Source organism: Haloarcula sp. H-hyl2, assembly GCF_056934385.1.
On the sequence record NZ_JBRIIJ010000002.1, the window covers coordinates 55684 to 277508 of the forward strand.

At 66.1% G+C, this 221825-nt stretch carries 220 protein-coding genes, 3 tRNA genes, 3 rRNA genes, 1 other RNA gene and 2 pseudogenes (2 of these 229 only partly in view); 101 read left to right on the forward strand and 128 right to left on the reverse strand.

The features are described from left to right. The 6 genes from Hhyl2_RS09980 to Hhyl2_RS10005 all read right to left on the reverse strand — a co-directional run. Positions 1–171, reverse strand: partial view of an outer membrane protein assembly factor BamB family protein gene (locus tag Hhyl2_RS09980; RefSeq protein WP_483550627.1) — the 5' portion only. Its footprint begins 1047 nt before the window's first position; 171 of the gene's 1218 nt are visible here — the first part of the coding sequence; its start codon is at positions 169–171; its stop codon lies off the left edge, out of view. A gap of 369 nt (positions 172–540) precedes the next feature. Further along, a complete protein-coding gene (pan2, locus tag Hhyl2_RS09985) occupies positions 541–1761 on the reverse strand; it encodes a proteasome-activating nucleotidase Pan2 (RefSeq protein ID WP_483550628.1) in 1221 nt (406 codons plus the stop codon). A 112-nt stretch (positions 1762–1873) separates the two neighbouring features. Continuing rightward, on the reverse strand, positions 1874–3664 hold the full coding sequence (pepF, locus tag Hhyl2_RS09990; RefSeq protein ID WP_483550629.1) for an oligoendopeptidase F: 1791 nt from the start codon (positions 3662–3664) through the stop codon (positions 1874–1876). A 40-nt stretch (positions 3665–3704) separates the two neighbouring features. Beyond that, on the reverse strand, positions 3705–4505 hold the full coding sequence (truA, locus tag Hhyl2_RS09995; RefSeq protein ID WP_483550630.1) for a tRNA pseudouridine(38-40) synthase TruA: 801 nt from the start codon (positions 4503–4505) through the stop codon (positions 3705–3707). Between the two features lie 43 nt (positions 4506–4548). Beyond that, a complete protein-coding gene (locus Hhyl2_RS10000) occupies positions 4549–5391 on the reverse strand; it encodes a mechanosensitive ion channel family protein (protein WP_483550631.1) in 843 nt (280 codons plus the stop codon). Next, positions 5385–6431: a hypothetical protein gene (locus Hhyl2_RS10005; RefSeq protein WP_483550632.1), complete on the reverse strand. Its 1047-nt coding sequence runs from the start codon at positions 6429–6431 to the stop codon at positions 5385–5387. Before Hhyl2_RS10005 ends, Hhyl2_RS10000 begins: the two co-directional genes overlap by 7 nt. 121 nt (positions 6432–6552) lie before the next feature. On the opposite strand from Hhyl2_RS10005, the gene Hhyl2_RS10010 reads away from it, so the two are divergent. After that, the gene (locus tag Hhyl2_RS10010) at positions 6553–7059 is read left to right on the forward strand and encodes an N-acetyltransferase family protein (RefSeq protein WP_483550633.1); all 507 of its coding nucleotides are present in this window, start codon (positions 6553–6555) and stop codon (positions 7057–7059) included. A gap of 1 nt (position 7060) precedes the next feature. On the opposite strand, the gene Hhyl2_RS10015 is transcribed toward Hhyl2_RS10010, so the two are convergent. From Hhyl2_RS10015 to Hhyl2_RS10050, 8 genes are all read right to left on the reverse strand, one after another. Next, entirely contained in the window at positions 7061–7465 is a 405-nt protein-coding gene (locus tag Hhyl2_RS10015) for an SHOCT domain-containing protein (RefSeq protein ID WP_483550634.1), read from the reverse strand. A 45-nt stretch (positions 7466–7510) separates the two neighbouring features. Next, the gene (gene hisS / locus Hhyl2_RS10020; protein WP_483550635.1) at positions 7511–8812 is read right to left on the reverse strand and encodes a histidine--tRNA ligase; all 1302 of its coding nucleotides are present in this window, start codon (positions 8810–8812) and stop codon (positions 7511–7513) included. Between the two features lie 99 nt (positions 8813–8911). Continuing rightward, the gene (locus Hhyl2_RS10025) at positions 8912–9319 is read right to left on the reverse strand and encodes a PIN domain-containing protein (RefSeq protein ID WP_483550636.1); all 408 of its coding nucleotides are present in this window, start codon (positions 9317–9319) and stop codon (positions 8912–8914) included. Continuing rightward, positions 9316–9516: a DUF7557 family protein gene (locus Hhyl2_RS10030; protein WP_483550637.1), complete on the reverse strand. Its 201-nt coding sequence runs from the start codon at positions 9514–9516 to the stop codon at positions 9316–9318. Before Hhyl2_RS10030 ends, Hhyl2_RS10025 begins: the two co-directional genes overlap by 4 nt. A gap of 146 nt (positions 9517–9662) precedes the next feature. After that, complete coding sequence (locus Hhyl2_RS10035) at positions 9663–10265, reverse strand: DUF7411 family protein (protein ID WP_483550638.1); 603 nt, start codon at positions 10263–10265, stop codon at positions 9663–9665. Continuing rightward, a complete protein-coding gene (locus Hhyl2_RS10040) occupies positions 10266–10613 on the reverse strand; it encodes a DNA-binding protein (protein WP_483550639.1) in 348 nt (115 codons plus the stop codon). It abuts the gene before it with no gap. 101 nt (positions 10614–10714) lie between these two features. Continuing rightward, positions 10715–11176, reverse strand: coding sequence for a 30S ribosomal protein S19e (locus Hhyl2_RS10045; RefSeq protein ID WP_483550640.1), 462 nt, complete (start codon positions 11174–11176; stop codon positions 10715–10717). A gap of 65 nt (positions 11177–11241) precedes the next feature. Then, complete coding sequence (locus Hhyl2_RS10050; RefSeq protein ID WP_483550641.1) at positions 11242–12273, reverse strand: lysylphosphatidylglycerol synthase transmembrane domain-containing protein; 1032 nt, start codon at positions 12271–12273, stop codon at positions 11242–11244. An 81-nt stretch (positions 12274–12354) separates the two neighbouring features. Between Hhyl2_RS10050 and thiL the strand changes: the two genes are divergently transcribed. Next, on the forward strand, positions 12355–13221 hold the full coding sequence (gene thiL, locus Hhyl2_RS10055) for a thiamine-phosphate kinase (RefSeq protein ID WP_483550642.1): 867 nt from the start codon (positions 12355–12357) through the stop codon (positions 13219–13221). Here thiL and Hhyl2_RS10060 read toward each other — a convergent pair. The 3 genes from Hhyl2_RS10060 to Hhyl2_RS10070 all read right to left on the reverse strand — a co-directional run bounded on the left by Hhyl2_RS10060 (position 13218) and on the right by Hhyl2_RS10070 (position 15135). After that, positions 13218–13349 carry a hypothetical protein gene (locus tag Hhyl2_RS10060; RefSeq protein ID WP_483550643.1) on the reverse strand — a complete coding sequence of 44 codons (132 nt, stop codon included), beginning with the start codon at positions 13347–13349 and terminating at the stop codon, positions 13218–13220. The genes thiL and Hhyl2_RS10060 overlap by 4 nt on opposite strands. 212 nt (positions 13350–13561) lie before the next feature. Then, positions 13562–14758, reverse strand: a complete 1197-nt coding sequence (locus Hhyl2_RS10065) for a site-2 protease family protein (protein ID WP_483550644.1) — start codon at positions 14756–14758, stop codon at positions 13562–13564. Between the two features lie 128 nt (positions 14759–14886). Continuing rightward, positions 14887–15135 (reverse strand): DUF7123 family protein, encoded by a 249-nt coding sequence (locus tag Hhyl2_RS10070; protein ID WP_483550645.1) that lies wholly within the window; start codon positions 15133–15135, stop codon positions 14887–14889. A gap of 348 nt (positions 15136–15483) precedes the next feature. Here Hhyl2_RS10070 and pyrH point away from each other — a divergent pair, with 348 nt between their 5' ends. The 4 genes from pyrH (at position 15484) to argS (ending at position 21670) form a co-directional block, all read left to right on the forward strand. Continuing rightward, positions 15484–16170: a UMP kinase gene (gene pyrH / locus Hhyl2_RS10075; protein WP_483550646.1), complete on the forward strand. Its 687-nt coding sequence runs from the start codon at positions 15484–15486 to the stop codon at positions 16168–16170. A 1-nt stretch (position 16171) separates the two neighbouring features. Beyond that, positions 16172–17818, forward strand: coding sequence for a lysine--tRNA ligase (gene lysS / locus Hhyl2_RS10080; protein WP_483550647.1), 1647 nt, complete (start codon positions 16172–16174; stop codon positions 17816–17818). Positions 17819–18129: 311 nt separating this feature from the next. Beyond that, complete coding sequence (locus Hhyl2_RS10085; RefSeq protein ID WP_483550648.1) at positions 18130–19887, forward strand: site-2 protease family protein; 1758 nt, start codon at positions 18130–18132, stop codon at positions 19885–19887. Between the two features lie 46 nt (positions 19888–19933). Continuing rightward, positions 19934–21670: an arginine--tRNA ligase gene (gene argS / locus Hhyl2_RS10090; protein ID WP_483550649.1), complete on the forward strand. Its 1737-nt coding sequence runs from the start codon at positions 19934–19936 to the stop codon at positions 21668–21670. A 30-nt stretch (positions 21671–21700) separates the two neighbouring features. Here argS and Hhyl2_RS10095 read toward each other — a convergent pair whose 3' ends face one another. Continuing rightward, the gene (locus Hhyl2_RS10095; protein ID WP_483550650.1) at positions 21701–22522 is read right to left on the reverse strand and encodes a MinD/ParA family ATP-binding protein; all 822 of its coding nucleotides are present in this window, start codon (positions 22520–22522) and stop codon (positions 21701–21703) included. A gap of 391 nt (positions 22523–22913) precedes the next feature. Between Hhyl2_RS10095 and prf1 the strand changes: the two genes are divergently transcribed. Further along, positions 22914–24164 (forward strand): peptide chain release factor aRF-1, encoded by a 1251-nt coding sequence (prf1, locus tag Hhyl2_RS10100; RefSeq protein WP_483550651.1) that lies wholly within the window; start codon positions 22914–22916, stop codon positions 24162–24164. A 10-nt stretch (positions 24165–24174) separates the two neighbouring features. Here prf1 and Hhyl2_RS10105 read toward each other — a convergent pair whose 3' ends face one another. From Hhyl2_RS10105 to ahaH, 12 genes are all read right to left on the reverse strand, one after another. Beyond that, positions 24175–24567: a DUF6276 family protein gene (locus Hhyl2_RS10105; RefSeq protein ID WP_483550652.1), complete on the reverse strand. Its 393-nt coding sequence runs from the start codon at positions 24565–24567 to the stop codon at positions 24175–24177. A 44-nt stretch (positions 24568–24611) separates the two neighbouring features. Beyond that, entirely contained in the window at positions 24612–26129 is a 1518-nt protein-coding gene (locus tag Hhyl2_RS10110; RefSeq protein ID WP_483550653.1) for an RAD55 family ATPase, read from the reverse strand. A 163-nt stretch (positions 26130–26292) separates the two neighbouring features. After that, positions 26293–26985, reverse strand: a complete 693-nt coding sequence (locus Hhyl2_RS10115) for a V-type ATP synthase subunit D (protein ID WP_483550655.1) — start codon at positions 26983–26985, stop codon at positions 26293–26295. 480 nt (positions 26986–27465) lie between these two features. After that, a complete protein-coding gene (locus Hhyl2_RS10120) occupies positions 27466–28218 on the reverse strand; it encodes a bacteriorhodopsin (RefSeq protein ID WP_483550656.1) in 753 nt (250 codons plus the stop codon). 124 nt (positions 28219–28342) lie between these two features. Further along, entirely contained in the window at positions 28343–29761 is a 1419-nt protein-coding gene (locus tag Hhyl2_RS10125; protein ID WP_483550657.1) for an ATP synthase subunit B, read from the reverse strand. A 1-nt stretch (position 29762) separates the two neighbouring features. Then, entirely contained in the window at positions 29763–31523 is a 1761-nt protein-coding gene (locus tag Hhyl2_RS10130) for an ATP synthase subunit A (protein WP_483550658.1), read from the reverse strand. 2 nt (positions 31524–31525) lie between these two features. After that, a complete protein-coding gene (locus Hhyl2_RS10135) occupies positions 31526–31849 on the reverse strand; it encodes a V-type ATP synthase subunit F (protein ID WP_483550659.1) in 324 nt (107 codons plus the stop codon). After that, positions 31846–32922 carry a V-type ATP synthase subunit C gene (locus Hhyl2_RS10140; protein ID WP_483550660.1) on the reverse strand — a complete coding sequence of 359 codons (1077 nt, stop codon included), beginning with the start codon at positions 32920–32922 and terminating at the stop codon, positions 31846–31848. The genes Hhyl2_RS10135 and Hhyl2_RS10140 overlap by 4 nt, the downstream gene beginning before the upstream one ends. Next, positions 32919–33503, reverse strand: coding sequence for a V-type ATP synthase subunit E (locus Hhyl2_RS10145; protein ID WP_483550661.1), 585 nt, complete (start codon positions 33501–33503; stop codon positions 32919–32921). Before Hhyl2_RS10145 ends, Hhyl2_RS10140 begins: the two co-directional genes overlap by 4 nt. Positions 33504–33526: 23 nt before the next feature. Continuing rightward, a complete protein-coding gene (locus tag Hhyl2_RS10150; protein ID WP_483550662.1) occupies positions 33527–33787 on the reverse strand; it encodes a F0F1 ATP synthase subunit C in 261 nt (86 codons plus the stop codon). A 290-nt stretch (positions 33788–34077) separates the two neighbouring features. Beyond that, complete coding sequence (locus tag Hhyl2_RS10155; RefSeq protein ID WP_483550663.1) at positions 34078–36369, reverse strand: V-type ATP synthase subunit I; 2292 nt, start codon at positions 36367–36369, stop codon at positions 34078–34080. Next, positions 36356–36688, reverse strand: coding sequence for an ATP synthase archaeal subunit H (ahaH, locus tag Hhyl2_RS10160; protein WP_483550664.1), 333 nt, complete (start codon positions 36686–36688; stop codon positions 36356–36358). The genes Hhyl2_RS10155 and ahaH overlap by 14 nt, the downstream gene beginning before the upstream one ends. 114 nt (positions 36689–36802) lie before the next feature. On the opposite strand from ahaH, the gene Hhyl2_RS10165 reads away from it, so the two are divergent. Next, complete coding sequence (locus tag Hhyl2_RS10165) at positions 36803–37423, forward strand: methyltransferase domain-containing protein (RefSeq protein WP_483550665.1); 621 nt, start codon at positions 36803–36805, stop codon at positions 37421–37423. Between the two features lie 328 nt (positions 37424–37751). Here the strand turns inward: Hhyl2_RS10165 and Hhyl2_RS10170 are convergent, their stop codons facing one another. From Hhyl2_RS10170 to Hhyl2_RS10180, 3 genes are read right to left on the reverse strand one after another with little or no spacing between them, the layout of a single operon-like run. Then, the gene (locus Hhyl2_RS10170; RefSeq protein ID WP_483550666.1) at positions 37752–38414 is read right to left on the reverse strand and encodes a translation initiation factor IF-6; all 663 of its coding nucleotides are present in this window, start codon (positions 38412–38414) and stop codon (positions 37752–37754) included. Between the two features lie 2 nt (positions 38415–38416). Continuing rightward, on the reverse strand, positions 38417–38695 hold the full coding sequence (locus tag Hhyl2_RS10175; RefSeq protein WP_483550667.1) for a 50S ribosomal protein L31e: 279 nt from the start codon (positions 38693–38695) through the stop codon (positions 38417–38419). Further along, the gene (locus Hhyl2_RS10180; protein ID WP_135303897.1) at positions 38695–38847 is read right to left on the reverse strand and encodes a 50S ribosomal protein L39e; all 153 of its coding nucleotides are present in this window, start codon (positions 38845–38847) and stop codon (positions 38695–38697) included. The genes Hhyl2_RS10175 and Hhyl2_RS10180 overlap by 1 nt, the downstream gene beginning before the upstream one ends. 124 nt (positions 38848–38971) lie before the next feature. Here Hhyl2_RS10180 and Hhyl2_RS10185 point away from each other — a divergent pair, with 124 nt between their 5' ends. Further along, positions 38972–39481, forward strand: coding sequence for a hypothetical protein (locus tag Hhyl2_RS10185; RefSeq protein ID WP_483550668.1), 510 nt, complete (start codon positions 38972–38974; stop codon positions 39479–39481). Here the strand turns inward: Hhyl2_RS10185 and Hhyl2_RS10190 are convergent. Together Hhyl2_RS10190 and thpR are read right to left on the reverse strand one after the other, a co-directional pair. Continuing rightward, positions 39478–40290 carry a ZIP family metal transporter gene (locus tag Hhyl2_RS10190; protein ID WP_483550669.1) on the reverse strand — a complete coding sequence of 271 codons (813 nt, stop codon included), beginning with the start codon at positions 40288–40290 and terminating at the stop codon, positions 39478–39480. The genes Hhyl2_RS10185 and Hhyl2_RS10190 overlap by 4 nt on opposite strands. An 80-nt stretch (positions 40291–40370) precedes the next feature. Continuing rightward, positions 40371–40934: an RNA 2',3'-cyclic phosphodiesterase gene (gene thpR, locus Hhyl2_RS10195; protein ID WP_483550670.1), complete on the reverse strand. Its 564-nt coding sequence runs from the start codon at positions 40932–40934 to the stop codon at positions 40371–40373. 117 nt (positions 40935–41051) lie between these two features. Between thpR and Hhyl2_RS10200 the strand changes: the two genes are divergently transcribed. The 5 genes from Hhyl2_RS10200 (at position 41052) to Hhyl2_RS10220 (ending at position 43941) form a co-directional block, all read left to right on the forward strand. Further along, positions 41052–41273 carry a hypothetical protein gene (locus tag Hhyl2_RS10200; RefSeq protein ID WP_483550671.1) on the forward strand — a complete coding sequence of 74 codons (222 nt, stop codon included), beginning with the start codon at positions 41052–41054 and terminating at the stop codon, positions 41271–41273. A gap of 61 nt (positions 41274–41334) precedes the next feature. Next, positions 41335–41547, forward strand: coding sequence for a hypothetical protein (locus Hhyl2_RS10205; protein WP_483550672.1), 213 nt, complete (start codon positions 41335–41337; stop codon positions 41545–41547). Positions 41548–41592: 45 nt separating this feature from the next. Continuing rightward, positions 41593–42324: a tetratricopeptide repeat protein gene (locus tag Hhyl2_RS10210; protein ID WP_483550673.1), complete on the forward strand. Its 732-nt coding sequence runs from the start codon at positions 41593–41595 to the stop codon at positions 42322–42324. Continuing rightward, positions 42325–42615, forward strand: a complete 291-nt coding sequence (locus Hhyl2_RS10215) for a DUF424 domain-containing protein (protein WP_483550674.1) — start codon at positions 42325–42327, stop codon at positions 42613–42615. It abuts the gene before it with no gap. Between the two features lie 78 nt (positions 42616–42693). Beyond that, positions 42694–43941, forward strand: a complete 1248-nt coding sequence (locus Hhyl2_RS10220) for an aminotransferase class V-fold PLP-dependent enzyme (protein WP_483550675.1) — start codon at positions 42694–42696, stop codon at positions 43939–43941. A gap of 34 nt (positions 43942–43975) precedes the next feature. Here the strand turns inward: Hhyl2_RS10220 and Hhyl2_RS10225 are convergent, their stop codons facing one another. Next, positions 43976–44242, reverse strand: coding sequence for a hypothetical protein (locus tag Hhyl2_RS10225; RefSeq protein ID WP_483550676.1), 267 nt, complete (start codon positions 44240–44242; stop codon positions 43976–43978). Positions 44243–44401: 159 nt separating this feature from the next. On the opposite strand from Hhyl2_RS10225, the gene Hhyl2_RS10230 reads away from it, so the two are divergent. From Hhyl2_RS10230 to sufU, 3 genes are all read left to right on the forward strand, one after another. After that, positions 44402–45352, forward strand: coding sequence for an ArsR/SmtB family transcription factor (locus tag Hhyl2_RS10230; protein WP_483550677.1), 951 nt, complete (start codon positions 44402–44404; stop codon positions 45350–45352). A 61-nt stretch (positions 45353–45413) separates the two neighbouring features. Further along, positions 45414–46403 carry an aldo/keto reductase gene (locus tag Hhyl2_RS10235; protein WP_483550678.1) on the forward strand — a complete coding sequence of 330 codons (990 nt, stop codon included), beginning with the start codon at positions 45414–45416 and terminating at the stop codon, positions 46401–46403. 102 nt (positions 46404–46505) lie between these two features. Continuing rightward, positions 46506–46934, forward strand: coding sequence for a Fe-S cluster assembly sulfur transfer protein SufU (gene sufU / locus Hhyl2_RS10240; protein WP_483550679.1), 429 nt, complete (start codon positions 46506–46508; stop codon positions 46932–46934). An 18-nt stretch (positions 46935–46952) separates the two neighbouring features. Here the strand turns inward: sufU and Hhyl2_RS10245 are convergent, their stop codons facing one another. After that, positions 46953–47123: a hypothetical protein gene (locus Hhyl2_RS10245; protein ID WP_483550680.1), complete on the reverse strand. Its 171-nt coding sequence runs from the start codon at positions 47121–47123 to the stop codon at positions 46953–46955. Between the two features lie 171 nt (positions 47124–47294). Between Hhyl2_RS10245 and Hhyl2_RS10250 the strand changes: the two genes are divergently transcribed. Next, on the forward strand, positions 47295–48059 hold the full coding sequence (locus Hhyl2_RS10250) for a class I SAM-dependent methyltransferase (RefSeq protein ID WP_483550681.1): 765 nt from the start codon (positions 47295–47297) through the stop codon (positions 48057–48059). Positions 48060–48095: 36 nt separating this feature from the next. After that, the gene (locus Hhyl2_RS10255; protein ID WP_483550682.1) at positions 48096–48563 is read left to right on the forward strand and encodes a pyridoxamine 5'-phosphate oxidase family protein; all 468 of its coding nucleotides are present in this window, start codon (positions 48096–48098) and stop codon (positions 48561–48563) included. Here the strand turns inward: Hhyl2_RS10255 and Hhyl2_RS10260 are convergent. The 3 genes from Hhyl2_RS10260 to Hhyl2_RS10270 form a co-directional block, all read right to left on the reverse strand. Continuing rightward, positions 48539–50365: a sensor histidine kinase gene (locus Hhyl2_RS10260; protein ID WP_483550683.1), complete on the reverse strand. Its 1827-nt coding sequence runs from the start codon at positions 50363–50365 to the stop codon at positions 48539–48541. The genes Hhyl2_RS10255 and Hhyl2_RS10260 overlap by 25 nt on opposite strands. 79 nt (positions 50366–50444) lie before the next feature. Next, positions 50445–51029 (reverse strand): sensor histidine kinase, encoded by a 585-nt coding sequence (locus Hhyl2_RS10265; protein WP_483552020.1) that lies wholly within the window; start codon positions 51027–51029, stop codon positions 50445–50447. A gap of 184 nt (positions 51030–51213) precedes the next feature. Continuing rightward, entirely contained in the window at positions 51214–53211 is a 1998-nt protein-coding gene (locus Hhyl2_RS10270; protein ID WP_483552021.1) for a heme-binding protein, read from the reverse strand. A 124-nt stretch (positions 53212–53335) separates the two neighbouring features. On the opposite strand from Hhyl2_RS10270, the gene Hhyl2_RS10275 reads away from it, so the two are divergent. Continuing rightward, complete coding sequence (locus Hhyl2_RS10275; RefSeq protein WP_483550684.1) at positions 53336–54202, forward strand: hypothetical protein; 867 nt, start codon at positions 53336–53338, stop codon at positions 54200–54202. Between the two features lie 4 nt (positions 54203–54206). On the opposite strand, the gene Hhyl2_RS10280 is transcribed toward Hhyl2_RS10275, so the two are convergent. Next, the gene (locus Hhyl2_RS10280) at positions 54207–54752 is read right to left on the reverse strand and encodes a CDP-2,3-bis-(O-geranylgeranyl)-sn-glycerol synthase (RefSeq protein WP_483550685.1); all 546 of its coding nucleotides are present in this window, start codon (positions 54750–54752) and stop codon (positions 54207–54209) included. Between the two features lie 111 nt (positions 54753–54863). On the opposite strand from Hhyl2_RS10280, the gene Hhyl2_RS10285 reads away from it, so the two are divergent. Both Hhyl2_RS10285 and Hhyl2_RS10290 read left to right on the forward strand, forming a co-directional pair. Continuing rightward, complete coding sequence (locus Hhyl2_RS10285; RefSeq protein WP_483550686.1) at positions 54864–55697, forward strand: proline dehydrogenase family protein; 834 nt, start codon at positions 54864–54866, stop codon at positions 55695–55697. Between the two features lie 88 nt (positions 55698–55785). Then, complete coding sequence (locus tag Hhyl2_RS10290; RefSeq protein ID WP_483550687.1) at positions 55786–56448, forward strand: DUF502 domain-containing protein; 663 nt, start codon at positions 55786–55788, stop codon at positions 56446–56448. Positions 56449–56467: 19 nt separating this feature from the next. Here Hhyl2_RS10290 and Hhyl2_RS10295 read toward each other — a convergent pair whose 3' ends face one another. From Hhyl2_RS10295 to Hhyl2_RS10305, 3 genes are all read right to left on the reverse strand, one after another. Further along, positions 56468–57400, reverse strand: coding sequence for a branched-chain amino acid transaminase (locus Hhyl2_RS10295; protein ID WP_483550688.1), 933 nt, complete (start codon positions 57398–57400; stop codon positions 56468–56470). A 160-nt stretch (positions 57401–57560) separates the two neighbouring features. After that, positions 57561–58238, reverse strand: coding sequence for a 3,4-dihydroxy-2-butanone-4-phosphate synthase (gene ribB / locus Hhyl2_RS10300; protein WP_483550689.1), 678 nt, complete (start codon positions 58236–58238; stop codon positions 57561–57563). Further along, on the reverse strand, positions 58225–58923 hold the full coding sequence (locus tag Hhyl2_RS10305) for a DUF120 domain-containing protein (RefSeq protein WP_483550690.1): 699 nt from the start codon (positions 58921–58923) through the stop codon (positions 58225–58227). The genes ribB and Hhyl2_RS10305 overlap by 14 nt, the downstream gene beginning before the upstream one ends. Before the next feature lie 410 nt (positions 58924–59333). Between Hhyl2_RS10305 and Hhyl2_RS10310 the strand changes: the two genes are divergently transcribed. After that, positions 59334–60473, forward strand: coding sequence for an acyl-CoA dehydrogenase family protein (locus Hhyl2_RS10310; protein WP_483550691.1), 1140 nt, complete (start codon positions 59334–59336; stop codon positions 60471–60473). A gap of 93 nt (positions 60474–60566) precedes the next feature. On the opposite strand, the gene Hhyl2_RS10315 is transcribed toward Hhyl2_RS10310, so the two are convergent. The 4 genes from Hhyl2_RS10315 to Hhyl2_RS10330 all read right to left on the reverse strand — a co-directional run bounded on the left by Hhyl2_RS10315 (position 60567) and on the right by Hhyl2_RS10330 (position 63114). Then, entirely contained in the window at positions 60567–61352 is a 786-nt protein-coding gene (locus tag Hhyl2_RS10315; RefSeq protein ID WP_483550692.1) for an enoyl-CoA hydratase/isomerase family protein, read from the reverse strand. Positions 61353–61593: 241 nt separating this feature from the next. After that, positions 61594–62571: a 4-demethylwyosine synthase TYW1 gene (twy1, locus tag Hhyl2_RS10320; protein ID WP_483550693.1), complete on the reverse strand. Its 978-nt coding sequence runs from the start codon at positions 62569–62571 to the stop codon at positions 61594–61596. 79 nt (positions 62572–62650) lie between these two features. After that, positions 62651–62836 carry a DUF8106 domain-containing protein gene (locus Hhyl2_RS10325; RefSeq protein ID WP_483550694.1) on the reverse strand — a complete coding sequence of 62 codons (186 nt, stop codon included), beginning with the start codon at positions 62834–62836 and terminating at the stop codon, positions 62651–62653. After that, positions 62833–63114 (reverse strand): DUF8028 family protein, encoded by a 282-nt coding sequence (locus Hhyl2_RS10330; RefSeq protein ID WP_483550695.1) that lies wholly within the window; start codon positions 63112–63114, stop codon positions 62833–62835. Before Hhyl2_RS10330 ends, Hhyl2_RS10325 begins: the two co-directional genes overlap by 4 nt. A 310-nt stretch (positions 63115–63424) precedes the next feature. Here Hhyl2_RS10330 and Hhyl2_RS10335 point away from each other — a divergent pair, with 310 nt between their 5' ends. The 10 genes from Hhyl2_RS10335 (at position 63425) to Hhyl2_RS10380 (ending at position 72924) form a co-directional block, all read left to right on the forward strand. Next, on the forward strand, positions 63425–63793 hold the full coding sequence (locus Hhyl2_RS10335; protein ID WP_483550696.1) for a cyclophilin-like family protein: 369 nt from the start codon (positions 63425–63427) through the stop codon (positions 63791–63793). Between the two features lie 66 nt (positions 63794–63859). Continuing rightward, a complete protein-coding gene (hemC, locus tag Hhyl2_RS10340) occupies positions 63860–65002 on the forward strand; it encodes a hydroxymethylbilane synthase (protein WP_483550697.1) in 1143 nt (380 codons plus the stop codon). Next, complete coding sequence (gene cobA, locus Hhyl2_RS10345; protein ID WP_483550698.1) at positions 64999–65781, forward strand: uroporphyrinogen-III C-methyltransferase; 783 nt, start codon at positions 64999–65001, stop codon at positions 65779–65781. Before hemC ends, cobA begins: the two co-directional genes overlap by 4 nt. Further along, positions 65781–66533, forward strand: a complete 753-nt coding sequence (locus Hhyl2_RS10350) for a uroporphyrinogen-III synthase (RefSeq protein WP_483550699.1) — start codon at positions 65781–65783, stop codon at positions 66531–66533. The genes cobA and Hhyl2_RS10350 overlap by 1 nt, the downstream gene beginning before the upstream one ends. Before the next feature lie 166 nt (positions 66534–66699). After that, on the forward strand, positions 66700–67860 hold the full coding sequence (locus Hhyl2_RS10355) for an extracellular solute-binding protein (RefSeq protein ID WP_483550700.1): 1161 nt from the start codon (positions 66700–66702) through the stop codon (positions 67858–67860). Between the two features lies 1 nt (position 67861). Next, on the forward strand, positions 67862–68836 hold the full coding sequence (locus Hhyl2_RS10360) for an ABC transporter permease (RefSeq protein WP_483550701.1): 975 nt from the start codon (positions 67862–67864) through the stop codon (positions 68834–68836). After that, complete coding sequence (locus tag Hhyl2_RS10365) at positions 68833–69747, forward strand: ABC transporter permease (protein ID WP_483550702.1); 915 nt, start codon at positions 68833–68835, stop codon at positions 69745–69747. The genes Hhyl2_RS10360 and Hhyl2_RS10365 overlap by 4 nt, the downstream gene beginning before the upstream one ends. Then, on the forward strand, positions 69747–70775 hold the full coding sequence (locus Hhyl2_RS10370) for an ABC transporter ATP-binding protein (RefSeq protein WP_483550703.1): 1029 nt from the start codon (positions 69747–69749) through the stop codon (positions 70773–70775). Before Hhyl2_RS10365 ends, Hhyl2_RS10370 begins: the two co-directional genes overlap by 1 nt. Beyond that, a complete protein-coding gene (locus tag Hhyl2_RS10375; RefSeq protein WP_483550704.1) occupies positions 70772–71674 on the forward strand; it encodes a metallophosphoesterase family protein in 903 nt (300 codons plus the stop codon). Before Hhyl2_RS10370 ends, Hhyl2_RS10375 begins: the two co-directional genes overlap by 4 nt. 68 nt (positions 71675–71742) lie before the next feature. Next, complete coding sequence (locus Hhyl2_RS10380; RefSeq protein ID WP_483550705.1) at positions 71743–72924, forward strand: MFS transporter; 1182 nt, start codon at positions 71743–71745, stop codon at positions 72922–72924. Here the strand turns inward: Hhyl2_RS10380 and Hhyl2_RS10385 are convergent, their stop codons facing one another. Continuing rightward, a complete protein-coding gene (locus Hhyl2_RS10385; RefSeq protein WP_483550706.1) occupies positions 72925–73656 on the reverse strand; it encodes a PspA/IM30 family protein in 732 nt (243 codons plus the stop codon). 308 nt (positions 73657–73964) lie between these two features. On the opposite strand from Hhyl2_RS10385, the gene recJ reads away from it, so the two are divergent. The 4 genes from recJ (at position 73965) to Hhyl2_RS10405 (ending at position 76806) form a co-directional block, all read left to right on the forward strand. Beyond that, a complete protein-coding gene (gene recJ, locus Hhyl2_RS10390; protein WP_483550707.1) occupies positions 73965–75425 on the forward strand; it encodes a RecJ family nuclease in 1461 nt (486 codons plus the stop codon). A 54-nt stretch (positions 75426–75479) separates the two neighbouring features. Continuing rightward, positions 75480–75755 carry a hypothetical protein gene (locus Hhyl2_RS10395; protein WP_483550708.1) on the forward strand — a complete coding sequence of 92 codons (276 nt, stop codon included), beginning with the start codon at positions 75480–75482 and terminating at the stop codon, positions 75753–75755. Between the two features lie 47 nt (positions 75756–75802). Continuing rightward, a complete protein-coding gene (locus Hhyl2_RS10400; RefSeq protein ID WP_483550709.1) occupies positions 75803–76126 on the forward strand; it encodes a DUF5783 family protein in 324 nt (107 codons plus the stop codon). Positions 76127–76434: 308 nt separating this feature from the next. Then, positions 76435–76806 (forward strand): NifU family protein, encoded by a 372-nt coding sequence (locus Hhyl2_RS10405; protein WP_483550710.1) that lies wholly within the window; start codon positions 76435–76437, stop codon positions 76804–76806. A gap of 961 nt (positions 76807–77767) precedes the next feature. On the opposite strand, the gene Hhyl2_RS10410 is transcribed toward Hhyl2_RS10405, so the two are convergent. From Hhyl2_RS10410 to Hhyl2_RS10445, 8 genes are all read right to left on the reverse strand, one after another. Next, the gene (locus tag Hhyl2_RS10410; protein WP_483550711.1) at positions 77768–78454 is read right to left on the reverse strand and encodes a hypothetical protein; all 687 of its coding nucleotides are present in this window, start codon (positions 78452–78454) and stop codon (positions 77768–77770) included. A gap of 120 nt (positions 78455–78574) precedes the next feature. Next, positions 78575–80575, reverse strand: a complete 2001-nt coding sequence (locus Hhyl2_RS10415; RefSeq protein WP_483550712.1) for a beta-galactosidase — start codon at positions 80573–80575, stop codon at positions 78575–78577. Further along, entirely contained in the window at positions 80572–81348 is a 777-nt protein-coding gene (locus Hhyl2_RS10420) for an SDR family NAD(P)-dependent oxidoreductase (RefSeq protein WP_483550713.1), read from the reverse strand. Before Hhyl2_RS10420 ends, Hhyl2_RS10415 begins: the two co-directional genes overlap by 4 nt. A 1-nt stretch (position 81349) precedes the next feature. Next, entirely contained in the window at positions 81350–82498 is a 1149-nt protein-coding gene (gene dgoD / locus Hhyl2_RS10425; RefSeq protein WP_483550714.1) for a galactonate dehydratase, read from the reverse strand. A gap of 1 nt (position 82499) precedes the next feature. Further along, positions 82500–83624, reverse strand: a complete 1125-nt coding sequence (locus Hhyl2_RS10430; RefSeq protein WP_483550715.1) for an ABC transporter ATP-binding protein — start codon at positions 83622–83624, stop codon at positions 82500–82502. Then, positions 83624–84469, reverse strand: a complete 846-nt coding sequence (locus tag Hhyl2_RS10435) for a carbohydrate ABC transporter permease (RefSeq protein ID WP_483550716.1) — start codon at positions 84467–84469, stop codon at positions 83624–83626. Before Hhyl2_RS10435 ends, Hhyl2_RS10430 begins: the two co-directional genes overlap by 1 nt. Then, a complete protein-coding gene (locus Hhyl2_RS10440) occupies positions 84462–85586 on the reverse strand; it encodes a carbohydrate ABC transporter permease (protein WP_483550717.1) in 1125 nt (374 codons plus the stop codon). Before Hhyl2_RS10440 ends, Hhyl2_RS10435 begins: the two co-directional genes overlap by 8 nt. Positions 85587–85606: 20 nt before the next feature. Continuing rightward, positions 85607–87013, reverse strand: coding sequence for an extracellular solute-binding protein (locus tag Hhyl2_RS10445; protein ID WP_483550718.1), 1407 nt, complete (start codon positions 87011–87013; stop codon positions 85607–85609). Between the two features lie 323 nt (positions 87014–87336). On the opposite strand from Hhyl2_RS10445, the gene Hhyl2_RS10450 reads away from it, so the two are divergent. The 4 genes from Hhyl2_RS10450 (at position 87337) to Hhyl2_RS10465 (ending at position 93117) form a co-directional block, all read left to right on the forward strand. Beyond that, positions 87337–88086, forward strand: a complete 750-nt coding sequence (locus Hhyl2_RS10450) for an IclR family transcriptional regulator (protein ID WP_483550719.1) — start codon at positions 87337–87339, stop codon at positions 88084–88086. A gap of 281 nt (positions 88087–88367) precedes the next feature. Then, a complete protein-coding gene (locus Hhyl2_RS10455) occupies positions 88368–90503 on the forward strand; it encodes a glycoside hydrolase family 36 protein (RefSeq protein WP_483550720.1) in 2136 nt (711 codons plus the stop codon). Between the two features lie 72 nt (positions 90504–90575). Then, complete coding sequence (locus tag Hhyl2_RS10460) at positions 90576–92081, forward strand: sulfatase family protein (protein ID WP_483550721.1); 1506 nt, start codon at positions 90576–90578, stop codon at positions 92079–92081. Positions 92082–92088: 7 nt separating this feature from the next. Further along, the gene (locus Hhyl2_RS10465; RefSeq protein WP_483550722.1) at positions 92089–93117 is read left to right on the forward strand and encodes a lysylphosphatidylglycerol synthase transmembrane domain-containing protein; all 1029 of its coding nucleotides are present in this window, start codon (positions 92089–92091) and stop codon (positions 93115–93117) included. Here the strand turns inward: Hhyl2_RS10465 and Hhyl2_RS10470 are convergent. Beyond that, entirely contained in the window at positions 93114–94592 is a 1479-nt protein-coding gene (locus Hhyl2_RS10470; protein ID WP_483550723.1) for a fluoroquinolone export ABC transporter permease subunit, read from the reverse strand. The two genes, Hhyl2_RS10465 and Hhyl2_RS10470, sit on opposite strands and share 4 nt — an antisense overlap. After that, complete coding sequence (locus Hhyl2_RS10475; RefSeq protein ID WP_483550724.1) at positions 94589–95500, reverse strand: ABC transporter ATP-binding protein; 912 nt, start codon at positions 95498–95500, stop codon at positions 94589–94591. Before Hhyl2_RS10475 ends, Hhyl2_RS10470 begins: the two co-directional genes overlap by 4 nt. Positions 95501–95611: 111 nt before the next feature. On the opposite strand from Hhyl2_RS10475, the gene Hhyl2_RS10480 reads away from it, so the two are divergent. Next, positions 95612–96211, forward strand: a complete 600-nt coding sequence (locus Hhyl2_RS10480) for a TetR/AcrR family transcriptional regulator (RefSeq protein WP_483550725.1) — start codon at positions 95612–95614, stop codon at positions 96209–96211. Here Hhyl2_RS10480 and Hhyl2_RS10485 read toward each other — a convergent pair. Further along, a complete protein-coding gene (locus Hhyl2_RS10485; RefSeq protein WP_483550726.1) occupies positions 96208–97095 on the reverse strand; it encodes a ketopantoate reductase family protein in 888 nt (295 codons plus the stop codon). The genes Hhyl2_RS10480 and Hhyl2_RS10485 overlap by 4 nt on opposite strands. An 86-nt stretch (positions 97096–97181) precedes the next feature. On the opposite strand from Hhyl2_RS10485, the gene Hhyl2_RS10490 reads away from it, so the two are divergent. Together Hhyl2_RS10490 and Hhyl2_RS10495 are read left to right on the forward strand one after the other, a co-directional pair. Then, complete coding sequence (locus Hhyl2_RS10490) at positions 97182–97763, forward strand: hypothetical protein (RefSeq protein ID WP_483550727.1); 582 nt, start codon at positions 97182–97184, stop codon at positions 97761–97763. Positions 97764–97816: 53 nt separating this feature from the next. Then, positions 97817–98896 carry a DUF2891 domain-containing protein gene (locus Hhyl2_RS10495; protein ID WP_483550728.1) on the forward strand — a complete coding sequence of 360 codons (1080 nt, stop codon included), beginning with the start codon at positions 97817–97819 and terminating at the stop codon, positions 98894–98896. 3 nt (positions 98897–98899) lie between these two features. On the opposite strand, the gene Hhyl2_RS10500 is transcribed toward Hhyl2_RS10495, so the two are convergent. The 4 genes from Hhyl2_RS10500 to Hhyl2_RS10515 all read right to left on the reverse strand — a co-directional run bounded on the left by Hhyl2_RS10500 (position 98900) and on the right by Hhyl2_RS10515 (position 102719). Further along, positions 98900–99202 carry a DUF7130 family rubredoxin-like protein gene (locus Hhyl2_RS10500; RefSeq protein ID WP_483550729.1) on the reverse strand — a complete coding sequence of 101 codons (303 nt, stop codon included), beginning with the start codon at positions 99200–99202 and terminating at the stop codon, positions 98900–98902. Positions 99203–99280: 78 nt separating this feature from the next. After that, positions 99281–100171 carry an EamA family transporter gene (locus Hhyl2_RS10505; RefSeq protein ID WP_483550730.1) on the reverse strand — a complete coding sequence of 297 codons (891 nt, stop codon included), beginning with the start codon at positions 100169–100171 and terminating at the stop codon, positions 99281–99283. Between the two features lie 57 nt (positions 100172–100228). After that, complete coding sequence (metX, locus tag Hhyl2_RS10510; protein ID WP_483550731.1) at positions 100229–101431, reverse strand: homoserine O-acetyltransferase MetX; 1203 nt, start codon at positions 101429–101431, stop codon at positions 100229–100231. Position 101432: 1 nt separating this feature from the next. Continuing rightward, positions 101433–102719, reverse strand: a complete 1287-nt coding sequence (locus Hhyl2_RS10515; protein WP_483550732.1) for an O-acetylhomoserine aminocarboxypropyltransferase/cysteine synthase family protein — start codon at positions 102717–102719, stop codon at positions 101433–101435. A gap of 139 nt (positions 102720–102858) precedes the next feature. On the opposite strand from Hhyl2_RS10515, the gene Hhyl2_RS10520 reads away from it, so the two are divergent. From Hhyl2_RS10520 to Hhyl2_RS10530, 3 genes are read left to right on the forward strand one after another with little or no spacing between them, the layout of a single operon-like run. Further along, on the forward strand, positions 102859–103131 hold the full coding sequence (locus Hhyl2_RS10520; RefSeq protein WP_483550733.1) for a DUF7967 family protein: 273 nt from the start codon (positions 102859–102861) through the stop codon (positions 103129–103131). 55 nt (positions 103132–103186) lie between these two features. Beyond that, entirely contained in the window at positions 103187–104110 is a 924-nt protein-coding gene (locus Hhyl2_RS10525; RefSeq protein WP_483550734.1) for an ABC transporter ATP-binding protein, read from the forward strand. Further along, positions 104107–105150: an ABC transporter permease subunit gene (locus Hhyl2_RS10530; RefSeq protein ID WP_483550735.1), complete on the forward strand. Its 1044-nt coding sequence runs from the start codon at positions 104107–104109 to the stop codon at positions 105148–105150. The genes Hhyl2_RS10525 and Hhyl2_RS10530 overlap by 4 nt, the downstream gene beginning before the upstream one ends. On the opposite strand, the gene ligA is transcribed toward Hhyl2_RS10530, so the two are convergent. Further along, complete coding sequence (gene ligA, locus Hhyl2_RS10535) at positions 105147–107240, reverse strand: NAD-dependent DNA ligase LigA (RefSeq protein WP_483550736.1); 2094 nt, start codon at positions 107238–107240, stop codon at positions 105147–105149. The genes Hhyl2_RS10530 and ligA overlap by 4 nt on opposite strands. 131 nt (positions 107241–107371) lie before the next feature. After that, the gene (locus Hhyl2_RS10540; protein ID WP_483550737.1) at positions 107372–107947 is read right to left on the reverse strand and encodes a riboflavin synthase; all 576 of its coding nucleotides are present in this window, start codon (positions 107945–107947) and stop codon (positions 107372–107374) included. A 169-nt stretch (positions 107948–108116) separates the two neighbouring features. Between Hhyl2_RS10540 and Hhyl2_RS10545 the strand changes: the two genes are divergently transcribed. Then, positions 108117–108566, forward strand: a complete 450-nt coding sequence (locus tag Hhyl2_RS10545) for a hypothetical protein (RefSeq protein ID WP_483550738.1) — start codon at positions 108117–108119, stop codon at positions 108564–108566. Between the two features lie 30 nt (positions 108567–108596). On the opposite strand, the gene Hhyl2_RS10550 is transcribed toward Hhyl2_RS10545, so the two are convergent. Beyond that, the gene (locus tag Hhyl2_RS10550) at positions 108597–109715 is read right to left on the reverse strand and encodes a pyridoxal-phosphate-dependent aminotransferase family protein (protein ID WP_483550739.1); all 1119 of its coding nucleotides are present in this window, start codon (positions 109713–109715) and stop codon (positions 108597–108599) included. A 53-nt stretch (positions 109716–109768) separates the two neighbouring features. Further along, the gene (locus tag Hhyl2_RS10555) at positions 109769–110260 is read right to left on the reverse strand and encodes a zinc ribbon domain-containing protein (protein ID WP_483550740.1); all 492 of its coding nucleotides are present in this window, start codon (positions 110258–110260) and stop codon (positions 109769–109771) included. A gap of 114 nt (positions 110261–110374) precedes the next feature. Here Hhyl2_RS10555 and Hhyl2_RS10560 point away from each other — a divergent pair, with 114 nt between their 5' ends. Then, complete coding sequence (locus Hhyl2_RS10560; RefSeq protein ID WP_483550741.1) at positions 110375–110995, forward strand: hypothetical protein; 621 nt, start codon at positions 110375–110377, stop codon at positions 110993–110995. 33 nt (positions 110996–111028) lie between these two features. After that, positions 111029–112765 carry an excinuclease ABC subunit C gene (locus Hhyl2_RS10565; protein WP_483550742.1) on the forward strand — a complete coding sequence of 579 codons (1737 nt, stop codon included), beginning with the start codon at positions 111029–111031 and terminating at the stop codon, positions 112763–112765. Between the two features lie 1002 nt (positions 112766–113767). Here the strand turns inward: Hhyl2_RS10565 and Hhyl2_RS10570 are convergent. Beyond that, positions 113768–114088 carry a hypothetical protein gene (locus tag Hhyl2_RS10570; RefSeq protein WP_483550743.1) on the reverse strand — a complete coding sequence of 107 codons (321 nt, stop codon included), beginning with the start codon at positions 114086–114088 and terminating at the stop codon, positions 113768–113770. A 113-nt stretch (positions 114089–114201) separates the two neighbouring features. Here Hhyl2_RS10570 and Hhyl2_RS10575 point away from each other — a divergent pair, with 113 nt between their 5' ends. Beyond that, positions 114202–115179 carry a M48 family metallopeptidase gene (locus Hhyl2_RS10575; RefSeq protein WP_483550744.1) on the forward strand — a complete coding sequence of 326 codons (978 nt, stop codon included), beginning with the start codon at positions 114202–114204 and terminating at the stop codon, positions 115177–115179. A 70-nt stretch (positions 115180–115249) separates the two neighbouring features. Here the strand turns inward: Hhyl2_RS10575 and Hhyl2_RS10580 are convergent, their stop codons facing one another. The 3 genes from Hhyl2_RS10580 to Hhyl2_RS10590 are packed head-to-tail and all read right to left on the reverse strand — an operon-like array spanning position 115250 to position 117282. Beyond that, complete coding sequence (locus tag Hhyl2_RS10580; protein WP_483550745.1) at positions 115250–115867, reverse strand: hypothetical protein; 618 nt, start codon at positions 115865–115867, stop codon at positions 115250–115252. Further along, complete coding sequence (locus tag Hhyl2_RS10585) at positions 115794–116174, reverse strand: hypothetical protein (protein WP_483550746.1); 381 nt, start codon at positions 116172–116174, stop codon at positions 115794–115796. The genes Hhyl2_RS10580 and Hhyl2_RS10585 overlap by 74 nt, the downstream gene beginning before the upstream one ends. 49 nt (positions 116175–116223) lie before the next feature. Beyond that, positions 116224–117282 carry a GNAT family N-acetyltransferase gene (locus tag Hhyl2_RS10590; RefSeq protein ID WP_483550747.1) on the reverse strand — a complete coding sequence of 353 codons (1059 nt, stop codon included), beginning with the start codon at positions 117280–117282 and terminating at the stop codon, positions 116224–116226. Between the two features lie 92 nt (positions 117283–117374). Between Hhyl2_RS10590 and Hhyl2_RS10595 the strand changes: the two genes are divergently transcribed. Together Hhyl2_RS10595 and Hhyl2_RS10600 are read left to right on the forward strand one after the other, a co-directional pair. Continuing rightward, a complete protein-coding gene (locus Hhyl2_RS10595) occupies positions 117375–118373 on the forward strand; it encodes a Gfo/Idh/MocA family protein (RefSeq protein WP_483550748.1) in 999 nt (332 codons plus the stop codon). Beyond that, on the forward strand, positions 118370–119293 hold the full coding sequence (locus tag Hhyl2_RS10600) for an NAD-dependent epimerase/dehydratase family protein (protein WP_483550749.1): 924 nt from the start codon (positions 118370–118372) through the stop codon (positions 119291–119293). Before Hhyl2_RS10595 ends, Hhyl2_RS10600 begins: the two co-directional genes overlap by 4 nt. Here Hhyl2_RS10600 and Hhyl2_RS10605 read toward each other — a convergent pair whose 3' ends face one another. Next, the gene (locus Hhyl2_RS10605) at positions 119294–120718 is read right to left on the reverse strand and encodes a PQQ-dependent sugar dehydrogenase (RefSeq protein ID WP_483550750.1); all 1425 of its coding nucleotides are present in this window, start codon (positions 120716–120718) and stop codon (positions 119294–119296) included. It lies immediately after the preceding gene. A gap of 124 nt (positions 120719–120842) precedes the next feature. Between Hhyl2_RS10605 and Hhyl2_RS10610 the strand changes: the two genes are divergently transcribed. The 10 genes from Hhyl2_RS10610 to Hhyl2_RS10655 all read left to right on the forward strand — a co-directional run bounded on the left by Hhyl2_RS10610 (position 120843) and on the right by Hhyl2_RS10655 (position 133997). Continuing rightward, positions 120843–121997 carry a sugar phosphate nucleotidyltransferase gene (locus Hhyl2_RS10610; RefSeq protein WP_483550751.1) on the forward strand — a complete coding sequence of 385 codons (1155 nt, stop codon included), beginning with the start codon at positions 120843–120845 and terminating at the stop codon, positions 121995–121997. Between the two features lie 2 nt (positions 121998–121999). Next, entirely contained in the window at positions 122000–123799 is a 1800-nt protein-coding gene (gene glmS, locus Hhyl2_RS10615) for a glutamine--fructose-6-phosphate transaminase (isomerizing) (RefSeq protein ID WP_483550752.1), read from the forward strand. Between the two features lie 171 nt (positions 123800–123970). Further along, a complete protein-coding gene (locus Hhyl2_RS10620) occupies positions 123971–126022 on the forward strand; it encodes a LamG domain-containing protein (protein ID WP_483550753.1) in 2052 nt (683 codons plus the stop codon). Next, positions 126019–127347: a hypothetical protein gene (locus Hhyl2_RS10625; protein ID WP_483550754.1), complete on the forward strand. Its 1329-nt coding sequence runs from the start codon at positions 126019–126021 to the stop codon at positions 127345–127347. The genes Hhyl2_RS10620 and Hhyl2_RS10625 overlap by 4 nt, the downstream gene beginning before the upstream one ends. 106 nt (positions 127348–127453) lie before the next feature. Further along, on the forward strand, positions 127454–128647 hold the full coding sequence (locus Hhyl2_RS10630; RefSeq protein ID WP_483550755.1) for a hypothetical protein: 1194 nt from the start codon (positions 127454–127456) through the stop codon (positions 128645–128647). Positions 128648–128755: 108 nt separating this feature from the next. Beyond that, positions 128756–129844: a non-hydrolyzing UDP-N-acetylglucosamine 2-epimerase gene (wecB, locus tag Hhyl2_RS10635; RefSeq protein ID WP_483550756.1), complete on the forward strand. Its 1089-nt coding sequence runs from the start codon at positions 128756–128758 to the stop codon at positions 129842–129844. Continuing rightward, positions 129841–131052, forward strand: coding sequence for a glycosyltransferase family 4 protein (locus Hhyl2_RS10640; RefSeq protein ID WP_483550757.1), 1212 nt, complete (start codon positions 129841–129843; stop codon positions 131050–131052). The genes wecB and Hhyl2_RS10640 overlap by 4 nt, the downstream gene beginning before the upstream one ends. Next, the gene (locus Hhyl2_RS10645; protein ID WP_483550758.1) at positions 131049–132296 is read left to right on the forward strand and encodes a glycosyltransferase family 4 protein; all 1248 of its coding nucleotides are present in this window, start codon (positions 131049–131051) and stop codon (positions 132294–132296) included. Before Hhyl2_RS10640 ends, Hhyl2_RS10645 begins: the two co-directional genes overlap by 4 nt. Next, entirely contained in the window at positions 132289–133236 is a 948-nt protein-coding gene (locus Hhyl2_RS10650) for a glycosyltransferase family 2 protein (RefSeq protein ID WP_483550759.1), read from the forward strand. Before Hhyl2_RS10645 ends, Hhyl2_RS10650 begins: the two co-directional genes overlap by 8 nt. Continuing rightward, positions 133233–133997 (forward strand): glycosyltransferase family 2 protein, encoded by a 765-nt coding sequence (locus tag Hhyl2_RS10655; RefSeq protein ID WP_483550760.1) that lies wholly within the window; start codon positions 133233–133235, stop codon positions 133995–133997. The genes Hhyl2_RS10650 and Hhyl2_RS10655 overlap by 4 nt, the downstream gene beginning before the upstream one ends. A 12-nt stretch (positions 133998–134009) precedes the next feature. On the opposite strand, the gene Hhyl2_RS10660 is transcribed toward Hhyl2_RS10655, so the two are convergent. Further along, on the reverse strand, positions 134010–135776 hold the full coding sequence (locus tag Hhyl2_RS10660; protein WP_483550761.1) for a glucosamine inositolphosphorylceramide transferase family protein: 1767 nt from the start codon (positions 135774–135776) through the stop codon (positions 134010–134012). A gap of 5 nt (positions 135777–135781) precedes the next feature. Further along, on the reverse strand, positions 135782–137782 hold the full coding sequence (locus tag Hhyl2_RS10665) for a hypothetical protein (protein ID WP_483550762.1): 2001 nt from the start codon (positions 137780–137782) through the stop codon (positions 135782–135784). 155 nt (positions 137783–137937) lie between these two features. Here Hhyl2_RS10665 and Hhyl2_RS10670 point away from each other — a divergent pair, with 155 nt between their 5' ends. Beyond that, entirely contained in the window at positions 137938–138216 is a 279-nt protein-coding gene (locus tag Hhyl2_RS10670; RefSeq protein ID WP_483550763.1) for a DUF8044 family membrane protein, read from the forward strand. 1 nt (position 138217) lies between these two features. Here the strand turns inward: Hhyl2_RS10670 and Hhyl2_RS10675 are convergent, their stop codons facing one another. Next, positions 138218–139006: a DUF7982 domain-containing protein gene (locus Hhyl2_RS10675; protein ID WP_483550764.1), complete on the reverse strand. Its 789-nt coding sequence runs from the start codon at positions 139004–139006 to the stop codon at positions 138218–138220. A 129-nt stretch (positions 139007–139135) separates the two neighbouring features. On the opposite strand from Hhyl2_RS10675, the gene Hhyl2_RS10680 reads away from it, so the two are divergent. From Hhyl2_RS10680 to Hhyl2_RS10695, 4 genes are all read left to right on the forward strand, one after another. Then, a complete protein-coding gene (locus Hhyl2_RS10680; protein WP_483550765.1) occupies positions 139136–140050 on the forward strand; it encodes a DUF1616 domain-containing protein in 915 nt (304 codons plus the stop codon). 123 nt (positions 140051–140173) lie between these two features. Continuing rightward, a complete protein-coding gene (locus Hhyl2_RS10685) occupies positions 140174–141652 on the forward strand; it encodes a lipopolysaccharide biosynthesis protein (RefSeq protein ID WP_483550766.1) in 1479 nt (492 codons plus the stop codon). 147 nt (positions 141653–141799) lie between these two features. Continuing rightward, positions 141800–143095, forward strand: a complete 1296-nt coding sequence (locus Hhyl2_RS10690) for a hypothetical protein (RefSeq protein ID WP_483550767.1) — start codon at positions 141800–141802, stop codon at positions 143093–143095. 53 nt (positions 143096–143148) lie between these two features. Beyond that, entirely contained in the window at positions 143149–143583 is a 435-nt protein-coding gene (locus tag Hhyl2_RS10695; protein ID WP_483550768.1) for a cupredoxin domain-containing protein, read from the forward strand. A 7-nt stretch (positions 143584–143590) separates the two neighbouring features. Here Hhyl2_RS10695 and Hhyl2_RS10700 read toward each other — a convergent pair whose 3' ends face one another. Both Hhyl2_RS10700 and Hhyl2_RS10705 read right to left on the reverse strand, forming a co-directional pair. After that, positions 143591–144130, reverse strand: a complete 540-nt coding sequence (locus tag Hhyl2_RS10700) for a metal-dependent hydrolase (RefSeq protein ID WP_483550769.1) — start codon at positions 144128–144130, stop codon at positions 143591–143593. A 42-nt stretch (positions 144131–144172) separates the two neighbouring features. Continuing rightward, positions 144173–145948, reverse strand: coding sequence for a glycosyltransferase (locus Hhyl2_RS10705; protein ID WP_483550770.1), 1776 nt, complete (start codon positions 145946–145948; stop codon positions 144173–144175). 201 nt (positions 145949–146149) lie between these two features. Here Hhyl2_RS10705 and Hhyl2_RS10710 point away from each other — a divergent pair, with 201 nt between their 5' ends. From Hhyl2_RS10710 to Hhyl2_RS10720, 3 genes are all read left to right on the forward strand, one after another. Continuing rightward, positions 146150–146632 carry an Lrp/AsnC family transcriptional regulator gene (locus tag Hhyl2_RS10710; RefSeq protein WP_483550771.1) on the forward strand — a complete coding sequence of 161 codons (483 nt, stop codon included), beginning with the start codon at positions 146150–146152 and terminating at the stop codon, positions 146630–146632. A 346-nt stretch (positions 146633–146978) separates the two neighbouring features. Further along, positions 146979–148466 (forward strand): proton-conducting transporter transmembrane domain-containing protein, encoded by a 1488-nt coding sequence (locus tag Hhyl2_RS10715; RefSeq protein WP_483550772.1) that lies wholly within the window; start codon positions 146979–146981, stop codon positions 148464–148466. Then, on the forward strand, positions 148456–150843 hold the full coding sequence (locus Hhyl2_RS10720; protein ID WP_483550773.1) for a DUF2309 domain-containing protein: 2388 nt from the start codon (positions 148456–148458) through the stop codon (positions 150841–150843). The genes Hhyl2_RS10715 and Hhyl2_RS10720 overlap by 11 nt, the downstream gene beginning before the upstream one ends. 155 nt (positions 150844–150998) lie before the next feature. Here Hhyl2_RS10720 and Hhyl2_RS10725 read toward each other — a convergent pair whose 3' ends face one another. Further along, positions 150999–151847, reverse strand: coding sequence for an alpha/beta fold hydrolase (locus tag Hhyl2_RS10725; RefSeq protein WP_483550774.1), 849 nt, complete (start codon positions 151845–151847; stop codon positions 150999–151001). A gap of 290 nt (positions 151848–152137) precedes the next feature. Here Hhyl2_RS10725 and Hhyl2_RS10730 point away from each other — a divergent pair. Further along, positions 152138–152364 (forward strand): annotated as a pseudogene (locus Hhyl2_RS10730) (ribonucleotide-diphosphate reductase subunit beta); the annotation flags it as partial. On the opposite strand, the gene Hhyl2_RS10735 reads toward Hhyl2_RS10730, so the two are convergent. The 10 genes from Hhyl2_RS10735 to Hhyl2_RS10780 all read right to left on the reverse strand — a co-directional run bounded on the left by Hhyl2_RS10735 (position 152365) and on the right by Hhyl2_RS10780 (position 162735). Further along, on the reverse strand, positions 152365–153558 hold the full coding sequence (locus Hhyl2_RS10735) for a cation:proton antiporter (protein ID WP_483550775.1): 1194 nt from the start codon (positions 153556–153558) through the stop codon (positions 152365–152367). Positions 153559–153652: 94 nt separating this feature from the next. Continuing rightward, positions 153653–155212, reverse strand: a complete 1560-nt coding sequence (locus Hhyl2_RS10740) for an ATP-binding protein (RefSeq protein ID WP_483550776.1) — start codon at positions 155210–155212, stop codon at positions 153653–153655. 94 nt (positions 155213–155306) lie between these two features. Further along, the gene (gene uvrB / locus Hhyl2_RS10745) at positions 155307–157370 is read right to left on the reverse strand and encodes an excinuclease ABC subunit UvrB (protein WP_483550777.1); all 2064 of its coding nucleotides are present in this window, start codon (positions 157368–157370) and stop codon (positions 155307–155309) included. Between the two features lie 73 nt (positions 157371–157443). Then, positions 157444–157605, reverse strand: coding sequence for a C2H2-type zinc finger protein (locus tag Hhyl2_RS10750; RefSeq protein WP_284010743.1), 162 nt, complete (start codon positions 157603–157605; stop codon positions 157444–157446). A gap of 40 nt (positions 157606–157645) precedes the next feature. Then, positions 157646–158257, reverse strand: coding sequence for a rubrerythrin family protein (locus tag Hhyl2_RS10755; RefSeq protein WP_483550778.1), 612 nt, complete (start codon positions 158255–158257; stop codon positions 157646–157648). 68 nt (positions 158258–158325) lie between these two features. Next, positions 158326–159318: a matrixin family metalloprotease gene (locus Hhyl2_RS10760; protein ID WP_483550779.1), complete on the reverse strand. Its 993-nt coding sequence runs from the start codon at positions 159316–159318 to the stop codon at positions 158326–158328. Positions 159319–159362: 44 nt separating this feature from the next. After that, positions 159363–159749, reverse strand: an RNA gene (gene rnpB / locus Hhyl2_RS10765) — RNase P RNA component. Positions 159750–160012: 263 nt separating this feature from the next. Continuing rightward, complete coding sequence (locus tag Hhyl2_RS10770; protein WP_483550780.1) at positions 160013–160435, reverse strand: hypothetical protein; 423 nt, start codon at positions 160433–160435, stop codon at positions 160013–160015. A gap of 101 nt (positions 160436–160536) precedes the next feature. Beyond that, positions 160537–162300 carry a nitrite/sulfite reductase gene (locus Hhyl2_RS10775; RefSeq protein ID WP_483550781.1) on the reverse strand — a complete coding sequence of 588 codons (1764 nt, stop codon included), beginning with the start codon at positions 162298–162300 and terminating at the stop codon, positions 160537–160539. Positions 162301–162393: 93 nt separating this feature from the next. Continuing rightward, positions 162394–162735 (reverse strand): DUF8134 family protein, encoded by a 342-nt coding sequence (locus tag Hhyl2_RS10780; protein WP_483550782.1) that lies wholly within the window; start codon positions 162733–162735, stop codon positions 162394–162396. A gap of 271 nt (positions 162736–163006) precedes the next feature. Here Hhyl2_RS10780 and Hhyl2_RS10785 point away from each other — a divergent pair, with 271 nt between their 5' ends. From Hhyl2_RS10785 to Hhyl2_RS10800, 4 genes are all read left to right on the forward strand, one after another. After that, the gene (locus Hhyl2_RS10785; RefSeq protein WP_483550783.1) at positions 163007–163165 is read left to right on the forward strand and encodes a hypothetical protein; all 159 of its coding nucleotides are present in this window, start codon (positions 163007–163009) and stop codon (positions 163163–163165) included. A 126-nt stretch (positions 163166–163291) separates the two neighbouring features. Then, entirely contained in the window at positions 163292–163963 is a 672-nt protein-coding gene (locus Hhyl2_RS10790; RefSeq protein WP_483550784.1) for a DUF7119 family protein, read from the forward strand. A 34-nt stretch (positions 163964–163997) separates the two neighbouring features. After that, positions 163998–164071 (forward strand) — tRNA-Lys (locus Hhyl2_RS10795). A 189-nt stretch (positions 164072–164260) separates the two neighbouring features. Continuing rightward, positions 164261–164476, forward strand: a complete 216-nt coding sequence (locus Hhyl2_RS10800) for a DUF8123 family protein (protein WP_483550785.1) — start codon at positions 164261–164263, stop codon at positions 164474–164476. Positions 164477–164631: 155 nt separating this feature from the next. On the opposite strand, the gene Hhyl2_RS10805 is transcribed toward Hhyl2_RS10800, so the two are convergent. Next, positions 164632–165492 (reverse strand): hypothetical protein, encoded by an 861-nt coding sequence (locus Hhyl2_RS10805; protein ID WP_483550786.1) that lies wholly within the window; start codon positions 165490–165492, stop codon positions 164632–164634. Positions 165493–165701: 209 nt separating this feature from the next. On the opposite strand from Hhyl2_RS10805, the gene Hhyl2_RS10810 reads away from it, so the two are divergent. Together Hhyl2_RS10810 and Hhyl2_RS10815 are read left to right on the forward strand one after the other, a co-directional pair. After that, the gene (locus Hhyl2_RS10810) at positions 165702–165908 is read left to right on the forward strand and encodes a DUF8149 family protein (RefSeq protein ID WP_483550787.1); all 207 of its coding nucleotides are present in this window, start codon (positions 165702–165704) and stop codon (positions 165906–165908) included. Between the two features lie 69 nt (positions 165909–165977). Then, positions 165978–166262: an amphi-Trp domain-containing protein gene (locus Hhyl2_RS10815; RefSeq protein ID WP_483550788.1), complete on the forward strand. Its 285-nt coding sequence runs from the start codon at positions 165978–165980 to the stop codon at positions 166260–166262. Here Hhyl2_RS10815 and Hhyl2_RS10820 read toward each other — a convergent pair whose 3' ends face one another. From Hhyl2_RS10820 to Hhyl2_RS10855, 8 genes and pseudogenes are all read right to left on the reverse strand, one after another. Continuing rightward, positions 166263–166988, reverse strand: coding sequence for a DUF7289 family protein (locus Hhyl2_RS10820; protein ID WP_483550789.1), 726 nt, complete (start codon positions 166986–166988; stop codon positions 166263–166265). After that, the gene (locus Hhyl2_RS10825) at positions 166981–167427 is read right to left on the reverse strand and encodes a DUF7266 family protein (RefSeq protein WP_483550790.1); all 447 of its coding nucleotides are present in this window, start codon (positions 167425–167427) and stop codon (positions 166981–166983) included. Before Hhyl2_RS10825 ends, Hhyl2_RS10820 begins: the two co-directional genes overlap by 8 nt. Next, complete coding sequence (locus tag Hhyl2_RS10830) at positions 167420–168364, reverse strand: hypothetical protein (RefSeq protein ID WP_483550791.1); 945 nt, start codon at positions 168362–168364, stop codon at positions 167420–167422. Before Hhyl2_RS10830 ends, Hhyl2_RS10825 begins: the two co-directional genes overlap by 8 nt. Continuing rightward, complete coding sequence (locus Hhyl2_RS10835) at positions 168352–168945, reverse strand: DUF7288 family protein (protein ID WP_483550792.1); 594 nt, start codon at positions 168943–168945, stop codon at positions 168352–168354. The genes Hhyl2_RS10830 and Hhyl2_RS10835 overlap by 13 nt, the downstream gene beginning before the upstream one ends. A 1-nt stretch (position 168946) precedes the next feature. After that, entirely contained in the window at positions 168947–169462 is a 516-nt protein-coding gene (locus Hhyl2_RS10840; protein ID WP_483550793.1) for a DUF7287 family protein, read from the reverse strand. After that, the gene (locus tag Hhyl2_RS10845) at positions 169459–171492 is read right to left on the reverse strand and encodes a type II secretion system F family protein (protein ID WP_483550794.1); all 2034 of its coding nucleotides are present in this window, start codon (positions 171490–171492) and stop codon (positions 169459–169461) included. The genes Hhyl2_RS10840 and Hhyl2_RS10845 overlap by 4 nt, the downstream gene beginning before the upstream one ends. A 147-nt stretch (positions 171493–171639) precedes the next feature. Continuing rightward, a pseudogene (locus Hhyl2_RS10850) lies at positions 171640–173824 on the reverse strand (type II/IV secretion system ATPase subunit); the annotation flags it as partial. 462 nt (positions 173825–174286) lie between these two features. Next, complete coding sequence (locus Hhyl2_RS10855; protein WP_483550795.1) at positions 174287–174910, reverse strand: RAD55 family ATPase; 624 nt, start codon at positions 174908–174910, stop codon at positions 174287–174289. A 471-nt stretch (positions 174911–175381) separates the two neighbouring features. On the opposite strand from Hhyl2_RS10855, the gene Hhyl2_RS10860 reads away from it, so the two are divergent. Together Hhyl2_RS10860 and Hhyl2_RS10865 are read left to right on the forward strand one after the other, a co-directional pair. Next, positions 175382–175798: a type IV pilin domain-containing protein gene (locus Hhyl2_RS10860; protein WP_483550796.1), complete on the forward strand. Its 417-nt coding sequence runs from the start codon at positions 175382–175384 to the stop codon at positions 175796–175798. Positions 175799–175805: 7 nt separating this feature from the next. Continuing rightward, positions 175806–177596: a DUF7289 family protein gene (locus Hhyl2_RS10865; RefSeq protein ID WP_483550797.1), complete on the forward strand. Its 1791-nt coding sequence runs from the start codon at positions 175806–175808 to the stop codon at positions 177594–177596. A gap of 231 nt (positions 177597–177827) precedes the next feature. Here the strand turns inward: Hhyl2_RS10865 and Hhyl2_RS10870 are convergent, their stop codons facing one another. Then, positions 177828–178799, reverse strand: a complete 972-nt coding sequence (locus tag Hhyl2_RS10870) for a DUF7983 family protein (RefSeq protein ID WP_483550798.1) — start codon at positions 178797–178799, stop codon at positions 177828–177830. Positions 178800–178883: 84 nt separating this feature from the next. Between Hhyl2_RS10870 and Hhyl2_RS10875 the strand changes: the two genes are divergently transcribed. Genes Hhyl2_RS10875 through Hhyl2_RS10890 form a run of 4 tightly spaced genes read left to right on the forward strand, consistent with a single transcriptional unit; the run spans position 178884 to position 183204 of the window. Further along, positions 178884–181244, forward strand: coding sequence for a DEAD/DEAH box helicase (locus tag Hhyl2_RS10875; RefSeq protein ID WP_483550799.1), 2361 nt, complete (start codon positions 178884–178886; stop codon positions 181242–181244). 22 nt (positions 181245–181266) lie between these two features. Continuing rightward, the gene (locus Hhyl2_RS10880) at positions 181267–182067 is read left to right on the forward strand and encodes an SWIM zinc finger family protein (RefSeq protein WP_483550800.1); all 801 of its coding nucleotides are present in this window, start codon (positions 181267–181269) and stop codon (positions 182065–182067) included. Next, positions 182060–182839, forward strand: coding sequence for a hypothetical protein (locus tag Hhyl2_RS10885; RefSeq protein WP_483552022.1), 780 nt, complete (start codon positions 182060–182062; stop codon positions 182837–182839). The genes Hhyl2_RS10880 and Hhyl2_RS10885 overlap by 8 nt, the downstream gene beginning before the upstream one ends. Continuing rightward, a complete protein-coding gene (locus Hhyl2_RS10890; protein ID WP_483550801.1) occupies positions 182836–183204 on the forward strand; it encodes a calcium-binding protein in 369 nt (122 codons plus the stop codon). The genes Hhyl2_RS10885 and Hhyl2_RS10890 overlap by 4 nt, the downstream gene beginning before the upstream one ends. Positions 183205–183267: 63 nt before the next feature. Here the strand turns inward: Hhyl2_RS10890 and Hhyl2_RS10895 are convergent, their stop codons facing one another. The 4 genes from Hhyl2_RS10895 to Hhyl2_RS10910 form a co-directional block, all read right to left on the reverse strand. Continuing rightward, the gene (locus Hhyl2_RS10895; RefSeq protein ID WP_483550802.1) at positions 183268–183612 is read right to left on the reverse strand and encodes a DUF5615 family PIN-like protein; all 345 of its coding nucleotides are present in this window, start codon (positions 183610–183612) and stop codon (positions 183268–183270) included. 3 nt (positions 183613–183615) lie between these two features. After that, complete coding sequence (locus Hhyl2_RS10900; RefSeq protein WP_483550803.1) at positions 183616–183906, reverse strand: DUF433 domain-containing protein; 291 nt, start codon at positions 183904–183906, stop codon at positions 183616–183618. A 152-nt stretch (positions 183907–184058) separates the two neighbouring features. Then, a complete protein-coding gene (locus Hhyl2_RS10905; RefSeq protein ID WP_483550804.1) occupies positions 184059–185402 on the reverse strand; it encodes a DUF790 family protein in 1344 nt (447 codons plus the stop codon). After that, positions 185389–186801 carry a DEAD/DEAH box helicase gene (locus Hhyl2_RS10910; RefSeq protein ID WP_483550805.1) on the reverse strand — a complete coding sequence of 471 codons (1413 nt, stop codon included), beginning with the start codon at positions 186799–186801 and terminating at the stop codon, positions 185389–185391. The genes Hhyl2_RS10905 and Hhyl2_RS10910 overlap by 14 nt, the downstream gene beginning before the upstream one ends. A 132-nt stretch (positions 186802–186933) precedes the next feature. Here Hhyl2_RS10910 and Hhyl2_RS10915 point away from each other — a divergent pair, with 132 nt between their 5' ends. From Hhyl2_RS10915 to Hhyl2_RS10930, 4 genes are all read left to right on the forward strand, one after another. After that, the gene (locus Hhyl2_RS10915) at positions 186934–188910 is read left to right on the forward strand and encodes an SWIM zinc finger family protein (protein ID WP_483550806.1); all 1977 of its coding nucleotides are present in this window, start codon (positions 186934–186936) and stop codon (positions 188908–188910) included. Positions 188911–188978: 68 nt separating this feature from the next. Next, entirely contained in the window at positions 188979–189488 is a 510-nt protein-coding gene (locus tag Hhyl2_RS10920) for an ERCC4 domain-containing protein (RefSeq protein ID WP_483550807.1), read from the forward strand. Between the two features lie 103 nt (positions 189489–189591). Then, on the forward strand, positions 189592–189813 hold the full coding sequence (locus tag Hhyl2_RS10925; RefSeq protein ID WP_483550808.1) for a UPF0175 family protein: 222 nt from the start codon (positions 189592–189594) through the stop codon (positions 189811–189813). Continuing rightward, entirely contained in the window at positions 189814–190320 is a 507-nt protein-coding gene (locus Hhyl2_RS10930) for a PIN domain-containing protein (protein WP_483550809.1), read from the forward strand. A gap of 132 nt (positions 190321–190452) precedes the next feature. On the opposite strand, the gene Hhyl2_RS10935 is transcribed toward Hhyl2_RS10930, so the two are convergent. The 6 genes from Hhyl2_RS10935 to Hhyl2_RS10960 form a co-directional block, all read right to left on the reverse strand. After that, positions 190453–190528: transfer RNA gene (locus Hhyl2_RS10935), tRNA-Cys, on the reverse strand. 211 nt (positions 190529–190739) lie between these two features. Further along, positions 190740–190862 (reverse strand): 5S ribosomal RNA (rrf, locus tag Hhyl2_RS10940). A gap of 133 nt (positions 190863–190995) precedes the next feature. Beyond that, positions 190996–193915 (reverse strand): 23S ribosomal RNA (locus tag Hhyl2_RS10945). 207 nt (positions 193916–194122) lie between these two features. Continuing rightward, positions 194123–194194, reverse strand: a tRNA-Ala gene (locus tag Hhyl2_RS10950). A 106-nt stretch (positions 194195–194300) separates the two neighbouring features. Beyond that, positions 194301–195773, reverse strand: a 16S ribosomal RNA gene (locus Hhyl2_RS10955). The 16S, 23S and 5S rRNA genes sit together here with 2 tRNA genes alongside, the layout of an rRNA operon. 548 nt (positions 195774–196321) lie before the next feature. After that, positions 196322–196630 (reverse strand): non-histone chromosomal MC1 family protein, encoded by a 309-nt coding sequence (locus Hhyl2_RS10960; protein ID WP_483550810.1) that lies wholly within the window; start codon positions 196628–196630, stop codon positions 196322–196324. A gap of 216 nt (positions 196631–196846) precedes the next feature. On the opposite strand from Hhyl2_RS10960, the gene Hhyl2_RS10965 reads away from it, so the two are divergent. Genes Hhyl2_RS10965 through Hhyl2_RS10975 form a run of 3 tightly spaced genes read left to right on the forward strand, consistent with a single transcriptional unit; the run spans position 196847 to position 198672 of the window. Next, complete coding sequence (locus tag Hhyl2_RS10965; RefSeq protein WP_276179174.1) at positions 196847–197044, forward strand: hypothetical protein; 198 nt, start codon at positions 196847–196849, stop codon at positions 197042–197044. 45 nt (positions 197045–197089) lie between these two features. Further along, a complete protein-coding gene (locus Hhyl2_RS10970) occupies positions 197090–198142 on the forward strand; it encodes a quinone-dependent dihydroorotate dehydrogenase (protein WP_483550811.1) in 1053 nt (350 codons plus the stop codon). Positions 198143–198201: 59 nt separating this feature from the next. Next, on the forward strand, positions 198202–198672 hold the full coding sequence (locus Hhyl2_RS10975; protein WP_483550812.1) for an RDD family protein: 471 nt from the start codon (positions 198202–198204) through the stop codon (positions 198670–198672). Between the two features lie 181 nt (positions 198673–198853). On the opposite strand, the gene pheT is transcribed toward Hhyl2_RS10975, so the two are convergent. Both pheT and pheS read right to left on the reverse strand, forming a co-directional pair. Beyond that, positions 198854–200632 (reverse strand): phenylalanine--tRNA ligase subunit beta, encoded by a 1779-nt coding sequence (gene pheT, locus Hhyl2_RS10980; RefSeq protein WP_483550813.1) that lies wholly within the window; start codon positions 200630–200632, stop codon positions 198854–198856. Beyond that, on the reverse strand, positions 200632–202143 hold the full coding sequence (pheS, locus tag Hhyl2_RS10985; protein WP_483550814.1) for a phenylalanine--tRNA ligase subunit alpha: 1512 nt from the start codon (positions 202141–202143) through the stop codon (positions 200632–200634). Before pheS ends, pheT begins: the two co-directional genes overlap by 1 nt. A gap of 320 nt (positions 202144–202463) precedes the next feature. On the opposite strand from pheS, the gene Hhyl2_RS10990 reads away from it, so the two are divergent. Then, positions 202464–202898: a hypothetical protein gene (locus Hhyl2_RS10990; protein ID WP_483550815.1), complete on the forward strand. Its 435-nt coding sequence runs from the start codon at positions 202464–202466 to the stop codon at positions 202896–202898. A gap of 18 nt (positions 202899–202916) precedes the next feature. On the opposite strand, the gene Hhyl2_RS10995 is transcribed toward Hhyl2_RS10990, so the two are convergent. From Hhyl2_RS10995 to Hhyl2_RS11005, 3 genes are all read right to left on the reverse strand, one after another. After that, positions 202917–204599 (reverse strand): tryptophan--tRNA ligase, encoded by a 1683-nt coding sequence (locus tag Hhyl2_RS10995; RefSeq protein WP_483550816.1) that lies wholly within the window; start codon positions 204597–204599, stop codon positions 202917–202919. Between the two features lie 198 nt (positions 204600–204797). Beyond that, positions 204798–205799, reverse strand: a complete 1002-nt coding sequence (gene endA, locus Hhyl2_RS11000) for a tRNA-intron lyase (RefSeq protein WP_483550817.1) — start codon at positions 205797–205799, stop codon at positions 204798–204800. 49 nt (positions 205800–205848) lie between these two features. Further along, entirely contained in the window at positions 205849–206574 is a 726-nt protein-coding gene (locus Hhyl2_RS11005) for a DUF91 domain-containing protein (RefSeq protein ID WP_483550818.1), read from the reverse strand. A gap of 81 nt (positions 206575–206655) precedes the next feature. Here Hhyl2_RS11005 and Hhyl2_RS11010 point away from each other — a divergent pair, with 81 nt between their 5' ends. Beyond that, positions 206656–207312 (forward strand): HAD family hydrolase, encoded by a 657-nt coding sequence (locus Hhyl2_RS11010; protein ID WP_483550819.1) that lies wholly within the window; start codon positions 206656–206658, stop codon positions 207310–207312. Between the two features lie 83 nt (positions 207313–207395). Here Hhyl2_RS11010 and Hhyl2_RS11015 read toward each other — a convergent pair whose 3' ends face one another. Further along, a complete protein-coding gene (locus Hhyl2_RS11015) occupies positions 207396–207638 on the reverse strand; it encodes a DUF8028 family protein (RefSeq protein ID WP_483550820.1) in 243 nt (80 codons plus the stop codon). A 205-nt stretch (positions 207639–207843) separates the two neighbouring features. Then, positions 207844–210237, reverse strand: coding sequence for a DEAD/DEAH box helicase (locus Hhyl2_RS11020; RefSeq protein WP_483550821.1), 2394 nt, complete (start codon positions 210235–210237; stop codon positions 207844–207846). Positions 210238–210321: 84 nt separating this feature from the next. Here Hhyl2_RS11020 and Hhyl2_RS11025 point away from each other — a divergent pair, with 84 nt between their 5' ends. The 3 genes from Hhyl2_RS11025 (at position 210322) to Hhyl2_RS11035 (ending at position 212210) form a co-directional block, all read left to right on the forward strand. Further along, on the forward strand, positions 210322–211404 hold the full coding sequence (locus Hhyl2_RS11025; RefSeq protein WP_483550822.1) for a M48 family metallopeptidase: 1083 nt from the start codon (positions 210322–210324) through the stop codon (positions 211402–211404). A gap of 48 nt (positions 211405–211452) precedes the next feature. Continuing rightward, positions 211453–211806, forward strand: coding sequence for a hypothetical protein (locus Hhyl2_RS11030; protein ID WP_483550823.1), 354 nt, complete (start codon positions 211453–211455; stop codon positions 211804–211806). Between the two features lie 221 nt (positions 211807–212027). After that, a complete protein-coding gene (locus tag Hhyl2_RS11035) occupies positions 212028–212210 on the forward strand; it encodes a hypothetical protein (protein WP_483550824.1) in 183 nt (60 codons plus the stop codon). Positions 212211–212252: 42 nt separating this feature from the next. On the opposite strand, the gene Hhyl2_RS11040 is transcribed toward Hhyl2_RS11035, so the two are convergent. The 3 genes from Hhyl2_RS11040 to Hhyl2_RS11050 form a co-directional block, all read right to left on the reverse strand. Further along, a complete protein-coding gene (locus Hhyl2_RS11040) occupies positions 212253–213131 on the reverse strand; it encodes a CheF family chemotaxis protein (protein WP_483550825.1) in 879 nt (292 codons plus the stop codon). Positions 213132–213217: 86 nt separating this feature from the next. Continuing rightward, positions 213218–213646: a DUF7112 family protein gene (locus Hhyl2_RS11045; protein ID WP_483550826.1), complete on the reverse strand. Its 429-nt coding sequence runs from the start codon at positions 213644–213646 to the stop codon at positions 213218–213220. Between the two features lie 3 nt (positions 213647–213649). Beyond that, positions 213650–214039 (reverse strand): 30S ribosomal protein S6e, encoded by a 390-nt coding sequence (locus Hhyl2_RS11050; RefSeq protein ID WP_483550827.1) that lies wholly within the window; start codon positions 214037–214039, stop codon positions 213650–213652. 143 nt (positions 214040–214182) lie between these two features. Here Hhyl2_RS11050 and Hhyl2_RS11055 point away from each other — a divergent pair, with 143 nt between their 5' ends. Then, a complete protein-coding gene (locus Hhyl2_RS11055; protein ID WP_483550828.1) occupies positions 214183–214461 on the forward strand; it encodes a hypothetical protein in 279 nt (92 codons plus the stop codon). 3 nt (positions 214462–214464) lie between these two features. On the opposite strand, the gene Hhyl2_RS11060 is transcribed toward Hhyl2_RS11055, so the two are convergent. Both Hhyl2_RS11060 and Hhyl2_RS11065 read right to left on the reverse strand, forming a co-directional pair. After that, a complete protein-coding gene (locus tag Hhyl2_RS11060) occupies positions 214465–214887 on the reverse strand; it encodes a dCTP deaminase/dUTPase family protein (protein ID WP_483550829.1) in 423 nt (140 codons plus the stop codon). Positions 214888–214930: 43 nt separating this feature from the next. Beyond that, positions 214931–215236 carry an Hsp20/alpha crystallin family protein gene (locus Hhyl2_RS11065; protein ID WP_483550830.1) on the reverse strand — a complete coding sequence of 102 codons (306 nt, stop codon included), beginning with the start codon at positions 215234–215236 and terminating at the stop codon, positions 214931–214933. A gap of 98 nt (positions 215237–215334) precedes the next feature. Here Hhyl2_RS11065 and Hhyl2_RS11070 point away from each other — a divergent pair, with 98 nt between their 5' ends. After that, positions 215335–215766 (forward strand): DUF5807 family protein, encoded by a 432-nt coding sequence (locus Hhyl2_RS11070; protein WP_483550831.1) that lies wholly within the window; start codon positions 215335–215337, stop codon positions 215764–215766. 6 nt (positions 215767–215772) lie between these two features. Here Hhyl2_RS11070 and Hhyl2_RS11075 read toward each other — a convergent pair whose 3' ends face one another. The 3 genes from Hhyl2_RS11075 to Hhyl2_RS11085 form a co-directional block, all read right to left on the reverse strand. Continuing rightward, positions 215773–216210: a hypothetical protein gene (locus tag Hhyl2_RS11075; RefSeq protein ID WP_483550832.1), complete on the reverse strand. Its 438-nt coding sequence runs from the start codon at positions 216208–216210 to the stop codon at positions 215773–215775. Between the two features lie 193 nt (positions 216211–216403). Then, positions 216404–217474, reverse strand: a complete 1071-nt coding sequence (locus Hhyl2_RS11080) for a DHH family phosphoesterase (protein WP_483550833.1) — start codon at positions 217472–217474, stop codon at positions 216404–216406. A 78-nt stretch (positions 217475–217552) separates the two neighbouring features. Next, positions 217553–218017, reverse strand: a complete 465-nt coding sequence (locus Hhyl2_RS11085; protein ID WP_483550834.1) for a universal stress protein — start codon at positions 218015–218017, stop codon at positions 217553–217555. An 82-nt stretch (positions 218018–218099) separates the two neighbouring features. On the opposite strand from Hhyl2_RS11085, the gene Hhyl2_RS11090 reads away from it, so the two are divergent. Continuing rightward, the gene (locus tag Hhyl2_RS11090) at positions 218100–218537 is read left to right on the forward strand and encodes a universal stress protein (RefSeq protein ID WP_483550835.1); all 438 of its coding nucleotides are present in this window, start codon (positions 218100–218102) and stop codon (positions 218535–218537) included. Here the strand turns inward: Hhyl2_RS11090 and Hhyl2_RS11095 are convergent. After that, a complete protein-coding gene (locus tag Hhyl2_RS11095) occupies positions 218534–219058 on the reverse strand; it encodes an N-acetyltransferase family protein (protein ID WP_483550836.1) in 525 nt (174 codons plus the stop codon). The genes Hhyl2_RS11090 and Hhyl2_RS11095 overlap by 4 nt on opposite strands. Continuing rightward, positions 219055–219426: a universal stress protein gene (locus tag Hhyl2_RS11100; protein ID WP_483550837.1), complete on the reverse strand. Its 372-nt coding sequence runs from the start codon at positions 219424–219426 to the stop codon at positions 219055–219057. The genes Hhyl2_RS11095 and Hhyl2_RS11100 overlap by 4 nt, the downstream gene beginning before the upstream one ends. Before the next feature lie 82 nt (positions 219427–219508). On the opposite strand from Hhyl2_RS11100, the gene Hhyl2_RS11105 reads away from it, so the two are divergent. Next, a complete protein-coding gene (locus tag Hhyl2_RS11105) occupies positions 219509–220144 on the forward strand; it encodes a DUF5806 family protein (RefSeq protein WP_483550838.1) in 636 nt (211 codons plus the stop codon). Positions 220145–220296: 152 nt separating this feature from the next. Beyond that, a complete protein-coding gene (locus Hhyl2_RS11110) occupies positions 220297–220731 on the forward strand; it encodes a hypothetical protein (protein ID WP_483550839.1) in 435 nt (144 codons plus the stop codon). A gap of 1 nt (position 220732) precedes the next feature. Here the strand turns inward: Hhyl2_RS11110 and Hhyl2_RS11115 are convergent, their stop codons facing one another. Both Hhyl2_RS11115 and Hhyl2_RS11120 read right to left on the reverse strand, forming a co-directional pair. Next, on the reverse strand, positions 220733–220912 hold the full coding sequence (locus Hhyl2_RS11115) for a hypothetical protein (RefSeq protein WP_483550840.1): 180 nt from the start codon (positions 220910–220912) through the stop codon (positions 220733–220735). 67 nt (positions 220913–220979) lie between these two features. Then, positions 220980–221825, reverse strand: partial view of a dihydroorotase gene (locus Hhyl2_RS11120; RefSeq protein ID WP_483550841.1) — the 3' portion only. Its footprint extends 453 nt past the window's final position; only the last 846 of its 1299 coding nucleotides appear in the window; its start codon lies beyond the right edge, outside the window; it ends in the stop codon at positions 220980–220982.

Sequence of the window (221825 nt, forward strand, 5' to 3'; positions counted from 1 at the left end):
GTCGCGATACCCCTGGTTCAGCAACCCCTGCCGGAACTGCGTCGACGCGTGCTCGTCTAGCCCGGTCGAGGCCAGCGGGTCGAACTCCGACTGACAGCCCGCGAGCGACCCCGCGACCGCCGTCCCGATCCCCGCGAGGAACGCTCGGCGACTCTGCCTCGTCTCGTCCATGCCGCCCGCTACCGGACGGCGTGGCTTAAATCGCGCGGGGACGGGGTGGCGGGGATGTTACGAGGGGCCTGCTGTAGCGAAGCCCAGTCGAAGCATCCGCGGTGCGGTCGGCCGGGAGTGGCCTCCGTGCCACTCCCCGGGGAAGGGCAGGGCTGTGCTGGGAGCATACGGCGAACGAAGTGAGCCGTTTCACCGAAAGACTCGCTGCGCTCGTCTTTCGAGCCCTGCGGTCGCGGTGCTCCCGCAGGACACCGGAATCGAGGCTGCAGGCCGAGATTCCGGCTGTTTTTCCCCACGTTTTTGCGAGGAGTGGTGCCCACAGCGAGCGGCTGCGCCGCTCGCGAGGGCACCCGACGACGTAAAAAGTGGTTAGGCGAACGCGACGGGCCCGCTCCCCGTGTCCTCCTCCTCGGAGATCTTCGCCAGCGCGTCGTGGAAGTCGGACTGCTCGACGGTCGTGCGGCCGTCGCGGATGGCGAACATCCCGGCCTCCGTCGCGAGCGAGGCCAGTTCGGCCCCCGAGAGACCGTCGGTCTCGTGGGCGAACGCGCCCAGGTCGACGCCATCGGCCAGGCTCATCTCGTCGGTGTGGATCTCCAGGATCCGCTCGCGGCCCTCGTGGTCGGGGTTGGGGACTTCGATGAGGCGGTCGAACCGGCCCGGGCGCAAGATTGCGCGGTCGAGCATGTCGAAGCGGTTGGTGGCGGCGATGATGCGGATCTCGCCGCGCTCGTCGAAGCCGTCCATCTCCGAGAGCAGTTGCATCATCGTCCGCTGGACCTCGGCGTCGCCCGAGGTCTTCGACTCCGTTCGTTTGGCGGCGATGGCGTCGATCTCGTCGATGAAGATGATCGCCGGCTGGCGCTCGCTGGCGAGTTCGAACAGATCACGGACGAGTCGCGCGCCCTCGCCGATGAACTTCCGGACGAGTTCCGAGCCGGCCATCTTGATGAAGGTGGCGTCGGTCTCGTTGGCCACCGCTTTGGCCAGCATCGTCTTCCCGGTGCCCGGCGGGCCGTGCAGGAGGACGCCGCTGGGCGGTTCGATACCCACTTCGCGGAACTGTTCGGCGTTGATCAGCGGTTCCTCGACGGCCTCGCGGACCTCGCGGATCTGCTCGTGTAGGCCCCCGATGTCGTCGTAGGTGACGTCGGGCGAGCCGTCGACCTGCATCGCCTGTGCGCGAGCGTCGGTCTCGGGCTCCAGCACTTCCTTGACCGAGAACGAGTCGTTGATGGCGACCCGGTCACCCGCTTCCATGTCCTCGCGGATCGACGGGGCGACCTCGGTGAGGACCTCCTGGTTGTTGCCGTGCTGTTTGACGACGACGCCGTCGTCGAGCAGTTCCTCTGCCGTGGCGATGTACAGCGACGAAGTCTTGAGCGTCTCGTTCTCCCGTTCGAGCTGGTCGACCTGCGCGGTGAGGTCGTGTTGCCGACCCCGGGCGCTCTCGAGTTGTTCGGTAAGCTGTTCGTTGACGCGAACGATTTCGGCGAAGTGGTCCCTGAGCGCCGCCAACCGCTCGTCGGGCGTCATATCGGGGTCGAGGTCCAGCCGTGGTCGTTCCGGAAGCGAAGGACTGCGCGACATTTGGATATCAGACACTACGTCGCTGGTATACAAAGTGCCTTTGGGTCGCTCACGAACTGTTTCGCCGCGCGGACCGAGCGACGGAACGACGAAAGGTCGGCTTACAGGCCGCTCACAGCAACTGCTCGAACTCGTCGAGGTAGTCGCCGTACGTCGAGAGCGCCGACTGGACGGGGTCGGGACTGGCCATGTCGACGCCGGCGTCACGCAGCAGTTCCAGCGGGTACTGCCGGGAGCCACTGCGGAGGAAGTCCAGATAGCGCTCGGCGGCTGGTTCACCCTCCGCGAGGATACCGTCGACCAGCGCGACTGCCGCGGAGATGCCGGTCGCGTACTGGTAGACGTAGAACGCCCGGTAGAAGTGCGGGATGCGCATCCACTCGCGGGCGATGCGGTCGTCCAGCACCGCGGGCTCGTAGTAGTCCCCTTTCAGGTCGGCGTAGAGGTCGTCCAGGCGGTCCGGCGTCAACGGCTCGCCGGCCTCGGACATCTCGTGAGCCCGGTGTTCGAACTCCGCGAACATGGTCTGGCGATACAGCGTCGAGCGGAACCGTTCGAGGTACTCGTTGAGGACGTGCCGGCGCAGCCGTTCGTCCTCGACGGTCTCCAGGAGGTGGTGCGTGAGGAGGGTCTCGTTGACAGTGCTGGCCACCTCGGCCACGAAGATCTCGTAGCCGGAATAGACGTACGGTTGCTCCTCGCTGGTGTATTCGGAGTGCAGCGAGTGGCCCAGTTCGTGGGCCAGCGTGTACATCGACTCCACGTCGTCCTGATAGTTCATCAGGATGAACGGCTGGGAGTCGTAGGTGCCACCCGAGTACGCGCCGGACTGCTTGTGCTTGGTCTCGTAGACGTCGACCCAGCGCGACTCCAGCCCCTCCGCGAGCCGTGATTGGTAGTCCTCACCCAGTGGCGCGACGGCCTCGGTGACGTACTCACAGGCCTGCTCGTACTCGATCTCGGGGGACTCCTCCTGGACCAGCGGGACGTACAGATCCCACATCCGCAGGTCGTCGGCCCCGATGGCCTCGCGTTTCAACTCGGCGTGGTGGTGCAGCGTATCGAGGTTGTCGTGAACGGTATCGACGAGCGTGTCGTACACCTCGACGGGGACGTTCGGGCCGTCGAGTGCGACCTCGCGAGCGGTGTCGTAGTCCCGCGCCTGGGCGAGTTTCACGTCGGTCTTGACCGCGTTCTTGTAGGCGGTCCCGACGGCGTTGCGCACCGTCTCCCACTCGTCGTAGAAGGCCTCGTAGACCCGCTGTCGGAACTCCCGGTCCGGATGTTTCTGCAACGTCGTGAAGTTGTTGAGCGTGATCGGCTGCTGGTCACCGTCGGGGTCCTCGACGCTCGGGAACTCCATGTCGGCGTTGGCCAGCATGTTGTACACCTCGCCGGGCGCGCCGGTCACCTCGCCGAGTTCGGCGAGCAGGTTCTCGACCTCGGCAGAGCGGGTGTGTGCTTTCATCCGGTGGACGTCGTCGAAGTAGTGTTCGTACGCCGCCAGCGCCGGCTCTTCGTCGATCATCGCCTCGATCTCGGCCCACTCCAGGGCCTGCAGTTCGGGTTCGAGGAACGAGGCAGCCGAACTGGCGTCCGAGGACAGCGACTGCGAGCGGGCCGTCAGCGCCTGGTAGGTGTCGTCGGTCGTATCCTCGTCCCGGCGCATCCGGGCGTACGCGGCGACGTTCGAGACGGTCCGCATCAGTTCCTCGTACGTCTCCAGCGTCGCCCGGAGCGTCGCAGCGTCGTCGGTGGCCCGGCCCTCGTAGGCGGCCAGGTCCTCGACCAGCTGCTGGGCCGTCTGGAAGGCGGCTTCCCACCCCTCGTCGTCGGCGTAGAGGGACTCCAGTTCCCACTTGTACTCCTCGTCGATGTCGCTCCGTGCGGGTACCGAACTCATAGACCGCCGTTAGACCGGCCCGGAAGTAAGCCTTTCCAGGCTACGCCAGCCCATCGAAGATCGTCCCCGCGACTCGCGCCCCGGCCAACCGCTCGGAACGGAGATCGGCGAACACGTCGCGGGCACTCGCAACAGCATCCGTGTCCGCCTCGAACTCGATACCCGGATACGTCACGTCGAGCAACACCAGGGGGTACGGTGGCGCCGGGGCGACGCCTTCGGGACCGTCCAGCGGCTCCGGCGCCAGGACACGCTCGACAAACCCGAGGTCTCGCTGCCCACGGGCGACCATCCCAGCGAGTCCGACCACCCGACGGACGAGTTGTCGGCAGAAGCCGCTGGCGGTCAGGTCGACGACCAGGAACTCGCCCTCCCGCCGGAGGTCGATCCCGAGGTCCCGAACGGTCCCGTCGTCGTCGGGCGTCAGGTTGTGAAAGTCGTGCTCGCCGGCCAGCGCGTCGACGGCAGCGCGTGCTCGTTCGTCGTCGGCCTCGGGCGCGTGGAGATAGTAGCGATACGCTCGCTCGCTGGCGTCGTACTGCGCGTGAAACTCCTCGGCCACAGTCGCGCTGGCCCACGCGCGGACGCTTGCCGGGAGTTCGCTGTTGAACGCGGCCGGCGAGAGCCAGTCGGGCGCCGCGAAGGCGACGGTCTGGGCCAGCGCCGAGACGCCGGCGTCGGTGCGGCCAGCGGCGGCGTATCCCTCGGGGACTCGCTCGTCGTCGGTGACACCCAGCCGAGACAGCGCCGACAGCAGCACGTCCTCGACCGTGCGGACGTCGGGCTGACGCTGGAACCCGTGGAACGGCCGGCCGTCGTAGGCGACCCGGTAGGCTCGCATCGACGGGATTTCGGTGGCGGGGTACTTGGGCGCCCCGGGACGATCACTCGGGGGGCTGGTCCATGATGCCGCCCGCCGGCGCCCGCGGGGACTCGATACCGGATTCGGCGAACGCGTCCAGGACGCGCTCGGTCACGTCGGACTTGAACTCGAACTCGTTGCGGAGGTCGTTGACGTAGGCCTTCCCCGTCAGCGTCCGGTAGTAGAGGTCGTCCTCGACGACGACCGTGACCGGGTGGTCGTCGGTGACGTAGACGTACGGCGAGGTGACCAGCGCCTCCTCGACGATCTCGTGTGCCCGTGCCACGTCGGCGTCGACGCCGATGTAGAACTCGACGACGGCGAGCATCTCGGCCGCCCCGTCGTTGGCGTTCGAGATCGACTGGTTCAGGAAGACGAAGTTCGGGACGACCACGAGCGTGTCGTTGGGCGTGACCAGCGACGTCGACCGGAGCCCGATGTCGGTGATCTCGCCGTAGTGGTCGCCCAGCCCGACCTTGTCCCCGACCTGGTAGGGCTGTTCGAGGACGAGGATGATGCCCCCGACGAGATCCGCGAGCAGGTCCTTGAGACCGAGGCCGATGGCCGCCCCGAGCAGGCCCGAGATGGCGACCAGTTGCGTCGAAGTCAACTCGAAGAGGATGCGGACGATGAGATAGAGTGCGGTCCCGTAGACCAGGAACTTCAACAGCGGGATCAACAGCGTGACCCTGAACCGGTGGGCTTCGAGGCGGTCGGCGACGGTCGTCAGCGCGAAGCTGAGCCCGCGAGCGAGGACGTAGGCGACGAGCATGACGACGATGGCGTTGAGGACCGTCCCGACATCGATCGACACCGACGGGACCGCCTCGCTCCCACCGGCCGTGACCTGCAGGAGCGTCACCATAGCAACTGCCTCCGTTGGAGTTCCGCGACGGCCGGATGGAGTCCGACCGGGCGGAGCGAGATCTCCGTTCCCTCGACGTCGACGATACCGACGTTCGCGAGCGTCTGGACGGCCGTGTCGATACGGTCCCGGTCGAGGATGGCGGCCAGCCGATCCCGTTCGACGCCCTCCATCGCGACGACGTACCAGAGGAGAAAGGCCGTCTCGTCGGCCAGCCCGGCGACGTCCGAGACCGGGTCCCGGACGTAACTCGGGGCGATCTCCCGGCCGTCGCCGGTCTCGCGGACGCTCTGGTCCCAGAGCGTCGTCGCGATACCGGGATTGCCGTGCGAGACGCGGCGGAGCTTCTCGTAGACGACCGACTGGATCTGTGTGTCCTCCTCGCTCCACCAGGAGGCGACCCACGCCGGGTTCGGCCGGACGTACGGCAGCCGGACGGTCCGATCACCCCACAGATCCACGGGATAGCTGCCCACGTCGATGGTCTTGATACGGCCGGCTGCACCGGTATCGACGAACGACGGCAGCGACTCCGCGTCGTCGTGGGCCCGGACGACCGCCTCGATCTGGTCGGCGTCCAGTGGCGGTAACCTGATCTCCAGCGGGAACGACTGGTCGACCTGGCGAACGGCGGCGAGGTACTGCCAGGAGTAGCGGTTCCAGGTCGTCACGACGAGTTGGTTGGTCATCGCCAGCCGTTCGAGGAACTCCTCGAGGACGTCGAACCCGCCGACAGCGCGCTGATAGAGGTAGTGACAGTCCGCCAGCAGGAGCGCACCGTCGTCGGGAATCTCCGGAACGACGGTCTCGTCGGTGACGACCTCCGAGAGCGTGACCCGGCGTGCCCGCTCGCCGAGCAACTCCTCGGCGTACTCAAGCAGTGCGGTCCGGCCCCCGAACGGATCTGAGACGATGGCGACGTTTGAGTCGACCCGGTCCAGGGTCTTGTCCTCGTCCAGATACTCCGCGACAGCGGTCGACAGCGACTCGACCTGTGCGCCCAGTCCCGCCGCTCGCAGATGTTCGATCGGTATCGTCACCGGTCACCCACCACCCTCGACATGCCAGTGATTCAATCAGTCCGGCGGTGTCGCATAAAGGTTCGCACACAGCGAGGAGCGACACCACACTTAGGACACTGAGTCCCCAAGGTGGGAGGTGATGCCCCCAGCAGCCGACGAGAGCACCGAGTTCCCGCGCCCGCCAGTCCAGTTCACCGACAGAGTGGGGCGAGACGTCGAGCTACGGGCCTACGACGGCGACGGGGACCCCCTCGTCGAGATGTATTCGGAGTTCGATGCCGACTCGCGCGCCCAGGGACTGCCACCCCGCCACGAGTCGGAGATCCGCTCGTGGATCGACGACCTGCTCGCCGAGGGACACAACGTCGTCGTCTGGCACGGCGACCGGGCGGTCGGCCACGCCGTACTGGTCCCCTACGACGGAACCTCGGAACTGGCGATCTTCGTCCACCCGACCTACCAGTCCGCCGGCATCGGTTCACAGCTCATCCGTGTGCTGCTTGGCCACGGCCAACAGCAGGGGCTCGACAGCGTCTGGCTCGCCGTCGAGCGGACCAACCACATCGCGATGCGGCTGTACGACTCCGTGGGGTTCGAGACGACGACCCGAGACCGTGCGGAGTACGAGATGGAACGACCGCTGTAGGCTACTCGATTTCGTAGTCGGGCTCGCGCGTCCGTTCCTGTCGCTGCTCGGCCACGTGCTCGGTCTCCAGCAGCCGTTCGAGTCGTCGCTCGAACTCCTCCTCGCTGATCTCGCCGCGGGCGTAGCGGTCGCGGAGCTGTTCGACGGGTGACTGACCGGGATCGGATTCGACGCTTCGCGTGGTCGTCGAACGGTCGTATTCCTCGACCGAATCTGGCGGTTCGGGTTCGACCAGCGGGAAATCCTCGCCGAGGATGCCGATCAGCGGTAACAGGATGAAAAAGCCCAGAACGAACGTCGCGGGGACGAGCGGACCGAAGCCGAAGACAGCGAACAGCGCGGTCAGTCCGAACGAGAGGATCGCGACGACGCCCGTGAGCTTCTTTTTTGGGAGGGTGGGCAGCATACTCGGATTGCGCGTGCGGGCAGGCAAAAAACTACGGACGGAGTCTCACTCGACGAAGTCCGCGTAGGTCGGCCGCTCGTGATCGCCGGGGAACTCGTCGACCGGCGCGGTGGTCTGCTCGCCCTCGTCCATCTCCTTGATCGTCACCTCGTCGTTTTCGAGGTCCTGCTCGCCGACGATGACGACCGTCTCGGCGTTGATGTCGTCGGCGTAGCCCATCTGGGCGCCGAACGAGCGACTCGCCACATCGCTCTCGACGACGTGGCCGCGTTCCCGGAGGTCCCGCGCGATGCGAGCGGCAGTCGCCCGCGTGTCCCCGACCTGGAGGACGTAGTAGTCCGTCGAAAGCGCCTCTTCGGGCCAGACGCCGGCCCGTTCACAGAGCAACTGGAGAGTGGCGTGGCCCGGCGCGAACCCGACCGCGGGCGTGGGCTGGCCGCCGAAGCCCTCGATGAGGTCGTCGTAGCGACCGCCGCCGAAGACCGCTCGGGAGACCGACCCCGTCGAGTCGAAACACTCGAAGACGACGCCGGTGTAGTAGTCCAGGCCGCGGGCGGTCGACAGCGACAGCGTCAGGTACTCCCGGACGCCGAAGTCATCGGTCGCCGAAAGCACCGCACGGAGGTTCTCTGTCGCCTCGCGGACGGCGTCGGTGCGTTCGGCCAGGTCCTCCAGGTCGTCCTCACCGGTCTGGAGCAACTCGTCGAAGGTCTCGGCCTGGTCGTAGCTCAGCCCCGTCTCGTAGAGGGCGTCGAGGTACTCCTCGCGGTCGATCTTCGCGCGCTTGTCGACCGCGCGGATCGCCTCGCGAGTGTCGACGTCGGCGTCGAAGCTCTCCAGCAGCCCCGAGAGGATGTCCCGGTGGGAGACGCGGATCTCGAAGTCCTCGGCGTCCAGCCCGAGGTCGGTGAGCATGTCGACGGCGACGGCGAGTATCTCCGCGTCAGCTGCGGGGTCCGACGAGCCGAAGATGTCGACGTTGGTCTGGTAGAACTCGCGGAACCGGCCCTGCTGGACCTGCTCGTAGCGCCAGAACGGTCGCGTCGAGACCCACTTGATCGGCTTCGAGAGCGCCTGCTGTTTGGCGACGACCATCCGCGCGACCGTCGGGGTGAGTTCCGGCGTCAGCGCGACGTCGCGCCCGCCCTTGTCCTCGAAACTGTACAGTTCCTCGACGATCTCCTCGCCGCTCTTGTCGACGTACATCTCCGTCGGTTCCAGCGCGGGCGTCCCGATCTCCCGGAAGCCGTAGCGGCCGGCGACGTCCTCGATGGTGTCCATCGCCCAGCGGCGTGCCTGCATCTCCTCGGGATAGAAATCGCGAAAGCCCTTGACCCGGTCGTACATACCGGCGCGTACAGCGAGGGCGCGCTTGAACCTGTCCGTTCAGACCGAGGCCACCCACCGTCGAGAAGTCGGCCGCCGGGCCGATATCTGGCCACCCGATCAACTGGAATCCTGATTGGAGCCGAGTCTCCGGACGGAAAGTAGTTCCTGGAGACCCTCTACATCGAAGTCAGCGTCGGAGACGACCAGTTCTCTCCCTTCGGATCGCGCTGTCGCCGCGATCATGAGGTCGCGTGGCGACAGTGGGTCGCCGGATTCGAGAAGACGACTCTGTATCCGGGCGGCCTCGAACGCCTCCTCCTCCGAGAAATCGAGCGCGGCGACCCGTCCGAAGTTCGCACGCGCCCCGACGAGGTCGGTGTCACCGCTCGCGAACACCTCACCTGCCAGCACTTCGTAGATACAGATACTAGAGGTTACCAGGACTGGTTGCGCATCGACGAACTCGACGACTGCTTCGACACCATCGAGGTAGTCGATGATAACCGATGAATCGAGAACCGTCACTGCTCGAAGCTCTGTCGGGAGCGCTCGATCGCTTCACGGGCCTTCTCGGCTTTGTCAGTTCCGCTCCACGCACCAGCATTCATGCCCGACCCCTCGGTCGCCAGTCTGTCGAGGAACTCGTCCCAGCTCTCGTCCTCACGCTTCAGCCTCGCTAGTTTCTGCTTCGTCTCGTCGGAGACGCGAATCGACGTGCTCATGTGCATACGTTGCGTATGCGGGCGGAAGTAGTTTGAGGTGCCCGGCACCGCTGGATGGGACGACCCGAACCGGTGGATTCTGAACGGGCTCTCGCCTGTCAGGAACGCTCCAGTACGTGCCAGCGGGAACGATCCACGGCCGACCGCTACTCTGCCAGTCCGCGCACTCGGGACTGGGTGTGGTCGGGGAACACCTCGTCGACGGCACCCTCGCCGTAGCGCTCGGCCAGCAGCGCCCGGAGTTCGACCTCGTAGTCCGCCTTCGGGATCTCGGCGCTGGGGCCGGTCTCGACGACGAGTTTCTGGGCGGCCATGCCGTCGATGGCACCGCGGCCGATACCCGACAGCGGCGCGAGGTAGTCGACACCGAAGCGGTCCTCGACGCTCTGTGCGAACGGTCGCTCGATTGTCGGGACACGGTCGTCGCGGCGGGTCCCGTCGGCGATGGCGTCGATATCGAGGTCCTCGGCCCGTTCTGCCAGCGACTCGACGGCGTGTTCGTGGACCTGCTGGATAGCGTTGCGCGGGAAGCCGTCGGCGTCCAGTCGGTCGACCGCCTCGTCGGCGACCGCGTGGTCGAGGTCCAGCGTGCGGTGGTCGAAGCCGACGGCGGCGGCCGCCTCGCCGGCCGGGTCGGGGTCGACGACGCCGAAGGTGCCACTGACCAGTGTCACGTCGTAGAAGGGGTCGAGCAACAACGCCGCCAGCGTCGAGTCCTTGCCCGCGCTGTAGAGCAACCCACAGCGCATCTACCGGCGCTTGATGTCGAAGCTCTTGGAGTCGGGTGTCAGCTCCTGGAGGAGCTGTTTCATCTTCTCCTCGTCGATCTGACCCTGGATGCGGCCGCTCTGGGCCAGCGCGACGACCTGCTGTTCGATCTGCTCGCCCACGTCGGGTTTGGACATCTTGACCGTGTTGAGTCGCTTGCGGGCACCGTCCGAGAGGTGCTGGCGCAGGATGGCCTTCTTCTGGGCGTCGGCCTGTTGCTGGGCGGCCTGCTGGGCCTCGGCGTCCTCACCCTCCTGCTGTTCTTTGAGCTGTTCCATCTTCTTTTTCCGGAGCTCGTCGAGCTCCTCCTCGCTGGGGTCGCCACTCATGACTACTGGGAACTACTGTCGTCGCGGGGAAAATCATTTCGGAGCGCGAGACAGTCACAGCGCCAGTCCGACCGCTGTCCGGTCGGGAGAGAAGAGACGCTCTAGGCGTACCGTTCGAGTTCCGGGCGGTCGAGATCCTCGATGACCTCGCCGGCGGTGTCGTCGAGCAGGCTCTGGCCGTCACCGGTGATACGGCGGCCGTCGCTCTCGCTGGTCTCGACGTAGCCGGCCTCCTCCAGCTGCTGGAGGACGGTCCGGATGACGTTGCCCGAACCCTGGGCCTTCTGCTTGGGCCGGACGCGGTAGCGCGTCGTGCCCTGTTTGGAGCTGCCGTACTCGCTGCGGAGGCTGTTGACGCCGACCGGCCCGTCGACGGCGACCTTCCGGAGCAGGCTGGCGGCGCGTCGCTGCCAGAAGTCGTCCTGCTCGGGCGGGAGTTCGCGGTCGACGCCGGTCTTGGCGACGACGGCCCAGTCGGGCTGTTCGATCTCGTCCTCGTCGGCGAGTTTCTCCGTGAGCGCCTCGATGAGCTCCTCGGGGGGAGCATCGTAGAGTGTCGTCATTGGGCCATGATTCCCGTTGCCGTCATTTAAGCGCATCGTTCGCGTCGCCGGGACGTGAACGGCTCTCACCCGCCTGCCGTCGCCCGGTCGGCACCCAGCGCGGTCGCCACGCCGGCGCCGACCAGCGTCGGGAGCCAGTAGGTCGCTCCCCGATGGATGAGGACGGCAGAGGTCGCGAGTACCAGCGTCGCGGGCGTCGTCGAGACCAGCATGGTCACGAGCACCGTCTCGATAGCGCCGGACCCGCCGGGCAGCGGGGTGACGCTGGCGATGGAACCGACCGGAACGACGAGCAGGACCGGCGCGACCGGGACCGAGAGGCCGACGGCGTACAGCGACACCCACAGCGAGGCGACCAGACAGCCCCAGCCGAGTGCCGAGAACGCCAGCGTCCGGGCGAGCATCCGGCGGTCGCCGGCGACGCGGTCGATGGCGGCGAAAAAGCCCTCGATACGGCGCTCGATGCCCGCCGTCGACGGCGGCGACCGCCGTGGAACGACCCGACCGAGAAACTGTAAGAGGGGCGTAAACAGCCGGACTACCCCCGCTTCGAGTTCGTACCGGTAGCGCCACCCGAGATACGCGCCGACCGGCAACCCGACGGTCAGAACCGCCACCGCGACGGCGGCGAACACGAGGTTCCGACCGAGTCGGACGGCGCCGGCGGCGACGAAGGTGAACCCGACGACGGCGTAGAACAGCGACGGGACGAAGTGGATGGTGTCGACGCTGGCGATCGCCGCGAGCCCGGTCTCGTACTCGCTGTCGGCGGCGGTCGAGATGAGCAGCGCGCTCAGTGGCTCGCCACCGGCCTGCCCGAACGGCGTGACGTTGTTCGAGAAGATGGCACCGGCAAACACGAGCACGGCAGTGTGGGCCGGGACCGGGACGTCGAGAGCGTGCAGGACCGTCCACAGCGCCAGCCCCCACGCGGTGAGCCAGGCGGCGGCGATACCGAGGACGAGCGCCAGCCCGGCCGGGTCAGCCCGCGTGAGCGCCCTGACCGTCTCGTCGACGCCGACGAGCCAGATCAGGACCCCAAGGACGACGAGCGCGCCGGTAAATCCGACTACCGTCGCCCACCGGTTGTCGTCCATGTACAGGTCGTCGGGTGTCTGTGGCTTGAACCCACCGACAGATACCGCGACCGTTTTCCACCCCGGCACCGAGGGGCCGGTATGGACGAGCAGGCCGCACTCGCCGTACTCGGAAACCGGCTCCCGGCCGCTGGTGACGACTGCGCCGTCGTCGACGGACAGGTGCTGACGACGGACATGCTCCACGAGACGACCGATTTCCCGGACGGGACGACCCGGTATACCGCCGGCTGGCGGGCGGTCGGCGCCTCTCTCTCGGACGTCGCAGCGATGGGCGCAACGGCGACCGCCGCGGTAGCAGTCTATGCTGCCCCGGCGTTCGACGAGGACGACCTCCTGTCGTTCGTCGATGGCGCCAGCGACGTCTGTGACCGCGTCGACGCGGAGTACGTCGGCGGCGACCTGGACGACCACCGGGAGTTCACCGTGGCGACGACAGCGCTCGGGCGGACCGACGAGCCGGTTCGCCGTTCGGGCGCCAGCCCCGGCGAAGCGGTCTGTGTGACCGGGACACTGGGCCGATCGGGTGCCGCCCTGGAACTGTTCGCCCACGGCGACACCGAGCGAGCCAACGAGCTGTTCAGATTCGAACCACGCGTGCGGGCGGGGACGGCACTCGCCCCCCACGCGACGGCGATGCTGGACTCCAGTGACGGACTCGCCCGCTCACTCCACCAGTTGTGTACGGCAAGCGACTGTGGAGTCGCCATCGAGTCACCGCTCCCCATCGACGACGCCGTCGACGCGGTCGCGGCCGGCGAACAGGCGCGGCTCGAACTCGGCGTCTTCTTCGGCGAGGACTTCGAACTCGTCTGTACGATCCCGGAGGCAGAACTCTCGGCGGCGCGGGCGGCCGTCCCGTGTTCGCTGACGCGCATCGGGACGACCACACCAGACGGCATCACGCTCGATGGTGAGCCACTTGCCGACCGCGGCTACTCACACTAGTCGTGGTCGTGCGCGGCGAGCGTCGTCGTGACCAGTCGAACGGCCTCCGCAGCGGCGCTGGCCCGCTCCTCGTAGCTCAGTTCGTCGTCCTTCCGCGGGCAGGTAGGGTGGGATGGGCGGGGCGTCATCGTGTACGAACCCCTTACTCCCGGCCGGGCATATAGGGGCCAGTCCGTTCCGTTCTCTTCGCGTCGGTTCACTCGTTTCACACTGGAAAGCCGGGATTTTACGCTATCGGCGGACGCGAAACGAAGGTTACAGAGCAGGATAGACCGTTCAAAGACGGCGCTGGGCCCGCCGCTACGGTCGTCCACCCGGGAATCTAACGCGCCGAGTAGTATCAGGTCGCTGTGACGATTTCGAACGGGACCGGGGTGAAACAGGCCAGTCCGAGAGCAAACGTCACCACGCCGAGGGCCACGCGACGCCGGTCGAGCGACTCGTCGACGGTCGGCCGCGCCGGGCCAGCGTAGGCGAAGCCGGTCGAGAGCAGCCCCCAGAACACCCACAGCGTCCACACACCGAGCCCGACCGGCGGCGGATCGCGGGTGAGATAGAGGAACCCGGCCAGCGCGAACAGTCCACCGGGGACCGCAGCCGCCACCGTCTCCTGGCGCTGGCCGACGATGGCGCGGACGATGTGGCCGCCGTCGAGCTGGCCGACCGGTAGCAGATTCAGGAACGTGAAGAACATCCCCGCCCACCCGGCGAAGACGATCGGGTGGAGCGACTCGCCCGGCCCGACGGTCGTCCGAAGTCCAGCAGCGGCGACCAGCGCGTCCAGTCCCTGCAACAGCAGCGGGTCGTGGAAGTTGATCGCGTACCCGGAGTCGCTGTTGAGCACCGCCTCCGGGACGGTGATCGGGTCCAGTGTGAGACCGACGAGGGTGACGACGGCCGTCGCGACCAGCCCCGCGAGCGGGCCGGCGACGCCGATGTCGAACAGCGCTCGCCGGCTGGGAATGCGACCGCGGATGTTGATGACCGCTCCCATCGTCCCCAGCAGCGACGGGAACGGGATGAAGAACGGCAGTGTCACGTCCACACCGTGGTAGCGAGCCGCCACGTAGTGGCCCAGTTCGTGGATGCCCAGCACCCCCAGCATCGCGACGACGAAGGGCCAGGCCTCGAAGATACGGGCTGGCGACTCCGAGACGGGAATGTAGTACCACTGCGTCGCGCCCACGTAGAGCGTGGACGCGACGGTCGCGATCAGGAGGCCGACGTTCAGCCAGGGGATGCCCCCGGACGACGATTCGGCCGGCTCTGCGACGAGAACGTAGGCCCGTCCACCGGTCGTCGGGACGCGGTGCTCGGCCGGTGAATCCGCCCGAGAGGGAGTCTCCGAGCGCTGTTCGAGCCGCAGGTCGTAGCCGCGCTGTCCGAACAGCGTCCGGAGTTCGTCGACGACAGCGTCGGGCGGGACGAGCGGGTCACCGATGTACCGTACCGTCCCGTCGTCGCGCTCGACCGACCAGACCTGGAACACGGCGGCCAGGGCACTGGGCGGTGGCGGACTGTCGTCGGCGTGACTCATCGATTCGGAATAACGTGGCCGGACATTAATACTCCGCGCTCACCGTCGGCTCGGAGTGGTGCGGTTGTGCACCCGAAACCGGGGCACGAGAGAGACGGTTCAGAGCGGGTTCGGTGACAGAACGTGGGTTACGCTGGCTCGACGCGCCACGTCGTCGCACTCGTGTACGACCACTTTTCGACCTGGATCTCGGATGCACTCTCCTTGAGCTTGACCATCAGGGCGCCGATCTCCTTGGGTGAGAGACCGACCTCCTCTGCGATGAACTTGCTCTTGAAATACATCTCACCGTCTGCGGCCTTCTCTGCGAGGAAGGACTTGAGGCGCTCTTCTTTGGAGGGCTCTTCCTCACTGGAGGGCGTTACGGTTGTGCTCATGTGTGTGACCTCGCTCAACGCTTGTGCTGCTGGGAGTATATAAAGGAAGGAAGCTTCGCGTCGATTCGGCTCCGTTTAGCAAAAATAGTGTGAAACGGACATTTTACGACTGTTTTAGAACCGCTTAGAAATTTTATAACGCATTCTGAGATTGTATTCTCTATCCCCGGCCAGGCCTTTATTTCGCCACATACCCTACCGGTATCAGTTCGTTCTCACACGCAAAGGATGAAATTGTTGCCGATAATTATCGAGACGGAACGGATGCTTCCCGTGCATCTCCCCAAGCCACAGCGGGGCGAGTGGGCTTGACAATCCTTAATAGCGACTCGTGGCTACGCCGGGGCAATGAAAGTCGTCGTCTCCGTAGGCGGGAGCGTCCTGGCCCCGGATCTCGAATCCGACCGGGTCGCTGCGTATGCCGACGCGCTCCAGTCACTCGACGAACAGGGTCACACACTCGGAACCGTCGTCGGCGGTGGGCCGACCGCCCGGCGGTATATCCGTTCGGCACGCGCACTTGGCGCCAACGAGATCGAACTCGACCAGCTCGGCATCGCCGTTACGCGGCTGAACGGCCGGCTGCTCATCGCCGCACTCGACGACCGGGCCGCATCCACGCCAGCCGAGAGCTACGAGGCTGGGCGGGAAGCCATCCGGCGTGGAGATATCCCCGTGCTCGGGGGTGTGGTCGCGGCACAGACCACCGACGCCGTCGCCGCGGCCTTCGCCGAGTACGTCGATGCCGACCTCCTCGTGTACGCGACGTCGGTCGCCGGCGTCTACGACGCGGACCCGAAGGAGGACCCGGACGCGACTCGCTTCGACGAACTGCCGGCGAACGAACTCGTCGACGTCATCGCCGACATGGAGATGGACGCCGGGAGCAACGCTCCCGTCGACCTCCTGGCGGCGAAGGTCATCCAGCGGTCCGGCATCCGGACGGTCGTGCTGGACGGCACCGACCCCGAACGCGTCGTCCGCGCGGTCCAGGACGACGAGTTCGACGGCACCGAAGTGCTCCCGGAGGACTGAGATGGCCGAAGATCCATACGCGGTCGGTAGCGGCGGCGACCGGGCGTTCTGGGCCGACGCCGTCGCCGACACCATCGAGGCACGGAACCCAGAAGATCCTATCGTCATCAAGGGCGGCGTCTCCCCCTCCGGCGTGCCTCACATCGGTCACTTCAACGAGATCATGCGGGGCTACTTCGTCGCCGAGGCACTGCGTGACCGCGGCCACGAGGTCCGGCAGGTGTTCACCGCCGACGACAAGGACCGCCTGCGGAAGGTGCCCCGGCAACTGGCGGACCTGGAGTGGAACGTCGTCGGCCTCGGCGAGGTCGACGCGGGCGCGCTCGGGCGGAACCTCGGGAAGCCCTACACCGACATCCCGGATCCCTTCGGCTGCTGTGACTCCTACGGCGCGCACTTCACGAACCTCCTGAAAAAGAGCGCCGAGCTGGTCGACGTCGACGTCGAGTTCGTCTCGAACACCGACCTGTACGAAGACGGCGCGTTCGAGGCCGTCACCCGGCGGGTGCTCGAACGGGCCGACCGCGCTCGCGAGGTACTGGCCGAGTACCAGAACAAGGTCGACGACGACTACGTCCCCTTCCTCCCGCAGTGTGCCGAGTGCGGGAAACTCACCGAGGGAGTCACGGAGGTCGATCTGGACGCCGGCGAAGTCAGCTACGTCTGTGAGGACGTCGAGGCCGGCGACCAGACCATCGAGGGCTGTGGCCACGAGGGGACAGCGACGCTCCGGGAGGGGAAACTCCCGTGGCGCTTCGAGTGGCCCGCACAGTGGGAGATTCTCGGAGTGGACTTCGAGCCCTTCGGCAAGGACCACGCAGAGGGGTCCTGGCCCTCGGGCGAGGATATCGCCGAGAACGTCCTGGACATCCAGCCACCGGTCCCGATGGTCTACGAGTGGTTCACGCTCGACGGCGAACCGCTCTCCTCCTCGTCGGGCAACGTCATCACCGTCGACGAGGTCCTGGAGATCCTCGAACCGGAGGTCTTCAAGTACTTCTTCGTGAAGAACCCCCGCAAGCAGCGGGACTTCTCGGTCGAGCACGCCGACCAGCTCGTCGACGAGTTCGACCGATTCGAGGCGCTGTACTTCGGCGAACGCGACCCGCGCGACGAGGCCGAACAGGAGGTCGCCGACCGCGCGTACCCGATGGTCGTCCCCGACCCCGACCCCGACCCCGAGCGGGTCCGCATCCCATACACCTTCGCCGCGGTGCTGGGGATGACCGACGACCCCGACCTCCGCGAGGAGATCGCCCGCCGGGAGGGCCACATCTCCGAGGACGCCCCCGAGTGGGCCGTCGATGGCGCTCTCGCCCGTGTCGAGCGAGCGCGAAACTGGGCCCGCCGGACGGGCAACGCCTTCGACTACGAACTCAAGCGCGCCGAGATCCCTGCCCACGACTTCGACGCGGCGACCGAGGCGGCGCTCGACGAACTGGCCGACTTCGTCGCGGAAGGTCACGACGGCGAGACCATCCAAGGCGAGATCTACGAGACCGCCAAGCGCCACGACGTCCCCGTCGGCGACTTCTTCGCCGCCGGCTACCGCCTGCTGTTCGACGACACCGAGGGCCCACAGCTGGGCACCTTCATCGCCAAGCTCGACCAGGAGTTCGTCGTGAAGCGGTTGCGACGCGAGGCGTAAGCAGCCGTCGAGCGGGCGCGGTGCGGTCTATCGGGCAGTCGCGGGGCAGTTTGCCCGTGGCAGTCCGGGTTTTGCCGAGTCGTCGCGGTGCCGTTGGCCGGGAGCGGCCTCTGTGCCGCGACCTGGGGAAGGGCAGGGCTGGCACAGAGTATCCGGCGAGCGAAGCGAGCCGGTTCACCGGACGCGAGGCGTTGCCGAGCGTCCGGCCTTTTTCGCCCACGTTTTTGCAAGCGGGGGTCGCCCCGCGACCCCCCGCAGCAAAAAGGTGGAAGGGTAACCCTCTTGCGTTGCTGGGCCCAGAATCAGGGTACATGGTAAGCACGCTGACGTGGGTACTCGCGGGCCTCGTCGCCTACACGCTGGCGGCGATGGCGCTGCGGGCACGCGGGGTGATCCCCGAGTACGTCCGGTTCAGCGGCCCGATCACCACGATCCATACCCAGAAGGGGAAGGTGATCCTGGACCGGCTGGCCCGCCCGAAACGGTTCTGGCGAGCCTGGGGGAACCTCGGGCTGGGGCTGGCGCTGGTCGTGATGGTCGGCTCGTTCGCCATGGTGGTCTTTGGCGCCTACCAGGCCATCGTCAACCCACAACCCTCCGCCCTGAACGAACCGCGGAACGCGCTGGCGATCCCGGGTGTCAACGACTTCCTCCCGCTGTCGGTCGCACCCGAGATCGTCCTGGGACTGTTGCTCGGCCTCGTCGTCCACGAGGGCGGCCACGGTCTGTTCTGTCGCGTCGAGAACATCGACATCGAGTCGATGGGGCTGGCGATGTTGGCGATCATCCCCATCGGCGCGTTCGTCCAGCCCGACGAGGAAGAACTGCTCCACGCCGACCGGGGCGCACAGACGCGGATGTTCGCCGCCGGCGTCACGAACAACTTCGCGCTGGCGCTGGTGGCACTACTCTTGCTGTTCGGGCCGATATCGGGGGCCATCGCCGTCGTCGACGGCGTCCCCGTCGGTGGGACGCTCCAAGGGACACCCGCCGACGAGGCCGGTATCGGCTCCGGCGACGTCATCACCGCTGTCGAGGGCCAGCCGGTCTCGAACGGGAGCGAACTCGACGCCGTCCTCGCGGAGACCGACGCCAGTTCCGTCTCGGTGTCGCTCAAGGACGGCGACGCGGTCACCGTCGACCGGGCCGTCGTCGTCGACAGCGCCGTCCAGAGCGCGCCGGTCGAGACCGGCGAGACCATCACGGCCGTCAACGGGACCGCAGTGTCGACGAGCGCGGCGTTCGAGCGAGCGGCCCGTAACACCACAGTCGCGACCATCGAGACCGCGGAGGGGCGATCGGTGACGATGCCCATCGGCGCCTACGTGCTGGTCCAGCCCGACGGGCCACTCGACAACGCCAGTGGGCCGGCCCGTGAGGCCGTCATCGTCACGTCCTTCGACGGCCAGCGAACCCACGATCCGGCCACACTGGGAACCGCCCTCTCCGAAGCCGACCCCGGCCAACAGGTCGAGATCGTCGGCTACGTCGAGGGCGAGCGCCGGACCTTCCAGGTGACGCTCGGTGGCACCGACCAGGCCCGACTGGGGATCACGCCCCTCGCCGGCATCAGCGGCGTGACGACCAACGATTTCGGTATCGACGAGTACCCCGCAGCGGCGTTCCTGGAGTTCCTCGGCGGCTCGCCGGAGGACCCCTCGGCCGTGCGTGACTTCTCGTTCACCCAGCGGATCTTCGGGGCGATCATCCTGCCCTTTATCGGCGTCGCCGGCGGCTTCGGCTACAACTTCGCCGGCTTCACCGGCATCGCGACGAACTTCTACACCGTCGAAGGGCCACTCGCGGCCCTGGGCACGACACCGGTCTTCTTGCTGGCGAACGTCCTGTTCTGGACCGGCTGGATCAACGTCGTCATCGGCCAGTTCAACTGCGTGCCGACGTTCCCGTTGGACGGCGGGCACATCCTGCGGACCACGACGGAGTCGTTCGTCTCCCGGCTCCCGGTGCCCGACCGCCGACAGCTCACCACCGCGGTCACGATCACCGTCACCATCTCGATGATCGGCGGCCTGCTGTTGATGATCTTCGGGCCGCGGCTGTTCGCCTGAGGGGGCTTTCGTTAGCCATTTACTCCCCGCCGCGAAAGCCGGGCGTATGTTCCTGCAGCTACGCGCGGAAGCCGCCGACGCGCTGGCGGCCGCGCTCGCCGATCTTGACCTCCCGACCGACGACCTCGGGATCGAGGAGCCACCGGCGGACGTCGACGCCGTCCTGGCGTCCAGCGCCGCCTTCCGGTTGGCCGGGGAGGTCGGTGCACCGCCGCCGGCCGTCGCGGCCGACATCGCCGACGCCATCGACGTCTCGGCGTTGACCTACGTCAGCGAGGTTGCGACACAGGGGCCGTACGTGAACTTCCTGCCCAGCGACGCCTACTTCGCGGAGACGCTTGACGCCGCTATCGAGGACGGCTACGGGCGGCTTCCCGACCAGGACGAGAGCGTCGTCGTCGAGCACACGTCGGCGAACCCGACCGGCCCGGTCCACGTGGGCCGTGCCCGCAACCCGATCATCGGCGACGCCGTCGCACGTGTGCTCGACTACGCCGGCTACGACGTCGACCGCCACTACTACGTCAACGACGCCGGCCGCCAGATCGCCGTGTTCACGTGGGCCTACGAGACCTTCGACGAGGACGACCTGCCCGAGCCCGAGCGGGACTCCCCGGAGTACGAGATGGTCCGGTACTACCGCAAAGGGAACTCCTTCCTGGAAGACGAGGACCCCGAGACCGTCGAGGACGCCGAGGCCGAGATACAGGCGATCCTCCAGGGCCTCGAAGACGGCGACGAGGAGACCTACGAACGCGTCGCCGAGGTCGTCGACACAGTCCTAGGCGGGATGCGCCGGACGCTCGAACGTCTCCCCGCGGCGTTCGACGAGTTCGTCAAGGAAACTCAGTTCATGCGCGACGGCTCGACCGACGACCTGATCGACCGCCTGCAGGACCTGGACTGTGCGGTCTACGAGGACGACGCCTGGCAACTCGACCTCCCCGATTTCGAGAAGAACCTCGTGTTCCTGCGCTCGGACGGGACCTCGCTGTACACGACGCGTGATCTGGCCCACCACGAGTGGAAGTTCGACAACTACGACCGCGCGGTGACGGTACTCGGCGAGGACCACAAGCTCCAGGCCGACCAGCTCTCGGCCGCGCTGGAGCTGCTGGGCAACGACACCGACCAGCTCCGCCAGGTGTTCTACTCGTGGGTCAACCTCCCCGAAGGTGGGATGAGCACCCGCGAGGGGACCGGCATCGACCTCGACGACCTGCTCGACGAGGCCATCGACCGCGCCCGTGCGGAGGTCGAGTCCCGTCTCGACGACCGCACACGGGGCGACCTGGACGAGGACGACATCGAGCGCATCGCCCACCAGGTCGGCATCGGCGCGGTCCGGTACGACATCGTCTCGAAACAGCCGACCAAGGGCATCACCTTCGAGTGGGACCGGGCGCTGGACTTCGAGGCCCAGTCGGCGCCGTACGTCCAGTACGTCCACGCGCGCTGCTGTGGCATCCTCGACGAGGCCGACGAGATCCCCGACGAGCCGGAGTTCGACGCGCTGACCGAATCCGAGGAACGGGACCTCCTCCGTGTCATCGCCCGGTTCCCGGCAGTCATCGAGGGTGCTGCGGAGGACCTCCAGCCCCACACCGTCGCGACGTACACCCGGGACATCGCCGAGACGTTCAACGCCTTCTACCGCGAGTGTCCGGTACTCGACGCCGAGCCGGAGACGCGGGCCGCACGGCTGGCGCTGGTCGCCGCCGCGCGCAGGACCGTCGCGAACGCACTCGACGCGGTCGGTGTCGAGGCGCCGACGTCGATGTGATCGGCCTCGGAGAAACGAAACGCCCCGTTGTCAGTTGAACAGGCCGAAGACGCCCCCGCCGGAGTCGTCGTCCTCTGTGTCCGTGTCCGGGTCCCCTTCTCCGTCGGTGAACCAGCTGTCGTCGACGATGGTATCGACGTCCTCCTCGACGGTCTCGTCGTGGAACCACAGCCCCTCTAGCGCCGTCGTCAGCCGTTTGAACGCGTCGGCCGCCGAGCTGTCGGGGGCGTTGAGCACGAGCGGTTCCTCCGTCGTCGCCTGCGGATCGTCCGGAATCACGGCCAACAGTGGGAAATCGAACTGTTCTGTGATCGCTGCCACGTCGGTGTGGCGCGTCACGCGGTTGATGATGGCGCCGATGACGTTCCCGTCGATACGATCGGCCAGTTGGGCGGTCTTGACGGTATCACCGACCGCGACGTCGTCGGGGGTCGTCACGAGGACGATGCCATCTGCGAGCCCCAGCGGCACTGCGACCTCGTGGCTCAGGCCCGCACCGGTGTCGATCAGCACCACGTCGTAGGCGTTTCGCAGCGTCTTGATCACCTTCCGGAGCTTGGCCGGGTCCGCGTCGGCGAACGCCTCCAGGGACTGCTCGCCGGGGATGACCGTCAGCCCGCCGGGGGCGTCGGTGAGTGCCTCGCTCACCGCGCCGTCGCCGGCCAGGATCTCGTGGAGGCTCCGTTCGGGCTCGACCGACAGCATCGCACCGAGGTTCGCCATCCCGAGGTCCGCGTCTACGACGGCGACGTCGTATCCCATCTCCTGCAGGGACGACCCGACGTTGACCGCGGTCGTCGTCTTCCCGACGCCTCCCTTTCCGCCCGCAATCGTACACACGTACCCCGACATGATCTGGTTGCTTGTCCACAGGAATGACAGTCATATAAAACCGGCTGTCGCGGGCCTCGGTGACATGCCGACAAGACGGCCCGATCCACCTGTCTATCGGCCACCAGTTCGGTTCACACAGCCGGCGATTCTCGCGGTACTCGAATCGCCCGGCTGTTCCGCGGGTCACTTCGTTCCCCACGTCACTTCGAGGGCCGCTCCCTTTGGTCGGGCTCTTGCTGCTCGCGGCTCCCGACGGTCGCCGCTCGACGTATCGAGACCCCTCCCTTTGGTCGGGCTCTCGCTGCTCACGGCTCCCGTCGGTCGCCGTTCGCACGTACGGCGATTCTCGCGTTGCTCGAATCGCCCGCCTGTCAACAGGTTCTTACACCACCTCGGCCAACAGGTAGTAATGAGCGAGCAGGAACAGGAGCAGTCGGACAAACAGAAATACGAGTTCCGGAAGGTCATCGAGGAACTCAAGGGGTATCGGGGATCAGGGACACAGCTCGTCTCGATCTACGTCCCCGAGGACAAGCTCCTCAGCGACGTCGTCGCCCACGTCACCCAGGAGCACTCCGAGGCCTCGAACATCAAGTCCAAGGACACCCGCACGGCCGTCCAGGACGCACTGACCTCGATCAAGGACCGACTTCGCTACTACGACAGCTCCCCGGAGAACGGGATGGTGCTGTTCTCGGGCGCGATCGATCAGGGCGGTGGCCGGACGGACATGGTGACGAAAGTCCTCGAATCGCCGCCGGACCCGATCCAGTCGTTCCGCTACCACTGTGACGCAGAGTTCCTCACCGAGCCATTAGAGGAGATGCTGGCCGACAAGGGACTGTTCGGCCTCATCGTGCTCGACCGGCGCGAAGCCAACGTCGGCTGGCTCAAGGGCAAGCGCGTCGAACCCGTCAAGTCCGCGTCGTCGCTGGTCCCCGGCAAACAGCGGAAAGGTGGCCAGTCCGCACAGCGGTTCGCCCGCCTTCGTCTGGAGGCTATCGACAACTTCTACCAGGAAGTCGCCGGGATGGCCAACGACCTGATGGTCGACTCCCGTCACGAGATGGACGGCGTGCTGGTCGGTGGGCCCTCACCGACGAAAGACGAGTTCCTCGACGGCGACTACCTCCACCACGAACTACAGGACATGGTGCTGGGGAAGTTCGACGTCGCCTACACCGACGAGTCCGGCCTGTACGACCTCGTCGACGCCGCCGACGAGGTGCTGGCCCAGCACGAGATCCTCCAGGACAAGCAGGTCATGGAGGAGTTCTTCAAGCAACTCCACGACGGCGACAAGGCGACCTACGGCTTCGACCAGACCCGCCAGAACCTCAACATGGGCGCCGTCGACCAGCTGCTCATCTCCGAGGACCTCCGGAAGGACGTCGTCATCTACACCTGCGAGAACGGCCACGACGAGTACGAACTCGTCAACAGCAACGCCGAGACCGGGGCCCACGACTGCACCCGGTGTTCGGCGACCGTCGACGCCGAGGACGCCGAGCGCGAGGACGCCATCGACCACCTGATGGAACTGGCCGACCAGCGAGGCTCCGAGACCGTCTTCGTCTCGACGGACTTCGAGAAGGGCGAACAGCTCCTGACCGCCTTCGGTGGCGTCGCCGGTCTGCTACGGTACTCTACAGGCGTCTAAGGACGTTTTCTCATAGCAACTGTTCGAGCTGTCGCCGGCGGCTCGCCAGGTCGACGTGCGCGCTGGACCCGAAACTGTCCGCCAGCCGGTCGACGACCAGCAGCGGGTCGGTCCCCGCTCGTTCGGCGCGTTCGAGCAACGCCGTGATCTCGGTCCGGTTGACCGCCAGCGAGTCCAGCAGGCCCACGAGCAAGACAACGGGTAGTGCAGCGTCGGGATTCGATGGGATGGCGTCGTTCAGCGTCGTCAGGTCCGGCGTCTCGGCGGGCGGGTTCTCGTCGGGTCGCATCGCCAGACAGTCACGACAGACACTGACACCCGGCGCGTCTCCCCGGAGGTACTCACGGAGGTCGGACGGAACGGGGATCGATAGCTGCTCGCCGCCACACTCGGGACAGGACATACCGGAGGTCCGTGCGCTGGTGGCAAGAACGCTGTGGCGACAGGTTACTCGAAGGCGACGTAGGGAGCCGTCGACGGAAAGTCGACGATCTTCGCGTCACCGATCTGGCCGGTGAGGCTCTTGTCCAGATGGGCGAACGTCAGTCCGTCGGCCTCCTGACTGAACCTGATCACCTGCGGTGCGATATCGTAGAGGAACTCGCGGACGTCGTCGTTGTCCTTGCGGTTGTTGGTCAGACAGGTGATGACATCGTTCTCGTCGACGAGTCCGGCCGCCGTCTGTCGCCAGACCGCCTTCGTATCTTCGAGCGTGAAGAAGTCCATCGGCGCTTCGATGTCGACGAGGGTCCACCACGCCCCCTCGCGTCGGGACCGTACCTCCGCCAGGATGCCGAAGTAGTCCTCCCTGGTCATCGATTCCTCGAACTTGTAGACGTTCTCCGAGAGCAGATCCGAACGTTCGCTGCCACAGATGGCGAACAGCCGATCGGCCTCCATCAGTGATTCGACGGTCTCATCCCCCCAGAGGTACCGGTTCAGGGTCTCGCAGGTCCATTCCGGCGGGGCGACGAGCAGGACGTTGACCTGCTCCTCGACGGCCTGGTTGAGCAGGGCTGCAGTCATCACGTCGATGTCGGCCCTGCCGTCGTGTTCGACGACCGTCGGGGCCCCCTTCGGCAGACCGCCACCGAGCAGGTCGTCCAGTCCTTCGACACCCGTCGGCTGGACATCGTGGGGGTTCATCGCTCTGTCACGGGTTCGGTTCCGGGGATAGAGACGGACCCCGTACTCGGTATCGATACTCAGATTGTATCGGCGCGTGTCGTGGTCGATCCCGCGCATCTTCTCGACACGCAGGTACCGCTTGGACGACCCAGCGACCGGCTCACGTTTGAGCGTGACGACCCCGTGGGTGTTGTACCGGAGGAGGTTCCGGTCGTCGACGGCAGCCTCGGCGGTGAACAGCGAGGTAGCCCCGAGCGTATCCGAGAACAGACGAATCAGATCCAGCAGGGCCCGTCGGAACACCGCGTACTCCGTCGTCATCGTCGAGAGCCCGGAGACACTGTCGAGAACGACCCGATCACAGTCGCCCGCACGGGCCAGGTACTGGCGGATGTTCGACCCGTTGAACGAAACCTGGTGTTCGTCGATGGCAGCACCGCCCTCCAGTGTCCGCAGGACGAACCCCTCTCCGGCATCACCGAACCGTCTGCTGATACTGTTACCCGCGAAGTTCTCGGTCGGTTGCCCGGTCTGGACGTGCAACGACATGACCGTCAGGTTCTCGTGGTCGATATCGTAGGAGAACGATCGGAACGCATCGGCGACCTCGGCCTTGGTCTGTTCGGTGCTGACGAACAGGCAGTCGTCACCGCTGTCGAGGCCGGCCTGGAGGAACTGCATCGCGAGTGTCGTCTTGCCGGTCCCCGGCTCACCCTCGACGAGGACCGACCGCTGCCGTGGATACCCGCCGTCGAGGATCCGATCTAGCTGTTCGAGACCTGTCGGAACCTGTCCGGCCGACTCCACGTCGCTGACCCCGTCTGTGTGCGAAGACATCTATGCCCGTGTGCGGTCGTCGAAGTATAAATCCCTAGTACAATTCACGGTGAAAACATAGTAGAGCGATAGAAAGCGTGTGCGGACCCCGTTCTCACCGTTTCGGACGGGGAACCGGTAGAAATCCAACGGATGGGTCGCGAAAAGACGACGAACGACCAGTTCAGTCGTCGGCAGTGACCGCTTCGAGTGCCTCGTCCTCTTCCTCGGCCGCTTCGAGTTCGTCCTCCTCGGCCTCCTTCTTGGCCTTGATCTTCTTCATGCGGAAGATCTCCTCGCGTTCCTGTTCTTCGAGTTTCTGCTCGATGTACTCCTTGTTGTCGTACAGATCGGGCAGGAGTTTGAACTCCAGCGCGTTGACACGGCGCTTGGTAGTCTCGATCTCTTCGAGCATCTTCTTCATCGCCGTCTCGACCTCGGCCGCGAGGATGATGTTCTCCAGCAGTTCCTCGTAGGCGTCGGCGGCCTCGTCGATGCGAGCGGAGGTCCCCATCACGCCGTAGCCACGCTCGTCGAGGGACTTCTGGACCTTGCTGGACTCGATCTGTGGGACGACCACACCCATGATGTTCTTCGACTGGGTCGTCAGTTCGGGGTGTTCCTTGAGTGCCGCGGCGGCCCCGCGGACGGCGACGTCACCCTCCATCGCACGGGCCATGTCGATCGCGTGCTGTGCGCGCTCGTAGGAGTCGTCCAGATCGTCACGGACGTCCTGTGCCTGGTCCAGAATGTCCATGAACTCCATGATGAGCCCGTCACGCTTCTTCTCCAGCGTGTCGTGGCCACGCTCGGATAGCTCGATGCGGTCCTCGATCTGCATCAAGTTCTTGCGCGTGGGCTTGACGTCCTTAGCCATTACCCGTCCGTTTCGGGCCGAGCCAGTTAATCGTTTTCAGTCGCTCCGGCAGTAGTGTTTGTTTTTACAGCCGCAAGTTCTGAGAGCCAGAAAGCCCCCGCGTTCTCGGCTCCCGCGGCTCGCTGTCGTCCGAAAGGCGCTGCGCGCCTTTCGTGATCACGAGAGAGCTTTGCTCTCTCGAACGACGCTCCAGCAGGTGCTTGCTTCGCCGGGATTCGCCGAGAACGAGGCCCCTTTCAGTCCCACCCGTAGCCGGTTGGGCAGCTGGCATGGGTGGGACTGAAAGGGGCGGCTGGCTCCGGGAAGGCGGCCGACGCAAGGACCGCAACGTAGTAAGGATCGCAGCGAGGCCCCCGACTGGAGCCAGCCGGGGCTTTCTGGCTGTGCAGAGTTCTATCCTCGTCACTAAACGCTACTCTCGCTAGCCACACACACGAAAAAATCCGCACCGCAATCGATCGCAAGGTCGATCCCCGAACGTCAGTCGTCCGCCGGCGTCGCGGCACCCGTCGCCTGCTTGGCACCGTCGAGGACGGTGTGGCTCCGCAGCAGGATGATCCCGAAGCCGACCTTCGCGACCAGGTCGATGACCATGAAGCCGGCCGTCTCGACGAAGATGCCGGTCAGCGCGAGGCCCTCGGTCCCGATCAGCCACCAGACCGGGTAGATGAGCCACACCACGGTCACGAGGTTACGCAACGTCTTGAACGTGCTCTGTGTGTCGCTCGGCAAGTCGCTGACCCGGCCCGACAGCGAACTGAACAGGAAGTACAGCAACACGAGCAGGAACGCCGTGCTGATGCCCCACCAGACCAGTCGTTCGGCGCCCGCCGCCAGGACGCCGCTGCCGGCCGACAGCGTCGCGACGACCCCCGTCCCGATCATCAGGACGTCGAGGCTGACCAGCGAGGCGATGGTATTACGATCCGCGCCGGCCAGCAACCCGAGGTCGTACAGCAACAACGGCGTCGTGAACAGCCAGTCCGTGTACCGCGCCCAGTAGATGGGCGCCTCCGGATCGTTCGGCAATTCGATGATCGTCAAGCCGAACCCCAGCGCCATCGCGAGGTAGTTCACGAAGGCGATCGCTGTTATCAGTATCGTGGCGATGTAGAACTTCTGTCGCCGCTCGTCTGTCTCTCCCCAGCCCCGGGCGATGAAGTACACCATCCCGAGGAACATGCCGGCTGTACCGAGCCATAGCCATATCGACTCCGATCCTGGTTGTGGCATAGTGCAGCTAAACTTTAGGCTGGACAAGCAAAGTTACATATACCCAAATGATTGGGTATGAACTCGCTCGCCAGCAGTAAGTAAAGGAAAACGGACAAAAGCTGCGTATCCCGAACGATCCGGTTCAGGCCTCTGCTTCGACGGCCTCTGCAGTCTCGTCCTCGCGGTAGTGCTCCTCGATGAGCTCCTCGTCGATGCGGTTGAGCGCATCCTTCGGGAGCATCGAGAGCAGGTCCCAGCCGAGTTCGAGCGTCTCGTCGATATCCCGATCGGTGTCGAAGCCCTGGTCGACGAACTCGTCCTCGAAGCGGTCCGCGAAGTCCAGATACTTGTTGTCCAGTTCCGACAGCGCCTCGCGGCCGACGATGTTCACGAGGTCGCGCAGGTCCTCACCTTCCGCGTAGGCGGCGAAGATCTGGTCTTTGACGTCGGCGTGGTCGGCGCGGGTCAGACCCTCGCCGATACCGTCGTCCATCAGCCGCGAGAGGCTCGGCAGGACGTTGATCGGCGGCTGGACACCCTGGCTGTTGAGGTCCCGATCGATGTAGATCTGGCCCTCGGTGATGTATCCCGTCAGGTCCGGGATCGGGTGGGTGTCGTCGTCGCCGGGCATCGTCAGGATCGGAATCTGGGTCACAGACCCGGCACGGCCCTCGATACGACCGGCACGCTCGTAGAGCTGTGCGAGGTCGGTGTACATGTACCCGGGGTAGCCACGGCGGCCCGGGACCTCCTCGCGTGCGGCACCGATCTCGCGCAGTGCCTCACAGTAGTTGGTCATGTCCGTCAGGATGACCAGCACGTGGTAGTCCTTCTCGAAGGCCAGGTACTCGGCGGTCGTGAGCGCCAGCCGCGGCGTGATGGTCCGCTCGACGGCCGGGTCGTCCGCGAGGTTCATGAAGACGACCGAGCGTTCCAGCGCGCCGGTGCGCTCGAAGTCGTCCATGAACTCGTTTGCCTCCTCTGCCGTGATCCCCATCGCGCCGAAGATCACTGCGAACTCCGACCCCTCGTCGTCGTCGCCCTCTTCCTCTTCAGGCACGCTTGCCTGCCGGGCGATCTGGAGCGCCAGATCGTTGTGGGGCAGCCCCGACGCCGAGAAGATCGGTAGCTTCTGGCCGCGCACGAGCGTGTTCATGCCGTCGATGGCGGAGACGCCCGTCTGGATGAACTCCTCGGGATACTCGCGCGAGAATGGGTTGATCGCCGCGCCGACGATGTCCTGGCGCTCGTCGGGGACGATCTCGGGGCCGCCGTCGATGGGCTGGCCGGTCCCGTCGAGCACCCGCCCGAGGAGGTCCTCGGTAACGGGCATCTTCATCGTCTCGCCGAGGAAGCGAACGGAGGCATCGCGGTCGATACCTTCGGTCCCCTCGAACACCTGGATGGCGACGTAGTCGCTGGCCGATTCGAGCACCTGGCCACGGCGGGTCTCGCCGTCGCCGATCTCGATCTCGACGATCTCGTCGTAGCCGACGGGTTCGTCGGTCTCGACGAAGACCAGCGGTCCGCTGATCTCTGTGATTGTCTGATACTCTTTCATTTTAGTACATCTCCCGGATCTCGGAGGTGATGTCGTCCTCTAGGTCGTCGATATACTCGTTGTAGTCTTCCTGGACGCCGATACGGTTGAGCCGCGGTGCGGCGTCGATGTCGGTGATCTCCTCGACGGGGACACCGGCGTCGAGCGCCTCGAAGGCCGCGTCGTTGTACGTCTTGATGGCGTCCATGATGCGGTAGGTCTTCTCGGGCTCACAGTAGGTGTCCGTCGGGTGGAACGCGTTCTGCTGGAGCCACGCCTCGCGCAGGTAGCGTGCGATCTCCAGGGTGAGCTGCTGGTCCTCGGGCAGGGCGTCCTTCCCGACGAGCTGGACGATCTCCTGGAGTTCGGCCTCCTCGTCCAGCGTGTCGATCGCCCACTGGCGCGTCTCGGGCCAGTCGTCCCGGACGTTCTCGACGAACCACGGGTCGAGCTGGTCCCGGTACAGCGAGTACGACTCGTTCCAGTTGATCGAGGGGAAGTGGCGCCGTTCCGCGAGGTCGGCGTCCAGTGCCCAGAACGTCTTGACGATACGCAGCGTGTTCTGGGTCACCGGCTCCGAGAAGTCCCCGCCGGGCGGCGAGACGGCCCCGATGACCGACACGGAGCCCTCGGTGTCGTTGATGTTCTGGAAGTAACCTGCGCGCTCGTAGAACTCCGAGAGGCGCGCCGAGAGGTACGCGGGGTACCCCTCCTCGCCGGGCATCTCCTCCAGTCGGGAGGAGATCTCCCGCATGGCCTCGGCCCACCGCGAGGTGGAGTCGGCCATCAGCGCCACGTCGTACCCCATGTCGCGGAAGTACTCCGCGATGGTGATCCCCGTGTACACACAGGACTCACGCGCCGCGACGGGCATGTTCGACGTGTTCGCGATGAGGCAGGTCCGGTCCATCAGGGCGTTGCCCGTGATGGGGTCTTCAAGCTCCGGGAAGTCCTCGATCACTTCGGTCATCTCGTTGCCACGCTCGCCACAGCCGACGTAGACGACGATGTCCGCGTCGGCCCACTTGGCGAGCTGGTGCTGTGTGACCGTCTTCCCGGACCCGAACGGGCCGGGGATGGCCGCGGTCCCACCCTTCGCGATGGGGAACAGACCGTCCAGCACGCGCTGGCCCGAGATGAGCGGCTCGGTCGGGGTCTCCTTCTCCTCGGCCGGGCGCTGGCTGCGGACAGGCCACTCCTGGCGCATCTGGATCTCCTCGCCGTTGGCCAGCTCGACGACCGTCTCCTCGACGGTGAAGTTGCCGGACTCGGTCGAGGACACCTCGCCACCCTCGTAATCTGGCGGAACCATCACTTTGTGGTCGATACTGGGCGTCTCCGGGACCGTCCCGACGATGTCACCGGGCTCGACCTCGTCGCCGGCCGAGACTTCCGGATTGAACTCCCAGGTCTTCTCCAGGTCGATCCCCGGCGCGTCGACCCCACGGTCGAGGTACGCCGAGTTCATCTTCTCTTCGAGGACGTCGAGCGGGCGCTGGACGCCGTCGTAGATGGCGTCGAGCATGCCCGGCCCGAGGTCCACGGAGAGGGGCGAGCCCGTCCCTTCGACGGGTTCGCCCGGGGAGACACCGCTCGTCTCCTCGTACACCTGGATGGTTGTGATGTTGCCTTCGATCTCGATGACCTCGCCCATCAGCCCTTCCGAACCGACGTAGACGACGTCGTTCATCCGGGCGTCGAGGTCCCGAGCCGTTACGACCGGTCCGGAGACGCTTTCGATGATGCCGTCCTCGCGGACGTCTGCTTCTGTTGCTTGACTCATTGTTAGTCCTCGTCCATCAGGTCGATACCGATGGCTCGTTTGATCTGTTCACGCAGCCCACCGCCGCCGGCACCGCTGCCGAGGGTCACCACGACGGGTTCGACGCTCGTCTCGGCGTCCTTGCGGACCCCACGGGAGAGATGTCCCATGTCGTCGTCGTGCATCACGACGATGCCGACGTCGTCGTCCGTGAGCATCTCCTCGACGGCGTCGTCGAGCTTCTCGTCTTTCTCCTCGGTGGGGACGTCCGCGAACTTGCGCACGCCCGCCAGTCGGAAGCCCGTCGTGAACTCCGGGCTGCCGATGACAGCTATCTCCTGGCTCATAGTATCACCAGTTCCTGTTCGATCTCGTCGGGGCCGAGGCCGGCCTCGCGACCGCGTGCGATGGCACGGATGTTGTCGACCTCGCGCTCCTTGGCGAGGATGTAGGACAACACCGGACACACCGACAGCGGGTAGCGGTTCGAGAGCCGGTCGGCGTACTCCTGGAGCGCCATGTCCAGCGCGCGCTCGAAGTCGATGAGGTTCTCGGCGTCCTCCAGTGCCGAGAGGGCCTGATCGAGGTCGTCACCGTAGGTGCTCTCTCGTACCGTCGCGACCAGCTGGTCGAAGCTCGTCGACAGCTGGGCAATCTCCTGCTCGGAGAAGAGCTTCCCGCCCTCGATGTAGTACTCGGCTGCCTCGATGTCGGCGCCACTGCGGGCCAGCCGGAGCGCGTTCCGGAGGTTCCGGAAGTCGACCTCCGTCTGGAGGAACTCGACGTACAGCCCGGTCGGGCTGTCGATCTCCGGGTTCGACGGGAGCCCCGACAGCAGCGTCTCGTAGAACGCGCGGTCGGCGGCGTTCTCCAGTGGCACGAGGACGTCGGTCTCCTCGTAGACCGTGTAGGCCTCGGCCAGCGGCTCGCCGAAGATGGTGCCGTCGAGCAGTTCGACGACCTCCTCGATCGAACCGGCGTTGAGCAACTGGTCGATGAGCGTGTCGCCGAACTCGCCGGCACGGATGAGGTCGTCCTCGACCTCGGTGCGCTCCGCGTCGGAGTAGAGCCCGCGGATGACCGTCTTGACGTTCCAGACGTCGAACTTCCGCAGGTAGCGGGCGATGTAGTCGTACAGGGCGCCCTCGGACCACTCCAGTAGGTCGTCGAAATGCTTGGCGAGGTTGCGGTTCAGCGCGTACTCGATGAGGTCGACGCCACCGTAGCGCGAGCCGAGCGCGTTCATCTCGGTCTCGTATTCGGTCTCCTCCATGAAGCGGGCGATCTCGCCCGTCCCCATCCGGACCAGTTTACGGTAGTCGTCGTCGTCGAACAGCACCGAACGGCGGGAGCGAACACGAGCGATGACGTACTCGTAGTTGCTGCTTCGATCGCGCTTTGCCGTCGTTCGACTGCTCATTGTGCTTCGAAGAGTCGGTCGCTGATTTCCTTGAGGTTGTCCTCCCAGACCGTCTCCAGCAGGGAGTCGAACGTGTTGTTCACACGGACTCTGGAACTCTCGCTCTCGACTACCACTCCGCCGAGACAGTCACGCTCGCCGGCGAACGTTGCGTCGTCGTAGTCCGTGAGGATATCCTCGAGGAGGTCCTGGTCGCTCGCTCGACCGTACACGAGCAGCGAGTCGCCGTCGTCGAACTCCGCGACGGCGGCGTCGAGCAGCTCGGTGGTCAGCTCCTCGCGGCGGTCGCCACTGAGGTCGGCAAGTGCGGCCTCGACGTCCTCGTGGACGTCTTCGAGCACGTCACGGCGAGCGCCGAGGCGTGCCTGCTTGGCTTCGAGCTTCGCCGAGGAGAGTCGCTGTTCGCGCTCCTGGGCGATCTCGCGTTCGACCTCCGCCTCGCGGTCCTCGTGGATCTGCTCGGCGTCGGCCTCGGCCTGGGAGACGATCTCCTCGGCACGCTCCTCGCCCTCGGCACGAATCTCCTCTGCACGCGCGCGGGCCTCGTCTCGGATATCCTCTACGACTGTATCAAGGCTCATTGTTGGAAAAGGGGGTGGTGTGATTAACCGAGGATGAAGACGACGACCAGCGCGAGGATGACGAGTGTCTCGGGCAGGACCGTCAGGATCAGGCCACGACCGAACATGCTGTCGTCCTCAGCGATTGCGCCGACCGCCGCTGCACCGATACCACGTTCCGCGTATCCCGAACCGAGTGCGGCGAGCCCGACGGCGAGGGCTGCTGCGGCGCCTGCCGGGATGGCCGGGGCAGCGCTACCTTCCTGCAGTACAGCGGTGACAAGGGGTGCGATGGTTTCGATCATGTTGTTGAAGTCCTCTCTGGGGTTTCGTGTCCGAACAGGCGTATGTGACCGTACCGAGTTCATAAAGCTTCCCAAAACGGTTCGCCAAGACGCTGTTCTGGCTGTTTAGCCCCTCTCGTCGGGGGGAGTGTGAGCTGGTACCAGCCGACTATCTCGACGGTACTCGTGACAAACGACCTTCGAGGGCAATTCCTAGCCGGCTATGGCAGTAAAGATATCGAATCGGTCTCCAAGAAGCGCGCGAAGAGTGGCGCCCCGGTGCCGGGGCGCTCGGACGGATTCCAGTCCGCTCAGTCGTCGGTCGTGTACTGCCGGTCGTAGCCGAACGGGGTGTACTTCTTGCCGCCGCCCTCGAAGAATTTGCCGAAGAACTCGACGTACTCGAGACGGACACCCTGCAGGCCGGCACTCGTCACGCCGAGGATCAGCACGAGCAGGTGTCCGACGACCAGCACGAGGAGGCCGCCGACGACGCCGGCGATGCCCGAGTGCATCAGGCCACCGAACATGATATCGGTCACCTCGTAGCCGTGGTACATCACGGATTCCGACCCTTCAGGTATCGTCGGCATCCCGCCGATACCGAAGTGCCAGCCGCCCTTGCTGTCGACGTACACACCGAAGAACAGGAGATTGACAACGAAGGCCATCCCTGCCTTGGCCAGCAGCACAGCGGCCAGCCGGGTGTACGACAGCACGTTCACGAAGACGTTCAGGAACTCGACGACCTCGATCGGGTCGGCCAGCGCCAGCAGGACGAGCCCTACGAAGAACACGAGCAGCCACGCCGAGATGGGGAAGCCCGCGACGCTGAACAGGTTGATCGCCGGGAGCCCGGCGAATCCAAGTGCGAACGGGTTGCCGGCGAAGATGCCCTCCTCTGCGGTGTAGAGGAAGTTCGGTGCCGCACCCATCGCGCCCGAGAACACCCAGGCCCACAGACCGAAGAGCATCAGCAGCCAGGAGCCGCTCTCGGTGATCGCGTCCCAGAGGCCGTGGCTGAGGTTCTCGACGAAGTCGAACGTCCAGCCGACCGCGAGGTGGACCATCCCGGCCAGCAGACTGATCGTCAGCCAGGCGATAGCGTAATCGCCGTATTTGGGCTGGAGACCCTTTCGGATCGGGGGATGACCACCCCAGACGATCTCACCGAGCTGGTGGAGTCCGAAGAACTCGCCGTACAGCACGCCAAAGAGCGCGGTGAACCCACCGGCCCACATCGTGACGCCGCCGAGGCTCTTGAGCACGTCACCCTCGACCTGGCTGTACAGGCCGTAGCCGGCCAGGAAGTAGAGGATCCCGTACCCGAGGTCCCCGATCATGAAGCCGTAGAACGCCGGGAACGTCAGGAAGAAGACGACCGTCGGGTCGAACTCGCCGTACTTCGGGCGGTTGACGACCTCGACGAGCGACTCGAAGGGTTTGACCGCGCCAGGGTTGTCCTGGATGACCGGCGGGTCCTCGTCGCCCATCGTGACGACCCCGCCGTCCGAGCGGGGCTCGGCCGCGGCACTGACCGTGCCGCCGTCGGCGACGGCCTCGCTCGGTTCGCGCTGGTCTTCCTCGCTCTCTGCGGTCACGCCGGTATCGACGTCCGAGCCGACCTCGCCGCCACCGCCGCCCTCTTCGACCTCCTCGTGGGAGTGGGCGTGTCCGTCGCTGTCGTACTCGGCAACTTCGAGTTTCTCGATGGCGACGGCCTCGCCGACCTCGGACATCACCTGGCTCTCGAAGGCCTCGTAGTCGTCGTCGGGGATCCAGCCCTCGGCGACGAAGGCGTTCTCCGTCGTCGCGAAGGTCAGCGGTGCTTCGGCCTTCTGGACCTCGATGGAGAGTTTCTCCTCGGCCGCCAGCAGGAAGCCGGCGTAGTCCAGCCGGAGGTCGTCGAGTTCGTCCTCGACGGTCGAGAGCTTCGATTCGAGTTGCTGTTCCTCGTGGCGCAGTTCCTCCAGATACGACGAGGGGTCGCCCTCGCCGTCCGGAACTGCGAGTTCGGAGAACGTCGCGCCGACCAGTGCGTCCTGAAGTTCGTCGTCGTCACAGCGCGCGAACGCGGCGACGACGTCGCCCTCGTGGAACACCTTGAACGTATCAACGTCGCTGTCTGCCAGAGCGACCTTCACCTCGTCGGCGTCGCCCGTGCCGACTGCGACCGACAGCGAGTCGTAGCCACGCAGCAGATCCAGGTCGATACCCAGCGTGACGAACGGCTCCATCGTGTCGATGCGTTCGCGGACGTCACGCAGGTCGTCCTCGATGTCGCTCCGGCGGTCGTCGAGGTCGTTGACCTGTGTGCGGATCTCTTCGAGGTCCTCTTCGAGGGCCTCGTCGGTGACGAGCTGGGTCGGGCCGGCGTCCTCGGCGTCGACGTCGAGGATCGACTCCAGCGAGCGGACAGTGACCAGCTTGTCCGAGGCCTCGTCGGCCCCCTCGACCGGGTCACCCGGCTCGAACCCCTCCCAGGCGCCATCGTACTCGGTGACGTGGAGGATATCGAGGTCGTGGACCGACTCGATGGTGTCCTCCATGACGCGTTTCGACCCGGTCACCGAGACGCGGCACATTCGCTCAGGTCTGAGCATGTACCGCCTCCTCGAACAGGTCGATCACGTGGTCGACCACCTCGTCTACCTGTGCCTGGGCCGCATCCTCCAGTTCCTCGCGAGCGGACTCACCCTCCTCGATGATCTGCTCGCGCTCGGCCTCGATCTCCTCGCGGGCCTCTGCGAGGCGGTCCTCGGCGTCCGCGTCGGCCTCCTCGTGGGCCTGCTCGCGGATCTCTTCGGCCTCGGCGCGCGCCTCCTGGATGCGCTGTTCACGGTCCTCTTCGGCCTCAGCGACGATGTCGTCGGCCTCCTGCTCGGCCTCCTTTATCCTGTCGAGAACTTCTGGCCGTGGCATTCTCTAATCGTCCGACTGTTGCTTGAGCGCCTATTTGGTAGTTGCGAAGTTCGCACGGGGGGCGCCACCGACGAATCCGGGGAATTATGCCTGCCAAACGCCAAGGTATGGCCAATGGGAGTCCTCGAGAACAAAGCCCGCGCCCGGACGTTCTACAAGTACCTCTCGAAGGTCTACGACCGGATCAACCCGTTCATCTGGGACGAACGGATGCGCGACGAGGCCATCGAGATGCTGGACCTGAACGCCGACGACCGCGTGCTCGACGTCGGCTGTGGCACCGGCTTCGCCACGGAGGGCCTGCTCCAGAAGGTCGACACGATCTACGGGCTCGACCAGAGCCCCCACCAGCTCTCGAAGGCCTACCAGAAGTTCGGCAAACACGGCGCCGTCCGGTTCCATCTGGGTGACGCCGAGCGACTCCCTTTCAAGGACGACAGCTTCGACGTCGTCTGGTCCTCGGGCTCCATCGAGTACTGGCCCAACCCCGTCGACGCCCTCGAAGAGTGCCGCCGCATCACCAAACCCGGCGGGAAGGTCCTCATCGTGGGCCCGGACTACCCCAACTCCACGGTGTTCCAGAAGATGGCCGACGCCATCATGCTGTTCTACGACGAGGACGAGGCCGACCGGATGTTCGAGGCAGCCGGCTTCGAGGAGTTCGAACACCACATCCAGCAATCGCGGCCGGGCAGTCCGCGGGCGATCACGACCATCGCGCAAGTACCAAAGTGACGGCCGCGGGCAGTTTTGCTGTACGCTGAACCGAACAGCCGCCGGGCCGGGAGCGAGTGGCGCGACGGCAGTCGCGCCCGAGCGAGGACGGGGAAGGGCAGGCCGGACTAAGTTTGGCTGCGGTGAGCATCCGCCGAGCGAAGCGAGGCGGTTCACCGGACGCGAACGCAGTGAGCGTCCGGCAGTTTTTCCCCAAGTTTTTGCAAGCGGGGGTGCCCGCAGGTCGCCGAAGGCGACCGAGGACACCCCCCGTGGTTCGAAAGGCGCGAAGCGCCTTTCGTCATCACGAGAGAGCTTCACTCTCTCGAACGACAGTAAAAAGTGGGTCCTAGAGATAGCCGAGCGCGTCGTCGATCCGGCCCAGTTCCGGCCCCGACGTGTCGGTGCCACAGACGTAGCCGTGGTCGTTGGCGACCAGGCCCGACCCGACGAGGGGGCCGCCGTAGTTGACCGTCCCGATGTCGGCGTGAACGTCCAGGATCTCCTCTAAGGCGTCGAGTTCGCCGTCGGTGGCCTTCGGGTGACAGAGCACGCCGCGGTCGTTGGCGACGGCGGCGGTCCCGACGGTGTTGACGCCGGCGATGACGCCGCGTTCGACGGGGACGTCGAGGCCGTCGCGGATAGCCTGGACGGCTTCCCGCGAGAGGTCGGGGTGGACGTATGCACCCGAGTCGTTACAGCAGACGACGTTGCCGGCGGCGTTGATACGGCCCGGCAGCTTCGTCACCGGGAGGTCGACGGTCTCCCGGATACGTTCGATCTCGGGCTCACGAACGCGAGCGGAGACGAGCAGTCCGTTGGCGTTGCCAGTCGCCAGCGCGCCCACAGTCCCGGACCCACCGATGGTCGTCGGGATCACCGGCGCGTCCAGTTCCTCGGCCAGATCGTCGGCAAGCGACTCCTCTACGTCCGGCCGAACCAGCACACAGTCGTCGGTCGCACGGGCGAAGACACCGACGTACGACGACCCGGAGAACGCCGCGCGGAGCAACGTTATTCGGCCGTTTCGGCTTCGACGACCGCTTCGCCGTCCTCCTCGAAGCGGGCGGCGCGGACGCGGATCTTGCTCGGCGGCTTGCGCCGGCCGCGCGCCCAGGTCGTCTCGTTGATCGAGGGGTCGATACGCACGGCGCTCTCGTCGACCGAGAAGTGCTTGGCGAGGTGCTCGCGGATGAGCGTCATCGCCCTGTCGGCGCGCTCGTGTTTCGGTTCCTGCTTCGCGTCGCGGAGCGGGATGGTGACGACACGCTCCTCGAAGTCACTCGCGCTCATTATTCGTCGGTGTCGTTACGCCGCCAGTGGCGTCGCTTGGGGTTTCGCTGGACCTCGCGGTCGGTCTTGAGCATGACCCACGCGGGGACGCGGCTGTTCTGGTTGTCGAGTTTGGCCAGGCGCTTCTTCTTGGCCTTCGACTTCTTGCTCATGGTGTCCTGTCCCTTCCAGACGGGTGCTTAAATTCCTTCCTTTTCCAGCACGGCTCCGTCGGTAGTTATCAGCGGCTATAATCGCGTGGATGAAACTAAATACGAGAATTCCAGAGTACCAGCTATGCAGCGACGGCGGGTGTTACAGACGGTGGGGGCAGGACTAGCGGCGCTTGGCGGGGGCTGTCTGGGCGGTGGCGGTGAAGTCGTCCTGAGCGTCCAGAAAGACGTCACCGTCGATCCGAAAGACGCGTGGACCAAACGGATTCCGGACATCTCCGATTCGGGTGGTGCCATCGAGTATATCGTGCGGGCGGACACGCCCTTCGACGTCTACTTCTTCGCCGAGAAGGCGAACTTCGAGATGTACGACAGCTACATCAAGGGCCAAAACCCGGCCGAGACGCCCAGCGGCGACAGAGCGTTCAGTCAGAAGGCGCTGCCGACAGGTGAGAAGGAACTCTACGAGGCATCGACCGAGGACCGCGCACGCGAACCACTGGACGTCGACGGCCCCTCGTTCTTCGCGGTGGACCATTCGAACTACCGGATGGAGACCCGCGTCGAGGAGTTCGACGACCCGCTGACCGCGTTCGTCGACCTCCAGATCATCAAGAAGCGGTCGGTCCTCTAGACGAACGCCAGTGGGACCATCGCCAGGACACCGACCAGGCCGCCGCCGAGCAGTTCGCGTTTCCCGCCGCCGGGGAGCCCGGCCCCAAGCTCCAGGGCCTCGGGGACGAACTCGGTCACGACCAGATAGACCATCGCGCCGGCGGCGAACCCGAAGCCAAAGGGCAGGAACTCCTTGGCGAGCGTCACGAAGTAGTAGGCGATGACGGCGCCGAGGGGCTGTGGGAGCGACGAGAAGACGGCCCACCAGACCATCTTCCACTCGCTGACGCCCAGCGAGCGGAGCGGGATGGCAATCGCCGTCCCCTCGGGGACGTTGTGGATGGAGATAGCGACGGTCATGAAGACGGCCAACAGCGGGACCGCGGTCCCGAGGATCAGCACCGACTCCCCCGTTCCCGTCCCGTCGAGTCCGAGTTCCGCGAACGAGACCCCCACGGCGACACCCTCGGGGAAGCTATGGACCGTCAGGATGCCCAGGATGAGCAGGAGTTTCTTGAAGTCGGCCTGCTCGAACTTCTTGGGCCCGTGTTCGAACCCTTCCAGTATCTCGTGGCTGACGACGACGAGGACGACACCGATCAGCAGTCCGGGGACGAGGAGCACTGGCGATCCGTAGGCCAGCCCCTCCCGGACGAGGCCGAACAGCGAGGCGGCGACCATGATCCCCGAGGCCAATCCCCACAGGGCTACGTTCCACCGGTCCGAGAAATCGTCGACCAGGAAGAACGGAATCGCTCCGAGCCCGGTCGCAAGCGCCGTCAACAGGCCCGCAACGAAGACGAAGATGACGTTCTCCAGTGCGACCATACCGGTCCTAGGCGGGTCGGCGATTTAAGAATTGTCACGAACCTGATTTGTTTTCGGCCGGCCTAGAGCGGCCGGTACGTTCATGAAAGTGGCACTGTTTTGATGGTTCTGTACGTCGGGCCGTCGGGTCCGAGGACGCTCTCGGTCAGTCGGAGTTCCTCGACGGCGAGCGTGCCGACGTCGGGATCATTGGATCGGACGACGTTCTGGACCTGCTCCTTCCCGCCGGCGTGGTCCATGCGGGCCAGCGTGACGTGGGGGGTAAACTCGTTGTCCTCGGGGTCGAACCCCATCGCGACTGTTCGGTCCTCGACGGCCTCGTGGAGGGCTGTCAGTTCCGCAGCGCCGTGTGCGTCCCGGACGCCCAGCCAGACGACACTGATGTAGTCGAGCGACGGGAAGACGCCCAGACCGCCGAACTGGGCTTCGAAGGGGGCAACACCGGCGTCGTCGACGGCCCGCTCCAGTTCCGTGACGATGTCGTCGATCCGGTCGGGATCGGTGTCACCCAGGAACTTCACGGTCACGTGGGCCTGCTCGGGGTCCGTAAAGCGGAGGCCGCTGGCTCCCTCGAACCGTTCCTGGACCGCCCGGACAGCGTCTGCGAGGCCGTCGAGGTCGACACTGACGAACAGCCGTTTCATACTCGCGCTTACACGCGACGACTACTTGGCTGTTCGTGGCCCAACTGCGGGCGACTCGCCGGAGGCAGTTCACCGAGACACCACGCTGAAGTAGCCCGTGGCTGTGCTGTCAGCCGAATGGCTACTGACGGTGCACACTCGTCGGACACAGCCGATGCGTGGACTCGCGTCGGCAAGACGCTCGGCCTGGTGCTGTTTGGAGTCTCCCTGCTCGGCGCAGTCGCAGTGCTGCTCGCCTGGGGAAGCCGCCTCCTGACCGGCGTCGGACTGGGCTTCTGGCCGGCGGTCGCGCTAGCCGGCGGCGTCCTCGCCGGCCTCGTCGCGGCCGCGCAGTGGTGAAACGGGACGGTCCACGAGACGCAAGCGTCCGGTTTACCACGCCGACGACCGAACGCCCGCTATGGACGATCCCGCCCGCCTCCGTCGTACCGTCCGCCGCTGCACGGCAGTCCTCGTGGCCACGATCGGTGTCGCGATCGCCGCGCTGGCCGGATCGACGAACGCGCCCGCAGGGTTGCTCGTGAGCGCCGGCGCCCTCCTGTATCTCGGGGGAAGTCTGGTCTACGTCCCCGCGTCCCTCGCGGCGACCGACGGGGAGGAGGGAGAGCCCTGACCGCGTGACGCAGGCCTTAACCAGCCTGACCGCCAATTCCGGTGTATGACAGACCGCGAGCGCGACGACCACCAGTTCTCGGAGGGCCAGGGGTTCGACGACCCCTACGAGGCCTTCGACCTCGAACCGCCTGAGTTCGAGGTGGACCCGGACAAGGTCGACCCCGTCGACTCCCGGGTCGTCACGGACATGCTCGACCGGCGGAACATCCCCGCCGATCAGATCGATACCGAACAGCTCCTGGACGTCGGCCTGGAGTACATGCAGATCAACCGCCACGAACAGGCCGCAGAGACCTTCGAGCGGGTCGCGCAGTACACCGACGAGGACCGCATGGAACAGGAGGCCTGGACCAACAAGGGCGCAGCCCACGCCGAACTGGAGGAGTGGGACGCCGCCATCGGCGCCTACAAGGAGGCGCTCAACATCGACGGCGAGTCCGACCACGCCGCCACGGCCGAGACCAACCTCGCCTACGCCCTGTGGGAATCGGGCCGCTCCGAGCAGGCGCTCGAACACGCCGAGCGCGCCGTCGAGATCGACACCCGCTTCGCCGAGGGCTGGTACAACCGCGGCTTCTTCCTGCTGGAACGCGGACTCGCCGAGGACGCCGTCGAGGCCTTCGACAACGCGATCCGACTGGGCTTCCGGAACGCCGACATCCTCGAAGAGAAGGCCCGCGCGCTCGAAGAACTGGGCGAGTACGAACAGGCCGAGGAACTGGCCGACGAGGTCGAGGAGATGCGCGAGGACGCCGAGCAGCAGCTACTCGAATAGATGCTACTCAACGAACGCGACACGGACGAGGGGCTGCTCGTCTCGGTCTGTGACCCGGACATCATGGGCGAGACCTTCGAGGACGGCCCGGTCTCGCTGACCGTCGACGAGGAGTTCTACGACGGCGAGCCAGCCAGCGAGGAGGAGGTCGTCGAGAGTCTCGCACGCTGTAGCGTCGCCAACATCGTCGGTGAGACGGCCGTGGACGTCGCTATCGAACACGGCTTCGTCGACGAAGAGAACGTGCTGGATCTGGACGGGACGCTGCACGCCCAGTTACTCTGGATGTGAGCAGCGCGGCGCTGCGGACCGGCACAGAGTTCTAGGCGAACCGAAGGAAAGTTGCCCGTCGAGCACCAGATACGGGTAATGGGACACTCCGAATCCGAACTGCTCGACGTCGCGAGTATCCGCGAGGACTTCCCCATCCTCCAGCGGGAGTTCGGCGGGCACCAGGTCGTCTATCTCGACAACGCGGCGACGACCCAGACCCCCGAGCCGGTCGTCGAGACCATCGCGGACTACTACCGGACGACGAACGCCAACGTCCACCGCGGGCTCCACCAGTTGAGCCAGGAAGCCAGCATCGCCTACGAGGACGCTCACGACCGCGTCGCCGAGTTCATCGGCGCTTCGGGCGAGCGCGAGGAGATCGTCTTCACCAAGAACACCACCGAGAGCATGAACGTGGTAGCCTACGCGTGGGGGCTGAACGAACTCGGCCCCGAGGACGAGATCGTCCTCACGGAGATGGAACACCACGCCTCGCTGGTCACCTGGCAGCAGATCGCCAAGAAGACCGGCGCGACCTGTCGGTACATCCGGGTCGACGAGGACGGTACGCTGGATATGGACCACGCCCGGGAACTCATCACCGACGACACGGCGATGGTCAGCGTCGTCCACGTCTCGAACACGCTCGGAACGGTCAACCCCGTCTCGCAGCTCGCGGACATCGCTCACGACCACGGCGCGTACATCTTCGTCGACGGCGCCCAGTCGGTCCCCAACCGCCCGGTCGACGTCGAGGCCATCGACGCCGACTTCTTCGCGTTCTCGGGCCACAAGATGTGTGGGCCGACCGGAATCGGCGTTCTCTACGGCAAGAAACACCTCTTAGAGGAGATGGAGCCGTACCTCTACGGCGGCATGATGATCAAGAAGGTCACCTTCGAGGACTCGAAGTGGAACGACCTCCCCTGGAAGTTCGAGGCCGGCACGCCGGTCATCTGCCAGGGCATCGCTCTCGCCGAGGCCTGTGATTACCTCGACGACATCGGGATGGAGCGCATCGAGCGCCACGAACAACAACTGGCCGACTACGCCATGGAACGGCTGGCCGAACAGGACGACGTCGAGGTCTACGGCCCGCCGGCGGGTCACGAACGCGGTGGCCTGGTCTCGTTCAACCTCGATACCGTCCACGCACACGACCTCTCCTCGATCCTGAACGACTCGGCGGTCGCCATCCGTGCTGGCGACCACTGTACCCAGCCACTACACGACAAACTCGGCGTGGCCGCCTCCGCGCGTGCGTCGTTCTACATCTACAACACGCGTGAGGAGGTCGACAAACTCGTCGAGGCCGTGGACGACGCCAGACAGTTGTTCGCGTAGCGCGGTTCGAGGGATCGAGCGTCGGAGAATCGCGTTACTCGGGCTGCGAACGACGCGTCCGCGGGCGGTGGCTGGACTGCCGGCGTGAGCGAGCCCGTCGACGCCCGTCGAGGACCGCGAACAGCCGTGAAATCGCCCTCGTTCCGAGCACACCGAGGACGACTCCGAGAGCGAAGACGGGGTAGCTGACGGCGAGCAGTACACCGACGAACAGGCAGACCAGGCCGACGCTCCCGCGCATAGTCGGGGAGTAGCTCGTCGCTGCCGACCGGCCAGCCGTAGTCGAGTGGGAGTGTTCCATCGTATATCAACAGTGACTCCCCAGTCCCTTAACCATAATCAGAATGATATTTCTGTAAGCGAGCTTTACGAAGTGTTTTTCTGTAACATCACTGCCAATTTGTGCGACCGTCCCAGTCTCGTACCTGCTTTTACAACCGGACCAGCCCTACCCGCAGGCATGACCGACGAGGACGGCGAGCCACTCTCTCCGGACGAAGCCTTCTCGGTGCTCGGTGACGAGACGCGCATGGGAATTCTCCGGGCACTCGGCGAGGTCGACAGACCCCTCACGTTCTCCGAACTCCGCGAGCACGTCGGGGTCAGCGACTCGGGGCAGTTCAACTACCATCTGGAGAAAGTGGTGGGTCACTTCGTCGAGAAGACCGACGACGGGTACGTCCTCGGACGGGCGGGCCGGCGGATCGTCGAGTCGGTCCTCTCGGGGGCAGTCACGGAGACGCCGGAGCTCGAACGGACCCGGATCGACCAGAGCTGTGCGAACTGCGGTGCACCGGTGGAGATCCGGTGGCGCTCGGGGAGCGTCGAGACGTTCTGTACCGAGTGTGCCGGACGGTACGGGCGGTCCTACGGGGCGTCGAAGACCCCCGAGGCAGTCGACCGTGGCTATCTCGGACGGCTTCCGCTGCCCCCCGCGGGACTCCAGGGCCGAACCCCGACGGAGATCTCACGGACTGCGTGGACCTGGGCGCATCTGGAGATGTTCGCCATGGCCAGTGGCATCTGCCCGCGGTGTTCGGCGACCGTCGAGTCCGAGGTCTTCGTCTGTGAGGATCACGATTCCAGCGAGGGTCTCTGTGACCACTGCCAGAGCGCCAGTGCCGTCAACATCGGCATCGACTGTACGAACTGCATCTTCCACAGCGGCGGTGCGTTCGTCCTGCGCCTCGTCGCCCACACCGATCTGCTGGCGTTGCTGACCGACCACGGGATCAACCCGGTGGCACCGTCGTCGCTCCACCGGATCAACCGTGTCCACACGGACTACGAGGAGACGGTCCACTCGACGGAGCCGTTCCGGGCCGAGTTCACGTTCCACCTCGGGGACGACACACTGACGCTGACCGTCGACGACGACCTGGCTGTGGTCGACAGCGAGCGGACCCCGTAGCCGGCCGACATCCGAATCGTCGGGGAGAGCTTTGATGATGGGGTCGGCCCAACGCCCGCCTATGGATCTGGAGTACGTCCGACTCGGCGAGACCGGGCTGTCTGTCAGCGAACTGGCGATGGGAACGTGGCGGTTCGGTCGCGAGACCGCCGACGGGACCGTCGAGATCGGTGAGGAGCGGGCGCACGAACTGCTGGACGCTTACGAGGCTGCCGGCGGGCGGTTCATCGACACCGCCGACGTCTACGGCGGCGGCGACAGCGAACGCTGGATCGGTGACTGGCTCGCCGAACGTGACCGCGAGGAGTACGTGGTCGCCTCGAAGATCTACTGGCCGACACGCGAGGCGGACCCCAACGGCCGCGGCCTGGGCCGCAAGCACATCCGGCGCAACATCGACCTGATGCTCGACCGCCTGGGGACGGAGTATCTGGACGTCCTCTACATCCACCGCTGGGACGAGGACACGCCGGCCCGCGAACTGATGCACACCCTGACGGGACTGGTCGACGACGGGAAAGTGAACTATCTGGGCGCCTCGACGTTCCAGCCCAACGCCTGGCGGGTCGCGAAGGCCAACGAACTCGCCGAGCGCGAGGGCCTGGAACCGTTCACGATCTCCCAGCCCCGCTACAACCTCGTCAACCGCGAGGTCGAGGGCGACTACCTGGCGATGTGTGACCACTACGGGCTGGGGGTCTGTCCCTGGAGTCCGCTGGCCCAGGGGATGCTGACCGGGAAGTACGACCCCGAGGACCGCGAGGCCGACGCCTCGGCGGGTCGCAGCGAGGACTGGAAGGAGGCGTACCTCACCGACGAGAACTTCGCCGTCGTCGACGAGGTCCAGACTGTCGCCGACGAGGTCGACGCCACGCCGGCCCAGGTCGCCATCGCGTGGCTCATGCACCACGACACCGTGGCCGTCCCGCTGCTGGGCGCCCGGACTGTCGATCAACTGGAGGAGAACCTCGGTGCCGCGGCGGTCGACCTCTCGCGTGAGCAATTCGAGCGCCTCGCCGAAGCGAAGGCCGGGCCCTACGAGAACCTCTGAGGCGCAGCCACGAGCGGAGAGGAGACAGGAAGTCCCGAAGAACTCGTGCGAACGGGACCCTCGGAACGTTTTTCCGGCGGAGAACCCAACCATGTAGTACCAATGGGTATCGGCGGCTCCGACATGTACCGGCAGCAGATTCTGGATCACTACAAGAGCCCGCGCAACTACGGGGAGATCGACGACCCGACGTTCACACACGTCGGCGAGAACCCGATGTGTGGCGACGAGATACGGATTGACGTGGTCCTGAGTGAAGACGAAGAGACGATCGAACACGTCGCGTTCCGGGGCGACGGCTGTGCCATCTCCCAGGCATCGGCGTCGATGCTGACCGAGCGCCTGCAGGGGATGTCGGTCGAAGAGCTAGAGGCGATGGATCGGGACGATATCATCGACATGCTCGGCGTGGACATCTCCCCGATGCGGGTCAAGTGCGCGGTGCTGGCCGAGAAGGTCGCACAGGACGGCGCCGAGATCTACTTCGGCGAGAAGGACATCGACCGGACGACGACGGAAGACGACGAGTAACGCGACAGCGAGTGACGACTACAGGACCCCGGTTCGCGGGAGCAGCGTCTCCTGACACCCCGAACAGGTGAACAGGCCGAACCGCGACGTACACTGTCTCGTCTCACCGCAGAGTTCACACTCGCCTTCCTCGCGCTGGAACCCGAACGGATTGTCGGGTGCTTCCTTCCGGTCGACAGACCCTAGCATCGATTATTTTCGCCTTAGATCTATAGCCATATTAATCTTCTATATCTTTACTACACCCGTTGTAAATGGAGTAAATATAACAAACGTTCCAACAGAGGAAGACGGCGAGCGGTCGTCACACGGTGACATACCGTCGGTACGGCTTTCCGGGTGGCTCACGCAGGTCAGCACATGACCGACGGGAACGACTGGGACGCGGCCGACTACGACGACAGTCACGAGTTCGTCACCGAGTACGGCCGGGACCTGCTGGCGCTGCTGGACCCCGCACCCGGCGAGCGCGTCCTCGACGTGGGGTGTGGCACGGGCCACCTGACTGCCGAGATCGCCGCCAAGGGCGCCGACGTGGTCGGTATCGACGCCGCACCAGCGATGATCGACCAGGCGCACGAAACACATCCCGACTGCACGTTCGAGGTAGCCGACATCCGTGAGTGGGAACCAGATGGCGCCTTCGACGCGGTCTTCTCCAACGCGGCGCTGCACTGGATCCCGGCCGACGATCACGACGCAGTGCTCGCGACCGTGGCGGACGCACTCGACGACGGCGGCCGGTTCGTCGCGGAGTTCGGGGGCCGGGGAAACGTCGCTGCGATCACCGACGCCCTCGAAGCGGAACTGCACGAGCGCGGGTACGACCGTGCCCATCCGTGGTACTTCCCGAGCATCGGCGAGTACACGCCGCGGATGGAAACCCAGGGCCTGGAACTGCAACTGGCTCGCCTGTTCGACCGCCCGACGGAACTGGACGACGGAGCGACGGGGCTCCAAAACTGGCTCGGGATGTTCGGCGACGAGTTCTTCGCGGGAATCGACGCGGACGAGCGCGATGCGATGCTCGACGCCGTCGAGGAGCGTCTCCGCCCACAACTGTTCGACGGCGAGGCCTGGACCGCGGACTACCGGCGCATCCGTCTGGTCGCCCAGCGGGACTGACGTGACCGTTATCCTCGTCGCCCGTGAACAAAGAGTATGGAGGTTCCCGACGACGTCGAGACACTCATCGCCGACGCCCCGCTGAGCGCCCACCTGGCGACGAGCGTCGACGACCGGCCACACGTCGCGCCGGTCTGGTACGTCTACGAACACAGCGAGACCTACCGGGCGGTGAGCGACCGCCCGCCCTCGGAGACACCCCACATCTGGATTCTCACCAGCGGGAAGAAGCTCCGGAACGTCCGGCAGAACCCGCGTGTCGCGCTGTCGATCGAACAGGCAGACCGAGCAAGCGTCGACTGGGCGGTACAGGTACTCGGGACGGTCCGCGTCGTCGACGACGACGCGCAGGTTGCGACGATCGAAGCGGCCATCGACCGAAAATACCGCGGCGAGGAGACCGCGAGCGACGGCGGTGACGACAGTGACGATACTGGGGCGCTCCTGTCGGTCCGCATCGGCAGCGCGACTGCACAGCGCTACTCTGCCAGTACCGAGGGGTAGAGGTCCGTCACCTCGAAGCGTGCACCGCCACTCTCGCTCTCCGTGTACTCGATGGTCCAGCCGTGGGCCTCGACGATCCGCTCGACGATCGCCAGCCCGAAGCCCGTTCCCTCGTCCTCCGTCGTCATCCCCAACTCGAAGACGTCCGCGTGGTCGGGGATGCCCGGCCCGTCGTCGGCCACGTAGAACCCGTTCTCGAACGATCCGACCGTCACCGTCACGTCCTCGCTCCCGTGTTCGGTCGCGTCGTCGGCCCCCGGCCGACTGCTCGTGGAGCCGTGTTCCACGCTGTCACCGGACCCCGTCCGGTTGCTCGTCGAACCGTGTTCGACGCTGTCGTCGGCCTCGGGCCGACTGCCCGTGGAGCCGTGCTCCACGCTGTTCCGAAAGAGGTTCTCGAACACCTGGCGCAGGCGCGTCTCGTCGGCCAGCACCGTCTCTTCGGTCTCGACACGGAGCGTCGCCGCATCCGTGCCAACCGCTTGCCAGGCCGCTCGGCAGCAGTCGTCGATGGCGACCGTCGTCTTCTCGTCGATGGTCTGACCCTCCCTGGCGAGGTGTAACAGCTCTTCGAGCATCGTCTCCATACGCGAGACGGCCTCGCTGGCATCGTCGAGGTGATCGAGCTCACCGGTCTGGCGCGCCAGTTCCACCTTCCCGTCGATGACCTGCAACGGATTGCGCAGGTCGTGGCTGACGATCCCCGTGAACTCCTCTAATCGCTCGTTCTGGGTCTCCAGGGCCTGCTTGCGTGCTTTCCGTTCGGTCACGTCCCGCAGGACGACAGCGTACCCCCTGACGATGTCGTACCGGTCGGTGATCGGTGTCGTCCGCACGTCGTAGGTCACCGATGCCAGGCGGTCGTGCTGGCGTTGTGTCGTCGTCACCTCCAGATCTGTGGTCCGCTCACCGCCGTCGCAGGACGTGAGGACCTCGTCGAGGCCGGTGATGGTCACGTCCGAGAGGGTCGGCTGTGTGGTACTGCTGTCGACGTACCTGTCGGCGGCCCGGTTCCGGTCGACGACACGGCCGTCCTGGTCGACGACGAACACGGGGTCGGCGATCTCCTCGAGCAGCGTGTTGGCTGCCAGCGGCGTGACGTTCAGGAAGTCGTACCGGTACAGCGCGACACCGATGCCCGCGGCCTGGACGACGAAGAACACGGGCGTCAGATCCAGCCGCGGATGTGGGGTAAATCCGGCGAAGTACGCTACGTTGGCGAGCGCGACGACCAGCGTGACACCGAAGATGACGCCGGTCTGTTTCCGGTAGAGGTTCCGCGTCCGCACGAAGAAACGCCCGAGTAACACGAACGTCACGAGGAGGAGCCCGTAGATGAGCAGCAACTCGGCGACGAGCAACTGACCGAACTCCTCGTAGGCCAGTCGGAGGACACCGTATCGGGCGACACCACGGGTCGTGTAGACCACGTTCCCGGGGTTGAGGACGTACAGGCCTCCGTAGACCAGCGACTGGCCGACCAGCAGCCGATCGGTGATATCCGGCATCCATTCGCTGTCGCCCGTGTATTCGATGACGAACAGGAACCACAGCACCGCCGCGAGCGACGCCGACAACGCCACCGGTGCGGCCCAGACCAGTGCGAGCGCGTCGGTCGGGCTGAACATCTCGACAAGTGTTAACAGCGCCCAGGTCCCGTCCGCAAACATCAACAGTGCGAACCGGTCGGAGACAGGGTGGTCTGCGCGGTCCCAGGAGTACCACGCGAATCCGTAGCTGGCGACGACGGCAACGCCGACGAATGCCGCGATCACTACACTCACGACGCCAGTACCGACCATCGGACCTACATCCGATATGAAGACGCTATACGGTTACGGGCTCGTTATCAGAGACAATAATGGGGCGTAGCGACCCACGTCACTGCTTGGCTCCGGTCGACACCTCGAACCGGGCGCCACCGGTCTCGCTGTCTCTGTAGTCCAGTGTCCACCCGTGTGCCTCGACGATGCGCTCGACGATCGCCAGCCCGAAGCCCGTTCCCCCGTCCTCGGTCGTCATCCCCAGCTCGAACACCGACTCCTGCTCCGCCGGTGGGATACCCGGTCCGTCGTCGGCGACGTAGAACCCTCCCGCACACGAACCGAGAGTTACCGTCACGTCCTCGCCACAATGTTCCACGCTGTTCCGAAAGAGGTTCTGGAACACCTGGCGCAGGCGCGTCTCGTCGGCCAGCACCCGCATCTCGGTTTCGACTCGTAGCGTCACACTCTCGGTTCCGACCGCCTCCCAGGCCGCTCGGCAGCAGTCGTCGATGGCGACCGTCCTCTTCTCGTCGATGGTCTGACCCTCCCTGGCGGGGTGCAAGAGCTCTTCGAGCATCGTCTCCATCCGGTCGACTGCCTCACTGGCTTCGTCGAGATGGGACAACTCGCCGGTCTGGCGTGCCAGTTCCACGTTCCCGTCGATGACCTGCAACGGGTTGCGCAGGTCGTGGCTGACGATCCCCGTGAAAAAATCGGACTCACTCCGTTCGGCCGTCCGCTACGCCAGGAACACGTGCCGCGGTCGGTCCGCCAGCACGTCCCGGCCGGCCACCACCTTTTTCCGCTCGGGTGTCTCGCGATGCTCGACACCACTCGCGCAAAAACGTGGGCGAAAAAGCGGCCTCACTCCCTTCGGCCAGCCACTACGCCAAGAACACGTGCCGCGGTCGGTCCGCCAGCACGTCTCGTCCCCAGTCGACGGTGTCCGAGAAGGCGTCGGACCGGAAGAACGCCATCGCGTCCGCCTTGCTGTCCCACTGGCTGGCGATGAACATGTCGTTCTCGTCGTCGTAGTTGGCCAACAGTGCCGTCTCGCGGTGGCCGTCCATATCAGCCAGGAGGCCGCCGACAGTGTCGAACTTCTCGACGAAGTCGGTTCGGTGTTCGGGTTTGACGGTGTAGAACATCCCCATCGTGCCGAAGCCGTCGCTCTCACCCTGTCGACGGACGACCTCGGGAAGGTCGGTGAGGTAATCACTGGCCGTCTGGGCGGCCTCCTCGGTGTCCCACAGTGAGGCGACAGCGGTCGTCCCGGAGTCGTCGTCCCGGTAGATGCTGGTCCGGACGTGTGTGTCGTACCGGTCGAACGCGTTCCGGAGGTCGCCCACCTCCTCAGCCAGTTCCTCGGGGTCGGCCTCCGAGTAGACGACCAGCGCGTAGACGTCCTCGCCGTGTGGCTGACCGGCGTAGACGCCCTCGGCGTCGAGTTGCTCGCGGATGGACTCCGAAGAGGCGGCGGTCCGGTCGTCCTCTTCGTCGTCACCTTCACCGAGCTGGCCGCCGAACTGCTGTTCGATGCCGTCGAGGTCGCTGAGGAATCCGGCGGCAGTCTCGGCGGCCTCCTCGGCCGTCCAGATGCTCACGACGAAGGTCTGACCGCTCTGGGCCCGCACCGTCGTCGTCACGTGGCGGTCGTAGTGGTCGAAGCTCTCCGAGAGGTCCTCGACGTCGTCGACGATGTCCTCGGCGTCGGCACTGGAGTGGAAGATCAGCGCGAAGTCGCCGGCGTCGTAGGTCTCACCCTCGTAGATGCCCAGGCGACCGACGCGCTGGACGGCGTCCGCAACGACCTCGTAGTCCCCCGAGACGTCCGGGCGACCGCCGCCGTGGCCGCCGTCGTCGGACCCGTCGTCACTCGTCGGGTGGTCCCCGTGCTCGCTCGTCGGGTGGTCGGCGTCGTCGGCCGCCTCGCCGTGGGGGTGGTCCCCTTCGCTCGCGCTGCCCGGATGCGCGCTGGCGTGTGCGTCGGCATCGCCAGCGTGGCCGCCGTCGTCGGCGTGGGCGCCCGCACCGTGGTCGTGGCCGGCGTGGGCCTCGGTCTCGGTCTGTGCGGCGTGTGGGGGCGTCTGGTCGGTCGGGACCCGCTGGCCGGCGAGCACCGCCGGGAGGTCCGCGGGGTCGAACTTCCGGCCGACGTAGAAGGGGCCGAACTCCGCGAACTGCGAGGTCGAGGGGTCGAAGCGCATCTCCGTCAGCAGGTCCTTGATGGAGGTCATATCCTCGCTCCAGAGCGTGATCCCCCACTCCCAGTCGTCGAAGCCGATGGAGCCACAGATCATCTGGTTGACGTTGCTGCCGTGGCTCCGGCCGATATCGCCGTGGCGCTTGATGTGGGCCGCCCGCTCCTCGAAGGCCGTGTCGTACCAGTTCTGGTCGGGCTGGCGGCGCTTGCTCATCGGGTAGAAACAGACGAACTCCTCGTCGGGAACGTCGGGGTGGAGCCGTGCCTGGATGTACTGGGCCAGGCCGGAGTCGTCGTCGACTTCGCCCTCGAAGTAGTCGCGGGACTTCTCGGTGTAGCCCGAGGCTTCGGTGACCGAGACATAGGAGAACTCCTGTTCGGTGAAGGCTGCGAACTCCGTCTGCTCGAAGTGGCGTTCGGCGGCGTCCAGATCCCCCATCGTCGGGCGCAGGTGGAGGATCATGATGTCGGCCTTGTGGCCCATCACGGTGTAGACGGCCGTCTGGCCCTCGTCGGCATCTTCGATACCCTCGTAGGCCGACAGGAACTCGATCCCCTCCGAGAGCGCGCGGTCCCGGACCCGCTGGGGGGCCTCGCGCCACGCGTCCCAGTCGATACTGCGACAGTCGTGCAGGACGTACCAGCCCTCCTCTGTCGCCGGCGGCTTGCGTTGCTCCATGGCCGGCGGTTCGGCGTGGACGCTAACGAACCTTCCCATCTCCCTGCGAAGCGAGCGACGCCGCCCCGATCGAGTGATTATGTGGTCCAGAAGACACTTTCCGTCCGCCCCGGAACCACCGGCTGTGAACCGACGTCACTACCTCGCCCTGATCGGTACCAGCATCGGTTCGCTCGGCGGCTGTGTGTCACAGCCACCGGGTGGCGAGCCGTCCCACACCGCGACGGACGGACCGACACCCTCTCCGACCCCGTCCATCGACACCCGTCGCGCCACGATGGGTGAGACCATCACCGTCGACGGCGTCAGCGTCACCCTCTCGAACCCCCGCGTCAGGTACGCGATTCCGGTCGCCGGCGCACACGTTTTGCCGCTGACGACCGACGTGGGCCAGTGGGTCGTCGTCGACGTACGCATCGACGGGGAGCCGGCGAAACGACTCGACGAACGGTTCGGCTACGCTGTCGACGGCAGCGGCGGCCGGGAGAGCGAACCACGGTCGACCACCGAGCGCGGCGCGTTCGGCGTGCCGTTCCCGGTCGGCGACCACGACACGGCAGCCGTCCGCTGGCGTCCCGACACGGCAACCGCCGTCGACTGGACGCTCTCCGACGGCGTCCTAGAGGACCTCGCCGCGACGCCCGCCTTCCGTGTCACGTCGTTCGGGAGCGTGGTTCGTGACGGCGAGCGCGTCGTCGAGCTGACCGTCAGGAACGACGGCGGCCGGGACGGGCAGTTCCTCGGCCGCGTCTCCTTCGAGGGGTACAGCGGCGGTGGCCTGGTCTCGTTCGCGGTCCCGGCGGGCAAATCGAACCACTACAGCGGTCGTCCGGGAAAGGTGGTCCTGTACTTCGAGAACCACGGCGGCCGGACCTTCACGCTCCAGTATCCGGGTCCGGGGGGAATGGACTACGTCGAGCAGACGATCGCCTCGTCGACCGAGAGCCCGACAGTTCCGGGAACGGAGACGCCGACCGTGGCCGACGGGTGACCGGTCACCACGGTTCGTTCTTCAGTCCGAGCAGATACGCGATGCCGTTGGTCCCGACGTGGAGCAGCGGCGTCACGACGAGGATCGCCACGAGGACCGGCCGCGTGAACGTCGCCAGGAACCACCCCGGTGCGAGGACCAGCGCGACGAGCAGGGCGCCGACGACGAAGTCCAGTTGATCGAGTCCGGGGAAGGCGGCGCCGCGTTCCCGCCCACTCCGGCGTTTGATAAACGACGCGCCGATGTCCCCCAGCATCGCACCGAGTGCCAGCCCGAAGCCGGCGAGGACGGGGAACTGGGGGAGTGAGTAGCCGAGCAGGCCGCCCACTGTCGACGCCAGCGCGTTCATCGCCAGCGCCAGCGCCGTGCCGGCGAGCGTCCCGGCGGCGGTGCCACGCCAGGTCTTGCCGTCGCCCAGCAGCCGGCTTCCGCCCATCGTCCGGCCGCCGTCGATGGGGCGGCCACCACCGGCGAGTACGGCCGCGTTGTTGGGGATGTAGGCCGGGCCCATCGCCCACAGCGCCGTCACGACGATTCCGACGAGGTCCATGTCCGGGCGCTCTCGCGCCCCGTTGTTAACTGCTACGAGAGCTTCGTCGTCGGGACGGCCACTCGGTAGCTGGGGACAACGTTCATGCCGAGTGAGCGGCAATATTTACCCATGCTTCCGCCAGTCGCGAACCGATTTATCGCCGGCGAGACCGACGCCGAGGTGCTCGAACACGCCCGGCAGCTCAACCAGGGCAACGTCGGCGCCATCTGTAACAGGCTCGGCGAACACTACCACACGAGAGAGCGGGCGACGGCCGACGCCGAGGCCTACGAACGCCTCGTCGCCGACATCGGGGACAGCGACCTCCGTGCCTGCGTCTCGGTGAAACCCTCACAGCTGGGCCTGTACGTCGACGACGGCGTCTTCCGGGCGAACCTCGGACGGGTCGTCACGGCCGCTGCCGAGGCCGGCGTGTTCGTCTGGATCGACATGGAGGACCACACGACGACCGACGCGACGCTGGACGCCTTCGAACACCACGCACGGGAACAGGGCGGCGTCGGCGTCTGCGTGCAGGCGAACCTCCGGCGGACCCGCGAGGATCTGGCGCGACTGGCGGATCTGCCTGGGAAGGTCCGACTGGTCAAGGGCGCCTACGACCCGCCCAGAGACGTCGCCTATCAGGGTCGCGAGCAGGTCAACGAGGCCTACGAGGACTGTCTGCGGTACATGTTCGAGCAGTTCGACGATGGCATCGCCGTCGGCAGTCACGACCCCCGGATGCTGACGCTTGCGGCCGATCTACACACGAGATACGGCACCCCTTACGAGATCCAGATGCTGATGGGCGTCCGGACCGACGACCAGTTCGAACTGGCCGACTCGGTCGACGTCTGGCAGTACGTCCCCTACGGCGGGCGCTGGCCCTCGTACTTCTGGCGGCGCGTCATGGAGCGCAAGGAGAACGCGCTGTTCGCACTCCGGGCCATCGCCGGGAGTTGAGAACCGACTGCGGGACGGTTTGCAACACCCCGATCCGCCCTGGAACAAAAAGGGAAGGGCTGATATCCCAGGGTCCACTGGTGGACATATGGTCTCGTCCTCGTCGTGGAAGCGCGACTTCGCGAGCGGGCTCATCGTCCTCCTTCCCTTCCTGGTGACCACCTACGTCATCCTCTATCTCTACGGCATCCTCGCGTCCGCGGCGGTCATCCCGGCGATCAACTCGGAACTGCTCCTGTCGCTCGGACTGAGCAGCCAGACGGCCAACAACGAGACCATCCTCGAACTCGCCCGCGTGACGACGGCGCTGGTCATCTTCATCCTGATCGTCTTCTCGACGGGCTACCTGATGCGGACCGCCGTCGGCGACATCCTCGAAGCCGTCCTCGACGACCTGATGAACCAGGTGCCGGGCCTCCGCGTGGTCTACAACGCCTCGAAGATGGCCATCGAGACGGCCGTGGGCGGCACCGAAGACCTCCAGAAACCGGTGAAACTCGAAGTCTGGGAGGGGATGCGGATGACGGCGTTCAAGACCGGGAAGACGACCGACGACGGCCGCGAAGTGCTCTTCCTGCCGACCGCTCCGAACATCACGACCGGTTTCGTCATCGAGGTCGATCCGGCCGACTACGAACCGACCGACGAACGCGTCGAGGACGCGCTCACCCGCATCCTCAGTGCTGGCTTCGGCGATACCAACGAGAAAGACGCCAAGACCGCCATCTCGATGCTCGAAGACGACGACTGATACTCTCGACGAGTGCCGCTCAGACGTACCGGAACCACTCCTCGCGGTCGCCCGACTCCACCAGATCGAAGAAGGCCGTCTGGATGTCGTCGGTGACCGGGCCCTTCGTCCCCTCGCCGATGACGTTGTCGTCGACGCTGCGGATGGGCGTGACTTCCGCGGCCGTACCCGTAAAGAACAGTTCGTCGGCGGTGTAGAGTTCGCCACGCGAGATAGTCGCGTCGTCGTGGACGGTGTACCCCATCTCCTCGGCCAGCGTGATGGCGGTCTGGCGGGTGATCCCGTCGAGGATCGACTCGGCCAGGCCGGTCGTGTAGATCTCGCCGTCTCGCACCAGGAAGATGTTCTCGCCGGGGCCCTCGGCGACGTTGCCCTCCTTGTTCAGGACGATGGCCTCGGTGTAGTCGTTGCGCTTTGCCTCCAGCGAGGCCAGCACGCTGTTGACGTATGTCCCGGTCGTCTTGGCGTTGGTCGGAATCTGGCTGGAGGAGTACTTGCGCCACGAGGAGATAGCGACATCGACGCCCTCTTCGAGGGCCTCCTCGCCCAGATACGCACCCCACGGCCAGACGCCGATGGCGGTCTTGACCGGCGACTTCTGTGGGTTGAGGCCCAGCGGACCGTAGCCGTAGAAGGCGATCGGCCGGATGTAACAGGAGTCCAGGTCCTCCCGGCGGATGAGTTCCTCGGTCGCCTCGGTCAGTTCCTCCCGTTCGAAGGGGATGTCGATGTCGTAGACGCGACCGGAATCGTAGAGCCGTTCGAGGTGTTCCTCCCAGCGGAAGATGGCCGGGCCGTGGTCGGTGTCGTAACACCGCACGCCCTCGAAGACGCCGGTCCCGTAGTGGAGCGCGTGGGTGAGCACGTGGACCTGTGCGTCCTCGAAGTCGACGAACTCCCCGTCCATCCAGACGGTGTCGACCCCCTCGAACATCTCGGGCCGGTCGCTCATCGGCCCCACCCCGTCGCGATACATCGTGTGTCGCCGCAAGCGCTGTCTGCGAGCGTCTCGTCGCGCGTCATATCTACCCCAATGAAGTCCCCGCTTAAGAGTGTTGACGGTTCACGGGTGTCGGTACCACGGTCCGCAAGAGCGGCCCCGAACGGGCGATTCAGCTCAGGTGGTCGACCAGACTCGCGCCCTCGACGTAGGTCAGTCCCTCGCGGTCGGCGTAGGCCCGCGCGGCCGCCGGCGGGAGCGCCGCGCCAGTCTCGTCGTCGAGCATCTCACAGACGACGACGGCCGGTGGCTGGTCGGCGGCCGCCGCCAGCGCGATCCCGAGTTCGGTGTGGCCCATCCGATCGGAGAGGAGCCCCGGCGCGGCCCGCAGGAGGTGGACGTGTCCGGGTGCGCGGAACTGCTCGGCGAAGGCCGCCGGGTCTGGCTCCGCGGCCACCGCGGCCAGTTCCCGGATGGTCAGCGAGCGGTCCTCGTCGGTGATACCCGTGAAGGTGTCGCGGTGGTTGACCGTCAGCGAGAACGACGACCGCTCGTCGTAGGCCAGATCGTGCTCGGCCGACGTGGGGTGGTCCAGCGCCTCCTGCATGAACGGGAGGTCAAGCCGCTCGGCCACGGCATCCGAGAGCGCCACACAGACGAGCCCGCCGGCGTCGTTGCGCATGCGGGCGACGGCCTCGGGGGAGACCGCGCCGGCCGGATAGACGAGGTCGGTCTCGCCCTCGCGGTCGGCGGCGTCGTGGATCAGGACGGGTTCGCCACGGCCGAAGGCGGTGATGGCGTCGGTCACGCCGTCGGCCTCGGCGGCGCTGTCGGTCTCACTCCGAGACATGTGCGATCACCTCGTCGCCGTCGGCCAGCCCGAGCACGTCGCGCAGTTTCTCCGGCGCGATGATCTCCAGTTGCTCCTCGCCGTGGTGGGTCCGTTCGGGTGCGATGATGTGGGCAGGTTCGTACTCGCCGTCGCCGCTCTCGACGGAGGCCGGATAACAGTAGGCCGGCCCGTAGGTCCGCTCGTCGTCCTCCCAGCCCTCGATGGTGATGGGTTCGACGCCGCTGAGTCGCGCCCGTTTGCGGACGCTCTCCTCGACGAGTTCGACGTTGAGCGTCCCGGCGAACGGTTCGTAGCCCAGGCGGTCGATGAACTGCTTCATGTAGCCCGGCAGGGTGATGTAGTGTCGCCCCTCGCCCATCCCGGAGGTGACGGTCCCGGTCAGGTCGACGCTGGAGTCGTTCTCGAAGATCTGTCGGTAGTCGGCGTACTCCGACTGGAGCCGCCGGGCGCCCGCGTCGGTGATCTCGACGTCCTGCCCGTCGCTGGCGATGGTCCGCTCGACCATCCCCGCGTCCTCCAGCCCCTGCAGCCGTCGGGACGCCGTCTGGTTCGACGCGTCCAGGCGCTCGGCCAGGGCCGCACAGGAGACCTTCGTCGGCCCGTCCAGCGCCCCGTCCAGGGCGAGCACCTTCAGCGTCGCCAGGGCGTCCCGGCCGACGGTCTGCCCCGTAGATTCAGCCATATCTCGGCGTACGGACCACTGGCGGATAAGCATACCGAACGTGAGATGCATCCCACATGTGGAACAGTGACAAACCAAGAGAGAGTTGTCGGCTCGACCGACGCATTCGACATTTGGTGGTTGGCGGCTATGAACGTTCTCCCGAAGGTGTACGGGGATTGAAAAACCCGGACTCGGGAGGAGTTCGAATCGTCAGGAATTGACTATCCCTGACTCCACCTCTGCTATCATGCAGCGGACCGGGATAGTCGGCGCGGCAGCGGCCGTGCTGGAGTCCGTGGTTCCGATTCCACCCCGGAACAGTCCTCGGGGAGAAACACGGACTCGGGACGATGGCGGCCCGTGGGCCGCGGCGTCGTCCGGCACCTCCGGCCACCCGTTTTACAGTCGCTGCCGTCGAAGCGTGTCGGATGGGAACGCTTTCAGCCGAGGAGCGGGCGTTCGCCCGGCGCGCCGAAGCCGTCGCCGCCGAGTTCGCCGACGACGCCTACACGTGGGGCGGCGATCCACCGTGGGCCAACCTTCGCCGACTGGCCGAGGCGGACCTCTACTGTCCGTCGATATCCGAGGCGTACGGCGGCCAGGGCCGCTCGGACGTCGCCGCGCTGCTCCTGACCGAGGTGGTCGGTCGCGAGTGCCCAGACACGGGGTGGTTCACCTACATGCAGAGCGTGGTCGGGCCCCGCGCTATCGACCTGTTCGGGTCCGAGGCGATCAAGGAGGCGTACCTCCCGGCCGTGACGGCGGGCGAGAGTTTCGTCTCCATCGCCATCTCGGAACCCGACGCCGGGTCCGACGTGGCGTCCATGACGACCGAGGTCACCGAGACGGACGGTCAGCTCGTCTGCAACGGCGAGAAGACGTGGGTCGGCGGCGTCCCCTTCGGCGACGCCGCGGTGACGTGGGTCCGGTTTCCGGACGGGCTTGGCTCGGTGGTCATTCCCTACGACGACCCCGGCGTCGAAATCCAGGACGTGTACACGAACATGGCCGGCTACGCCCAGACGCACTTCACCATCGACGACGTGGTCGTCCCGGAGAGCCACGTCCTCACGCGGGGCGACGACGCGTTCACGGAACAGCTGGTCGCGCTCAACTGGGAGCGACTGGGCAGTTCGGCCCTGACGGTGGCGTGGGCCGAGGCAGCGCTGGAACGGGCGCTGGCGTACGCGAGCGAGCGCGAGCAGTTCGGCCAGCCGATCGGCGACTTCCAGGGCATCGAGTGGAAACTCGCGGAGATGTACCGACTGGTCGAGACGGCCGCAGCGCTGGTGTACCAGTCCGCTGCGGGCGCGGCGGGGCGTGACCGACCGCCGTCCCGCCTGCACACGTCGACCGCGAAGCTCCACTGCTCGCGGATGGTCGAACAGGTCGTCAGCGAGGCTGTCCAGATAGTCGGTGCGCGGGCCTACCAGCAGGGCCACCCGCTGGAGTACCTCTACCGGCTGGCTCGGGGCCGGCGCATCGCCGCCGGCACCGACGAGATGCAGTTGAACACCGTCGCGCGGGCGCTGAAAGAGGACGGTCTCCCAGCCGTCTCGGAGCGGTAGCCGCGCTCGGTTTCATACTGTCGGCTGTACGTCGTTCAAGAATTTCGCCACCACGGGGTGGCGACTATCGTGTCTCAGTTACAGCCACCAGTATCAGTCGTACGCGCGGTCGAAGTCGGGTTCTCGCCCCTCGTTGAACGCCGCGACCGCTTCCTTGTGTTCGTCGTCGACCACGCAGTCCCACTGGTACTCCGACGCTCGCCGACAGTACTCCGCGAAGCTCTGCTGGGGGTCGACGAGGCGGTTCGTGTGCTGGACCGCCGTCGCCGGCTTGTCCCGGATCTCGGCGGCGAGGTCGCCGGCCGCGGTGAGTGCGTCCGCGGCGCGCTCGACGGCCAGCCCGATGTCCACGGCCTCTGCGGGCGTGATGTCACGGCCCGTCAGGAGGTACTCGCGGGCTCTGGATTCACCGACGAGTCGGGGCAACAGCCATGCGCCGCCGTCACCCGGCACGAGGCCGACATCGACGAACCCCTCGCGCATGACGCCCTCGTCGCCGACGACGCGTAGATCACAGGCAAGCGCGAAGTCACAGCCAGCGCCGATAGCGGGGCCGTTCACGGCAGCGATCGAGGGGGTCGCCATCGTCCGCAGTCGCCAGACGAACTGCTGGATGAGCCAGAGGTAGGCGCCGTACTCCTCGGGTGACTGGTCGCCCCAGTCGGGCATCTCGGTGGTGTCCGCGCCCGAACAGAAACCGTCGCCGGCTCCGGTCAGCACCACCGCATAGACGCCCGCGTCGGCCTCCGCAGTCCGGGCGGCGTCGTTCAGTTCGAGGACGGTGGTCCGCGTGAAGGCGTTGTACACGTCGGGTCGTTCGATGGTGATGGTCGCGATGCCGTCGGTCACGGCGTAGCTGACGTCCGTGTAGTCACTCATGTCACCCGTCTCACCTCGTCGGCACAAATAGCTGGGCCCGTCGTCGAGACGAGCACAGCGAGTCTTTCGGTGGCGAAAAACCGGCTGCTCACTCCGTTCGCTGTCCTCAATACTCCACCAGCGCGTCCTGCTCCCGAGACCACCTTTTTCCCGCTCGGGTCTCTCGCTACGCTCGACACCTCTCGCGGCAAAAACGTGGGCGAAAAACCCGACTCCTCGCTCCGCTCGTCGTCGGTACCACTCAGTACTCTACCAACGCGTCCTGCTCCCAGAACTCGCTTCCCTTCTCCAGTTTCGGGACCCAGGTCTTCTGGTCGCGGGCGAGCATGGCCACGCGGGACTCCTCGACCTCCTTGATGACGTCGTGGGGGAGGTACTCGCCGACCTGTTCGGTGAACTCCAGCACCTCGTCGTGTTCGGGCATCGAATCCCGGTCCAGGCGGCCGCGCGAGTGGCCGACGTGCATGTAGGCCTTCAGTTCGACGAAGTCGGCGTCGGCCCGGTCACACATCGCCGCGTACCACTCGGGGTGGTGCATGTTGTGGCCCTTGACGAGCGTAGTCCGGATGACCGTCCGGGTGTCGTCTTTCTCGGCCAGCACGTCCAGCGTCTCGATCAGGGAGTTCCAGGCGTCGTCCTCGACGGCCTTGACCGTCGAATCGAAGGTCTGGCGGTCCGGCGCGTCGACGGAGACGTACAGTTGCGTGGGGTCACAGCGGGCCAGCATCTCCGGGTTGGTCCCGTTCGAGACGAGGAACGTGGTGATATCGCGGTCGTGGAACTCCTCGATGAGTTCGTCCAGATATGGGTACAGCGTCGGTTCGCCGTCCAGCGAGATGGCGACGTGCCGGGGTTCCATGGCCTGCTCGAAGACCTCGCGGGGGACCTCGTCGTTCCCGCCGAAGCCCGAGAGCAGCTTCCGCTGGAGTTCGATGGACGCGTCGGCGACCGCCGCTGGGTCGTCCCACTCGACGTCGCCCAGTTCGTACGCGTGGCCGGCGTGGTCGCGCCAGCAGAAGACACAGCGCTCGTTGCACTTGACCACGGGCGTCATCTGGATACAGCGGTGGGACTCGATGCCGTAGAAGATGTACTTGTAACATTTCCCCTCGCCCCGGAGTGCGTTCTTCGTCCAGCCACAGGTCTGTGCCGCCGTGTGGTTCTCGCTGTGGTAGGCGGGGTCCGAAACCTGCTTGGGACCGCCGTCTGCGTCGCTCATTGGCGGATGGACGTGTCCCAGGGCTAAAATATCCGTTCCTCCGGACCGCGGGGACCGCGAAGCGAGCACCCACTCGCGGTCAGAGATCGGGCTGGTCGACGACGACGTCGCCACAGCGAGGACAGAGAAGCCGCTCGCGACGGACCGAATCGTCGGCGATCCAGTCACCGTCGAGGGGGCTCTCGTGGTCGCAGGTCGGGCAGAACAGCCCGGTCTTCGTCAGCCGATGCTCGGGGTCTCGTGGGGAGGGCTTGCAGATGCTCATGCGTTGGGGGAGTAGTTGTGACCGATCGCGGCACACACGACGTTCAGGACGACGAGGCCAGCGACCAGCAGGGGTTCAGTCGTCACCACGTTGGTCGCGAGCGTGCCCGCGATGATCAGCGGGAGCGGGATGGTCGCCCAGAAGGCGACACCCCGGAACACGGCGACGATCGTCTCCACGAACGTCGCCAGGAGTGCCTGGATGCTCGATGCGACAGCGGGCGGGCGTGGGATGGAGGGGTCGGCGGTGGACATGGGTGCTTCGCGTACCTCGACCATGCACGGACAACCCCATATAAAGGGCAGACCGTCAGTCTCGATTCAACTCCGTTCACCGTTCATCGGGAGCTTTCACCTCATTTTGGAGGGTATTTACGAACCTTCGAAACCGATCGAAATCGACCCAAACATTTTACAAACGGTTTTGAGGGCGTAAAACCGGTTTCTATCGAGAGCAATATAGACGTCCGTATTCGGGGTGCGCTGTGACGTACCATGCCCGTCAGAGCCCCCGGGTTCCGACACGGCTGGCGCGGCGCGCGCCCGGCACCGCGGTGCTGTTTTCACGCTCCCGGTTCGATCTCAGGGCATGAGTGACCTGCGCGTCGCGGTCGACGACGTCGAACTGCCGGCGAACTGGACGGACACGAACCCGGACACGCGAGACGCGATCGCCGCCGCACTGCCCGTCGAAGGCGAGGCGGCACGCTGGGGCGACGAACTCTACGTCCGAACGGCTATCGAGGCCACCCCGGCGGAGACACAGACCGAGGTCCCGGTCGGCACACTGGCCTACTGGCCACAGGGACAGGCGCTCTGTCTGTTCTGGGGCCCGACACCGGCGAGTCATGGCGACGAACCGCGGGCGGCCAACCCGGTCGCCGTCGTCGCCGAACTCGACGACGTGTCGCCGCTTGCGACGGTGACCGGCGGCGCGACACTCCGAGTCGACCTGTAGACACGTCGCGCCTGGCACACACCGGAAGTGATGTGCTTTTCACGCAGGCCCGTCGAAGGTTCGGGCATGACTACGGAGACGCTCCAACTAGCCACACGGGGGTCGGACCTGGCGCTTCGACAGGCCGCGTCGGTCCGGGACCGGCTGTCGAGTCGGCGTCGCGGGGTCGATCTCGTGGAGGTCGAGACCACGGGCGACCAGATCCGGGACGAACTCATCCACCGGCTGGGCAAGACCGGCGCGTTCGTCCGCAGCCTCGACGAGAAGGTGCTCTCGGGCGAACTCGACGCCGCCGTCCACTCGATGAAGGACATGCCGACAGAGCGCCCCGACGACCTCGTCGTCGCCGCCGTCCCCGAGCGGGGACCGCCGGGAGACCTCCTCGTGACGCCGGCCGGGGACGACCTGGCCGACCTGCCGGAGGGCGCGACCGTCGGGACGTCGAGTCTGCGCCGCCGGGCACAGTTGCTGGCCGAGCGCCCCGACCTTACCGTCGAGCCACTGCGGGGGAACGTCGACACGCGCATCGAGAAACTGCTCGCGCCGACACTCCAGCGAGAACACCAGGAGCGCCACGAGGCCGAACAGGAACGCAAGGAACACGCGGGTGAGGAGGACAGCGACTACGAGTTCCCCTACGACGAGGACGTCGAGGCGTGGTTCAACGGCCTCTCTGAGCTCCAGCGGCGAGCGATGGAACGGGACCCCGACGTCGAGTACGACGCCATCGTCCTCGCCGAAGCAGGGATCGAGCGGTCCGGACTGTCCCACCACATCGAGACGGTCTCGCTGGATCCCGGTCGGTTCGTCCCGGCACCAGGGCAGGGTGCGCTCGCGGTGACCGCCGTCGACGGCGAACTGGCCCGCGACATCAAGGACCGCCTCGACGACCCCCAGACGCGCGCAGAGACGACCGTCGAGCGGACGATCCTGGCGGAACTGGGCGGGGGCTGTGTCGCTCCCATCGGCGTCTACGCGCAGTTGCAGGGCGCGGTCGTCCACACCACCGTCCGGGTGCTCTCACGTGACGGCGACGAGGAGATCACCGTCTCGCGGGACCTGCCGGCCCAGTCACACGTCTCGGCGGCACAGGACCTCGCGGCAGAACTGGCCGACCGGGGCGCGGACGACCTCATCGCGGCCGCCAAGCGCGACGCGGGGGGCGCCGACGACGACGCCGCGACCGCGCGGGAGGGCGAAGAGTCGTGAGCGACACGTCGGCCGGCGACCGGGACGATGCGGTCGGGACAGTCTATCTCGTCGGCTCGGGACCGGGGGACCCGGAGCTACTGACCGTCAAGGCGAAGCGTCTGCTGGAGACGGCCGACGTCGTCCTCCACGACAAACTGCCCGGCCCGGAGATCCTCGGCCAGATTCCCGAGGCAAAACGCGAGGACGTCGGCAAGCGCGCCGGTGGCGAGTGGACCCCCCAGGAGTACACCAACGCCCGGATGGTCGAACTCGCCCGCGAGGGCAAGACGGTCGTCCGCCTCAAGGGCGGCGACCCGACGGTGTTCGGCCGCGGCGGCGAAGAGATGGTCCACCTCGCGAACGAGGGGGTCCCCTTCGAGGTCGTCCCCGGCATCACCAGTGCCGTCGCCGGGCCGGCCGTCGCAGGTATCCCGGTCACCCATCGTGACCACGCTTCCTCCGTCTCGTTCGTCACGGGCCACGAGGACCCCACGAAGGACGAATCGGCCGTCGACTGGGGGGCACTGGCCGCGACCGGCGGAACCATCGTCGTCCTGATGGGTGTCGGGAAACTGCCCGACTACACCGCCGCGCTCCGCGAGGCCGGCATGGACCCCGAGACGCCGGTCGCCCTGATCGAACGGGCGACCTGGCCCGGTCAGCGCGTCGCCACGGGGACCCTGGCGACCATCGTCGACGTGCGTGACAGCGAGGGGATCGAGCCGCCAGCGATCACCGTCATCGGTGACGTCGCCGGCCAGCGCAAGCAGGTTCTGGAATTTCTGGAGGGCGAATGATGCGGGAGTCACCGCGACTGCGCGTGGCCTTCTTCCGCCCCGACGACGAGCGTACGAGCGAGGCCGTCGAACTGATCGAGTCGCTGGGCGCCGACCCGGTCCCGGACCCGATGCTCGCGGTCGAACCCACTGACGAAGAACCCCGCTCGGACGCCGACTACGTGATCCTCACGAGCAAGACGGGCGTCGAACTGGCCGCCGAAGCCGGCTGGGACCCCGCGGGCGCCACAGTGTGCGCCATCGGCGACGCGACCGCCACAGCACTTGACGACGCGGGCTACACCGTCGACCACGTCCCCGCGGAGTTCTCCTCTGCCGGCCTGGTCGAGTCGCTGGCCGACGAGATCGGCGGCGCGCGTGTCGAGGTCGCCCGCTCGGACCACGGCTCTGCGATCCTGACCGACGGCCTCGAAACGGCCGGCGCGTACGTCCACGAGACGGTGCTCTATCGACTCGTCCGCCCGGAAGACGCCGGTGAATCGGCCGAACTGGCGGCTGCCGGGGATCTGGACGCCGCGCTGTTCACCTCCTCGCTGACCGTCGAGAACTTCCTGGCAGCCGCCGCGGACCGCGGGGTCCGCGAGGAAGCTCTGGTGGGCTTGGCGTCGGCAACCGTCGGCGTCATCGGCGAACCGACCCGCGAGACGGCCGAGACGGCCGGCATTTCCGTCGACGTCGTGCCGGAGCGCGCCGACTTCGAGGCGCTCGCCTGCGCGGTCGTCGAGGAAGCGGCGCCCACACACCACGAGTGAGACCGTCGTCGTCGGGTTTATTTCACGGTGTACACTCTATACCACTCGGTTTCGATACCGTCGGGCACCTGGCCTCTATACCTGTAGGTCGTCGTACCACCGGATAATATCGTGACAGAGAAGTATTATAAACCGCTTTTCCACACTCGTCTGACCGTCTCCCTGTATGGACCTATCACGACGGCGATTCGTCCAGGCGTCAGGTGCAGCGATGGCAACCGGACTCGCGGGCTGTTCGGGCGGCGGCGGCTCCGAAGGGTCCAGCGGTTCGGGCGGCGGCAGTGGGTCCGGCGGCGACAGTTACGAGGTCGGGCACGGCGACTACCAGACGACGGTCTCGGCGAGTGCGTTCCCCGAGAAACTGTTCGTCTACGCCGTCCAGACCGGCTGGTCGAACTGGGGCGCGCTGATGAAGGAGTTCGAGAACGAATACGGCGTCCCGCTCAACGACGACCAGCGCTCGTCCGGTGAGGCGCTGTCGGACCTGCGCTCGCACGCACAGGACCCGACCCACTCGGCGTACAACGGTGGGTACACGTTCGGCATCCTGGCGATGCAGGACGGACTCACCCAGGCCTACAAGCCAAAGGGGTGGGACAAGGTGCCGGACAAACTCAAGACCGACAACGGTCACATGACCGCCACCCGCCGGATGACCACGACGGTCACCTACCGGAAGGACATCTACGAGGAGCAGGGTATCGATCCCCCCGAGACCTGGGAGGACCTCAAGCGCGAGGAGATCGCCGCCAACACGCAGTTCCAGCCGCCAAACGCCGCGGTCGGGCTGGCCGGCGCGCTCTCGATCAACAACGCCTACGGGGGGAGCCTCGACGACGTCCAGCCGGTCGTCGACTACTACTCCGAGATGAAAGAGAAGGGCGCGGTCTTCGCCGGCAACGTCGAGCAGAAGTTCAGCAAGGGCGAGATAACCACCTTCGCCGAGTACGACTACACCGGGCTCGACCTGAAGTACAACGCCGACTCTATCGCCGAGGAGAAGGTCGGTGTGAAACTACTGACCGGCCCGAACGGGGAGAAGGGCGCGTTCAACCAGCCCTACGGCTACGGGATGCTCAAGGGCGCGCCCAACCCCGAGGCCTGTAAACTGTTCATGGACTACGTCCTCTCGCTGGAGGGCCAGCGGAAGTTCCTCGACGCCTACGTCCGCCCCATCCGGGCCCCCGAACTGGAGATGCCCGACGAGTTCCCCGCTCAGTCGGCCTACGAGAAGGCCCAGTTCCAGGTCGACTACCAGAAACTCGTCGAGAACCAGGAGGGTATCATCAACGACATCGGGACCGGCGTCGGCCTGACCGGGTACTGAGATGGCGACCAGCAACGAACCGGCGGTCCTGGGTCGCGTCCGGGCCGGCCTGGAGAGCCTGCTGGCGCCGACGACCGAGCGGGACCGCTCTCGCCGTCGGATCGCGGTGCTCGCGACGCCTTTTCTCGCGCTCGCGGCCTTCGGTGCGTTCATCCCGCTGGCGACGATGGTCCGGATGAGCACCTCCACCTCGACGTTCGCCGTCGAGGGGTTCAGTCTGGCCGCCTACGACCGGCTGTTCACCTCGATCCTGGCCGCCGTCCCCGGGACCGGGATCGACGTCAACCCCGTCTACGGCCACGTTATCTGGAACTCGCTGTGGTTCGGCACGGCGACGACGGTCGCGAGCGTCGTCCTCGGTATCGGGATCGCACACGGGTTAGAGAAGTACGACCTCCCGCGGGAGGGACTGCTCGTGACGCTCATCTCGTTCCCGATCAGTCTCCCCGGGATCGTCGCGGCGTTCATGATGATCGTCTGGTTCGGGAAGACCGGGTTCCTGACGAAGGTACTGACCGTCTTCACCGGGGCCGCTCCCAACGCGGTCTCGCTGACCGGCCAGCCCTCGGGGACCCTGCTCGCGATAACCGGGCTGTTCTTCGGGTACCTCTACTCGATGATACCGCGTGCGACGTTCCTCCTCCGGGGGAGCTACGCCGAGGTCAACACTGACGCCGAGGAGGCCGCCCGGGCGCTCGGTGCGACCCCCTGGCAGACGTTCCGGTACGTTACGCTCCCGCAGATCCGGCCCGGCATCGTCGGCGCGCTCATCCTCACGTTCCGGACGGCGCTTGCCATCTTCGGGACCGTCCTCGTGTTGAAGGCGTTGTCGGTGATCACCTTCCGGTTCAACCAGGAGATCAGCGTCGGCTTCGACCTCCAGATGGCCTCGGCGCTGGCGACGGTGTTCTTCGCGTTCACCGTCGCGTTCACCTTCCTGGGGCTCCGGTTCACGAGCGCGGAGGTGGCCGGATGAGCGCCGACACGGACCGTTCGGTCCCGGCCAGAGAGCCCGGCCGGATCGGGCGGCTCTCGGCGGCGATCGGGCGACGAGTGATCACCGGGCTGCTCCTGGTGACCGTCGTCTTCCTCATCGGCCCGGTCCTGATCACCTTCGTCGCGTCGTTCGCGGGCGAGTGGACCGGTGTCCTCCCCAGTGGGTTCGTGACCCTCGACAACTGGAAGCAAGCGCTGGGGCTCACCTCGACGCTCGGCGCCAGTCGCGGCCTGGGTGGGTCGACGACCATCCCGCTGATCGGCGCGACCATCCCCCTGCCCGAGACGCTGAGTCTCAGCATGGGGCTGGCGCTGGGCGGCGTCCTCATCAACCTCGTCGTGGGCGTCCCCATCGCCTACGCCGTCACTCGCTACGACTTCTACGGGCGTGGCTGGATGAACACGTTCGCTGTCCTGCCGGTGGTCCCGGGGATCATCCTCGGCATCGCGTTCCTGCGGACCTACCCGAACCTCCCCAGCGCCGTCGCGCTGATGATCGGCTACTCGCTGCTGAAAGCACCGTACATGGTGCTCGCGGTCCAGTCGTCCTTCGAGTCGATGGACCTGCGCCAGATCGAGGAGAGCGCCCGGTCGCTGGGGGCGTCCTGGCCCCGAACCTTCCTGACGGTCGTCGTCCCCAACGCGAAACAGGGGATCCTCTCGGGAGCCATCGTCTGCTGGACGCTGGCCGCGGCGGAGTTCAACTTCTCGTATATCGTCTACTCGCGCGGCCCGAAGCCGTTCTCGCTGTTCCTGTTCGAGAACATCTCGAACAACCCGTTCCTGCGGGCCGCCGCCGCCATCTCCATCTACTTCGTCATCGTCGTCGCCGTGACGGCGCTGTTGCGCGCGACCGGGGAACGGGGCTTCTCGATCGGAGGTGTCCGCTGATGGCAGAACGAATCACACTCGATACAGTCACGAAGACGTTCGGGGAAACGACCGCGGTCGACCGCGTCTCGCTGACCGTCGAGCCCGGCGAGACCGTCGGGCTGGTCGGTCCGTCCGGCTGCGGGAAGACCACGACCCTGCGGACCGTCGCGGGGTTCGAGACACCGACCGACGGCGAGGTCCGCTTCGACGGCGAGGCGGTGACCAACGTCCCGCCCGAACAGCGCGACGTCGGCCTCGTGTTCCAGTCCTACGCCCTGTTCAACAACATGAGCGTCCAGGGCAACGTCGAGTTCGGACTGAAGATGCGGTCCCTGCCCGCTGAGGAGCGGGCCGAACGGGCCCGCGAAGTGCTCTCGCTGCTGGGCATCGAGGAACTGGCCGACCGTGACCCACAGACGCTCTCGGGGGGCCAGCAACAGCGGGTCGGCCTGGCCCGTGCGCTGGCGATCGAGCCCCGGGTCCTGTTGCTGGACGAACCGATGACCGGCCTCGACGCGAAACTGAAGACCCGTCTCCAGGAGGAGATGGGTGCCCTGCTGGACGACCTGGACGTGACCGCCATCTACGTCACCCACGACCAGGAGGAGGCGATGGTGATGTGTGACCGCATCGCCGTGATGAACGAGGGGCAGATCGAGCAGGTCGGCCCGCCACGGGCAGTCTACCAGGAACCGGAGACCCCCTTCGTCGCGGAGTTCGTCGGGACGTCGAACCGACTGTCGGCTACCGCCCAGAACGGCACCATCGACGTGGGCTTTACCGACATCGAGAACCCTACCGGGGCTGAGGGCGACGTCACCGTCGTCGCCAGACCGGCAGCCTTCGACGTCGGCGACGGCCCGGTCGCCGCGACGGTCAAGAACACGTTCTATCTCGGCGAACACGTCCGGACGGTCGCGGAACTGCCCGACGGCCGGGAGGTGACGCTGAACCTGGATGGAACCGTGGCCCCGCAGACGGGCGAGGACGTCTCGCTGTCGCTCGACCCCGACCGCGTCCACGTCATCGAGGAGGAACGGGCGTGACGGCCGGCCCGGTGGTCGCACGGCTCGACCGTCCGGCGACCGACGACCGGGTCCGTATCACCGTCGTCGCAGACCCACACGTCACGGCGACCGAACGCGGGACCTGGAAGTGTTACCACCGGACCGTCCAGCGGTTCCGGACCGCGCTGACCGGCGCCGTCCGGCGGGACGCCGACGCCGTCGTCCTGGCCGGGGACCTCACCGCCGACGGCCGATCCGACGAGTTCGACGCTGTCGACGACGTCATCGACGATGTCGGCGTCGACCCGCTGGCGGTCCCGGGCAACCACGACGTCCCGAAAGCCTTCGACGAGCACGAGACGCCGCCGGTCGCAGCCTTCGAGGACCGGTATGGGGCACTGCCGGCCGCCTGGGAGGTCGGCCCGGTGACGCTGCTGTGTGTGAACAGCGCCAGCGACCCAGGCGGCCGTCTCCGTGACACCTGGGGCGGGGCCGTCGGGCCGGCACAGTGCGAGTGGCTGGCAGACAGGGCGGCCGACGCAACCGTCCCGGTCGTCGTCTCCCATCACTCGCTGTCGGCGCTGCCCGAACACGACGGCTACCCATGGACGAACTTCCCAGCACGAGACCGCGATGCCGTCCGCTCGGTCTGCCGGCGCCACGACGTCCCGCTGGCGATCACCGCCCACCACCACGTCCCGGCACTGGCACGTCGCGGCGAGACCGTCGAAATCCTCTCGCCGGCGGTCTGCTCGTTCCCCCAGGCCACGCTCGACCTGACGATCGGTCCGGACGGGACGACGGTCCGTCTGGTGCCACTGGCCGGCCAGACCGGTGTCCGAGAGGCCTACCACCTCGCTGACGGCGGGAAACCACTCGGCCAGGGCATCTGTGCGATGGTCGAAGCACGCCTGGCACGCCTCCCGCTGACGGTGTGAGAACCGGCACAGGGCACCGGACTCGAAACGTTCAGGTGCGGCCCCAGCCAAGTCCGTCTCTCGCCACCGTGACAGAGACACCACGTCCCGGCGTCCAGGTGGGTCTGGTCACCGGCTGGCAGGTCGTCGCCAGCACCTGCTTCTACGCGCTGTTCGCCGGGAGCGCGCTGTTCCGCGAGTATCTGGGTCTCTCGCGGTTCCTCGTCGGCGTCGTGGTCACCGCCGCCACGCTCGGCTACACCGTCGCGCTGTTCCCGGTGGGCGCCGCCGTCGACGGTGCTGGCGAGCGACCGGTACTGATCGGCGGCTTGCTCGCACTCGCAGCCGGGGCCGTCGGCGTGAGCCTCGCCAGCGGCGTCGTCGGCCTCTCGATCGCGGCTGTGTGTCTCGGCGCCGCCTACGCGACGGCGATGCCGGCGACGAACCGTGCCATCGTCACGGCCGTCCCTGCCGGGCTCCGCGGCCGGGCGATGGGCATCAAACAGGTCGGCGTCACCGGCGGGAGCGGCCTCGCCGCTGTGCTCGTGGTGAGTGTCGCCCCTGGGTTCGGGCCGTGGTATCTCGGGTTCCTGGTGGTCGGCGCCCTGGCGGTCGTCGTCGCGGTTGTCTTCGCTGTCGGGTACCGTGGCGCACCGGGCGGCGAGTGGCGCCTGCCGGACGTCCGCGGCCTGCGCGAGAACCGCGCGTACGTCGCTCTCTCCGTGGGCGGGTTCTTCCTCGGTGCCGCGCTGTTCACGACCGTCGGGTACACGACGCTGTATCTGACCGACGCCGTCGGCGTCTCGGTGGCCGTCGCTGGCCTGGGGTTCGCCGTGATGCAGGTGACCGGGAGTGCCGGCCGTGTCGTCGCCGGCTGGCTGGCCGACCGGCTCGACGCCGGCGAGGCCCGCGCGAACGCGACGGTCCTGCTCGGCCAGGCGATCCTGGGTGTCGTCTTGCTTGCCGTGCTGGCCATCCCGGCTCTACCCCGCGAGGCCGTCCTCGCAGTGGTCGCCGGCGTCGGTGCGACGATCCTGGGCTTTACCGGCCTCTACTACGCCTGTATGACCGCGCTGGTCCCCACCGAAGAGGTCGGGGCCGCGACCGCCGGCGGCCAGACGGCACTCAACGCGGGTGCCCTGCTCGCGCCGCCGGCGTTCGGCTGGCTGGCCGACACCACCTCCTACAGGGCCGGCTGGCTCCTGCTCGCCGCGGCGGCGCTCGTCGGCACCGGCGCCATCGCGGTCGTCGTCAGGCAGACCGGACGGTGATCAGTCGGCTGCCTCGGCGTCGGCCGGTTCCGTCTCGCGGCCCATCTCCGCCCGCAGGGTCTCCAGTTCGTAGTCGACCGCACGCTCGTTCGAGAGCCGGTCCAGTTCCCGGTCGATGTCGTCGCCCTCGCTGAGGACCGACTCCAGTTGGCCGGTCTCTTCGAGTTCCTCCAGGGCCGCCGCCCGGGCCTCCATGCGCTCGGTGCGCTCGGTGGCCCGCTCGATGGACCGGCTCACGTCGGCCATCGTGTCGCCGACGCCGGTGAACGCCTCGGAGACGCGCGCAGACGCCTCTGCGGCCTCGTAGCGTGCCTTGACCGTCTCTTTGTGGGTACGGAACTGTTCGATCTGGCTGGACAGTTCCGCGCGCTTGCCGACAAGCCGGTCCTGGGTCCCCTGGAGTTCGTCGATCTGCTCGGTCAGCTCCGTGATCTGTGCGACGTGGGCCTGTTTCTTCTCCAGTGCACGACGTGCGAGGTCCTCCCGCTCCTGTTGCATCGCCTCACGTGCCTGCCCGTCGTACTTCTCGACGTTCTCGCGCAGGCGGCGCCGGTGGATCTCCAGGCGCTTCTTCTGTGTCGTGACGTCGGCGATGCCACGCGTGACGTCCTGTAGCTGGTCCCGCAGTTGCTCGTATGAGTAGTCCAGTTCGGCACCGGGGTCGGACGCACGGTTCAACAGCGCGCTGAGCTTCGACCGGACGAGGAAGAAGAACCGACTGATCAGACCCATCGGTAGCCCTCCCCGTCGATCCGGCGGTATAGTTTTGTTTTCATTGACACTTCACAGTACGCTCGAATCCGGCTTAACCGTATCGTCGCCTAGGAGTGTTAGATAAGGCGAACCGGAATACGGACAGCCAGAAAGCCCCCGCGTTCTCAGCGAACCCCGACAAAGCAAGCACCCACTGGAGCGCAGCGAGTCGCGGGAGCTGAGAACGCGGGGGCTTTCTGGCTCTCAGACCGCTCTGCTGCCACGGAAAACACAATCCATCGTCCCGACTGAACCTTTTTAACCGGAGACGCACCTACGCCCAGTCGATGACGACGACCGGTCCCGTCCCAGACCTCGCCGAGCGCGCCGCGGCCTGTGCCGAACGGCTCCGGGCCGCAGACGCGGTGTTACTGGCCTCCCACATCGACGCCGACGGCCTGACCAGCGCCGCCATCGCGACCACGGCACTGGAACGGGCGGATATCCCGGTCGAGACGGTGTTCAAGAACCAACTCGACGCCGACGAGATCGCGACCATCGCAGCTCGCGAGTACGACACCGTCCTGTTCACCGACTTCGGCTCCGGGCAACTCGACGCTATCTCCGAACACGTCGCCGCCGGCGACTTCGAGGCGGTGATCGCCGACCACCACCAGCCCGCGGCGCCCGAGGACTGCCACCCGGACGCCGTGACAGATACCGACGGTTACGCCGACTTCGCCTACCACCTCAACCCCCTGCTGGAGGGAATCAACGGTGCCTCAGAACTGTCGGGTGCCGGCGCCGCGTACGTCCTCGCGCGTGCGCTCGAACCCGAGGGGGGCGACAACCGTGACCTCGCGGCGCTGGCGGTCGTCGGCGCCGTCGGCGACATGCAGGCGGTCGGCGGCGAACTCGTCGGGACGAACGCGAACCTCGTCGCGGAGGGCGTCGACGCCGGCGTCCTCGCGGAGGGGACGGACCTCTCGCTGTACGGGAAACAGACACGCCCGCTCCCGAAACTGCTGGAGTACGCCACCGAGGTCCCGATCCCCGGTATCTCCAACGACCATGCCGGCGCGACTCGCTTTCTGGAGGACCTCGGGCTCGACCTGAAATCTGGGGGCGAGTGGCGGACGTGGGCCGATCTCACCGACGACGAGCGCCAGACCGTCGCCAGCGCGCTGGTCCAGCGGGCGGTCCAGCGTGGCGTCCCCGCAGACAAGATCGACTCGCTGGTCGGGACGACCTACACACTCACCGCCGAACCCGCGGGGACGGAACTCCGTGACGCAAGCGAGTTCTCGACGCTGCTGAATGCCACGGCCCGCTACGAGCGCGCCGACGTCGGTCTCGCGGTCTGCCTGGGCGAACGCGGCGCCCCACTGGAACGCGCCCGAACGCTGCTCGCCAATCACCGTCGGAACCTCTCAGAGGGGCTGACGCTCGTCCAGGAGCGCGGCATCGACCAGGCCGACCACGTCCAGTACTTCGACGCCGGCGATGCCATCCGCGAGACCATCGTCGGCATCGTCGCCGGGATGGCTCTGGGCACCGACGGCGTCGACGCCGACAAACCCATCGTCGCCTTCGCCGACGCCGACGGCGAGACGAAGGTCTCCGCGCGGGCGACCGGTCCACTCGTGGGTCGCGGCGTCGATCTCTCGGTCGTGATGAAAGAGGCCTCACAGGCCGTCGGCGGCGACGGCGGCGGCCACGACATCGCCGCGGGTGCGACGATCCCCGCCGGCGCGGAACAGGCGTTCGTCGACGCCGCCGACGACATCGTCGCCGAGCAACTGAACTGACATCTCACCCGCCACAAGCCCGTAATTTATGTTCCGCGCCAACTAGTACCAGCCATGGATTCCGGACCTGTCGGCGACACCGAGCGGTTGCTGTTCGGCGCCGGGTTCGTCTTCGGCGCGGGGTTCATCCTCCTGATCCTGGGACTCGTCGTCGCGACCGTCGGCGGCGGCCAGGGCGCCCTGGGCGTCGACGTCGGCCTCCTCATCGGCGCGAGCGTCGTCGTCACCGCCGTCGTCGGCGCCGCGCTCTTCCTGCTGGCGTTCCCCGAGAATCGGGTCGAGGTGCCGGTCTCGGTGGCGCCGGGACCCGACGACCTCGACGAGGAGTGACCGCGACTCCGGGTCATCTTTAATGGCTGGTGTCCAACGCGCCCACAATGGCGACGTTCGATCCCGAAAAGTTCGAGGACAAGTATGCGAACTACTTCCCCGAACTCCAGAAGGCGTACAAACAGGCGTTCGAGTACATGAACGACACCTACGACTCGGAACTCATCCACGCCATCGACCAGCAGATCCTCAACGAGTCCGAACCCTTCTACGAGGGCGACGGGGAGTTCCGGATCGAACTCCCCGAGGACCCGCTGGACCGCCTGACGGCCGTCGTCGTCGACGACGAGAAGGCCGAGACCATCCTCGAAGAGTACGTCGCGACCATCGAGCAGGAACTCCAGTCGGTCTTCGAGTTCGACGAGGAGTGAACGGCACCGCTGGCTACCGCCACCGCTGGAGTGGAGCCCCGGTTACAGCCGTCTCGACAACTAGCGTGCCGATGCCTCCCCGACTGCCACACGGGTGGGACTGAAAGGGGCCGGTCGCTCGACCCGTCCCGGACGACGCAAGCACCGCAGGCCAGCGGCCGAGGAGCACAGCGAGTCCTGGACGGTCGAGCGACCGGGGGCTTTCTGGCTGTTGGCAGTTGTATTCCCGCTCTCGACCACCACAGCACGTGCGACCGAACCCGTCAGTCCAAAGGTCTAAGCCTCCCGGGGCCGGACCTAGACCCACTATGAGCACGGAGACAGAGGACGGGGACGACCTGCGCGAGCGCATCACGAACTTCCTGCGCCGGAACTTCCCGCAGATCCAGATGCACGGCGGCAGCGCGGCCATCGAGGAGATCGACCGCGAAGAAGGCAGCGTCACCATCCGCCTGGGCGGGGCCTGCTCGGGCTGTGGCATCTCCCCGATGACCATCCAGGCCATCAAGACCCGCATGACCAAGGAGATCCCCGAGATCAACGAGGTCGTCGCCCGCACCGGGATGGAACAGCAGGAGGGCATGGCCGGCGGCAGCGGCGGCATGAGCCCGTCGTTCCCCGGTGAATCCCGCGGTGGCGACGTCACCGACGACGACGAAGGCCCCGAAGCGCCCTTCTGAGACCACTTTTTACTTCGTCGGGTTCGAGTCGCACCGACGGCGCGACTCGAACCACTCCTCGCAAAAACATGGGGAAAAACTGCTCGACCTCACTGCATTCGGTCGAGTGAAACCGCGCCTCCGGCGCGGTATGCTTGCTGGCAGCCCTGCCCTTCCCCGGGTCGCTCGGGCGCGACTACCGTCGCGCCACTTGCTCCCGGCCGACAGCAATAAAATCAACTGACAACCGCTTGGTTGCCAGGGTCCAGTTCAGCAGGGAGTCACCATCTTTTTAGATCGTTCACTCTGACTCACCTAGAGCCAATCTGGGCACAGTACGTTCCACCGCAACACTCTGTAAACGCTGCTTCCGGACCATTCATCTCACAGGAAGTTTACAATTCACTCGGGAAGACGGTGCCGTATGGGCCGCTACGGATGGTTCGTCGACCAAGCGTCCGACCCTGATAATGCAGCACAACTGTTCGCTCTCGTGGCTGCCATCCACTGGGGGTTCGTCGCGCTTTTCTGGAGCGTCGTTTCGTACGTCAGCGGCATTCGGCACCTCCGCATACCGTCTCCGCTGCCGGGAGCGACGACTGCTCTCAAAGCCGGACTCAGGATACTCGGATTCGGACTAGCGGTGGGTGCGATAGCACGATGGCAATGGCGGGACCGACTCGATAACCGACCGAATCCGACACGGGGACTGCTCGGCGGTGTCGCGATCTGGGCCACGGCACCGTCCTCTGGACAGTGCTGGTCTACGGCATCCCGGTTCTTTTCGACCGCGTCACTGGGTCATCAGTGGAGGGTTGGACAGCGGTAAGAGACGCGAGTTACTGGACGTTGTACGCCCTCTCTGACCAGGTATTCATGTCGTTTGGGACGGGGCAAATGGTCCTCGCGCTGGTCGGGGCTATCTTCGAACGGCTACGCCTCGCAGAGACCACCTGACCCAGACCGAGATATCGGGACCGTGTCAGTCCGCTGTCTGTGGGCCGGTGTCACGGTCGAATTTGGCCCTGTACTGCCGGGAGACGTACCAGATGGCGACGCCGCCGATAGCAGCGGGGAGCAACCAGATCACCGGCAGAGGAACGAACGGGACCTCCCGTGCGTTCGTCGCGACCACCGCGGTGATGGTCGCGATGTACGCCCCGCCCATGCGGTTGATGTGCTCGAAGAACCACGTCCGGGGTTCGAGGTCGGTGGCGCGGAACTGGCGGACGTCGCCGACGGTCGTGACCAGCGAGATGCCGCCGAAGACGAGCATGACGATTCCGAACTGGTTCCCGTTGGTGAGGAACCACACACCCATCGCGAGGAGGCCGACGCCGGACGCACCGAAGAGCCCGGTGGCAACCCAGTCGACGGTGCCAGGGGAGTCGATACTCCGTTTCCGGGAGAGGACGCGATAGCCCGAGAACGCGAAGTAGAAGCTGAAGACGGCGACGAAACCGAGGAAGATACGGAGGAGCGTCTGGTCGAACGCGAGCAGTCCGAGGGCCGTCGCCGAGACGGCGGCCATCGCGTAGACGTACGTGCGACCGAGGCGTCGGTGCCGGCGGCCGCCTTTCTTCGTGAGGAGTGCGCCGGCACCGGTCGCGAGTGCGACGAACCCGACGAGGACGTGGACGCCGAGGGTGGCGTCTTCGAGCAGAGTCATGATACCGATACGTCCGAGGGCGTAATTAAGATAGGTATATGTACCACGTTCTCGTGGAACAGACGGTGCTCCGGTGGATAGAACGGGAGTCGGGACAACGGTCGACCGAGAGTCGACCGCCTACCCCTCGTCGACCGAGAGGGCGGCGGCCCCGCCCTCGTAGACACTGGCACCGAAAGCGTCGACGGTGTCGTCGCCGACGATCCAGCGGGCGTCCTCGGGCGGTGTCACAGAGACAGCGTCGCTCGTGAAGTTCGTCACCCAGGTGTAGCCGTCCCGCTGGGCGGCCCGGACGCCCGTAGGCAGGCGCTCGGAGTGGGGCAGGTCGGCCCGCTCCAGCAGGTCCGAGACCACCGCGTCCGCGAGGTCGGCCTGGGGCCAGACCCCGCAATAGGCGACGTGGCCGTCCCCGACCGCGTGTTCAGTGATGGCCGCGCGGCCGTCACCGACGCCGCCGACGTGCGAGCCGACGGTGGTCGCGTCGTCGGCGTCGAGCCACTCGGCGAACGTGCGGTAGCCGTAGGGTTCGCCGTCGTAGGTGACCCGGCGGTCTATCTGTTCGGGGACAGACTCGTGCTGGTCGACGGTGGCGCCGACGATGTCGGAAAGCGGGCCGGGCGCCGGCGCGTCGGGGAGCTTGTTGTACTGATCCTTGGCGCCCGAGCGGACCGTCAACAGGAGTTCCGTCCCGTCTTCGACCTCGGCTTCGAGTTTGGACGCGAGGGCCTCGTCGACGAGGTGGAGCGCGGGCGCGACGACGGCGTCGTAGCCCGAGAGGTCCCAGTCGGGATGGACCACGTCGGCCTGGACTGAGCGAGCCCGGAGCGCGGTGTAGTACCGGCGCATGTGGGTCCAGTACTCCCAGTCGGGGGCGTGCGGTTGGATGCTCGTCGCCCAGAGGTTGTCGTAGTCGTGGAGGACGGCGACGTCGGCATCGACCGGGTCCAGATCCAGGTCGGCCAACTCCGTGGCCGCCTGGTCGGCGTCGTGGTAGGCCCGGTCGGGCGAGCCGTCCTGCTTGCGGAGGCCGGCGTGGTACTGCTCCTGTCCCTCGCGACAGCGGCGCCACCGGAAGTACAGCACGGCGTCGGCGCCGTGGGCGACGGCGTGGTGGGCCCACAGTCGCATCGCGCCCTCGCCGGGCTGGGGGGCGTACGGTGGCCAGTTGACGTCGCCGGGTTGCTGTTCCATCACCCAGAACGGCTGCTGTTTGGCGCCCCGGTAGAGGTCGTGGTTCATGCCGACCTGGTCGGGGTCGCCGGCCCGCAGTTCGTCGGCGCTGGCGGCGCCAGGCCGGCGGTCCTGGGCGAACCCGGTGGGATAGGAGTCCCACGTGATCAGGTCCAGATCGTCGGCGAAGCCGTAGACGTCACAGGAGTCGAAATCGCCCATGAAATTGTGGGCGACGAACCAGTCGTCGTTGGCCCCGCGCAGCAGGTCCGCGTGGATGACGTTGTAGGCGACGGCGCTCTCGGCGCTGAACCGGTAGTAGTCCAGCAGCCGCGAGGGGTGGTGTTCGGCGACCGTGTGTCGCGGCGGGTCGACCTCCTCGAAGGAGCGTAGCGTCTGGCTCCAGAAACTGGTCCCCCAGGCCTCGTTGAGCGAGTCGACGTCGCCGTATTTCTCGCGGAGCCACTCGCGGAACGCGGTCGCACAGTCGTCACAGTAACACCGGATCGTCTCGTGACAGCCGTACTCGTTGTCGGTCTGCCAGCCGGCGACGTGGGGGTTGTCCGCGAAGTGGTCGGCCATCGCCGAGACGATGCGCCGGGTCTCCTCGTGGTAGACCGGTGAGTTGAAACAGTAGTGCCGGCGGCTGCCGTAGTGGCGGGGGGTGCCGTCGGGCTCCTCCTGGAGGATCGAGGGGCGCTGGTCGACGAGCCACTTCGGCGGCGTCGCCGTCGGCGTACACAGCACCGCCTCCATGCCGTGCTCGCCGACGAGCGAGACGGCCTCGTCGAGCCACGAGAAGTCGAGTTCGCCGGGTTCGGGTTCGATCCGTGACCAGGAGAACTCGGCCATGCGGACGTACTCGATGCCCGCCTCGGCCATCTGCTGGACGTCCCGCTCCCAGCGCTCGCGGGGCCAGTGCTCGGGGAAGTAACAGACGCCGACGCTCATCGTTCCTCCCGGTAATCGGGCAGGAAGTCGTCCTGCAGGACAGCCGTGCGGCCGCCGTCGACGGTGATGGTGCTCCCGGTGACGAAGCCGGCGTCGTCGCTGGCGACGAACGCCACCGCGCCGGCGACGTCCTCGGGGGTCCCGAGTCGACCGGTGGGGTGGATGCCCTCCAGTTCCTTTCGTCGGTCCTCGTCCATGTCGCCGGTCGTGCGGGCGACCTCGACCCAGCCCGGCGCGACAGTGTTGACACGGACACGTGGGCCGAAGTCGATAGCCATCGCCCGCGTCATCCCGTTGATGCCGGCCTTGACGGCGTTGTACGGGAAGATACTCGGTGTCGTCGCCATCGAGTGGTTCGAGGACATGTTGACGATGGCGCCCTCGTCCATGTGGTCGTAGGCGTGTTTCGCGGCCAGCCAGAACGCCCGGAAGTCCGTCTCGACGACGAACGACCAGTCGTCGATGGTGGCCTCGTCGGCACCCGTGTAGGTCTCGACGCCGGCGTTGTTGACCAGGACATCGAGGCCGCCGAACTCCGCGACAGTCGCCTCCACGAGGGTCTCGATGTCGGCCGGTTCGCGCATGTCCGCCCGGACGAAGTGGGCGGTGCCGCCGGCCTCCCGGATCGACTCGACGGTCTCCTGGCCGTCGTCCTCGGAGCGCCCGGAGACGACGACGCTCGCGCCCTCGGCTGCGAGTCGTTCGGCCACGCCGGCACCGATACCGCGTGTCGATCCCGTGACGATGGCCACGTCGTTCTCGAAGCGGTTCATGTTACCACTCCGCGACGCTCCCGTCGTCGTGGCGCCAGACCGGGTTGTGCCAGTCGACCTCGCCGGCCTGCATCCGGACGTAGCTGTGGTCGATGTCGATGCCGAGCCCCGGCCCATCCGGCAGGTCCACGTAGCCGTCGTGGTACTGGAAGACCGAGGGGTCTTTCAGATAGTCCAGCACGTCGCTGGTCTCGTTGTAGTGGATGTCCAGGCTCTGTTCCTGAATGAGGGCGTTGGGTGAGCAGGCGTCGACCTGGAGACACGCCGCCAGCGCGATGGGGCCCAGCGGGCAGTGGGGGGCCATGGCCACGTCGTAGGCCTCGGCCATCGACGCGATCTTCTTGACCTCGGTGATGCCGCCGGCGTGCGAGAGGTCCGGCTGGATGATGTCGACACAGCCGCTCTCGAAGACCTCCTTGAAGTCCCACCGGGAGAACATCCGCTCGCCGGTCGCGATCGGATTGGTAGTGTGGCTCGCCAGTTGCGGGAGCGCGTCGTTGTGCTCGGGCAGGACCGGTTCCTCGATGAACATCGGGTCGTACGGCTCCAGTGCCTTGGCCAGTCGCTTGGCCATCGACTTCGAGACGCGGCCGTGGAAGTCGACACCGATGTCGATCTCGTCGCCGACCGCCTCGCGTACTGCGGCAAGTCGGTCCTCGGCGGCCTGGACGGCCGAAGGTGAATCGACACGGCGTAGTTCCGCCGTGGCGTTCATCTTCAGGGCGGTAAAGCCCTCCTCGACCTTCTCGCGAGCAGCATCGGCGACGCCCTCCGGTCGGTCGCCACCGACCCACTGGTAGACCCGCATCCGATCGCGGGCCTTCCCGCCCAGCAGTTCGTACACCGGGATGTCGTGGTGTTTGCCCTTGATGTCCCACAACGCCTGGTCGATGCCGGCGATAGCGGACATGAGGACCGGGCCGCCGCGGTAGAAGCCGCCGCGGTACATCGTCTGCCAGTGGTCCTCGATGCGCATCGGGTCCTTGCCCAGCAGGTAGGTGTCGAGCAGTTCTTCGACGGCCGTCCGGACGGTGCGAGCGCGGCCCTCGACGACTGGTTCGCCCCAGCCGACGATGCCGTCGCTCGTCTCCAGTCGCAGGAACAGCCACCGTGGCGGCACTTCGTAGAGATCGTAGTCAGTGATAATCATATCATTCGGGTTGCGTGACGTAGTCCTCGATAGAGACGTCTGTCTCGTCGGTCATCGTCTTCAGCGAGTCGCCGGTCTCGGGGTCGAACAGGTACAGCGCGGTCTCCTCGAACCCGAACTCGACGGTCTCGTCGGGGCTGGGCCGGAGACTGGAGTCGATACGTGCAGTCAGATCGACCTCGCCCAGTTGCATGTAACAGAAGTTCTCGTTGCCCATCGGTTCGACGACGGTGACCGACGCGGCGATCCCGTCCTCGACGAGGGTCATGTCCTCGGGGCGGATCCCGACGCGGACACGGTCGTAGCCCTCGACCGGCGAGGGATCGTCGAGCTTGTAGCTGAATCCGCCCGGCCCTTTGAGCACGTCGCCCTCGACGGTCGCCGTCAGGAGGTTGATCGACGGCGAGCCGATGAAGTCAGCGACGAACTCGTTTGTCGGCGTCCGGTAGACGTCCTCGGCGGTGCCGACCTGCTGGAGTTCGCCGTCGTTCATGATGGCGATCCGGTCGCCCATCGCCATCGCCTCCGTCTGGTCGTGGGTGACGTAGACGGTGGTGACGTCGAGTTCGTGCTGGAGCTCCTGGAGTTCCGTCCGCATCTGAGCCCGGAGTTTCGCGTCCAGGTTCGACAGCGGCTCGTCCATCAGGAACACCTCGGGGTCCCGGACGATTGCCCGCCCCAGCGCGACGCGCTGTTGCTGGCCGCCCGAGAGCTCCTTCGGTTTCTTCCGGAGAAGTTCGCCGATACCGAGCATCTCCGCGACGTCGTCGACCCGGCGGTCGATCTCCTCCGAGGAGAGGTCCGTCGAGAGACGGAGCCCGAAGCCGATGTTTCGCCGCACGTTCATGTGCGGGTACAGTGCGTAGTTCTGGAACACCATCGCCACGTCGCGGTCACGGGCCCGGAGGTCCGTGACGTCCTCGTCGTCGAAGGTGATGGTGCCCGACGTTACCTCTTCGAGTCCGGCGACGCTGCGCAGCGTCGTCGTCTTGCCACACCCCGAAGGACCGACCAGGACGAGGAACTCCCCGTCCCGGATGGTCAGATCGAGGTCCTTGACGGCGACGATGGTGCGCCCGTCGTCACCGAACTCCTTGCGTACTGTGTCGAGCGTAATCTGTGCCATTACTCTTTCACCGAGCCTGCGAGGATCCCACTGACGAAGTGTCGCTGTAAGAACAGGAACACGATGAACAGCGGGATGATGCTGAGCGCTGCCGCGACCATGATCTGATCGTAGTAGACGCGCTGGGCGCCGACGAGTTCGTTGATCGCCACCGGGATGGTGTACTTGCCCTGTTCGAGCACGACTAGCGGGAACAGGAAGAGGTTCCACTGGAACAGGAACAGGATGATGGCGAGCGCCGCCATCGACGATTTCATGGTCGGGAGTGCGATGCGGTAGTAGAGCTGGAACTCGGTCGCGCCGTCGATGCGCGCCGACTCCAGCAGGGCGTCGGGGATCTGTTTCATGTTCTGGCGCATCAGGAAGATCCCCAGGGGATTCGCCGCCCACGGCAGGATGATGGCCCAGTAGGAGTTGGTCAGTCCCATCTGTGAGATCAGCAGGAACAGCGGGATGACCAGCAACTGGATGGGCAGGGTCAGCGTCGCCAGGATCGCGTAGAAGATCGGTTCCTTGAACCGGAACTCGTACTTCGCGAAGGCGAACCCGCCCATCGAACACAGCACGAGCGACAGCAGCGTGTAGACGACCGCGATGAACACCGAGTTCCAGATGCTCTGGATGAAGTCGACGCTCTCGCGGGCCTGTAACGCCTCCAGGTTCGCGAAGAAGTTCGACCCGGGGAACAGCTGGATGTCGGTCCCCGCCGAGAGGAACGCCTGTTCTGGCAGCGTCGACGCGACGATGATCCAGTAGATCGGGACGACCATCAACAGCGTGATCAGCAGGACGAAGGTGTAGCCGAGGAACCGCCAGATGGCCTCGTTGCGTGTCTGTTTACGCATCCGACTCACCTCCGACACGGAGCTGTGCGATCGAGAGCACGGCGACGATGCCGACGAGTACGACGGTCATCGCACTGGCGTAGCCGAGCTGGAACTGCTGGAACGCGATGTTGTAGATGTAGACCACCAGCGTCCGGGTCGCCGACAGCGACGCGCCACCCTCCGAGATGATCAGCGGCTCGGAGAACAGCCGGAAGGTCCCGATGGTCGAGGTGACGACCACGAACAGCAGGACCGGGCGTAGCTGCGGGAGCGTCACGTAGCGGAACTTCTCCCAGCGACTCGCGCCGTCGATCTCGGCGGCCTCGTAGAGCTGCTGGGGGACGCTCTGGAGCCCGGCCAGCAGGATGATCATGTTGTAGCCGGTCCAGCGCCAGGTGACGGCGCCGACCAGCGACATGCGCGGCCAGAACCCGCTACCCAGGATCGATTTGAGTGGTCCTGGCAACAGTTCGGTGCCGCCACTAAGCCAGGGTACCGTCGGCAGGCCGACCATCTGGAGTGCGGTGTTGACGAGCCCGTTGTCCTGCAACAACAGCAGGAACACGGTCGCGTACGCGACGAGGTTCGCGGCGACCGGCAGTGCGATGGTCGTCCGGAACAGCCCCTTGAACCGCATCCAGGAGGCGTTCAGCGCCAGCGCCAGCGCCAGCCCCAGCACGATCATCAGCGGGACCTGCACCAGCAGGATGAACGTCGTGTTGGCCAGCGCGTTCTGGAACAGCGTATCCCCGAGCAACCGCTGGTAGTTCTGGAGGCCGACGTACTCCAGTGAGGCGATCCGTGTCAGCTTGTACTGGATCGGCCCGATGTCGATCCACAGCAGCGTCGCGTTCCCGATCCCCTCGTAGGTGTGGAAGGAGAGATACAGCGTGTAGAGGATCGGGAACGCAAGGAACGAGCTGAAGAGGACGAAAAAGGGCGCCAGGAAGATGTACGGGACACTGATCGAGAACGGGACCTGGTCGGCGACCTCGCGTGTCGCGCGGATCTGGGCCTGCCGGGCCGGACGGACGGCGTCGATGAACGACCGCCACACCGGCGCGAGAGCCTCGCCAGTCCGCCTGCGGGCCGCAGTTAGCTTGTCTCTAACCACCTGTGAGGAACTGGTCGACATGAGAGGTATGGGAGAAGTCGTTACGCGAGGTCCCGACCCGTGCGGTCGGCGACCTGCTTTGCCGCCGTGTCGACGGCTTCCTTCGGCGAGACGTCACCGTCGATCATCTTCTTGAACTCGCTGTTGATCGCCTTGGTGATCTCGGGCGTGTCCGTGGTGTAGGTGTAGCTCGGGATGTTCGGCGCGGTCTCGGCGAACATACGGCCAGCAGCCTGGCCACCCAGGAACTCCGAGCCCTGGTCGAACTCGTCGGATTCGTAGGCGGGCTTGTGAGCCGGGAAGATGCCGTACTCCTTGTACATCTTGATCTGCATGTCCTTGTTCGCCAGTGCGAACTTCATGTAGTCCCAGGCGCGTCGGGCCTTGGCGTCACTGACCTGGTCGGCGATGACCAGGTTGGAGCCACCCCAGTTGGTGGCGCGGTTGCCGCCGCTCTCGTAGGCCGGCGGCTTGATGACCCGCCAGTCGCCGGAGGTGTCACCGAGTTCGGCCTTCAGCGTCCCCTCCATCCAGGCGCCGCCGTACAGCGCCGCGATGGTCCCCTCGCCGAAGCGGTTGAACCACTCGCTGGACCAGGATGCGACACTGGAGGTGACTCCGGCGTCGTGGGCGCGTTTCATCTGGCGGGCGACCCGCAGGGATTTCTGGGAGTGGATGTTCACGGCGCCGCTGTCCGTGAACGGCAGGCCGCCGAGCTGGCGGAACATCATCCGCCAGACGCCGTCGTAGTCGTTCGGCGGGAGGTTCATCAGCGCGACGTCGTCGGGGAGTTTCTCCCCTTCGGCGATGAACTCGTCCCAGGTCTCGACGCTCTCTAAGTCGAGGCCGTTATCGTCGGCGACGTCTTTCCGGTAGAACGCCCCGACAGGGCCGATGTCCCACGGCAGGGCGTATGTGGCGCCGTCCTTGGTGAGCGGCCCCCACTTCCCGGAGACGAACTCGCTCTCGATGCCGGCGTCCTCGATCCAGCCGCTGATGTCGCGCAGGCCACCGGTGTCTACCCAGGCGGCCGCGTCGACGCTCTCCATCGTCGCGATGGCCGGCGCGCCCGACCCCGAGAGGATGCGCGATTTGAACTTGTCTTTCATGTTCGAGCGGCCGAACTGCTCGACGGTGACGTCGCCGCCGTGCTCGCTCTCGTAGGGTTCGTCCACGAGATCGAGGGACTTCGCCGCGACGTCCCAGCTCCAGGCCGTCACCGAGGAGGCCATCTGCGAGCCCGAGCCACCGTCGGTGTCTGTCGAGCCGCCATCGCTACCGCCGTCACTGCCACCATCACTGCCCCCGTCCCCGGAGCCGCCACCACCGGAACCGCCACTATCGGTGGCCGGCTGACTGCCGGTACCACAGCCGGCCAGGCCCGCAAGGCCCGCCGCGCTCAGTTGCAGGATTCGACGTCGGTCGAGTCGTCGGTTTGAATCAGTCATCGTCTCTACCCCATACACATGATAGTCCATTATTTAACGGTTTTGCCAATTGTCGGTTGAGCCGATAGTACCGCCCACGTCTTGCGTTTTTCCGAAATAGAAGGGTCAAATTTTCGCCGACGTATAAAATTTATTATTGTTTTGGGAGTTCACTATCAGTGAACAGTTCGAACCTCCTCTTCGGACCCGAGAGAAGAGATACGGACAGAGCAGCGCTGTGCCGGCAGATATCGCCATCTTCATCGATGAACACGGTCGGTTCGTCACCGGATTTCGTTCACTCCTGGCGAACAATATATACATATCGCCGTCTATAGCCGACTATGGACGATTCGTATCCAGTACAGGCGACCGCGACGACGATGCGGGTCGTCGAGGCGGTACTGGCCAGGGGTGAGGCGGGTGTAACAGAACTCGCGACGGAACTGGACCTCTCGAAAGGTGCCGTCCACAACCACCTCCAGACGCTCCAGCAACTGGGGTTCGTGGTCCGGGAGGGACGACAGTACCGGGTCGGTGCCCGGTTCCTGGACCTGGGGTCGCGTGCGCGCGAGACCATGCCTATCTACCAGGCCGCACGGACCGAGGTCGCCCGACTGGCACGCTCCAGCGGGGAGGTGGCCGCGCTGGTCGTCGAGGAACACGGGACAGCGACCTACATCCTCGTGATGGGCGACGAAGACGGGGAGACCGCCGTACGGGAAGGTCGCCGACGGCCACTACACGCCGACGCGGCGGGCCGTGCGATACTGGCACACCGTCCGGAAGACGAGGTCCGCGACCTCGTCGACGAGAGCGGCCACAGGGCCGGTTCGTGCCACGACACGGTCGATGAGTCGGCGCTGCTCGACGACCTCCGGACGGTCCGCGAGCAGAGCGTCGCCTTCGACCGTGAGGAACAGACCGAGGGGATCAGGAGCGTCGCCGCCCCGCTGACGACCGACGAGGGCCGGTCGATCGGGGCGGTGTGTGTCGCCGGCCCTGCCAACCGGATGAGCGGTAAGCGACTCGAGGAGGACGTCACCGGGCTAGTTGTCAGCAGCGCGAATAGTATCTCTGTCGACCTGTTCTAAATTGAGATAGTGTAGATTATTGCCGGTTAGTAACAGCTCGAAATTCGACCGTTCATCGATGGTGAATAAGCCACTCAAAACGATCTTCAGTTCTCTTATAGCTTTTCTATCTCATTACCAGTCTGTGTAACTGAGTTCTCTTCGATTTTGTATTCACCATCGGTGAACTAGCTCCCCGAAAAATTGCCTCTATTCTGATGTCAGATATCGTATTATACTGTGGCCGGGGCGAGTCGGCCCACTCCAAACAGCTATGTGGGGTCGGCCCGGCCTGCTGTCGTATGGTCCTGGTCGACGCTGGCAGTACGGCCGTCCGGTTCGCGCCTGCACAGGCACGGGTGACGGTACTGCACGACGGAGAAGCGTTCGCAAGCGGGCACGTCGTCACCGAACTGGGCGACGAGCGCGTGCCGGAGACGACACGCTATCGCGTGACGGAGGACGGCGACACCACGCGAATCCGCTACGACGACGACACCGAGACGACGGTGACGCTGACGGCGTCCGACGGCGGGGTACACCTGCGTGTCGGCGTCGGCAACGGTACCGACGAGGCCGCGCGGGTCGGTCGCCTCTCGCCGCTGGCCGCCGACGACCTGGCGTTCGGCCCGGAGACGCGGGTGTACCGGCACGGCTACCAGTCCTGGACGCCGACCGCCGCGCTCCCAGTCGGTGAGACCTTTCCGCCGGTCGAACCCGTCGACGTCCCGATGATGACCGACGTACCGGCACCGTCGACGACGAGTCACTGCCAGATCGGTCTGGCCGACGGGGCGCGAACGCTGACGGCCGGCTTCCTCGACCACTCGGCGTTCGTCACGCGGTTCGACTACGAACACGGCGACGGCGTCGAGTCGCTGACTGCGCTCTGTCCGGGCGACGGTGTCACGCTCGCACCCGGCGAGCGTATCGAGAGCGCGCCGCTCCGGGTCGACGTCGGCCGACCGGTCGACGACGCGCTGGCGACCATCGCGGCGAAGTCGGGCGAGCGCATGGACGCCCGCGTCGGCAAATGGGTCCCGACCGGCTGGTGCTCGTGGTACCACTACTTCACCGACGTCACCGCCGACGACATCCGTGAGAACCGGGACGATCTGGACGAGTGGGGATTGCCGGTCGACCTGGTCCAGCTGGACGACGGCTACCAGACGGCTTTCGGCGACTGGCGGACGCTGGCCGACGGGTTCGCGGACATGTCGTCGCTGGTCGCGGACGTCCGTGCGGGCGGACACACGCCAGGGCTGTGGCTCGCACCCTTCTTCGTCCAGGAGGACGCCGCCATCGTCGACGCCCACCCCGAGTGGTTCGTCACCGACGCCGACGGCGAGTTCGTCCCGGCTGGCCAGCGCCACGGCGAGATGTACGGGCTGGATCTGACCCATCCCGGCGTCCAGTCCTGGCTTCGGGAGACGTTCCAGACCATCGTCGAGGAGTGGGGCTTCGAGTACCTCAAACTCGATTTCCTCTACGCGGGGGCGCTGCCCGGCGACCGGTTCGCCGACGTCACGCGAGCGGAAGCGTACCGCCAGGGACTGGCGACCATCCGCGAAGCCGTCGGCGAGGAGACGTTCGTCCTGGGCTGTGGCGCCCCACAGGGCCAGAGCGTCGGCCTGGTCGACGCGATGCGGGTCGGCCCCGACACCGCCGAGTACTGGGTCCGGGAGGGCGAGTCGGCGAGCGAGCCGGCCCACGAGAACGCCATCCGGAACGTCCTCAACCGGGACTATCTCCACCGCCGTTGGTGGGTCAACGACCCGGACTGCCAACTCGTCCGGGAGACGACCGAACTCTCGATGGCCGAACGGGAGACCTTCGCCGCGCTCGTCGCGCTGACCGGCGGCTCGAACGTCTTCAGCGACAAGATCGCCGAGATCGGTGCCGCGGGCCGGGAGCTACTGGAGCGGTCACTCCCGCCCGTCGAGGACGGGACGGTCGCCGGCGTCGGGGAGACGGAGTTCCCGGACCGCGTGACCTGCGAGCGGCCGGCGGATGGCGGCCGAGCGGTCGCCCTGTTCAACTGGGCCGACGAACCCGAGTCCCTGTCACTGTCGCTCGGCGCCGACGAGCGCGGCTGGGACGCCTTCGAGGGCGATCCGATCGCCGCAGGGGAGACCGTCGAGCGGACGGTGCCGGCCCACGGCTGTCTGCTCGTCCACGTCGCGCCCGCGGCCGACCGACCACACTTGCTCGGGACCGACCACCTCGCCGGCCTGGGCTCGCGTGTCGATCGACTGGCCTGGACCGCCGACGCCGACGGCGGGCGCCTGACCCTCTCACTGGACGTCGAGACTTCCCAGGAAGTCGTCGTCGCGGTCCCCGACGGCTGGGGACACCCCGACGCGGACAGCGGCGAGACGCTCACCACCACCGCCGGGCCAGGGACGACGACGCTCTCGTTCGAGCGAAAGTCCGAGTAACCCCACACGACCAGCGCGAACGTCGCAACCGAAATCACGGTCTTTTAACCACACGACGAAGTTGGTTCTTCCATGACCGACGTCGACGGGTCGAACGTGCTGTTCGTCGTCCTGGACACGGTCCGGAAGGACCGCCTGTCCGTCTACGACCCCGATATGGAGACCACGCCCCACCTCGCCGAGTTCGCCGAGGAGGCCGCGGTCTTCGACAACGCCGTCGCACCGGCACCGTGGACGCTGCCCGTCCACGCCTCGATGTTCACCGGCCTCTACCCCAGCGAGCACGAAGCCACCCAGGAGGATCCCTATCTGGCGGGTGCGGCGACGCTGGCCGAATCGCTCTCGGCGGCCGGCTACGACACCGCCTGTTACTCCTCGAACGCCTGGATCACGAGCTACACCAATCTGACGGCCGGCTTCGACGACCACGACAACTTCTTCCAGATCATGCCCAGCGAACTGCTCTCGGGCCCGCTTGCGAGCATCTGGAAGACGATGAACGACAACGACACGCTCCGGTCGGTCGCCGACCGGATGGTCCAGGTGGGCAACAAGATCCACGAACACCTCGCGGAGGGCGACGGCGGCGACACCAAGACCCCACAGGTCATCGATAAGACCATCGACTTCGTCGACGAGAGCGACCAGTTCTTCACGTTCATCAACCTGATGGACGCCCACCTGCCCTACCACCCGCCCGAGGAGTACGCCGAGCAGTTCGCGCCCGGCGTCGACTCCACCGAGGTCTGCCAGAACTCCAAGGAGTACAACTGCGGGGCCCGCGACATCGACGACGAGGAGTGGGACGCCATCAAGGGCCTGTACGACGCCGAACTCGCCCACATCGACGACCAGCTCGACCGCCTGTTCTCGCACCTCAAGGCGACCGGCCAGTGGGACGACACCATGGTCGTCGTCTGTGCCGACCACGGCGAACTCCACGGCGAACACGACCTCTACGGCCACGAGTTCGGCATCTACGACCCGCTCGTCAACGTCCCGCTCATGGTGAAACACCCCGATATCGAGCCGGAACGCGACGAGGAGACCACCGTCGAACTGATCGACCTCTATCACACCGTCCTGGACGCCGCAGGTGCGTCGGGCCGGGGCGAACCCCTCGACGATGCGCGTTCGCTCCTATCGGCGGACTACCGCGAGTTCGCCGACGACGTCGGCGGCACCGACCGCAGCGACGTCGGCTTCGTCGAGTACCACCAGCCCGTCGTCGAGTTGCGCCAGCTAGAGGGGAAAGCATCCAGCGCGGGCATCGAACTCGACGAGCAGTCCCGCTTCTACTCCCGGATGGGCGCCGCACGCACCCCCGAGGACAAGTTCATCCACTGTACGCGCATCCCCGACGAGGCCTACCACATCGACACCGACCCCGGCGAGACCGACAACGTCGCCGACGCCGACGACGCCGACATCGACGCGCTGCGGGACGCACTGTGGGCCTTCGTCGAGGAGGTCGGCGCCGACTGGCCCGACGAGGCCGACGGCGCCGACGGCGACGTCCTGGACGAGATGGACGACGACACCAAAGACCGACTGCAGGACCTGGGCTACATCGACTGACAGGACCGTGACCGTCGACGACGCCGCCCCCCTGGAGTTCGCAGACCGCCGGACCGTCGCTCAGATACTGCTGGGGTTCGGCGTCGCCGCCATCGTCCTCTATCTGCTGGTGGACTACGTCGGGACGGCCGCAGTCCGGACGCGACTGACCGGCTCCGAGTGGGGCTGGCTCGTCGCTGGCTGTCTCTCGACGGCGCTCTGTCTGATCGCCTGGGGGAAGGCCTGGCAGATCGTGCTGGCGGTGGCCGGCATCCGCGAGCGGTTCTCGCGGCTCGTGGTCACCTACTACGCGGCGACCTTCGCGAACTACGTCACGCCGCTGGGTCAGGCCGGCGGCGAACCGTTCATCGCCTACGTCCTCTCGCGGGACACCGAAGCCAGTTACCAGGACAGCCTCGCCAGCGTCGTCACGGCGGACCTGCTGAACCTCTTCCCGTTCGTCACCTTCGCCGGCGTCGGATTCGCCGCGTTGCTCTACCAGTCCTCGCTCCCCGAGGCCATCGAACCGCTCGCCGGCGGCCTCGTGGTCCTCTCGGTGGGCGTCCCCATCGTCGCCGCCATCGGCTGGCGCTTCCGGGCGCCGCTCAGGCGGGGCGTGCTCAGGCTCGCAGCGCCGGTCGCCAAGCGGACCCGGCTCGTGACCCTGGAGGGACTGCGCGAGCGACTCCACGAGACCGAGGTGGCGTTCCAGCGTATCGCCAGGGACCGCGGGGCGCTGGCGAAGGCGCTGACCTTCTCGTACGTCGGCTGGGTGTTCTTCGCGCTGCCGCTGTACGCCGCGGCGATGGCCGTCGGCGAGCCCATCCCGCTGTTGCTCGTCTTCTTCATCGTCCCCGCCTCGACGCTGGCCGGGCTGGTCCCCTCGCCGGGTGGCTCGGGAGCCGTCGAGGCGACGCTGGGGCTGCTCGTCTACACGCTGACACCAATCGACCCGGTCGGAGCGACCGCCATCGCCATCCTCTACCGGGTCGCGAGCTACGTCTTCGCACTCGTGGTCGGGGGCGCCGCGGCGTTGTACGTCATCAAGCGGAACTAGTCCGCCCTGGCGAGGAACCGGCGGGTGAGGAGCCACAGGACGGCACACTGGTAGCCGACGCCGACGATCAGCAGCGACCGGACACCCGTTCCGCCCTCGACGCCCCTGACGAGCGCAGCGATGGGCCAGTACGCCGGGAACACGCCAGCCAGCAGTCCCAGCGGGCCGGGAACGACGGCCACGGCCGCCGTCGGGACGATCACGGAGAGCCCGAAGAACTTGCTGACGGCGACGCCCTCGACGGAGTTGGCCGCGACTGTCCCCAGCACGAGTGCGGTCAGCGGACCGTAGAACGCGGCGACGGCCGCGACGGCGAGCAACGATCCCAGCGGCAGCGCGACGAGCCCCGAGAGCGGGACCATCACCAGCGCCGCCAGGAAACTCAGTCCCAGCGTGACGACGCCGCGATAGACCAGATAGCCACGCGCGGTCAACGGGGTGAGGCGGAGAGCGGTGAGCGTCCCCTGTTCGCGGTCCTCCAGGACGAAGAAGCCGACCGCGAAGCCGACGATAGCCGGCCCGAACAGGACGAACAGCGCCGTCAGCGCGGGGTAGTAGTCGCCGAGAGCGATCCACTCTCCGAGCGCGGCTGTCGCGTACGGGACGCCAAAGCGTGCAGTGACCCCCATCAGCACCGGCGCGAGCCCGATGTAGACCAACAGTGGGTCCCGCAACCAGTTCTTCAGGTCCGCGAGCGCCAGCGCCACCACGGGCCCGTGGTCGCCACCCACGGCTGCTCCCATCGGCGTCCCGGCAGTCCCCGCGGCCTCGACGCCGGCGACGACGTGGCGTTCGAAGGCCCGTCGGGCGGCGAGGAAGGCGACGGCGGTGGCGACCAACAGGTAGCCCACGGCGTAGGCGAGTTCCCACGGCGGCGTCCCGGCCGGGTCGACGGCCGCGCCGAGCAACACCAGGGCTGGCTGGGCCGGCAGCAGGTAGTACAGCGGCGTCTCGAAGATACCCACCAACCCGAAGACGGGGAGTCCGAGGACCGTCATGTAGACGAACGCGGTCATGAAGTACGCGTTGATGGAGTCGAACCGGGCGACGGCGACGAAGCCGACGAGGACGAACACCATGGAGGTCAGCGCCACCCCGACCAGCAGGGGGAGCCAGGCGACCGCCAGGCCGTAGCCCAGCAGCGTGATGACGACCGTCGCCAGCACCGCCAGCAGCGTCAGCGAGAGGGCCTTCGAGAGCAGGTACGCTTCCGTCGAGAGCGGCGAGGTGACCAGCGCGTCCAGCACCCGCTCGCGTTTCTCGAACAGCACCAGCGCGGCGACGAAGTAGAACCCGAGAAAACTCGGGTCGCCGAAGACCACGAGGACGAACGCGAGGTCGCGCGCCCCCGCCGGCGTCGTCCGGAGGAGGAGCGCGAACGCGACCGTCAGGACGGCGTAGACCGCGTAGAAGCCGTACCGGGACTGCAGACGGACGTCCCAGGGCAGCATCGCACCCAGCCCCCGGACGCTCACGCCAGTTCCCTCCCGGTGACTGCGATGAAGACGTCCTCCAGGGTGGCCTCGGCGGAGTGGATGCGTTCGACGCCACCGCCGCGGAGCAGTGCCTCGAACCCCTCGTCGTCGGCCAGCGTGGCCATGTCGAACTCGGTGGTCTCGACGCGGCCGTTCGCACGGTGGTCGACCCGAACGACTGGCTGGCCGTGCTGTTGTTTCAGGGTCGCCGGCGCGTCGACGACGGGGATGTGGCCGTCGACCATGAACGCGACCCGGTCACAGAGGTCGTCGGCGACGGTCATGTCGTGGGTCGTCAGGAAGACCGTGGTCCCGGCACGCTGGCGCTCGCGGACCACCTCTTTCACCCGGCGAGCGTTGCTGGGGTCCAGCCCCGTCGTCGGCTCGTCGAGCACGAGCAGTTGCGGGTCGTGGAGGAGCGCACGCGCGAGGTTGAGTCGCATCTGCATCCCCTTCGAGTAGGCGTCGACGCGCCGGTCGGCCGCGTCCGCCAGCCCGACCAGATCGAGCAGTTCCGCGGGGTCGCGTGGCTCGCCGTCGTACAGCGAGCCAAACAGCGCGAGGTTCTCCCGTCCGGTGAGTTTCTGGTAGTGGTTGGGAGATTCCGCGGAGATGCCGAGCCGTTCGTAGTAGTCGCCGCCCCAGTCGGCAACCTCGCGGCCGAACGCCTCGACGCGGCCGTCGTAGTCGTCGAGCAGGCCGGTCAGGACCTTCTGTGTCGTCGACTTGCCCGCACCGCTCGGGCCGAGAAACCCGAAGACCTCGCCGCGCTCGATCGAGAACGAGACGTCCCGGAGCGCGCGCTCGTCCTGGCCGGGATAGCTGTAATCGAGGCCCTCGACGACGACCACGTCGTCGGCCTGCGTGTCGTCGGTCGCCGTCTGGGAGACCGTATCCGAGGGTGGCATCGCTATCCTCTATCGAATCTGCGAACGTATGAATATTTTGTTTTTGTATTTTTGGTTCAGTTCGCGAATCAAGAATAGAGAATTCAAGTATTCTCGATTCCTGGTTCGAGTATGAAGGGGTTCAGCGACGAGGAACGCGACCGGATACGGACAGCGCTTCACGACGCGGGCCGGGACCTGTTCGCCAGGTACGGCCTCCAGAAGACGACTATCGCCGACCTCACCGAGCCGGTCGGTATCGGGACGAGCACGTTCTACCAGTTCTTCGACTCCAAGGAGGCACTGTACGTCTCGATCCTCGAATCCGAGGAGGCGGAGATCGCCGAGCGAGTGCTGGCGGCCTTCGAGGAGACCGAGGACCCGCGAGCGGCCATCGAGGGGTTCCTGCACGCCATCTTCGAGGAGATCGAGACCAACCCGCTGCTGCGAGCGGTGATGGTCGAGGACGAACTCGACAGACTGGACGCCCACTACAGCGAGGAAGAGCAGGCACAGAGCCGCCAGGACGAACTCGAATTCCTGTTGCCCCACGTCGAGCGCTGGCAGGAGCAGGGCCGCCTCCGGGAGACCGAGGCGGAGACGATCGCCGACGTCCTGCGAGCCGTCCCGTTGTTGACCCTCCATCAGGACGACATCGGGCCGAACTACGAAGCCGTCAGGGACCTGCTCATCGAGTCCGTCGCCGACGGCCTCGTCGTCGCGGAGGTCTAGCGAAGGTCGCTGCCTCGTTCCCAGGTCCGAACCAGGCGTGTCAGCGTCTCGTTGACCGGCACCGGGTCGTCTGCCCGCTCGACGACGACCCCGTTGATGGCGTCGACCTCGGTCCGCCGACCGGCCTCGACGTCCTGGAGCATCGACGAGCGGTTGGCAGCGGTATCGCGGATCACCTGCTCGGTCAGTGAGAGCGCACGATCCACCGGGAGGTCGACGCCCTGCTCGCGGGCGACACGCGCCGTCTCCCGTGTTGCGGCGGCGGCGAGTCCGTCGCCCGGCGGCCCCGCGAGCGCACCGTTCTCGACTCGGGCCAGCGCCGTCGTCGCGTTGATGGCGGCGTTGACCGCGAGTTTCTCCCAGAGCCGGATTGGCATGTCCGTGACGGCGGTCGCCGCGACTGCGGCCGCCTGGAAGGCCGTGGCCACGTCGTCGGCGACCTCGGAATGGGTTCCGTCGGGATCGCCCAGATGGATCTCGCCTCGGCCAGTGAACTCGACGGTCCCCGGTTCGGTCAGCCGTGCGCCGTACGTGCAGGTGCCCGCGAGTACCGGGAACTCGACCGCCTCCGCCAGCGTCGTCTCGTTGCCCAGCCCGTTCTGGACCGAGAGGCAGGCGTCGAACGCACAGTTCGAGAGTGCCGTAGCGACCTCGGCGGTGTCGTAGGCCTTGACCGCGACCAGCGCGAGGTCCCCGCCCGCCGGCAGGTCGGTTCTGGCGTCGGGCGCTACCTGGAACTGTTCGACCCCCTCGACACGGAGTCCGTCGCGAGCGACGGCACCGACGTGTGGGTCCCGCCCCACCAGCGTCACCTCGTGCTCGCGGGCGAGCAATCCTCCGAGCAGGCTCCCCAGGCTCCCGGCGCCGACGACGACCACGTCCATATCCGCCGAGTGGGCCGGTCGGGACAAAACAGGAGTGGGTCGTCCGAGACCGCCAGCCACTTCGCCGGCGGCGACGAACGCTGCATATGGACGAGGAGGGCGACGAGACGGACGCTGGACAGGGGGCAGACACCGACGACGCGGCGGTGCGTGCCGACCAGGTCGCCGACCGGCTCGTCGCGGCCTGGGATCGCACGGGTCGCGCTGCCGACGAACACCTGCACTGGCCCAGGGCCGCGGATCGCTACCGACTCGAACTGGACGACCCCGACGATCCCGCCGGCCTGGACGTGTTTGCGACGGTGCTGGACGTCACGCCGCGGACGTCCGAGCGGGTCGTCCTCGACATCGAACTGGGGCGGCGCGACACGCTCCCGCGCGACCAGCAGACGGCCCTGGAGGAACTGGCGGCAGATCCCGACGTGACTGCCGGAACCGACCGGACGAGCGGGTCGGCCCCGGCGACGATGGCGACGGTCGACGCGCTCGCGCGACTGCCCGGCGACGCGCTCACGCACGTGGTCGTCCTCGACACCGCGGGCCGTCCCATCGTCGAGCGGCGGACCCGGTCGACGCTCCGGTTCGCCCTATCGGACGACGCCTCCGAACGGGCGCGGGCACTGCTCGATGCGAACGTCGTCGAGCGGATCGAACGCGAGACGGGGTAGTGGGTCACACGCCGCCGTCCCATTGAAGTAGCACCCACCTGTTTCGGCGAGCGATGGACGCACTGGATTCGGTCGCTGCCGAGACACTGCGCTCGGGACGTGCCGACTGGTTCGAACCGGCCCTCCTGGAAGAGCTCGCGGCACATCCCCTGGACTGTCTCGACACCGAGTACCCCCACCACGCCCGAGCGATGGACGGCCCGGACGACTGTGAACCGCCCGCAGAGCGCCACCCCATCTTCTACGGCTGCTTCGACTGGCACTCGGCGGTCCACAGCCACTGGTGCCTGGTCAGGCAACTTCGGCTGTTTCCGGATCATCCCGAGGCGGCGGCCATCGTCGCGGGTATCGAGGATCGCCTCACCCCCCAGACCGTCGAGCAGGAGGTCGCGTACTTCGAGGCAAACGAGACCTTCGAGCGTCCGTATGGCTGGGGGTGGTACCTGCGGTTCGTCGCCGAACTGGCGCTGTGGGACGACCCGCGAGCCGCGGAGTGGCGCGCGACTCTGGAGCCCCTGACCGAGCGAATCGAGGACCTCGTCCGGACGGCGTTTCTCACCCAGGACCGCCCCTTCCGGGTCGGGACCCACCAGAACTCCGCGTTCGGACTGGCCTGTGTGCTCGACTACGCACGGGTGGTCGGCGCGGACGACCTCGAAGCAGAGACCGCCGCGACAGCACGGTCCTTTTTCCGCGACGACGAGGATTACCCCGCCGAGTACGAGCCGCTGGGCTGGGACTTCCTCTCACCGGGGCTGACCGAGGCCGATCTGATGCGACGGGTACTGACGCCCGACGCGTTCGAGGACTGGTTCGACGGCTTCCTCCCGGCTCTGACCGGGCCACCGGCCGACGCGATACTAGAGCCCCTGGAGCTGGAACGGGACCCCGAGGACGGGCTGGCGCTGCACTTCGTCGGCTTGCACCTCTCGAAGGCAGCGGCACTCGCCGGCCTGGCCGAGACGCTCTCCGACCACCGATACCACGACGCGCTGCGGGACAGCGCCACACGGCACGCACGGGCCGGCCTCGACCGGGCGTTCACCGACGACTACGCGGGCGCACACTGGCTCTCGTCGTTCGTGCTCTATCTACTGACCCGCAACGAGGGCGGTATCGCACCCGGGCAGTGAGGGTCAGTCCTCCTGCCAGTAGTAGATCTCCTCTTTGGGCGCCCCACAGGCGGGACAGGACTCCGGGAGGTGTTCGATCTTGCCCATCTCGCCACACTCCCAGCAGCGCCACATCAGTTCGGCCTCACCGGCCTTGCCGGTGGCGATGTGTTCACTGGAGAGGGCCTCGATACCCTCGTCCGCGGTGACGTAGAACCCGTGCTCGTCGAACCCGCGGATCGTCCCCAGCGGGGTGCCGTCCTCGTCGTAGACCGTCTGGCCGAAGGCGACGTTGTCCGCCTCGGCATGTGTTGACATATCTGACATGCAGACTAGATGACAGGCCGCGCGGATATAAAGACTGGTGGCAGCCCGACAGCGTCACCGTGACGCCCGAACGACGTCTCATCCGCCGACGACCAGCACGACCCCGGCGACGAGGACCACGACGGCCACGGCGAGGCGGGCCGTCACTCGTTCCTCGCGCCCCAGGAACAGCGCGGAGCCGGCGAGGACGAGCAGCGGACTCGCACCGAGGACCGGCGCGACCACCGAGACGGGCGCCCGTTCGAGTGCGATCAGGTAGGCGCCGAGATAGGTGGTGTTGGCAAGCGCCGTGATCAGCGTCCATCGGTCGGGTCGGACCGGCCAGGAGCGGCGTTTCCAGAATCGGCGCACGAGGAGGTAGAGCCCGAAGCCGGACGCCGCGGCGAGGACCCGCACGGTCACGCCCACGAGCGCCGGCGTCCCCTCGGCCAGTGCAGTCTTCGTGAACACCGGATCGAGTCCCAGCAGGAGTGCCGCCGCGAGCGGGAACCCCATGTCGACCCACGCGCGCCGGCCCGACGGCGTGACCGGACTGGCACGCGTGTCCCACGACACCGCCGCCGCGCCGACGACGAGGAGGACGACGCCGACCGCGAGCGTCGTCGTGAGCGGTTCGTCCAGCAGCAGGACCGCACTGGCGACGGCCACGAGGGGAAACGTCGACTTCAGCGGCTCGGCACGACTCGCTCCCAGTCGCTGGATGCCGACGAACAGCGCGACCCTGGCCAGCAGCGACCCGAGGAGCCCGCCGGCGGCGAACGCCAGCAACGCGCGGAGCGTGAGTCCGTACGGCGGGCCGTAGGCGACGAGCGTGGCCGGCAGCAAGACGAGGAGGTTGACGGCGAAGACACCCGCGACGAGGTCGGTCAGCGACTGCGTCCGCGTGCTCACCCGGACCGCGAGGCTCTGTGCTGCGAGCGCGACCGCGGCCAGCACGGCGAACCCGACGCCAAGTGTGCCCTCCACCATCGACTCTGCCCCGAGACAGGGGAGTCCGTCCCTTGAATCCCCGTGGTCGGCGAGCGCTTATCGCGAGAAGAGGCTGTTGTGGACCGGCGCGAAGTCGCTCTCCTCGGTTTCGACCTCGACGGTGTCCGAGACGGCGTTACCCGCGATACCGTCGTCGAGGAAATCACCGAGGACGGGCCCGACGTTGTCCGGTTCGACCAGGAACGCGTCGTGGCCGTAATCGGAGTCGACGACGTGGTGGGCGACGTCGGTCTCGGTCTCCCGCAGCGCGTCGGCCAGCGCCTCGGACTGTTTCGAGGTGAAATGCCAGTCCCCCGTAAAGGACATCACGAGCGCCTCGCCGTCGAAGGCCGCCAGCGCGTCGGCGTCCGATTCGAAGCCGCTGGCCAGATCGTAGTTGTCCATCGCTCGCGTGAGATAGAGGTAGCTGTTGGCGTCGAACCGGTCGACGAACTTCGAGGCGTTGTAGTCGAGGTAGGACTCGACGTCCCGGTACGGGAAGAACCGACCCGCCGGATCGACCGGGAAGGCCCGTTCGGCCTCGCGGGTGGCCGCACGGCGGCCGAACCGACGCTCCATGCTGGCCTTCGAGAAGTACATGACGTGGCCGATCTCGCGGGCCAGCGCCAGCCCCTCGTCGGGATGCTCGCCGTCGTAGTAGTGGCCGCCGTTCCAGTTCGGGTCGGTGGTGATCGCCCGCCGCGCGATGCCGTCCAGCGCGAGACACTGGGAGTCCAGCCGGCCGGCGGCGGCGATGGGGACGATCTTCTCGACGTGGTCGGGGTGGCGTTTCGCCCACTCCAGGACGTTCATGCCGCCGACGCTGCCGCCGACGACGGCATAGAGGTGTGGAACACCGAGTTCGTCCAGCAGCGCGCGCTGGGCCTCGGTCCAGTCGGCGACCGTGACCGGCGGGAACTCCGGGCCGTAGGGCTCGCCGGTCTCGGGGTTCGTCGTCGGCGGACCGCTGGAGCCATAACAGGAACCGGGGACGTTCGCACAGACAACGAAGTACTCGGTCGTGTCGATGGCCTTGCCCGGCCCGACGATGTCGTCCCACCAGGCGTAGGCCTGGTCGCTGTCCTCGAACCGGCCCTGGGAGGCGACGTGGGCGCTGCCGGTCAGGGCGTGACAGACCAGCACGGCGTTGTCACCCTCGAACTCGCCGTAGGTCTCGTAGGCGAGCTCCAGGTCCGGGATGGTCTCGCCGCACTGGAACTCGAAGGCCCCCAGCGAGACGGTCTCGTGGTCGACGCCCATCTCAGCGCACCTCCGCGATGGCGCTGTCGATGTCGGCGACGACGTCGGCGGGGTCCTCGATGCCGACGCTCATCCGTACGAGGTCCGGGCGGACGCCGCTCTCGCGCTGTTCCGCCTCCGAGAGCTGTGCGTGGGTGGTCGAAGCAGGGTGGATGACCAGCGTCTTCGCGTCGCCGATGTTGGCCAGGAACTTCGCGAGGTCGGTCCGTTCGCAGAACTGCCGACCGGCGTCGTAGCCCCCGTCGAGGCCGAACGTGACGACGCCGCCGAAGCCCCCCGAGAGGTACTCGGTCGCCAGGTCGTGGGTCTCGTGGGATTCGAGGCCGGGGTAGGTGACCCAGGAGACCTCGGGGTGGTCCTGGAGGTGTTCGGCGACCGTCAGCGCGTTCTCGCAGTGGCGCTCCATCCGTAGCGCCAGCGTCTCGGTGCCCTGCAGGGTCGCCCAGGCGTCGAAGGGTTTCTGGCCGTCACCGAGCGAGCGGAGTCCTCGCTGGCGGGCCGCCATCGCGAACGCTCTGTCGCCGAACCGCTCGGCGAAGGTCACGTCGAACGCGGGGTTCTGTGCGCCCATCTCCGGGAACTTCTCGGGGTAGTCCCCCCAGGGGAACGAGCCGCCGTCGACCAGCACCCCGCCGACGGTCGACCCGGAGCCGTGGATCCACTTCGTCGTCGACTCCCAGACGATGTCGGCACCGTGGTCCAGCGGGTTACACAGCGCCGGCGTCCCGAAGGTGTTGTCGACGAACAGCGGGACGCCGTGGTCGTGGGCCACGTCGGCGATCTCCTCGAAGGGCGGGACGATCAGCGAGGGGTTGCCGATGGTCTCGACGTGGACGTAGGCCGTGTCGTCGTCGATAGCCGCGGCGTAGGCGTCGGGGTCGAGCGTGTCGACGAAGCGGGCCTCGATCCCCCGCCGGCTGGCGGTGCTCGTGAGATAGCTGTGGGTACCGCCGTAGATAGACGAGGAGGAGACGACGTTGTCGCCGGCCGAGGCCAGCACCAGAGTCCCGGCGTCGAGTGCGGCCATCCCCGACCCGGTAGCCACGGCGTCGACGCCGTGCTCCAGGGAGGCCAGGCGGTGTTCGAGCATCCGGACCGTCGGGTTGTCGAACCGCGAGTAGACGTTGCCGTCGTCTTCGAGGGCGTACCGGTCGGCAGCCGTCTCGGCGTCCTCGAAGACGTACGAGGAGGTCTGGTAGATAGGGGGAGCACAGGCGCCCGTCGCCGGGTCCGGCTCCGCCTGCCCGGCGTGGACACAGCGTGTCCCGAACGCGTACTGATCGGTCATGTGCAGTATGCATATATCTCTACGCATCTATAACCACGAGTTACGGCAATACTCTCCCCGTGTGGTGCGGTAACGGGAAACAATCTCTGGTCGGATCGTCTCCGAGGATACAAGCGGCCCCGAACACAACCCCGTAGCAATGACAGCGGCCGAGACGGTCCGGTGCTGGCTGGTCGAGCGGTCCAGTTACGGCGACGAGCGGATGGTCACGCTCGTCTACGCGACGACCGACGGCGACCGGTACCTCCAGAAGCAGTTCTCGACGAACCTACTGATGAAAAAGCGGGTGACAGCGGCCATCGACGTCGAACCCGACCGGCTGGAGTCCGTCGACGACGCGGACACACGCGACCGGTACGCCACCGAAGCCGCGCGGATGGCCGACCAGTACGACCCCGACGAGGAGGTCTGACCTCCTCGCTCGTCATACGAAAGACTATACCGGAGGCCGGCACAAGCCGGCCACAATGACAGCGATAGAACTGGATGGACTCACGAAGGAGTTCGGTGACGTCACCGCACTCTCGGGGGTCGACCTCTCCGTCGAGGAGGGGGAGATCTTCGGCTTCCTGGGGCCCAACGGGGCCGGGAAGTCGACGACCATCAACATCCTGCTCGACTTCATCCGGGCGACCGAGGGGTCCGCGGGGGTCCTGGGCCACGACGTCCACACCGAGTCCAAGGCGATCAAACAGAAGACCGGGGTCCTGCCGGAGGGCTACGACGTCTACGACCGGCTGACCGCCTGGCAACACCTCGAGTTCGTCATGGACGCCAAGGACGTCGAGGACGACCCCGAAGAACTCATCGAACGGGTCGGTCTCGACGAGGAGGAGGCCAGCCGCCGGGTTGGCGGCTACTCCAAGGGGATGCAACAGCGTCTCGTGCTCGCGATGGCGCTGGTCGGCGAACCCGAACTGCTCATCCTCGACGAACCGACCAGCGGGCTGGACCCCAACGGTGCTCGCCTGATGCGCGAGATCATCCGCGAGGAGAACGAGCGTGGTGCGACGGTCTTCTTCTCCAGTCACATCCTCGGCCAGGTCGAGGCCGTCTGTGACACGGTGGGGATCCTCCAGGACGGCGAACTGATCGCCAAGGACACGGTCGAGGGCCTCCGCTCGGCCGCGGCCGGCGACACTGTCCTGCGCGTGACCCTGGCCGACGGCAGCGAGGCCAGCGACCTGATCGGCGACATCGAGAGCATCGAGAAGGTCGCCAGCGTCACTGCCAGCGGCGACACCCTCTCGGTGACCTGCGAGGGCGACGTGAAGATGGCCGTCCTCAACGCTGTCGAGGACGCCGGCCACGAGGTGGCGAACTTCGACACCGAGGAATCCTCGCTGGACGACGTCTTCGCGGCCTACACCGAACAGGAGGTAGAAGCATGAGTGCCGAGAGCGGCCCCTGGACGAGCCTACTGAACGACCTCGAGGACTCGAAGTGGACCGACTGGTACCCGGTCGCGAAGAAGGACTTCCAGGACTCGCTGCGCTCGCTTCGCTTTCTCATCCTCTCTGCGGTGTTCATCACCATCTTCGTGCTACCGCTCGCGGTCCAGCAGTTCACGGACCTGAACCTCATCTCCCAGCGAGTGACGGACCTCAGCGACGTCGGGATGGAACTCATCATCAACATCTACTACCTCAACATCGTCACGTTCTTCGTGCCGATCATCGCCATCCTGGCGAGCTACGGCGCCATCTCCAAGGAGAAGGAGTCCGGCTCCCTGAAGATCCTCCTGTCGCTGCCGTTCTCCCGGAAGGACGCGGTCGCGGGGAAGGTAATCGGCCGGAGTGCGGTCGTCGCCGTCCCGCTGTCGATCGCCTTCACGCTCGCAGCCGTCTTTCTGGCGCTTTCGCCGATCACGTTCGATCTTGACATCTTCCTCGTCTTCGTGGTCTACTCGCTGCTGTTTACCGTCTGGTTCGTCGCCGTCGCGGTCAGCGTCTCCGGGGCCGTCCCCTCGACCACCTGGTCGGCGATCACGAACACGTTCATCTTCATCTATCTCACCTTCGCCTGGAACTCGCTGGCCAACGGCGTCGGCTCACAGCTCGCTGACTGGGGGCTTCTGGGCGGATCGACGCGGTGGAGTATCGTCCTGCTCCTGAAACTGCTCAACCCGAGCCAGGCCTACAAGACCCTCGTCAACTCGATGTTGGGCGATGGGAATTCGGCACTCGCAGCACGGTTCGGGATGTTCTCCAGGGGGCAGGGCCAGGAAACGCTCACGACGGTCTGTTCGGGTGCGCTCCGCGGGAACGCGAGTACCGTGCAGGGGCTCCTCGGGAACCAGACAGTGTGTAACGAGAGTGGTAACGCGTTGCCGCTGTACTTCTCTGATGCCGCGGTCTTTGGCTACTTCTTCCTCGGTATCGCCGTCGCCGCCGCGATCAGCTACCTCACGTTCAACCTCTACGACCTCTAGAGGCCCCGTTCGTCCAGCAGGGCCTCGAAGGCCGCTTCGTCCAGTTCTTCGACGTCGTTGTCGGCGGCTGCCTCGCGTTTTCGCTGGCCCGGGTTCGACCCGACGACGAGGTAATCGGTGTTCCCCGAGACGCTACTGGTCGCGGACCCACCGTGGCGTTCGACGAGTTCCTGTGCGTCACTGCGGGTGTAGCCGTCCAGCGAGCCCGTGAACACGAACGTGAGTCCGTCGAGTTCGTCCCCACCGGTGTCTGCGGCGTCCTGCGGGTCGACGTGGTCGAGGAGTCGGTCGAGCACGTCCCGGTTGCCCTCGCCGCGGAAGAACTCGACGATGGAGTCGGCGACGACCGGCCCGACGTCGGGGACCGCCTCGAAGGCCTCACGGTCGCCGGCGTCGGCCGCCTCGCGGATCGCGTCGAAGCTCCCGAACTCCGTTGCGAGATTCCGCGCCGTGACGCCGCCGACCTCCGGGATACCGAGCGCGACCAGGAAGTTCGCCAGCGGCGGCTCGCTGGTCCGGTCGACCTCGTCGACGAGGTTCCGCGCGCTCGTCTCGCCCCACCCCTCCAGGTCGGCCAGGTCGTCGGCAGAGAGCTCGTAGAGGTCTGCGGGGTCCGAGACGAGGCCAGCGTCGAGCAGCTGTGCGACCGCTTTCTCGCCGAGCCCCTCGATGTCCAGCGCGTCCCGGCTGGCGTAGTGTTCGACCGCGCGCTCGCGCTGGGCGGGACAGGAGAGTCCACCGGTGCAGAACGCCATCGGGCCGTCCCGCTCGACAACGCTGTCACAGGCCGGGCAGGTCTCCGGGAACGCGAAGTGGCCCTCGCCGTCGGACTCGACGACCTCGACGACCTCCGGGATGACGTCGCCGGCGCGCTTGATCCGGACACGGTCGCCGACGCCGACGCCCAGTTCCGCAACGAGCGAGGGGTTGTGCAGCGAGGCCCGCGAGACGGTCACGCCGCCGACCTCGACGGGGTCCAGCAGCGCGACGGGGGTGAGCCGTCCGGTGCGGCCGACCTGGACGACGACGTCACGGACGGTCGTCTCCTCCTTGCGAGCGGGGAACTTGTAGGCGAATGCCCACCGGGGCGCACGGGCGGTCGTTCCGAGCGTGTCACAGGCCGCAATGTCGTCGACCTTGAGCACGACGCCGTCGATCTCGTAGTCGAGGTCGTCGCGGGCCGCCAGCTGGTCGTCGCGGTAGTCGATGGCCGCCTCGATGTCGTCGACGACGCGGGTTCGGTCACAGACCCGAAGCCCCCATTCGGGGAACCGCTCGTGGCGGGTGCTGTGGCGCTCGAAGTCGACGGACGCATCGAGGACGCCAAAAAAGAATATCGAGAGCGGTCGCTCGGCGGTGACGCTCGGATCGAGCTGTCTGAGGGTGCCGGCGGCGGCGTTGCGCGGGTTCGCGAAGGGGTCCGCGCCGGCCTCGACGCGCTCGCGGTTGAACGCCGTGAACGCCTCGCGGGGGATGTACACCTCGCCCCGCACCGCCAGGTAGTCGGGGTAGTCGCCCCGGAGGCGCTGGGGCACGCTGGCGATGGTCCTGACGTTCTCGGTGACGTCCTCGCCGACTTCGCCGTCGCCCCGCGTGGCCGCCCGCTGGTACTGGCCGTCCTCGTAGACGATCTCGACCGAGAGCCCGTCGAACTTGGGTTCACAGAAGTACTGCAGGTCGCCCTCGTAGCCGGCGTCCGCGAGGCGATCCCGGACCCGGCGGTCGAACTCGCGGACCTCGTCGGCCTCGCCGCTCTGGTCGATCGAGCGCATCGGTGCGACGTGTTCGACCTCGCCGAGTTCGTCCAGCGGCGCACCGCCGACCCGCTGGGTCGGACTGTCCGTGGTATCGAGATCGAACGCGCCTTCGAGGTCCTGCAACCGGGCGAACAGTGCGTCGTAGGCCCGGTCGCCGATCAGCGGGTCGGCCTCGACGTAGTAGCGGTGGTCGTGATACCGGATGGCCTCGCGCAACTGCTCGGCCTGCTCGCGTGCGGTGTCCTCGTCTACCTCCGCGACCGGGTCGAACTCGGTCGGCGGGTCCTCGACGTACGGGTTCTCCGCCAGGTCGTCCTCGGAGACGGCTGCCATTTGTGTGGGCTCCGGGGGCCGGCTACTAATACTGCGGGCTATCCCTTCGTGACGGATGTTGCCACCCTGGGGCGGTAACCATCGTCACGTGCGTATAGCCGGTAGTATACGCCGCTACGCCCGCGGCCGCGTTACGCCTCGACGGCTGGCCCGCGCGCGTACTTCGCCAGCACGTCGTACTCGACGTTGACGGTGTCGCCGGGTGCGGATGCCGAGAGCGTCGTCACCTCGCGGGTCGCCGGGATCGTCGCCACAGAGAACGTCTCGCCGTCGAGATCGCTGACGGTGAGACTCACCCCGTCGATGGCGACCGCACCCTTCTCGACGACGTAGGGCGTCGCGGGCCGCTCGAAGACGTACTCGTGGGTGTCGCCGTCCTCGTTGATCGCCACCAGCCGCGTCGTCGTGTCGACGGTCCCCTTGACGACGTGGCCGTCGAAGCGGCCGTCGGCGGCCAGCGGACGTTCGAGGTTGACGCTGTCGCCGGGCCGACGTTCGCCCAGGGCCGTCCGGGCGACGGTCTCGGCCGAGCAGTCGGCGACGAGACTGTCGGCGTCGTGCTCCGTCACCGTGAGACAGACGCCGTCGACGGCGACGCTGTCGCCGACTGCCCGCTCGAACGGCGCGTCGACGGCGAGAGTCAGTCCGTCCTCGGTGCGGTCGATACTGCGGATCGTGCCCGTGGTTTCGACGATACCAGTATACACGACTCGGCGGTCGCCGGGCTGGCTGATAAATACTTCCAAAATCGTTAGTCGTAACAATTTCGTTACGATGTCGCGAGGGCTGTCGTAGCCGCCGGTCGGGAGCGCGTCGCGGCTGTCGGACGACGTGTATATAAGAAGACACTTATCGACTGCTCGGGAACCGACCGACGTGCTCTCGAAACGGACCGCGAAACGCCTCGCCCTCGGGGGGATCGGCCTGGGGGTGGCCAACCTGGCGCTGGTTGTCTATCAGATGTGGGCTTACGAACAGCCCGACAACGGCGGAACGAGCCTTGCTGGCCTCTTTTTCTTCTTCGCACTCGTGATCGCGGCGGCGACGATCGTCGAGGCAGTCGTCGGGTGGGTACTGCTCCGGCGGCGTCCCCCCTCGCCCTGGGTCCACCGGCTGACGATCAGTGGCCTCGCGGGCGCAGTCTGTGCTGGCCTCGCACAGGGTGGCTGGAACCTGCTGACCGTACTCGATCTGGACGTCCTCGACCCCGTTGCCGCCGTCGCCCTACTGGGTCTGGTCGTCGGCGCGGTCGGAATCGGACTCGGCTCGGTCGTCGAAATCGGACGGAGCGTCCAGCGGACACTCGCCGCCGACCCGGCGGAGTGACCGGTTCACCGACACGGCCGACGAGTCGGCCTACAGATCCGCGACGTCCTCGATGGCGTCCGTGAGTTCTTTGATGCTCTCGACGGTGTGTTCGCCCATGTGGCCGATGCGGAACGACTCCTCGCTGAGGTCGCCGTAGCCACTGGAGAAGACCATGTCGTACTCCTCGGAGACCTGTTCGACCGTCGCAGCGACGTCGATCCCCTGCGTGTTCTCGACGCAGGTCACGGTCTGGGACTCGTAGCCCTCCTCCGGGAACAGGCCGAAGTGCTCGCGGGCCCATTCGCGGGTGTACTCGGCCATCTCCTGATGGCGCTGGTCGCGGGCGTCGTGACCCTCGTCGAGCATGTGTTTCATCTGCTTGCGGTAGGCGAGCATGATCGGGATGGCCGGCGTCGAGTGGGTCTGACCCTTCCGATCGTAGTAGTCCAGACAGCGCTGGAAGCCGCCGTACCAGGACGCCGAATCCTTGTCGAGTTCCCGCTCGTAGGCGGCGTCGCTGACGGTACAGACCGCCAGGCCCGGCGGCATCGCGAAGGCCTTCTGGGTCGAGGTGAAGATACAGTCGATGTTGTGGGCCTCGATATCGATCTGGTCGCCGCCGAGACAGGAGATGGCGTCGACGACGAAGTAGGTGTCCGGATAGTCGCCCAGCAGGTCACCGATCTCCTCGACAGGGTTGCGCACGCCCGTGGAGGTCTCGTTCATGACGACGCCGACGGCGTCGTAGCCCCCGTCTTTCGCTTCGAGCGCGTCACGGATGTCCGCGGGCTTGACCGCCTGCCCCCAGTCGTACTCGATCCGGTCGACGTTCTTTCCGAGGCGGTCGGCGACGTTGGCCTGGCGCTCGCTGAACGCGCCGGAGGTCGCCACGAGCATGTCGTCCTCGACGAGGTTCAGCGTCGTCGCTTCCCAGAACTCGGTGCCGGAGGCCGTGAGGACGATGACCTCGTTGTCGGTACCCAGGAACTCCTTGGTGTCCTCGACGATAGTCGTATAGAGGTCGGTCATCCGGTCCATCCGGTGGCCGAACATCGGTTGGGCCATCGCCTCGACGACGTCCTCGCGGACCTCGGTCGGGCCGGGCAGATACAGTGTCTTCTCGGGGTAATCGTCCGTGTACTCCTGTTTCTCTCGCTGTGTAACCATCTGTTGGACGGCACTTCGCAACCGGGTGGCATGGTAGTTTTGATACCGGCGCGTCACGCCAGCAGCGAGCTCTCGATCCGCCGCGCGAGGAGGATCGCGAGGCCGGCGTAGACGATGGGCCCGAACAGCGCGGTGATCGGCGGGACCGCGTACAGGAGCGCAGAGAGCAGCCACAGGAGGAAGGGAGCGAGCGCGAGCAGTTGGGCGCCCCGAGAGAGTGCGTCGGCGGCGGTCGGTCGCTGGGCAGCCAGGTAGCCGACGGCGAAGACCGCGGCGAGATAGAAGAGCGTCAGGTTCGGCGGCGAGACGATGGGGAGCGTCAGCAGCGCGACGACCCCCAGCGCGACACCGACGGCGCCAGGTCCGTACTCGCTGTCGTTGAACTGGACGACGATAGCGTTGCCGTCCCCGCGTGCCAGTGCGTCCGTGAGTTCGCCACTGCCCGCCTCTCTCGGTTCGTCGAAGTCCTGCCCGCAGTGCATGCACCACGAAGCCGTGGCGCTGACCTTCTCGTTGCAGTGGGGGCAGCGGGGATCCGTTCGCATCGTCCGAACAGACGGGCGGTAGCGTGTTAGCCGTTGCGGGTGTCAGCTGAACAGTACGTCCCATAGCCTGGCGCCAGCCGAGGGTTGAAATCGGATGCCCGCCATACGGTGTGTATGCGCTGGGTCGACCGCGCCGAGGACCTCCTGTTCGACGGCGAGACAATCGAGGCGGAGGTCACCGTCGGCGACGGCGGCGTCGTGGTCACGAGCCACCGCGCGCTGGCGTTCACGCCGGACCGCGAGGGGTCGAACTACCACGCCGTCGACCGCCCCAACGTCGAGGGCGTCGACCTGACGACCAGCGGCCGCTGGGAGTTCCTCGAACAGGGCATCAAGGCGCTGGTCGCCGGCCTGTTCCTCGTGATCGCGGGCCAGATGATCAGTCTCGACAGCATGGTCGGCGACATCTCGCTGACCGGCGGCGCCGCGACCGGCCAGCTCGGTCTCGGGGGGATGATGGGCCTGCTCCAGACGATGCTGACGCTGCTCGCCCAGCTAGACGACCTCATGCGTCTGTTCGGCGGGCTCGCGCTGGCCTTTGCCGCCGTCGTGCTGGGTGTCTACGCCTGGACGCGCGAGCGGTTGCTCGTGCTCTCGATCGCTGGCGAGGACGACATCGAGTTGACGGCGCCGGACGACGAGGACGTCCTCGAAGAGCTTCGGGCCGCCCTCTACCCCGGCGACGCACCCCCGGACCCGAACTGGGACGTCCCCGCGGACGATTCGCTGGCGTGACGTTCAACTCCGTCGGGTGCCAACTGGCACGCGATGGACGCTGTCGCGGTCCGTGAACGCGCTGGTGACCTCCCCGACGAGCCCGGCGTCTACCAGTTCGAGGACGACACCGGTCGGGTCCTCTACGTCGGCAAGGCCGTCGACCTGCGCGATCGGGTGCGCTCGTACGCCGACCCGCGCAGCGACCGCATCGCGGCGATGGTCGACCGGGCGACCGTCATCGACTTCGCGGTGACCGACACCGAGACACAGGCGCTCCTGCTGGAGTCGAACCTCATCAAGCGCCACCGGCCGCCGTACAACGTCCGGCTGAAAGACGACAAGTCCTACCCGCTAGTCCAGCTGACCGACCACGCCGTCCCACGGATCGAGGTGACCCGCGACCCCGACGAGGGGGCGACCGTCTACGGCCCGTTCACCGACAAGGGCCGGGTCGAGACGGTCGTGAAGGCCCTGCGGGAGACCTACGGGCTGCGTGGCTGTTCGGACCACAAGTACCGCACCCGCGACCGCCCCTGTCTCGACTACGAGATGGGCATCTGTACGGCCCCCTGTACCGGCGAGATAGCGACGGCCGACTACGCCGTCGACGTCGAGAGCGTCGAGCGGTTCTTCGAGGGCGAGACCGGCATCCTCACCGACCCGATCCGGCGGGAGATGGAGGCAGCAGCACAGGAACAGGCCTTCGAACGGGCGGCCAACCTTCGGGACAAACTGGACGCCGTCGAGGCGTTCCTCGGCGAGAGCGACACGGCTGTCAGCGACGCCGGTGGCCAGACGACGACCGACGTCCTCGGTGCTGCCCTCGAAGGAGAGAACGCGATCGTCGCACGACTCCACGCCGAGAGCGGCAAACTCGTCGAACGCGAGCGCCACACGCTGTCGGCCCCGGACGGCGAGGGCACCGAGGCAGTCTACCGGGCGTTCGTCCCCCAGTACTACGCCGAACGGGAGCTCCCCGACACGATCCTCTGTGCGGAGGACCCCGGCGACCCGGAGATCGAGGCGTGGCTGGCCGAGGAGGGCGTCGACCTGCGGGTCCCCGGTGCCGGGCGGGAGGCAACGCTCGTGGACCTCGCGCTCAAGAACGCCCGCCAGCGTGGTGGGGTCGACGACGAACTCGGTGCGCTCGCCGACGCACTGGGCATCGACCGACCCGAGCGTATCGAGGGGTTCGACGTGAGCCACGCTCAGGGCCGCGCAGTGGTCGGGTCGGACGTCACCTTCGTGGGAACGAATCCGGAGAAGTCCGACTATCGGCGGAAGAAACTCACCGAGCGCAACGACGACTACGCGAACATGCGAGCGCTGGTCCGCTGGCGGGCCGAGCGGGCGGTCGAGGGCCGTGACGACCGCCCCGACCCCGACCTGTTGCTCATCGACGGCGGCGACGGCCAGCTCGGGGCCGCCCGTGACGCGCTCGCCGAGGTGGGCTGGGACGTCCCCGCCATCGCGCTGGCCAAAGACGAGGAACTCGTCGTCACGCCCGACGGCGTCCACGACTGGCCCGACGACGCGCCACACCTCCACCTCCTCCAGCGCGTCCGCGACGAGGCCCACCGGTTCGCCGTCCAGTACCACCAGACTGTCCGTGACGAGGTATCGACGGCCCTGGACGACGTGCCGGGCGTCGGCCCCGAGACGCGCAAACGGCTGTTGCGCCGCTTCGGCAGCGTCGACGGGGTCAGGACCGCATCCACGGCCGAACTGCGGTCCGTCGACGGCGTCGGGGAGCAGACTGCAGAGACGCTGCAGACGCACCTCGGCTGATTCGATATAGCAGATAGGAATATATCACCAGTGTGGCCCCGAATACGAAATCCGCCCGCAGAGGCTCGTTCGCGTTCCACAGGCAACGATCGACCGGGCCAAGCTCGATCAGCAGTCGCGGCTGCTCCGGGGGAGGCCACTCCCGGGAGAGTACAGAGCAGTCGTCTGGCATCTGCTGCGATGATTCGGTCGAGTCCGCCCGTGAGTGTCGCTCTCGCCGTCCGATGCTCGGTGCAATCCGAGACGCCGCCGATCGGCAGCCGTGAGGACCGTCGTGCGGTGCGCTGCTCCAGCGACGAACTAGTTGTCCTGTTGACCAGTCATGATACGATCCCGGCAGGAGACGCTGCGGTATCGGAGCGACTGGTACGTGATGCGTCGGCATGTCCCGACCACGGTACAGACGGATACCGCCCATATCGAGACATAGAACGTCTCTTGTCACAGTTTTCGCTAACAGCATTCCAGCAGCGGCGTCTGACGCTGTAAACGTCTCGGCGCGATATGGAATCCGTCTGTGACCTCTATTGAAGAGCGAACTGCAGGGTAGGCCCAGCAGTTCGGTGCTGTCCCGAACGCGGGATGCGAGGTCTGGGCAGTCATGGCGGTTGGGTCGGAACCCTGGCAACAGTCGGTCCTCACAGTGGTCCCTGTCGCGGTGTGTCGGGCTGTGGGAAAGCGAGCGCTCCCCTGTGTCTGCCCGTCGGCCTTGCTAATTGTCACCGTTCACCGATATCCAGCGAACCGCCGGAGCACTCGCCGCCGAGCCACCAGATTCCGACGCCAGACCGTTCGAGAGTCGATCTGCAGCGGAGCGACGACGAGACAGGATAAATCAGTATCCGCGATATAGAATACGATCGGGTTACGTGATCTCTCCCTGGACCAGCCCCGTCGGTAACCGAACCCATCGCGAATCCGCACAGACACACCACGTAGCCGGCGCCGATACCCGTGACAGACCGGTCGTGCAGCGTCGAAGACGGGCCAGCCAGCGGGCACTCACCGTTGCCAGGCCGCTTTGTGCGGGAGCAACACTGCAGCCAGGACGGCTGGCACCAGGAGCGCGAGGACGACGAGCAGTTCCGGTTGCGCCGCCAGCGCCGGGATCAAGACCAGTATCGAACTGTCGCCAGCAACGATTCCCTCGACGGTATCCGGGGTGTTGTACCAGATGATCCCGGCCGCGAAGGCGACGTACGCGACCACCATCGTCACAGTTCGTGAGACGAGCCACAGCAGTTTGCTCCAGAGCGGTCGCGCCTGCCAGGCCCGGTACCGACGCGGGATGGCCCGCCAGTCGATGCGTTGTCCGTCGTTCATGGCAGTCGTAGGTCGTCCGAGAGCTTAATGTCACCTACCCAACCAACATCGGCCAGCGGTCCGAAGAACCGCTCCACCGAAGCGGTTTCGGCAGTCCAGTCCGAACCACGGTCATGGACGCTGGTCGCCGGGTCCTGTTGTTCGTCGTCGGCCTCTCGTCGCTCGTCGTCTACGGGCTGGCAGCGTGGGTCGGGTACGAACTGCTCGTCGTGCTGTGGGCACAGCGACCCTCGCCGACCGTCGTCGCGGCCACGGTGGTCGGCACCGCACTGGTCTTCGGCCTGGTGAGCTACTGGGCCGGCACGACACAGCTCAAGCGGTCGCTCGACGCAGTCGAACTCCCGCCGTCGCGGGCACCGGGCGTCTACCAGCGACTGGACCGACTGACGTCGGTGATGGATCTCCGGCGGCCGACGCTGCTCGTGGCTCGGCTCCCGGTGCCGAACGCGTTCGCTGTCGGTGGGAACGGCGCCGCTATCGTCGTCGACCGGCGGCTCTTCGGATACCTCTCGGGCGAGGAGATGGAGGCCCTGCTGGCCCACGAACTGGCCCACCTGGAGAACCGCGACGCGCTCGTCCAGACGCTGGGATACAGCCTTACGCGGAGTCTCGTCGGCCTGGTCAGCCTCGTGTTGTTCCCCGTGGTGATCCTGACCGGGGGCGTCGCGCGGGCGCTGGCGCTCATCCGCGGGCGACCCGAGACGTGGCAACAGACCATCCTCGGCCGGACACAGCGGTACGCGCTCTACGTCGTCGGCCTGTTGGGGATCGTGGTGACGCTGCTGGTCCTGGCCTATTCCCGCCACCGGGAGTGGGCGGCCGACGACCGGGCTGTCGAGGTGACGGGTAATCCGCTGGCGCTGGCTCGCGCCTTGCGAAAGATCGAGCGGGCCTCGAAACCGGACCTGGGGCCGCTGACGCCGCTGTACGTCCACGGCGACGACGAGCATCCCCTGTCGCATCTGCTGTCGACGCATCCACCGATGGAGGACCGTATCGACCGACTGCGCGAACGTGCACGGCGCCAGCAGTCGGGCCCCCGATGGACGAGCCAGCCCCCCTCACGGTACAGGCGGTATCGTAACAATTGAAACGATGTACACACCGATCGCACGACTGTCGTGCGATCGGTGTGCACTGATTTTCAATGGCTACGATAGACTACTCGTGGAGCAGGTCCGCGAGCGTCTCCCGGAGGTCGGCACTGCCGGGGCTCTGCGGGACCTGTCCGAGCAGATCCGCACGGAACCGGTCGAGCACGTCCGACAGCGAGAGCGTGTCGAGTTGGCGGCCGTACTTCAGCGCGAGTCGGGGCGAGATGTCGAACAGTAAGTCCCGCTTGCCGATGACCGAGTGCGTGATCGACAGCGCCTCCACGGCGGCGCTCACGAACTGCCGGCTGTCGGGGGCCTCCGGGACCGTCGCGAGCAGGAACGTCTCCAGTTTGGCCTCCCGTTCGTGGATAGCCGGCGGTTCAGCGAGGAAGGTCGTCCCGTCGGGCTGTTCGGGAAGCATCCCCTGGCGTGGTGCGTACGAGAGCACGGCACCGGTGTACGGCGTCGTGGCCTCGGGTAGCGGCGACGTGATGCGCTTCGACGGTTGCGTGTCGGTGAAGACGACGATCGTGTCGGCGGCCCGGCCGACAACCGGATCACGGCCCTCCGGAACCTGCCAGGGTGGTTGCCGGAACCCGCGTCCGAGGGCTTCACGGAGGGTTCCGGGCACCGGCCCATTCTCGCTCCCGAGTTCCATGTGGACGACGACCGGACCCCTCCGCACTCGCGTCGAGCACCGACCAGAGTGTCTCGACGGCGTCGCGGGCGCGGACGGAGAGTTGATAGCACGGACAGTCCCGTTCGTCTGCGAGCAGTCGCGCGAGCATCCCGCCGCGCCACCCTGTCAGGTCGGCCACGTAGAGCCAGGGGAGGACGGTGATCGGGCCCACAGCAGCGTCACCCACGTGGTCGACGCTGTCGGGGACCATGTCGAGGTATCCCTCGACGGTGGCGCGTTCGGCCGCGAAGTAGTCGCTTGCGGCCACCGGCGGGGTCGTCTCGACACGGCAGTGTGGCGGGACCGGACTCATGCTGACCGCGTTAGGCCTCGCGTGTGAAAACGGTGGCGAGTGGGTGTCCTCAGGGACCGACCAGGCGAGAGAGCGGCCGTCGGACCCGATCGACGATCCGCTCCCCGCCGAGCAGATAGAGGAGCCGGCCGACCCGAGAGCCGATGCGCTCCCAGCGGATGGTCGCGACCGGCTGCCCGCCGAAGGCGGTCTTGAACGCGTACGTCCCGTCGTCGATGTCCGGGTTAGTGTCACCGTAGTTGCAGGTGGTAAATCCCTGGTCGATTCCCCACTGGATGGCGCCGCGGTAGAGGACTTCCGAGGGGAAATACCGGAACATCTCGGAATCGTACGCCGGAAACAGGAGGTAGAGGCAGTCACGTTCGTGGCCCAGCACGGCGAGCAGTTCACCGGCCGACTCGCCGTCGACGCGAGCCGAGAACAGTTTGATACGGTCACCGACGGTCGACAGGAGCGCCTGCAGGAACGACAGCGAGGTTCCCTCGCCGTCGATACGCTCCATGTGGGTCTCGTGTTTACGGGCGAACGCGCGGAGATTGTCGTCGGTGACCGGTACCTCGGTTGCTGTGACACCCATCTCGTCGGCCTTGCGCAGGTTCCGGCGTTTCTTCTGGTCGAGGTCGGCCGCGATGTCCGCCCACTCCCGGTCGATGTCGAGTTCGAACTGGCAGTCCCGGACGGAAGGGACGTACCCCCGCTCCTGCAGTCGGTTCGCGTATCGGAGCGAGCGGGAGGAAGCGGGTTTGAGTAGATGTCCGATGGTCCGACCGTGGGTGGCCCGGGCCGCTTGCTCGGCAATCGCGTCGAAGACTGCTGCCTCGTCGGTGGCGACGAGTGCACCGTTCGATCCGGGCATCGCCGGCCCGAGAAAGCGGAAGGGTGTTCCCGGCAGCGACCGGACGAACGCGGGATGGACCCCGACGAGCGTGCCGTTCTTGCGGACCTGGACGTGATAGCCGGTGGCGTCGGTCGCCCGCTCGTAGGCCAGCAACCACTCGTAGCGCTCGAAGACGCTCCCTGTGCGAGACTGCTGGGCGACGATGGCGTTCCACTCGCCCTGCTTCACCTCGGTGATGGAGTCGTGTACCGAGGTCGTCAGATCGGTCATCGCCTGGCCGTTCGCCCCGGGCGCTCCTAACTGTACCCCTGCACGTTTCGTCTCCCTGTGGGTTTAACTCGTCGCCAGCCTACTCGGCCAGCATGACGAGACTGGCCGTGGGCGTCGTCGGGGCCGGGTGGATGGCGACCGATTACCACATACCGGCGTTCGAGACCCACCCGAACACCCGTGTCGCGGCGTTCGCCGAGCAGAACGGCGACCGACGAGCGACCGTCGAAGCTGCACAGTCGCTGCCCGGATACCCGGACGCAGCAGCGATGCTCGCTGCCGAGGATCTCGACGTCGTCACCATCTGTACGCCGCCAAGCACACACGAAGGTATTTTTATCGACGCCGTCGACGCCGGCTGCCACGTCCTCTGTGAGAAGCCGCTGACGACCGACGCCGAGAGCGCGCGACGGATGCGGGACGCCGCCCACGACGCTGGTATCGTCACGCAGATCGGCTACCTCCACCGGTACTACGAGAACTACCAGCGGGCGCTCACGATGCTCGGGAACGCGCTACTGGGCGATATCGTAGAGATCTCGGTCGCTCACCACTCGGCAGCGCCGGGTCAGGGCTGGTACTACGATCCGGCCGTCTCCGGCGGCGGTGTCGCACGAGACCTGTTCCCCCACTCGCTCGACGTGGTGCTGGACCTCTTCGAGGCCGCGCCAGCGGTCACGACCGCCTCGGTCCGGTCGCTCGCTGCCCGCGGCGTCGAGGACACCGCTCGCGTCTCGCTGTCGTTCGACGGGACGCCGGTCGACCTCTCGGCCTCGTGGACCCAGACCGACGGCGTCTCGCGGTTCCTCGTGGTCGGGACCGAGGGGTGGCTGGAGATCTCTCCCGAGACCCTCTCCGGCGAGGTCCACGGCCGCCCCCTCGAGTTCGAACACGGTTCGCTCCCCATCGTCGACGTCGGGGTCGCCGACCTCTACCCGGCGGACGCCGAGGACGCCCACACGGCCCGTATCCACGACTTCGCCGACCACGCCGCTGCCGGCGACACCGACACGACCGCGCCGGTCGATCGGGGGGTCACGATCACGGAACTCCTCGATACCGTCTACGAGCAGACGGAGGTGTCCCGATGAGGGTGCTCGTCACAGGGGCGACGGGGTTCATCGGCCTCAACCTGCTTGCGGGGGTCGACGAAGCGACCGACGTCGTCGCGCTGGTCCGTCCGACAGCGTCGACCACTCGACTCCCCGAGGACGTCGACCTCGTCAGGGGAAGTCTCACCGACGACTCGCTCGCGGATGCGGTCGCGGCAGCCGACCCCGACGCGATCGTCCATCTCGCGGCGGCCGTCTACGCCGAATCCGAGATGGGCGCGACCAACGTCGGCGGCACGGAACGGCTCGTGACCGCGGCGGCCGAGAACGACGTCGACCGGTTCGTCTTCCTCAGCACCATCGGTGCCCACCCCGACGTTCCCAGCGACCCCAACTCGACCTACCAGCAGTCGAAGGTCGCCGCCGAGGAGGTGCTGTTCCGGCGGGACCACCCGTTCGGGGTCGCCGCGATCTATCCGACGTACATCTTCGGGCCGCTGGACTACCGGCTCACCCGGTACGAACACGTCCGGCCCATCGCTTCGAACCGGGTACTGATACCGCCGCTGTACACCTACGACAAGTACAACATCGTCCACGTCGACGACGTGGTCGCGACGATCCGACACTGCCTCGACGAAGGGGCCGACGGCCGCCATCTGGTGACCGGGCCGAACCTCACGAACGGCCAGGTCCTCGGAACCATCGCCCGCCACACGCCGACGCCCTGCCGGGTGATCGACGTCCCGTTCGGCGTCACCCGCTGGGTCGTCAAGCCGGCGCTGGACGCCCTCCACCGGGTCGGCGTCTCGCCGGTCCCCGGCGGCGGGTTCCTCGAACGCGGCGACTACGGCACCGTCCGTCCCGAACTCACCGAACAGGCCCCGGTCCGCCAGCGATCCTGGCAGGCCGCACTCACGGAGACCGTCGCGTGGTACGAGTCGGTCGGCGTGCTCTGATCAGGCCGAGGTGAGCCGGTAGACGACGCCCTGTTGCTGGGAGAGGGGTTGCTCCGAGAGCGACGCGGTGGTCCCAAGCACGTAGGTGTCACCGTCGACGGCACCCAGCGAGAGGACCTGGATGCCGATGCTGTCGCGGTCGGCGAACTGGACCTCGCGGATCGGCCACCGGCCCGAGGACTGTGGCGTCGCCACGAGGAGGCGGCCCGCCGGTTCGGTGAACGACCGGGTGAAGACGCCGAAGACGTACTCCCCGCGGAGCGCGTCGATGTCGCCGGTGTGGATGTGTCCGCCGATGACTGCGAACCCGACGGGATCACCGGCGTCGCTGAAGTGCGGGAACTCCAGAACGGGGTCGACGAGTGGTTCGCCGCGGTCGGACTCGACGATACACTCCCCGTCCTCGCTGGTGCCGACCTGCGGGTCGTGGCAGTGATACCCCTCCTTCAGCGGCCAGCCGTAGTTGCCGCCCTTCTCGATGACGTTGACCTCCTCCCAGGTCGCCTGGCCGACGTCACCGACGATGAGTTGCTCGCCGCTGAAGGCCATCTTCCAGGGGTTACGCAGCCCCCAGGCGTAATGCTCGTCCAGGCCCTCCTGGCCGACCAGCGGGTTGTCCGCAGGGACACCGTAGGGTTTCCCGTCGGTCCGGCTGTCGACATCCAGTCTGAGGATGCTCCCCTTGAAATTGTCCGTAATGTCCTGGCCGTTGAACGGGTTCAGCCCGTCGCCCAGCGCCGCGTAGAGATACCCGTCCGGGCCGAACTCCAGGGTACCGGCCTGGTGAATCGGGCGGGGCCAGGGCAGGTCCAGCAGGACCCGCTCTGTCGCCGGGTCCCCGCGTGACCCGTCCGCCGTCGTCTGGAACTCCGAGAGCCGTTCCCGGTGATCGAGGTCGGGGTCCTCGGCGGGGGCGCTGTAGCGCACGTAGAACCGACGGTTCTGTGCGAAGTCGGGATGAAAGGCGAGTCCGAGCAGCCCCCGCTCGTCGTAGGAGACCCAGTTCGGCAGCCCCTCGCCGACGCTGACCAGGCGGTCGGTCAGGTCCAGAAACGGCTCCGGGTCGAGCCCGTCGTCGCCGAGGACGTAGATCTGTCCGACCTGATCGACGACGAACCGACGGTCAGTCCCGTCGTCCGCCGTCGTCAGCGCGCTCGGGGAGACGAGACCGGTGGCGACCTCCTGGACGGCGACAGTCGGACCCTGCTCGAAGTACGGCTCGGGTTCGTAGGCCGTGGTCGGTGCCTCCGTCGGCGTCAACAGCGGATCCGTCGGCGTCTCCTCACCCGGGTCGACCCTGTCGCGTTGGTCGAACGAACAGCCGGCGAGCCCGCCGACGGCGCCCACCGCTGCGAGTGATTTCAGAAACGTCCGCCGAGACCGCCGGCCGTCTGCAGAAGATACCCGCTCGTCCTGTAGATCCATACGTCAACGTGGCGTGGAGTCCATTTAACCGTTTGTTGTCGCTTACCGGTAGTGAGCTAATCGTGCAAAACTATATGTCGTCGCTTACCGTCAGATAAGTCATGATTACCAGGGGGAGACAGTTATGAAGACCGTAATTCTAGCCGCTGGAGAGGGTCGCCGGCTTGGTCCACTGACCGAAGGACGGCCCAAACCCATGGTCCCGGTCGGGAACCGACCGATCGTCGAACGGGTGCTGGAGGCGGCTATCGCAGCCGGTACCGACGAGGTAGTGTTCGTCGTCGGCCACAGCCGCGAGCGGATCCAGAACCACTTCGGCGACGGCGACGACTGGGGCGTCCCGATCAGCTACGTCGTCCAGGACCACCAGCTCGGGGCCGCACACGCGCTCTCGGAGGCCGCGTCGGTACTGGAGGGTTCGTTCATGGCGCTCCACGGCGACCAGCCGGTCACGGCCGAGTTGCTGGAACGACTCTGGGAGCGCTACGAGACGACCGGCGAGTCGGCGGTGGCCGTCGTCCAGTCGGACCGGCCCACAGAATACGGTGCGGTCGACGTCGACGCGGAACGCGTGGTGAGCGTCTCGGCGACGCCGACGGACGATCCCCCGTTCCTGGTCAACGCCGGCGCCTACGTCTTCGGGGAGCGCGTCTTCGAGGCGATCGACGCCACCGACAAAGCCGGCGAGTTCGGGATGGCCGCCGCACTCCAGTGGCTCGCGGACGCGGACGCGCTCTCGGCTGTCGTCCACCGGGGGAACTGGTGTGAGGTCACACATCCCTGGGACCTGCTGGCGACGAACGCACACCTCCTGCACGGTCGGGCGGCGACACCTGTGCCCGACGGCGTCGACGAGACAGCCGTCGTCTCGACCGACGTCGCAGTCGACGAGATGGCTACAGTCGGCCCGAACACGACGCTGTTGCCGGGAACGTCCCTGGGACGGTCGGCCAGAGTCGGTGCGAACGCGACGCTCTCGAACTGCATCGTGATGGCCGGAGCGTCGATCGGTGACGGTGCGGTGTTACACGACTGCATCGTCGGCGAGTCCGTCGACATCGGGCCGAACGTCACCGCTGAGGGTGGACCGGCCCGCGTGGTCGCGACGGACGCGGTCTACGACGACGTCGAGTTCGGCGGACTGATCGCCGACCGAAGCCGGCTCCGGGGGAACGTGACGGTGACTCCGGGGACGGTCGTCGGCCGGGACGTGACCGCCGACTGCGGGACGGTCCTGCGGGGAGAGATCGCATCGGGCGAGACGGTTCGGAGAGGATAATCATGTGTGGAATCATCGGCTACATCGGAGACTCGGTCGCACAGCCACGGCTCGTCTCGGGCCTGCAGAAACTCGAATACCGCGGCTACGATTCGGCGGGGATCGCCCTGGTCGACGACGAGCTCTCGGTGTTCAAGCGGACGGGACTCGTCGGTGACCTGGACCTGCCTGCGGGCGCGACCCAGACCACCGGGATCGGCCACACCCGCTGGAGCACGCACGGGAAACCGACCGACGCGAACGCCCACCCACACACGGACTGTACGGGCCGGGTCGCGGTCGTCCATAACGGGATCATCGGGAACTACGACGACCTCCGTGCGGGGATGCCGGAACACACGTTCCGGAGCGAGACCGACACCGAGGTCGTTGCCCATCTCGTCGAGGCCGAGCTATCGGAGACCGACGACCTGCGAGCGGCAGTCAGTGCGGTCGTGGACCGCATCGAAGGGAGTTACGCGCTGGGTGTCGTCGCGGCAGGGTACGACGGCATCGTCGCCGCCAGACGCAACAGCCCGCTCGTGGTCGGTCACGGCGCCGACGGCAACTTCATCGCCAGCGACGTCACGCCGCTGCTGGAACACACCCGTGACGTCTCGTATCTCGAAGACGGCGACGTCGCTCTGTTGACCGGGACCGACGTCACCGTCTGGAACGACGGGGAGCCGGTCGACCGCGCTGTCCAGTCCGTCGAGTGGGACGCCGACGCCGCCGAGAAGGGCGGCTACGACCACTACATGCTCAAGGAGATCCACGAGCAGCCCCAGTCGCTCCGACAGGCCATCGCCGGTCGGGTCGACCCCGTCGCCGGGACGGTGGATCTGGATCTCTCGCTGTCCCCAGAGTTCCTTGCGGACCTCGACGAGATCCAGCTCGTCGCCTGCGGGACGTCTTACCACGCCTGTCTGTACGGCAAGCAGCTCTTGGAGCAGTTCGCGGACGTGCGCGTGACCGTCGAGATCGCCAGCGAGTACACGGTCGGGAGCGGGCGGACCCCCGAGCGGACCCTCGTGGTCGGCGTCAGCCAGAGCGGGGAGACCGCCGACACGCTCCGGGCGCTCCGGACGGCCGATCGGACCGGGATCACGACGCTCGGTGTGACGAACACGGTCGGCAGTACGATCGCCCGCGAGTGTGACGACGCGCTGTACATCCGCGCCGGACCGGAGATCGGTGTCGCCGCGACCAAGACGTTCGCCTCACAGGTCGTGACGCTCGCGCTGCTGGCCGTCGCAGTGGCCGACGCGCGCGGTGAACTGGACCCCTCGCAGGCGCGGACGCTGCTCGAACACGTCGAGGACCTCCCGGGAGCGGTCCAGACGGCCCTCGACAGGGAAGCAGCCGTCCAGGAACTCGCGGCGGCCTACGCGGGCGGCGAGGCGTTCTTCTTCATCGGCCGGCGTCTCGGAAGCCCGGTCGCGCTGGAGGGCGCGCTCAAGCTCAAGGAGATCTCCTACGACCACGCCGAGGGGTTCCCCGCGGGCGAACTGAAACACGGCCCCCTCGCGCTGGTCACCGAGGCCACGCCGGTCCTGGCGATCCTCACCGACGGCGCCCGTCCGGAGGAGACGTACAACAACGTCAAAGAGGTCCAGTCCCGCGGTGCACCGGTCATCGCGCTGGCGTCCGAGTCGGCCACCGAGGACGACTTCGAGGTGGGCTTTCCCGTCCCCCCACTGGGCGTGCTGGAGCCACTCGTCGCCAACGTCTACCTCCAGTTGTTCGCCTATCATGTCGCGGACGTGAAAGAGCGTGCTATCGACAAACCACGTAATCTCGCAAAAAGCGTTACTGTCGAGTAAGACGGCCTTAACGATAGATTTCTCCATCTAATCCGGTATCAGTTTCGATTTTTACGGTTAATTCAGGTAGAATTATCGACGTTCGTACTAGAACCGGACGTTAATTCCGGTTATTCGTGATGATAATGTGGTAGAAAAGGGTATATTTGCCGCTAGCAAACAGCCGCCACGATGGGAGGCGAACCCCCACCAGATGATGAGAAAGCGGAACCTACCGAACTATCGCGCCGAACACTGCTCAAGTTGACCGGCGTCAGTGCAGCGGCACTGCCGACGGTCGCGGGCTGTCTCGGGACCGGGTCACCCGAGACGGAGCAGCAACTGGGCTACGGGGGTGTGCCGTGGGACGTCCCGCTCTCGACGACAAGCGCGGTCTTCGCCCCGTACCTCCCGGCCCTGGTCGGTCCCGACGACGGCCTGGTCGGCCACTGGCCACTGAACGGGACCGGATCGACGGCGACCGACGCCGTCGGCGGGAACGACGGTGCCATCCGCGGGAGTCCACAGCAGGGCGTCGGCGGCGTCTACGGCTCGACCGCCTACGACTTCGGGGCCAGCGACGGTAACTACGTCGAGGTCGCCGACGCGTCGGCGCTGCGACCCACCTCGGAACTCACCGTCAGCGCGTGGTACCGGACCACCAGCGGCGACACCAGTCAGACCATCCTCCAGAAAGCCGACTCCCTGCAGGGTGAGACCGGCTACGCACTGGACGTCCAGACCGAGAACAGCCTGCGAGCGCACGTCGCCGTCGACAGCGGTACCGCCACGGTCAACCCCTTCGGCGTCGCCACCCACGACGGCCAGTGGCACCACGCCTGTCTCACCTGGGACGGCGGAGACCTGCGCCTGTACGTGGACGGTTCGGAGGTGGCTCGCGACGGCTCGCAGTCCGGCCCCCTCGTCGGGTCGACCCGGTCGCTGTTCGTCGCTCGCGGCGACAACAGTTACAGCTCCTTCTACGGCATGGACGGGGCCATCGACGACGTCCGCGTCTACGAACGGGCACTGTCGGCAGACGAGGTCGACGACCTGTATCAGGGTGTGACACAGACGACGCCAACACCGACGCCGACAGAGACACCTACGCCAACACCAACTGAGACACCCACGCCGACACCGACTACAACACCAACCCCAACTCCAACACCCACGCCGACACCGACTACAACACCAACCCCAACTCCAACACCCACGCCGACACCGACTACAACACCAACCCCAACTCCAACACCCACGCCGACACCGACTGCAACACCAACCCCAACTCCAACACCCACGCCGACACCGACCGCAACACCAACCCCCACCCCGACGACGGGACTCCCGTCACCGGTCGGCCACTGGCGGTTCGAGGAGGAGCAAGGCACCGTCGTGACCGATGGCGTCGGTGGCAACGACGGCGTCGTCCGCGGCTCGCCGGCCCTCGACGTCACAGGGACGGTCGGCTCGTCGGCCATCGACTTCGGGGCCAGCGACGGCAACTGCGTCGAGGTCGCCGACGCGTCGGCGCTGCGACCTGCCTCGGAACTCACCGTCAGCGCGTGGTACCGGACCACCAGCGGCGACACCAGTCAGACCATCCTCCAGAAAGCCGACTCCCTGCAGGGCGAGACCGGCTACGCGCTGGACGTCCAGACCGAGAACAGCCTGCGTGCACGCGTCGTCGTCGACAGCGGTACCGCCACGGTCAACCCCTTCGGCGTCGCCACCCACGACGGCCAGTGGCACCACGCCTGTCTCACCTGGGACGGGCTGGAACTCGTGCTGTACGTCGACGGCGAGGCGGTCGACCGCGACAGCTCCCAGTCGGGTTCTCCCGTCGGATCGACACGGCCGCTGTTCGTCGGCCGTGGCGACAACGGCTACAGCTCCTTCTACGGGATGGACGGGGCCATCGACGACGTCCGCGTCTACGACGAGGCACTGACGCCGAGTCAGGTACAGGCAGTCTCCGACGGCGAGTCTGCAGAGCCGACACCGACGCCGACTCCCACCCCGACACCAACTGCGACACCCACACCGACGCCAACACCCACCCCGACAGACACACCGACACCCACCCCAACTCCAGCACCGACAGCTACGCCGACTGCGACACCGACAGACACACCGACTCCAACTTCGACCCCCACCCCGACTCCGACGCTGATCCCGAACGACGAGTTCGGTGAGCGCGGCTACGGACAGTACGGCTTCGGAGGGATCGACCCAGACCAATGACAGACAACCATCAGTACGAGACGCCGCCAGCGGGAACGCTGGACTGGCACAAACCGTTGAACCGCAACTTCGAACGCATCGACACCGACGTCGAGATCCGCGACACCGACGCCAACCGATCGAACTACACGGCCAAGTCCGGCTCGAAGTTCCTGGCGACCGACACCGGGAACGTCTACATCGGCGACGGCGGGAGCTGGACACAACTCGGGACCATCGACGCGACCACCGGCGGTGGCTCGACCGGTGACGGCGGAGTTACGTCCGAGCTAGTCGCCGGCAACCTGGTCGCACTGGCGCGGAACCTCTCCTCGCCACAGGTCATCGATCCCAACAGTACGAGCACGCCGGTCCAGGACGGCCTGGACACGCTGGGGAACAACGGCGGCGGCGAACTCCGTCTGCCACCGTTCGTCATCGAGGAGGACGGCCCGATCCGTCCCTACTCCGACACGGCTATCGTCGGCTTCGGCCCGGACGTCACGAAGGTCTCGATCACCGGCCAGCCGGTCGACGGCATCCAGTTCGGTCGCGGCGGCGTCAGTCGCGTCTTCCTGGACAACTTCGCACTCAACGGCCCCGGCGGCACCAGCGAGAGCGGCGTCGCGATGCACCACGTCGACGGCGACACACAGGACCTCAAGGTCGGCCGGATGGTCTTCTGGGGCTGGAACAACTCGGTCTACCGGGTCGACCAGGGCGTGGGCCCCTTCCAGTGCCGGCACGACCTGCTGACGATCTACGAGTGTGACGCCGGCAACGAGGACGGCCTCTTCGAGTTCCGCTCGTGGTACGGCCCGGCCAACTGGTTCGGGACCATCGCGGCCTACCCGACCGCACCCGTCAGCGGCCAGAACACGACCCTGTTCTTCTCGCGGGGCGGGACCCAGACGGTCGACTACCTCACCATGGGTGGCTCGACCGGCATCTGCATCGACCAGACCTGGGACAGCATGATCGAGTTCGGCAACGTCCACTGGGAACCGACCTCGAACCCGACGGACCCGCCGGCGCTCGTCCGCCTCCGTGGCCACGGGACGGCGAGAATCGGAAGTGTCAAGCATGTCACAGGCACCACCGACTACATCTACGAACTGGGCTACGACAGTTACAACGGTCGTGGCCCCGGTCGGAAGCTCATCGGTCCGTACATCGAACTCGGCGCGGAGGCAGCGCTCACGTCGAACATCGTGAACCTCTCGTATCCCGCCGACCCGGCCCAGCCGTCGCTCTACCAGGCCGCGCCGGACGACGTCGACGTGACCCACAGCCAGGGGAGCACTGGCGGACTCCGAGCCATGGGTACCGCAGGTACCGGCTTCTGAGGACGTGTGGTGGGGGGGCTCCGTCGAGTACACAGCGGCAGCACTGCCGGCCGTGAATGGCGCCGGTACCGCAAGGCGTTTGCGACTGGTCGCCCTGGATTCGGCGATGGGAGACTCGGAGCCCGGTGCGGGCGTCTCGCGGCGGGACTACCTGCTCACCGGTGGGCTCGCGGGAGCGCTCGCCGCCTCTGCCGGCTGTCTCGGCGTCTTCTCCGGTAACGGCCCGGCGACGGCAGTGGACGACCTGCTGGCCGGCAAGGTCGTCGCCGTCGGGCGCGACCGTCCCGAACCGACGGCGGTCGATCCGGAGACGACCGAGCGGCCGATCCAGGACGCACTGGATCTGCTCGCTCCCGCGGGCGGCGAGGTCAGACTGCCACCGACCACCGTCTTCGATCGCGGCCCGGTGAGGCCGTACTCGGACACGGCTATCGTCGGCTTCGGCCCAGATGTCTCCAAGGTCGCGATCGGGTCGCCGGCCACCGACGGCCTCAGGTTCGACCGCGATCCCGCCGTGACGAACGTCCTGCTCGACGGCTTCGCACTGAACGGGCCCGGACTCGATCGCGAGAGCGGCGTCGCGATCCACCACGCCGCCGGCGACACGCAGAACCTCGTCCTCGGACGGCTGGTCCTGTGGGGCTGGACCGACGCCGTCTACCGCGTCGACGAGGGCGTCGGCCCCTTCCAGTGCCGGCACGGACTACTGGTCGTCTACGACTGTGACGCGAGCAGCGCCGACGGTCTCTTCGAGTTCCGGTCGTCGTACGGGCCGGCCAACTGGTTCGGGACTATCGCGGCCTACCCGTCTGCCGCCGAGAACGGCCACGAATCGACGGTGTGGGCCACCCGCGGCGGGGCTCAGAGCGTCGATCACCTCACGATCGGTGGCACGGCACGCGCCGCCGTCGACCAGACCGGCGGCGGCCGGCTTCGCATCGAGCACGTCCACTGGGAACCGGAGACGGCGACCCCAACCCCAGCGATCGTCAGACTGCGCGGGGCCGGCCAGGCTCGTATCGGCGGGATCACCCACGCCGCAGGTACCGCCGAGTACGCCTACGAGCTGGGGCGCGGTCCGGACTACGGGACGGCGCCGGCCGCGAACTACCTCGGCCCGTACTCGACCACTGCCGAAGCGACGGCGGTCCGCGAGAACGTCGTCACCCTGACGGCCGCGAACGACCCGGCGCGACCCTCCTTCTACGAAGGGGTGGCCGGCGACGTCGACGTCACACACGGCGAGGAGCCAACGGGCGGCCTCCGTGCGCTCGGCGGTGCCGGCACCGGTGTCGGGTGACGACCATCCGAGCACCGTGCTGCGATATTCCTGCCCGCACCAGAAAGAATAAGCAATATCTGGCACGTTAGTGAGGTATGATTGTGCCGCTTCTGTGTGTGGGGTGCAATGACGACTGAGCGGTCACTGGCCTTCGTCTTCGGGACTCGGCCAGAGATCATCAAGTTCGCACCGATCATCCGCGCCGCGCAGGACCGTGGCTGCCCGTTCACCCTGATCCATACTGGCCAGCACTACTCCCCCGAACTGGACCGTGTCTTCTTCGACCAACTGGAGCTCCCCGAGCCGGGTCACAACCTCGCTGTGGGCTCCGGAGGACACGGCCAGCAGACCGGTGCGATGCTGACGGCGCTGGAACCGCTCGTCGACTCGGTCGCGCCGGATGTGGTGCTGGTCCACGGCGACACCAACTCGACGCTGGCCGGCAGCATCACGACCTGCAAGCTCGCGCCGGAACTGGCCCACGTCGAGGCTGGACTGCGGAGTTTCGACCGGCGGATGTCCGAGGAGCACAACCGCGTGATGAGTGACCACGCAGCCGACTACCTGTTCGCCCCGACCGAACGGGCGGTCGAGAATCTCCGGGCCGAAGGACTCACCGACGGCGTCCACATGACGGGCAACACCATCGTCGACGCCGTCGAGGGGCACATCGAACTGGCCGAGCGCAAGAGCGACGCACTGGACCGTCTCGGCGTCGCTCCCGGTGAGTTCGTCCTGCTGACCGCACACCGCGCCGAGAACGTCGACGATCCCGACCGACTCCGCGACATCCTCGACGGCGTCGCGCGGTTCGCCGCCGGGGAAGGACTGCCCTGTCTCTATCCTGCCCATCCACGGAGCGCCCGGCGGATCCACGAGTTCGGCATCGAGGTCCCAGAGGCCGTCCGGTTGATCGAGCCGCTGGACTTCCTCGATTTCCTCCTCCTGGAGGAGCGGGCCGCCCTCGTCGTCACCGACTCCGGTGGCGTCCAGGAGGAGGCAGCCATCCTGGGGACGCCCTGTGTCACCGTCCGCGAGAACACCGAGCGCCAGGAGACGGTCGAGATCGGCTCGAACCGGCTGGCCGGGACCGACCCCGACACGATCGTCGAGGCCGCCACCGCGATGCTCGACGCGAGCGGGTGGGAGTCGCCCTACGGCGACGGGCGGACGGCCGGGCGGATCCTCGACGTCCTGCTGGAGGCAGAGTCGTGACCGACGATAGCGTCGTCATCGTCAGCCAGCAGTACCCGCCCGAACTGGGAGGCAACGCGTCCAGGGTGGGCGACAGTGCGCGACGGCTGGCCGCCGAGGGGTGGGACGTGACCGTCGTCGCGCCGCCGAAATCCTACCCGGCCGGCAGCTACGAACGGACCTGGCGCCGCCTGGAGCGGACGACCGACAGTGATGTCTCGGTCGAGCGCCTCTGGGCGTGGCAGCCGTCCAGAGCGGACCCGAACACGCTCGAACGGCTCGCCTACTACCTCCTCTTTGCCCTGCACGCGACGCTGTGGCTGCTCTGGCGCCGCCGCCGCGTCGACGTGGTGCTCTGTGCGACACCACCGATCTTCACCACGCTCCCCGGACTGGTGCTTGGCCGGCTGACCGACACGCCGTTCGTCGTCGACGTCGGCGACCTCTGGATCGACGCGGCCGCGAGCCTGGGGTTCGTCAGCGAGCGGAGCCTCTCGATTCGGCTGACCCGGCGCTACGAGCGGCTGATCCTCCGGCACGCCGACCGGGTGCTGGCGACGACCGCCGAGATGCGACGCCTGCTGGCGGAGGGACACGGCCCGGCCGTCGACGGCAAGACGACCGTCGTGCCAAACGCCGTCGACACCGAGGTCTTCACCCCGGACGACGGGACCGGCGACGACGGGCGGACGATCCTCTACACCGGGAACTTCGGCCACGCGCAGGACCTGGAGAACTGTATCCGGGCGATGGCACACCTCGACGGTGACGCCCGACTGCTGCTGGTCGGTGACGGCGATCTCCGTGGCCGCCTGCTGGGACTGGTCACCGAGTACGGCCTCGAAGGCCGTGTCGAGATCCGCGATCCGGTCGACCGCGAAGCGGTTCCAGACCTCCTCCGGTCGGCCGCCGTCGGCGTCGCGACGCTCAAACAGTCCGACGGATTGCGCTACGCCGTCCCGACGAAGACGTACGAGTACCTCGCCTGTGGCCTCCCCGTGGTCGGGACCGCCGGCGGCGCACTCGAAGAACTGCTGACGGAGTCGGGTGGCGGGCTCGCCGTCCAGTCGGACCCCGAGTCGCTGGCGGTGGCCTTCCGGACGTTGCTCGAAGACGCCGAGCGCCGTGCCGAGATGGGTGCCGCCGGCCGCGAACACGTACAGGACCGCTACGACCGCCGCGCCGTCGGGCGCCACCTGAGCGAGACGCTCGAAACCACCATCCAATGACCGACGACACCACAGCTACCGACGCCGTACCGTCCTGGGCGACCAGCGGCGAGTCCTACCGGGCACTCGCCTGTGCGACCCACCACCAGAGCCACGTCTACCAGGTCCGAGCCCCGTTCAACCACCGGTCGCTGGACGCCATCAACCGGACCGCCGCGGACCTGGACGTGGTCTCGCCGACGCCGTTCGCACCGCCGGTGGGCCCACACTCGGAGTACAGCGACATCCCACAGACCGAACGCTGGGGCACCTACACCGTCCACTACCCGCGTTTCCTCTACATGCTGCCCAAGAAGCAGTTCTATCACGTCTCCGGGGACTCGATGCAGAAACGCGTGGGCGACTACGTCGAGCAGACCCTGGAAACACCACACGACATCGTCCACGCGTGCGACATCTACATGGACGGCTACGGGATGATACCGTACTGCCGTCGCCACGACATCCCGCTCGTGGTGACCAGCCACGCGGGGGATCTGAAGAACTACGACCGGTTCAACGAGAAGGCACAGGCCCGACTCCGGGAGACGATCGAGTTCGCCTCGCGGGTCATCACCGTCAGCGACGAACTGGCGGACGTAGCTCGCCAGTTCACGCCCGAGGAGAAACTGGAGACCGTTCCCATCGGCGAGGACCCCCGGAAGTTCCCCACGGAGCGGCGGGACCAGATCCGTGAGGAACTGGGGATCGGCCCCGACACCAAGCTACTGCTGTTCGTCGGTGCCTACGTGAAACAGAAGGGGATCCAGGATCTCGTCGAGGCGCTCAAACGCCTCGAACGCGACGACGTCTACGTCGTCACCGTCGGCCACGAGGGAGACATGCGGTGGTGGCTGCTCGATCGCATGGGCGAGATGAGCCACCCGGCTCACTCGTTCTGGCAACTCGATCCCGTCGCGCTCAGACGCTGGCAGGTCGCCGCGGACCTGCTGGTCCACCCGAGCTGGGTCGAGGCACGCCCGACGGTCATCTACGAGGCGATGGCCGCGAAGACCCCGGTGTTGGCGAGCGACGTGGGCGGCATCCCGGAGATGATCGTCGACGGCGAGACCGGGACGCTAGTGCCCTCTCGGGAGCCGATGGCGCTGCGTGACACGCTCGACGAACTGCTCGACGACCCCGAACGCCTCCGGGCGATGGGGGCCGCCGGCCACCAGCGGCTGCTCGACCAGGAGTGGACCTGGCAGCGCCACGCCGAGCGTGTCACCGAGATCCACCGGGACGTCATGGCAGAACATGAGTGACCAGCACGCGTCCGTGGACAGCGACGCACCGCTGGTCAGCGTCGTGATTCCCGCCTACGATCGGGCAAGCGTGGTCGGGCGTGCGCTCGACAGCGCGCTGGCCCAGACGCTCGACGACATCGAGGTGCTCGTCGTCGACGACGGCTCGACAGACGACACGCTCGCAGTCCTGGCGGCGTACGACGATTCCCGTGTTCGTGTTATCTCCCACGAAGAGAACAAGGGCCGGAGTGCGGCTCGAAACACCGGCATCGAGGCGGCCAGGGGCGAGTACGTCGCCTTCCTGGACTCGGACGACCAGTGGCTACCGGGGAAGCTCCAGCGACAGCTGGACGCCCTGCGCGAGCGTGACGACAGCTGGATCGGGATCTACTGTGAGTTCCTCGCACCGGCCCCGTCCCGGCTGGGCCGAGCCGTCGGCTGGCTCTCGAAGCACGTCTTCGCGACGCCACGGGTCCGGGAGGGGCAGCGGGGTCTCGCCCGCGAGATACTGACGATGAACGTGCTGATGGGACCGGGATCGACGCTGCTCGTCCGGCGCGATGTCCTCGACCGAACCGACGGCTTCGACGAGGAACTGGTCGATCACGAGGACTGGGATCTGGTGTTACAGTTGCTGGAGCTGGGCGGGATCGCCCACCTCGACGAACCGCTCGTGGTGCTGCCGGAGTCGGGTGGCGACCCCGAGCCCGCGGTCGTGGCGAGCGTCAAAGAGCGGTTCCTCGACCGCCACGAGGCACTCGTCGACGATCTCGAAGCCGAGGGGGCCGAGATCAGAGCGATCCACAGGGTCGCGGTCGCGGGGGCGTACCTGCGGACGGGGCAGTTCCTCCCGGCCCTTGAGTACCTCGACTGGGAGACGCTCCGGGAACCGCGGAACTGGCTCCGGATTCCCTGGTGGAGCATGAACGGCCTGTCACGGCGGGTGAGCGCCCGATGACCGCGACAGTCTCGGTCGTCATCCCGTACAGCCCGACGTACACCCCCGAGTCGATGCTCGACGAGGCGCGCGAGTCGGTGGCGGCACAGTCGGTCCCCACCGAGATCGTCGTCGTCGACGACGTCGACACCGGGCCGGCGGACGCCCGCAACGCCGGCCTGGAACGGGCCGGGACCCGATACGTCGCCTTCCTGGATGCCGACGATCGCTGGCACCCCGACAAACTGGCACGACAGCTCGATCGGATGGACGCGACCGGCGCAGGACTGTGCGTCGAGGGTGAGCCCCTCTCGCTGGACGAGTTCGTCTACCGGGTGCTGCTCGGAGACATGACCTCGCTGACCTCCTCGATCCTGCTGGACACGGATCAGGTTTCGACCACTTTCGAGTCCGGACTCGACCGGGGCGAGGACCTCCTGTTCGTGCTGGAGGCGGCGACCGAGGGGGGAGTCTGTTGCTGTCCGGACCTGTTCACGCGGCGGCGCCACGACCAGAGCATGATGGCCACGGGGCTGCCGGTCGACGAGTTCGTCGCTGCGGACAAGCGGTTCGCGTATCTGGTGAGCCAGCGCGTGCCCGCAGCACAGCCCTACGTCACCCCCTACTACGTCCAGTCGTTTACACAGGCCGGCCTCCAGTGCCACCGCGAGGGTGAGTACGACCGGGCGCTGTCGTATTTCGGCCGCGCGCTCCGGATCGCCCCACACCCCTTCACCCTGCTGTATCTCGGTCGGACGCTGGTCCGTCGCGCCCTGGGCTGACACTCGCCCGACTCACGCTGATTCGACCGGCCGGCGGAGCCGCGAGAGGACGTTCTCCAGACCACCGAGTGCGATCCGGGCACGCCGGGCGGTGTGATAGCCGTCCAGGACCTGCCGGAAACCGTCGACGACGGTGACGTCGCCGTTCGTCGACAGTGTGTGGCGACCGGCGCCGTAGGGGTCGTCCGGCCCGGGTCGGATCTCCCTCACGACCGTCTCCTCGAAGGCGGTCGCAGAGAGTCGGTCGATCCGGTTGACGACCACCCGGCGGCCGTAGCCCCCGGCACAGTACTGGGCCGGCCGATAGAGCGTGCCGTCCTCGGTCCAGGGCGTGCCCGCGGGACGGACCGACCGAACGTCGGTCTTGACCGGGTTGTTGGCGTGAGGGACCCACTCGCCCAGCAGCGAGGCTGCGTGGTAGACGTAGAGGTTCGTCTGCGGGAGATCGTCCAGTCGTGTACAGAAGAGCCACCACCGGCCGTCGTATCTGACGATGGTCGGGTCGATACCGGGAAACTCCGGGACCAGCGTCTCGACGTGTTCCCAGTCGGTCGGACTATCGAGCGCGTAGAGGTTGATCTCGCCCGCTTCGGCCATCTCCGGGGTGACGTAGGTCGTCCCGTCGTGGACGAAGGCGTAGGGGTACGAGAGGTGGTGGGGCCGCTCGAAGACGATATCGGTGTAGTCGAACGAGAGCGGGTCGTCCAGGCTGAGCGCGGAGATGACCCCCCGGCCGTCGTCGAACGAGAGGTCCTCGAACAGGAGGTACGGCTCGTCGTCGATACGGACCGGGAACGGGTCGGCGACGAACCGCCGGGAGTCGGGGAGGTGGAACCACTCGAAGGAGGTCCCCTGTGGGTCGGCGGCGACCCGGTCGATCGGCGTCTCCGTGACACCGATGCTCCAGATGCTGGCGCCGGTAACCATGATACCCAGCGTGCCCCGGAGCTGTGCGAGTGCGAGTGCCGCGACGCTTGTAACGTCCGGTTCGCGGGCCATGTCAAGGTCGACTTCGGTGGCGTCTCCGGCGAGATACCCCGCCTCGCCGGTCGCGATGTCGACGGCGACCGCCGCCGGCCAGCGGGCGCTATCTTCGAGCAACTGATCGACCGTTCCGTGCCAGGAGTGGCGCAGCGTCGGGTAGACGCCACGGCGGAGTGGGATGCCGGTATCGACCCCCGTCATCCGCCAGAGCGTCGCCCGGGTGGTCGTCTCACCGGCGACGAGTTCCCACAGACAGGGGGGCCACTCGCCGCCGCATCCCCCGTTGCCGTAGCGGAACTCCCAGACACCGTAGCTCGGGACCGTGTAGACGGTATCGCCCGAAAACGGGCGACCACTGAGCCTGAGCAGGACGTCCAGGTCGGCAGTGCGAATCGCCGTCTCGGCACGGTCCCCGAGCAGGATCGCGCCGTCGTCACGCCGGCCCGCGACACCCACCGTGTCGATGCCGTCGAACTCGGCGGTCAGATCCACCTGACGGCTTGCCGCCGGCGAGGGGGCGACCCGCTGCCAGTAGTTCCACACCGACCAGTTCGCGCTGCCGACGTCGGCTGTCGGCGCCAGTCGACGGCTCGGATCGATCTGTGTCGGTTCCACCGGGCCGGTAGCGGGCGATTCGTCGACGACGAGCACGAGCGAGACGTGGTCGAGTCGACGGAGCGCGGTGATCGCACTCGCCTGCCACGCCGGCAGTTCGGTCCCCGGACAGGCGACGGCGACGCGCAGTTCGGTCGTCTCGGTGGCCGCTGCGGGTCCGTCAGGAAGTGTGTCCTGCATCACTGTCACCTCCCGTTCCCGAACAGGCCGCTGTAGCCGTCCGCGTCGTAGAGCACCTGTGTCTCGTCGGTCGCGTAGACGACGCTGTGTCTGGCGGTCCCGGCCCGATAGCGCGCGTCAGAGACCGTGAAGAACGACACTTCGTTCGAAAGTAGTCCCCGTCCGGCCGCCACCGGGACCAGCGTGTCCGTCCAGCTCTCACGGACGACGAGTGTCCCAGCCGGCGCGGTGAGGCCGGTCGGCTCGGTTCGCAGCCCACGGCGCTGGCTCACGAGCCCGTCGCTACCGGCGATCGGGGCCGACGCGAACGCGCGGTCGGTGATCTGATCCGAGGCGGCCCTGCCGGTGCCATAGCGGTCGAGAAAGCGAGCGGTCGCGACCGTGGCGGCGTACTCCCGGTCGGACATCGCCGCCTGGACGTCCCGGTCTGGGACGTCGGCCACAGCGACGTCGTCGCCGGTCAGCGTCGTCAACGCGCCCGTCGTCCCCAGCGTCGCGACCAGCAGGAGCGCGACGACACCGACTGCCCGCCCGGAGCGCGTCGGGGACTGCCGGAGCGCCCGTGCGAGACCGATTCCGAGCGGGAAGACGGCGAACAGGACGACGACGACCGTGATGCGCTCGACCTGTGGGATCTGGATCGGCAGGGGGAGAAAGAGCGGCACGCTCCCGACGCCGACGGCCAGCAGCGCCGCCTGACCGGCGTACCGCCGGCCGTCGGACAGCACCTCGTAGAGACCGGCCAGCGCGACGGCACCGAACACGCTGTAGTAGATCCCCGTCGGCCGGGCGAACCACGAGAGCGCCCGGGAGACGCTGTCGGCCGGAACCGAGATCCCGTAGAGGAACGTCGAGAACCCACCACTTCCGGCCACGTCCCGGCCGATGTTGAACGCGAGAGCGAAGATACCGTAGATGATGATACTTCCGGAGAAGACCAGATAGCTCACGACGGCCGCCGCACCGACGACCACCGGGAAACTCCACCGGAACCGGAGCCGTTCGCGGGCGTCCGCGAGGACAGCACCGATCGGCTGTTCGATTCGCCGCCCGACCGTGGCTGTCAGCACCGTCGCGACGGCCAGCCCGGCGATCGGTACGAGCGCGACCACGTACGTCAGGTGGTGGACCAGGACGAGTACCACGACGAGGCCGAGTGCGTAGCTGCCGTAGCGGTGGTACCGTCGGCTCGTCGTCGCCCGGGGGAGCGAGGCGGCCACGTAGAAGCCGACACCGAGAAGGACGACGGCAAGCGTCTGCGGGAAGAAGTAGACCGCGTGGTAGCCCACCCACTCGACCGCGGTGACGGCGACCGCGACGCCCAGGGCGACGCGGGTGTCACCGAACAGGCGGGTGGTGACGAGGTACATCGTCGGGACCAGCAGCGTCGAGACGCCGATCCCGACCAGCACGAGCGCGTCGTACGGGGCGAATCCACCCAGCAGCGACGCCGCGCCGACGAACAGATGGAAGCCCGGGAAGAAGTCGTAGCCGTGCGGGAGAACGGTGGTGTAACCGGCCGCGAGCAGTCGGTTGAGACTGTCGACGTGGGCGAACGTGTCCGTCCCGCCGAAGTAGAACCCGGTCGTGAGATACTTCGTGAGCGGCGGGACGGCGAAGAGGACGGCAGTCGCGAACAGTGTCGGTGCCGGCGCTCCGTCGTGGCGGATCTGCTCCGCCACGAGGAGGTACCCGACGGGCAGGACACACAGCAGCGGGAACAGGCGCTGGCCGGTCCAGGCGGTAGCGGCGACCGTGAGCGCCCCCAGTGCGGTGACGAGTTTGGCCGTCCGGCCGGCCGAGAGCACCGCCACCCCGTCGGCGGCGTCGCTGTCCCGGGTCAGGACGTAGAGACCGAGTGCGACGAGCGTGCCGACGACGGCGTAGGCGGCCCTGACGGCGGGCGCGGGGGCCAACAGCCCAAGCGTTGCCGCACCGCCCAGGCCGGCAGCCGCGAGGACGACGACGGCGATTCCGAGGAGTGTGACCCGATCGCGCCCGCTCATCCGTCACCCACGACGCTCCGCCCGGTCCTGCGCCGGGGAGCCAGCCGGCTACTCTCCCAGTGATACCTCACCATACCCCCACGCAAGCGCCCGGGTGGGAAAACAGTACTGGCGTGGGGCGCCACGTTTTTGCTGGTCGCCGCCCCAGCGGACCTATGCCGACTCGTCGCCAGCGTCGTCTCGTCCGCCTGACCGTCGGGTGGGGACTGCTCGTGATCGTCCTGCTCTCGCTGATCGGGCGACTGAACGGCGCCCACTGGTTCGCCCTGACCCTGCTTGGGTTCCTGGTCGCGATCCAGCGGACCGCGACGCTGCGCGCGACACCGCCCTGGCGGCGCGGGATCCGGTGGCTGTTGCTCGCCGGCTTTACCGTCTTCCTCGTCCTGGTGGCCGTCGACATCTGGGTGACAGGGACGCAACTGCTCGAACCCTGAGTTACTGTCCCTCCGCCGCTGCCCACCGCAGCGACACCTCGAACGCGTAAGCGCGGTTGCCCTCGTCTGGCCGCACTGCCGTCACCTCGACCGGCCGGTCGAGTGCCTCGGCCAGTCCGGTCGCCAGGAACGACGACACCGGATGGTCCACGCGCCGTGGCTGCCCGATCGGGCAGGCACGCACTGCAATCGTCGCGTGTCGCTCCTCGACCGTCGGCGTGGCACCACCCGCGAGTTCGTAGACCGCCGTGAGCGCGTCACAGAGCGCGTCGAGTCGTTCGGCCGGCGAGTCAGCGACTGCATCGACCCCCTGGCCGTCGAAGCGGGCGACCAGTCCCGCAGCGGAGGGGGTGACGACCACGCCATCCGCGTCGGCGTCGTCGACGGTTCGGGCCGCGGCAGCGAGCACGTCCTCGTCGGACACGGGGACGACCAGCTGTGGCCCCCGGTCGCCGGTCGAGGGGACGTAGACGCGCTCGTCCGGGAGGTCCCGCGCCGCGACGAGCGTCTCGACCGTATCCGAGGCGGCGGTGGCAGTGCTCTCGGTGACCGAGAGCGGCAGGTCCCGGCCCTGGACGAGGACGTGGTTCAGGACGCCACCGACGGTCAGGGTCGCCGCGAGCGCCGTCAACACCCGCAGCGTCGGTTCCGTCGGGGGGACCGGAATCCCGATTCCCCCGAGTTCGAATCGAACTGCCAGTCCGGCCAGTCCCAGGACGACCAGCAGCACTGTCACGAGGGACGGTCGCCGGAGTAGCGGCGACCGACCGCCCAGCGCGGTCCTACGCATCCCGACACACCGCCAGTGAGAGACACCGTTCGACCCAGTCCATTCGTGCGGTGGGACGCCACGAACCGACTTAGTCCTGCTGTTGGGTCACCGATAGGGTTTTCATCGCCGCCGGCTGAAGCAATCCCCATGCAGCGGGGGAGAAATCACGCCGACCTGGTCGCTCTCGTCGCCTGGCTCGCGCTCGTCGATCTCGCCGTACTGGTGCCCGCGCTGGCAGCGACGCCGCTCCGACCGGCCCTGGCCCTGCCGTTTCTCTTCGTCGGTCCCGGCTACGCCGTGGTCGCGGCGCTGTTCCCCGAACGGCTGCCGGTGACCGACGTCGCGCGGCGGTTTCCGCTCCTGGGCCGGCTGGTGCTGTCGGTCGGTGCCAGCGTCGGCGCCGTCCTGGCGGTCGGTCTGGTACTCGATTTCACCGTCTTCGGATTCGCGACCGTCCCCGTCCTGGCAGGCGTCACCGTCCTCACGCTCGCCGCGACTGCGGTGGCAGTCCGACGGCGCCGGACCGTCTCCCAGCCTGCCGGCGTCACGTTCGGCGCGGCCCGCGACCGCCTGCGACGAGCGCTCGGTGACAGCCCCCTCGACGTCGCGCTGAGCGGAGTCGTCGTCGTCGCAGTGGTACTCGCGGCGGGGGCCGTCTACGGGATGCCAGCAGCCGACACCACGCCCACCGAGGCGTTCCTGTTGACCCCGGGACCCGACGGCCCAGTCGCCGACGACTACCCCCAGACGCTCCAGCGCGGCCAGCCGACGACGCTGATCCTCGGGGCCGAAAGCGGGACCGACAGCGCGACGCCGGTGACGGCCGTCGTCAGCCTCCAGCGGCTGGACGGCGACGATGGCTCGGTGACGGTCACAGAGGAGACGGTGTTGCGGACGCTCACCTTCGAAGACCCTGCCGGCGGGACCGCCCGCATCCAGCACACGGTGACGCCGACGGTGACCGGCGATCTGCGGCTGACCTACGCGGTGTACTTCGGTGACGGTTCGGCCACCGGACCGCCGGACCAGCAGGTCCACCTCCAGGTGACCGTCACCGAGTGATGGTGATCACTGTGTGATGGCCCGAACCGTACTCTTAAGTGAGCTATCGCCGACCTCGTTGTATGTATCGAGTCGTCGGTGTCGAGGTGACGGCGGGCCGGATGCCAGGGACCTGAGCCGGCTATGGAGGAGAAACGTCCCGGTCCCGAGCCCGTCCGCCCCGCTACCCGGACGGTTCCCCGTCGGTTGAACTTCGCCAGGGCCGGCGGGCTCCTCCTGGGGCTGGAACTGTTCGGGACCGTCGTCGGCTTCCTCAGTACCGTCTACTTCGCGACCGCGCTGGGTGCCCCGCGACTGGGCGTGTTCTTCCTCTTCGAGGCCGTCCTGAGTACGCTGGCGACGTTCGGCGACTTCGGCCTCCGGGGTGCTGTCGAGAAGCGCATCAGCGAGGGAGGCGCACCCGGCGAGATTCTCGGGGCCGCACTCGCGTTGAAGCTCGCACTCATCGGTCTCCTCGGTGTCCTCATCCTGCTGTTCCGTGACCTCATCAACGGCTACGTCGGTGCCGACGTCGCACTCCTGTTAGTCGCGACGACGCTGCTGTACGAACTGTCGACGCTGACCGTCCACGTCCTGCGGGCAGAACTGCGGGCCGACGAGACCGCCCTGCTGTACTTCCTGCGACTGGTCACCTACGTCGCCGTCGCGGTCGTGCTCTTGCAGCTCGATTTCGGCGTGTGGGCGCTGATATACGGCGTCGTCGCTGGCTACGTGGTCCTGCTGGTCGCGGGCGCGGCGCGGATGTCGACCCGGCCCGCGCTGCCGTCCCGGGAACACATCCGGTCGCTCGTCGACTACGCGAAGTTCAACGGTATCTGGGGCCTCGGTGGCCACGTCTACAACACGATGGACCTGCTGGTCATCGGCTTCTTCCTCTCGTCGGCCCACGTCGCGGGGTACGAACTCGCCTGGCGCGTGACGCTGATGACCGCGGTCGTCGGCGGCGTCGTCGCCAACACCGTCTTCGCCCAGATGAGCGCCTGGAGCGCCAGCGGCGAGTTCGAGGAGATACGGACGACACTCCGCGACGGGATGACCGCCGCGCTGTTCCTGGTGATCCCGGCGTTCGCCGGCGTCGCACTGCTCTCGGGGGAACTCCTGGGACTGGTCTTCGGGCCGGAATACGTCCTTGCTGCCGGGGCGTTCGTCGTCCTGATGGGCGAGAAGATCGTCGCGGCGGTCAACGTCGTGCTCGACGCGGCAGTCCGGGCGGTCGACCGCCCCGACATCGGTGCGGGAGCCACCATCGCCTCGCTGACACTGAACGTCGTCCTCAACCTCCTGCTGGTTCCGCGGTACGGGCTGGTCGGCGGCGCCGTCGCCACCGGCCTCGCGATGGTCGTCAACACCGTCGTCCTCGGCGGGTTCCTCCGACGGATCGTCCCGGTGGAGTTCGCACTGGGCGATATCGGCTGGAGTGTCGGCGCCGCGGGCGCGATGGCCGGCGTCCTGGTCGCCCTCGACACGGTAGTCCCCGTGACGACGCTCCCACGTCTGCTGGGCCACGTGTTCCTGGGCGGGGTCGTCTATCTCGGTGTCGTCCTGCTCTCGCCGTCATTCCGCGGGAAGCTCCGTGCGAACGTCGCACGTTTCGGCAAGTGAGTACCGAGAGATGCCGGGACGGAGCCCACGGGAAGGTAGCAGTATTATACGCCCGTAGCGACACTATCTGGTGATGAAGCCGCAACTGTCCCGGAGACAGGAATCGACGAGCCCTCCGAACGGGGATCTACGTGGTAGGGAACACGGATGACCCAGAACCACGGCTACAACACGCCGGAACGGGGGACCAGGGACTGGGACCGGCTCCTCAACGAGAACTTCGAGCAACTGGACAGGGACGTCGAGATCCGCGACCGGGAGTCCCGGCGAAACGAGTACGCACCCGACGAGGGCACGAAGTTCCTCGCGACGGACACGGGTCGGATCTATCTCGGCACCGGATCGAACTGGGAGCGGCTGGGCGGCGATGCAACCCCCCACCCGGAGGCCCCCATCCTCGACGGCTCGGTCGGCGTCTTCACCCGCGACGCTGGCGGGCCGGCGTACATCGACCCCGAGGAGACGTCGACACCTGTCGGTGACGCGATCGAGGTACTCGACGACGGCGGCGGTGGAGAGATCCGCCTGCCGCCACGGATCGTCGGCGACGACGGCCCGATCCGCCCGGTCTCGAACACGTCTATCGTCGGGTACGGCGCGTCGTACTCCGGTATCGCGATCAGGGACCGGAACACCGACGGGATTCGATTCGACCGCCGTGACGGCGTCAGCCAGGTCTCCCTGGACCGGTTCACCCTGAACGGCCCGGGTCTCAGCAGGCCATCGGGCGTCGCCATTCACCACAGGCGTGGGAACGTCCAGGACCTCCAGATCGGCCATCTGGTCTGCTGGGGATGGAACAACACGGTCTATCGCGTCGAGAAGGACGTGGGGCCCTTCCAGTGTCGGCATGGCCAGTTGACACTCTACGACTGTGACGCGGGCGACCACGACGGGCTCTTCGAGTTCCGATCCGACTTCGGCCCTGCCAACTGGTTCGGAACGATCGCGGCCTACCCGCGCAGCGGGACCAGCGGCCGGGGTTCGACGGTCTTCCACACCCGGGGCGGGACACAGACCGTCGAGTACATCACCGTCGGCGGGAGCGCCGGCACGGTCGTCGACCAGCGTCAGGGGAGCCACCTCGCCGTCGAGCACGTCCACTGGGAGCCGACCGACCAGCCGTCACGCCCCGACACCATCGTCCGCCTGTCGGGCTGGAACCCCGGCCAGGTCGGCAGCGTCAAACACGTCACCGGGACCGCCGACTACGCCTACGAGATCGACGCTGACGGCGGCCCCCCTCGACAGAAGTCGATCGGCACCTACACGACCGCGACCAGCCAGCCACGGCTCCGGGAGAACGTCGTCAACCTGGCTGCACCGTGTGACCGGGCCAACCCCTCGTTCTACGTCGGTACGGCCGACGATGTCGACGTCACCCACGGCAGTCAGCAGGCCGGCGGACTGCGTGCGCTGGGCGGTGCCGGCGTCGGCCTCTAGGGAGGTCCTACCGGCAGAGACATCCTTATTTCCGCTGGGACCAAGATAACAGTATGCAACGACGGACGATGTTGAAGCTGGTCGGCGCTACCGCCGTCGGTCTGGCGGGCTGTTCGGGGTCGACGGGGACGCCGACCGAGGCGCCCATGACAGCGACGGCAGGACCGAGCGAGACCCGTGTCGACATGACGGACGATCTGAAGTTCGTCCCCGAGACGGTCGAAATCGCGGTCGGCGACACCGTCGTCTGGGAGACAGTCGGCTCTGTCGCACACAGCGTCACGGCCTACGAGGCCGACCTCCCGGAGGGCGCCGCGTTCTTCGCCTCCGGCGACTTCGATACCGAGTCGGCCGCGCGACAGGCCTACCCTGAGGGGAGTGTCGGCGCCGGCGAGACGTACTCGCATACCTTCGAGACGAGCGGCGAGTACCCGTACTTCTGTATCCCACACGAGTCCGGCATGGTCGGGACGGTCGTCGTCGAGTAACGGTCGCTTATCCGCCGCCGTGCGACCGTGGTCGTCGCCACCACGGTGCCCGGGCGAAGTGGACTAGCAGGACAACGAGTCCAAGCGTCGCGACCGCCGACTGTGCCAGCAGCGACGTGGTCAGCTCGACCTGGAGTGCGAAATCGAGGAAGCCGCTGAACTCGTCGTAGGGGTAGGGCGGCAACACGGGCCACAGCAGGAAGGTGAGTTCCTCGGTGCGCCAGTACAGCAGCGCCAGGTAGGTATCACCCAGAAGGTGACTCGCGTACCCCAGCGCGAACGGCAGGGAGAGCTCCCCGCGTCCGTAGTGGCGAGCGACGACGACGACCAACACGACGAGGGGAATCGCGAACAGCAGCGAATGTGCCAGCGACCGTCCCGACGGGATGACGCCAAACCACCAGAACAGTGGTTTGTCGATCACGTCGGCGAACTGGGTCCCGACCGCGAGCGAGAGCAGTTCGGCCCTGGAGACACTCCGTCGCATGACGACCGCGACGGCGACGAAGAGGACGTAGCCGAATGCGAGATGCGTCCAGGGAAGCATGGGGTATCAGTAGGGGAGACAGCGGCTTGAACTCGCCGGACACTACGTTCGAAACTGCCTGAACGTGGGGTGCGTGTTCAGGACGTGCATCAGGATGGCGGCGAAACAGAGCAACAGCCCGCCGAGTGCGAACAGCACGCTCGTGGCCGCCTGGACCGGGGCGAGGATCCCGTCCTGAAGGTACTGCGTGGTCAGGAAGACGGTGACGAGGACGCCCATGATCATGCTCACGAGGCCCGGCAGACCGACGATCAACAGCGGGCGACCGTACTCGATGGTCCAGACGATGTTCCGGACCAGGTCCAGGCCATGCGAGAGCGCGCCCTGCGTGCTGCTCTCCTCGACGTCGTAGTAGATCGTCGTTCCGACCTCGGTGATGCTGAGGCGCTTCCGGTGGGCGTGATAGAGGATGTCCGTGCTCGCGCCCATGTTCTCGCCGATCGCGTCGTCGTCGGCGAGCGAGCGGATCGCCCGACGGTTGTAGGCCCGGTAGCCGCTCTGGGTATCGCGGATCCACCCGCTCGGGCGGAGTTTGCCCAGACTCACGTTCGTCAGATGGTTGATGACCGCCAGGCCGAGCGAGCGGACGAACGGGACCCTGGTCCGGGAGCCCGAAGCGTACCGACTCCCGATGACGATGTCGGCGTCCTCCCGGTCCTGTGCCGCGACGAGCATCGGGATGTCGGCGGGGTCGTGTTGCCCGTCGGCGTCGATGACGACGAGATGCGCGGCGTTGCGGGCATCGGCCTCCCTGAACGCCGTCTTGAGCGCGCCGCCATACCCCCGGTTGACATCGTGGACGACGACGGTCGCGCCGGCCTCGCGAGCGATGGCGGCCGTGTCATCGCGGCTGCCGTCGTCGACGACGACGACCTCGTCTGCGAATCCGGCGGCCTGTTCGACGACGGTCCCGATGCTGTGTTCGGCGTTGTAGGCCGGGATGGCGACGACGACAGACGGACCCTCGGTCGGGCGGGTCCAGTCTTCGGGAATCGCGACGACCTCGAAATCACTCCGTTCGAGCGCCGAGAGGGTTCGTTCGTAGTCGATCCGCGGACACTCGCGAGTCTGGAGGACGATCCCCGGAAGCCCCCGTTCGCGTGCCGCCGCCGAGAGCGTTCGGTGGCGGTCCGCCATCGTCGCGTTTCTCGACTCGGGGTCGACGACCGTCACGCCCAGCGAGGCGACAGCGTCGAGCGCCTCGGAGTCGGTCGAGTCCTCGGTGTAGGTCAGCACGACGGGATGGCCGCGCTGTTTCGCTCGCAGGACTGTCCGGTAGACCGCATCCTCGTTGGCCCCGGTGAGGACGATGCCGATGGCCGGCCTGGCGTGTGTACCGGTGACGGCCTCGTCCAGTCGAACGAGGGGTGTCCCCCGTTCGATGCCGTCGGGGGGCGAGGTCGATTCGGCGACGGTGAGGGGGACCGTCGACCCGTCGGCCCGTTCCCACAGCACGACCGTCTGGCGGAACTGCGCTGCCGCCGTCGTCAGCGACGTGACCCGGTCCAGGGTCGCCTCGGGGAGCGTCTCGGGTCCGCCGGCGAGCAGGTACGCGACGGTTACCGACTCGCCCGGATCGAGCGCACGCTCGACGACGAGGCGACCGTCGCTGTAGGTCGTCCTGTCGATCCGGTCGGGAACCCGGGCCGGGTCCACGAGAAACTGCCGTGCCGGGACCCGGTCGGCCAGTCGAACCAGCGCGGTTCCGTCACGCGACGAACGGAGTGTCAGCGTCACCATCCGAGCGCCACCAGCGGCGTCGCTCACCGTCTTGGTCGTCGAGATACCGTCTTGCTGGTGTACTTGTGTCTCTCCCATCTGCTTACCTACCGGTCGACCCTGTGTTACGTCTAGACGGAGGGCTGCAAACGGCAAGTAAGTATCTGTTTCCGCAACTATCGGCTCGGTAATGCTATCGTACTGACGGCGGCGTCAGCAGCCGGCCCGTGTCAGCGGTCGGCTCCGGCGGTAATGCGCTGGGAGCCGAAAGCATTTGTCGCCGACGTGTGACGTGCCAGTATGGCCGACGACGAGATCGACGACGTGGACAGGGCGATCCTCCACGCGCTCCAGGAGGACGCGCGGAACATGTCGTCGGGCGACATCGCCGAACGGACCGGGACCTCCGGGAGCACGGTTCGCAAGCGGATCCAGCGCCTCGAATCCGACGGCGTCATCAAAGGATACAGTGCCGAGGTCGACTATCAGAAATCGGGGTATCCGCTCCGGATGTTGCTCTTCTGTACCGCCTCTATCCCGGAGCGTGGCGACCTCATCCCGGAGATTCTCGCCATCGACGGTGTCGTCTCCGTCCAGGAACTGGTCACCGGCGAACAGAACCTGCTGGTCACCGCCGTCGGGGAGTCCGACAGCGACATCACGCCGGTCGCACAGGAGCTGCTGGACATGGGGCTGACGGTGGCCGACGAAGTGCTCGTCCGGAGCCACGAGTCGAAACCGTTCGGCGAGTTCGTCTCGGAGTCGAAGTCCGACCCCGACTAGAGGTGCGAACACCCCTGAGACATCCGCGTCAGCGATCGCTCCGTTCGTTTCTGGGTCGTATTCGAACAGCCCGGTAGCTGATCGAGCGTCCATCCGCGCCCTGCTCGCACACCTGTCGAGTACTACCATCGAGCAGTATCGCCGGCGCTGCCGGCGGCAAGGGCGGCAGCGGCAGGTATTGCACAACGAGTAGTCTCGAAACCATAATGTTCTATAATACTGTTTTTTGGAACAGATTGGTAACTTAGTAAGCTTTAATGCACAGTTTGTTCGTATAGCGAGTGAAGTCGATCAGCAACCATCGTGGGCTTCGGCCCACGCGGGAACCTGTCGACAGACACCAACGATGACAGAACAGGACCACACGACGACCGTAGGACAGCTCCCGGAGACGACGGAATCGACGCCGTTCACCCCCAGGGTGCTCACGCGAGCCGTCTGGCTCCTGTGGGTGGCGAGTCTGGGCGCGCTGGCCGCCCGGCTCCTGGGCCAGGGACCGTGGACGCTGGACGGCCTCGTCGCCGTGGACGGCCTGACAGTGTTGCTGTGGGTCGTCGTGACCTTCTTCAGTGGGATCGTCCACAGCTACTCGACCCGCTACATGGCGGGCGACAGGCATCTCGGCCGGTTCTTCACGCGTGTGTTCGGCTTCACGCTGGCCGTGATGGCCCTGGTGGCCGCCGACCACGTCGCCCTGTTCGGCGCCGCCTGGCTGGCGATGGGGCTGGCGATGGCGAGCCTCATCGGCCACGAGCAGGGGTGGCAACAGGCCCAGGCCGCGGCCTCGCTGGCCCGCAAGTACTTCCTGGCAAGCAGCGCACTCCTGGCGGTCGCGCTGGCCGCGTTGTGGTCGGCCACGGGCGCTACCACGGTCTCGGGCATCCTGGCGGCCACGGATACCATCCCACAGACGACCTGGCTCGTGGCGGTCACCGCGCTGGTCGGCGCGGCGCTGATCCAGTCCGCACTGCTCCCGTTCCACGCCTGGCTCCTCTCGTCGATGACGGCGCCGACACCCGCGTCTGCGCTGATGCACGCCGGGTTCGTCAACGCCGGCGGCGTCCTGCTACTCCGCTTCGCTCCCGTCGTCACGCTGGACCCGGCGGTCATGCTGGCTATCGTCCTAGTCGGCGCGACGAGCGCGCTCGGTGGAAAGCTCCTGAAGACCGTCCAGACCGACGTCAAGTCCAAACTGGGCTGTTCGACCGTCGGCCAGATGGGGTTCATGCTCCTCCAGGCCGGCCTCGGGTTCTTCGGTGCCGCCATCACCCACCTCGTCCTACACGGGTTCTACAAGGCCTACCAGTTCCTCTCCTCGGGGAGCCAGGTCGAACGGACCGAACCGAAGACGACGAAACAACCGACGAGCCACAGCGCGCTCGACGTCGCCGTGACCGCCGTGACCGCCCTCGCGGGCGGCGCGCTGTTCGCGGTCCTCACCGGCAAGGGGACGAGCCTCGACACCGGCCTCCTGCTGGCCGGTCTCGTCACGCTGACGACGCTCCACGCGACCTACAGCGCCGTCCGCTCGCGGGCGGTGCCCGCGACGGTCCGCTACGTGGTGGCCCCGCTGACCTTCCTGGTCGCGATCACCGTCTACGCGGCGGCCTACACCGCCGTCTCCCACGTGCTCGCGCCACTCCCGGCGTCGTCCGTGCCGGCCGAACTGACGGTCGTCCACGGCGTCGTGGCCCTCGCGTTCGGGATCGCCTACGTCGCCATCGAGACCGGCGTCTACAAGCAGAGCGAGCGCCTCTACGTCGCGCTCCTGAACGCCGCACAGCCCGCGTCTGGAACCCTGCTGACTGCAACGGAGGACTACAATGAGTACTGACCCTGCGATCCGTGAGAGTATCGACCGCGCAGCGACTCCCGTCGGCCGGGCCTGGCCGCTCCACTCGTTCGTGACTGCCAACCCCCTCGAAGGCTTCGAAGACGAGCCGTTCCCGGCAGCGGTCAAAGCGGCAGCCGACCGCTTCGGCGGCAACGGCTACCCGAGCGCCGACGTGTTCGAGGCGGCCTGGGAGAACGGTCGGATCGACACCGAGAGACTGACGAACGAACTCGCCGAGCGGGGCTACGAGTCGGATCCCGAGACGACGCTCCGGTACCTGGAGCAGTCGGCCGCGTCGGCACCCGAAGAAGATCCGGAGACGCCGACGGAGCACGTCGACGCCGTGCTGGCGAAGTGGCTCGCGGCCTTCCTCGACGAGGGGGCCGCGACCTGGTCGATGCCGAACCGCGAGGACGGCTTCTACACGGCCTTCCGCTCGGTCGCGAAACACGACGGCCAGCTCCCCGACACCGACGTCGTCGCCGACCTGCCGTCGGACCCGCTGGACGCGATCCACCAGCTCCTCGCGGACATCCGTCCCGGCGAGTGGGAGGACATCTTCGAGCACCACCTGACCGCGCTGCCGGGCTGGACCGGCTACATCAAGCAGCGCGCCGACGACGGCGGCGAGTGGCAGTCGACCCACCCCGTCACGCTGGAAGGGTACCTTGCCGCACGCTTGGCACTGGTCGAGGCCTTCGACGCGCCGCTCGCGCCCGAATCGGACGACGAGTCCGACGAGACCGAGGACTCCGTGGCAGTCGCCGAGGCCTGGCTGAGCGCCTGGGAGGCGACCTACCGCTCGGAACTGGTCGAGACGGTCGCGGACGCGGGTGCGACCTACGAACGTGACGACGGCCGTCCGGACGCCCAGTTCGTCTTCTGCATCGACACGCGTTCGGAGGTCATCCGCCGCCACATCGAGACTGCGGGCGACTACGAGACCCACGGCTACGCGGGCTTTTTCGGCATCCCGATGCGCTACCAGGGGTACGACTCGGACGTGGCCACCGACGCGTGCCCGCCGATCCTCGACCCCCAGCACCGCATCACCGACCGCCCGGCGAACGACGACGAGAAACAGGCGGCACACGACCGCTGGCAGGGGACGCTCGGCGCCGGGAAGAGTGTCCTCAAGTCGCTGAAGTCCAACGCCGCCACGGCGTTCAGCTTCGTCGAGAGTTCGGGTGCCGGCTACGGCGCCGCACTGGCCGCGCGGACGCTCCTCCCCGGTCGTGTCTTCGACGCGCTCGACGCCGCCGACACGGCCCCCAACGACCACGAGTTCTGTGAGCCCCAGGTCGACTACAACCCCGACGCGATCAGTGCGCTCCGCGAGGGGCTCACCCACGAGGAGAAGGTCGAGTACGCCGCCACCGCGTTCGACCTGATGGGCTGGGAGCAGTTCGCCCGCGTCGTCGTCTTCGCCGGTCACGCGAGCCAGACCGCCAACAACCCCTACGACGCGAGTCTGGACTGTGGGGCCTGTGCCGGCAACCCCGGCGGCCCGAGCGCACGCGTCCTCGCGGCGATCTGTAACGACGACGAGGTCAAGGCGGCGCTCCGCGAGCGCGGACACGACATCCCCGAGGACACCGTCTTCGTCGCCGGCGAGCACAACACGACCACCGACGAGGTGACCCTGTACGACGAGCACGTGCCCACGAGCCACGCCGACGACCTCGCACAGCTCCAGGCCGACCTGGAGACCGCCCGTGCCGGTGCCACCGCCGAACGCACCGACGAGGGCGTCCGCGAGACCGAGCGCCGCGCGGCCGACTGGGCCGAGACCCGCCCCGAGTGGGGGCTGGCCGGCAACGCCGCGTTCGTGATCGGGCCGCGCGCACTCACGGAGGACGTCGACCTCGACGGCCGCTCGTTCCTCCACTCCTACGACTGGAGGACCGACCCGGACGGCGAGGCCCTGGCAGCCATCGTGGCCGGCCCGATGGTCGTCACCCAGTGGATCAACACCCAGTACTACTTCTCGACGGTCGACAACGCCGTCTACGGCAGTGGGTCGAAGATCACGCAGAACCCGGTCGGCAACGTCGGCGTCTACCAGGGCAACGGCGGCGACCTGATGACCGGCCTCCCCCTGCAGTCGGTGCTGGCGGCCGACGACGAACCGTACCACCAGCCCCTGCGCCTCTCGACGGTGATCCACGCGCCCGTCGAGCGCGTGACCGACGTCCTCGCCGAGAACGAGGAGGTCGCAGAACTGCTGGACAACGGCTGGCTCGCGCTCACCGTCGTCGACCCCGAACAGGATCATCGCGCGTTCCACTACGACGGCGACCTCGAATGGGACCCCGTCCACGAGGTCGAGCCCGCAGCTGTCACGCCAGAGACGGCGCCCCAGACCGCCGACGACTAGGCCGCCACCCCGTTTCTGTCCCACAGCGTCCTCGTTCCGTCCGGCGCTGTGGCCGCTCGATCGCGCCGAACACCCGATTCGATATCGCGGATACCGGTTTATCGATGTGAGCGGATCGGACTCCCGAGAACTGTACCACGATACCCGAGACGGCCTCACTCACCCGGTACCGCCGCTCGAACGTGCTCGGCGACGACGTCGGGATTCTCACGCGGTGCCCAGTGGGCACAGTCCTCGAAGACCCGGAGCGACGCGTCGGGGATCCGGTCGGCCGCCCGCTGTGCCCACTCGACGGGGAACAGTTCGTCGTGTGCCCCGTGGGCGAGTCTGACCGGAACCCTCACCCTCTCGAAGCGGTCGAGGAAGGTCGTCCGGTAGCCCGAACTGGTGACCTCCGCCTCACGGAAGCGGCGGAAGGCCACACCGGCCGTCGGCCGCTGGACCTCCTCGTAGACGGCATCCACGGCCTCGGCCGACAGCGCGTCGAGATCGTGGACGATACCGTCCAGACTGACCCTGGTGAACCGCCTGCTGCGCCGGAACAGTGCGACTGCGACCCGGTTGAACAGTTGGACCTGGGCGAGCAGAGAGGAGAGCCGACCGTTCGGCAGGTCAGCACCGAGGCCGTAGGCGTCGATGGGAACGAGCATCGAGACGAGGCCCGGTCGGTCGAGGGCGACCTGGATGGCGATGCCCCCTCCCATAGAGTGCCCGACGAGCGATACGTTCTCCAGCCCCAGTTCGTCCAGGAACCCGGCGACGACTGTGGCATGGCGATCGATCGAGTAGGGTCCGCCGGCGAGGTCGCTCTCGCCGTACCCCAAGAGGTCGGGGGCGACGACGTGGAACTCGGGCGCGAGGCGCTCGACGACCGGCGGCCAGGTGACTCCCGCCGCGTCGATGATGCCCCCGTGGAGCAGGACGACAGCACGGTCGGCGTCGTCCCCCGCTTCGAGATAGTGGATCGTACTTCCGTCGACAGTGACGGTCCCGTCGGAGACCATGCCGACCGGTCGCGGGCCAGCCACAGAAGCGTTTGGGCGTGGAAGACCCATTCGCAGGCATCTGAACACGGATTGCAGCGAAATCAGCGAACAGAGGGCCGTTCGACCCGATCGGCGCAGGCCGAGTGAAACTACCACGAGTGTCTCGATAAATCATATGCCGCGATATCAAATCTGTCGAGACGCCGCCAGCGGTGTCCCCAGCAGACATCAGATCGCCCTCGGCCGCCCAATACAATCACACTTGTCCTACACAAACTGAGTTGGACAAAGTTTATCCCAGTCGCGTCAAGTACATCATGCGCGACGAGTCGCTGCACGTCGGCTTCGGCGTCGACCTGATCGACGCCATCCGGCGAGAGCACTCCGGCGGCTGGGCCAGCTCGATCTGGGCCCGAGCTACGGGACGGCCAACCCCTTCCCGTGGATGAGCGAGGCTGTCGACCTCAACAGGGAGAAGAACTTCTTCGAGACACAGGTCACGGAGTACCAGAGCGGCGGCTCGCTGGACTGGTGATCAGCCCGGGCGGTCCGTGAGTCGCTCGACGGCATCGGTGACGGTGTCGGCCCGCTGGATGAGCAGCGGGCCGAGCGTGCTCATCACGAGGACGTACCCGACGGTGAACGCCGGCAACACGGTGGCGAGTCGGCCGCCGAGTCCGACCCCGAGTGCGGCAAGCACCAGCGAGAACTCCCCGCGGGGGACGAGTCCGATGCCGAGTCGGAGCGAGCGCCGCCGGTCGAGGCCGTAGATGCCCCCCGAGAGGACGCCGGTGAGGAGCTTGCTCGCCGTCGTCACGGCGACAGCGACCCCGACCAGGGCTGCGACGCCCGACAGCACCGTGACGTCGGTCGTCAGGCCGATGCTGAAGAAGAAGACGGCGGCAAAGAGGTCCCGCGCCGGCGCGACGACGTACTCGACGCGGTCGACGTGGCGGGTCTGGCCGATCCCGGTCCCCAGGAAGAACGCGGCGACGGGTTCGCTGACGCCGACGACGAGGGCCGCCCCGGCGACCAGGGTCGTCGCGCCGACGATCCGCAGGAGGAACAGTTCGTTCGAGGTCGTCCCGAACAGTCGGTCGAGCCAGGTCACACCGTACCAGGCGACGACGGTGAGCACTCCGAGGAAGACGGCCGCTGTCAGCACGGAGAGCGCGGCCGTCTGGACGCCCCCGCCGACGACGACCGCCCCCAGGATGGCAAGGTAGACCGCGATGAGGACGTCCTCGAAGACGAGCGTCCCGAGGATCGGGCCGCTCTCGGGGTCGGCGATCCAGCCCGCGTCGACGATGGACTTCGTGACGACCGCACTGGAGGTGGTGTAGACGACGCCGGCCAGGAACAGCGTCTCGACGAGCGTCCAGCCCAGGAGCGCCCCGAGCGCGACGCCGGCGCCGAAGTTGACGACGAAGTCGATCGTCCCGATAGCTGTGATGCGCCGGCGGTCCGCGAGCAACTGGGTGACGCTGAACTCCAGTCCCAGGAAGAACAGCAGGAAGATGACCCCCAGTTGCGAGAGGACCTGGACGAGTTCGCGATTCTCGACGATGGTTACCGGAATGCCAAGGAGGGACTGGGGGGTACTGGGACCGATGACGATCCCGACGACGATGTACGCGGGGACGACCGAGACCCCGTACCTGATCGCCAGCGTGCCCGCGGCTGCGAGTGCCGTCAGCGCGATGCCGACCTCCAGTAGCGGAGGGACCATCTCAGTCGTCGCGTCGGCCGTTTGCGTCCGGTTCGTTCCTGCAGTCGGTCATACGACCAGGAGGAACCACGAACCGATAAAGCTCGGCCCCGGCTCAGCTGTCGGCGAGGACCTGGTGTGTCCCGAGCCAGTAGAGGCCCGCAAGCGAAACCCCCCAGAGCAGGTGGCCGAGCAACGCGGAAGCGGTGAGGTTCGGCAACGACGCCGCGATACCCAGCGCCGAGAGCCACAGCGGCATCACGATGCCGGCCGCCACGAGCCACAGGGCCAGCGACCACGCGACCGCGACGCCGAGATACCGCACAGGGTCGCCGTAAACAGACGGTACACCAGCGACCAGCGCACCGTAGACGAGCCCGAAGACGATACTGTGGAACTCGTGGGTGATCCAGCCGACCCAGAGGTTCGTGACGCCGTAGAGTGCGCCGATGACCGGGACGCTCCCGGCCAGTAGCTGCAGTGGAACCGCCATCACTGCACCGGCAAGCAGCGACGCCCCTACCGCGACGAGGATGCGTCTGGGGGCGATGCCATAGACCGTCTCGGCCGCCACGTCGGGACGCTCGCCAGCGTCGGTCACACGCGGGAGTGTTATCTCGACGACGGTCCCGTCGTCGGTGACTGTCGCGTCCGTGGTGCCGCCGTAACTGTCGACGAGCAGGCGGGCCAGATCCAGGCCGAACCCGGTCGACCGGTCGTCGTACTGGCCGATCGCGCCGCGTTCGAGCAGGTCGCGCTGGCGGCCGGGTAACCCCGGGCCGTTGTCGGCGACGGCGAGGCGGACCGTCTCCTCGGTCGCCGAGAGCGACACCGAGACGCTGGGCGTCGCGGCGTCGCTGTAGACGACGGCGTTCTCGACGAGGTGTTCGACGACGTCTCCGAGCAGTTGGTTGGCGGGCACGGACAGGTCGCTGGCTCCGTCGAGCGAGACGGTGTACTCCGCGTCCGGATAGTCCACGCTGACACGCTGAACTGCGCGCTCGACGACAGGCGCGACCACGACCGGTTCGAGCGGTGTCCCGGACCGGCCGTTCCGGGTGATGTGTTTCATGTTCTCGACGGTCTCCTGGACGGTGTCCGAACGGTCGCTGATGACACCGAGGGTCTGGTCTTCCGGAACGTCCGACCGTTCGAGTGCGACCTCCGAACGCCCCCTGATGACCGTCAGCGCATTCAGGACGCGGTCACGGAGGATTCGATTCACCATGTCCAGACGCGCCGTCTGTTGCTCGAGTTCGCGTTGCTGCCGGTTCGCTCGACCTGCGTAGACGCCGATGAACGCGCCGCCGACGCTGCCGCCGATGAGGAAGTTCGAGAGGTAGGTCTGTGACTCGGTCGACGCCATCGCCCCCATCCCGCTGTTTCCCACGAGGGTCAGAACGACGAGGACGAGCATCCCGGCGGTCCCTGCCAGCGACCACAGCGTGACTGTCCGGACGAACTGACCCTCGAACTCACCGACTGCCAGGGCGATGCCGAACGCCGAGAGCCCCAGTCCCAGCACGAGGGGCCCGACGCCTGCGACGACGAACTGCATCGGATCGTCGGCCGCCGCGAGTGTGACGGTGAAGCGTGTCAGGAGAAATCCCAGTGCCGCGACGACCAGCCCGGCCGGCGAGAGCCGGCGTGTCACTCCGACGGATAGGTCTCTCATGGGACGTCCACGACGGTTCGACCCCGCGGATACGCTGTGTTTGCGGGCGTGGTCCAAAACAGTTGCCCGGATTCCCGAACAGACGCCCGGCCGCTCAGAACTCCGGTCCGGGTGCCGGCACGCCGCCATCCTCGTCCGCATCGCCGTCGAGGTCGAACTCCTCGCGGAGTTCGCGGATCCGGTCGCGGATGTCCGCGGCCAGTTCGAACTCCAGATTGTTGGCGGCCTCCGCCATGCGCTCCTGGAGCTGGTCGACGCGGCGAGCGGCCGCGTCGGCGTCCGCCGGCCCCTCGCCGGCCACGTCGCTCGTGTCTGTCTTGCTGCCGGGGAGGTTCGTCTCGCCGACTTCCTTCTCGATGGTCGTCGGTTCGAAGCCGTGGTCCTCGTTGTACTGCTCCTGGATGCGACGGCGGCGCTGGGTCTCCTCGATGGCCGACTGCATCGCGTCGCTGGTCTCGTCGGCATAGAGGACGACTTCGCCGTTGACGTTGCGGGCTGCCCGGCCCATCGTCTGGACGAGCGTCGTCTCCGAGCGCAGGAACCCTTCCTGGTCGGCGTCGAGGATTGCGACCAGGGACACCTCTGGGATGTCAAGTCCCTCCCGGAGGAGGTTGATACCGACGAGCACGTCGATCTCGCCCAGGCGGAGCGAGCGGACGAGTTCGTGGCGTTCGAGCGTGTCCGTCTCGTCGTGCATGTAGGCGACGTCGACGCCGGCCTCCTCCAGGTACTCGGTGAGGTCCTCGGCCATCCGCTTCGTCAGCGTCGTCACCAGGACCCGCTCGTCGCGTGCGGTACGCTCGTCGATGCGCTCCATGAGGTCGTCGACCTGGCCGCTGGCGTCGGCGACTTCCACGGCCGGATCGACCAGGTGGGTCGGCCGGACGATCTGTTCGACGACCTGCTGGCTGTGCTCGCGCTCGTAGTCGCCCGGTGTCGCCGAGACGTACAGCGTCCGGTCGGTCTTCGCCTCGAACTCCTCGAAGGTCAGCGGCCGGTTGTCGAAGGCCGTCGGCAGGCGGAAGCCGTTCTCGACGAGGCTCTCCTTGCGCGATTTGTCGCCGGCGAACTGCCCGCGGATCTGTGGGAGGGTCTGGTGGGACTCGTCGACGACGGTGAGGAAGCCGTCGGGGAAGTAATCTAACAGTGTGTATGGGGCTTCGCCGCTCTCCCGGTCCGAGAGGTGGACCGAGTAGTTCTCGATACCCGAACAGTAGCCCGTCTCCTGCATCATCTCGATGTCGAAGGTGGTCCGCTCCTCGATTCGCTGGGCGGCGACGTGGTCGCCCTGGCGCTCGAAGTAGCGGATGCGGTCGTCGAGTAGCTCCTCGATCTCCTCGATCGCCCGTTCGAGCCGTTGCTCGGGGATCGAGTAGTGTTCAGCCGGGTGGATCAGCGCGGCCGGTTCCTCGCTTTTTACCTCACCCTCCAGCGGGTCGACCTTCAGCATCCGGTCGATCTCGTCGCCCCAGAACTCCACGCGGATCGCGTAGCGGCCGTACATCGGGTAGATTTCGAGGGTGTCCCCGCGCACGCGGAAGGTTCCCTGCGTGAAGTCGACGTCGTTGCGCTCGTAGTTCAGGTCCACGAGCCGGGCCAGCACCTCGTCGCGGTCGATCTGCTGGCCGACCTCAAGCGAGAGGGACATGTCGACGTAGTTGCGCGGGTCACCCAGCCCGTAGATGGCCGAGACACTCGCGACGACGATGACGTCGTCCCGGGTCAGCAACGACCGCGTCGCGGAGTGGCGCAGGCGGTCGATCTCGTCGTTGATCGAGGCGTCCTTGTCGATGAACGTGTCCGTCTGCTCGACGTAGGCCTCCGGTTGATAGTAGTCGTAGTAGCTGACGAAGTACTCGACGGCGTTGTCCGGGAAGAGGTTCCGGAACTCCTCGTACAACTGCGCAGCGAGGGTCTTGTTGTGGGCGATGACCAGCGTCGGCTGCTGGATCTCCTCGACGACCCAGGAGACGGTGTTGGTCTTGCCCGATCCCGTGACACCCAGCAGGGTCTGTCTATCCATCCCCTGCCGGTAGCCGTCGGCCAACTGCTCGATGGCGTCGGGCTGGTCGCCGGCCGGGTCGAAGGGTGCGTCGACCCGGAACTCGCTGTCTGCGTCCGGACGGTCGATCGAGAGGGGGCCTCCGGCGTCGCTCATTACGAGAGGATAGGGTCCAACGGACTTGAGCGGCGTGGTTGGGCCGGTCGTTCCGACGGAAGCGAGGGACGGATTACGGTTCCTGGACGTCGAACGGCAGGTCGTCGGGGTCCTCGACGACCAGCCACCACTTCTCGTTACCGTCGGCGTGTCGTCGCTCGGTATGCGTTCGCAGTCCCTCGAAGCCGTCGAAATCTCGCCCACAGATGTGACAGCGGTAGTGGTGTTTGGGCATGGCCCAGCGGTCGCGGAGCGACGGGATAGTTAGGCGGGGCCTAGCAGACCGGCTTCGGGTTGACGCCCAGGTCCTCCAGCGTCTCGACGTACTCGTCGTAGGCCGCTTCGACGACGTCGATAGCCGCATCCTGAGCACTCTCCCAGTCGCCCTCGTCCGCACAGACGGCCTCCAGCAACTCGCCGGCCTCGCCGCGGAGGTCCTCGACGTCGCTGCCGGCGCTCCGGTAGGTGCTTGCAGTCTGTGGGTCGGCCTGACCGGTGAAGAAGCCAGTGAGCTGTTCCTTGACCTTCTTGTCGACGAGCGTCCAGCCGACGAGCCCGCCCAGTCGCTCGACGGTCCCGTCCAGTTGGGCGAGGACGTCGTAGACGGCGAACTCGCGGTCGGCGGGCTCGCTGCCGGTCGCGTCCAGACGGTCCGCGGCGCCGGCCGCGGCGTCGGCGAACAGCGCTGCTGCGTCGTCGTTGTCGTCATCGCCCCATGCGTCGAACGTCTCCTGGGCGGCCTGCTCGCGTGCAGCCGCAGCCGCGGTGACGGTCTCGGGGTCCATCTCGCCGCGTGTGTCGGCGTACAGCATCTTCGAGGAGCCCAGCCGCGAGAGCTCTGTCTGCTGGTCGTCACGCACTGCCTCGATGAGGTCGTCGGCGTTCATACCGCCATCTGCACGCGGCGAGGGTTTGTACCCATCGACCGACGGGAGCCGGCGGCTCGTTCGTGCCGTCAGTCGTGCCACTGGCCGCGGCGTTCGCCGGGGTTCTCGCTCGTGAGCGGTTCGGGGAGTTCGTCACCGCCGATGCCGACCGCCAGCGCGATCTGTCTGGCGAGGTGCCAGCTGACTGCCTCGGTATCGACACCCTGTGTCTCGATCTCGACGCGACTGTACGTCTCGATCGCACCGTCGTCGTCCGGGTCCTCACCCTGAACCATCGAACACGAGCCCGGTGTGTCGCGACATTCGGAGTCCGCGACCGGCCTGACGACGATGTCGGCCACCGCGGAATCCTGGACGACCCGCACAGAGAGGTTCGACGGCGCCGCCCCATCGGCGCCCGCGCGGAAGTAGGCCAGGGCGTAGTCGACCTCCCGGTGGTACGCCGCGCGCTCCTCGGCCGACAGCGAACCGTTCTCGACCGCTACCGTCAGCACGGCGTCGTCCCAGGGCATCTCCCGCTCGGTCGCGTTGGGCTTGTCTCGGGTCGCCAGATCCCGCTCGTGGTACATCACCGACTGGGGCTCGTCGTCGTGGGACAGTCCCAGCAGGTGACCGAACTCGTGTTTAGCGACCAACAGCGTCGACTCGTTGGCCAGCCCCCGCTGGACTTCGATGTCGGCCGGCCGTTCGAGCCCCGTCGACGCGTTGGGTCGGGGCGAACACCCCGCCGAGAGTTCGTCGTCGCCGCAGTCGGTCACCGACTCGGCGTACGTGACGACGACGTCGGGCTGGGCGTCACCGCCGTCGCCAGCGAGCACCTGAAGCGTGACGTTGAACCCGATATACTTCGGCGCGCGCTCGTTCCAGTACCGGGCCGCTCGGGCAGTCAGCGCCCGCTCACGGGCGGTCCCGTCGACGACGACGGAGACACGCTCGCCGGCCAGCGGGTGTCGATCCTCCCCACCGACGAGTTCCGCCCCCTGGATGTCGTCTACACCACCGCTACAGCCAGCCGTCAGCACGACGAGTGCCAGCAACACACCTGCGACCGCTCTGTTCATTATTCCATTACTGCGACTGTGCGTATTTGTCGGTTATGAAAGATGGCTGAGGGGAGTAAGCCCCCTTCTGTTCGGGCCGGCATTCGGCTCAGCGGCCACGTCCAGCGCTTGCGCGCGACGCCTGGCTACCTGTCGACGCGGCCTTGCACCGGTGAGGATTCGCCGTTCCATCGGTCCGTCGTCGGGAGCGTGGAGCGCGCCAGCGGTCCACGAAGGGCCCTCGGTGGGTTATCTCTCCCTCGCTTCCGGACCCGGGCGATGCCCGGGCAACCGTCGCTCGGGATTCGCGCACCTCATCGGTCCGACGACGACGTGTCGTTGCTGTTCCAGGGCCGACGGTCTCCCGCCCCGGGCTTGCGCCCGGTCACCTGCCAGACAGGTGGGGGGACTTTCCTCATGCCTCGCGGCACGGGAGCCGGCCTCCCTCTGCCACCCGACAATAACCAACTCCCAGCAATAACGCTTACCAACCACCTTTTTCGGCTGCGGGTTCGCGCAGAGCGCGAACCGCTTGCCGAAAAACGTGGGCGAAAAAGGCCGGAATCGGCGCGCCGCGCCGATTCCGGGGAAACCACTCGCTTCGCTCGCGGTATGCCCTCCGACAGCCCTGCCCTTCCCCAGGTCACTCGGGCGCGACTTCCGTCGCGCCATTCGCTCCCGGCCGACCGCACGGCAGATCGTCGGTTTCGCTGTGCTATGATCCAGCCCGCTCGACGGTCACCCGGAACAGTTCGTCGTCGGGGTCGGTCGAGCGGTCCGAGCGGACGTAGTAGGTGGTTCGGTCGGCGTCGTCCGGAAATCGGACCGTGGCCGGGTCCTCGACCGTGGCGGTCGTGCTCGCCTCGGCGTTCTGCTCGCTGGCTCGGGTGACCGCCCGGTGGACCGGCGTGGCGAGTTCGAAGGACGCGTGGCGGTGGACAGTGGCGTTCGCCGGGAGCTGGTCGACCGGCGTCGCGGTCGCCGTGACCGAGACGTTCGACCCGTCAGCGACGGCAGAGTCACCGCCGCCAGTCACGACTGCGGCGACGGCCACCGCCAGGAGAGCGATACCGAGGGCGACGGCTGCGACCGGGCGGAGGTCGGGACCGCCCGAGTCGGGGTCGGGGATGTGCCGCATGTGTCGGAGTTCCGACGCGTCGCTGAAGGGTCTTGTGTCGGGCGGTCGCCGGCGACAGGCGTCGAGAGCGCGACAAAAAAACCGACTGCCGAGCGAGGTCCTCAGTCGTCCGACGGGATCGGCTCGCCTTCGCCGTTGGTCGGCGCGGGCGAGGCCCCCATGTCGTCGTCCTCGGCGTAGGGGTACCACGTCGTCTTCGTGTTGTGCATGTACGGGTCGTGGTAGTCGGTCTCCTCCGGTTCGACGAGGTCCGCCAGCGTCTCCTCGTCGCGGGCCTCGACGAAGTCACGGAACGTCTCGCCGTCCTCGCGCAGGTCTTTGAAGTTGTTCACGAGGTTCTTGATGGCGCCGGGCACCTCGTCGGCGGGGACGCGCATCTCCACCCAGTCGGCGAAGCGGGGGTCCTCGCCGAGACCGCCGCCCAGGCCGATGTCCAGGGCCTCGACCGGTTCGCCGTCCTTGCGGGTCTTCATCCCGCGCAGGGAGACGTCGGCGATCTGGGGCTGGGCACAGGAGGCCGTACAGCCCGAGAGGTGGATGTGGAAGTCCTCGTGATCCGCAGGCAGTTCGACGTTGTCGCGGAGCCAGCGCGCGTAGCGGACCTGGCGGTTCTTCGTCTCGACGATGGACAGCGAGCAGTACTCGGTGCCGGTACAGGCGATCGAGCCGCGCATGAACGGCGAGGGCTCGGGCGAGTAGTCCGCAAGCAGGGGCTCGCTCGTCAGGTCGTCGAGGTTCTCCTCGGGGACGTCCATGATGATGACGTTCTGGCGCTGGGTCAGGCGAACCTCACCGGAGCCGTACTCGTCGGCGAGGTCGGCCAGTTCGATCGTGTCCTCGGCGCCCATGCGGCCGACCAGGACGTTCAGACCGACGTAGTAGTTGCCGTCGTCCTGTTCGTGGATGCCGACGTGGTCGTTGTGGCCGTCCTGGTTGCCGGTGTTGTAGGTGTACTGGTCGCGCATGTCCTCGCCGGCGGTCTCCAGTTCGAAGTCGACGAACTCGTCCTGGAGGACCTGGCGCATCTTCTCGGGGCCCCACTCGTCGACGAGGAACTTGATGCGGGCGTTGAAGCGGTCCTCGCGGTCGCCGTACTCGCGGAACAGCGCGGACATGCCGTGGGCGACGTCGGCGGCCTGGTCGGCCGGGACCCAGACGTCGATGTCGCGGGCGAAGCGGGGCTCCTTGCGCGAGAGGCCGCCGCCGACGCGAACGTTGAAGCCGATCTCGCCGTCTTTCTCGGCAGGCTCGAAAGCGAGGTCGTTGATGTCGCCCTGGCCACAGCCCTCGTCACAGCCGGTGACGGCGACCTTCCACTTGCGCGGGAGATTGGAGTAATCGTCGTTACCCTTGAACGTCTCGTGGAGGTCCTCGGCGACCGGCCAGGCGTCGATGTGCTCGTGTTTGTCCTTGCCGGCGACGGGGCAACCGACGATGTTGCGCCAGGAGTCACCACAGGCCTGCTGGGTCGTCAGCCCGACGGATTCGAGCTTCTCGAAGATAGCCGGGATGTCCTCCAGTTTGATCCAGTGCAGTTGGATGGACTGACGGGTCGTCCAGTCACAGTAGGCCGATCCGAACTCGGGGTTGTCGGCGGGACCGGTCGCGTAGTCGCGTGCGACCTCACCGATGACTTCGAGCTGGCCGGGCTTGATGACGCCGTTGGGTGTCCCGATGCGCATCATGAAGTACGACTCCTGACCGGAGCGCTGGTGGTACAGCCCCCACCACTTGAACCGCTCGAACCAGGCGTCGTGTTCGTCCTCGGGGATGGCCTCCCATCCCTCTTCCGCGAACTCCATGAGGTGTTCGCGGATCTCGTTACCGTAGATCTCGTCCTTCCATTTCTCTACCTTGCTCGGCATGGCTGGTTGTGTACCGTTCCTATACCTCCAGCCTTATACAGGGAGTCTTGCCGTCAACCGTCTCCCCCACTCGGTGAAACAGGATATTGTTGCCTATTCAACGGGATGGGCGAGTCGGGTGCGTTTCTCCGGAAAATGGACGCTCTCGTGGACGACACCGTAGAAATCCCCTGATTCCGGGTCTACGACGCGGCCGACGACCAGCCAGTCCGTGACGCCGCTCTCGCCACAGGCGATACACTGGCCGGCGATTCGTGCCTCGATATCCGGGTGGTCGACGCCGACCTTGACGAACCCCTCCGCGAGGAAATCAGTCGTCTCACAGTCACAGAAGTCGCTTCGCGCCAGCAACCAGAGGTCCGAGACGTTCACCTCCCGGGAGTCGTTTACCGAGATCCAGGCCCCATCGTCGAGCTGGTGAACGTCGGTCGTCATTACATCTCATTAGATCGCCGGCGTACCTGAGGGCATCGGCGTTCGCAAGTTTCGCCGGGGCTACACCGAACCGGCTCCCGTCCCCCGGTAACTGTGTCTCGGTCACATACATCACGGGAGGAGTCAGTCCGTCCGAGGAAGCGGACCATGTTGCCTGCAAGCCGCAGCCAGGGAAGGGATTACAGGGGAAAGCGGCTTTAAGAGAATGGGTCTGGTATGCGTGGGTAGCGACACACGTGATGACCAGACCGGTCGTCACCCGAACACAACGATGACGAACGCAAACCAAACGACCGACGAGACCGACGCCGAAGCCCAAGTCGACGAACCAACCAGCGATCATCTCGACGACGTCGAAGACGGATGCGGGTGCACCGAGATCTGGGAGCACATGAGCGAACAGCGGGAAGCCGCGGCCGGTGACGACTGAGACTGATTACTGTCGCCGTGTCCCGGTGATCGCCCGACGATGGGTCGGCGATGCCGGTACGAGACCGCAGTAATTCGATCAGCCCGTACGAGATACTTTTGTGGTCCGGGGCCGAACTGGGAGACGATGCCAGAGCGGTCCGATCAGCCCTCGACCGACCGGGAGTCTCCCGTCGGGAAGCCCGTCATCCGTGGTGACCCACAGTTTACCGGCCAGCACGCCGACGAGGCGGTCGAGTTCGACCCCGACGACCCCGAGAGCCTCGAACTCGCCGCCGATATCGTCGGCCGGTTCGCACAGAACACCGCCGGCGCCGCCGACAACGTCTACATCCTGCGTGGTGCCGCTGCCTGTGCGGCACTCGTCCGCGGCGAGGGGTCTTACAAGGCGGCCGCCGAGCGCGCCGGCGGGGGTGCGACCGTCTCGTTCATCCGCAAGTGGTCCCGCGTTCACGACTTGCCCCGGTCGGTCCGTGTCCAGGTCGCCAAAGGGAAGATCGCACCCACCGCCGCGAAACACATCGCCCGCGTCTCCGGCGAGGCGCGCCTGCTGCTGGCGTGGGCCGCGCTTGACCACGACCTGACGGTCCGCCAGATCCGCGCTATCGCCAGCAACGTCAACGACGGCGCCTCCGTCGCGGACGCGCTCGCGGCCGAGGGGTACACGCTCGGGGAGTTGACGCTCGACATCGACGTCGACGCCTACTGCAAACTCCGTCGGCAGGCCGCCATCGACGCCAGCGAGCCGGGGCTGCTCGTCAGCGAAGCTGTCGAGTCGTACCTCGACGACGGACCGTAAGCCCTTAGCCGACCCTCCCCCCACGTTCTGTCGAGGGCCGGTAGCTCAGTTAGGCAGAGCGTCTGGCTTTTAACCAGATGGTCGGGGGTTCAACTCCCTCCCGGCCCGTTGTCCTGCGAACGACAGTGAGCAGTGACAACAACAGGAGGAGTTGAACCCGGGGAGTCGCAGCGTCCGAGCGCAGTGAGGACGACCGTCTCCACTCGGTTCAACTCCCTCCCGGCCCGCTCTTTGGACGCGTGACGTCGCCGACACGATACCGGACCATTTACCACAGCGACTGTCCAGTACCAGCATATGAACGCGCTGCTCGACAGTTTCGACAACCCGCTCAAACCCCTGGGCGTCGCAGTCGGTGTCTTCCTGGTCCTCGCGGCACTGGGAACGATCGTCGGCGCTCCGTGGGCGACTGCAAAGACACTGCCGATCGCGATCGTCCAGCTCGTCGGCGCCCTGCTGATGGGGGCGCTCGGCGCCGGCATCGTCTATCTGAGTGCATCGGTCGGCGAATAACGAACCGAGCGCGGTTGCGCGCTGGGACACTGGCTGTACAGGCGACAGTTTTCGGTAGCGAACAAAACAGTCCGGCAGCCGTGCGCGGCGTGTCGAGCGACGCTACGAACCCGTCTCGCAGACAGTGCGTCGGGTCGAGAAAGGGGTGGCCGGCGTCAGCCCCGGACGGGCATGTAGGCCATCCCGAGGAGGAGGACAGCAGCGATACCCGAGAGGATCGAGACGCCCCAGAGGCCGTTCTTGCGCTCGTGGAAGTAGTCCTGCCGGTCGAGTTCGTGTTCGTACTGACCGTACTGCTGGATGGGGACCAGCTGGACGGTGCTCTGGTCGGGGAAGTGCGCGAAGTAGCGACCGTCGTCGAGGGTCACGTTGCCACCCTCGCTGAGTTCGACGGACCGGTCCTCGGGTGCGAACCACTCGAGGGTCGCCGCGTCAGGTGAGACGCTGGCGACGGTCGTCTCCTGGGTCCCGCTGTCGGTCGTGTAGGGGTAGCTATCACCGGTGCCGAACTCGGCGGTCGCCGGTTCGGGCAACCACTCCGAGAGCGGGCGGAGCGTGTTGTTCTCGCGGTAGACGACGTAGTCGGTGCCGTTCTGGGTCGCGAGCGTGTTCTGGACGGCGGGGTCCGCACGGAGGAGCTGCGAGACGTTGAGCTGTTCGCGAAGCGTGACCGATTCGTTGTCCGTCAGGACGAGATACGAGTCGTTCTGGTAGGTCGTCGTCGACCCGTTCTCTAGTGTCGCGGTATACCGGTTGGACTGGTTGGTCCAGGTGAGGTCGGCAGCCATCGAACCGCCACCTTCACCGTGCCCGCCACCGCTGCCGCTCGATAGGTGGATATTCGAGGCGGTGTAGGTGGTCCCGCCGGCAGTGAACGTACTATCGTTTGTCAGTTCGGCCTCTGCGTCGAGTGTCACCTCCGGCCGCTGGCTCTCCGCGACGCCAATGTACGCGTAGGCCGCGACACTGACGACGAGGAAGAACACGAAGTATGCCGCCGCGGCTCGTCGTTGCATGTTCGGACGGTCAGATGGCGTGCCGTTTAACGATTACTTTTCTGTTGCCCAGCGGCGGGCCAGCAGGCGGTATCGAGCCCCCACAGCCCGCCCTTCGATGCGAATCTGTGGGTCGCGGGTGGCCCAACAGCCCGTCACAGATGGGTCGCTGGGCTCGCGCGCGCTGGAAACCAGTTCTTATTTGCTACTCCTTCGCGAAGCGAAATCGTATGGGGACTGACGAGGACCTGCCAGAGATACCGGTCATCTGCGACGAGTGTAACACGCGGACACATATTGCCTTCGAGGACGTCGAGGAGTCGGTCCGCCGGCACAACGAGCAGCTCCACGACGGCGACTCGGTTGCGACCGTCGACCCGGACGTCCTCGACCACCTGGTCGATCAGGTGGCCGAGGATCTCGATCTACTGGGGTGAGCAGGACACGGCGTCGGTGAGCCCGGTCAGGGGTGGGGTTTATCGGCACCGGCGACGTAGCACCTGTCAATGCCAGAAGAAGTGCTGTTCAAATCCGAGCAGAGCCAGAGCCGGGCGGACATCGCGTCGCTCCTGCGGACCGTCGCTGACAACCTCGATAACGGTGAGAGTATCACGCTGCGAGCCGGCGGCGATAGCGTGACGCTGGACCCACCGGCGAACCCGACCTTCGAGGTCAAAGCCGAGCGCGAGGGGCCGGTCGACGGGCCGGGCGAACTGAGTATCGAGTTCGAACTGGAGTGGGACGAGAACGCGAGCGGTGGGGGCGACGGCGGATCGCTCGAGATCGAGTGATCAACCGAACGCGACCGCGACGTGGTCGACGGTCACGTAGAGGCTGTCGGTCCGGAGCGTACAGGTCACCGTCGACCCGGAGCGCGAGCAGGCGGTCGCCGGGTGGTCCGACAGCCAGCCGTACCAGGCGCTCGCCCGCGGCGTCGTAACCGAGAGGGTAACGTCGTAGGCCGACCGGTTCGAGTGGACGAGTTCCCGGTCGGTCCGTCGTGTCTGGACCAGCGTGGACGAACCAGCGACCGTCTGGGTGTCTGTCGGGGCGGTCCTGACGAGTGGTAACAGTACGGTGTCGTTGGTCAGCACGAAGTCGGGCTCCCGGAACACGACGGCACCGTCGCGTTCGGCCCGGATCAGCGCCCCGTTGCTGTAGACGATCTGCGTGTCGGCGGCCGAATAGACCAGCGGCGCGTAGGTCCGCGTGTAGTTGACGGTCCGGCTGGGGTTGGTGACGGCCGTCGCGTTGACCGTTATCTCGGCGGTATCCGCCATCGAGAGACGTCCGTCCCCGAGTTTCAACTGCGTCGCCCGACTCGGCGCGCCGTCGGTGACCGCCTCGACGTTGTCGGCAAGCAACGCGAACGACTGCTCCGTATTCGAGAGCTGCTGGTGGGACCGGACGTTGTCCAGCCCGGCCGCGCCACCGGCCGAGACGACCGTCAGTGTCAGGAGGACGATACCGAAGACCGTGGCGAAGCCGACCGCCTCGCTCTGGGCGCGTTCAGGCATTGGCCACCTCCAGGCGGTCCGTGGTTCGGTTGAAACTGATGTGCAGGTCGCCACCGGAGACGGTCGTCTGGTCGATCTGGACGCGGCTCCGGAGGTGGACGGTCGTCGAGACGTCAGCCGTCGGCGCACGCAGGACGAGCAGGTACTGTTCGGGCGCGCTCCGGGTGACGTTCACGAGGTAGTGGGTCCCCGAAACCCGGTCGGGGAGGCGCACCGAGAGCCGGACCGTCCGAGCGTCGCCAGTGAGTGTGAGCCGTTCGGCGGTGCCGACGTCGGTCGCCAGACGGTTGCCGACGACGGACAGTTCCGAGCGGACGGCCCCGTCGCGGCGCTCCTCGACGAAGCCGCTCATCCCCACGAACAGGCCGCTGACCAGCAGCGCGACGATGCCCAGCGCCAGCACGTAGTTCAGGGCCGTCGAGACGCCCCGATCAGGCATCGAGCTCACCCCTGCGGACCCGCGTGTCGGCGCTGTAGGTCAGATCGGCGGTCCGGTACTCGATGTGGACTTTCACCGCCGCGACGCCGGGTCTGGCGTATGGCTGGGCGTCGTTGTCGAAATTCGGCGACTCCGGAACGATACCCTCGACGACGAGGTCGTAGGTCCCGGCAGCTTCACCGCCACGGACGTAGCTGATCGTGTAGGGGCCGTCCAGCGTGGCCGTGACGTTCAGCGCCGGACACGCCGTCCCGTCGAGCGAGCCGTTCGTGAGGTCGACGACGGCCTGCGAGGTGGTGGCTGAACAGGTCGTCGTCGTGCCGGCGTCGTCGACGACGTCGACGGCGACATCGTTCGCGCTTGGCGACGTGTAGACGAACAGGCGCCAGGTCGCCGTCCCGTTGTCCACGACCACGGTGAAGCAGTCGCCGGTCGCTTCACAGGAGGTCCCAGGCGAGACCCGGGTGAGACTGCCCCTGTCGACGTCGAACTGGTAGGTGTAGATCTGTGGCGTGGACGCGACCGTCCAGTTGACCGCACCGCTCCGGTCGGTCATGGTCCGGGTCGAATCGTTCTGTCCGATCCGTGTCTCGTTGGTCGTTGCGAGCAGCGTCGTGTTCGTGGCAACCCCCTCAGCGGCGTACTGTCGGCCGGCCAGCGTGTCCCAGTCGGCCACGTCTCTGCTGAGGTTCCGGGTGAGCGTCGCGTGCGAGACGTGCGGGCGGGCGTTGACGGTCGCCAGCGTCCCCTGCATCCCGGTGACGACCCCGTGGTGGTACCGGACCGCGGTCTGTTCGTCGCCGTGGCTCCCCTGCGTGGTCGCGAGCGTCCCGGTGTAGACCACCGAGTTCACTACGAGCGCGAGGACGACCAGGACGATGGCCAGTCCGAAGGCCGCGGCCAGGAGCAGTTGTCCACGGTCGTCTACACGCGCCATGCAACCACCTCCACGCGGACGACGTTGTAGACGTGGCTGTCGGGCGCGGCGTCAGGCGCGTAGAACGAACTGTTCCCCAGTGTCGCGTTCCGGGCCGTCCCGTCCGCCGCCAGCAAGGTATCGTTGTCGTACAGGGTCACCGTGGTCGCGGCCCGGACGGCGTCGTCGTTCGGGTCGCCGAACCGGACCAGCCGCCGTTCCTGGATCGACCCGTCGGCGGCGACGTAGTGGATGGCGACGTTGTAGGCGACGTTGCGCGCGGCCAGCCGTCTGTCGAGTAGCGACCCGAACGCCGTCGGCGGGCTTTCGGAGACGTAGTACCGCTCGTCGGTCGAGGCCCCGTGGAAGCCACTCGGGCCGCCGCTCCAGTACCGGAGCGTCGGCGCGACCGTCCCGTTCGCGACCGCGGCGTCGAGCGTTCCGGTCGCGACGCCCGAGAGCTGATTGCTGACCTGCGGGTTGGCCGTGCTCGGCCCCAGCGCGGTGACGCCGGCCGCCTGCAGCGCGAACAGCAGGCTCCCGAGCATGATCAGCGAGGCGATAACCGCCTCCAGCGTGAACGCCTGTGCACGGGACGTCATACTACCAGACTGTCACCTCCAGGACGGCGTCGGTCCCGCCGACGGTGACCGCCCGGCGGGAACTGGCGACGGACCGTCTGTCGATTGGCGTCGACGGTCCGACTCGGAGCGGGTCCGAGCCACAGGCACCGATCGACCCGCTGTTCGCACAGAGCACGTCGAGCGAGGTGTCCCCGGTGACGTCGCGTTCGAGTGTGACGTTGACGCGGTACCGGGCTCCGACGCCGACCTGATCGGGCAGCGGATTCGACGTGTCGAACGGACAGCCACCGGCACCGCTCTGGGTGAAGAACGCGACAGTGCACGCCTCGTCGAGTGCGGAGGGGGCGTCGCCCGCCAGCAGATTGTCGGCCAGCCCGTTCGTGACCCGCTGGGCGACGGCGGGATCCTCCTGTTCCTGGTAGGGCACGGTCAACTGCGGGACGAACGCCACGACGAACCCGACCGTCAGCAGGAACACGCCGATCGCCACGACGAAGTCGACCATCGTCTGGCCGCGGTCCGACGGGGCGCTCATCCGACCATCACCCACACGGTGAGTGCGATGCTCAGCAGGCCGACGACGTACTTGACTCCCGAGAGGACACTCGCGTCACGGATGTATCCACAGATGAGCCCCGACAGGACCGCCTGCAGGGTCACGGCGTGGAAGAACATCAGCGAGAGCTCCCCGAGGTTGATGGCGCCGCCGAAGCCGGACTGGGTCGCGCTCCCGGAACTGGCGGTCTGCTCGGTGAGTTTGGCCATCACGTCGATGAACTGCGTCTTGAGGATGGCCATCACGCCCAGCAGCGTCAGGAACGTCATCAGGATGACCGCGACCTGCATCCGCGAGCGGGACTTGCGCTCGCGGGCGATGTCGTCCTGTGCTTCGGTGGCCTGAGCGGCCGTCGAGAGGACCGTCGAGATCTCGTTGGAGGTCTCGTAGGCCTTCGAGATGAGCTTGACCGTCCTGGCGAGCCGCGGGATGTGGTACTTGTTGTTGAAGACGATCAACGAGTCGGTCAGATCCATCCCGTAGTTGCTCTTGGCGTAGATAGTCCCGAACTCCTCGGCGAGCCGGTCCGAGGACGTCTCGGCGACCATGCGGATCGACTCGGTCAGCGTCAGCCCCGTCGCGTTCGCGCTGGCGAGTTTCCGCAGGTTCTCCGAGAGGTTCGTCAGCACCGCCCGCCGGGACAGGACGTTCCACTCCCAGAACACTGCCAGCGGGAGACAGGTCACGAACAGCGGGATGTACGCGAAGTTGACCGTCGACCACACCGGCTGTGTGATCATCCCGGACCACGTCGTCGGTGCCATCCCGGTCAGGACGGCGAAGCCGACGTAGCCGAGCGCGATCGGCCCGGTGACCCACAGCGTGTACAGCGGGTTGTCCCGGAAGAAGTAGTGGGGCCCCTCCAGCAGCTTGGCGGTCTCGTGGACCTCCTGGTAGCGCTTGATGCGGTCGAAAACGTGATACGACCCGGTGAACTCCCGGATCAGCCCGAGTTTGAGCGGGCTCGCCGACTCGTTCTCGATCCAGTTCGATCCCCGGTCGGGTTCCAGGTAGCCGTCACCGACCGAATCCTGTTTGACCGTCGATACCAGCACCAGGAACCCCACCCCGGTCAGCGGGATGAGCAGGTAGACCGTCCCGAACAGCATCAGGGCGTTGCCCTGGCCCATCAGCTGCATGATGACGAGGATGATGACCAGCAAGAGCGGGAACAGCGACAGCGTGATGTACATCTCGCCGAACAGCTCCAGGGTCTCCAAGGTCCGCTGTTGTTCCTCCTTGGTCGTCCGGAAGTGCAGGTCCTTCTTGTCCTCCAGGAAGTCCTTCATGCTCCCGCCGCTGTTGATGATCGAGAGCATGTCCGTGAGGAACTGGCCGAGGTCGTCGCTGGGCGTCTCCATCGACCGGTTCCGGATCGCCGTCCGGTAGTCCGTATCGAAGTAGGCCGTCTCCTGCATGATCGTCCGGAACTCGCGAGAGACCTCGCCGTAGGTGTCCTCGGCGTCGGCCATCGCCTCCAGGATCTCCAACTGGCTCATCCCGCCGACCGAGAGCGCGTACATGTACGAGATGGCGTCCGAGAGCAGCATGTCGATCTCTCGCTGGCGCTGGGAGGCCAGCGAGTACGGGTAGACGACGGCCGTACAGAACACCGAGAGGAACCCGACGATCCCGAAGCCAAAGCCGCTGAACAGGATCAGCAACGGTATCTTCAGCGTGGCCAGCAGCGACTGGAGTGACTCGCTTGGGAGTCGGACCCCGATGACCGTCCCGACGTCGACGAGCCCCAGTTCGACCAGCAGGAGCGCGCCGATACTCCCCAGGACCCAGAGCCCGATCCCGACAGCGAGCCCAAGTGCTAGCGCACCCGTCAGGTACAGGTCCACGGCCACGTTCAGCCGCGCCTCCGAGAGCTTCTCCTCTAAGTTGACGACGAAGGCGCTGTCGTCCTCAAACAGCAGGTCGTACACCGGGTAGAACAGGTCCCGCACCTGCTCGGACTGGCGCTGGTACTGAGTGAGCACCCCGTCACTCGTGCCGAGACTCATCGGTCTCCCCCTCCGGTGGTCGCTCGCTGGTCCCGCCGTCGGTTGCCGCACTCCCGCTGCCGACACCGGACGCCAGCGCCCCCGAGGCAACCGGTCCCTCGGCGTCGGTCGGTGCGACGATCAGTTCGCCGTCCTGCCCGATGGTCGCCAGCGTCGAGACGAGGCTACTGGGCTGTTTCCCGCGATGCTCGGCGAGCACCGTGTCTTCGGCCCGGTCGAGGATCCGGTCGGTCTCCTCGCGGACCGCGTCGGTCGGATCGGGCCGGGGGACGATCTCCTCCTTGTGCTCGTCGACGTCGATGAGGACGCTCTCCATCTCCTTGAGGTTCTCCAGTGAGTCCCGGAGCTGGCCGTTCGCGACCAGCGTCAGCACCGTCTCCGGATCCTTGATGAACGCCTGGATGGTCGCGGCGACCTGCGCGTAGTCGTTGAGGTCGTGCCGGATGAGGTACGCGAGGATGACACGGCGCTTGAACAGTTCCTCCTCCAGGCGCTTGTCCGACCAGCCCCGATCGAAGGCGATCTCGTCGAGTTTCGCCGAGGCGCCCATCTTGCGGAACACGTCGGACTCGGGCTCCCACTGGAAGACGTCCTGAACGCTGATCTCGTCGTTCTCGGAGTCGTAGTCCGTGATCTCGGTCAGCGTCTTGTTCCGGCGGACCTTCCGCCCGCGGATGCGCGTCTGGGTCTGGACCGAGACCAGATCCAGCGCGGTAAACAGCGTCTTCGAGACGTTGATCGGGTCCGTGGTGAACCGCTTGATGACCTCGCCGACCGAGTCGGCGTGGAACGTCGTGTAGGTGGTGTGGCCCGTCGACATGACCTGGAACAGCGTCCGACCCTCCTCGCCGCGGACCTCGCCCATGACGATGTAGTCCGGGCGCTGGCGGAGCGCGGCCTCCAGCAGTTCGAACTCGCTGATGTCGCCGGTCCCGTCCTGGGTGAACGAGGGTCGGGTGACGCTCGCGACCCAGTTTCGCTGTGGCAGTTCGACCTCGCGGGTGTCCTCGATGGAGACGATCTTGGAGTTCGACGGGATAAACAGCGACACCGCGTTCAGACTCGTCGTCTTCCCCGAAGCCGTCCCGCCGGCGAAGACGAGGCTCTTGTTGTTCTCGATACAGAGCCACAGGAACGCCATCTCGTCTAAGCTGAACGTGTGCCAGTTGATGAGGTCGACCGGCGTGAAAGGGATGTCCTTGAACTGCCGGATGGTGTAGTTGGTCCCGTGATCGGAGACCTCCCGACCCAGCGTCAACTGGGCGCGCGAGCCATCGGGCAACGTCGTGTCGACCTGCGGCTGGCGCTTGGAGATACCCTTGCCAGACCGCTGGGCGAGTTTCACGACAAAATCGTCGAGTTCGTCGGACCCGTGGTCGACGTTGGTGATCAGCTGTTCGTAGTCGGTGTGATAGACGAACACTGGCGCGTTGTAGCCGTCACATGAGATGTCCTCGACGTTGATGTCGTGTTTGATCGGGTCGATCCGCTCGTAGCCGACGAAGTTCCGCTTGAGTTCGTACAGCAGTTTCTCGATCTGGGTCTCCGAGAGTGTGCCGGCGTCTTCGGCGATGACCGCCGGCTCGGGACGCGTCTGCACCCCGCTCGCGCCGGGCGCGTGGCCGTTCGTCGCCGCCTCGTCGCGTGACAGCACACCCTTGAGCTGGGCGAACAGTCCGCCGTGGTCCTGCTCGCGGAGGCTGTACCGGTCGATGAACTGCGAGACCTTCGTCTCGATGACGGCCCGGCGGTCGGCGTCCATCCCCTCGACGACGATGTCCTCGTCGGAGTACTTGATCGCGGTCCGGAGCTTCCCCGAGAGGTACTCGACGAGCCGTGACTCGATGTCGTTGAGGTACGGGTCGACGACGTAGTACTTCTTCTCGTTCTCCCGCTGGGAGTGGAAGATGACCACGAACGCGTAGGGCTTGTCGACCCAGTAACGTTCGACCTCGGTGAAGTGATACTTCTTCGGCATCGGGACCGCCTTCTCCAGGTCGTAGCGGTCGACTAACGTCGTCTCGCCGTCCGCCCCGGTGAAGAAGGCGTCCTCGTCGAGGTCGGGGTTGACGTCGACCGTCCGCTGGTTTTCGAGGCGATCCATACGCTCCCCGCGGCGGTTGGCCTCGGCGAGGACGGCCTCGATATCGTCGGGGTCGAACCCCAGCACCGCGTCGGGTGCGAGCGTGTCGACCTCGTCCGATCGGTCGAAGAGGCCACCCGATCCCGAGTCGACCGCGTAGTCACCCTCGTCGCCGTATTCGGCCTCGTAGTCGGCCCAGGTGTACTCGCCGACGGTGACGGCGGGTTCGGAGTCGTCGTCGGCCACCTCCGGCACTGGATCTGCCGGTGGCGACGCGGTCCGCTCGCTCATAGTTCCTCCCGTGCAGACAGTCGTCGGGTCCGCGCGCAGGTCTGTGCCACTCGGTCTGCGGGAACGACGGGCCCCCTGCCCGTGCCGTCAGGTTGCTGTGCCCGTGCTCCACACCACACCGGTCGACAGTGGCGGTCGCCCCCACGACGGCCGACCACTGCTGCCCATCTGTTCGAACGCATCGTCTACCTCTCTGCACAGAGAGGGACATTGTAACACACCGCCTGAAACGGCCAGCGACCGGTCGGCTGGCCGGAAGCAAGTCGCTACTACGCCTACCGAATCCGTGACGGACCGACCGGCCCGTCGAGAAAGCGCGGCGGACGACCGACGGAGACTCATACGGATCACTGTCGCTGTGTACCGGTGATCGTCCGACGGCCGGTCGACGATACCGGTACGAGACTACAGTAGTCCGTATCAGGCGATCTTGCGGCTGATATCGATGGTGACATCCGCCGCCAGATTCAGTTTAATCATCTCTTCCAGGGCGCGACCACCCCGGAACTTCGGGACGACCAGCCGGTTCTCCAAGGAGTCCCCCCGGATGTCCGTCGAGAGGTCGAAGATTATGTCGGCCATGTACTCGGTCGTGTCACGGTTCGCCGGCACGCTCCGGCGGTCGAGACAGTGCATGAACGCCACACTCCCCGACTCGATCATCGTGTCGGTGAGGTCGTTGAGGAACGACCGGTACGACGCCGTGAACTGCTGTTCGAGTGGCAAGACGGGGTCGACGACGAACGCCGACCGATCCGCGACGTCGTCGAGTAACGCCGCCGTCTGGGATAGCGGGTCGTCGCCGACGCCGTGGACCGCGACATCCTGCATATCCGTTCCAATCCCCTCCAGGGTCTCCTCGACCGCGTCGACAGATCGTTCCGTCGTGACGTAGATCGTCTCGCGGACCGAGGCGACCTCGTAGAGGAACAGCTCGGACTGACTGGTCGGCGAGGCCGAGAGGACGACGACCCGTCCCGGCGGAATACCGCCGTTCAGTTTTCGATCCAGCACGTCGATCCCGGTTGGAAGACTTCGAGGCATGGTTCTGTGTCCCGTCGACGGCCGTCCGGCCGCTGACTACCAACACAGTGTCACGGAACGGGTATTGTTACAGTCAGGCTTACCCGAACACGAGTGACAGTCCACCCGTACGCGTACGTGTCCCGAAAACAGCTCTCCGTCGGACGACAGACCGACTGTCCGCCGACCGACACACAACCGTTCCCGACCCGTTTCGAGCCACACACCAGCACCGATTAGGGACCGTCTGCGCCGGAGTATACGATACCTTCACCCCACTGATAGCTGTCCCGGCAGTTCAACCCCGGCTTGAGAGGTGTTCACGAGCTCGACGCCTCGTACGACCGCCGTCACCGGGTTCCGCCCGGCGGCAGTACTGTCAGGAGACGTATAACAATGACACTCTCCAGGGATATGTCCGACAACACCAGCGGGCCGGGTGGTCGTCCAACACACGAACGTGGACCGCATCGACCGTTGGGGTGTCACACCATGCACGTCAGCAATCTACACTCAGACGAGGATGCCGTCAGTCCGGTCATCGGCGTCATCCTGATGGTAGCGATCACAGTCATCCTCGCAGCAGTCATCGCCAGCGCCGTCCTGGGGCTGGGCCAGACACAGAGTTCCACGATGCCACAGGCCAGTCTCTCGTTCTCTGTCACCGACAGCGACAACGTGACCGTGAGCCACGACGGCGGCGACAGCGTCCGTGTCGGCCGCGTCTCGGTCGTGACGACCGGCAGTGCGACGACGACTGATCCGGGCAGCGCGCTCACGAGTAGTGAACTCACGAGCGGCGATAGCTGGGTCGCTGCGGAGGGCGTCACCCAGGGCGAGGTCGTCCGCGTCATCTACGTCGATCCGAACACCGACCAGTCTGCGACGCTGGGCAGCTTCGAGGTCTAACCACACCATGCGACGAGACACCGCCGAGACGAGCCAGGACCGCACGGCTGCCGCTCGACCGCCCAGCGACCGGGCCGTCTCGGAGGTGATCGCCGTCGTCCTCCTGCTCGTGCTCGTGGCGCTGGGGACGACCGTCGTCGTCGCGTTCGGCAGTTCCTCCCTGCAGCACAGCGAACAGTCCATCGGGATCGCCCAGGCGGAGCAGGCGTTCACCCAACTGGACTCGGCCACGAGTCGCGTCGCTCTCGGTGATGCCACCAGTCAGCGTGTCGCCCTGGGCGTCGGTGGCTCCCGTGGCCGTCTCACCGCACGGGCCGACAGCGGACGACTGACCGTGACCCACGTCGACATCGTCAACGGGACCCGCACGGAGGTCACCAACCGCTCGCTCGGTGCCGTCGTCTACGAGGACGAACAGACCGCTATCGCCTACCAGGGTGGCGGCGTCTGGCGTCAGGACGGTGACAGCTCCGTCCCGGTCTCCCGTCCCGAGTTCCACTACACCGGGAAGACGCTGACGCTACCGATCATCCAACTCCGGTCGACCGAGCACGTCCACAGCGACGTCACCGTCACCGATGGCGGCCCGACGCTGCGCTCGTTCCCGAACGCGTCGGCCGGCCTGGAGAACAAAGTCACCGACGCGCGGATCGTCGTCGGCGTCCGGAGCGACTATTACGACGCCTGGGGCCGGTATTTCGAGCACGAGACCGACGGCATCGTCCGGTACGACCACCACAACGAGACCGTGAGCGTGACGTTCCTCGCCCTCCCGGAGGTCATCAACCCCCGGAACGGTATCATCGCCACCTCCGGCCCGGGGAAACTCGAACTGGCCGGCACCGGTGCCTACGTCGACAGCTACAACTCCTCGCAGGGCGGCTACGCCCTGTCGGCCACCGGTGACGGGACCGTCGAGGCGGCCGGCGACGTCAACCTCACCGGCGACGCCACGCTCAGGAGCGACGTGCGATCAGGCGGTTACGTCAAAGTCGATAGTAGTGCGGCCGCAATCGACGGGAACGTCTCCTGGACCGACGGTTACGACAAAAACAAGGGGACGGTGACAGGCTCGACAGGACAGATCAACGGTGTTGTACCCGTCGACCCCATCGACGGCTACGTCTACCAGCAGGTCGAGACGATCAGGGTCAACAACGACAACAACGCGACCAGCCTCATCAGCAACGACGAACTCACCGGTTCCGGCGAACTCGGCCCCGGAGCGTACTACGTCGACGAACTCGACGTCCGCGGCGAGAAAGTCGTCCTGAACGCCACCACCGGTGACGTGACTATCGCCGTCCGGGATTGGGCGGCCGTCCGCCGACAGGGTGGCATCGACGGAAACCTCACTGTCAAGGGTAACGGTCGCGCCCGCATTATCGTCAAAGGCGAAGCCGAGGTCAGTGTCTCGGTGACCGGAAAAGGCTCCCGCGACGCGGACCTCTACGTCGGAAAGGGGTCACGGACCCACATCCCCAACGAGACCGCCCGCCGGCTTCAGGTGCTTGCCCCGAAAGACGCCGACGTCTACATCGGTGGGAGCAACAGCCGACGTGCCGTCTTCGACGGCGTCGTCTACGCTCCCGGTGGTGCGACCGGTGGCGGCTCCACCTACGTCAAACAGGGCCACCTCTACGGTGCCGTCATCACCGGCAACCTGACGCTCGGCCAGAACGGCAATGTCCACTTCGACCACGCCCTCGAAGACGAACCGCTCCCGCTGTCGACCGAAGTCTCGCGACTGGAGTACCTCCACGTCGCGACTCACCGCGTCAACGTCACCAGTCGGTGATCCGCACTTCCCGTGTTGCCGAGACAAGGACAGCCATCGCAACAATCGGCTGCAAATCGTGGCCAGCCGGCTCGTCGTCCTCGTATTACTCGGACAGAAGAAGCCAAGGGCCAGCTATTAGGCATTTCTTTATATATTAGGATAGTTTACTTTGAGTTAATATTGCCCATATTCTGCTCTATAGGCCCTCTACCACCCGAATAGCGCCTAGTTTTGAAAGACGTATCCAAGTCAGCCCTGCATCTGTGTTCCAGTACTGAAACTTGTGAGGTCGTCGATACGCTCTTCGAGGGCTTCGATTTCTTGCCGTAGTTCGTCGGATTCTGCATCGTCGCTTGCAGCCAGTCGGTCTTTCAGTCCTTGGAGACGTGATTCCTTGACATCGTTGTCAACTTCGGCTTTCCGGACGTACTCGCTTTCAGAAACCTCGTAGAGATCCGATTCAGCTAGTTCAGTCACATCCAGAGCCTCAGCTACCTTACTCGAATCGAGGCTCATCACGCGCTGACGTTCGATCCCAGCGTCTTCCAGTAGATCGAGCACGTCGTCTTCGTCTTTGAGTGAGCGATTGCGACGTGACGTTCGCTGGACCGACCCGTACTGCCCGTGGACCGGTTGGTCGTGATGCAGACGGTCAAGTAACACGTCGGCTACATCCTGCCGGAACTCGTTTGCGTTCCGCTGGACATCCGAACAGAGCGTGTAGATGTTCACCAAGGCGTCCGTCTCGAGCTCACTGAGGTCGGTTACGTCATGCCGTTCCAGTGCGTCGATGAGGAGCAAGGCATCGGAGTAGACATCCAGTCCATCGGGTTCGACACGGTCACCCGCTCCGGAAACTGTGTCGCCGTCAACGAGTTGTGTCTCTGTCGGGCCCTCTGTCTCGACGATGACCCCTCTATCACCGTCAATTTCGAAGCGCGGGTGCAGGCTCAGGACCGCCGGGTACGGGTCGGCATCGGCCGGCAGGCGGTCAAGCTCGAACTCGCCATTCGAATCCTGAATCCGCCGGTAGAGCGTCTCAAACTGCTCGCGTTGGAGTGGGTGACGCTCACCGGACTCGTCAAGAGTGATTATGACACGATGCTCCTGAACGTCCGTGATTCGAAATCGGTCGTGAGACAGCGGCGTAATGAGTTCAGCCCCGTCGGAGAGGTCATCGAGTTCGTCAAGGAGCGTGTGCCAACTGACGCTGAATGGCATGGGAAAGAGTACGACGGCTTAGGGTAAAGTGTTCAGGACACGAGTCTATAGCCCTATATGCGAGTGCGCGTGTAGTGGGTGGTAGTGGACGAGTTCGTCGACTGGGTTCGGCGTCGGGACTACTATCACGACCAGATACGGTTCCAGCGGTCAGTCGCTGCCCGGCGTCCCGAAACACGGGCATGTGAGATGGACCCCGAGGTCACCGCACGACTCACTGCCCGGGATATCGACGAGCTCTACGCACACCAAGCCGACGCCATTGAGGCAATTCGCCGGGGCCAGAACGTCGTCCTGGCGACGCCGACAGCGAGCGGCAAGAGCCTCACGTATACGATTCCAGCCATAGAGCGAGCCCGCGACCACGAGGGACGCACGCTGTATATCGGCCCGCAGGTCGCACTGATCAACGATCAAGAAGCGACAATCTCCGAGTTTGCCGCCTCGTTCGAAGATATTGCTGTCACCCAGTATACGGGCGGACTCACGTCGGCCGAGCGCCAGCAGGCCCGCGATGATGACCCCTCGCTCGTGTTGACGACCCCGGATATGCTCCACTGTGGCCTGCTCAGCCACGCTGAGGATCTCTGGCAGTCTTTTTTCGAGTCACTCGACCTCGTGGTCGTCGACGAAGTCCACGAGTATCGTGGGGTCTTCGGCAGTCACGTCGGGCTTGTGCTTCGCCGACTCACGCGACTCTGTGACCGGTTCGGCGGGACCCCACAGTTCGTCTGTTGTTCGGCGACGATCGGTAACCCCCGAGAGCACGCGGCGACGATTACCGGCCAGCCCACCGACTCGTTCGCCCTCGTTGACGAGGATACCAGTGAGACTGGGCCGACCCAGTGGCTGTTCTGGCAACCACCGAAATACGACGAGGGAGACGCCCCTGTCGGGGCCGGCCAACGTCGCTCCCATCACGGGGAGACGATGCGTCTGTTCGTCGATCTCGTCCAGCGGGGGTACCAGACAGTAGCGTTTACCCGCGCCAGACAGACCGCAGAGCGCTATGCGACCATCAGCAGTGACACCCTCGCCGAGCGAGGGAACAACGAACTCGCGGAGAGTGTCACAGCGTATCATGCGGGATTGCGTGACGACCGCCGCGGGGCTATCGAGACGGCGTTACACACCGACGAGTGTGCGGGCGTCTGGAGTACCAGCGCACTCGAACTCGGTGTCGACATCGGGAGCCTCGACGCCGTGCTACTGGACGGCTACCCCGGAACACAGATGGCGACGTTCCAGCGGGCCGGCCGAGCCGGGCGTGGAACCGACCCGAGTCTCGTCGCCCTTGTCGCCAGCGAAGACCAACTCGACCAGTACGTCATCAACCATCCCGACGAGCTGTTCGAGGGCACCCCGGAACGTGCCGTTGCCAACCCGTCCAACCCACATCTGCTCCGGCTACACGCGCATGCCGCAGCCATCGAACGACCGCTTCGAACCGCTGACGAGCGGTATTTCGGCCCGACGTTTCCCGACATCGTCAGTACACTGACTGACGACGGTGAACTGACACGCCGACAGACAACCGATGGACTCGAATGGCGACGCACGGCCAGCGGCCGGACTGTCAATCCCTACGAACGGGGACTCCGAACAATCACTGACCGTACCGTCGTCCTCAAGGTCCGGGGCAGTCAGGCCGACGAACTCGGAGAGTTACCACTGGACGCCGCGCTTCGGGATGTCCATCCGGGCGCAATCTACCATCACCAGGGCCAGAGCTACGAGGTGCAGTCGCTTGACCTCGACCGCGACGTGGCGTGGCTTGTCCCGACAGAGAGCGACCATCAGACCCGCGTCCAGTTCGAGGAATCGATGACGATCGAGGAGGACATCACCACCAAACCGTTGGCGACCCGCGAGGATGTGACTGTCCACTTCGCGGAGGTGACCCGTCGAAAGCAGGTCACAGGCTTCCAGCGGCGTGACCACCGGACGGGCGAGATTGTCAGCGAGGAGTCACTCGACCTGCCCGAGACGACGCTGTCGACCCGTGCCCTGTACCTGACACTTCCGCCGGGCCTCGAAGGTCTCATGCAGACGATGTCCGGCTCCTTCGAGGGCGGTCTCCACGCGGTCCAGCACGCCCTCGTCGCCACGTTCCCACTCGTGATTCTCTGTGACCGCCGTGACGTTGGCAGTATCTCGACGACGGACCATCCACAGACGGAGACGAGTGCGCTGTTCATCTACGACGGCTACCACGGTGGCGTCGGACTGGCCCGCAACGGATACGATCAGATCGAGGACCTCCTCCAGCACACGTGGGGATTGCTCGCCGACTGTGGCTGTGCAGACGGCTGTCCGGCCTGTATCCAGTCGCCCCACTGCGGTCGGGCGAACGAACCGCTGGATAAACGCCTCGCAGTAACACTCACGATGGCGCTTGCCGACCCAAACCGGCAGGACGATACTGTCGAACCGAACGCAGATTAGCCCCGCCCGCGAACGACGGAACATGAACGTCGACGAGGAAGCCATCCGAAATCGGAGCACGGACGCCGTGTTCGAGCGGGGCGAAACGTACCGCAAGGAGGGACGTATTCAACGGCTTGACCGATTCGACGACCTCGTGACCGCAGCCGTCAGCGGATCGAAACTGTACGATGTGACGATCGAGTTTGGTGGGCGGGGCCTGGCTACGAAGTGCACCTGTCCGTACGACGGGAGCGGCGACTGCAAACACGTCGTCGCAGTGTTGTTGGATATCGCCGCTGGCCCGCCAGCAGACGAGAGCGAGGGTGTCGAGGCAGTTCTCGACGACGTGTCGGCCGAGGACTTGCGTGACTTTGTCCGGGATGCACTTGCCGAAGACGCAGAGTTGCGCGAGCAGTTTCTCGCACAGTTCGGTGACGACCACAAGTCAGTCGAGGAGTACCGTGAGGAGATCGCCCAACTGTTCGAACAGCACGCGGATCCAGTCGTCTTCGAGGCTATTGATTTCTCGCGGTTTTTCGAGATAGCCCAACAGTACCAGGATCGGGAGCGGTATCTGGCTGCCGCGACAGTCTATCGGGCCATATTCGAGGAAGTCGACGAGAAATCGAACTGGATCGACGGGGCCTACGACCACTACGCGAAAACCATCCAGAGAGCTATCGAAGGATACGCTGACTGTGTCTTGGCGACTGACCCAAGCCCCGAGGAGTTCGACACATACGCCGGTGTATTGGAAGCACGAGCGTCGACTGAGCCGCCGATTAACAACGAGCAGTTCTGGCGTGAGCTCGACACTCTTGAGGAGCGATACGATGAGTGAGCCAACAGATCAGTTCGTCATCGAGATTGGGAGCGGAACAGTGGTACATATCATCGATATGGATGCCGATCACGCCGAGAGCAACGCTCGCTTTTCGTTCGGTATCGGTGGTCCTGGGGAGATGATGTGTAGTCACGGTAACCGGCATCCACGCCCGCAGCACGTCCCAGTATCGGAGTTTCTTGCCCACCACGATATCGATAAAGATGGCTTCGAGGGCGATGCGCCGGAGGGAATCTGCTCGTACTGCTGGTCGAACACGCGGGAGGCAGTCGGGAACGAACAGAAGCAAGCTGGCGACGACATATCCGAGCAGATTGGCACCGTTGGCTATCGACTCCGATGGAAGCAGAAAGGCCGTGCGCGAGATGAGTGGTACGATATCGTCGTCAAGCCGGAGACGACGATGTCAGAACTGGATAGACTCGTCTGTCGGTTCTCCACACTTGACGACTTCCATCTCCGGATGTACGGGCTCGAAGACGAGTACTTGGAGTCGAGTCTCAACGTGCTTCCCGACCACCAGTACGAGGAAGCAGGCGACCGGTCGTACACCAGAGCAAGTGAGATGACGATTGCAGATGTCGCAGAGCGTGCGACACTCTGGGATGGCGACAGACTCAGCATGGTCTATGATTTCGGCACGCCGTCGCACTACTACTGTATCGTCAAGGGTGTCTACGAGCCGTCGGAGATCGATGAAGTTCTTGAGCGTGATGACGTGATCACATCGACTGATACAGCCGCGATTGTCAGGGAGAAACGACCATGACGGGGGAAACCGATAAAGAACGAGACGAGCGCATTCGAAACGAAATAATCGTCGATGCGTACACTGCAGATGAGATGGCTATCAGTTGGTGCTACCATCTGGAGCGTGAGATGTCTTTCCCGTTCCAAGCCCGCTGTATCGAGGAACGAACGATCTCGCCACTGCGAGAGGACGAAGAAGTACCGGTCGTTGGAATGACCGACGAAGTAGTCAGCAGCAGGGAGATGTTCGTCCTCGTGGAGTGGCGGGACCGGGAGTTTGGTGTCCCCTTGTCACAGCTCGAAGTACTCGACGTGGACAGCGATACCAGACAAGCGGTCGACGACTGGCACTACTGGAACGGCGACGGCGGTCGATTGGGGTAGCACAAAGGGAGTGTGACAGAAAAATTTTCTCACGATTCGGGTTCAAGCGGACTGGACCGTCGCTCAGAGCCATTCCTCTCCGACGTACTCAAGACCCTGCAACTCCGTCTGTGGGTAGTTCTGCGAAACGGTGTGGATGATGTCCGCGACCTGATCGACAGAAAGCGTCGCATCGTCGAAATACAACACTGCACGGTACATTTCTTCATCGACTTCAAGTACGAAGTCGTCGTCGTATGTCACAATCACCCGATCGGTATCAAGTGAATACCGTGCAATCGGATGGTCGGCGGTCCCTTTCCCAAGCTCGGGCACGAAATCGACGTGCTCAACGTCGTGACCGTAGTTCTTGAGCCGATGGAACACCTCGTGTTCGACGTTCTCATCGAGGATGAGCCGATACGCCATCGCTCAGGCATCGGGTGGCGTAAGCGACGAGCGTTCTCTGGCTTCGGCGGCGGCTCGCTCGTGGCGCTTCTCAACTTGTCGCATCTCCTCGGGATTGTTGTGATAGTACGCGAGCGCCTCGTAGATGTCCGCAATATCTAGGTTGTACCGCTCGGCGACTCGGTCAGGAGCGAGTCCGCGCTGTTCGACGCGTCCGTACACATCTCGGACAGTGATGCGACTTCCCTCTATGTGGGGCTCCCCGTGGAGCTCCGAATCCTCGGCGGAGACGATGCGATACTGCTGGGTTGCCATTGAATATAGATAGGTACCCTTGGGTCTTGAAACCTCGCCGAAGCGAGCGTACGTCGCTCTTCTGGTTTCTATCTCGAATGTGGATTATCAGTCAGAACTGAAAGTACCGAAGTACATCTGCCGTGACTGTGTCTGTGACACGCTTCGTGCTGTTAATACTCCGTCTCGGGGCTCGACGCGTACGCTTCGGCCAGTTCGACCGCGTCGTAGACGTGAATCCCGCTTTTGAACCACAGGACCCGCTCCGCCGTATCCCCGAAGTCCTCGTCGGCACAGTCGAGTCGCTCCGAGACCGCAAGCACGAAATTGTCGGCATCGACCTGCCGAATCTTCGCCAGTTTCGACTGCAGGTACTCCGGGGTCCAGAAGCCCACGATCTCGATGATCGCCCGTCTGCCATCGGGGTGTTCGATTGCGAAATCCGGAATCATCACCTCCGCGCCGAGGTCGAAGACATCGGCCTCGCGCTGGAGGGTCCAGTCAGTGGTCGCTCGCTCCCACTTCCGGGCGAGAGTCCGTTCGATATCGCTATCGAACTGCTGGCCCGTGCTGTAGTGTGAGACGAGGCCGTCGGTGTGGTCGAGTGTGAGGCGGTTACTGCCGCTGACAGTATCGTCGTCCAGAATCTCTGCGCGCATCTCCCAGCGGTCACACAGCGGTAACGCGGGGAGGAAGTTCGCCATCCGAATGCCGTACTTCTGGGACTTCCGAAACAGCGAGGCCGGGCCGTCGAGTTCGGCCTCGTAGCCCGCTGCAAGGTCCGTACTCGAAACGCGGTTGCCGTCGCCATCGATGGGATAGATCCGGTGCATCAACCCGAACAGCTTCATGTAGCTGAACACCGTTCCGAAGTGGTCCCAGACCCGAATCCGCATCTTTGACGCGTCGTAGAGGACGGCTTGGGCCAGCGCTAAATTGTAGCGGGCAAGTAACCAGTCGACTGTCTGGGCCGTCTGGTCGTACGCCTGCTTGCTGTTGCCCGTCAGCTTCGTCGTCGACGTGGTCTTAGCAGCGTCGTAGTCCTCAACAGTCTGGTCGCCGAATCGAACCAGGAGCTTGTTGTCATCCAGATCCGCGTACATCCCCCGGTAGCACTCTTCGAGGGAGATATCGAGTTCGTCAGCGACGGCGCTGTACACTTCGAGTTTCTGTGTGTCCTCCCCGAGCGTGGGTTGGCGAACGATCGGATACTGCTCGTTCGCGCGCTCGAACAGGCGCTGACGGATCTCATGAGGATCGACAGCAGCCTGTTGCTCGAACTCACACTCGTCTTTCAGCAGCTTCGCCAATCCCTGAACGATTTTGTAGTCGGTATTGTCGACGGTTAGATCGTCGATGGCAGCCTCGAGATCCCCCTTCGGTTCGCCGAGGTGGTTCTCAAAGAGATCGATGAGAGTGGCGGCAGTCGACCGATACCGCTCATCGGAGATATCGATGAACAGCGGGCGAACTTCTCCATCACATGTGCGCGAGCGTGCGAGATCAGCCGTTAGCACTACTGCTCACCCCATCGCGGCGTCGCTGAGACACGTATGTCTCCATCGTGTCGGTCGTGATAATCTCGTAGAGGCGGGCTGGCTGGCGATCATCGGTCGGGCGGAGAATGCGACCGAGCCGTTGAGCGTACTGTCGTTTCGAAGCACTCCCGGAGAGGATGATCCCGACGTTGGCCGCTGGCACATCAATCCCCTCGTCAAGCACTTGGGAGGTGGCGAGCATGGAATACTCCCCTGAACGGAATCGTTCGAGTATCTCGGTGCGTTCGTCGGTGTCGGTCTGGTGCGTGATACACGGAAGGACGAACTCCCGGGAGATGTCGTAGGCAAAGTCGTTGTTCGCAGTGAAGACGATGACACGGTCATCGTGGTGACGCTTGAGAAGGTTGTCGAGCGTGTCGAGTTTTTTCGTCGCCGTCCGAGCGATTCGTTCCGCACGTTGCTTGGCAATGAGGGCGCGGCGTCCCTGGGGGTCGTAGGACGTGCGTTTGAGAAACTCCGCGTACCCCTGTTCTTTCCAGAGGTCGAAATCGTGAGTGTCGACGTAGTCTCTGTACAGTTGGTACTCATCGTCGTACTCAGCCCGTTCCTCGCTGGTGAGTTCGACTGACATCTGGATGGTTTCGTACTCGCTCAGGAACTCCCCGGCGAGGTCGTCGACGGCTTCCTCGTAGACGACCGGTCCCATGCGGTCTTCAAGGAGTTCTTCGCGGCCGTCCGCCCGTTCGTAGGTTGCAGTGAGACCGAGTCGGTACGGGGCAATCGTCATTTCGGGGATTTGCAGGTAGGTTTCGGCCGCCAGATGGTGTGTTTCGTCGGTGATGAGGAGGCCAAACCGGTCGCCATACTCGTCGATGTAGCGGTAGGCACTATCGTAAGTTGTCACGGTCAGTGCTGTAATCTCGTGGCTCCCGCCACCGAGGACACCCACCTTCTCTGTGAGTTGGTCACCGAAGGCATTCGTCAGCGTGGCGTACCACTGGTTCATCAGATCGATTGTCGGTGTGACGACGAGCGCACTGACGCCAGCATCGGCGATGGCCTGCAACCCGAGGAAGGTCTTCCCACTGCCGGTCGGGAGGATGACGGTTCCCTGCCGGTCGTGGGTTCGCCACGCATCGAGTGCCGCCTGCTGATAGTCACGCGGTTCGATCTGGAGTGTGGGTGTCAGAGCGAGGTCGGGATAGGCTCGCGCAGCGTCTGCAACGTCGTGGCTGAAGCCATCCTGGAGTGTCGCCTGGCCGTTGTTCTCAGCCCACTGGCCGGCCCATTCTAGCAGCGCTCGGTACCGGTAGGCTTGTGCCCGGTACGCATCGACACGGTCGTCCCACTCCGCGTATGGCACCGTTTCAGGTGCATTCTCCAGCAGGAGCGTCCCGTCGTCGAATTCGAGCCGCATTCGGTACCTGAACGCATGCGTGTCGGACGATTCAATCTGTCGGGCGCAGGCTGAGTGCCAGAACGCCAACGCACGTCAGTGATAGCACAGCGTCACGTTTTCGGGACGTAGTATAGTATACGGACACAAAACATGGACTACCCGACTCGGGACGAAATACGATCGCTCTGTACCGAACAGTCGTTCGAGCGCGGTATCAACTATTACTACCAAGATCGGGTGCAGGAGCTGGATATCGACGGCAGCGAGATCAGAGCCACCGTTCGGGGGTCCAACTACTACGATGTCGCTATCGATCTCGTGGACGATGCGGTCCGGTCTCGTTGCAGTTGTCCGTACGACTACGCGGGCGACTGCAAACACGTCGTCGCGGTCTTGCTCACCGTAGACGACCGAGACACCGAGACGGTGAGCGATCCCGAACGGGACGAGACGGTCGATATCGATTCGCTGATCGAACAGACGGCACCCGAGGACCTCCGAGCGTTTCTGCGTGACATCGTTGCGGAGGATCGAGATATCCGCGATCGGTTCGTCGCGTTCGTCGGTGAAGACACGGGCAAGACCGTCTACGACTACAAGCAGGAGATCGATCGACTGTTCGACGACGCTGTCAGCCGGCGAGGGATGGTCGAACACGACACGCACATCGACTTCTCGCAGTACACCGACCTCGCGGAGACGCATCGAGAACGAGGCCACGTCGAGACGGCGACGGATATCTATCGAGCGGTTTCCGAGGCGATACGTGAAAACTTGGACCAGGTTGACGACAGCAGCGGATACCACGGCCGAGAGTTGGAACGTGCTATCGAGTCGTATGCAGGGACGGTCGCAGAACAGGACCTCGACCACGAGCGAAAGCGGCCGCACATCCAGTATCTCTGTGAAGAGTTCGTCGGGGCAAACTACGGCTTCGCCAGTGACTACTACTACGACGCACTCCAAACACTCTGCACGACGGACGCAGACCTCGAATACTGGCTGGAGCAACTCGACGCACACGTGTCCGGAGTCACACTCGACGCAGTACTGTCGGGCAAGTCACCCTCGAAAGCGGACGACCGCCGAGATGAAACTGAAGACGGCGTCGATACATCCGACGGATCAGCGAGAGACAACGAGTCGACTGACCACTCCGACCGGACGGACGACGTTCTCTACGTATCCGATTTCACCGATGGTCCGCTCAACACCGAGGATTTCACTGGTGGGGCAATAGACGTCGAACACTTGACTATCGGGACACTGAAACTCGAGTATTTCGTCGGTGACGCGTTCGAGAAGTTACGAGTCGATGAACCGACGACCGTCGAGAGACACACCGCTAGCGTCGGACCAAGTAAATCGGGAACGACCGACACGAAGATATCGTCGTCACTCCAGAAGCGGCGGATATTCTCGACCTACATCTACATCCTCGAGGAACTCGGCGACGAAGACGCCCTCTCGCAACTCTACGAGGAGATTTACCTCGAAAGCAAGCGCTTCTGCGAGGAGTACGCCCGACAGCTGGTCGACGAAGGGAACGAAGACCGTGCGATCGAAGTCGTCGAAGGCGGTATCCATACGTTCCGATCGGCTCGCTCACTTCGCTGGCTCGCTGCCGACCTCTACGAGGATCGGGATATGGACGAGTATCGTACCACGCTGAAACAGTTGTTTCTTGATCATACCGAGTGGGCAGCTTATGATGACCTGAAGTCAGTCTGTGACGATCAGGAGTGGCAGTCGATCTACGAGGAATTCAAGCGGTATTTCGAACGGGACGATAGAAAGGATCTCGTCGCACTGTACGTCCACGACGACGACCTCGAAAAGGCGTTCGTCGAACTGAAAGAGAACGCAGACCTCTCGTCAGTTCGCCAGTACCGTGATCCAGTCGCAACCACTGCGCCGGTCGAGTACTTCGAGCTATATCGAGAACTGCTCGTCCCGTTTGCCGCCGACGACACTGGGCGACGCCACTACCGCGACATCGCCGACCACTTAGAAGAGATGCAAGAATTGGTCCCCGAAGCGCGGTTCGAAGAGTTCGTCGATTTCCTGAAAGACAAGCACTCGAACCGGCCAGCGTTTCTCGATGAACTGGAGAAAGCTGGGTTTTGAATGCCTCTTGCATCCGATCACGGCACTGGGAGGGTTTATTTCCGATACCGGAACCAGATGCACGAGAGATGGATGAAGCTCGACACGCTAGCTCTATTCCCACCACAATCTTCCGAGATACTCGGGAGCAGTGTCCGTGGACGTTCGACGAGTGTGCAGTCGAGACGCGCGACGTGACGCTCTCGACCGGCGACTACGCCGTCCCGGCCGACTGTACTCACGACCCAGAATCGGACACCTACTACCCACGGTTCGCGGTTGAGCGCAAGTCAGGGCACGACTTCCTCACCGCACTCACATGGGAACGTGACCGATTTACATCCGAGTTGCGGCGGGCTGCCGAGTGGTCACAGCCCATTGCGGTCGTCGTAGAGACCTCCTGGCAGACCCTCCTTCGCAATCGCGGTTGCATGGCGTGGCGGGATATCCATCCGAACCAGATCGTAGGCTCCCTCTCGGCGTGGACTGATCACTACAACGTCGCGTTCCATTTCGTAGAGTCCCGACGGCAAGCGGAACTGTGTGCGTATCTCCTCCTCGTCCGTCGTAGTCTACTACGACGAGGTGAGCAAATCTGACGCGATGCTATTTTGATTGCTACGGAGATAGCACTCCAGCGAGTCGATGAGTGCCCCATCCCACGATAGATTATTAGGTCCGTGGATCCGATACCTACGTACGATGGCCTCTTCCAGTAGTGAGCCCTCGGACGAGCTTGCGACCGCGGTGGGTCGGTACGTTCTCGGCGACCTCTCGCTCGGACGTGCTGCCGAAGCGGCCGGACTGTCCCGATGGGAGTTCGAAGAAGTGCTGGAAGACGCTGGCTTCACGTCGCTCTACGGGCCGCGAACTGACGACCAGTTACAGCGGGAGATCGACGTTGCACTCGATCTCGACGAATAGATGTCGGACGGATACCCGCAACCGGTTTTCCTCGACGCAACTGTCATCAGTAATTTCGCCAGTACGAGCTCGGTCGAATTTCTCGTTCACCTACTCGAAGCACCAGTCGTGGCACCCGCAGTCCGTGACGAAATCGAACAGGGAGTCGATTTCGGCCACGAGTATCTGACCAACGCCGTCGAGGCGTTCGACGAAGGACTGGGAGTCAGTGACGTTCCACCCGAAACAGGGAGGATGGACCCCCGTGAGCGACTCGATCCAGGAGAAACGGAAGCGTTGCGTGGAGCCGTCGAACACGACGGGACCATCGCCACTGACGATCTCGCAGCACGCCGTCTTGCATCAGAGCTGGATGTCCCAGTCACCGGCTCAATCGGTCTTCTCGTCCTCGGCATCAAGCACGAGCATATCGACAGCGAAACCGCGGACGAGTGGATCGATATCTGGCGGACCGAACGCGGATACTACGCCCCCGTGGAGAGCGTCACCGAACTATTCGAGGAATAGAGCCACGAACGACGCTCGTGGACGTTCAGCGGATGTGCGATCGACAGGTTCTGTCACATTCTCGATATTCCGACAGCAATAGAGAAACTGTATCGAGACAAGGTCGTCTTGGGCTTTAGGGTAACGTGTGAGAGCCAAGGGCCGGATTTGAACCGGCGATGGGCGGCTCTGCAGGCCGCTGCGTTAGGCCAGACTCTGCCACCTTGGCGCAGTCGATACTACTGGCGTCCGCCGTTTAAGCGTAGCGGATTCGACCACTGGCACCCTCGCCACTCCCGTGGCTACGTTCGGCATTCCAGCGTTGCCACTCCCCGGTAAATACGTTTAGCCCACCACAGAGATGTCTCTCCGCGATGGGCTGAAAGTATGTCCGAGAGCGCTATGGCTGGCGCTCTCGGACGAATGAATGAAAGTATGAATGGTGGCGGCGAACCGCGTTTCCCAGAGGCTCGCGCACTCCAGTACTCCCCGGAACGCTGGTGAGCTTATCTTCCGTGTTCGGGATGGGTACGGGAGGCAACCTCACCGCTATGGCCGCCTAATGCCGACTCGTGGAGTCGAACCACGACAGTACCAGTGTCGGTCGGTCTTCAACTATGTGTTCGTGCGATCCAGATTGCGCCTGGACTCGTTCAGTCTACCGAACGGTCGGTGACCTTCGAGTCACAGTGCGTATGATTGTGGCTTCGAGTGATTAGTGCTCGCGGGCTCAACGTCTCGTTACCTCGACGCGTACACCCCGAGTCTATCTACCTCGTCTTCTACGAGGACTCTCGACGGTGTCTCTTTTCCAGGTGGGTTTCGAGCTTAGATGCGTTCAGCTCTTACCCCGTGTGGCGTGGCTGCCCGGCAGTGCTCTCTCGAACAACCGGTACACCAGTGGCCACCAATCGTAGTTCCTCTCGTACTATACGATCGTTCCCGTCAGACACCATGACACACCCAGTAGATAGCAGCCGACCTGTCTCACGACGGTCTAAACCCAGCTCACGACCTCCTTTAATAGGCGAACAACCTCACCCTTGCCCGCTTCTGCACGGGCAGGATGGAGGGAACCGACATCGAGGTAGCAAGCCACTCGGTCGATATGTGCTCTTGCGAGTGACGACTCTGTTATCCCTAGGGTAGCTTTTCTGTCATCAATTGCCCGCATCAAGCAGGCTAATTGGTTCGCTAGACCACGCTTTCGCGTCAGCGTTCCTCGTTGGGAAGAACACTGTCAAATCATCTTTTGCTCTTGCACTCTTCGCCGGGTCTCTGTCCCGGCTGAGATGATCTTAGGGCGCGCTCGATATCTTTTCGAGCGCGTACCGCCCCAGTCAAACTGCCCGGCTACCGGTGTCCTCCTCCCGGAGTGAGGGTCGCAGTCACCGACGGGTAGTATTTCACTGATGGCTCGGTGGCTTGCTAGCGCAAGTACCTGTGTAATGCCTCCTACCTATGCTGCACATCGGCGACCACGTCCCAGCGACAGCCTGCAGTAAAGCTCCATAGGGTCTTCGCTTCCCCCTGGGTGTCTCCAGACTCCGCACTGGAATGTACAGTTCACCGGGCCCAACGTTGGGACAGTGAAGCTCTGGTTAATCCATTCATGCAAGCCGCTACTGATGCGGCAAGGTACTACGCTACCTTAAGAGGGTCATAGTTACCCCCGCCGTTGACGGGTCCTTCGTCCTCTTGTACGAGGTGTTCAGATACCCGCACTGGGCAGGATTCAGTGACCGTACGAGTCCTTGCGGATTTGCGGTCACCTATGTTGTTACTAGACAGTCCGAGCTTCCGAGTCACTGCGACCTGCTCGTTTCCCGAGCAGGTATCCCTTATTGCGAACGTACGGGACTAACTTGCCGAATTCCCTAACGTCGGTTGATCCCGACAGGCCTTGGCTTTCGCCGCCATGGACACCTGTGTCGGTTCTCGGTACGGACACCACACTCCCTTTTCACGGGCCCCAGGTTGAACCACGTTTCCCTATCCCGCCGTTCGTCCGCTTCGTGCCATTACGGCTTCCACGGAGTTTGACGGTTCGACCGGGCGAGGGCCCGGCGTGGTCGACCCCAGGGCGTCGGTTTCACTGTGTGGTGGCACGGGAATATTAACCCGTTTCCCATGTTGTCATAGTCGAATTACGGTATGACTTAGGACCGGCTAACCCTCAGCTGATCAGCAGTGCTGAGGAACCCTTATCCATTAGGCCGTCGGGGTTCACACCCGACTATCGCTGCTACTATGGCCAGGATTTTCGTCACTCATCGGTCCACAGGAGTTCTCACCCCTGCTTCCATCCAATGAGAGCGCCAACCTACTCGATTGCCCTTTCACGGGCACGGACAGGTCTCGGTGGTGGATTTGAGTCCCGATCATTTTGGGCGCCTCAAACCTCGGCCGGTAAGCTGTTACGCTTTTCTTAGAGGGTAGCTGCTTCTAAGCTCACCTCCCGGCTGTCTAGGGCTCGAGACCACCTTCAGAGGATTACACTTAATCCACACTTGGGGACCTTAACCTATCTCTGGGTTGTTCCCCTCCTGGTACACAGGCTTACCCCGCGCACCGGAATCCTCACGTCGACGGCGTCGGTGGGTTTGGAGTTTGACAGGCGCGTCCACTCCTCTCGGAGTGGAGCACGCCAATCGGTCGCTCTACCCCACCGACTACCTCGGTGAAGGTCATGCTTCGACATGTTTCGGTTGGAACCAGCTGTTGCCGGACTCGATGGGCCTTTCACCCCTACACATAGATCACGAGAGGGTATTGTAGGACACCAACTCTAACAGGCTTCCACGTGCCTTTCGGCACGCTTCACCTTGTCCATGCGTAGATCGTCCGGATTCGGGTCGTGTCCGTGTGGCTCCCCGCCCTTGAAGACGGCGGCCCTCGTGTAAACTGCGGCCATGTCGGTTTCCCTGTGCCTCCCCGGATGCTCCGGTTAGACTCGCCATACAGACACACTCCCTGGCTCGTTTTTCAAAACGTACGATGGAACACCGGCTTCCTGTCCGTCTTACTGTACCCTCGCGGGTGGGTCATTCTGGACAGGACCTTTCGTGCCCCATCGCTCGATCGCCAACTGGGTTCAAGCTCTATTTCACCTCCCTTCGGAGGATACTTTGCAGCGTTCGTTCACACTACTTGTCCGCTATCGGTCTCGAGGAGTGTTTAGCCTTCGCAGTCGATGCCTGCGAGATTCGCGAGGGATTTCCAACCCCCGCTACTCTGGAACCGACGCACATCGTACTGACCTCACGTACGGGGTTGTCACCCTGTATCACGCCCTGTTCCAAGGGACTTCTGTGAGATGATCGGATGATGAGTGTCGGCCCACACACCACATTGCCCGTGAGGGCTTCGGTTTGGGCTATATCGCGTTCACTCGCGGTTACTGACGACATCACATTGCGTTTTCTGTTCCTCCCGATACTGAGATGTTTCAGTTCTCGGGGTTCCTCATTGCGCGTGGCAATTGCGAGGAGATTCTCATTCGGAGATCCTGAGTTCTTCGCCTCCGTGCGGCTCCCTCAGGCTTATCGCAGCTTGGCACGTCCTTCTTCAGCTCTCGAGCCGAGCTATCCATCAGCTGGCATAGTAGCCAACGTCGTTGTGACTCGTTAGATAGAACTGAACGAGTCCAGTGGACGCCTGGATCGCACGTACACACGGTTTCATACTCGCCCCCAAGGTGGAGATGGTAGGCGAATCGACCCTTCCCAATCGCGGTTTCACCCGGATTGGTGCATCAGTCGTCGTACCACGTTCGAACACTGTCCCACACTTAAGGGGCACGGTTCGAACCCGGTACGTCGTATGGACCCACTGGGATTTGAACCCAGGGCTTCCGCCTTGCAAAGGCGGCGCTCTGCCGCTGAGCTATGGGCCCGACAGGTGCTGCAGTCGTTAGCCCTGATAGTTCATAGGTGCTCGGTCGCCGACGACCTCGAACGACCCGTTAGGTGGGCTGGGGCAGAGCCCCAGTCCCGATCAGTAGGAGGTGATCCAGCCGCAGATTCCCCTACGGCTACCTTGTTACGACTTAAGCCCCCTTGCGAAGCCCAGATTCAACCAGCGCATGCTGGCTTCATCCGGACCTCACTCGGGTGCTTTGACGGGCGGTGTGTGCAAGGAGCAGGGACGTATTCACCGCGCGCTTATGACACGCGATTACTACCGAATCCAGCTTCATGCGGGCGAGTTTCAGCCCGCAATCCGAACTACGACCAGGTTTAGGTGATTAGCTCCGCCTCTCGGCGTGGCATCACATTGTCCCGGCCATTGTAGCCCGCGTGTTGCCCGGTCCATTCGGGGCATACTGACCTACCGTTGCCCGTTCCTTCCTCCGCTTTAGCAGCGGCAGTCCTCCTAGTGTACCCAACCACCACAAGGGTGTTGCTGGCAACTAGAAGTGCGGGTCTCGCTCGTTGCCTGACTTAACAGGACGCCTCACGGTACGAGCTGACGGCGGCCATGCACCTCCTCTCAGTAGCGTCGGGTAAAGTCGTCAACCTGACCGTCATTACTACTGTCGGGACCGGTGAGATGTCCGGCGTTGAGTCCAATTAAACCGCAGGCTCCTCCGGTTGTAGTGCTCCCCCGCCAATTCCTTTAAGTTTCATCCTTGCGGACGTACTTCCCAGGCGGCTCACTTCTCGGCTTCCCTAGGGCACAACGCAGGCTCGTAGCCTGCGTCACACCTAGTGAGCATTGTTTACGGCTAGGACTACCCGGGTATCTAATCCGGTTCGAGACCCTAGCTTTCGTCCCTCACCGTCGGGTCCATCTTTCTGAGGCGCTTTCGCCACCGGTGGTCCGTCCAGGATTACGGGATTTCACTCCTACCCCGGACGTACCCCTCAGATCTTCTGGCCCCAAGCCGGACAGTTTCCGCTGGACGCCGACGCGTTGAGCGCGTCGATTTCCCAACGGACTTGTCCGGCCGGCTACGGACGCTTTAGGCCCAATAATATCGGCCATCACTCGGACTGCCGGTATTACCGCGGCGGCTGGCACCGGTCTTGCCCAGTCCTTGTTCCTGTACCACCCTACGGTACAGAAAAGCGAGGGCTATATGCCCTCGCACTCGGAGTCCCCTTATCGCACTGTCGTGCAGTGTAAAGGTTTCGCGCCTGCTGCGCCCCGTAGGGCCCGGTATCTTGTCTCAGATACCGTCTCCGGGCTCTTGCTCTCACAACCCGTACCGATTATGGGCATGGTGGGCCGTTACCCCACCATCTACCTAATCGGCCGCAGCCACATCCTATGGCGCCGGAACGTTTCCAGCTCTCGGCACTCCAACATGAGAGCTGTATCAGGTATTAGCCTCAGTTTCCCGAGGTTATGCCTGTCCATAGGGTAGTTTGGCCACGTGTTACTGAGCTATATGCCGCGGGTCTAAACCCGCGCGACTAGCATGGCTAAATCGGACTCCGATAGCAATGGCCTCCGGCAGGATCAACCGGAATGTATCCCGGCACGAGGCCGGGGGGTTAGGCGGGATCACACCCACAAAGGGGTGTGGTCGCTATCGAAGGGTGTTCGAGGACACTCGACGACCGAGTGTCACCGAACTATCAGGGCTAACATCAGATCCCATCTTGACGGCGGACCGCAGGGGTGGAATCCTCATTTACTCCGGACCTGAGTGTTGTCCCGAAGCCACCATAAAGGCTTCGAGTTGTCCGTGCGACGCGTGTCGCGTTCGGTCCGGGCCGGTCGGAACCTGTCGCGTCCGACCGGACCTCGTGTGCATCCATTCCGAATGCCCTGTTACACTTAAGGGCATCGGATGGCTGCCGTGGCGTCGTGGGGCGGTTCCCCGCGTCGCCTTCGTATTTCTTCCGAGGACGGTGTCACACTTAACCCCGTCGAACTACACCCGCTACGTCATGCGATTCCATGGGCCGCTGTATCGTTGCACGCGAGTCGAGCACCGACGGAATCGAAACGCGAGGAAGTGTCCTATCGACGGCAGTGCACAACGGGATGTGCCGGGAAAAAGCCGGTCGCGGCGTCAGAGGTCGTCGAGGTGATCGACGCCCTGTTTCGAGACGTTCCCTTTCGTGATGTTACCGGGCATCCAGTCTGGCTTGTCGTCCGGGGCTTCCTCCCGCCAGGCCCACGCCTCGTAGATGTGGACCTTGTGGGTTCCTTTCTCCCGCAGTCTGATCTCCTGCCGGTCGGCATCGTCTTCACTGTCGGCTGGGTCGAGCCGTCGGGCTGCCTTCAGTGCAGCCTGCCGGGGTGTTCCGCCTGAGAAGACGCTCGATTCGTCACCGTCCTCGCGCAGCGCGAAGTTGCGCTTGTCACTGTCACGTGCCATGGTTTCGCCACTCCATGTCAATTCAGCACATGGCACAATATAAATATACCCCCGTATCCGGCTCCCGTCCCGGGGTGCGTTTAAATACGTCCCGCGAAATTACCCGTCGAGTCCGGGCGTCAACCGGGGCCAACGACGGGTCGACGACGAATCTGACGTCGGCCGCACGGTAGACTTAAGTGCATCCTGCGGTGATGCACGGAATAGGATAGCGCGATGGTGCGAAAGAAGAAGCTCAGTCCGAGTGGCGCCAAAGACGAAGACGGCGAATACCACAACGTACATATCAACATCCACGAGGACGAACTCGCAGTCGCCGGGATGGAGATCGGCGACGAAGTGTTCGTGCGCGTGCGTGACAACAAGATTATTATCCAGAAAGCAGACCCCGAGGACGTTGAACACGATTTCTGACGCACCGTCACGGGGCTGTGGATCCGCGACGGTGCCGACTCCCCAATGAGACTCTACGATATCGCGAAACCGATCCTGTTCTCGCTCCCGGCAGAGACGGCCAACACGAGCGTCCATCGACTACTCGAAGCCGTTGACGGGACCCCAGTCGCGGACCTGCTGGCAAGTCACTACACGGTGGCCGACGACCGGCTTCAGGTCGAAGCCTTCGGACAGCGCTTCGACAACCCGGTCGGTGTCGCTGCCGGGTTCGACAAGAACGCGACGGTCCCGGCGGTCCTGGCCGCACTCGGCTTCGGCTTCGTCGAGGTCGGGGGCGTCACCGCCGAGCCACAGACCGGCAACGCCCGCCCGCGGATGTTCCGCCTCCGGGAGGACGAGGGAATCATCAACCGGATGGGGCTGAACAACGACGGAGCCGACGTCATCGGCGAGCGGTTGGCCCGGACCGACGCGCCGTTCCCGGTCGGTGTCAACATCGCCAAGAGCGAGCACGTCGGGACCGACGACGCGCCCGCGGACTACCGCTACACCTACGAGCGGGTCGCCGAGGGCGGCGATTTCTTCGTCGTCAACGTCTCCTGTCCCAACTCCGAGGGGTTCGAGGAACTCCAGAACCGCGACGCGATGGAAGCGATCCTCGGCGAACTGCAGGACGCCGGTGCGGGGCCGCTACTCGTGAAGCTCTCGCCGGACCTCCCGGACCCAGCTGTCGAAGACGCGCTGGATCTGGTCACCGAACTCGGACTGGACGGCGTGGTCGCGACGAACACGACGACCGAGCGACCGGCCAGTCTGCGCTCGCCCAACGCGAGCGAGCAGGGTGGCCTCTCGGGGAAGCCGATAGAGAGCGACGCGACCCGGATGGTCCGGTTCGTCGCCGAGCGCGTCGACGTCCCCGTCGTCGGCGTCGGCGGCGTCTCGACAGCAGAGGGGGCCTACCGGAAGATCCGGGCCGGCGCCTCGCTCGTGCAGTTGTATACGGGTCTGGTCTACCGTGGCCCGTCGATCGCCCGCGAGATCAACGAGGGGCTACTCGAACTCCTCGAAGAGGACGGATTCGATAGCATCGAGGACGCGGTCGGCGCCGACCTCTGAGGGACGCGATCGGCGCAGCCCGCTGAAGGCTGAAGTACTGGGTGAGAGTGGGCACTGGTATGGCCGACGGTCGCCGGACACTCCACATCGCGTCCTGGGGCGACAGATTCCTCGCGTGGCTCGTCGACGTCATCGTCGTCGGCGGCGTACTCGCCGGACTGGGGCAGATCGCCGGCGTGTTCTCACTGTTGACCGGCAGTCTCTCGACGTCCCCGTTCGCGGGACTGAACGGACTCGCACTCTTCCTCTATTGGACCTGCCTGGAGGGGTACCAGGGCCAGTCGGCCGGCAAGACCGTGATGGACATCGCCGTCGCCGACGAGCGCGGCGAACCCATCGGCTACGGGACTGCGGCCGTCGAGAGCTTCGGGAAAGCGTTCCTGCTGCCGATCGACTGTCTCGTCGGCTGGCTCGCCTTCGAGAAAGAGGGGTTACGGCTGTTCAACAGACTCTCCTCGACAGTCGTCGTCGAGGTCGACGAGACCGACCAGTCCGACGAGGTGGAGTCCGTCTACCCGGGCGAGGAGTGATAACAACGCCAGGCGTCCGGGTTACTCCAGCGCGTCTAGCCGGAACTCGAAGCCCGCCACCGGTAGTTCCAGATCGTATTGCGACCACCTTTTTCATCAGTGGGTGTGCTCGCCACGCTCGCACACCCACCTCGAAAAACGTGGGCGAAAAAGCGCTCGCTCCCGCCAGTCGCTCGCAATCCTACTCCAGCGCGTCTAGCCGGAACTCGAAGCCCGCCACCGGTAGTTCCAGGTCGTGTTCGACCAGTACCTTCGGGTGGATCTCACCGATCACGCCGGCGGACTCGCCGTCGAGGACGACCTCCGCGGCCCGACCAGGGATGAACGAGGGGTGGCTGGTCGGTGGCGTCTCCAGGTCGGCGTCGAACGAGTCCGCCAGGGCCTGCAGACGGGCTTTCGCGTCCTCGTAGGAGGCGTCAGTGCGTGCGAGGACGGCCGCGACCGTCTGGCGCTCGGCGGCGCCCGTGTTCACGTCGTCGTCGACGTGGGCCGCCAGCCCGATCTCCGCGAGGTCCTGGGGGTACCGCCGGTGGGTGTTGTTCTCCAGAACCATCATGAGCGAGGGGAGCGCCCACGTCCGGAGGATAGTGTAGTCCTCGCTGTAGGGCTCCTGGATGGTGACCGGGTCGGCCGCACCGAGACAGTCGTCGTCCGGCTGCTCGCGGTTGTCACCGCTCGCGTTTTCGGCTGCCCCCTCCGGGGCCAGCCCCATCCGCTCGAAGTTCGCCGCCTCGTTGGTCATGTGGAAGTTCAGCAGGTCCTCGAAGCCCAGTCCAACGAGCGCGTCCCGCGCCGCGTCCTCCAGTCGTGAGCGGTCGTGGCGGCCGCCGACCGTCGAGACGTCCGGATAGGTCGGTTCGAGGCTGTTGAACCCGAGCGCGCGACCGATGTCGTCGATGACGTCCAGCGGGTGGAGCACGTCGACGCGGTAGGGCGGAATCTCGACCTCGTAGGCCAGTTCGCCGTCGTCGCGCGTCTCCGTCGCGTCGAGGCCGGCACGTTCGGCGTAGTCGACGACCTCGCGCTCCTCCAGGGAGACCCCGAGGATGCTCTCGATGCGGTCGTGCGTGACCGTCTTCGTCCGGGTCCCGAAGTCCGGCCGCTCGATGGTTCGCCCGGCGTACTCGCCGGGGGCATCGTCGGCGTACTCGACGTCGACGCGTTCGACGGTCCCGCCGCGGGCCTCCAGCGCGTAGCAGACGATGTTCAGCATGTGGTCGATGGTCCACTGGTCGGTCCCGGTCATCTCGACGAACAGGTCACGGGAGTCCTCGCTGACCTCGGTCCGGCGGCCGTTGATCACCGGCGGGAACGAGAACAGCCCGATAGAGTCGTAGATGGCCGGCACGCGGTCGAAGTCGGCCACGAGATCTCCGTAGGTCTGGCCGGTCTCGTGCTCGGCGATCACCTCGCTGGGCGTCATCTCTCGGTCGGCATCGAGGGGAACGAACGTCTCCTCGTCGGGATCGACGCTCGTGTAGGTGATGGACTTGCCCGTTCCCTCGGTCGCGGCCTCGCCCTTGAGCATCGTCAGGTCGTGGACGCCGATGGCGCCTTTCGCACGCTTGCGACCCATCGTCGCGTGGAGTTTCTCCTGGACCTGGATGAGCGACTCCAGGGCGTCTTCGCCCATGTCCAGGCCGCGGACGACCGCGCCGGTAACGTAGGGTCGTTCGGGGGGCTGGTTCTGAACCTCGATGGTCCACTCGGCGCTGTTGGTCGAGGGGACGTACACCCCGCGGTCGTCGCCGTAGTGGTACCGCAGCGAGCGGGCGACACCTTCGACGGAGAGGCGGTCGAGGCGGTCGGGCGCGAACTCCAGTTGGAACTCCTCGTCCTCGGTCAGGCCCTCGAACTCCAGGCCCAGATCGAACAGGTCCGCCCGGAGTTCGTCGTCGTCTTTCTCCTCGTGGCCGGTCAGCCGGCGCAGTTCGTCGGGGTCGACGTCGACGACGGGCATCAGTGCATCACCTCCGTCTCCCGCAGCAGTTCCAGATCACACAGCGTCCCGTGGACGTCCCGGATGTCCTCGAAGCCGTAGATGAGCATCAGCAGGCGCTCCAGCGAGAGGCCCCAGGCCATCACGTCGCAGTCGACGCCCAGGGGTTCCAGCACCTCGTCCCGGAAGATGCCCGAGTTGCCGACCTCGACGATGTCGCCGGTCTCGGGGTGGGTGCCGAACAGCTCGAAGCTCGGTTCGGTGTAGGGGTTGTAGTGGGGCTTGAACTCCAGATCGGTGATACCGAACTGTTCGTAGAACTCCGTGAACGTCCCCATCAGGTCACGAACGGAGAGGTCCTCGGCCATGACCCATCCCTCGATCTGGAAGAACTCCAGCAGGTGCGTCGGATCCAGCGTGTCGTTGCGGTAGACCTTCTCGACGCTGAAGTACCGCTGTGGCGGTTCCAGGTCGCCGATCTCGTGGCCCGAGAGGTACCGCATCGACAGCGAGGTGGTGTGGCCCCGGAGGTCCAGCCCGCGGGCGACGTCCTCCTCCCAGGGCGAGTGGTACCCCTCGCCGTCGGGACCGACGCCCTCCTTGTGGGCCGACCGGACCCGGTCGACCAGATCTTCTGGGAGGTCACCGATCTCGTCGGGCTGTTCGAGCGCGAACTGGTCCCAGTGGGTCCGTGCCGGGTGGTCCTGGGGCATGAACAGGCAGTCGTTGATCCAGAACTGCGCGTCGACGTGGGGGCCTTCCATCTCCTTGAACCCCATCCCGACCAGCGTGTCCTTGACGCGGTTGGCGGTCTGGCGGAGGATGTGCTCCTTGCCGTGACTCAGGTCCTCGGCGTCCGCGGCGACGTTGTACTCCGTGAACTCGACGTCCGCCCACTCGCCGCTCGTGAGCAGTTCGGGGGTGAGCTGGTCGACCGTCTCGGCCACCTCGACGCCCTCCATCAGCGCGGTGACGCCGTCGTCGGTCAACTGCACCGACCGAACGGTCTCCTCGCGGACCTCGATCAGCCCGCGGCGCTCCAGTTGGTCGAGTGCGTCGTCCTCGGCGTCGTCGGGCCGGCCATCGGCGACGGCCTCCAGGGCGAGCATCTCCGGGTCCTTGCCGGGCGAGACGTCCGGATCGGCCGTGATCTCGCCGCTGTCGATCTGGCCGTACCCCTTGCGGGCGTAGTTCGACAGCGCGATGTCGACGGCGCCGCCCTCCAGTCCCGACGCCCCGATGACCTGCCCCATCTGAACCGGGCCCTCGTCGGCACCGGCGTCGATCGCGGCCGCATAGAGGTCTTGCTCGGGCAGGCTCTCGCGGACGTAGCGGTCGCCCTCCTCGGTCAGTTCGTAGTGGGCGACGGTCGCCTCGCTCACGGCGACCAGGCCGTCGGCTTCCAGTTCGAACGCGGCCCGGGTGGCCGCCTGCGGTTGCAGGTCGGCCTCGTCGGCCACGTCGTCGATTCGTCGGTCCTCCTGTGCGTCGGCGGCCTGCAGGACGGCCACCTGTGCCTGTGGTCGTTTCATACGGGTGTCTCGGTCGTTATCGGCATAACCGCGGGTCGCTCAGTTAACGGTTCTCACTTCACGCGAGCGCGCCTCGCTCGTCGGGCGGTTTCGTCCGAGGACGCCGCTTGGCGCGCCCGGAGTCCGCCACCCGTCAGACGGATCAGGCGGCGAAGAAGAAGCCGAACCCCGGACGGCGAGGTGGCTGGCAAACGGCGCCGGCACGGTGGGATTCGGATGCCATGTGCGACCGATTGTGACGGCCGAACAAAAGGGTTGTGACGTGTCTCACGCTGAAACGCGGCCGAAAACCTATACCACAGCCGAGCAGACCGGAAACCATGGTCCCCGACGACGAGTCTGAACGGCGGGACGCATCGACAGTCGAACGCTGGGTCGGAACGGTACTGGACCTCACGCAGATTCCGGCGAACGTCGTCGCCGCGGTCGGCGAGGAACTCCAGGAGGGACTCGCCGGCGCGACGCCGGACCCAGCACACATCGAGTCCGCACTGGCCGACCTCTCTGCACCCGAAGTCGGGAACCTCCACCCCGACGCGACCGTGCGCGACGGCGCCACGCTGGCATCCGAGCAGGTCGACACCGTCGTGGAGACGAGCAACGACGCAGCAAGAGTTGCCATCGAAGGTAGCGGCGAGGCGGCGACCGTCCTCGTCGACACCGGCGGCGAGGTCGTCGAGGTCGCGGTCGACGGCGGCGAGGCTGCAGCGGAAGTGACTGCAAACGTCGTCGTCGCGGCACTGGACGGGCTGTAAGAGCTGTAGTACCCCGTCTCAGGTCCGCTTCCGGTCGGAGTCGAACTCGATGTCGAGTTCGTCGAGGCGGTCCTCCCACTCGGCGCGTTTCTCCTGGTGGTCTTCGAGGAACGCTTCCATCAGTTCGGCAGCCTGCTCCTTGCAGCCACCGCAGAGCCGTTCGCCGCCGACACACTCCTCGTAGACCTCCTCGGCGAACTCGTCGTCGTCGCCGGAGAGGAGGTAGGCGTACAGTTCGTAGACCGGACACTCGTCGGCCTTCCCGCCTTTCTCGCGCTGTTCCTCGGCGGTCGCGCGGCCGCCGGTCGTCGCCGATTTGACCTTGTCGTAGCCGTCCTCGGGGTCGTCCAGCAGCGAGATGTGCGAGGCGGGAATCGAGGAGGACATCTTCCCGCCGGTCAGCCCGGTCATAAAGCGGTGGTAGATCGACGACGGCGCGACGAAGCCGTAGCCGCCGTTGTCCAGTTCGACCTCGCGGGCCAGGTCCTCGGCCTCGGCGGCGTCCAGGTCGAAGGCGTCGACGTGCTCGTCGTAGACCCGTTTCTCGCCGTCGACGGCTTCGATGAGCGCCTCGAAGGCGTCCTCGGTGGCGTTACGGTCGTAGATGCGAGTTCGCGGGCGCAACGGTTCCTTCCCGGCGTTGTCGAGTTTCTCGGCGGCCGACTCGCGGGCCTCGGCCGGCGCAGGTTCGTGCTCGCGGAGCCAGTCGGCGGCCTCGACACAGCGAGGCCGGTCCGGGTCCTCGGCGTACTCCGCGCGGGCGTCGTAGGCCTGCCGGAGGAGCGTCCGCTCGGTCGGTTCGGCCTCGAAACTCGCGAACGCCTCCGTCACGCCGAAGTAGCGCATCCGCGCCGCCAGGTCCCGCGCCAGGCGCATGTGGGGATCCTGGTCCGGGCCGACGGGGATGACCGTCGGCTTGGGCTCGTCGAGTTGGGGGTAGAGGATGTCGGCCATCTGGGTGACGACCGACTGCATGTAGGAGATGTTCGTCTCGCCGTCGAAGTCGTAGATGGCCTGCAACTCGGAGGCGTTGGCCTCGGCGCCGAGTTCGAACGCCAGGTCCTGTAGCTCGCGGTTCTCGGACTGACGGTACAGTTCACCCTCCTCGGGGTCGAACCCGAGCGCCAGCAACGAGAGGACGTAGCTGCGGGCGTGCTCGTCGATCTCCTCCCAGGTCAGCCCGCGGGCGGCGTGGGCTTCGAGGTCGGCGATGAGCCCGTAAGCGTCCGCGCCCTGCTCCTGGTGCCAGATGATCTCGTCGAAGACCATCTTGTGGCCGATGTGGGGGTCGCCGGTCGGCATGAACCCCGACAGCGCCGCGAACGGGTCGCCCTCGCGCATGGCGTCGGCGACCGGTCGGTAGTCCCGGTGGCCGAAGATGACGCCGCGGCGCATCAGGTAGTGAGGGTTCGGGACCGCAGGCAGTACCTCGTCGAACTCCTCGATGCCGAACTGTTCGAACAGTTTGCGGTAGTCGGCGATGGTCGAGGAGCCCCACGGGTCGAGTCGGACGTCGTCGGCGCCGGCGGCGTCGGTACCTCCGTCAGACCTGAGATCTGACGAGGCTCGGCTCGCGTCGCTCGCCTCACCGCCGTCGGACCGAAGGCCCGACGTGGATCGCCCGACACTGCCGGGCTCACCGCCGTCTGCCACTGTCTGCTCGTCCGTCGATTCGTCGTCGGTGTGTGAATCTCGCGTCATGTGTCGTGTGTCGTGTCGGTGTGCGCTCGAGGCCACGGCCGAGAAAGCGGAGGGAGCATCGTCGGCCTCGCCGGCGGATTAGGCCCGCCGGACGGGGACCGCGAGACTGCCCACTTCCCGGTCACGCCAGCGCCAGCCGTCGACGGAAGTGGACACCATGTCGGGGACATACGCGAACACGGTCTTATGCCTTCCGGGTCATGGTGTCAGCCGCGAAACCGACAGCCACGACACCTCGTCGGCGACCAGCGCGAACACCATCTGCTTCCGCACGCCGTGGGCCAGGCGGACGTCCAACGCGAGGTCCCGCGGGCCGAACTGGTGGTCGGCGGGCAGCACGCGCACGAGCAGTTCGGAGTGGCCCAGATCGTCGACGCTCTCGACGTCGGCGTAGGTCCGGAAGTCGGCGCCGAATTTGAAGCCGGTCTTGGGGACCACACCGGCGTCGCGAAGCGTCGAGTACACCGTCAGTCGCCGGTCGAACCGCTCGCCCTCGACCTCGCGGCCGCGGTCGATGACGGCGTCTGTTCCGCCGTCGACCGACAGTGTCCCCTCGCGGGCGAGGTAGGCGGCCTCGACCAGCGAGAGCTGGACGGCGCCGTCGTCGTCGAGTCGCTGGCCGTAGAAGGCCCGCTCGTACAGCGCTGCCGGCGGGTCCCAGCACAGCACCCGCTCTGCCAGGAGGTCCCCCTCGACTGACGGGACTGTCGCCTCGCTCGTCCCGCCGACGTCGGGTCGCTCGGTCGCCAGATAGGTGATCTCGCTCTCCTCGTCGACGACCGCCAGGACGCAGTCGCCCAGTTCGGTCGCGGGGACGGTGTCGCGCTCGCCGACGACGCGGACGCGGTAGGCCACCTCGTCGTCCCACGGCCCGTTGCCCCGGGGGTAGACCACGAAGTCGACGCCCTCGGGGTCATCGACCCATCCCTCGCGGGCGGGCGTGAGGTAGAACCCCCGGTCCCGCAGGTCCTTGTAGACGAAGAAGGCGACCTCCGAGACCGCCGACGACGACAGCAGTGCACGGACGTCCATCCCGTCGACGCTGTCGATGTCACCGCGGTACAGCAGATGTGCCGCCTCGACGGGCGCGAGCGCGAGGTCGCCGCCGTTCTCGACGTGGCCGTAGCCACTGGAGTCGTAGAACCGCTCGCGGGCGCGCTCGCCGGCCCGGACGAGGCCGCCGGAAAGCGTCAGGTCCATGCCCGGAGTGACGGCCGCCGGGACAAAGCCCCTGCGGGTTCGCGCGCGGTCACGCACCCCCGACGTCGCAGGTGCTGTCCAGACAGCGAAGCCCGCCCGCAGTCTCGAACACCGGAAGCCCACAGTCGCAGGTGTCGACGACCAGTCCGCTCGGGACCGAGAAACCAGTATCGCAGTCGGGATACTGCTCACAGCCGGCCAGCAAACCGCCTCGGCGGATGATCCGCAGGTCACCACCACAGTCCGGACAGTCCCACCGCCGGTCGAAGGCCTCGATCACCCGGTCGTCGATGGCCTCGCACTCCCGGTCGAGACAGACTTCGAAGGCGTCACCGCGTTCGACTCTGATCGTCGGCAGTCCGCAGTCCCCACAGCGACCGCCCGTGACCGCGGCGTCGCTGGGGACGCCGTGACTCCGCGAGCAGGCCGTGCAGGCGACGGTCCCGCGGGTCCGGACGAGCGTCCCGGCACAGTCCGGACAGTCGGCGACCGGGACGCCGGCGTTCGAAGCCGGGAAGCGTGCGCTGCCGTGTTCCTCGTGGGCGACCACACGGAGGAGGTCGCCGCCGTCTCTGGCCGTGACCGTGCCGTCCTCGACGGCGACGCTCTCGGCCCGGGTGAGCCAGGCGACCGGCTGGTAGCCCTGTGCGTCGTGGACCAGAACGGTGTTGTCCGGTTTGACCACCACCAGAACGTCACCACGCTGTTCGCGCTCGCGCGAGCCCTCGAAGACGGTCGTACACTGGCCGGCCATCACACGCGTTCCGTCGTGCATGGCCCGGCCTGGGCCCGTCCCCGTACCTAAACCCTCGGCCGAGCCACAACAGGCAAGCCCCGCGAGCGCGGAGTGGGGGTAATGACGAGCCCACCACCCGCAATCTGTTTCGACATGGACGGCGTGCTGGTCCAGTCCGAGGACCACTGGGTCAGCATCGAGCGCGACCACATCCTTCCGACGGCGGCGCCGGACGACGACATCCCCGTTGCAGCGATCACCGGGCGTAACTACAAGGAGGTCTATCCCGACCTGGTCGCCGAGTACGACGTCGCTATCTCCCGCGAGGAGTTCGAGGGCCTGTTCGAGGAGGCCGGGCGGGAGATCTACGGCGAGCACGCCACGCTCCTGCCGGGCGCACACGACCTGCTGTCGGACCTACGGGAAGCAGGCATCCCGCTGGCGCTGACGACCTCGGCGCCGTGGGACTGGATCGAGGTCGTCGACGAGCGGTTCGACCTGCTCACGCGGTTCGACGTGGCGATCAGCGCCGAGGACATCGACGGTCCCGGAAAGCCGGAACCGGACATCTACCAGCGCGGCGCGACCGAACTGGGCGCCGACCCGGTCGATAGCTGGGCCATCGAGGATTCCAACGCGGGCGCGCGTGCGGCGGTCGCGGCCGGCATGACGACCATCGGCTTCCAGGGCGACGGTGACGACACTGACCTCCCGATGGTCGACCACCTCGCGAGCGACGCCACGGACCTGCGGTCGTTGCTACTCGACGGGGAGTGAGGGAAAACGGGGGCGTGTGTGGTGACACACGGGGTGGGTGGTGGAAACGCAATCGGTGTGTTGGGTGGTGGTGGAACGCAGGGTCAGGCGCGGTCGCCGTAGCGTCGGCCCAGTAGGAGGCCGAGCACGTTGGCGAGCAGCACGCCCACAAGGAGGACCGACTGTCCGTCGACCTGGCCCAACAGTAGTGGGGGGTAGGCCAGGGGTGCGAGCACGCCCGTCCAGAACGCGACGAAGCGAACCGGACGGACGGCCATGGATCTGACTGTGGCACTGGTGTCGGGGGCGTACTCTGCTGGGGAGCTGTGGGGCGACACACTGGACATCGGTTTCCTCCTCATCAGACCCTTACATCCATACCCCCATATAAACGGCAGACCGTTGGCGACAATTCGAGTGAGTGTACGCTCACCGGGGTTATTTCATCCCGTTTCAGACTGATTTTTCGATCAGTGAGACGGGCGCAGATGGTTCTAAAAGTTTTATCCAGTACGTTACAGGCGTTTTACGCTAGCCGAGAGACGGAGCGGCTTACCGGACAGCGACGGTCCGGGACTCGGTCAGTGGCGCCAGGGGAAGGTCCGGAAAAGTGACCTCGACGGTAAAGCGCAGTTCGTCCGCGTCCGCGCCGAAGACGGCGACCGGGACCGTCGCCTCGCCGAGATAGGAGGGCTTGGCGGTCATCTCCCGGCCGTTGACCGTCACGCGCAGGGCCGCGCGGGCGTCGCCACCCTCGTTGCGGACGGTGACCTCGCGCATCGCCCGGTCCCCGGCGGCGATCGTGTCGGGGAACGCCCCCCAGTCGACGTCGACGACAGGGAGCTCGCGGGCGTTGGCGACGACCTGCTCGGCGACGCCCGACCCGAGACCGGCCGCAGTCACGCCGTCGGCGCCCGCCTCGACCACGTCTGCCGGGGTCCGCAGTCCCTCGGCGGCGAGCGAACTGGCACGCCCCTGGCCGACGCCGTCGATGGCAGTCAATCCGACCGCGTCCTCGCTGATGCCGTTCTCGACGCGGGCCTCGACCCGGCGGGTGAGGTTGGCGAAGCGGCCGGGTGCGAGCGCGTCGAGGAACGCACGGAGCGCGGCCAGCAGGCGTAGCGCGTTCTGGCGGATGACCCAGGCGTCGCTCTTGAGCTCCGAGGGGGTCGTCCCGGTCATCCCCGATCGGAGGATGGCCAGCACCTTCCGCTGGCCGGCAGAGAGGTCCTCGGCGGTCGAGCCAAGCACCGCGTGGACGGCATCCTCCTCGTCGGAGCGGGCACTGACGCTGTCGAACTCGGTCGCGCCGGCGACAGCCCGGAGGACGTCGTCGGCGTCGATCGGGTCCTCGCCGGCCTCGGCCTGCCGGTCACAGCGTTCGGCCAGGTCCGCGAAGCGGCGGGCCGTCGACAGCCGCAGGTAGAACTTCGAGGCGAGCTGTCCCAGTCGTGTGGGCTCGATCCGCAGCCCGTCCTGCTCGACGAAGCCGTCGGCGACCAGCTCCGAGAGGGTATCGCTGACCCGCTCGCGGAGGTCGCTGCCGGCGGCGTACTCGTCGGGCGCCGACTGGGCGCGGGCGTAGTAGAACGTCGTCGCGAGCCACTCCATCACGTCGTCGACGTCACGGACGGTCCCGAGTGCGATCTCGGCGTTCAGATGGGCGTCCAGTTCCGCCGCCAGCCGGGACTCGATCTCCTTGCCGTCTCTGAGCAGGCGACGATATTTGTCGGCGTCCGAGCGGTCACAGACGACCCAGGCGTAGCCGCGGTCGTCGTAGCCCGGTCGGCCCGCCCGCCCGAGCATCTGGAGGATGTCCAGCGGGCTCATGTCGACCTCGCCCTCCAGGGGGTCGTGGAGCTTGGTGTCCCGGATGACGACACAGCGGGCCGGGAGGTTCACCCCCCAGGCCAGCGTCGACGTCGAGAACAGCAACTGGATCTTCCCCTCCTTGAACCACTGCTCGACCCTGTTCTTGTCCTCGCGGGCCAGGCCGGCGTGGTGGAAGCCCACGCCGTCCAGCACCGACTGACGCAGCGTGTCGTTCGAGAGGTCGGCGGCGTCGTTGTGGAAGTCGTAGTCCCCGCGTGCGCCCATCGGGACGTCCCGCTCGGTGAGTTCGTCGCGGGCCTTCTTTGCGGCCTGGACGGTGTCCTGGCGCGAGGAGACAAAGACCAGCGCCTGGCCCGCCTCGCGGATGTGCGGTTCCGCCAGGTCCAGCGCCCGGTAGAGCCGCCGGTACTTGTCGGCGAAGGCGTTCTCGCCGTGGGTGTAGGTCTTGACGTCGGCGTTCAGCGGCACCGGGCGGTACTCCTCGCCGAAGGCGAAGGTCGTCGCCTCACCGGCGTCCAGCCAGTCGGCGACGTCGTCGATGTTCGACATCGTCGCCGACAGTGCGACCACGCGGGGGCTACAGAGCCGCCGGAGCCGCGAAACCGTCACCTCCAGCACGGCGCCCCGCCGGTCCGAGTCCAGCAGATGGACCTCGTCGATGACACAGCAGTCGACGTCGGTGATGAACTGGTACCGCCGCGAGTCGTGTTTCCGGGTCGCCGAGTCGGCCTTCTCCGGGGTCATCACGAGGACGTCGGCCCGTTCGGCCCGGCGGGGGTTGAGGTCCCGCTCGCCGGTGACGACGTACACCGAGTAGCCCAGCTCCTCGAACCGTTCCCACTCGCTCTCTTTCTCGTTGGTGAGCGCGCGCAACGGCGCCAAAAAGAGCGCCGTCCCACCCGCGGCCAGCGTCCGGCAGATGGCGATCTCGGCCAGCGCGGTCTTCCCGCTGGCGGTCGGCGCGCTGACGACCACGTTGTCGTCGTGGTTCAGCAGGGCCGGCAGCGCCGCCGACTGCATCTCGTTGAACCGCTCGAAGGGGAACGCGTCGGCAAAGTCCGGGAGCACCTCCGCGACCGCGACCGTCGGCTCACTGTCGGCTCGGCGTGACACGTCATGAGGGCGGGACCGGGACGGCAAAGGCGTTTCTATGGCCCGTCGACAAGGCCTTTGTCGGCACCACCCGAGACAACTGTCGTGAACGCCGGAGCCCTCCTCGGGACGGTGCTGGTCGCCTGTCTTGTCGCGGCCGGCGTCAGGTATCGCGCCGTGCGCTACCGCGACGATAGCCGTGCCGAACCGGCAACGACGACCGCAGTCCGCCGCCTCCACCGCCGGGGCGCGCTGGTGGGCTGGGCGGGTGGCGTCGTCGTGGGACTCGCGACCGGGACCCCAGCGGCTGGCCGACGGGCCGTCGCGGCGACGCTGCCGGAACTGATCGAACCGGCGACCGCCATCGTCGGTGCAGCGCTCGCCGTCGCCCTCCCGGCCGTCCTCGCGGTGGCTGCCGTCCGTATCGCGACGCTCCCGGTCCAGCGGACCGTCGAGCGCGTCCCCCTCTCGTACCGGGCGGCGCTCCGGTTCGAACTGGAGCGGAGCATCGCGGCCGGGGCGCTGTTCGTGCTCGCGGTCGGTGTCGTCGCCCTCCTCCCGACGGGGTGGCCCCGCGTGGGCGGCGCGATCCTGGCTGGTGGCCTCGGCACGGCCGCGACACCCGCGTGGCTCGCGTTCTCCCTGCAGTCTCGCCGGCCGACCGAGACCGAGCGGGCGGTCGTCGCGGACACGCTGCCCGAGGACGTCGACCTGCTGGTGCTGGACGACTGGACCCACGTCGGGAGCGCCGTGGCCGCCGGATTCCTCCCCGGAACGCGCCACGTCTTCCTCACGGCGGCTCTCTTCGACGTGCTCTCGCCCGAACAGATACGCGCGGTCGTCGCCCACGAGGTCGGACACCACCGGCACCACCACGTCGCCCTGCGGTACGGGCTGCTGGCCGGGGCTGCCGGGCCGCTGCTGGTGGTCCTGGAGTTCACGCCCGAACTGCTGGGTCCGGCGTTCGTTCTCGTGGTGCCGTACCTCCTGGTCGCACTCGCCGTCCTCCGCCGGACGGAGTGGAGTGCGGACGCCTACGCGGTCGAACACGGTCACGGCGACGGACTGGCCGGCGCACTCGAAACGCTGGTCCGACGGGGCGCGATCACGTCGCTGGACGGGCAGCGCGTACTGCTGGCCGTCCACCCGCCGCTCTCGGATCGCATCGCTCGTGCCCGAGGGGCCTGACCACGGACGGGCCACGGGCTTTTGTGCCTGGCACCGCGTTGCCCACCCGTGGACAGAGACTGGGATCCCGAGACGATATTCGACGTCCTCGGCAGCGAGGAGGTCCGGCGCGTCCTGGCAGCGGCGAATCTCGAACCGGTGTCGGTCCAGCAACTGGCCGACGGGCTGGACGCCTCCGAGCCGACCATCTACCGGCGGGTCGACGTCTGTCAGGAGTACGACCTCCTGACCGAGGACACGCGCGTCGACGAGGACGGGAACCACTACAACGTCTACGAGGCGAACCTCGAACGGGTCTGTCTGGAACTGGACGGGGCCGGCTTCGAGGTGAACCTCGAACTCCGCCGGGAAGTGGTCGACCGCGAGGCCGACGCCTGGGACGAACGGAACGAGCGATCCTGACCGACGGTATTCGTCGGGCGAATCCCGACGCCGTCTTGTGGTCCTCGGACGCGGTTTCACGGACTGAAACGGCCGACCCGTCCTACGAACAGTCGCGTTCGGCCGGTGGAACAGCCACTTTTCGTGCGAGTCGTCCTGGACAAACTACGGCGACGATATCGGTAGCTTCGTGGCCTGAAGCGTCTGCTGAGGCTATAACAGCCAGCCTCGGTAACGCCCTGATGGACACGATGTCTGTACTCGAATCAGTCAAGCAGACGGTCGGACTCACAGCGTCGAAACCACAGTACGAGTGCGACGAGTGCGGTCACGAGTTCCGGTCGGACGCGGACCGTGACTCGTACTGGTTCCAGTGCCCCGAATGTGGCACCGAATCCGTTACGAGTATCCAGACAGACGACTGATCGCCGTCGACGCTCCCACCACCGTAGCTTTCGATCGTCGACCTAGGCGTTGACGTCTTCGAGGTGCCGACTCGCGACCACCTTACCCTTGGGTGTGAGCGTCGGCCCGCCGTCTCCATCCTGGACGAGTCCGTCCTTGTCCAGATCCTGGAGCACCATCGACACCTGCGAGGAGTCCTTCCCGAGGATGCTCGCCAGCGGCATCCCGCCCATATCGCCGGTGGAGTACATCGCGACGAGCACCTCCTTCTTGTCCTTCGTGAGTTCGACCTTCTGGAGTTCCTCCATGAGTTCGGAGTACTCACGGCGCAGATAGCGGCCGAGGATGGACATCTTGCGTGCGGAGGGGATAGCAGCCAGCGTCGTCAGTGCCTGGCCGTCCTGCATGTGTCGGACGACCAGCACCGGGCGCGAGGAGCCGTTGATCTCGCGGGTCGTCCGATCGAAGTCGGTGACAGTCTCCAGGTCGATGGCGAACGTGCCGCTGTCGCGGCGGAACTCGACAGTCCCGGGCGTCAGGAAGAGTCGCGCGGTCCGGAACGGGTCGTCGGAGACGCGCCCACCGACCCGGGCCCGTTCCTTGACCGTCGTCTCCGTGCCGTTGACGATCGCCTTGAACAGGACCGTCCCGAACTTCTCGATCTTGTCGTTGCCGGCCTCGATGGCGGCGACGAGGCGTTTGCCGTTGCGCTCGAACGCGACGGTCACCGTCGAATCGAAGAAATCGCCCAGGTCCGGCGGTACCTGGCCGATGGCGATGTCGAAGATGGAATCCAACGGGATCGTCAGCTTGTCGTTCTCACTGGCCGCCAGCACGAGGCGCTTCTGTGAGAGGACGACCCGCCCCCGAATCGGGTCACTCCGGCTGGAGACTTCGGAGTTGAATTTGGCGACGAAGTCCGCGATAACGGATTCCGACATATCAGTCGATATACGTAGTAACGGTGGCCCGGATATTGAGCGTTACGTACGAGTATCAATCGGGAGAATCGGGAGAGGGGAGAAGTTTACCCGTCCAGATCGCGCGCGATATCCGAGAGCGACGAATCCGGCCCACCGGTCACGCTGTAGACGGTCCGGGTCCCCGGTGTCCGCAGGCCGTACTCCTCGCCGGCGGTGACGACGTCGAGATGTGCGCTCCCACCGTAGGAGACGTCGGCCTCGGCGACCCACTCGGCGAGGCGGTTCTCGCCGTCACCCTCTCGCGCGGCGCGACGGTTGTCCGCGGCGCGCGTGACGACGAGGTCGCCCTCGAAGGTCGTCTCGACGAGCGCGAAGTACTGCTCGCCGTCGAGTGCGAGTCGGACGACGTCGTCTTCCGCGAGGCCCACGTCCTCGGGAACCGGAACGCGTGGCCGGTCGGTCCGGCCGATAGACTCGACAGAGACCCGGTGGGTCTCGACGGCGTCGTGGTCGCTCGGGATCCGGTCTGGCACTCGTTACTCGTCGTCCTCGCCCAGCAGCGCGTCGACGTCCTCGCTGCCGCGGGCGACGATCTTGGCGTTGATCTGGCGGGTCTCGTCGCTGACCTCGCGGCCGCGGACGGTGATGCGCTTGCGCTCGCCCTCGGTAGTCGGCTCGAAGCCGACGCCGCCGTCCGAGAGGATAGCCTTCGTCGCGGCACCACGGACGTCCGATCGCATCGGGCGCCCGGCCGTGTCCGAGCCGCCGGTCAGTTCCAGCGAGTAGCCGTCGAGGCCGACGGCGGTGCCGTCGACTTCCTCGCCGAGTTCGCGGCCGATGAATCGGTTCGCATCCTGTCCGTCGACGTCGATCTGGTACGTGTGGCCGCTCTCCGGGTCGGAGACGGCGACAGTGAATTCAGCCATACCTGTCTCCAATCAATCGCGCTTCAAAAGCGCATCGAAGCACGGTCCTGGCCTGTGAGAGTCCCACACGCGCTCGTTCTCGGGTATAACCTAACAGGTTAGGTAATGCAGCGAGACAGATGGGGGACATCGTTCCACATACGATGACGACCACACACGACAGCGGGCCCGACGACGAACGCAGTGACTTCGAGCACAGCATGGCCACCCTCAGCGGCTCGATGGACTCCTGGAGCCGCGAACTGACGAGCCTCAACAGAGCGGTGCGTGACCTGGAGGAATCGACGCGCCGACTCGGCGAGAACCAGAAGACGGTCGCCGACGAACTCTACCGTGCGGCCGACGAGCTATCGAGCGCCGGCGACGGCCCGTCCGCCTCGGACAGTCGACTCGGTGCCAGTGGCACCGTCGCGGACGACTGATCGTCACTCCTGGACGTCGACGATCGTACTCACCCGCGCGTTCTCCTTCACCAACAATCCGGCACCGCCGACAGAGAGCGGCATCCGCGGCAGTTCGTCGACCTGCAGCGTGGGATGGCTCCCGCCGCGCTCGACGATGGCCGTCCGGGGCTGGAGCGTGACCGTCGCGCCCTCGGCCAGGGATTCGTTGTATTCGATCAGATACTGTCCCTCCCGGAGCTGCCACCACTCGTAGTCGTCGTCGTGATCGCGCTTGTGGCTCCTGTGTGACGTGATCGCGGCCGACTCCAGTTCTCCGCCACCGAAGTCGACACGGCCCGGTTCGACCACGTCGTAGACTGCGGCGACGGTCAGGTCGAACCCCGGGCTGTCGGCCTGGGTCGGTTCGTGGACGATGTCGGTGACGTAGTCGGCGTAGTTGGGCATATGCCGTGGTATCGGCCCGCTGGCTGAAAACTGTGGGGCCGGCTCAGTCGATATCGATGGTCCGTCCGGCCCGGTCGTGGTCCGCGATGGGGAGGCGGACTTCGAGGACGCCGTCCTCGATCGTCGCCGTGATGTCGTCCTCCCGGATCGGTCGCGGGAGGCCCAGCGACCGGTGGAACACCTGCGTCCGCTCGCCGGGATCGCGGTGCTCGGCCTCGACGTGGAGGCGCTGGTCGTGCCACCGGAGGTCGACGTCCTCGCGGTCGAACCCCGAGAGTTCGACCAGGACGACGAACTCGTCGTCCTCCCGGTACAGTTCGACGCCCTTCGCAGGGTGGTGTGTCGTCATATCTGTACCTTCACTGACTGGTAATAAAAAGACAGAGGCCCGCTCTCGTCGGCCGGGAGAGCGGGGGGCTTTTGTCGTCCGGACGACTCCGGGCCAGCATGAGCAAACGGACGGAGTTCCTCGCGGGCGAGCGACCCGACGACGTCCTCTTCTTCCTCCACGAGGACGCGGTGTCGAACCCCGGCGCGCTGGCGGACTACGCCGAGACGGTAGAGGACGGCCACGTGCTGGTCCTGCCGGGCGAGGACGGGCGCAGCGCGTTCCAGTCGGCGACCGGCATCGACCCGATGGGGCTGGCACAGGCCGCGATGGGCACCGAAGGCCACATCGACGACGACCTGACCGGTGCCGTCTGTCCCGTCGCCGACGAGGAACCGGAGGAGAACCACACGACGAAGTTCGTCTTCGCCTTCGCCGAGGCCCAGAACGAGGAGGTCGGCGGCCTCTACGCCGAGGGAGACGTCGTCCACGCGTACGCGGTGTGCGCGTGTGGGGAACGGTACAGCGACAAGTGGGTCGTCGACGGGTAATCGCGGTCAGAGTCGGATCGGTTCGAGGAGGCGTGCGAAAAGCGCCCGGAAGAGTCCCGTGAGGAGGTTGCCGTCGTGGCCGGTCGCGGTGCCGACTTCGGCCCGGGAGACGCCGTACCGGAGGTGCTGGAGGCCGTCGAGCAGGAACCAGCCACCCAGAAGCGCCCCAGCGAGCGGGAGCCAGATCGGTGTCGTGAGCGTGACAGCGTAGGCCGTCGCCCCGAGGACGAGCAGGCCGAACAGCGCGTTGTCGGCGTAGTCGCCGACGACCGCCTCGGCCACGTCGGCCAGCAGTTTCAGCGCCAGGAAGCAGAGCCCGGCGACGGCGGCGAACCGGACGGATTCCCCGAGCACCACGAGTGTGCCGGCGACGAGGACAGCACGGGCGAGTTCACCGGTCACGGTCGAACGGTCGGGGACCCACGGCGGGAGGGCGACAGACATTGGCGCTCGAGTGTACCGTCCCCGTCCCTATCAGCGTTTGCTGACAGGACAGCCCGCTCGCTGCGCTCGTGCGGCGAAACGGCGCTCGCGCTGCTCGCGCCGTACGCTACCGCTCGGTATCGATCCCTTCTTCCTCCACGGCTCCTGACGTCGCCGTTCCGGTTCGAGGGACTTCGCTCCGCTCAGTCCCTCGCTACACCTCTTCCTCAGGCAACCGCTTGAACGCGTCCACGATCGCCTGCTTCGCCACCGCGCCGTGTGTCGTCCAGTGGTGGGCGTAGTCCATCATGTCGTCGTAGATATCCGGCTTGCAGCCGGCGGCCTTCGGGTGGCCGCCGCCGTTGACCTGGGCGGCGACCTCGTGAGCGCGCTCGAAGGAGTCGGTCCCGCGGATGGACGCGGAGCCCGCGGGTTTGACGACGACGGCGGCGTCGGCACCCTGCTCGCGGAGCGCCTCGGCGACCTCGTTCTGCGAGCAGCGGCCGTAGGTCACGCCGACGGTCCAGCCGGCGACCTCGCGCAGTTCCGCGCGGTCGACGGCCTTCTCGATGAGTGCTTCCTTCTCGACGCGTTTCTCGGCGAGGAACTCGTGGACCTCCGGCGAGAGGTCGGCGCCGTGTGCCTGGATGGTCTCGATGTACTCCTCGGGGTCGGCCCAGTACGAGAAGTCGGCGAGGTCGTCGCTGCGCTCGTCCTCGCGGATCCAGAGGTCGTGGTCGCGCGTGGCAGCGGCCAGGTCGGCCCACCGGTCGTCGAACTCGTGGTCGAGTTCTGCCAGCGCCACGTCGGCGGTACAGACCTCGTCGCTGTCGCCGACGGTGCGTTCGACGCCGGCGGCGTCGACGGTCGCGCCGAGGTCGTCGTCCCACTGGTGGTGGTCGAACCAGACGACCCGTTCGACCCGCGCGGCGAGAGACTCCAGGGCCGCCAGATCCTCGTCGCTGTCCGGACAGAGGTCACAGACGAAGACGGTCGCCGCCGGTTCGGCGTACTCGGCGGCCCAGGCCAGCGCCTCGTCCATATCGTGGGGGCCGGCGGGGAGCAGTGCGCCCTCGCCGTGGGCCTCACGGATCAGTGCGGTACAGGCGAGTCCGTCGGCGTCGGGATCGGCGATGACCACGACACCGGCGTCGGCGAGTGTCTCGGCGGCCTCGGCCTCTGCCTGCTCCTCCTCGAACGAGTCCGGAACGAAGAATCCCTCGCCGGGGAGGACCGATTTACGCTCCAGCGAGAGACGGTCGTCGTCGATGAGCCAGTCGTCCATGCCCGTCCATGCGCGTCACCCCCAATGAACCCCGCGGTCCCGCGCTGTCGCTCGGAGTACTGTCGCCCTCCACCGTCGTCAGACGTCGGCGCGCTCCGGGTTGGCCTCGCCTTCGAGCTGTCGGACCGTCAGCACGGGCATCTCGGCCCGGCGGACGATAGCCTCGGCGACGCTGCCCAGCAGGAAGCCGTGTTCGCCGTGTCGGCCCCGGGTCCCCGTCGCGATGACGTCGGCGTCGTGCTCGTCGGCGTAGCGGATGATCTCGGTGGCCGGGTCCCCCTGCCGGACGGCAGTGACCAGTTCCTCGTCGCTCTCGGCTTCGGCGGCCTCGCGGATGAACGTCAGCGCGCGGCCGCCGGTCGTCGCCAGGGCCCGCTCTAGCGCGTCCCGGACCTCCTCGGGGGTCGCCTCGACCTCTGCCGCGTCGACGACGTAGAGCCCGTGGACAGTCGCGTCGAAGCGAGCGGCCAGATCCAGTGCAGCTTCGACGGCTCGTTCGGCGCTCCCGGACCCGTCCGTCGCGACGACCACCGTGTCGAACATACGCCGTGGTACCGTGGGCACGACCAAAAATCCGCCCCTTCCTCGGTGGCTTTTTGCCACTACCGGTCCACAGGAGAGCGTGATGGACATCGACCTCGTGCTCGTCCCGGTCGACGGCAGCGACCGGTCCGAGCGAGCAGCCGAGTACGCCGTCGCCGTCGCCGAGCGGTACGACGCCGACCTCCACCTGCTGTTCGTCCTCGACGAGCGACTGCGTCGGGACATCGACACCGACCGAGTCGACCCCGAGGACGTCGCCAGCGAACACCGCGAGTTCACCGACGAGATCCGGCGGTCGTTCGAGCAGCACCATCCCGACGGCGAACTCGGGACGTCGACGGCGACGGCGTTCTCCCAGACCCGACTGATGCAGACGCCAGGCAGCGTCGTCCTGGACGTCTCCGAGGACGTCGACGCCGACTTCATCGTCGTCCCGCGCGAACAGGGCGGACAGGAGGCCGTCGGCCGGGCCGCGCTGTACGTCATCGAGTACGCCAGCCAGCCGGTCCTGTCCGTCTAGGCCAGCCGGATCGCCATCTCGATCTCGAAGCTCTCCGCGTTCCGGGTCTCGAAGCCGACCTTCCGGTAGAGCGCGATGGCCGGGTCGTTCCAGCGCTCGACGGTGAGCCACACCTTCTCGATCTCTTCGGCCTGTCCCTGACCGAGCAGTGTCTCCAGGAGGAGGGTCCCGATACCGGCGCCCTGGTACGCCTGCAGGACGAAGATAGCGAGTTCGTACTCGCCCTGATCGTCCGGCACGAGCGTGGCGTGGCCGGCAGCATCGCCGTCGTGCGTCGCGACGACGTTGACACACTCCTCGCTCAGGATCGTATCCAGCCACCGGTCGATAGCGTGCTCCTTGATCGGCGGGATCCCCTGTGCTCGGTCTGCGGGGTCGAAGTCGAGGTACATCTCGACCAGCTGCTCGCGGTCGTCCTCGCTGGCCGCCCGAAGCTCGATGTCGCGTCCCTCGCGGTCGGTGACCGTCCGTGGCGGTGCCGGGAACTCGTCGGCCGGCTCGTCTGGGAACTCCGTCGTCATCGAACCAGGGTGACCGGGGTCTGTGCGTTCAGGAGGACGAACTCGACGATGGAGCCGAGCTGGATCTTCCCGAGCGTCGAGCGTTCGCCGCCGCCGAGGACGATGCGGTCGAAGTCCTCGCGCTCGGCGGTATCGACCAGCCAGCTACCGGGCGCGTCGCCCTCGACGTGGCGAATTTCGGCCTCGAACGCCGCGTCGGCGAGTGCCTCCTCGACGCGCTGTTCGACGGCGCTTGCGTTCGTGTCGACCTCCTCGTTGTCGAAGATGGCAATCGTGAGGTCGTCGCCCGTCTCTTTCGCCCGCTGGACTGTCTCGTCGAGCGCGTTGTACGAGAGCTGGCTGCCGCCGACGCCGAGTAGAACTTTCATGCGAAATTCATCGCCGTGGGTGCTCAAAAATCCACCTGACACGGGCGACACCCTTTTTCGGCCCGGCAACGCACACCATTCCATGACAGAGGGCGAACCGCCGGGCGGAGCCGAGTCGGAGCCGCCGGGCGACGAGCAGGGCGCGGCGAGCAACGACGAGAGCACGACAGAGGCGGTCGAATCGGTACCGCCGGACGTACAGAAGTACGACCGCTTCAAGAAGATCGAGGGCGGAACCTACGACCGGGCCAACGATTTCCTCCGGGAGCGGACCTACATCACGGCCCGCGAGTGGGCCATCGCACGCCTGTGTGCGGACTTCCGTACCGAGACCGGCGTCGAGATGACCAAGATCGGCGAGAACCTCCCCGAACTCGTCCCGTTCATGACCGATACCTACACGCCACAGGCCGTCAACCAGGCGCGGGCAGCCTTCGAGGAGAAGGTCCGGAAATCGGGCGCAACCTTCCTCTACGGCGCGATGTCGGACTTCTTCACCGCCGAGGAACTCGACGACGTGATGTACGAGGCCACCGAGGTCGCGAAGTTCCTGCTGGAGGTCGAGGGCGTCGACCTGGCCGTCGAGGAGGAACTCGAAGCCGAGGACCGCATCTCCGAGGTGATGCGGGAGGTCCAGGAGCACTCCGCGGCGTTGCGCCACGACGAAGTGTGTTGTCCGGAATGTGGCAACGAGTTCGAAGCGGGGGCGGACCAGTGAGGGGTGCCGCAGGTCCCCGAACCGTTCGTCACCGCTTCGCCCGAGGGGGCGGACCAGTGAGGGATGCCGAAGGCTCCCGAACCGTCCGTCACCGAGCGCTCGGGGAGGGGTAACGTGTCCGGTCGCTCCAGACGCCAGGTGAACGGCCGACCATGACCGACCCCACGTCGCCACCGGACCCGCTTGAGGAGGAGGACATCGATCTGAGCGCCGCCCACCAGCGGGTCATGAAGACCGACGGCCTGGCGGGGTTGGGCGTGCTCGCCGTCGGACTGCTCGAAGGTCGCGGACAGCTCCTCGACCCGCTCGCGGTGGGCGTCGCGACCCTCTTTCTCGTCGGGACGGCACTGTCGCTGTACGCCGTCGAGCACGATTCGATCCCCGGCGTCTATCCGGAGGTGGTCGCGCTCGCGGCGCTTTTGGGCCTGGGCATCTTCGGTGCCAGTCTCCTCGTGACCGTCCCACGGAGCGTCGCGCTGGTCGCCGCCGCGGCGCTGGTCGGCTTCGGCGCGGGGATCATCTGTTACAGGGCGGTCTTCGGACTGCTCTATTCGGTGCCGGCGGCCCGACTGGAGCGCGCGGCGTAGCTCAGCGCACGCCCAGAACCTTCCCACACCCCTTGCACCGCCAGACATCGTGGAGGCCGGTCCCGATGGTGATCTGTGGCGGCCCGTCGGTGCGCTCTTCGAGTTCGAACTCGCTGACCTCCTCGTGGTCGAGGTCGTCCGTGTTCGTGAACTCCCTGTCGCAGTTCTCACAGCGTGGCATACGGTACCTACGGTCTCGGGGATGATGAACCCGTCAGTAACGTTACGCTCACCCCGATCGGCGACGGCTACAGCAGTTCGCCGTCGGCGTCCCGGACGTTCTGTCCGTCGTGGGCAGCGAACTGCTCGTCGCTGTCGGCATCGAAGACAACGGTCCCACGGACCATCGTCCATTCGGGGAAGACACCCTCGAACCCCTCGAAGGGAGTCCAGCCACAGTCGGTCTGCAGGTCCGCACCGCGGATCTCGGTCGTCTGGGTCGTGTCGACGAGCACGAGGTCGGCGTCCATGCCCGGTTCGATAGCGCCCTTCTGGGGGACGTCGAAGACGTCGGCGGGGTTCGTGGCCGTCAGATCTCGCACGCGCTCGAAGGACAGCGCCGTGTCGGGGTCACTAGCGTCCGCGAGCAGGAGCGGCAGCACCGTCTCGACACCGGGGACGCCGGAGGGGGCGTCCCAGATGCTGGCGTCCTTCTCCTCGCGGGTGTGGGGCGCGTGGTCGGTCGCGATCATGTCGACGGTGCCGTCGGCGACCCGCTCGTAGACCTTCCGGCGGCGGGACTCGCGACGCAGTGGCGGGTTCATCCGCCCGAAGGTCCCCAGATCGTCGAGATCCTTGCGCGACAGCAGGAGGTGATGGGGCGTGACCTCGGTGGTCATGCCGGCCTCGCTGGCGATGTCGATGCCCTCCGGCGTCGACGTGTGAGCGATGTGGATGCGGGCGTCGCGCTCGCTCGCGATCTCGCAGGCACGCTCGACGGCCGCGGCTTCGGCGTCGGCGGTCCGGTAGGCGCTCCAGGCGTCGGCGTCGTCGCGCGCCTTCGCGTCCTCGTTGAACTTCGTGGCGTCCTCGGCGTGGACGGTGACGGGGACGCCGGCCTCGGTCGCGGCGTCGACGGCGTCGGCGAAGAGGTC

What these genes read in the sequence shown, in the direction of transcription:
- Hhyl2_RS10605 (WP_483550750.1), bottom strand. Translation starts at nt 120,718, where the DNA reads ATGGATCTACAGGACGAGCGGGTATCTTCTGCAGACGGCCGGCGGTCT.
- Hhyl2_RS10325 (WP_483550694.1), bottom strand. Translation starts at nt 62,836, where the DNA reads ATGAGCATCTGCAAGCCCTCCCCACGAGACCCCGAGCATCGGCTGACG.
- Hhyl2_RS10775 (WP_483550781.1), bottom strand. Translation starts at nt 162,300, where the DNA reads ATGCCGAGCAAGGTAGAGAAATGGAAGGACGAGATCTACGGTAACGAG.
- Hhyl2_RS10385 (WP_483550706.1), bottom strand. Translation starts at nt 73,656, where the DNA reads ATGGGTCTGATCAGTCGGTTCTTCTTCCTCGTCCGGTCGAAGCTCAGC.
- Hhyl2_RS10045 (WP_483550640.1), bottom strand. Translation starts at nt 11,176, where the DNA reads ATGACGACACTCTACGATGCTCCCCCCGAGGAGCTCATCGAGGCGCTC.
- Hhyl2_RS11015 (WP_483550820.1), bottom strand. Translation starts at nt 207,638, where the DNA reads ATGTCCAGTGTGTCGCCCCACAGCTCCCCAGCAGAGTACGCCCCCGAC.
- truA (WP_483550630.1), bottom strand. Translation starts at nt 4,505, where the DNA reads ATGCGAGCCTACCGGGTCGCCTACGACGGCCGGCCGTTCCACGGGTTC.
- Hhyl2_RS10655 (WP_483550760.1), top strand. Translation starts at nt 133,233, where the DNA reads ATGACCGCGACAGTCTCGGTCGTCATCCCGTACAGCCCGACGTACACC.
- pan2 (WP_483550628.1), bottom strand. Translation starts at nt 1,761, where the DNA reads ATGTCGCGCAGTCCTTCGCTTCCGGAACGACCACGGCTGGACCTCGAC.
- thiL (WP_483550642.1), top strand. Translation starts at nt 12,355, where the DNA reads ATGGACGAGCAGGCCGCACTCGCCGTACTCGGAAACCGGCTCCCGGCC.
- Hhyl2_RS10705 (WP_483550770.1), bottom strand. Translation starts at nt 145,948, where the DNA reads ATGGGAGAGACACAAGTACACCAGCAAGACGGTATCTCGACGACCAAG.
- Hhyl2_RS10280 (WP_483550685.1), bottom strand. Translation starts at nt 54,752, where the DNA reads ATGGACCTCGTCGGAATCGTCGTGACGGCGCTGTGGGCGATGGGCCCG.
- Hhyl2_RS10770 (WP_483550780.1), bottom strand. Translation starts at nt 160,435, where the DNA reads ATGCGGCACATCCCCGACCCCGACTCGGGCGGTCCCGACCTCCGCCCG.
- Hhyl2_RS10880 (WP_483550800.1), top strand. Translation starts at nt 181,267, where the DNA reads ATGAACGTCGACGAGGAAGCCATCCGAAATCGGAGCACGGACGCCGTG.
- Hhyl2_RS10475 (WP_483550724.1), bottom strand. Translation starts at nt 95,500, where the DNA reads ATGCCACCCTCGGATACGGTCTCCCAGACGGCGACCGACGACACGCAG.
- Hhyl2_RS10205 (WP_483550672.1), top strand. Translation starts at nt 41,335, where the DNA reads ATGGACGATCCCGCCCGCCTCCGTCGTACCGTCCGCCGCTGCACGGCA.
- Hhyl2_RS10675 (WP_483550764.1), bottom strand. Translation starts at nt 139,006, where the DNA reads ATGCGTAGGACCGCGCTGGGCGGTCGGTCGCCGCTACTCCGGCGACCG.
- Hhyl2_RS10000 (WP_483550631.1), bottom strand. Translation starts at nt 5,391, where the DNA reads ATGGTGACGCTCCTGCAGGTCACGGCCGGTGGGAGCGAGGCGGTCCCG.
- Hhyl2_RS11040 (WP_483550825.1), bottom strand. Translation starts at nt 213,131, where the DNA reads ATGTCGGAATCCGTTATCGCGGACTTCGTCGCCAAATTCAACTCCGAA.
- Hhyl2_RS10460 (WP_483550721.1), top strand. Translation starts at nt 90,576, where the DNA reads ATGACCGACGTCGACGGGTCGAACGTGCTGTTCGTCGTCCTGGACACG.
- Hhyl2_RS10415 (WP_483550712.1), bottom strand. Translation starts at nt 80,575, where the DNA reads ATGAGCGTCGGCGTCTGTTACTTCCCCGAGCACTGGCCCCGCGAGCGC.
- Hhyl2_RS10780 (WP_483550782.1), bottom strand. Translation starts at nt 162,735, where the DNA reads ATGACGACCGACGTTCACCAGCTCGACGATGGGGCCTGGATCTCGGTA.
- Hhyl2_RS10145 (WP_483550661.1), bottom strand. Translation starts at nt 33,503, where the DNA reads ATGAGCCTTGATACAGTCGTAGAGGATATCCGAGACGAGGCCCGCGCG.
- Hhyl2_RS10600 (WP_483550749.1), top strand. Translation starts at nt 118,370, where the DNA reads ATGAGGGTGCTCGTCACAGGGGCGACGGGGTTCATCGGCCTCAACCTG.
- recJ (WP_483550707.1), top strand. Translation starts at nt 73,965, where the DNA reads ATGACGACGACCGGTCCCGTCCCAGACCTCGCCGAGCGCGCCGCGGCC.
- Hhyl2_RS10130 (WP_483550658.1), bottom strand. Translation starts at nt 31,523, where the DNA reads ATGAGTCAAGCAACAGAAGCAGACGTCCGCGAGGACGGCATCATCGAA.
- uvrB (WP_483550777.1), bottom strand. Translation starts at nt 157,370, where the DNA reads ATGAGCGACGCCGGAGGCCCCCTCTCGATCGACCGTCCGGACGCAGAC.
- lysS (WP_483550647.1), top strand. Translation starts at nt 16,172, where the DNA reads ATGGCCGAAGATCCATACGCGGTCGGTAGCGGCGGCGACCGGGCGTTC.
- Hhyl2_RS10035 (WP_483550638.1), bottom strand. Translation starts at nt 10,265, where the DNA reads ATGCGCTGTGGGTTGCTCTACAGCGCGGGCAAGGACTCGACGCTGGCG.
- Hhyl2_RS11060 (WP_483550829.1), bottom strand. Translation starts at nt 214,887, where the DNA reads ATGCCCAACTACGCCGACTACGTCACCGACATCGTCCACGAACCGACC.
- Hhyl2_RS10015 (WP_483550634.1), bottom strand. Translation starts at nt 7,465, where the DNA reads ATGCTGCCCACCCTCCCAAAAAAGAAGCTCACGGGCGTCGTCGCGATC.
- Hhyl2_RS10435 (WP_483550716.1), bottom strand. Translation starts at nt 84,469, where the DNA reads ATGCGTAAACAGACACGCAACGAGGCCATCTGGCGGTTCCTCGGCTAC.
- Hhyl2_RS10230 (WP_483550677.1), top strand. Translation starts at nt 44,402, where the DNA reads ATGACCGACGAGGACGGCGAGCCACTCTCTCCGGACGAAGCCTTCTCG.
- Hhyl2_RS10845 (WP_483550794.1), bottom strand. Translation starts at nt 171,492, where the DNA reads ATGAGTCTCGGCACGAGTGACGGGGTGCTCACTCAGTACCAGCGCCAG.
- Hhyl2_RS10115 (WP_483550655.1), bottom strand. Translation starts at nt 26,985, where the DNA reads ATGGCTAAGGACGTCAAGCCCACGCGCAAGAACTTGATGCAGATCGAG.
- Hhyl2_RS10995 (WP_483550816.1), bottom strand. Translation starts at nt 204,599, where the DNA reads ATGACGCGAGATTCACACACCGACGACGAATCGACGGACGAGCAGACA.
- Hhyl2_RS11010 (WP_483550819.1), top strand. Translation starts at nt 206,656, where the DNA reads ATGACGAGCCCACCACCCGCAATCTGTTTCGACATGGACGGCGTGCTG.
- Hhyl2_RS10050 (WP_483550641.1), bottom strand. Translation starts at nt 12,273, where the DNA reads ATGGACGACAACCGGTGGGCGACGGTAGTCGGATTTACCGGCGCGCTC.
- wecB (WP_483550756.1), top strand. Translation starts at nt 128,756, where the DNA reads ATGACGACTGAGCGGTCACTGGCCTTCGTCTTCGGGACTCGGCCAGAG.
- Hhyl2_RS11115 (WP_483550840.1), bottom strand. Translation starts at nt 220,912, where the DNA reads ATGCCACGCTGTGAGAACTGCGACAGGGAGTTCACGAACACGGACGAC.
- Hhyl2_RS10440 (WP_483550717.1), bottom strand. Translation starts at nt 85,586, where the DNA reads ATGTCGACCAGTTCCTCACAGGTGGTTAGAGACAAGCTAACTGCGGCC.
- Hhyl2_RS10175 (WP_483550667.1), bottom strand. Translation starts at nt 38,695, where the DNA reads ATGAGCGCGAGTGACTTCGAGGAGCGTGTCGTCACCATCCCGCTCCGC.
- Hhyl2_RS10295 (WP_483550688.1), bottom strand. Translation starts at nt 57,400, where the DNA reads ATGAGCGACCGGCCCGAGATGTTCGAGGGGGTCGACACCGTCTGGATG.
- Hhyl2_RS10065 (WP_483550644.1), bottom strand. Translation starts at nt 14,758, where the DNA reads ATGAGTCACGCCGACGACAGTCCGCCACCGCCCAGTGCCCTGGCCGCC.
- Hhyl2_RS10970 (WP_483550811.1), top strand. Translation starts at nt 197,090, where the DNA reads ATGAGACTCTACGATATCGCGAAACCGATCCTGTTCTCGCTCCCGGCA.
- Hhyl2_RS10700 (WP_483550769.1), bottom strand. Translation starts at nt 144,130, where the DNA reads ATGCTTCCCTGGACGCATCTCGCATTCGGCTACGTCCTCTTCGTCGCC.
- Hhyl2_RS10330 (WP_483550695.1), bottom strand. Translation starts at nt 63,114, where the DNA reads ATGGTCGAGGTACGCGAAGCACCCATGTCCACCGCCGACCCCTCCATC.
- twy1 (WP_483550693.1), bottom strand. Translation starts at nt 62,571, where the DNA reads ATGAGCGACGCAGACGGCGGTCCCAAGCAGGTTTCGGACCCCGCCTAC.
- Hhyl2_RS10410 (WP_483550711.1), bottom strand. Translation starts at nt 78,454, where the DNA reads ATGACTCTGCTCGAAGACGCCACCCTCGGCGTCCACGTCCTCGTCGGG.
- Hhyl2_RS10660 (WP_483550761.1), bottom strand. Translation starts at nt 135,776, where the DNA reads ATGCAGGACACACTTCCTGACGGACCCGCAGCGGCCACCGAGACGACC.
- Hhyl2_RS10915 (WP_483550806.1), top strand. Translation starts at nt 186,934, where the DNA reads ATGGACTACCCGACTCGGGACGAAATACGATCGCTCTGTACCGAACAG.
- Hhyl2_RS10360 (WP_483550701.1), top strand. Translation starts at nt 67,862, where the DNA reads ATGGCGACCAGCAACGAACCGGCGGTCCTGGGTCGCGTCCGGGCCGGC.
- Hhyl2_RS10725 (WP_483550774.1), bottom strand. Translation starts at nt 151,847, where the DNA reads ATGGTCTCCGACGGGACCGTCACTGTCGACGGAAGTACGATCCACTAT.
- Hhyl2_RS10260 (WP_483550683.1), bottom strand. Translation starts at nt 50,365, where the DNA reads ATGGTCGGTACTGGCGTCGTGAGTGTAGTGATCGCGGCATTCGTCGGC.
- Hhyl2_RS10670 (WP_483550763.1), top strand. Translation starts at nt 137,938, where the DNA reads ATGCCGACTCGTCGCCAGCGTCGTCTCGTCCGCCTGACCGTCGGGTGG.
- Hhyl2_RS10310 (WP_483550691.1), top strand. Translation starts at nt 59,334, where the DNA reads ATGGGAACGCTTTCAGCCGAGGAGCGGGCGTTCGCCCGGCGCGCCGAA.
- Hhyl2_RS10560 (WP_483550741.1), top strand. Translation starts at nt 110,375, where the DNA reads ATGCGCTGGGTCGACCGCGCCGAGGACCTCCTGTTCGACGGCGAGACA.
- Hhyl2_RS10755 (WP_483550778.1), bottom strand. Translation starts at nt 158,257, where the DNA reads ATGAACGCCGACGACCTCATCGAGGCAGTGCGTGACGACCAGCAGACA.
- Hhyl2_RS10220 (WP_483550675.1), top strand. Translation starts at nt 42,694, where the DNA reads ATGGGACACTCCGAATCCGAACTGCTCGACGTCGCGAGTATCCGCGAG.
- pheS (WP_483550814.1), bottom strand. Translation starts at nt 202,143, where the DNA reads ATGAAACGACCACAGGCACAGGTGGCCGTCCTGCAGGCCGCCGACGCA.
- Hhyl2_RS10930 (WP_483550809.1), top strand. Translation starts at nt 189,814, where the DNA reads ATGTCGGACGGATACCCGCAACCGGTTTTCCTCGACGCAACTGTCATC.
- Hhyl2_RS10445 (WP_483550718.1), bottom strand. Translation starts at nt 87,013, where the DNA reads ATGACTGATTCAAACCGACGACTCGACCGACGTCGAATCCTGCAACTG.
- sufU (WP_483550679.1), top strand. Translation starts at nt 46,506, where the DNA reads ATGGGTATCGGCGGCTCCGACATGTACCGGCAGCAGATTCTGGATCAC.
- Hhyl2_RS10030 (WP_483550637.1), bottom strand. Translation starts at nt 9,516, where the DNA reads ATGAGCACGTCGATTCGCGTCTCCGACGAGACGAAGCAGAAACTAGCG.
- Hhyl2_RS10810 (WP_483550787.1), top strand. Translation starts at nt 165,702, where the DNA reads ATGGGGACTGACGAGGACCTGCCAGAGATACCGGTCATCTGCGACGAG.
- Hhyl2_RS10925 (WP_483550808.1), top strand. Translation starts at nt 189,592, where the DNA reads ATGGCCTCTTCCAGTAGTGAGCCCTCGGACGAGCTTGCGACCGCGGTG.
- Hhyl2_RS10890 (WP_483550801.1), top strand. Translation starts at nt 182,836, where the DNA reads ATGACGGGGGAAACCGATAAAGAACGAGACGAGCGCATTCGAAACGAA.
- Hhyl2_RS11105 (WP_483550838.1), top strand. Translation starts at nt 219,509, where the DNA reads ATGACAGAGGGCGAACCGCCGGGCGGAGCCGAGTCGGAGCCGCCGGGC.
- ligA (WP_483550736.1), bottom strand. Translation starts at nt 107,240, where the DNA reads ATGGCAGCCGTCTCCGAGGACGACCTGGCGGAGAACCCGTACGTCGAG.
- Hhyl2_RS11110 (WP_483550839.1), top strand. Translation starts at nt 220,297, where the DNA reads ATGACCGACCCCACGTCGCCACCGGACCCGCTTGAGGAGGAGGACATC.
- pheT (WP_483550813.1), bottom strand. Translation starts at nt 200,632, where the DNA reads ATGCCCGTCGTCGACGTCGACCCCGACGAACTGCGCCGGCTGACCGGC.
- Hhyl2_RS10690 (WP_483550767.1), top strand. Translation starts at nt 141,800, where the DNA reads ATGACCCAGAACCACGGCTACAACACGCCGGAACGGGGGACCAGGGAC.
- thpR (WP_483550670.1), bottom strand. Translation starts at nt 40,934, where the DNA reads ATGAAACGGCTGTTCGTCAGTGTCGACCTCGACGGCCTCGCAGACGCT.
- Hhyl2_RS10290 (WP_483550687.1), top strand. Translation starts at nt 55,786, where the DNA reads ATGGTCTCGTCCTCGTCGTGGAAGCGCGACTTCGCGAGCGGGCTCATC.
- Hhyl2_RS10210 (WP_483550673.1), top strand. Translation starts at nt 41,593, where the DNA reads ATGACAGACCGCGAGCGCGACGACCACCAGTTCTCGGAGGGCCAGGGG.
- Hhyl2_RS10105 (WP_483550652.1), bottom strand. Translation starts at nt 24,567, where the DNA reads ATGTCCTGTCCCGAGTGTGGCGGCGAGCAGCTATCGATCCCCGTTCCG.
- Hhyl2_RS10665 (WP_483550762.1), bottom strand. Translation starts at nt 137,782, where the DNA reads ATGAGCGGGCGCGATCGGGTCACACTCCTCGGAATCGCCGTCGTCGTC.
- Hhyl2_RS10270 (WP_483552021.1), bottom strand. Translation starts at nt 53,211, where the DNA reads ATGGAGCAACGCAAGCCGCCGGCGACAGAGGAGGGCTGGTACGTCCTG.
- pepF (WP_483550629.1), bottom strand. Translation starts at nt 3,664, where the DNA reads ATGAGTTCGGTACCCGCACGGAGCGACATCGACGAGGAGTACAAGTGG.
- Hhyl2_RS10825 (WP_483550790.1), bottom strand. Translation starts at nt 167,427, where the DNA reads ATGCCTGATCGGGGCGTCTCGACGGCCCTGAACTACGTGCTGGCGCTG.
- ribB (WP_483550689.1), bottom strand. Translation starts at nt 58,238, where the DNA reads ATGTCTCGGAGTGAGACCGACAGCGCCGCCGAGGCCGACGGCGTGACC.
- pyrH (WP_483550646.1), top strand. Translation starts at nt 15,484, where the DNA reads ATGAAAGTCGTCGTCTCCGTAGGCGGGAGCGTCCTGGCCCCGGATCTC.
- Hhyl2_RS10815 (WP_483550788.1), top strand. Translation starts at nt 165,978, where the DNA reads ATGCCAGAAGAAGTGCTGTTCAAATCCGAGCAGAGCCAGAGCCGGGCG.
- Hhyl2_RS10185 (WP_483550668.1), top strand. Translation starts at nt 38,972, where the DNA reads ATGCAGCGACGGCGGGTGTTACAGACGGTGGGGGCAGGACTAGCGGCG.
- Hhyl2_RS10250 (WP_483550681.1), top strand. Translation starts at nt 47,295, where the DNA reads ATGACCGACGGGAACGACTGGGACGCGGCCGACTACGACGACAGTCAC.
- Hhyl2_RS11055 (WP_483550828.1), top strand. Translation starts at nt 214,183, where the DNA reads ATGACGACCACACACGACAGCGGGCCCGACGACGAACGCAGTGACTTC.
- glmS (WP_483550752.1), top strand. Translation starts at nt 122,000, where the DNA reads ATGTGTGGAATCATCGGCTACATCGGAGACTCGGTCGCACAGCCACGG.
- Hhyl2_RS10990 (WP_483550815.1), top strand. Translation starts at nt 202,464, where the DNA reads ATGGTCCCCGACGACGAGTCTGAACGGCGGGACGCATCGACAGTCGAA.
- Hhyl2_RS10040 (WP_483550639.1), bottom strand. Translation starts at nt 10,613, where the DNA reads ATGAGTGGCGACCCCAGCGAGGAGGAGCTCGACGAGCTCCGGAAAAAG.
- Hhyl2_RS10245 (WP_483550680.1), bottom strand. Translation starts at nt 47,123, where the DNA reads ATGCTAGGGTCTGTCGACCGGAAGGAAGCACCCGACAATCCGTTCGGG.
- Hhyl2_RS11090 (WP_483550835.1), top strand. Translation starts at nt 218,100, where the DNA reads ATGGACATCGACCTCGTGCTCGTCCCGGTCGACGGCAGCGACCGGTCC.
- Hhyl2_RS10305 (WP_483550690.1), bottom strand. Translation starts at nt 58,923, where the DNA reads ATGGCTGAATCTACGGGGCAGACCGTCGGCCGGGACGCCCTGGCGACG.
- Hhyl2_RS10135 (WP_483550659.1), bottom strand. Translation starts at nt 31,849, where the DNA reads ATGAGCCAGGAGATAGCTGTCATCGGCAGCCCGGAGTTCACGACGGGC.
- Hhyl2_RS10120 (WP_483550656.1), bottom strand. Translation starts at nt 28,218, where the DNA reads ATGCCACAACCAGGATCGGAGTCGATATGGCTATGGCTCGGTACAGCC.
- Hhyl2_RS10095 (WP_483550650.1), bottom strand. Translation starts at nt 22,522, where the DNA reads ATGTCGGGGTACGTGTGTACGATTGCGGGCGGAAAGGGAGGCGTCGGG.
- Hhyl2_RS10620 (WP_483550753.1), top strand. Translation starts at nt 123,971, where the DNA reads ATGGGAGGCGAACCCCCACCAGATGATGAGAAAGCGGAACCTACCGAA.
- Hhyl2_RS10650 (WP_483550759.1), top strand. Translation starts at nt 132,289, where the DNA reads ATGAGTGACCAGCACGCGTCCGTGGACAGCGACGCACCGCTGGTCAGC.
- Hhyl2_RS10630 (WP_483550755.1), top strand. Translation starts at nt 127,454, where the DNA reads ATGGGAGACTCGGAGCCCGGTGCGGGCGTCTCGCGGCGGGACTACCTG.
- Hhyl2_RS10530 (WP_483550735.1), top strand. Translation starts at nt 104,107, where the DNA reads ATGAGTGCCGAGAGCGGCCCCTGGACGAGCCTACTGAACGACCTCGAG.
- Hhyl2_RS10490 (WP_483550727.1), top strand. Translation starts at nt 97,182, where the DNA reads ATGGACGAGGAGGGCGACGAGACGGACGCTGGACAGGGGGCAGACACC.
- Hhyl2_RS10365 (WP_483550702.1), top strand. Translation starts at nt 68,833, where the DNA reads ATGAGCGCCGACACGGACCGTTCGGTCCCGGCCAGAGAGCCCGGCCGG.
- Hhyl2_RS10180 (WP_135303897.1), bottom strand. Translation starts at nt 38,847, where the DNA reads ATGAGCAAGAAGTCGAAGGCCAAGAAGAAGCGCCTGGCCAAACTCGAC.
- Hhyl2_RS10805 (WP_483550786.1), bottom strand. Translation starts at nt 165,492, where the DNA reads ATGCAACGACGAGCCGCGGCGGCATACTTCGTGTTCTTCCTCGTCGTC.
- Hhyl2_RS10570 (WP_483550743.1), bottom strand. Translation starts at nt 114,088, where the DNA reads ATGAACGACGGACAACGCATCGACTGGCGGGCCATCCCGCGTCGGTAC.
- Hhyl2_RS10140 (WP_483550660.1), bottom strand. Translation starts at nt 32,922, where the DNA reads ATGAGCAGTCGAACGACGGCAAAGCGCGATCGAAGCAGCAACTACGAG.
- Hhyl2_RS10865 (WP_483550797.1), top strand. Translation starts at nt 175,806, where the DNA reads ATGCGACGAGACACCGCCGAGACGAGCCAGGACCGCACGGCTGCCGCT.
- Hhyl2_RS10450 (WP_483550719.1), top strand. Translation starts at nt 87,337, where the DNA reads ATGGACGATTCGTATCCAGTACAGGCGACCGCGACGACGATGCGGGTC.
- Hhyl2_RS10165 (WP_483550665.1), top strand. Translation starts at nt 36,803, where the DNA reads ATGGGAGTCCTCGAGAACAAAGCCCGCGCCCGGACGTTCTACAAGTAC.
- Hhyl2_RS10590 (WP_483550747.1), bottom strand. Translation starts at nt 117,282, where the DNA reads ATGACCGATCTGACGACCTCGGTACACGACTCCATCACCGAGGTGAAG.
- Hhyl2_RS10695 (WP_483550768.1), top strand. Translation starts at nt 143,149, where the DNA reads ATGCAACGACGGACGATGTTGAAGCTGGTCGGCGCTACCGCCGTCGGT.
- Hhyl2_RS10680 (WP_483550765.1), top strand. Translation starts at nt 139,136, where the DNA reads ATGCAGCGGGGGAGAAATCACGCCGACCTGGTCGCTCTCGTCGCCTGG.
- Hhyl2_RS10885 (WP_483552022.1), top strand. Translation starts at nt 182,060, where the DNA reads ATGAGTGAGCCAACAGATCAGTTCGTCATCGAGATTGGGAGCGGAACA.
- Hhyl2_RS10200 (WP_483550671.1), top strand. Translation starts at nt 41,052, where the DNA reads ATGGCTACTGACGGTGCACACTCGTCGGACACAGCCGATGCGTGGACT.
- Hhyl2_RS10525 (WP_483550734.1), top strand. Translation starts at nt 103,187, where the DNA reads ATGACAGCGATAGAACTGGATGGACTCACGAAGGAGTTCGGTGACGTC.
- Hhyl2_RS10830 (WP_483550791.1), bottom strand. Translation starts at nt 168,364, where the DNA reads ATGGCGCGTGTAGACGACCGTGGACAACTGCTCCTGGCCGCGGCCTTC.
- Hhyl2_RS11035 (WP_483550824.1), top strand. Translation starts at nt 212,028, where the DNA reads ATGGACACGATGTCTGTACTCGAATCAGTCAAGCAGACGGTCGGACTC.
- Hhyl2_RS11065 (WP_483550830.1), bottom strand. Translation starts at nt 215,236, where the DNA reads ATGACGACACACCACCCTGCGAAGGGCGTCGAACTGTACCGGGAGGAC.
- Hhyl2_RS10550 (WP_483550739.1), bottom strand. Translation starts at nt 109,715, where the DNA reads ATGGTTACACAGCGAGAGAAACAGGAGTACACGGACGATTACCCCGAG.
- Hhyl2_RS10685 (WP_483550766.1), top strand. Translation starts at nt 140,174, where the DNA reads ATGGAGGAGAAACGTCCCGGTCCCGAGCCCGTCCGCCCCGCTACCCGG.
- Hhyl2_RS10800 (WP_483550785.1), top strand. Translation starts at nt 164,261, where the DNA reads ATGAACGCGCTGCTCGACAGTTTCGACAACCCGCTCAAACCCCTGGGC.
- Hhyl2_RS10430 (WP_483550715.1), bottom strand. Translation starts at nt 83,624, where the DNA reads ATGGCACAGATTACGCTCGACACAGTACGCAAGGAGTTCGGTGACGAC.
- Hhyl2_RS10405 (WP_483550710.1), top strand. Translation starts at nt 76,435, where the DNA reads ATGAGCACGGAGACAGAGGACGGGGACGACCTGCGCGAGCGCATCACG.
- ahaH (WP_483550664.1), bottom strand. Translation starts at nt 36,688, where the DNA reads ATGCCACGGCCAGAAGTTCTCGACAGGATAAAGGAGGCCGAGCAGGAG.
- Hhyl2_RS10355 (WP_483550700.1), top strand. Translation starts at nt 66,700, where the DNA reads ATGGACCTATCACGACGGCGATTCGTCCAGGCGTCAGGTGCAGCGATG.
- Hhyl2_RS10860 (WP_483550796.1), top strand. Translation starts at nt 175,382, where the DNA reads ATGCACGTCAGCAATCTACACTCAGACGAGGATGCCGTCAGTCCGGTC.
- endA (WP_483550817.1), bottom strand. Translation starts at nt 205,799, where the DNA reads ATGGACCTGACGCTTTCCGGCGGCCTCGTCCGGGCCGGCGAGCGCGCC.
- Hhyl2_RS10750 (WP_284010743.1), bottom strand. Translation starts at nt 157,605, where the DNA reads ATGCCCAAACACCACTACCGCTGTCACATCTGTGGGCGAGATTTCGAC.
- Hhyl2_RS10645 (WP_483550758.1), top strand. Translation starts at nt 131,049, where the DNA reads ATGACCGACGACACCACAGCTACCGACGCCGTACCGTCCTGGGCGACC.
- Hhyl2_RS10820 (WP_483550789.1), bottom strand. Translation starts at nt 166,988, where the DNA reads ATGCCTGAACGCGCCCAGAGCGAGGCGGTCGGCTTCGCCACGGTCTTC.
- Hhyl2_RS11080 (WP_483550833.1), bottom strand. Translation starts at nt 217,474, where the DNA reads ATGGACGACTGGCTCATCGACGACGACCGTCTCTCGCTGGAGCGTAAA.
- Hhyl2_RS11050 (WP_483550827.1), bottom strand. Translation starts at nt 214,039, where the DNA reads ATGGCTGAATTCACTGTCGCCGTCTCCGACCCGGAGAGCGGCCACACG.
- Hhyl2_RS10455 (WP_483550720.1), top strand. Translation starts at nt 88,368, where the DNA reads ATGGTCCTGGTCGACGCTGGCAGTACGGCCGTCCGGTTCGCGCCTGCA.
- Hhyl2_RS10840 (WP_483550793.1), bottom strand. Translation starts at nt 169,462, where the DNA reads ATGAGCGCCCCGTCGGACCGCGGCCAGACGATGGTCGACTTCGTCGTG.
- argS (WP_483550649.1), top strand. Translation starts at nt 19,934, where the DNA reads ATGTTCCTGCAGCTACGCGCGGAAGCCGCCGACGCGCTGGCGGCCGCG.
- Hhyl2_RS10625 (WP_483550754.1), top strand. Translation starts at nt 126,019, where the DNA reads ATGACAGACAACCATCAGTACGAGACGCCGCCAGCGGGAACGCTGGAC.
- Hhyl2_RS10740 (WP_483550776.1), bottom strand. Translation starts at nt 155,212, where the DNA reads ATGAGAGACCTATCCGTCGGAGTGACACGCCGGCTCTCGCCGGCCGGG.
- Hhyl2_RS10585 (WP_483550746.1), bottom strand. Translation starts at nt 116,174, where the DNA reads ATGAGTCCGGTCCCGCCACACTGCCGTGTCGAGACGACCCCGCCGGTG.
- Hhyl2_RS10110 (WP_483550653.1), bottom strand. Translation starts at nt 26,129, where the DNA reads ATGTCTTCGCACACAGACGGGGTCAGCGACGTGGAGTCGGCCGGACAG.
- Hhyl2_RS11075 (WP_483550832.1), bottom strand. Translation starts at nt 216,210, where the DNA reads ATGTCTGTCGCCCTCCCGCCGTGGGTCCCCGACCGTTCGACCGTGACC.
- Hhyl2_RS10125 (WP_483550657.1), bottom strand. Translation starts at nt 29,761, where the DNA reads ATGAAAGAGTATCAGACAATCACAGAGATCAGCGGACCGCTGGTCTTC.
- Hhyl2_RS10565 (WP_483550742.1), top strand. Translation starts at nt 111,029, where the DNA reads ATGGACGCTGTCGCGGTCCGTGAACGCGCTGGTGACCTCCCCGACGAG.
- Hhyl2_RS10785 (WP_483550783.1), top strand. Translation starts at nt 163,007, where the DNA reads ATGACGAACGCAAACCAAACGACCGACGAGACCGACGCCGAAGCCCAA.
- Hhyl2_RS10085 (WP_483550648.1), top strand. Translation starts at nt 18,130, where the DNA reads ATGGTAAGCACGCTGACGTGGGTACTCGCGGGCCTCGTCGCCTACACG.
- Hhyl2_RS10575 (WP_483550744.1), top strand. Translation starts at nt 114,202, where the DNA reads ATGGACGCTGGTCGCCGGGTCCTGTTGTTCGTCGTCGGCCTCTCGTCG.
- Hhyl2_RS10610 (WP_483550751.1), top strand. Translation starts at nt 120,843, where the DNA reads ATGAAGACCGTAATTCTAGCCGCTGGAGAGGGTCGCCGGCTTGGTCCA.
- Hhyl2_RS10420 (WP_483550713.1), bottom strand. Translation starts at nt 81,348, where the DNA reads ATGAACCGCTTCGAGAACGACGTGGCCATCGTCACGGGATCGACACGC.
- Hhyl2_RS10395 (WP_483550708.1), top strand. Translation starts at nt 75,480, where the DNA reads ATGGATTCCGGACCTGTCGGCGACACCGAGCGGTTGCTGTTCGGCGCC.
- Hhyl2_RS10520 (WP_483550733.1), top strand. Translation starts at nt 102,859, where the DNA reads ATGACAGCGGCCGAGACGGTCCGGTGCTGGCTGGTCGAGCGGTCCAGT.
- Hhyl2_RS11070 (WP_483550831.1), top strand. Translation starts at nt 215,335, where the DNA reads ATGAGCAAACGGACGGAGTTCCTCGCGGGCGAGCGACCCGACGACGTC.
- Hhyl2_RS10010 (WP_483550633.1), top strand. Translation starts at nt 6,553, where the DNA reads ATGCCCCCAGCAGCCGACGAGAGCACCGAGTTCCCGCGCCCGCCAGTC.
- Hhyl2_RS10495 (WP_483550728.1), top strand. Translation starts at nt 97,817, where the DNA reads ATGGACGCACTGGATTCGGTCGCTGCCGAGACACTGCGCTCGGGACGT.
- Hhyl2_RS10370 (WP_483550703.1), top strand. Translation starts at nt 69,747, where the DNA reads ATGGCAGAACGAATCACACTCGATACAGTCACGAAGACGTTCGGGGAA.
- Hhyl2_RS10920 (WP_483550807.1), top strand. Translation starts at nt 188,979, where the DNA reads ATGGATGAAGCTCGACACGCTAGCTCTATTCCCACCACAATCTTCCGA.
- Hhyl2_RS10515 (WP_483550732.1), bottom strand. Translation starts at nt 102,719, where the DNA reads ATGACCGATCAGTACGCGTTCGGGACACGCTGTGTCCACGCCGGGCAG.
- Hhyl2_RS10965 (WP_276179174.1), top strand. Translation starts at nt 196,847, where the DNA reads ATGGTGCGAAAGAAGAAGCTCAGTCCGAGTGGCGCCAAAGACGAAGAC.
- Hhyl2_RS10285 (WP_483550686.1), top strand. Translation starts at nt 54,864, where the DNA reads ATGCTTCCGCCAGTCGCGAACCGATTTATCGCCGGCGAGACCGACGCC.
- Hhyl2_RS10735 (WP_483550775.1), bottom strand. Translation starts at nt 153,558, where the DNA reads ATGGTCCCTCCGCTACTGGAGGTCGGCATCGCGCTGACGGCACTCGCA.
- Hhyl2_RS10335 (WP_483550696.1), top strand. Translation starts at nt 63,425, where the DNA reads ATGAGTGACCTGCGCGTCGCGGTCGACGACGTCGAACTGCCGGCGAAC.
- Hhyl2_RS10500 (WP_483550729.1), bottom strand. Translation starts at nt 99,202, where the DNA reads ATGTCAGATATGTCAACACATGCCGAGGCGGACAACGTCGCCTTCGGC.
- Hhyl2_RS10910 (WP_483550805.1), bottom strand. Translation starts at nt 186,801, where the DNA reads ATGCGGCTCGAATTCGACGACGGGACGCTCCTGCTGGAGAATGCACCT.
- Hhyl2_RS10215 (WP_483550674.1), top strand. Translation starts at nt 42,325, where the DNA reads ATGCTACTCAACGAACGCGACACGGACGAGGGGCTGCTCGTCTCGGTC.
- Hhyl2_RS10485 (WP_483550726.1), bottom strand. Translation starts at nt 97,095, where the DNA reads ATGGACGTGGTCGTCGTCGGCGCCGGGAGCCTGGGGAGCCTGCTCGGA.
- Hhyl2_RS11005 (WP_483550818.1), bottom strand. Translation starts at nt 206,574, where the DNA reads ATGCACGACGGAACGCGTGTGATGGCCGGCCAGTGTACGACCGTCTTC.
- Hhyl2_RS10595 (WP_483550748.1), top strand. Translation starts at nt 117,375, where the DNA reads ATGACGAGACTGGCCGTGGGCGTCGTCGGGGCCGGGTGGATGGCGACC.
- Hhyl2_RS10225 (WP_483550676.1), bottom strand. Translation starts at nt 44,242, where the DNA reads ATGGAACACTCCCACTCGACTACGGCTGGCCGGTCGGCAGCGACGAGC.
- Hhyl2_RS10760 (WP_483550779.1), bottom strand. Translation starts at nt 159,318, where the DNA reads ATGAACAGAGCGGTCGCAGGTGTGTTGCTGGCACTCGTCGTGCTGACG.
- Hhyl2_RS10975 (WP_483550812.1), top strand. Translation starts at nt 198,202, where the DNA reads ATGGCCGACGGTCGCCGGACACTCCACATCGCGTCCTGGGGCGACAGA.
- Hhyl2_RS10155 (WP_483550663.1), bottom strand. Translation starts at nt 36,369, where the DNA reads ATGCTCAGACCTGAGCGAATGTGCCGCGTCTCGGTGACCGGGTCGAAA.
- Hhyl2_RS10190 (WP_483550669.1), bottom strand. Translation starts at nt 40,290, where the DNA reads ATGGTCGCACTGGAGAACGTCATCTTCGTCTTCGTTGCGGGCCTGTTG.
- Hhyl2_RS10480 (WP_483550725.1), top strand. Translation starts at nt 95,612, where the DNA reads ATGAAGGGGTTCAGCGACGAGGAACGCGACCGGATACGGACAGCGCTT.
- Hhyl2_RS10315 (WP_483550692.1), bottom strand. Translation starts at nt 61,352, where the DNA reads ATGAGTGACTACACGGACGTCAGCTACGCCGTGACCGACGGCATCGCG.
- Hhyl2_RS10150 (WP_483550662.1), bottom strand. Translation starts at nt 33,787, where the DNA reads ATGATCGAAACCATCGCACCCCTTGTCACCGCTGTACTGCAGGAAGGT.
- metX (WP_483550731.1), bottom strand. Translation starts at nt 101,431, where the DNA reads ATGGGCGTCGACCACGAGACCGTCTCGCTGGGGGCCTTCGAGTTCCAG.
- Hhyl2_RS10710 (WP_483550771.1), top strand. Translation starts at nt 146,150, where the DNA reads ATGGCCGACGACGAGATCGACGACGTGGACAGGGCGATCCTCCACGCG.
- Hhyl2_RS10715 (WP_483550772.1), top strand. Translation starts at nt 146,979, where the DNA reads ATGACAGAACAGGACCACACGACGACCGTAGGACAGCTCCCGGAGACG.
- hisS (WP_483550635.1), bottom strand. Translation starts at nt 8,812, where the DNA reads ATGTACGACCGGGTCAAGGGCTTTCGCGATTTCTATCCCGAGGAGATG.
- Hhyl2_RS11095 (WP_483550836.1), bottom strand. Translation starts at nt 219,058, where the DNA reads ATGACGACGGAGTTCCCAGACGAGCCGGCCGACGAGTTCCCGGCACCG.
- Hhyl2_RS11085 (WP_483550834.1), bottom strand. Translation starts at nt 218,017, where the DNA reads ATGTTCGACACGGTGGTCGTCGCGACGGACGGGTCCGGGAGCGCCGAA.
- hemC (WP_483550697.1), top strand. Translation starts at nt 63,860, where the DNA reads ATGACTACGGAGACGCTCCAACTAGCCACACGGGGGTCGGACCTGGCG.
- Hhyl2_RS10720 (WP_483550773.1), top strand. Translation starts at nt 148,456, where the DNA reads ATGAGTACTGACCCTGCGATCCGTGAGAGTATCGACCGCGCAGCGACT.
- Hhyl2_RS10350 (WP_483550699.1), top strand. Translation starts at nt 65,781, where the DNA reads ATGCGGGAGTCACCGCGACTGCGCGTGGCCTTCTTCCGCCCCGACGAC.
- Hhyl2_RS10505 (WP_483550730.1), bottom strand. Translation starts at nt 100,171, where the DNA reads ATGGTGGAGGGCACACTTGGCGTCGGGTTCGCCGTGCTGGCCGCGGTC.
- dgoD (WP_483550714.1), bottom strand. Translation starts at nt 82,498, where the DNA reads ATGATTATCACTGACTACGATCTCTACGAAGTGCCGCCACGGTGGCTG.
- Hhyl2_RS10895 (WP_483550802.1), bottom strand. Translation starts at nt 183,612, where the DNA reads ATGGCGTATCGGCTCATCCTCGATGAGAACGTCGAACACGAGGTGTTC.
- prf1 (WP_483550651.1), top strand. Translation starts at nt 22,914, where the DNA reads ATGAGCGAGCAGGAACAGGAGCAGTCGGACAAACAGAAATACGAGTTC.
- Hhyl2_RS10870 (WP_483550798.1), bottom strand. Translation starts at nt 178,799, where the DNA reads ATGCCATTCAGCGTCAGTTGGCACACGCTCCTTGACGAACTCGATGAC.
- Hhyl2_RS10855 (WP_483550795.1), bottom strand. Translation starts at nt 174,910, where the DNA reads ATGCCTCGAAGTCTTCCAACCGGGATCGACGTGCTGGATCGAAAACTG.
- Hhyl2_RS10900 (WP_483550803.1), bottom strand. Translation starts at nt 183,906, where the DNA reads ATGGCAACCCAGCAGTATCGCATCGTCTCCGCCGAGGATTCGGAGCTC.
- Hhyl2_RS10255 (WP_483550682.1), top strand. Translation starts at nt 48,096, where the DNA reads ATGGAGGTTCCCGACGACGTCGAGACACTCATCGCCGACGCCCCGCTG.
- Hhyl2_RS10060 (WP_483550643.1), bottom strand. Translation starts at nt 13,349, where the DNA reads ATGACGCCCCGCCCATCCCACCCTACCTGCCCGCGGAAGGACGACGAA.
- Hhyl2_RS10555 (WP_483550740.1), bottom strand. Translation starts at nt 110,260, where the DNA reads ATGCGAACGGATCCCCGCTGCCCCCACTGCAACGAGAAGGTCAGCGCC.
- Hhyl2_RS10070 (WP_483550645.1), bottom strand. Translation starts at nt 15,135, where the DNA reads ATGAGCACAACCGTAACGCCCTCCAGTGAGGAAGAGCCCTCCAAAGAA.
- Hhyl2_RS10960 (WP_483550810.1), bottom strand. Translation starts at nt 196,630, where the DNA reads ATGGCACGTGACAGTGACAAGCGCAACTTCGCGCTGCGCGAGGACGGT.
- Hhyl2_RS11100 (WP_483550837.1), bottom strand. Translation starts at nt 219,426, where the DNA reads ATGAAAGTTCTACTCGGCGTCGGCGGCAGCCAGCTCTCGTACAACGCG.
- Hhyl2_RS10790 (WP_483550784.1), top strand. Translation starts at nt 163,292, where the DNA reads ATGCCAGAGCGGTCCGATCAGCCCTCGACCGACCGGGAGTCTCCCGTC.
- Hhyl2_RS10400 (WP_483550709.1), top strand. Translation starts at nt 75,803, where the DNA reads ATGGCGACGTTCGATCCCGAAAAGTTCGAGGACAAGTATGCGAACTAC.
- Hhyl2_RS10235 (WP_483550678.1), top strand. Translation starts at nt 45,414, where the DNA reads ATGGATCTGGAGTACGTCCGACTCGGCGAGACCGGGCTGTCTGTCAGC.
- Hhyl2_RS10835 (WP_483550792.1), bottom strand. Translation starts at nt 168,945, where the DNA reads ATGACGTCCCGTGCACAGGCGTTCACGCTGGAGGCGGTTATCGCCTCG.